This window comes from Brevundimonas sp., assembly GCF_035998205.1.
GTDB lineage: Bacteria > Pseudomonadota > Alphaproteobacteria > Caulobacterales > Caulobacteraceae > Brevundimonas.
Genome location: NZ_DASYHT010000006.1, coordinates 500,770 through 718,603, shown reverse-complemented (window position 1 = coordinate 718,603; position 217,834 = coordinate 500,770). Strand labels below are relative to the sequence as shown.

Below are 217,834 nucleotides of genomic sequence, written 5' to 3'. Positions count from 1 at the left end.
TCTCCGAAGGCCTGCACCAGGCGATCGAGGCCAAGGAAGGCGTCAAGATCCAGCCCGAGAACCAGACCCTGGCCTCGGTCACGATCCAGAACTACTTCCGCCTGTACGAGAAGCTCTCGGGCATGACCGGCACCGCCGCGACCGAAGCCCAGGAGTTCATGGACATCTACAAGATGGAGGTCCTCGAGGTCCCGACCAACCGTCCGGTGCAGCGCATCGACGACGACGACGAGGTCTACCGGACGGCCCGCGAGAAAAACAACGCCATCTGCCGCCTGATCGCCGAGTGCCACCTGCGCGGCCAGCCGATCCTGGTCGGCACCGTCTCGATCGAGAAGTCCGAGCAGCTGTCCGAGATGCTCAAGACCTATGAGTACAAGGTCGAGGTCTCCCGCACGCTCAAGAAGGAATTCGAGGGCAAGGAGAAGGATGCGAAGAAGGTCGGCGACGCGGCGTACGACATCGTCTGGGAGACGAAGCTGCGGGGCATCCCCCACAACGTCCTCAACGCCCGCCAGCACGAGCAGGAAGCTTACATCGTCGCCGAAGCAGGTCTGCCCGGCGCGGTGACCATCGCCACCAACATGGCCGGCCGCGGCACCGACATCCAGCTGGGCGGCAACCTAGAAATGCGCATGCAGCGCTGGCGCCAGGATCAGCGCAACCAGGGTCTGGAGGTCACGCCTGAAGCCGCGACCGCCAAGGAAGCCGAGTTCAAGGCCGACATCGAGGTCCGGAAGGCCGAGGCCCTCGCCGCCGGCGGCCTGTTTGTGCTCGGCACCGAGCGCCACGAGAGCCGCCGCATCGACAACCAGCTGCGCGGCCGGACGGGCCGCCAGGGCGACCCGGGCCGGTCCAAGTTCTACCTGTCGACCGAAGACGACCTGATGCGCATCTTCGCCGGCGACCGGCTGGACGCGATCATGCGTACGTTCGGCGTGGCCGAGGGCGAGGCCATCAGCCACCGCATGCTCAACAAGGCGGTGGAGACCTCCCAGAAGCGGGTCGAGCAGCGGAACTACGAGATCCGCAAGAACCTGCTGAAGTACGACGACGTCGTGAACGACCAGCGCAAGGCCATCTTCGAGCAGCGCCAGGAGTTCATGGACTCCGAGGATCTGTCCGAGCTGGTCACCGACTTCCGCCGCGACGTGGTTTCGGACCTGGTCGAGCGCCACATGCCGCCGAACGCCTATGCGGAGCAGTGGGACATCGACGGGCTGAACGACAAGGTGAAGTCGACGCTCGGCCTCGAGCTGCCGCTTCACGACTGGGCCGCCGAGGAAGGCGTCTCGAACGAGGAGGTGGAGGAGCGCATCAACGCCGCCGCCGACGCGCGCGCCGCCGAGCGGCTGGAGCAGATCGGCGCGGCGCAGACACGCGGGCTCGAGAAGCAGTTCATGCTGCAGATGATCGACATGCAGTGGCGCGAGCACCTGGTGCACCTCGACCACCTGCGCGGCGTCATCGGCCTGCGCGGCTACGGCCAGCGCGATCCGCTGAACGAGTACAAGACCGAGGCCTTCAATCTGTTCGAAGGCATGCTCTACGACCTGCGCCACAATGTGACGCGCTGGCTGATGACGGTCGAGTTCCGCTTCCAGCCGCCGCCGGAAATGCCCGAGTTCCAGGAGATCCACCTGAACCCCGGCACCGGCGAGAACGAGATGACCAACCCGGCGGCCCAGTCGCCGGAGCAGCAGCTGCAGGGCGACGACCGCGCCCGCCTGCCGGTCAGCGCCCTGCCCCCGGGCTGGGAGCGGACCAGCCGCAACGCGCCCTGCCCCTGCGGCTCGGGCCGCAAGTTCAAGCACTGCCACGGCGCGCTGATCTGAGTTCAGGCGCGGCAGGCGCTCAGCGGGGCCAGGTCTCCGGATCGGCCCCGAGCACCTCGCCGGCGAGGTAGAGCGAGCCGCAGATGACCACCCGCCCGGCGCCGAGGCGCAGGGCCAGGTCGAGCGCCTCGCTGACCGAGCCGGTGGGCTGGGCCCCAAGCCCGCGCCCGCGCGCCACGGCCGCCAGCGCCGCCGGGTCCGCCGCCGTCCCCTCGAACGGAACCGTAAAGACGTGCGCGCCACTGGCGGCCAGGGCGTCGAAGAAGCCGCCGGCGTCCTTGTTCGCCAGCATGCCGACGATGAGGGCCGTGGGTCGGGGCACCCGGGCCTGTCGGTCGGCCAGCACCCGCGCCAGCGCCGCGCCGGCGTGCGGATTGTGCCCGCCATCCAGCCACAGCTCAGCGTCCGCCGCCGCCGCCTGCGCGCCATACGGGCCAGCCGTCAGCCGCTGCATCCGCGCCGGCCAGACCGCGCGCTGCAGCCCGTCAGCGATGGCCGCCTCGGGCAGCCCCAGCTCCAGCGCCGCCAGCACCGCCACGCCGGCGTTGTCGATCTGGTGGGCCCCCGCCAAAGCCGGGGCCGGCAGGTCCAGCAGCCGGTCGCCGGCCTGAACCACCAGACCGCCGCGCTCGGCCCAGGCGTCCGCGTCACGGCCCACCACCGTCAGGGGGGACCCCACGGCCGCGGCCTGCGCCTCGATCACCGCCAGCGCCGCCTCCGCCTGACGGGCGACCACCGCCGGCGCCCCGGCCTTGAGGATGCCGGCCTTCTCCCCGGCGATGGTGGCGACGTCCGGCCCCAGGAATTCAGCGTGGTCGACATCCACCGGGGTGATGACGCTGAGCAGCGGCCGGGCGAGGACATTGGTGGCGTCCAGCCGCCCGCCCAGCCCCACCTCGATGATGGCCAGATCGGCAGGCGTCTCGGCCATGGCCAGAAAGGCCGCCGCCGTGGTGCTCTCGAACACGGTGGCCTCGCCCGGGACCGCCTCGATGCGGTCGAGGATGGCGTTCAGCTGATCATCCCGGATGAGTTCGCCGGCCAGCCGGATGCGCTCGTTGAACCGCACCAGATGCGGCGAGGTGTAGACATGCACCCTCAGACCCGCCGCTTCGGCCATGGCGCGCAGGAAGGCGACGGTCGAGCCCTTGCCGTTGGTGCCGGCCACATGGACCACCGGGGGCAGCCGCTCCTGCGGATCCCCCAGCGCCGCGCACAGGGCGCGCATCCGGTCCAGCGACAGGTCGATCCGCTGCGGATGCCGCGCGCGCAGACGGTCGGAGATGGCATCAGCCATCCGTCGCCTCAGGGCTGTCGATCGAGGGACGACGCGTCCTCGCCGAAGGGAATCACACGCACGCCCGACGGCAAGGCGTCGCTGGAGGGGCTGCCGCCGGAAGGCCGGGTGCGAATGGCCTCTAGGATCGCCAGCAACGTTCGGGCATTCGGATTGTGTCGCCCGTTGGCGATGAAGACGCCCGCGCCGGCGCGACCGGCGCGGCCCGCAACGGCGTGAAGGGTCTGCCCATGGTCTACCGGGATGACCGTATCGGCCTGCCCATGCACAAGGTACCAGGGCGCCGGGGTCGTCTCGGCCCGGTCGATGTTGCGATAGGCGTCCGGTACGGCGCTGCGGATCAGGGCCGGAACCAGGTCGCGAATGCGGGTGAAGGTGCCGATGGTGACGAGGACTTCGGGCGGGTGACGCTCGGCCAGGCCCATGGCGACGCCGCCGCCCAGACTGTGACCGACGATCCAGACCGGCCGGGCATCGGCGCCCGCGTCCCCCGAACCCCGGGCGAACGTCTGCGCCAGTAACAGGAAGGCGTCGGCATCGAGGGCCAGTCCGGCCTCGTCAGGTGTCCCGGGGTTCGCGGAGTAGCCCCGGTACTCGACAGCCATCACGCCGAAGCCGGCGTCGATGATCGGGGCGAACCAGTCCACCGCCTCCCGCGCGCTGAAAGCATTGCCATGCATCAGAACGATGATCGGCCGCTCGGCGGCGCCCGGGGCCCAGAGTCCTTTCAGCCGCAGGCCGTCCGCGGCCTCGACCTCGATCAGCTCGGCGCCGCCCGGCGCATCGACACTCGACAGGGGCTCGGTCGGAGCCGGATAGATCTGGTTGCGGACGAACGACGCCTGCGCCGCGGCGCTGCCGACATCGACGCAGAGGGCGAGTGCAACGCCCAGCGTGGCCACGCCTGCAAGAACTCGTTGCATCATCCCCGGTTTCCCTCGGCTGCTTGATGGCGAGCCCTGGCCGGCGACCCAGGGCGAAGTCTCCGGACACGGCGCACGTCAGCCCGGCGTCCGTCGCGGTGGCAACAGAGGCCCCTTCGCCTGATTCACTGCAAGTCGCGCCGCAAAGAAAAGCAGCCTACGCCGCCCGCTTGCCGCCGGTGAGCACGGACAGGATGCGGCCGAGGGTTTCGGGCAGCTCCGGGCGGGCGACGACGCGGTCGACCATGCCCTTTTCCTGCAGATACTCGGCGCGCTGGAAGCCGGGGGGCAGCTTCTCGCGGATGGTGGTCTCGATCACGCGCGGGCCGGCGAAGCCAATCAGGGCGCCCGGCTCGGCCAGATGCACGTCGCCGAGCATGGCGTAGGACGCCGTCACCCCGCCGGTGGTCGGGTCGGTCAGCACCACCACATAGGGCAGCCGGGCCCGCTTCAGCTCGTCGATCGCCAGGGTGGTGCGCGCCATCTGCATCAGGCTGAGCGCGCCCTCCTGCATCCGGGCGCCGCCGGCGGCGGTGAAACAGACCAGCGGCAGGCCGCGGGCGATGGCGGTCTCGGCGGCGCGGATAAAGGCCTCGCCGGCGGCCATGCCCAGCGAGCCGCCCATGAAGCTGAAGTCCTGCACGATGACCACGGCCGACTCGCCGGCGATCTCGCCGACGCCGATGGCCATGGTGTCCTTGCGGCCCGCCGCCTTGCGCGCCTGGGCGAGGCGATCGCGGTAGGGCTTGCCGTCCGAGAACTTCAGCGGGTCCTCCGGAACGTCCGGCGTCTCGACCGGCTCATAGGCCCCGTCATCAAAGGTGTACCGCAGGCGCGTCGGGGCATCGATGCGCATGTGCCGGCCCGAGGGCGTCACCCACAGGGCGGCCTCCAGGTCCGAGCGATAAATCATCTCGCCCGTGTCCGGGTCCTTGACCCAGAGATTGTCCGGCGTGTCGCGCCGGCTGACGATCTTGCGCACGCCCGGCGCGAAGCGGCTCAGCCAGCCGCCGCGCTTGGGTTCCTGAGGGGACTTATCGGCCATGGCGCGGCCCTTTAGACGGTTTCGCCGACGCGCGCACCCTTCACGGCGTCGGAAAGGGCCCTGACCTTGGCCAGCACGCGCGCCGGGGCCGGTTCGCCGGCCTCCAGCGCCGCGGCGACCTCGTCGACCAGCACGGAGCCGGCCACCACGGCGTCGGCCACACGGGCGATCTCGGCGGCGCGTTCGGGCGTCTTGACGCCGAAGCCCACCGCCACCGGCAGGCCCGAGGCGCGGCGCACCCGCTCGACGGCGGGCGCCACCGACAGGGCCTGGGCCTCCTTCACCCCGGTCACCCCGGCGACGGAGACATAGTAGACGAAGCCCGAGGTGCGTTCGGCGATGATCTTCAGCCGCGCGTCGTCCGAGGTCGGCGTGGCCAGCCGGATCAGCGACACCTGGTGGGCGTCCAGCGCGTCGGTCAGCGGCCCGGCCTCTTCCGGCGGGCAATCGACCACGATCAGCCCGTCCACCCCCGCCGCCGCCGCGTCGCGGGCGAAGGCCTCGTAGCCGTAGCTCTCGATCGGGTTGAGATAGCCCATCAGGATCAGGGGGGTGTCCGCCTCGCCGTCCCGGAAGGCGCGCGCCAGCTCCAGCGTGCCCTTCAGCGTCAGCCCGGCCTTCAGGCCGCGCAGCGCTGCGCGCTGGATCGGCGGCCCCTCGGCCATCGGATCGGAGAAGGGAAAGCCCAGCTCGATGATGTCGGCCCCGGCCGCCGGCAGGCCCTTGAGGATCTCCAGCGCCGCGTCGCGCGAGGGATCGCCGGCCATGACATAGGCGACGAAACCGGCGCGGCCCTCGGCCTCCAGGGCCGCGAAGCGGGCGTCGATACGGGATGTGGTCATGACTTACTCTCCTCCCCCGGGAAGCGCAGCGGAACGGGGGAGGGGGACCATGCGCAGCATGGTGGAGGGGGCGAAGGCCAGCGAAGGCGCCTGATCACGCCCCCTCCACCGCTTCGCGGTCCCCCTCCCCCGCCTTGCGGGGGAGGAGAAAACGACGGCCCTCACAGCTCCACCCCGAGGTGCTCGGCCACCGCGAAGATGTCCTTGTCGCCGCGGCCGCACAGGTTCAGCACTACATCGCCGTCCTTGCCGATCTCGCGGGCGATCTCGCCGACGCGGGCCAGGGCGTGGCTGGGCTCCAGCGCCGGGATGATGCCCTCCAGCTTCGAGCACAGCTGGAACGCCGCCAGCGCCTCCTTGTCGGTGGCGGCGCGGTACTCGGCGCGGCCGATGTCCTTGAGCCAGGCGTGCTCCGGCCCGATGCCCGGATAGTCGAGCCCGGCCGAGATCGAGTGGCCCTCGAGGATCTGGCCGTCGTCGTCCTGCAGCAGATAGGTGCGGTTGCCGTGCAGCACGCCCGGGCGGCCGCCCTGCAGCGAGGCGGCGTGGTCCGGGCCGTCTAGCCCGTGGCCGGCGGCCTCGACGCCGATCAGCCGCACGCCGGCGTCGTCGATGAAGGGATGGAACAGGCCGATGGCGTTGGAGCCGCCGCCGATGGCCGCGACACAGGCGTCCGGCAGCTTGCCGCGCCGCGCCAGCATCTGGGCCCGGGCCTCGCGCCCGATCACGCTCTGGAAGTCGCGCACCATGGCCGGATAGGGGTGCGGCCCCGCCGCCGTGCCGATCAGGTAGTAGGTGTCCTCGACGTTGGTCACCCAGTCCCGCATCGCCTCGTTCATGGCGTCCTTGAGGGTCGCCCGGCCCGAGGTCACCGGCACCACCTCGGCGCCCAGCAGCTTCATGCGGAAGACGTTGGGCTTCTGCCGCTCGACGTCGGTGGCGCCCATATAGACCACGCACGGCAGACCGAAGCGGGCGCAGACCGTAGCCGTCGCCACCCCGTGCTGGCCGGCCCCGGTCTCGGCGATGATGCGGGTCTTGCCCATGCGCATGGCCAGCAGGATCTGGCCCATGCAGTTATTCACCTTGTGCGCGCCGGTGTGGTTCAGCTCGTCGCGCTTGAACCAGATGTTGGCGGCCCCGAAGTGCTCGGTCAGGCGCTCGGCCAGGTACAGCGGGCTGGGCCGGCCGACGTAGTGCTCGAGGTACTGGTCCAGCTCCGCCTGGAAGGTCGGGTCGGCCTGGGCCGCGGCGTAGGCGTCGGTCAGCTCATGCACCAGCGGCATCAGCGTCTCGGCCACGAAGCGCCCGCCGTAGGGGCCGAAACGGCCCTCGGCGTCGGGCCAGCTGTAGGTGTTGGGGAGGATGGCGTTCACTGCATGTATCCCTGCCGCGAGGAGGCGGCGTCGACCGCCGCCATGAAGGCGGCGATCAGGCCGGGGTCCTTAACACCGGGCTCGCTTTCCACGCCAGAGGAGACGTCCACCAGGGGCGCCCCGGTGAGACGAATGGCCTCGCCGACATTGTCCGGGGTCAGACCGCCGGCGAGGAACCACGGCCGGTCGAACGAGCGCCCCTGCAACATGGTCCAGTCGAAGCGCGCCCCGACCCCGCCGGGCAGGGTCGAACCGGCCGGCGGGCGGGCGTCGAACATCAGATAGTCGACGACGGGGGCGTAGTCGGCCGCGGCCGTCAGGTCGTCCGGCGTCGACACCGGCAGGGCCTTGATGATCCCCGCCCCCGACAGCCGCCGCACCTCGGCGACCCGCGCGGGGCTTTCATGACCGTGCAGCTGGATCAGGTCCGGCTTCAGGATCAGGGCGATCTCGGTGACGAGGGCGTCGTCGGGCTCGACCAGCAGCGACACCACCTGCGTCAGCCCCCGCGCCCGGGCGTAGAGGGTCGCCGCCGCCAGCGGGGCGATGTGGCGCGGACTCCTGGGAAAGGTCACGGCCCCGACGAAGGCCGCCCCGGCGGCAAGCGCGGCGTCCAGCGCGTCGGGCGTCTTCAGGCCGCAGATCTTGGCGCGAGTCATGGCCTGTCTTCACGCCCGAAAGGCCCGCGCGGTCAAGGCGCGACGCGTCGCGGTTGCGTCGGGACCGCTTTCAGGATTTCTAACGGCATGAGCCGAAGCCTGTTGCCCCTCAACGCCCTGCGCGCCTTCGAGGCCGCCGCCCGCCACCTCAGCGTCTCCCGCGCCGCGGACGAGCTGGCCGTCACGCCCGGGGCCGTCAGCCAGCAGATCAAGCTGCTGGAGGATCTGGTCGGCGGCCCCCTGTTCCGGCGCGAGCCGCGCGGCCTCGCCCTGACCGACCTCGGCCGGGCCGCCGCCCCGGTGCTGCGTGAGGGCTTCGAGCGGCTGATGGACGGCTCGGCCCTGCTGCGCACCCCCAATCGCCGGCGCCAGGTGGCGATCAGCGTTCCACCCGCCTTCGCCGCCAAATGGCTGCTGCCGCGCATGGACGCCTTTCATGACGCCCACCCCGAGGTCGAGGTGTGGATCAGCGCCGACATGGAGCCGGCCGATCTGGCCGAGAGCGAGATCGACCTCGCCGTCCGCTACGGCCCCGGCGGCTACGCCGGCATGGTCGAGGAGCTGCTGATGCGCGAGGCGGTGCTGCCGGTCTGCGCCCCCGCCCTGCTGGGCGGCGAGACCCCGCTCCGCACGCCGGCCGACCTTGTCCGTCACCCGCTGCTGCACGACGCCGCCGTCGACGATGACGTCGGGCGGCCCGACTGGCCCATGTGGCTGAAGGCGCGCGGCGTGCGCCACCCGGACCCGCGGCGCGGCTCGCGGTTCAACGACTCGTCCCTGCTGATCCAGGCGGCGATCGCCGGACGGGGCGTGGCGCTGGCGCGGCGCGCCCTGGCCCAGGACGACCTCGCCGCCGGGCGGCTGGTCGCGCCCTTCGCCGATGGCAGCGAGGCGGTCGGCTATGCCTACCATCTGATCCGTCGGCGCGACCGGACCCTGCCGCGCCCGGCCGAGTCCCTCGCCGCGTGGCTGCGGCGCGAGGCCATCGACCACACCGACGGACTCGATCAGTTGTAAACTCAAGGGCTTGCCGCGGCGCCCCATTTTCGCCCCAGGCCGCCCTATCGTCCGGTGCGCCGTCAGCGGTTGGGGACGGCGCCGCCGAGAGCAAGAGATCGTGCTGAACGCCGTCGCCGCGCTGGCCCTGCTGTGGTCGCTCGCCCTGACGTCGGACCCCGGGTCCGCCGCCGGGCCTGTGCCCTACACCGAGGTGCTGGCGGCCGAGGCGGAAGCGACGGCGGCCCTGTCGGTCGAAGCCGAGGCGCTGATGGCGGAAGAGCCGGACTGGCGGCTGTCGGCGCGGCTCTATCACGCCGGCGGTGGCGGGGCGACGGGCAACGACTCGCTCGGCTGCCGGCCGATCGCCCTGCGCACGGTGGCGGTCGACCCGAACCATGTGCCGCGCCGCACCCGGCTGTTCATCCGCGAGACGGTCGGCCTGCCCCTGCCCGACGGCCGCACCCACGACGGCTTCTGGTACGCCTCGGACACCGGCGGCGCGATCAAGGGGGCCAAGATCGACCTCTTCACCGGCCACGGCCGCGCCTCGATGCGGCCGGTCATGCCGCTGAACATGCAGACCCTGACGGTGGTCGAGGCGGGCCGCTTCGAGGGCTGCCCGCCCGACTGGGAATAGGCCGGAAGCAGGCTTCAGCCGTCCTTCCCCGCCAGATCCGCCGACCGCCTCAGCCGGGGCGTGACCATCGGGATGGTGAGCATCGTCGAGCCCACCGCCATCAGCAGCAGGGCGGTGAAGGTCCCGCTGGTGATGATGCCCTTGTCCAGCAGGATGTTGGCGAAGATGATCATGATCAGCGCCTTGGTCTGCAGCAGCCAGCCGATCACGGCGGCCTCGCCCGGCGCCCATTTGAGCAGCCGCCCGGCCAGGTGAACGCCCGCCAGCTTGCCGCCGACCGAGGCGAGCAGCAGCAGGGCCGCCGCCCCGAACACCGCCACGCCGCCGACGTCCCACGTCGTCCTTAGCCCGGTGGACAGGAAGAATACCGGCATCACCGTCATCAGGACGGTGTCGCGGAACTCGTCCATGCGCTTCTGGTCGAACCAGCGGGCGTCGAGCACGGCGCCGGCGAGGAAGGCGCCGACCATGTAGTGCAGCCCGGCCCAGTCGGCGACGAGCCCCACGAGCGCCAGCCAGATGAAGGAGACGAACCAGCGGTCGCGCTCGACCAGACGCGGCATCAATCTGCGCATGGCCATGGCGGCGACGGTGAAGCCGATCAGGAAGGCGCCCTGCCGCCCGACCCGCTCCCAGTCGAGCAGGATCAGCGCCAGCACGCCCCAGATGGCGATGTCATCCAGCGAGGCGTAACGCAGGACCCGCTGGCCCAGCGGGCGGCGCAGGATCTCCAGCTTGTCCATGAACAGGATCAGGATCGGCAGGGCGGTGACGGCGCAGGCCATGCCGATGCCGAGCACCACCTGCCAGGTCTCGCCCTCCGCCCCGGCCCAGCCGTCCCCGGTCGCCAGCAGGATCAGCGCCGCCCCGGCGCCCAAGAGCAGCGGCGTGGCGAGGGCGAGGCCCGCCGTGACGCCGGTCTCCGCCTTGCGCCGCCAGGCTTCCTGCAGGTCCAGCTCGACCCCGGCGACCCAGACGAACATCATCACCGCCCACCAGGCCACGCCGTTGAGGGCCTGGATCACCTCGGGCCGGAAGACGAAGGCGTAGTAGTCGGGGAACACGGCCCCCAGCACGCCCGGCCCCAGCAGGATGCCAGCCACGATCTGGACCACCACCAGCGGGGCCCAGTAGTCGGTCCGGAATACCCGCCAAACCAGATACGGCGCGGCGAAAATGATCAGCATGGCGATCAGGAACAGCTCCGTGATCGTCACCGTATGGCCCATCGGTCGCCCTCCCCTTCCCGGCTGGCCGGTTTGCCACGCGCAACCCGCGCCGTCACCCGCGACAGCCGACCACGCCTGCCTGCACAGGCCGGACTCGCCAAGGCCGGAGCGACACGGTTAAGGTGTCCGCCGTTTTGCGTACGAGGGGACGCCAATCTTCATGACCACCACCACCGGGGCGCCGCAGGGCGTCGAGGCCTTCTACGCGAAGGTCACCAACGTCAGCGACTTCATCTGGATCGGTCAGTGGGAAGGGGCCCAGATTATTCCCTTCCCGCCCATGGTCGTCATCCTGCTCGGCGTCGGCCTGTGGATGATGATCGGGCTGCGGTTCTATCCGCTGCTCAAGCTGGGCGAGGCCTTCGCCGGCCTGTTCAGGAAGGACAAGTCTGAGTCCGGGGAGATCTCGCCCTTCGCCGCCCTGTCGACGGCCCTGTCGGGCCAGGTCGGCACCGGCAATCTGGCGGGGGTGGCCACGGCCATCACCCTCGGCGGCCCCGGGGCCCTGTTCTGGATGTGGGTGACCGCCCTGATCGGCATGGCCCTGGCCTTCGCCGAAGGCTCGCTGGCCATCCGGTTCCGCGACCGAGACGAGAACGGCAACTGGCGCGGCGGCCCGATGACCTACATCCGCAAGGGTCTGGGCAAGTCGTGGGGCTGGCTGGCGATCCTGTTCTGCATCGGCACCCTGTTCTCGGCGATCGCCACCGGCAACATGATCCAGGCCAACTCGATCGCCGACTCCATCACCGCCCTGTCGGGGGTTGAGGAATGGATGGCCGGGGTCATCGTCGCCGTGCTGGTGTTCGTGGTGATCATCGGCGGGATCAAGTCGATCGGCAACGTGGCCGAGAAGGTCGTGCCGGTGATGGCCGCCGCCTACATCCTGCTGGCCCTCGTCGCCATCATCATCAACTACAAGGACATCCCGCAGACCTTCGCCCTGATCTTCGACGGGGCCTTCAACGGCACCGCGGCGACCGGCGGCTTCGTCGGGGCGGGCATCATGCTGGCGATCCGCGCCGGCGTGGCCCGCGGCCTCTTCTCCAACGAGGCTGGCCAGGGCTCGACCCCGATGGCCCACGCCGTGGCCCGCACCGACGACCCGGCCCGCCAGGGCCGCTTCGCCATGATGGGCACCTTCATCGACACCATCATCATCTGCACCATGACCGGCCTCGTGCTGCTGACGGTGCAGGGCAGCTTCCCGGCGGGTTCGGGCACGGTCGACCACGTCTGGAACTCCGACCTGCGCGGCTTCGAGATGACCCTCGCGGCCTATGGCGCCGCCTTCCCGCAGACCATCTTCGGCCAGTCCTTCGGGGTGCTGCTGGTCTCGGTGGCGCTGATCCTGTTCGTGTTCACGACCCTGATCACCTGGAGCTACTACGGCGAGCGGGCGGCGACCTTCCTGTTCGGCAGCAAGGTCGCCATTCCGTGGCGTCTGTTGTGGGTGACCATGATCGTCGTCGGCGCCTTCCAGCAGATCGAGTTCGTCTGGCGCATGGGCGACATCGCCAACGCCGCCATGGCCCTGCCGAACCTGATCGCCCTGGCCGCCCTGTCCGGCATCGTCTTCGCCCTGGCGCGCGGGGAAAAGACAGCCGGGCGCGACCACGACTGACCCGGAGAAACCTCGAGGGAGATTCCGATGCGCCCGATCCTGTTCGTCGCCACCGCCCTTCTGATGCTGCCCCCGGCCCTGCCGGCGGCGGCGCAGGAGACGCCCATGACCGAACGGACCGAGCGCATCGGCCTTGAGGGCCGGCGCGGCCCGCGACTGACGCAGCCCGGCTTCGCCGTCGGCGAGTACACCGGCCACATCTCCGCCCGCGGGTCAGGCGCGCGGATGCCCTGGGCGTCGCGCGACCGGGCCACGGCTGACCTGCAGGTCAGCGCGCCCGCCCTCGGCGAGGTGACCGGCGCCTGCGAGGGCGGCCAGTCTCACCGCAGCATCCTCGGCATCCAGTTCGACACCGAGGATCTGGCCTACGTCTGCCGCTACGAGGGCGCGCCGGCCGACGCCGCCATGTCGCTGGTGCTCTCGCGCCCCGGCGGCCTGGGCGGTCTGATGCGACGCGTGCAGCAGCCGCAGCGGGTCGCTGAACTGACCTGGAACGGGGTCGTCTATCGCGCGGAGACCCGCCGCATCGGCGGCCTGCCGATCGGCGGCGGCATGGTGATGGGTTATGTCATCAGCCGCGACGGGCGGGAGGTCGGCGGCCTCGACATGAACGGCTTCCGGCCGACCATTTACCTGCCCCCCGCCGGCGATGCGGACCGCGACGCCGTGGCGGTGTTCGCGCTCAGCCTGTGGGCCTTCCCCGATCCGGCGCGAAACTAGGCCTCAGAACTTCCGCCGGCCGCTGACGGTTTCGAAGAACATCCGCCAGTCGCCCATCAGGCTCCACAGCGGGTATTTGAAGGTCGCGGGCCGGTTCTTCTCGAAGAAGAAATGCCCGACCCAGGCGAAGCCATAGCCGATCAGCGGCATGGCCAGCAGCCACCAGGGGTTCAGGGTCACGATCGCCAGCGCCAGCGCGGCGAGCACCAGCCCGGACCCGACCACATGGATCCGACGGCACGTCGGGTTGGCGTGCTCGCGGATGTAGAAGGGATAGAATTCGGCGAACGAGGCGTAGCGCCGACCGTCGGCAGGGGCATGGCTCATGGACCGGAGGATGCGACGGGGCGCCGGCCCTGACAAGCGCCGCGACAGGCCGCCGTGTCCGCCCCCTGTTCCCCGTCGCCGTGTTTCGGCCTAGCCTCTTCCCGGGGACGGGAGGGACACTGGATGCGCTGGAAGGGCGGCCGCAGCGGCGGCGGGATCGAGGATCGACGCGGCATGGGAGCCGGCGGCGTGGCGGGCGGCTCGCTCGGCGTGCTGGTGCTGGCCGCGATCGGCTATTTCGTCTTCGGGCTGGATCCCGCGACCACGACGCGGCTGGCGAACGAGATCGGCGTCGGCGCACCCGCCGCCGTCGAGGGCCAGACCGGGACGCCGGCGGACGAGGCCGGGCGCTTCGTCGATGTGATCGGGGCCAACCTCAATGACGTGTGGATCGCCGCCCTGCCCGGCTACACCCCGCCGCGGGTCGTTCTGTACGATCAGGCCACGCCGACCGACTGCGGCTTCGGCCAGGCGGCCATGGGGCCGTTCTACTGCCCGCCGGACCGCAGCGTGTACCTCGACGTGACCTTCTGGGCCCAGCTGGCCGAGCTGGGCGGATCCGACGCCGAGTTCGCCCGGGCCTATGTCATCGCCCACGAGTATGGCCACCACGTCCAGACCCTGACCGGAACAGCCGATCAGGCGCGGCAGGCGCAGCAGGCCGCCGGCAGCACGGCCGAGGCCAACCGCTACTCGGTGGCGCTGGAGCTGCAGGCCGATTGCTACGCCGGCGTCTGGGCCGCCAACGCCGCGCGGGCCTCGGGCGGCGAGGTGGCGCTTGAGCCCGGCGACCTCGAGGCCGGACTGGCGACCGCCGCGGCCATCGGCGACGACGCGCTGCAGCAGCGGGGCGGCGGGCGTGTCTCGCCCGAGAGCTTCACCCACGGCACGTCCGCAGAGCGCGCCGCCTGGCTGCGGCGCGGCTACGAGGCCGGGCATCCCTCCGCCTGCAACACCTTTCAGAACCTCTGAGGCCCGAGGCCCGGCGTAGCGCTTGTTGCAGCGCAGCGCGGGCGCCAGAGTGACGGGATGACCGCCGCCGCCCTCGCCCCTGACCCCGTTGCGGGACCCGCCTCGCCCGCCGAGGCCTTGCAGGGGGCGCGCCGGCTCGTGCTCAAGATCGGCTCGGCCCTGATCGCCGCCGACCGCGCCGCCGATCTCGGGCGTGAGGTGGCGCGGCTGCGCGCCGACGGGCGCGAGGTCATCCTCGTCTCTTCCGGCGCCGCGGTGCTGGGCCGCCGCCGCCTGGGCCTGCCGCGCGAGGCGGCGCTGGATCGCACCCAGGCCGCCGCCGCGGTCGGGCAGTCGCTGCTGATGCGCGAATGGGAGACGGCGCTGGGCCCGCACGGCCTGACCCCGGCCCAGGTGCTGCTGACCCGCGAGGACACCGAGCGCCGCCGCCGCTGGCTGAACGCCCGGGCCACGCTGGAGGCCCTGCTGGCGCTCGGCGCCGTGCCGGTGGTCAACGAGAACGACACGGTCGCCACCGAGGAGATCCGCTACGGCGACAACGACCGCCTCGCGGCCCGTACCGCCCAGCTGGCCCGCGCCGACCTGCTGGTGCTGCTGTCGGACGTGGACGGCTTCTACGACGCCGACCCGCGCCGTCGGCCGGAGGCCCGCCGGCTGTCCCGCATCGACGCCCTGACGCCGGAGGTGCTGGCCATGGCCGGCGAGGCCAACGCCGAGGCCGCGGTAGGCTCGGGCGGCATGCGCACCAAGCTGGAGGCTGCGCGCATCGCGCGGGCCGCCGGCTGCGCCACCGTGATCCTCGACGGCCGCGTCGACGCGCCGCTGGCGGCGGCCGTCGCCAATGGCTCCGGCACCCTGATCACCGCGCCCCAGAGCCCGCGCCAGGCCTACAAGGCCTGGATCGCCGGCAGCGTCGCCCCGGCCGGGGTGCTGCGCCTCGACGACGGCGCCGCGGCCGCCCTGCGCGCCGGCAAGAGCCTGCTGCCGGCCGGGGTCGCCGGCGTCGAGGGCGGGTTCGACAAGGGGGACAGCGTGGAACTGCGGACCCTCGACGGTCGCCGGCTCGGGGTCGGTCTGGCCGCCTATGCCGCCGATGAGCTGCGCCGTCTCGCCGGCCGTCAGAGCGTCGAGATCGAGGCGCTGCTCGGCTATCGCGGACCGGGCGTCGCCATCCATCGTGACGATCTGGTGCTGGAGACCGGCGCATGAGCGACCTCGCCGCCCGCATGCGGGAGATGGGCCGCGCCGCCCGCGCCGCCGCCCGCCCGCTGGCCCACGCGCCGGCCGAGCAGCGCAGCGCCGCCATCCGCGCAGGCGCCGACGCCCTGCTGGCCCGCGCCGACGCCGTGCTGGCCGCCAACGCCCGCGATCTGGACGCGGCGGCGGCGCGCGACGCCCCGGCCAACATGATTGACCGGCTTCGCCTCGACGAGGGCCGCCTCGCCGGCATCGCCGCGGCCATGCGCGCCGTCGCCGACCAGCCCGATCCGCTGGGCGAGGAGACCGCGCGCTGGACCCCCGCCAACGGGCTGGACATCGCCCGTGTCAGCGTGCCGCTGGGCGTGCTGGCCATCATTTTCGAAAGCCGGCCGAACGTGGCTGCCGACGCCGCCGCCATCTGCCTGCGCTCCGGCAACGCCGCCCTGCTGCGCGCCGGGTCGGACAGCCTGCACAGCGCCCTGGCCATTCATGGGGCGGTCGTCGAGGGGCTGACCGCCGCCGGCCTGCCGGCCGCCGCCGTGCAGATGGTCGACACACCGGACCGCGACGCCGTTGGACATCTTCTGTCGGGCCTGGAGGGCAACGTCGATCTGATCGTGCCGCGCGGCGGCCGTGGCCTGGTCGAGCGGGTGCAGGCCGAGGCCCGGGCCCCGGTGCTGGGCCACCTCGAGGGCATCTGCCACACTTATCTGCACGCCTCGGCCGAGCCGGACATGGCCCGGACGGTGGTGCTGAACGCCAAGATGCGACGCACCTCGATTTGCGGTGCGACCGAGACCCTGCTGGTCGACGCCGGGGCCCTGCCCCTGCTGCCGGACGTGGCGCATGCCCTGATCGCCGCTGGCTGCGAGCTGCGCGGCGACGCCCGGGCCCGGGCCGCGGTCCCGCAGATGGGCGAGGCGGTCGAGGCGGACTGGCCGACCGAATACCTCGCCCCGATCCTCGCCGTGCGCGTGGTCGACGACCTCGACGCCGCCGTGGAGCACATCGCCCGCTACGGCTCGGGCCACACGGAGGCGATCATCGCCGCCGACCCGGCCGCCGCCGAGCGCTTCCTCGCCCGCGTCGACAGCGCCATCGTCATGTGGAACGCCTCGACCCAGTTCGCCGACGGCGGCGAGTTCGGCTTCGGGGCGGAGATCGGTATCTCCACCTCGCGCCTGCACGCCCGCGGCCCGGTCGGGGCGCAGCAACTGGTCAGCTACAAGTACGTGGTGCGGGGTCAGGGCCACACCCGCCCCTGATCAGCTCAGGTCGACGTCCACGGCCTGGCTCAGCCACAGCTCGCCGGCGCCCAGCCGCAGCACCGCGCGGCGCCCCCGGAAGGCCGGCATGCCGATCAGGCCCTGCGGCAGGGCGCGCCCGGCGACGTCGTCGTAGATGGCCACGGTGGCGTTGCGGAACAGGGCGTCGCCGAAGGTCACGGTCCGGGCCCGGACCAGCTCCGATCGCACCGTGCCCCCCAGCACCAAACTCGACCCGCGCCGCGTCTCGCGGCCGTCGAGCAGGCCCAGCATTCCTGCGGCCGAACGGCTCACCGCCAGCAGCGCCGAGGACCCGGTATCGATCAAGGCGGTGGTGACCGCGCCCTCGACGCTGATCTCGGCGGCGAGCGCCCGCCCCTCACGCAGGACCGGGGTCGCCGCAAGGTCGCGCCAGGGCGGGGACGCGCCCGGCGGGGCGAGCGCCAGCCGACGCCCGGGCAGGTCGAGCCAGAGGTCGCTCTCGCCCAGAACGTCCTGGCCGAGGATCAGCGGGGTGGCGAGGCCGTCGTCCGACGCCAGCGGGCCGAGGTCGAGGATGGCGGCGCGCAGGTTGTCGAAGCGGGCCCCCGCGGCGGCCACATCGACGGTCACGCCCTTGCCGACCTGGGCCCCGCCCCCGACCCCGTAGGCGAGCAACGGGATGTCGAAGCCATTCCCCAGACCCAGCCGCTGAACCAGACGTCGGTCGACGACCGAGTACTGAGCCCCGGTGTCGACCAGCGCCGCGACCGGCTGACCCGCGACGGTAGCGGGGATGATCAGGACGTTGGCGCGGTCGCCGACGAGCCCGGTCCAGCCCTCGCGTCCGGCCACGAACGTCGCCCTTGGCGTCGGCCAAACGATATTCTCCCTCAGCCACCAGGCGCCGCCGAGCGCTCCGGCGACAAGGCCAGCCCGGATCAGGAAGGAGCGTCGCGTACCCAAGGCTTCTCCTTCGCCTTCGCCCGGCACCCTGTCGACCGCGACGGGGGGTGATGCGACGAAAAAACGCCGCGGCCCGGGGCGCGCGGCGTCTTCTCAACGAGCGGGGGGCCGTACGGCTCCCGCGGCCTCAGCCGTTGGTCGGCCGCATGGCCCGCTCCGGCGGCACGCCCGGCGAGGTCTCGCGCGGCGCCCCGGCGGTCTCGCCGGGCTTCATGAACTTGACCAGCACCCGCTGACCGATCAGCAGCGGCGCGTCCGTGGCGGTGACCACCACCTCGACCACGCGTTCGTCGGAACGCTGGCTGGGGTCGTCCGAGGCCAGCTTGCGGGCCCCGAACACGGCGGCGCGGCGCAGCACCTCGCCGACAATGACCCGGGTCGGGTCGCCCTCGGGCGAGATCTCGACCGCCTGGCCGACGCTGACGTTGGGGATGTCGCTCTCGACGATCTCGGCGCGGACGATGCGCGGGGCCTCGGGCTCGAGGTCGAACATGGTCGAGACGTTCAGGGTCGAGGCGCCGGCGCCCGGGTTGGCGTAGCGGCGGACAATGCGGCCATCCATCGGGGCGCGGATCACCGTCAGTTCAAGATTGTACTCGGCCTCGGCCAGACGGGCGCGGGCGGTCTGCACGGCGGCGCGCTGCGACTGCAGGCGGGCCTCGGCGGCGGCGATCTGGTCACGCGCCTGGTCCATGCGCTGGGCGGCCACGAAGTTGGACGAGACCAGCTGGGCGAGGCGGTCGTGCTCGCGGCGCGCGGTGCGCAGATCGACCTGGATCTGGGCCAGCTGGCTCTCCGACTGGGCCACTTCCGCCCGGGCGCGCTGCAGGGCGAGGCGGGCCTCATCGTCTTCTTGCCGCGCCAGAACCTGGCCGGAGGTGACGAGATCGCCTTCCTGCACCAGCACCTCGCGGACCACGCCGCCGCGCCGGGCGGCGACCTGGATGATCCCGCCCTCGACGTCGACACGGCCGTTGGCGACCGCAGCATAGGGGCTGACCACCGTCGCCGCCGCCTGCTCGACGGCCTTCTTCTTCGCCTCGCCCTGGGACGAGAGAATGCTGAATCCGACGACGGCCACGATGATCGCCAGCAGGCCGATCCAGAGCCACTTGTTCTTCAGGAAGCCGGGCATGATGCGAGAGTCCTAGGTGTTCTTGTTATGTGGTCAGTGGGTCGAGGCGAGGGTCGCGTCGGGGTTCGGCGTGCGGCGCGTATCGTCGATGATGCGGCCGTCCTCGATGTGAATGATGCGGTCGGCCCAGGCCTCGAGGCGCGGGTCGTGGGTGACGCAGATGACCGCCGCGCCGTGCTCGGTGGCGGCCCGGCGCAGCAGGCGGATGACCACCTGGCCGTTCTCGCCGTCCAGCGCCGAGGTGGGCTCGTCCGCGAACAGGATCTTGGGGTCCTTGGCGAGGGCCCGGGCGATGGCGACGCGCTGCTTCTCACCACCGGACAGCGCCGTCGGACGCTGGTGCAGCCGGGGCTTGAGGCCCACTTCCTCCAGCGCCTCGGTGGCGCGGCGCTTCGCCTGCTCGGAGGTCAGCCCCTGGAACTTCAGCACCGTCTCGACCTGCTGCAGGGCGGTCAGGGCCGGGAACAGGTTGAAGCCCTGAAAGATGAAGCCGCAGTTGTCGAGGCGGAACTTGTCGATCCGGCTGGACGACAGCTTCCAGAGGTCCGGCAAGCCGAGGGTGGCCACCTTGCCCTCCTCCGGCCGCAGCAGGCCCGAGAGCGCGGCGATCAGGGTCGACTTGCCCGAGCCCGACGGGCCCATGACCATGGTCAGGTCGCCGTGGCGCGCGTCGAAATCGACGCCCTTGAGCACCTCGACGAAGCCCTTGCCGGACTTGAAGCGCTTGACGAGCCCCTTGGCCTCGATCGCGGCCTCGCCGTGTTTTCCATGCGCTTTCGTGATCATCGCAGCAGGTCCGCCGGTTGGCTGTTCTTGAGGACGCCGAGCGACAGAAAGCCCGACATCATGGCGATGAAGACCAGACCGCCGCCGACGAACACCAGCAGGCCGATCGGCAGGGAGATGATCACGGCGTTCGCGGCGGCCAGCAGGGAGACCAGCCAGGTCAGGCCGATCGCCGCGGCGACGCCGACGAGGCCGACCCAGAAGCTCAGCTCCATGACGATGCGGCGCAGCGAGCCCATCGACACCCCGAGGGCGCGCAGGGAGGCGAACTCCTTGATGTTGGCCATGATGGCCCCGCGCAGGGTCTGCCAGGTGATCGCCACCCCGATGATGGTGCCCAGCACCACGCAGCCGCCGATGATGATGACGAGGATGCCCTCCTCGAACATGGCGTTCTGATTGGCGTCGGCCAGCTCCTGGCGCGTCCAGGCCTTCCACTGGCCGTTGCCCATGGTGTTGAGCTGGGCGGCGATGATCTCCGAACGGGCCGGGTCGCTGACACGGACCATCAGGGGGCCGACACGCGGGCTGCTGTCGCTGGTCTGGCCGAGCATGCGCATGGTGTCGCGGCTCATCACGATGGTCGACTGCATCATGTTCGGATAGCCGCGGGTGACGGCCGCCACGGTCACGGTCTGACCGTTGTAGAGGGCCTTGTCGCCGAGCTCGACGCCGAGCGGCTTCAGGGCCGTCTCGTCGATCGCCACCGTGTAGGGCTGGCGCAGGGCCTCCACCAGCTCGTCGGAGTAGTCGACCGGGGTGGTGACGGCGTTGGGCCGCGTATCGATCACCCGCGCCTGGACGAACTGCTGGCGCGGGGCGCCCTGCCGGGCGCGCTCGGCCTGGCTCATGGTCGGATCGACGTTCTTGACGGACTGGAACGATCCGCCGCTGCCCGCCAGCGGCTGCACCTCGAGCACTTCGGCGTGATTGTAGACCAGCGGGATGAAGCGCCTCGGCACACCCGAGGGGCCGCCCATCAGGCTGGTCGCGCCCGGCTGCATGATGATGATGTCAGCGCGCGAGCGCTCGATCTGGGCGGTGAAGCCCTTGCCGATGCCAATGAACACGCCGGTCATGGCGAGCACGAGCAGGCCGGACAGGGCCAGCGCCATGACGGCCGCCATGTAGCGGCGCCATTCGTAGAGCAGGGTGGACAGGGCCAGTGACATGCGAAGCGGTTCAACCCCCGAAGTTGAGCGATATCTGACCGGCCGGCGGTCCGGGACCAAGTTAAATCGGGGTAAGGCGGCTAACGCCATAGGCCACTTGCGGCCGGGGCGGCGGCGCGGATAGTTACGTCGTAACGCGCACAAGGCGCGATCCCGGGAGCCCCAGATGAAGATCCGCCTCACCGCCTCAGCCCTCGCCCTCGGCTGGGCCCTCGCCGGCCTGTCCGCCGCGCCCGCCGCCGCCGAAGAAGGCATGTGGACCTTCGACAACTTCCCCATCGCCCGGGTCAACCAGACCTACGGTACCAACATCGACCAGGCCTGGCTGGACCGGGTGCGCGAGGCCTCGGTGCGCCTGCGCGGCTGCTCGGCCTCGTTCGTCTCGTCCGAGGGCCTGATCCTGACCAACCACCACTGCGTGGTGTCCTGCATCCAGGAACTGTCGACCGCCGAGCAGGACTTTGTCGCCAACGGCTTCCTCGTCGCCACCCGTGAGGAGGAGCGCACCTGCCCCGGCCAGACCGCCGAGGTCCTGACCGAGATCGTCGACGTCACCGACCGGGTGCTGGCCGCCGGCGCCGGCCTTGAGGGCGCCGCCTTCGCCGCCGCCCGCACCGCCGAGATCAACCGCATCCAGTCCGAGGCCTGCGCCGGCGACGAGCGCTTCACCTGCCAGGTGATCAGCTTCTACCGCGGCGGCCGCTATGGCCTGTACAAGTTCCGCCGCTACGACGACGTCCGCCTCGCCTTCGCGCCGGAGTTCCAGGCGGCCTTCTTCGGCGGCGACCCGGACAACTTCAACTTCCCGCGCTACGCCCTCGATGCCGCCTTCCTGCGCGCCTACGAGAACGGCCAGCCGGTCGCGACCCCGAACCACCTGACCTGGAACGCCCGCGCGCCGCAGGCCGGCGAGCCGACCTTCGTGTCCGGCAATCCGGGCACCACCCAGCGTCTGCTGACGGTGGCCCAGCTGGAGCGCCTGCGCGACCAGCAGCTGCCGCTGCAGCTGATTCAGGGCTCCGAACTGCGCGGCCGCCTGCTGACCTACGCCGCCAGCGGCGAGGAAGCCGCCCGCGTCTCGGTCGACCCGATCTTCGGCCTCGAGAACAGCTTCAAGGTCTGGTACGGCCAGCAGCAGGCCCTGCTCGACCCGGCCTTCATGGCCGAGAAGCGCGCCCAGGAAATCGAGCTGCGCGAACGCGTCGCCGCCGATCCGGCCCTGCAGCAGCGCATCGGCGATCCGTGGAGCGAGATCGAGGCGGCCGAGCGCGCCGCGCGCGACCTCGCCGTTCCGTTCCGCCAGCTCGCCGCCGCCGCCGGCGGCGGCTCCACCCTCTACAGCATGGCCAACGCCATCGTCGGGGTCGCCCGGGAACGCGCCAAGCCGGAAGGCGAACGCAATCCGGGCCTCGACGCCGCCGTCGCCCGCACGCGCGCCCGCCTGCTCGAGGAGACGCCGATCGCCATGGATCTCGAAGAGATCCGGCTCGGCTTCTGGCTGTCCAAGACGCGCGAATACCTGACCGTCGATGACGCTCGCGTCCGCGCCCTTCTGGGCCGCGAGAGCCCCGAGGGTCTGGCCGACCGCGCCGTGTCCGGCACCCGTCTCGATGAGCCGGCCTTCCGCGCCGCGGCGCTGGACCTGACGCTGGAACAGCTGATCGCGCTGAACGACCCGATGATCGAGCTGGCCCTGCGCAACGCCGACCAGTCCGCCGCCATGCAGGCCGAGTGGGGCGCCCGCGTCGGCGTTCCGAGCACCCGCGCCGCCGAGCGCGTGGCCCAGGCCCGCTTCGCCGTCTACGGCGACAACCAGTACCCGGACGCCACCTTCTCGCTGCGCCTGTCGTATGGCTCGGTGCAGGGCTGGAGCTATCGCGGCGTCGACATTGCGCCCTTCACCTACATGGGCGGCCTGTTCGACCGGGCGACCGGCTCGGCCCCGTTCAATGCGGCCGAGGACTTCCTCGCCGCCCGCGACCGGATCGACCCGCAGGTGGTCTACAACTACGTCACCACTAACGACATCATCGGCGGCAACTCCGGCTCGCCGGTGATCGACGCCTCGGGACAGGTGATCGGGGCCGCCTTCGACGGCAACATCCACTCGCTGGGCGGCTCGTTCGGCTATGACGGCAACCTGAACCGCACCGTGGTCGTCTCGACCGCCGCGGTCACCGAGGCGCTGCGCAAGGTCTATGACCAGCCGCGCCTGCTGCGCGAACTGGGCGTCGACTGACGCCAGACAAGGTCAGGGCCGCGCCTCACGGCGCGGCCCTTTCCTTCACCGACGACCGGGTGTCACCAGCGGTTGCGGCGATCGTCCCGGCGGGCCTCCCGGCGCTCCTCGCGGATCTGCGCCTGGATGCGATCCAGCTGGGTGTCCAGCTCCCGCGCTTCCCAGCGGTCGATGCCGCCGCGGCGGTAGTCGCGCTGCAGCCGGTCGAAGTGGGCGAACTGCCGCTGGAACAGCCGGTATTCCTGACGGCTGATGCGGCCGTTGTAGGCCATGCGCTCCACGCGCTGCTCCAGCTGCTGCTGGCGCGCCTCGAACGGGAAGCGCTGGCCGTAGCCGCCCCCGTGGCCGCCGAAGTGCTGGGCGGCGGCCGGCGTGGACAGGGCCACCGCCGAAGCCGCCAGGATCGAAAACAGAACGGTCTTCCTCATCTCTGGCCTCACTTTCAAACCTCCCCGCCGATCGGGGTGTGAGCGCAGAAAACCATCGGCCCGCTGAGCCGAACCTGAGCCCGTCGTTGTCTGGCGTTCAGCCGGATGAACCGGACACGTTAACCCTTCCGGACAACGCAACATCAAGGCGAAGGCTTCACCCTGACGGGAAGCAGTGGAGGCGGCGATGGCGCGAGCGGTATTCCAGAAGGGCCAGCGGGTCTGGGTCGAGTGCGTGGGCGCGTGGGCCCGGATCGAGAAGGTCCAGCCGGTCTGGGCCAAGGGCTTCGACGAGCCGGTGCGCATCACCTACGACGTCGGCCTCGGCCGCGAGTTCCAATCCAGCGAACTGAGCGCCCCGGCCGAGGACCCCGCGATGGAGCGCGAAATGGGCCACTGGCGCCTGCTGCGCGCGCGCAACAAGTGGCAGCAGGCCGAGGACTGCCCGCATCATCCCTTCCCCGGGACCTATCCTGTGGTCGTCACCGATCCCAGCGACTGGGGCGGCTGGCGCGTCCCGGGAGCCGAGTACGATCGCGACCCTGACCGGATCGAACTTCAGGCGCGCCTGATCGCAGCGGCCCCGCAGCTGATGGCCCTCGCCGAGCGGCTCGCGGAGACAGCGTCGGAGTCTCCCGAGGACTGCCCGCCCGAGATGTTCGCCCTTGCAACCCAGGCGCGGGACATTCTCAAGTCGGTGACCGAGGTGGTCGTCACCCCGACCGCGGCGCCGGCGGAGGCCGCCTGACGGCCCGCCGGCAGCATCCACAGGCGCGCGCGCCCGCGCTCGACACGACTCCGCGACGCAGCTTAGGCTCGGCCGATCTGACCTGAGGCCGGGAGCCCCCCTTTGCAGGGCGAGGAGCGCCGCACATCCCCGTCTGGACGCCGTCGCGGCGACCGCCGCCCTGACGGCAGTGCGGGGCTGCGCGTCGTGCTGCTTGTCGCCCTGCTGGGTCTCGTCTTCTACCTCATGGCGCAGCAGAACCTGCTGAACCAGGTCTGGGTGGTCGCCGGACCGCTGGCGCTCGGGCTTGTCGCCGCCTTGTTCCAGATCCAGCGCTCCAGCGCCCAGGCCCGCCGCGTCTGGGCCGACCAGGAGCGCCGGTTCCGCCTCGCGGTCGAAGGCGCCCGCTGCGGCGTCTGGGAGTGGGACCTCGCGGCGGAGTCGGTGACCATCTCCGATTACATGGCCACCCTGCTGGGGCTGGAGAGCGGCGGCATCGTGCCTGCGGACACCGTGCTGGCGCAGGTGCATCCGCGTCACCGCGAGCAGGTCGAGCACGCCCTGCTGCAGGCGGCCTCCTATGGCGCGTTCGAGACCAGCTTCGCCGTGGCCCTGCCCGAAGGCGGCATCCGCTGGATCGACGCGCGCGGACAGGCCCGCGGGGTCCGCGCCGGCCAGCATTTCGTCCACGTCGTCGGAGTCGCCCTCGACATCACGGAGGCGCGGCGGGCCAAGGCCCGGGCCCAAGCCGCCGAGAGTCGCCTGCGGGACGGGATCGAGAGCGTGTCCGACGCCTTCGCCCTGTTCGACCGACAGGGTCGTCTGGTGATGTGCAACCGCGCCTTCCAGGACGCCTTCGGGTTCGAGGACGCAGTGATCCGGCGAGGGGCGCCGCGCACCGAGCTGAACCGCATCGCCGGTCTGGCGATCCGCAGCGATCAGCCCTCGCCGTCGGGCCGGGCAGGCCAGCGCGAGCTGGAGCTGCACGACGGGCGCTGGCTGCAGCTGTCCGAGCGCATGACGGGCGACGGCGGCTCGGTGGTCACCGCCGCCGACATCACCCCGATCAAGAAGGAAGAGGAAGCGCGCCGGCGTGCGGCCGAGGCGCTGCAGGCCACAGTGGCCCAGCTTGAGGCCAGCCAGACGGAGCTGTCTCTGCTGGCGCGCAAGTACGAGGTCGCCATGACCCGGGCGGAGGCCGCGAACCAGGCCAAGTCCGAGTTCCTCGCCAACATGTCCCACGAGTTGCGCACACCGCTGAACGCCATCAACGGCTTCTCCGAGATCATGGCCACCGAGATGTTCGGGCCGCTGGGCGACGATCGCTACCGGGGCTATGCCGAGGACATCCTGCGCTCCGGCCAGCACCTGCTCAGCCTGATCAATGACATCCTCGACATGGCCAAGATCGAGGCCGGCAAGCTGACCCTGCACCTGGAGCCCGTGTCGCTGGAGGAGGTCTGCCAGGACGTGATCCGGCTGATGCGCGGCCGGGCCGAGGAGGCCGGGCTGACGCTGGCGCTGGACGCCGCGCCGCTTGAGGCCATCCCGGCCGACTACAGGGCCCTGAAGCAGGTGGTGCTGAACCTCGTGTCGAACGCCATCAAGTTCACGCCCCAGGGCGGCCGCGTTGACGTCCTCGTCCGGCGCACCCCCGACGATCGCTGCGAAATCGCCGTGGCCGACACCGGCATCGGCATCGCCGCCAACGATCTGGCCCGTCTGGCCCAGCCCTTCGAACAGGTGGAAGGGCAGCACTCCAAGACCAGCCAGGGCACCGGACTGGGCCTCGCGCTGAGCAAGTCGCTGGTCGAGCTGCACGGCGGCGAGCTCCGGATGGAGAGCGTGCTCGGCAAGGGCACCGTGGTGCGGGTCAGCCTGCCGGTCGCCCAGGCCGCCGCCGCCGCGCCGCCGGTGCTCGAGGATGGCCGCCCGCTGCGCGTCCGGGCCGCCTGAGACGCTCGCTCAGCCGCCGACCCCCACCGCCAGCAACGCGAGGCCCGCCACCCCCACGCCGATGCGCCACCAGGCGAAGGGCGCGAAGCCGTGCCGGCTGACGAAGTCGAGCAGGAAGCGCACCACCAGCAGGGCGGTCAGGAAGGCGGTGACGAAGCCGATCGCGATCAGCCCGACATCGGTGAAGTCCAGCTGGTCCCACGTCTTGTAGAGGTCGTAGGCGACGGCGCCGCCCATGGTCGGCAGCGCGAGGAAGAAGGTGAACTCCGCCGCCGAGCGCTTGTCGGTCCCGAGCAGCAGGCCGCCGGCGATGGTGGCCCCGGACCGAGAGACACCGGGCACGAGAGCGAGACACTGGAACACGCCGATCAGGGCGTACACCCGCAGCGGATAGGTATTCACATCCAGATAGCGCGGCGCACGCTTCATCCGGTCGAGCATGAGCAGCAGCACCCCGCCGACGATCAGGGCAATGCAGATGATCAGCGGAGTCTCGAACAGGAAGCCCTTGATGATCGGATAGAGCAGGACGCCCGCCAGCGCCGCCGGCAGGAAGGCGATCAGGACGCCGAGGATGAAGTGGCGCGCCCCCGGATCGGTCGGCCAGCGGATCGCCAGGGTCCAGAGCCGCCGGAAGTAGACGCTGATGATGGCGAGGATCGCCCCCAGCTGGATGACCACTTCGAAGGTCTTGCCCTTGCTCTCGAAGCCCATGAAGTGGCCGAGCAGCAGCAGGTGCCCTGTCGACGATACGGGGATGAACTCGGTCAGGCCCTCGACGAGGCCAAGGATGATCGCCGCCAGCCAGTCAGACATGCAAAACCGCCCCCGCCGGCGCGGCCGTCAGTGGGCGCCGGGCTCGCGTCCGACATAGCGCAGACGGGCGCGGATAGGCGAGCCGTCACAGGCCTGGTCCAGTCCGTGCGCCATCAAGCCGACGAGACGGGCGAGGATGAGCAGATCCAGCGCCCCGCCGCGCGGCAGATCGAGCCGCCGCGCCAGCAGGGCCAGCGCCAGCTCGAACCCCGGCTCCTGCCCCGTCATCTCCCGCCCCAGATCGACGAAGGCGCGCAGGTCCGCACCGATGTCGATCGACCCCAGCAGGGCGGCCGCGCGGGGATCTCCGCCGGGATAGGCGGCGTTGCCGAAGCCGGGAATGCCGCCCGTCTCGCGCCGGCTGCGCAGGGCGGCGGCCGGATCGCGCCGGCCGAGGGTGACCATCTCGTTGGCGGCTTCAAGCCGCCGGGCCACAGGCGATCCCACGAGGGCGACCAGCCCCGCGAGGGCGGAGCCGGCCGGGGACGCACCGCCGGACGCCGCCACGCGGGCGGCGAAGGCCGAAGCGCTCATGTCGTGATCGGCGCCCAGCACCAGGGCCTGACGCAGCATCTGGCCCTCGCGCTCGCCCACCTTGTAGGCCCGGGCCAGCCGCTGGTGCAGGTGCAGGCGCGGCCCCGGTCCGGCAAGGGCGTCGAACACCTCGGACATGACCGCCGCCGCCTCGCGCGCCAGCGCCGCGCGGTCGCGGTCCCCGGCGGCGCCGTCCTCATCGACGCGACGGGCAAGGGCGGCATAGACCCGGGCCCGGTGCGAGCCGCCCACGACGGTGTCGACGCGAGGCTTCAGGTCCCGGAACGGATCGCTGTCGACGCCCCAGAGCAGACGGGCGGTTTCCTCGACCGTGGCCGCGCGCGCCAGCTGGACAGCGTCGCTGCCGCGGTAGAACAGGCGGCCGCCGGCGATCACGGTCAGACGGGAGTCGATCGCCGCCTCGCCCCGGCTGACCGAACCGATGAAGGGCGTGGCCGGACGAAGGGCGCCGGCCGGCGCGTCGCCGCGCAACCGCGCCACGTCGTCGGCGGCATACAGGCTGCGGCGCGGATTGGCGGGATCGGGGCGGGCCGTGATCCGGCCCCGGCTGACATAGGCGTAGAGGGTCTGCGACTTGACCCCGAGGCGCTCCATCGCCTCGCTCCGCCCGATCCAGCCTCGCTGGCTCTCCATCCTGTCCCTCCGCCGACGGTTATCCACAGGAACCGCGACAGTTTGGGTCAGTTAACGGCCGTCGCGTCAAGTGTTGAGCCGCGCCGTCCCGCATTGAGCGGGGCCGCGACATGGGCCATCAAGGCCCCATGCCCGCCTCTGCTCCCTCCCCCGAAGCCGCCCGGGCCGCCGTCCGCGACGTGACCCGCCTGTCCGTGGCGGTGGCGGTCGCCCTGGTGGCGCTCAAGGCCTTTGCCCTCGGGGCGTCGGGCTCCGTCTCGATCCTCGCCTCGCTGGCGGATTCCTCGCTGGACCTGCTCGGCTCGCTGACCGTCTTCATGGCCGTGCGCTGGGCCGCCGCCCCGCCGGATGACGACCACCGCTTCGGCCACGGCAAGGGCGAGGCGCTGGCCGCCCTTGTTCAGGCTGGTCTGGTGTTCGCCTCCGCCCTGTTCATCGGCGCCGAGGCGCTGCAGCGGTTCTTCAATCCCCGGCCCGTGACCGAGGGCGGCTGGGCCGTGGGCGTCATGCTGCTGTCGATGGCGCTGACGGCCTTCCTGATCTGGCGCCAGCGTCGCGTCGTGGCCCTGACCGGCAGCCTGGCGGTCAGCGGCGACCGGGCCCACTACGCCGCCGACCTCGCCGCCGGGCTGGTGGTGGTGATCGGCGTCGCCTCGGGCAGCTTCCTCAACGCCCCCGGCCTCGACGCTGCCGCCGGCCTGATCGTCATGATCTGGCTGGTCTGGGGCGCGGTCGGTCTGCTCCGGCAGGCGGCCGACCAGCTGCTCGACCGCGCCGCGCCGCAGGACATCCAGGAGGCTGTGGTCCGCGCCGTCACCAGCGATCCCCGCATTCTCGGCGTGCACCGGCTGCGCACCCGCATGGCCGGATCGTCTGTCGAGGCCCAGATGCACGTCGATCTCGACGCCGGCCTCAGCCTCGCCGAGGCCCACGACATCGTCGAGGCCGCGGAGGCGCGGGTGCGCGAAGCCCTGCCCGGCGCCGAGGTGCACCTGCACGCCGACCCGGCCGGCGCACGTCGGCCGGCCGCTGAGCCGGCGACGGCCACGACGCCAGCGGGCCCCTGGTCCGGGACGGGCGGGTAAACGCGGTCTTAATCCTCCGGAGGCGAGGAAGCGGTCATGGCCGAGGCCGCGACCCTGCACCATTTCGCCTTTGATCCGGCCTCGCGCGCGGCGCGACTGGCGCTGGGCGAGGTGCGCCTCGGCTTCACCGAAAACGCGGTGCGGCCGTGGGAGCCGGACAGTCCCATCCACGCCCTGACGCCGTCGGGCCTGCCGCCGGTGCTGGAGCTGACCTACAACGGGCGACCTTTGGTCCTGCGCGGGCAGGCGGCCATTCTCGGCTTTGCGGACGACACCGCCTCCGGGGTCCTGCTGCCGGGCGACGCCGCCGACCGGGCCGAGGCTCGCCGGCTGGTCAGCTGGTTCGAGCGCCCGTTCAACGACGACGTCAACGCCGTGCTGCTGCATGAACGCATGGAGAAGCCGTTGCTCCGGCTCGGCTCGCCCGACGCGCGCCAACTCCGGGAGGGTCGCGAGGCGCTGCGCCGCCATCTGGGCCTGCTGGAGCCGCTGGCCGGCGAGCGCGAGTGGCTGGCGGGCCGCCGGCTGAGTCAGGCGGACCTGGTCGCCGCCGCCCACCTGTCTGTGCTCGACTATTTCGGCGAGGCGCCCTGGGCCGCGTTCCCGGGGCTCAAGGGCTGGTACATGAAGATCAAGTGCCGGCCCTGCTTCCGGCCCCTGCTCGGCGATCGTTTTCCGGGCGTACCCCCCTCGGCGGTCTACGCCGATCTGGATTTCTGACGCGTCCCGGCGCATCTGCGCCCGATGCCGTCGATCGACGCCCCCTCCGACCATCCCCGGGTCGAGCGCCTCAAGGACGACCTGCGCCGCAAGGCGGCGGCGCTGGGCTTCGACGTCTGTCGCTTCGCTTCCGCCGCCGACCCGTGGGCCGAGGGTGATCGGCTCGCCGCCTTTGTCGAGGCCGGACGGCATGGCGAGATGGGCTGGATGGAGACCACGCTGGAGCGGCGCCGCCATCCCACAGCCATGTGGCCGGAGGCGCGCACGGCCATCGTCCTCGGCCTGAACTACGGCCCGGAGACCGATCCGCGGCCGGAGCTCGAGGACCGCTCGGCGGGCTACATCTCGGTCTACGCCCGGGGCGACGACTATCACGAGGTGATCAAGGGCCGGCTCAAGACCCTGGCCGGGCAGCTGGCCGCGCGGCTGGGGGCCGAGGTCAAGGTGTTCGTCGACACCGCCCCCCTGATGGAGAAGCCGCTGGCCCAGCGCGCCGGGCTGGGGTGGCAGGGCAAGCACACCAACCTGCTCAGCCGCGACCTCGGCAACTGGCTGTTTCTGGGCGTCATTCTGACCGCCGCCGACCTCCCGCCGGACGCCCCGGATACGGAGCACTGCGGCAGCTGCACCGCCTGTCTCGACGCCTGCCCGACCCGGGCCTTTCCGGCCCCGTTCCAGCTCGACGCGCGACGCTGCCTGTCCTACCTGACCATCGAGTTCGCCGGCCCCTGGCCGGAGGAGTTCCGCGTCGCTGCGGGGTCGCGCATCTACGGCTGCGACGACTGTCTCGCCGCCTGTCCCTGGAACAAGTTCGCCGAAGCCGCCCGGGAGGGCCGGCTGAAGGCGCGCGACGCCCTGCAGTCGCCCCGGCTGGCCGACCTGCTGGCGCTGGACGACGCTGGCTTCCGGGCCCTGTTCGCCAGAAGCCCGGTCAAGCGCATCGGCCGCAACCGGTTCGTCCGCAACGTCCTGTACGCCGCCGGCAACTCCGGCGACGCTGCCCTTTTGACCCCGGTGCAGGCGCTCACCGGCGACCCGGACCCCGTGGTGGCTGACGCCGCCCGCTGGGCGCTGGCCCGGCTGGCGGCCTGATCAGACCGCGGCGGCTGCAGCCCCACGCGTCGGCGCATCGCCGGGAATCGGCGCCACGTCCAGCAGCTTGACCCGGAACACCAGCACGCTGTTCGGCGGGATCATGCCGCCGGCGCCCCGCTCGCCGTAGCCCAGCTCCGGCGGGATGTAGAGGATCCACTCGTCGCCCGCCCGCATGTGGCGCAGGCCCTCGGTCCAGCCGGGCACCACCTGATCGAGATGGAACACCGCCGGCGAGCCCCGCTCGAACGAGCTGTCGAACACCTTGCCGTCGGTCAGGGTGCCCTCGTAGTCGACCCGGACCAGATCATTGCCGTCCGGCTGCGCAGCGCCCTGCGGGCCCGAGGCCACCACCTTGTACTGCACGCCCGACGGCAGGGTCTCGACGCCTTCGGCGCGGGCGTTGGACTCCAGGAAATAGGCCGCCGCCGCGGCGCGATCCTCCAGCGAGGGCCCGGCCTCGCCGCCCCGGCCGCAGGCCGCCAGGGCCGTCATCGCCACGGCCAGCGCGGCCGCCCTACCCCATCCGAAGCGCATAACCCTTGTCCTTCAAGGCCTGTCCGATCTCGTCGGCATGGGCGCTATCGCGCGTTTCGACCATGATGTCGAACTCCGCGCCCTTGGCCGGCACATCGAGCGCCAGCCGGTTGTGCACCACGTCGATGATGTTGCCGCCAAGGCCGCCGATCACCGCCGCCATGGCCGAGAGCATGCCGGGCCGGTCGTCGCCGAGGATGCGGAACACGGTCAGCCGCCGCTCGCGCACCATCTCCCGGTTCAGCACCACGGCCAGCATGCGCGCATCGATGTTGCCGCCGCACAGGACGATGCCGACCTTGCGGCCGGCGAACCGCTCCGGATACGCGAGCAGGGCCGCCAGACCTCCGGCCCCGGCGCCCTCGGCCACGGTCTTTTCGAGGGTGGCGAAGAAGGCCACGCCCTTCTCGAACGCCTCCTCCTGACAGACCAGCACATCCTCCACCAGGGGATCGGCGAGGGCGAAGGGGATGTCGCCGACCGCCTTGATGGCGATGCCCTCGGCGATCGTCTGGCCGCCGCAGACGGGGGTCTCGCCCCGTCGCCGGGCGGAGAACGACGGGTACATGGCCGCCTCGACGCCGAACACGCGGAGGTCCGGCTTGAGCGCCTTCGCCGCGATCGACGAGCCGGCGATCAGCCCGCCGCCGCCGATGGGGATGACGAGGTCCTCGATCTCCGGCGCGTCCTCGAGGAACTCCAGCCCGCAGACGCCCTGGCCAGCGACGATGCCGGCGTCGTCGAAGGCCGAGACGAAGACATAGCCCCGCTCGGCCGCGAGGGCGTGGGCGTGGGCGGTTGAGCCGGAAAAGTCGTCGCCCTCGATCACCACCGTCGCCCCATGGGCGCGGGTGCCGTCGATCTTCACGAAGGGGGTGCCGTGCGGCATGACGATGGTCACCGGCACGCCCAGCCGGCCGCCGTGATAGGCGAGCGCCTGGGCATGGTTGCCGGCCGAGGCCGCCACGACGCCGCGTCGGCGCTCATCCGCGTCCAGCAGCAGCAGGCGGTTCAGCGCCCCGCGCTCCTTGAACGAGCCGGTGAAGTGCAGATTGTCGAACTTGACCCAGACCTCCGCCCCGGTCAGCTGCGACAGGCGGCGGGAGTGGCGCGTCGGGGTGCGGTCCACCTGTCCGGCGATGCGCGCCTGCGCCGCACGGATATCCTCGAAACTGACCGTCATGCCGCTCCCTTGCCGGTTCTGTCGCCGAACATGTCGTCCTTCTAGGCCGTCGCGGGGGCCGCGCAACCTTGACCGTCGCCATGCGTTGGGCGTGAAGTCGAAATCCACGGTCGCGCCGGCGACCGGTCCGCTCATCGGGGAAGTCATGTCGTCGCGTCTCGTTCGTCCGCTCCTGATCGCCGCCGCCGTCGCCGGGCTCGCCGCCTGCGCCACCGCCCCGTCCAGCGGCCCTGCGCCCGCCCTTGCGTCGACAGCCTTCAGCACCGCCGATTTCGCGTGGTCGAGCGCTGCCGGCAGCGGGGCGGTCGAGGGACGCATCACCTTCCGGCAGAACGGTCGGGCCTATGCCTGCACCGGCTCGGTGGCCCTGACGCCGGTGACCCCGTACACCCGCGCCCGCTTCCAGGCCCTGTACGGCTCGACCGACCGGGCGGCGCTGCCGGAATCGGTGGTGCGCGCCCGCACCGTGCCGGACCCCAACGCCGACTACCGCTCGTTCGTCCGCCCGGGCGTCTGCAGCGAAGGCCGTTTCCGCATCGAGGGGCTGCCGGACGGGGCCTGGTTCCTTATCGCCCCGGTCGCCGCCGAGGGCGGCGAGGACCGGGTGGTGCTGATGCGCCGCATCCAGGTCTCGGGCGGACGCACGATTCAGGTCACACTCTAGGGCGACCGCGACCGCGGTCGACGGCAAGGGAGGTTCCGGTGTTCCAGCGTCTCGTCGTCCTGACCGTCACGGTCACCGCTGCGGCCGCCTTCGCCGCCCCCGCCGACGCCCAGAGTCGCGTCCACACCAGCCAGGGCGGCTGGGTCAGCCAGTACGATCGCCCGGGCGACTATCGCTGCGACGCCTACTGGGATGCGAACCGGCGCGACTGCGACGCTGGCTGGCGCGATCAACGCCGCTTCAGCAGCCGCGCCCATGGCGGACACGCCTATGGCTACGGCTATGGCCACGCGCGGACCTATCATCGCCCGGACGCCCCCGACGTCTATCCCGGCGCCTGGGGTCGACCGGACCTGGTCTATCCGGGCCAAGGTTACGCCGCCGCAGGCCGCCACGGCGACCGCATCGCCTGGTGCCGTGCGACCTATCGCTCCTATGACCCGCGCAGCGGCTACTACCGCACCTATGACGGGCGGCAGGTGTTCTGCGGCTGACGCCGTCGGGCGAGCGCTGATCGCCATCGTTTGGCCATCGCCGGTGTGAACCTCGGAGACGGTCGCCGCGTTTCGGGCGACGCGTCAGTTCACGAGCGTTTCATGTCCCGGCACAACATCACCGGCTCCGAGGCCTTTGACCGCGCCCCCTATGTGCTGATCCGTGGCGTGCGCCCCAGCGGACGGCATCGCCGCCGCGCGCGCCGCCTGTGGGCGTCGGCCGTCCTGTTCGGGGCCCTCGCCGGCCTCGGCGGCACCGCCGTAGCGCTGATGGTGGCGGGGGTCATCTAGTCCCCCACCAGCCTCGCTCAGGCTCACCCGTTCAGGCCAGCCAGCTCATCATACGCGTCTCGACCGGCGCGCCCCGCGACAGGCTGAACCGCTGGCGGCGTTCGCCCGTGTAGAGGAAACCCGCCTTCTCGAGCACGCGGCCGGACGCGGGATTGTCGGCGAAGTGGCCGGCGACCGCCGCGCGCCGCCGCCAGCGGCCCCGGGTCCAGGCCAGCACGCCCTCCAGCGCCTCGGTGGCGATGCCCCGACCCCAGAAGTCGCGGCCGACCCAGTAGCCGACCTCCGGGCACGGGTCGTCGGCCATGAACACCCCGACCACGCCCACAGGCCCGAGCCGCTCGTGCTCGATCAGGAAGGTCTGGCCGCGCCGCGGATCCTGGGCCGCCACATCGACGACGAATCGCTCGGCGTCGCGCCGGCCGAACGGGTGCGGCATGCGGCAGGTCATGCGCGCGATGTCATAGTCGTCCGCCATGGCCGCGAGCCGCGGCACGTCCTGCGGCTGCGGCGCACGCAGCGCCAGCCGCCGGGTCTCGATCACCGGTGAGGTCTCGATGACGCACATGTCTCCAACGCCCTTCCGGCCAGACGCTCCCCGGGGAGGCGTGTGACCTGATTTGTTGGCGTCCTCACGACGGAATGGTCGACGGATCGTCACACTCCGGGCCATGAGGCGCCGCCGCCGACCATCCTTCGAGACTCAAGGGCTCGGGTCGACTTTCGAGGCGGGGAAACGCGAACGGGGAGCCCGGTGATCCGGACTCCCCGCGGAAAATTTCCCTTGGTCCGGATCGAGGCCTGTGCGCCGCGACCCGGAGTTCGGAGGGACCCGGCCTTATTCGGCGGGGGCGGCCTCCGGGGTCGCCTGGACGGACACGTAACAACGGCCGCCGCGCTTGGTGGTGAATTTCACCGCGCCCTGGATGAGGGCGAACAGGGTGTGATCGCGGCCAAGGCCGACGTTGTCACCCGGGTGGAACTTGGTGCCGCGCTGACGCACGAGGATGTTGCCGGCGAGGACCTTCTCGCCGCCGAACTTCTTCACGCCAAGGCGCTTGGACTCGGAATCGCGACCGTTGCGCGACGAACCGCCGGACTTTTTGTGAGCCATGGGTGTGCTCCTGGATCTCTACGCTACGGGCGTCTGGATTAAGCTTCGTCGCCAGCGGCGACGGTTTCGGTCTTGGCGGCGGCCTTCTTGGCCGGAGCCTTCTTCGCGGGCGCCTTCTTGGCCGGAGCGGCCTCGACCGGAGCCTCGACACGCGGAGCCAGGCCGCGGGCGCGGGCGTCGATTTCGGCCTTGGTGATCAGGGTCACTTCGCCGTCCCACCTGGCCTTCTCGCCGGCGCCTTCGATGCCGGTGATGCGCAGGACCGACTCAAGCTGGCGATGGCCGCGCGTACGGCGGTAGCCCTGGCGACGGATCTTCTTGAAGATCTTCACCTTCTCACCCTTGCGGGTTTCGATCAGCGTGGCCGCGACGGTCGCGCCGTCGACCATCGGCGCGCCGACGGTGACACCCTTGTCGCCGCCCAGCATCAGCACTTCGCCGAACGAGACGTTCGCGCCGGGCTCGGCGTCGATCTTCTCGACCACGATCGTGTCGCCCGGTTGGACCCGGTACTGCTTGCCGCCGGTCTTGATCACCGCGTACATCTGATAGCCTCGGCTGAACGCAAAAGAGAGACGCCCGCCGGGTGACCCCGCGGGCGAAGAGCGGCGACATATACGGATGGTCGGCCGCGAGTCAACGCGAAACAGGTCGTTTCAGCCTCAGTGCACCGACACAGGGGCCAGTTCGTGAGCCATGGCCGCAGCGAAGGCGGCATCGCGATCGATGAGCACCGCCAGACGTTCGCCGTCGGCCGCGTGCACGGCATAGAGCATCTGGTCCGGATCAATATCGAGCCCGCGCACATGGGTGACCGTTTCGGCCCCCAGCACCTCGCGGGCCCGCACCTCGCGGACATAGACCAGATCGGGCGCGCCGAGACCGGCCAGATCCTGTTTGCTGATGATCGGCGTCATGCGATCGCCTCCTTGATGGTGACAACGCCCGGGACCCCCGGGCGGTTCGCCCCCCGGCGCCCCGTCACCCCGCCTGGATGGGAATGGTCCGCACCGCCCGGCTTTCCTCAGGGCGGCGCAGCTCGACGTGGAGCAGCCCGTGCTCCAGCCGCGCCGCCTCGACTTCCATGCCGTCAGCCAGCACGAAGGCCCGGGTAAAGCCACGCGCCGCGATGCCCCGGTGCAGGAAGGCCTGCCCTCCGTCAGCGGCGTCCTCACGCTTGCCCGCAATCGTCAGCTGCCGCCCCTCAAGGGTGATGTTCAGGTCCGCCGGCGTGAAGCCGGCCACCGCGAGGCTGATGCGCACCCGGTGCGCGTCCAGCTGCTCGACATTGTAGGGCGGATAGCCCTCGGCCGCGGCCTTGGCGGCGCGGTCGATCAGGGCGCGGGTATGGTCGAAGCCCAGCAGGAAAGGGCTGTCGAGGATCAGGCTGCGATTGCTCATGGCGTGGGCCCCCGGAAGCGGCTCAAGGCGTCGGCCCGGCCCCCCTGGCGGCGAGACCGTCGACCGTCCCGAGGTGGGAAGCCGTCGCCGCCCGGTCAAGACGAAGGGCCGCCTCCGTAGGGAGACGGCCCTCATCACCCCGGCGTGCGGGGATCAGGCTTGCGGCTGGTCGGCCGCCGGGGCTGCAGGATCGTCCTGGCTGTCCGGCTGGACCGGGTCCGCCGGCTCGGCCGGCAGGGTCGGAGGCGTGGACGACTGCGGGGCGGCGGCCTCGCCGTCGCCCTCGGCGATGATCTCGGCCGAGCCGAACTCCGACGAGCTCAGGCCGACGCTGATGTCAGCGCCCTGCTGGGCGATGCCGTTCACGGGAACCCCGCGAATCTGGCCATCCGCGCCGCGGACGGTCAGTTGCTGCGCGCCGGCCTCATCGGTGCGCACGCCCTCGAGCGTGCCCAGCGGCGCGCCGTCAGAGCCCAGCACCCGGGCGCCCGGCTGCAGGGTCAGGGTCTGTTGGGCCTGCGCCTCGGCTGCGGGCGCCGGGGTCATCGGGTCCCGGGCGTCCTGGGCCAGGGCCGGGGCGGAGACGGCCAGCGCCAGCGCGGCGCCGCCGAGAAGCATCGAACGGGTCATGGGAAGGCGTCCCTGTCTGACGCGGGCCGAAGCGCCCGCTGCCGAACAAACACGCCCCGTTTCGGATCGTTTCAGTCGCCCCGAAATGACCCCGCCTACGCCCGGATCGGCCGAATCCCGCCGGGATTCGGTCGGGTTTCGGGCGGGCCGGCGGAACGCCGGTTGACCCGCCTGAGCGGCCATGACGAAGCTGCGGGAAACGGGACACGGCGGATGAGCCAGGACCACTCAAGACGCGGCCTTGTGGTCGGGGCCCTCGCCCTGGGGGCCGCAGGGTGCGCCCCCGCGTCAGTGAGGCCGGACGCCCCGCCACCCGACAACCCATGCGCGCCCGCCGGGGACTCCATTGACCCGGACTTCGATCGCGCCGCTCTTGCCGCCTCTCTCGCCGGTTTCACATCCAGTCCGGTGAACTTCCATGGCCTCGCGGTGTGGAAGGCGGACCGGCTGATCGCCGAACGCTACCGCACCGGGCGGGACGAGATTGTCGGCCGACGCACCACCGGGACGACGTTCTCGCCGTGCCGGCTCCACGACATCCGGTCAATCACCAAGTCGGTGGTGTCGTTGCTCTGGGGCATCGCGGACGGCCGGGGACTGACGCCGCCGCTCGAGACCCCGGTCCTGTCGCTCTATCCCGCCCACGCCGCCCTGGCGCGTGACGGACGCGAACGGATCACCCTCCGCCACCTGCTGACCATGTCGGCGGGGCTCGACTGGAACGAGGAGGACTACGGGGCCCTGTCGAACCCGGAAACCGCGCTGTTCTGGCGAAGCTCGCAGGTCCGGCACACCTTCGACCGGCCCCTCGTGTCCGAGCCGGGCAGCCGGTTCACCTACTCCGGCGGCAACACGGCCGTGCTGGCGGATCTGCTGGTCCGGTTCACAGGCTCGTCCTTGCCGGCATGGGCTGACGACGTCCTGTTCGGGCCGCTCGGCATCGTCGACTGGGAGTGGGTCAACGACTATCGCGGCCGGCCGCTGGCCTTCGCTGGTCTGAGGCTGACGCCGCGCGATATGGTCAGGATTGGCCAGCTGCTGCTGACCGAGGGGCGATACGGCGGCCGTCAGATCGTGCCGTCGGCGTGGATCGCCGCCTCAACGACACCGTCCATCGAAACCGGTGACGGTCTCGGCTACGGTTATCAGTGGTGGTGTGGCGCGGTCGACGCCGGACCGCTCAGCCACCCCTATGTGGCCGGCTTCGGCAATGGCGGCCAGCGCCTGTTCGCGGTCCCGGCGCTCGACCTGATCGTGGCCATCACCGCGGGCAACTATGGCCGGCCGGATCAGGGGCGCAGCAACGACCTGTTCCGCCAGATCGTCGCGACGATCCGGCCCCTGCCCTCGCAAGTCCGGGGCTGAGCAGGGGGCCGGATCGCCGGCTCCGGTCGTCGCGTCAGTCTTCCTTCATCCGCTTCTTGCGGAAGCTGGGGTTGAGCACGAGTTTGCGCAGGCGGATCGACTTGGGCGTCACCTCGACCAGCTCGTCGCTCTCGATGTAGGCGATGGCCTGTTCGAGGCTCATGCGCTTCGGCGGGGTCAGGCGCACCGCCTCGTCCTTGCCCGAGGCGCGGACGTTGGTCAGCTGCTTGCCCTTGATCGGATTGACGTCGAGGTCGTCCGAACGGCTGTTCTCGCCGATGATCATGCCCTGGTAGGTCTTCTCGCCGGCGCCGACGAACATGACGCCGCGCTCCTCCAGGTTCCACAGGGCGTAGGCCGCCGTCTCGCCGTCCGAGTTGGACACCAGCACGCCCTTCAGGCGGCCCTCGATGGCCCCCTTGTGCGGCTCGTAGTGGCTGAACACGCGGTTCAGCACGCCGGAGCCGCGGGTGTCGGTCAGGAACTCGCCCTGGTAGCCGATCAGCGCCCGCGACGGGCAGGCCAGCTGGATGCGGGTCTTGCCGGCGCCCGACGGGCCCATGTCCTTGAGCTCGGCCTTGCGCATCGACAGCTTCTCGATGACCACGCCGGTGAACTCGTCGTCGACGTCGATGACCACGTCCTCGATCGGCTCCAGCCGCTCGCCGTTCTCGCCGGTCTGGTAGACCACGCGCGGCCGGCTGATCGACAGCTCGAAGCCCTCGCGGCGCATGTTCTCGATCAGCACGCCCAGCTGCAGTTCGCCGCGGCCGGCCACCTCATAGGCGTCGGCGCCCGGAGTCTCGGTGATGCGGATGGCGACGTTGGCCTCGGCTTCCTTGAGCAGGCGGTCGCGGATCACGCGGCTCTGCACCTTGTCGCCCTCGCGCCCGGCCAGCGGGCTGTCGTTGACGCCGACGGTCATGGAGATGGTCGGCGGGTCGATGGGCTGGGCCGGCAGGGCGTCGGTGACGTCCAGCGCGCACAGGGTGTCGGCCACGGTGGCCTTGGACATGCCGGCGATGGCGACGATGTCGCCGGCCTCGGCGCCCTCGTCCACGGGCTGGCGCTTCAGGCCGCGGAAGGCCAGCACCTTGGTGATGCGGCCCTGCTCGATCTGCTTGCCGTCGCGGTCCAGCGCCTTGATGGCCATGCCCGGAACCGCCTTGCCGCTCTCGATCCGGCCGGTCAGCAGGCGGCCGAGGAACGGGTCGGACTCGATCAGCACGTTGAGCATCTGGAACGGCTCGGCGGCGCGCTGCTGCTGCTTCGGCGCCGGCACGTGCTGCACGATCAGGTCGAACAGCGGGCCCAGATTGTCGGACGGCTGGTTGATATCCATCGTCGCCCAGCCGTTGCGGCCCGAGGCGTAGATGTGCGGGAAGTCCAGCTGCTCGGGCGAGGCGCCGATCGCCGAGAACAGGTCGATCGTCTCCAGGTGCACCCGGTCCGGATCGGCGTGGGCGCGATCGACCTTGTTGATGCAGAGGATCGGGTTCAGGCCCATCTTCAGGGCCTTGGTCAGCACGAACTTGGTCTGGGGCATGACCCCTTCCTCGGCGTCGACCAGCAGCACGCAGCCGTCGACCATGCCGAGGATCCGCTCCACCTCGCCGCCGAAGTCGGCGTGGCCGGGCGTGTCGATGATGTTGATGCGGGTGTCCTTCCAGACCACCGAGGTGCACTTGGCCAGGATGGTGATGCCGCGCTCACGCTCCTGGTCATTGGAGTCCATGGCGCGTTCGACGGTCGCCTCGTTGGCGCGGAACACGCCGGACTGGGCCAGCAGCTGGTCCACCAGCGTGGTCTTGCCGTGGTCGACGTGGGCGATGATGGCGATATTTCTGAGGTTCATCACAAGCTCTGGCGGGCCCCGCCGGGTCTGGCCGGCGGCGGCGGGCGCGGGGTCTTTCGGGGAGGGAGGGACGGATCGGAAGCGCGCGCCTCATACAGGGCGGCGCCGCAAAAGGCCAGCGGCGCGGCAGCCGGTCCCGCTTCCCGGCCGCGCCCGGCCGCGCTACAGCCCCGCCGGTCATGCCTGAACTTCCCGAGGTCGAGACGGTCCGACGCGGCCTGGAGCCGGTGCTGACGGGCGCGCGCCTCGAGGCGGTGCGCCAGAACCGGCCGGACCTGCGCTTTCCCTTCCCCGAGCGCTTCGCCGCCCGGCTGGACGGGGCGACCGTGCTGTCGGTGCGCCGCCGCGCCAAGTATCTGCTGATGCCCCTGTCGACCGGCGAGACCTGGATCACCCACCTGGGCATGACCGGCCGCTTCACGCTGGACGGCGGCCAGCTGGGCGAGTTCGAGACCCCCGCCCCCATCGCCGGGCCGCATGAGCATGTCAGCCTGACCGCCCGCCGCGACAGGGCCGCCACCCGGGTCGGCTATGCCGACGCCCGGCGCTTCGGCTTCATGGGGCTGATCCCCGACGAGGCCGTCGAGACCCACCCCTGGTTCGCCGGCCTCGGCCCCGAGCCGCTCGGCAACGGCTTCTCCGCCGCCCATCTGGCGGAGGCCTTCCGCGGCAAGGCCCAGAACATCAAGGTATCGCTGCTGGACCAGCGCATCGTCGCCGGGCTGGGCAATATCTATGTGTGCGAGGCCCTGTGGCGCGCCCGCATCTCGCCCACCCTGGCCGCCGGCAAGGTCTCGCGGCCGCGGCTGGAGGCGCTGACGGTGGCCATACGGGACGTGCTGGGCGAGGCCATCATCGCCGGCGGCTCGACCCTGCGCGACTTCGCCAACGCCGAAGGCGGACAGGGCTATTTCCAGCACAGCTTCGACGTCTACGGCCGCGAGGCGCAGCCCTGCCGCGCCGACCCCGCCCACCCGGTCATCCGCCGCCTCGTCCAGGGCGGGCGCTCGACCTTCTACTGTCCCGCCTGTCAGCGGCGTTGAGTGGCGAGTTATTAGTGGCGAGTGGCGAGTGACGAGTGGCTAGGTGATGATCAGTTCCGGCGTGTGCGCGCCAATCACTAATCACTAATCACTCGCCACTCGCCACTCGCCACTCGTCACTCGCCACCGCCCGAGGAGCCCCCATGTCCGAGACCCCCGACACCTACGCCACCCTGCTGATCGAGCGGCACGCCGACGGCTATGCGGTCGTCACCCTGAACCGGCCCGAGGCGCTGAACGCGCTGAACTCGGCCCTGTTCGCGGACCTGGCCGCCTTCCTCGACGCGGTCGAGCAGGACGACAGCGTGCGCTGCCTGATCCTGACCGGCGCGGGCGACAAGGCCTTCGCCGCCGGCGCCGACATCAAGGAGATGGCGGACCAGTCCTATGCCGACATGTACCGGGGCAACTTCTTCGCCCTGGGCCACGACCGCATCACCCGCTTCCGCAAGCCGATCATCGCCGCGGTCAACGGCTTTGCGCTGGGCGGCGGCTGCGAGCTGGCCATGCTGTGCGACTTCATCATCGCCTCGGACAAGGCCAAGTTCGGCCAGCCGGAGATCAACCTCGGCGTCGCCCCCGGCATCGGCGGCAGCCAGCGGCTCACGCGTCTCGTCGGCAAGTCGAAGGCCATGGACATGGTCCTGACCGCCCGCATGATGGACGCCGCCGAGGCCGAGCGCGCCGGGCTGGCCAGCCGCGTCGTGCCGCATGACCAGCTGCTGGACGAGGTCCGCAAGATCGCCGCCCGCATCGCCGCCCAGAGCCCGCTGGCGGTCATGGCCAACAAGGAGATGGTCAACGCCGCGCTGGAGACCACCCTGACCCAGGGCGTCCAGTTCGAACGCCGCCTGTTCCACTCCCTGTTCGCCTTCGCCGACCAGAAGGAAGGCATGGCGGCCTTCGTCGAGAAGCGGAAGCCGGCGTTCACCGGGCGGTAGAAGGCGCCTTTCCTCCCCACGTCAGTGGGGAGGGGGACCGCGAAGCGGTGGAGGGGCGTGGGCCGGCGCAAGACGTCAGGCGGGCCGCAGCTTTACGCCGGCGAGCTCGCGTCGGCGGAGGTCAGGGCGACCACGCCGAACGCCTGCGCCCGGTTGCCGCGGACGATCATCGGGCGCTGCCGCCCCTCCTGCAGGGCGATCACGCGGCCGTCGCCAGCGACGATGCGGGCGGACAGATTAGGCGCTACGCGATTGTGGAAGAAGTCGGCATCGAGATCGACCCGGACCTCAGGCGGGAGGCCATTATTCAGGTCGAAGGCAACGCTCCGGCCGAGTGGCGCCTCGTCAGGCCGAACGAAGGATAGCTCAAGCCGATGCCCTTGGGCCGGGCTATAGCCCGCTGGATACTCAACACGCAGGCTCACCTCGATCGACGTCCCGGCCCCAGCCGCCGCCTGCGCCGGGCAGGGGTAGGCGCGGGCGATGGCCCGGCTGACATAGGCGTGGGCAGACTCTGTTCTCGAGGCCGGAGCAATATCCGACATGGCGGCCCGCACCCTGTCCGGGTAATCGCGAGGCAGAGTCTCACCTTCAGGCGCACAGAAAGCACGGTCGGCTTGCGGACGTTCAGACTCGCGGATGGTCACGCCGAAGATGAATCCCGTGCAGGTCGCTATCTCCAGACGCCCTCCAAAGCAATTGGCACGCACGTCAGATACGCTCCACGGCCGCTGCGCTCTCCGTTCCCCCTCCTCGGCGGCGCTGTCGGCCCCGCGGGCGGCCTCCCACTCTGCAGTGAGCGCCGCGCTCCGCGCCGTCAGTCGCCCGGCGTCCGGCGCGCGCGACGGGCCGGCGCAGGGGAAGGCGGCGATGAGAGCCTGACGGGCGGCGTCGCCGGCGGAGCCGGACACACGGCCGGCGGCCAGGACATGGGGGCGGCCCTCACCGGCGATACGCGCCAGCCCGGCCTCGTCGGCGGCGGGCGGGCAGAAGGCGCCGGTCGGGGCCCGCTGCTCGCGCTCGGCCGCCATCCACAGATTGGCGTCGCAGCCAAACATGCGGTCGGGGTTGCCGGCCGGGGCGGCGCAATAGAGCTGGAAGGCGCGGGCGTCGGCCTCGGTGTAGCGGCGGGTCCAGTCTGCGCCCCCGGTCTGCGGCGTTGAAGGCGCAACGACCACGGGAGCGCGGCCGTGGGCGAGGCCGACACCGGCGCTGACGGCCACAACCGCGAGGCCGGAGAGGGCGCCGGCGGCGGCGATCCGAAGCCGGCGACGGGCGGCGGGCGGCGGGGAGACGATGGCTTGCAGGCGACGCATGGCTTGGCTCCCTGGAGTTCCAGTGAACGTCAGGGCAGGCAGGGACGCGACGGGGGTGGTGCGGGCGCGCAGGGCCTCGAGCAGACTCCGGGCGTAGGCGCGACGAAGATCCGGCGGGGCCCCGGCCAGGGCGAGGGCGTCGCACGCCTCCTCGCGGACAGCGGCGCGCCGGGCGCGGATCACGGGCACGAGCGGATTGAAGGCGAGCAGCACGCTCAGACCCTCCTCAAGCCACACGGCGCGGTGGTCGCCACGGCGCAGATGGGCCAGTTCATGGCTCAGCACGGCCGCCGCCTCGGGCCGGTCGGGACGGAAGCCTTCGGGCAGGATCAGGCGCGGCCGCCGCAGGCCGGTCAGCAGGGGCTCGGGCGTTTCGGGGCTCAGGCGGACGCGCGGGGTGGGGGCGCCGAGCGCCCGGGCGGCCGCGGCCACCTCGGCGCGGAGGGGTTCGGGCGCTTCGTGCGCCGATGCCGTCAGGCGCGCCAGCCGGCGCATGCGGAGAGCGAGCCGTCCCAGGGCGAGCGCCGTCACGCCGAGCAGCAGCACCGTCAGTACGGGGACCAGCAGCTCCGACCCGGGACCGGATGACAGGGCCGGCGCGGCCATCGGAGCCGCCGGTTCGGAACTGACGGCGACCGCAACAGGGGGGCCGGCGAGGGCCGGCGTCTCGATCACCCGTCGCGGCAGCGCCAAGAGCGCGAGGCTGGCCGTCGCCGGCGGCGCCAGCGGCAGCCACAACAGGACCGCCCAGACGCGATCGCGCAGCCTGGCCTCGGCGACGCTGCGGTCGAGGGCCGCGCCGGCGGCGAGCGCCAGGGCGGCGACGCCGACCGACAGGCCCAGAGAAAGGAGCAGGAGGGCCGCGGCCGACATCAGGCGCCCTCCCCGTCCGGCGACGTCCCGTCGGCGGCCAGCACCGCCTCAAGCGCCGCAATATCCTCGGCGTCGAGGATCTGGCTGCCGGAGAAGGCCGCCGCCGGCAGAGGGCCATCCAGGTCCAGCAGCTCCGACAGCCGCTTCATCAGCCCGCCGATCACCGCCACCTTGGGCTGGGCGGCGGCGTAGACCGCCACGCCGTGCACTGCGCGCCGCGACAGCAGTCCCTTGGCGCGCATCCGCTCCAGCACGGTGCGGGTGGTCGATGGCGTCCAGTCCAGTCGGTTGCGGATGCGGTCCTGCACCTCGCGGGCGGACAGCGGCCCGTCCCGCCAGAAGCACTTCAGAACATCCAGCTCGGCGTCGCTGGGAGGGGCGGGATCGGCCATGACGTCAAACCTCGCGCATTCGCTTCATTCGTCACCCATTGACGACATTTGTCGCGCCGCCTGTCAAGGCACGGCTTCGCGCCCCGCTGGATCGCCCCTCCGTCTCGCCGGCTGCGCCGGCGATCCACCTCCCCATTGCATGGGGAGGAGAGGCGCCTTTCCTCCCCACGCCCGTGGGGGGGGGGGGACCGCGAAGCGGTGGAGGGGCCGGGACAGGCGCGCTACTGTGTGGCCCTTGGCCAGGGCGCTGCGCCCCGCGCCGTCCCTCCATGGCATAGGGAGGCGACCGCTCCCCCTCCGCTTGCCACCTCCGGACCTTTCCGCTATAGGCCCGCGCTCTTGAGATTTCCGCGCCGTGGGCGGCCTGCCCGCGGCGTTTCGCATCGACAGGTTTGATCCATGGCCAACAACCCCGGCGCCCGCAAAGCCGTTCGCAAGATCGCGGCGCGGACCGAAGTGAACAAGGCGCGTCGCACCCGGGTGCGCACCTATCTGCGCCGCTTCCAGGAAGCCGTCACCGGCGGCGACGTCGAGGCCGCGAAGGCCGCCTTCATCACCGCCCAGTCGGAGCTGATGCGCGCCGTCTCCAAGGGTGTGGTGCACAAGAATACCGGGTCGCGCAAAGTGTCGCGCCTCGCCGCCCAGCTCAAGAAGCTGGCCGCCTGACACCGGGCGCAGAAATCGGCGCGTCATCGCGCCGTCACGTGAAAGCGTAGCGATTTCAACGGCGAAGCGGGGTCTCCTGCTTCGCCGTTTTGCCGTGTGCGGCTAACTGATCTGCGTCTGATCATCGTTCGCCGAACCGGCGAAAATTTCATTTTCCGAGACGTGAACAGCGGTTAGCCGAGTCAATCGAAAAGAGTCGGAATTCCGAATCGAATCGCCGTTGACGCTCCCTTAAGCGAGCGTAGATTTGGCCTCCCAACGCACTTCCATCCCCATACGGATGAAGACGGCGCGGAACCCTGTTTCGTGTCGGCGGGAGAAGTCTGTTCACGAGGTCGTGCCGACCCGCGGAGCGCCATGCAACGCGGGAGTAGGAGAACGCGTCCCTGAACCGGCTCGCTCGAAGCGCGTGGGATGACTGGGGCACAGCTCCGAACTTGAGGCGGGGGTTTGACGACCATGGGCAATGCGGCGGTAGCGAGCATGACCGATCCTGACCGGATCTGGACCGAGGCCGCGCTCCGTCTTCGGGGCGAGATCGGCGAGGGCCCCTACAGCAGCTACATCGCCCCCTCGGCCGTGCGCGTCGACGGCGGCGGCCAGCTGATCCTCGTCACCCCGACCGCCTATGCCCGCGACTGGGTGCGCCGCAACGCCCAGCGCCGCATCAACGAACTGTGGCTGGGGCTGGACGGCCTCAACCGCCGGCTGGAGGTGCGCTGCCGCGCCGAGGTCGGCCACCTGTCCTCGACCGCGCCCGGCGAAGCCCCGGGCCAGTCGGCCGGTCAGGCGCCGGCGGCCCTGTCGGCCGCCTTCCAGGGCACGATCCAGCCGGTCGCCGACGGGCCGCGCGCCGTGCGCGCCGCCGGGCTGCAGCCGCGCCTCACCTTCGACAGCTTCGTCGCCGCCCCGGGCAATGCCTTCGCCCTGTCGATGGCGCGCCAGGCCGCAAGCTGGGCCGAGGGCCACTTCAACCCGATCTTCCTGTGCGGCCCCTACGGCTACGGCAAGACGCACCTGCTCAACGCCATCGCCTGGGAGGCGCAGCGCCTTCGGCCGCAGGCGAAGGTGGTCTATCTGACCGCCGAACGCTTCCTGTCGACGTTCCAGCGGGCCATCGCCGACCGCGCCATGGCCGGCTTCAAGGAGTCCCTCCGCTCGGCCGACATGCTGCTGCTGGACGACGTCCAGTTCGTCGGCGGCAAGGCGGCGACCCAGGAGGAGCTGCTCTCGACCCTGACCGCCCTGATCGAGGACGGCGCCCGCATCATCCTGTCGGCCGACCGCGCGCCGATGGCCCTGACCGACATCGAGCCGCGCCTGCGCAGCCACCTGGCCTCGGGCCTGACCTGCGCCATCGAGCCGGGCGACCGCGAGCTGAAGCTGGCGGTGGCGCGTCAGCGGCTTCAGGCCCTGTCCGCGCTCGGCGTCGTCAGCGGTGAGCCCGAGGCCGCCGTGCTGGAGCAGCTGGTCGAGCGCACCCCTGGCTCCATGCGCGAGCTGGAAGGGGCGGTGAACACCCTCGCCGCCGCCGCCGGGCCGCGTCTGGCCAGCCTCGGCGTCGACGAAGCCCGGGCCCTGCTGGGCATGGCCCAGCGCGGCGGGCCGGAGCGCCGCATCACTGTCGACGAGATCCAGAAGGCCACCGCCGAGCACTTCGCCCTGCGCCAGGCCGACCTGCTCAGCGAGCGCCGCACCCGGGCCATCGCCCGGCCGCGCCAGATCGCCATGTACCTGTGCAAGCAGCTGACCACCCGGTCCTATCCGGACATCGGCCGACGCTTCGGCGGGCGCGACCACACCACGGTCCTGCACGGCGTGCGCAAGATCGAGGAGCTGATGCCCAAGGACGACCAGATCGCCCGCGACGTCGAGGCCCTGATCCGCAAGCTGAAGGGCTGAGGCCGGGCCAGTGCCCCCGTTCCTCCCCCGCAGGGGGAGGGGGACCGCGAAGCGGTGGAGGGGGGATATCCCCGAGGCCGGTGGTCTGCCCCCCCTCCGTCTCGCCGCTGCGCGGCGATCCACCTCCCCCTGTGGGGGAGGAATTAAAGAGGGCAGCGTCGCCTCAAGGCGGGAGAAGCTGTTGATGTCCCCGCCACTTCCTTGCTCCGCCCGGCCAATCCGCTAGTGTCTCCGGCCCATAGACACTCGGCGACCCGTGAGTCGCCCGGCGGGCAAGACACATGCAGCTGACGATCGAACGTTCCGCGCTCCTCAAGGCTCTCGGCCATGTGCAGAGCGTGGTCGAGCGCCGCAACACCATCCCGATCCTGTCCAACGTGCTGCTGTCGGCCGGCCGCGACCGGCTGTCCTTCGCCGCTACCGACCTGGACATGGAGATGGTCGACGAGGCCGACGCCACGGTCGAGGTCGAGGGCCAGATCACCGCCCCGGCGCACACCCTGTACGAGATCGTCCGCAAGCTGCCGGAAGGGGCCGAGGTGGCCCTGACCTTCAACGGCGACGATCCGCGCCTGACGGTCCAGGCCGGCCGCTCGCGCTTCAATCTGCCGGTGCTGCCGGCGGGCGACTTCCCGGTCATGTCCACCGAGACCGGCGGGACCCGCTTCACCGTGGCCAAGGAGGACCTGGCCCGGCTGATCGACAAGACCCGCTTCGCCGTCTCCACCGAGGAGACGCGCTACTATCTGAACGGCCTGTATCTGCACACGGTGGCCGAGGCCGGCGTGCCGCTGCTGCGCGCCGTGGCCACCGACGGTCACCGCCTGGCCCTGGCCGAGATGCCGGCCCCCGAGGGCGCCGCCGGCGGGCCGGGCGTGATCGTGCCGCGCAAGACCATCGATCAGGTGCGCCGCCTGCTCGACGCCGGCTCCGGCCCGGTCGAGGTCCAGGTCAGCCCGCAGAAGATCCGCTTCGAGTTCGGCGCCGCCTCCCTGACCTCCAAGGTCATCGACGGGGCCTTCCCGGACTACGTCCGCGTCATCCCCAAGGGCAACGACCGCCAGGCCGACATCGACAACGCCGTGTTCGCCTCGGCCGTCGACCGGGTCGCCACCATCTCGGCCGAGAAGAGCCGCAGCGTGAAGCTGGCCTTCGAGCTGGACCGCGTCACCCTGACGGTGCGCAACATGGAGGCCGGCCAGGGCGTAGAGGAGGTCGAGATCGGCTATTCCGACGAGCCCTTCGAGATCGGCTTCAACGCCCGCTACCTGATGGACGTGGCCGGCCAGATCACCGGCGAGACCGCCAGCTTCCGCTTCGCCGACGCCGCCTCCCCCACCCTCGTCCTCGATCCGGGCGACCCGGGCGTGCAGTACGTACTGATGCCGCTGCGGGTGTGAGGCTGCTCACCCCGGCCGGATCACCTGGGCGGAGAAGCGCTCCATCTCCTCGGCCTGGGGCGACATCTGCAGCAGCAGCAGGTCCAGACCGGCGGCCTCGAATTCCTCAACGCGCGCCGCCACGTCCTCCGGCGTGCCGACCAGACCGGGGCGCAGGCCGCGGTTGGAGACGCTGTACTCGCGGATCTTGAGCTCGCGCTCCAGCTCGGTGCCCGCCAGCCACTGGTCGAAGTTGGCGAAGCCGGGCGGCGGCCTGCCCTCGGCGAGGCCGGGAATGGTGGTGATCCGCTCCAGCTCGCGCGCCGCCTCGGCGGCCGTGTCGCGGACGATCGCGTAGCCGGCCATGCCGAAGCGCATCGGCGGCAGGCCGAAGGCCTCGCGCCGCGCCGTCATGTCGGCGACCTTCTCCGCGATCACCTCCGGCGCATCCCCGTGCATGACATAGGCGTCGCAGTAGCGGGCGATCATGGTCTTGGCGGCCTCGGACTCGCCGCCGGCGTAGATCACCGGCCGCGGCCGGTCGGGACGGACCACCGGCTTCGGCTCCACGATGGCGTCCTTCAGCTGGTAGTAGCGACCGACGAAGTCGGTGCGGGCTTGCGTCCACAGCAGGTCCAGCACCTGCAGCCACTCGGTGGTGCGGGCGTAGCGGTCGTCGTGCTGGTCGAACTGCAGGCCGTAGCTCTCGGCCTCCTTGGCCCACCAGGACGAGACGACATTGAGCGCCAGCCGGCCGTTGGCGATGCGGTCGATGTTGGCCGCCGCCTTGGCGAACAGGGCCGGCTGGTGGAAGTTCGGCCGCACCGCGGTCATCAGCTCGATCCGCTCGGTGACCGCCGCCAGCGCCGCCACCGACGACCAGGCGTCCAGGGCCGGGGCCTCGATGCCCTTGATGTCGTTGAGGTTCAGCTCGGCGACCAGGGTCAGGTCGTAGCCGATCTGCTCCGAGCGCCGCACCAGCGACGACAGCGCCTCCCAGCTGGCCTCGCGCTCGTCATCGACGTTGCGCAGCCAGCCGCCGAACACCGGGGCCCAGTAGCCGTATCTCATGACGCGTGCGCCTTCTGTTCAGCGATGACCGCCACCAGCCAGTCGACCAGATCCTCGTGCGGGTCGAAGCCCAGCACCTCGAGAGGCTTGGCCACGAAGTTGGACAGGGCGTTGATGTCGTAGAAGCGGGTCGAGCCGTCGCGGTCGTCGATCAGATACTCGACGGAGCCGATGTCGAGCTGCGCTGCCTGGGCGATGGCCTCGGCGGCGGCGACGATCTCGGCCGGCGGCTCGAACCGGGTCATGGTGAGGGCCGCCGCGCCCGGCCGCACCAGACAGGCGTCCGCGGGGCACAGGTCGAAGGTCTCGCCGGGGCTCTCCACCTCCATGGCGTAGAGGAAGCGGCCGTTCAGGGTCTCGACGCGATAGACCCGCCCGTCGCGGCGCGGGGAGTATTCCTGCAGCAGGGCCACGCCATTGACCCCGACCGGGGTCTCGCCCGCCGCGGCGGCGACGGCCAGCTCTTCGGCCGAGTCATAGCGGACGATGCCGGCGCCGGAGCCGCCGATGTCGGCCTTGACCAGCACCGGGAAGCGCAGGCCGGCGGCGGCGGCGATCAGGTCCTGGCGGCGGTGCACCACCCGCGTCTCCGGCGTCAGCAGGCCGAGCGCCGAGATCACCGACAGCTGGCGCGCCTTGGAGGCGTCCACGTCCAGCGCCTCGGCGTTCAGCACCCGCGCCCCGCGCGCGGCCCAGTGGGCGTAGAGGCTGCGGGCGTAGAAGATCGGGTGCTCGGCCTCGCGCAGGAAGGAGGACATGGCCAGCCGGCTGAACACCACCGGCGCCGGCGGCGGCGAGCCCTGGGGGTCGAAGTGATGCCCGGCGAAGGACGATTTCACATAGGCCACGCCGCGTCGGTCCAGCGCCGCGAACAGCGGCTCGAACCACTGGGGATGCTCGTACAGGATGGCCAGATCAGGCGTCGCGTCGCTCATGACCCGTCCTTTGCGTTACAGCGTGATGAAACGCAAGGGGCGCCCGGGCGGCGGGCGGTCGCAGCCCGGATTGAATCGCCCTCGAGGCCGGGCTACCACCGCCCGGCCGTCGCGCCTGTGCGGGTGTGGTGAAACTGGTAGACGCGCCGGACTCAAAATCCGGTTCCGAAAGGAGTGTCGGTTCGAGCCCGACCACCCGCACCACCGCCGCGCCGGGCCGTTAAGCGGATTGCAAGCGCTCCTCTCCTAGCGTCAGCCCGGGTTCAACGCCGGAGCGCAGGGACGATGGGTCAGGGCTGCCAGGGCTGCCGCGACGGCGAGGGTTTCGACCTGCCCTTTTCCATGGCCTTCCAGCCGATCGTCGACCTGACGACGCAGACCGTGTTCGCCCACGAGGCGCTGGTGCGCGGGCCCGAAGGTCAGGGCGCCGGCACGATCCTCAGCCGCGTCGCCGACGACAACCGCTACGCCTTCGACCAGCAGTGCCGGGTCAAGGCGCTGGACCTCGCCGGACGTCTGGACCTCGCCGGTCAGGGCGCGAAGCTGTCGATCAACTTCATGCCGAACGCCGTCTATGAGCCGCGCGCCTGCATCCGGCTGACGCTGGCGACGGCCATGCGCACGGGCTTCCCGCTCGACGCCATCATCTTCGAGTTCACCGAGAACGAGCGGGTCGACGCGACCCATCTGCTCAACATCCTGCGCACCTATCGCGCCATGGGCTTCCGCACCGCCATCGACGACTTCGGCGCCGGCTACGCCGGGCTCAATCTGCTGGCCCAGTTCCAGCCGGATATCGTCAAGCTGGACATGGACCTGATCCGCGGCATCGACCACGACCCCGTGCGGCGGCGCATTGTGCGGGGCCTGCTGGAGATGCTGGGCGATCTCGATATCCAGACCGTCTGCGAGGGTGTCGAGACCGCCGACGAGCTGGCCACCCTGGCGGAGATGGGCGTGCGCTACATGCAGGGCTACGCCATCGCCGCCCCGGCCTTCGAGCGCCTCGCCAGCCCGGCGGGCTTCGCTGACGCAGCCCGCGCCGTCGCCTGACGCCCCGCGAGGGCGGGCGCGACCGGAACGCGCCTTGGCCCCCGCACTCGACGCCTCCAGACTGCGCCGATGACCGCCATCACCCTCGGACCGCTGGTCCTGCCCGGCGACCGCTTCGCCCTGATCGCCGCCCTCGTGCTGTTTCTCGTGATCACCGGCGTGTTGGCGGCGCGGATCAGCCCCCGTTTCAACAGCTGGAGCACGGCCGTCGCCCTCGGAAGCCTCGCAGCGGCGCGCCTCGGACATGTGATCGAGAACGCCGGCCATTTCGCCGGGACGCCCTGGCGCGCCCTGGCCGTCTGGCAGGGCGGCTTCTCCTGGCTGTGGGCGGCGCCGGTGGTCATCGTCGCCACGGTGCTGATGCTGCCGATGCGCCGCGAACGGCTGTGGGCGCTGGTCCCGCTGCTGGCGGCTGGCGCGGTCGGGGCGGCCCTGCTGCACCGGGTGGAGACGACGCCCCCGATCGCGCCGCCTGCCCTCGCGCTGATCAGCCTCGACGACACCGCGGTGGATCTTGAGCGCCTCGCCGGCCAGCCGACGGTGATCAACCTCTGGGCCAGCTGGTGCGCCCCCTGCCGCCGCGAGATGCCGGCGCTTCAGGCGGCCCAGGCGGCGCACCCGGAGGTGCGCTTCCTCTACATCAACCAGCGCGAGTCCGAGGCGGTGATCCGCGCCTGGATGACCGACGAGGGCCTGAGCCTCGGGCCCGTGCTGCGGGACCCGTACGGGGCCGTGGCCGGCCACTATGGCGCGGTCGGCCTGCCGGCGACCCTGTTCCTCGACGCCGACGGCCGCCTGCGCGCCGCCCATCTCGGCGAGATTTCGCCCGAGGAGCTGGCGCGTCAGGTGGGGCGTATCAGTGCGGGCGCGCGCGCGCCCTGACCAGCGTGACGACCGGGCCGCTTGGAATGCCGGCGCATCAGGTCTAACCCGGACCGGCGCGGCTCACCTCCGCCCGCGACCCCGTCGGCGCGCGCCGAGTCTCCTGCCTGTGATCCGACAGCTCATCCTCACCGACTTCCGCTCCTATGCGACCGCCCGGCTCGAGACCGCGGGCGGGCCCGTGGTGCTGGTCGGTCCCAACGGCGCCGGGAAGACCAACCTGCTGGAGGCGGTCAGCCTGCTGACGCCCGGGCGCGGCCTGCGCGGGGCGACCGCCGCGGAGATCGGCCGGCGCGAGCCCGGTGAACGCGACGGGCGGCCGTGGGCGGTCAGCGTGCGGCTCGCCGACGAGAGCCAGGTGGGCACCGGCGTGCCCGGCCCCGGCGCCGCGCGACGGGTCGTGCGCATCAACGGCGAGCCGGCGCCGCCCGGACGGCTGCTCGACCACCTGCGCCCGGTCTGGGCCACGCCGGAGCAGGACCGGCTGTTCTCGGACGCCCGCGCCGACCGCCTGCGCTTCTTCGACCGGCTGGTGTTCGCCGCCGAGCCCGATCATGCCGCCGCGGTCGCCAGCTACGACAAGGCCCTGCGCGAGCGGCTCAAGCTGCTGGTGGATGCGGTCGAGGGACCGCCGGCCGACCCGGCCTGGCTGGAGGCGCTGGAGGCGCGGCTGGCGGAATCCGGGGCGCGGATCGCCCGCGCCCGGGTCGCCGCCCTGACCGCCCTGCAGGCGGCAGTGGACACGCGCGCCGACAGCCCCTTCCCCCAGGCCGACCTCGGACTGGACGGCGTGGCCGAGATCTGGGCCAGCGAGGGCGCAGACACGGACACCCTGACCGGACGACTGCTCGACGGCTTCCGCAGCGCCCGGGCCCGCGACGGGGCCGCCGGCCGCTCCCTGTACGGTCCCCACCGCACCGATCTCACCGCCCTGCACCGGGCCAAGCAGCGCCCCGCCGCCGAGGGCTCCTCGGGTGAGCAGAAGGCGCTGGTGCTCAACCTGATCCTCGCCCAGGTGACGCGTCTGCGCGACCTGGCGGCGCCGCCGCTGCTGCTGCTGGACGAGGCTCCGGCCCATCTGGACGAAGCCCGGCGCGCCGCCCTGTTCGCCGAGATCGAGCACCTCGGCCTGCAGGCCTTCATGACGGGGACGGAGCCCGCCCTGTTCGCCGCGCTGGAGGGCCGCGCCCAGATGGTCCGCGTACGGCCGGGCGCGCTGGAGAGCTAGAGGCCGAGCGCGGTCTGCAGGCCCGCCAGCAGGGGCGCCGCAGTGATCGGCTTGGGCAGATGCAGGTCCGCGCCGGCCTCCCGCGCCGCCGCCTGATGCTCGGCCATGGCGTTGGCGCTGAGCATGACGACCGGCAGTCGCGGGCCGCCCGACGCGGCCTCCTGCGCCCGGATACGCCGGGTCGCCGTCAGGCCATCCATACCCGGCATCTGCATGTCCATCAGTACGAGGTCGAAGCGGCCGGTCTCCAGCGCCGCCAGCGCCGCAGCCCCGTCGTCGACGATGGTCAGCTCGACGCCCTGGCTGTCGAGGATCAGCTGCACCACCCGCTGATTCACAGGATGGTCCTCCGCCAGCAGGACGCGGCGCCCGGCCAGCATGGCCCCGGCCGGGTCGGGCGGCTGCGGCCCGGCGATGGCGGCCTCCGCCGGCGGCAGCGGGACGCGCACCTCGAACCGCGCCCCTTCGCCGGGGCGGGCGTCGGCGGTGATGCTGCCGGCCATCAGGTCGACGACGGCGCGACAGATCGACAGGCCGAGGCCCGTGCCCCCGAAGCGCCGCAGGATGCTGGCGTCGGCCTGGCTGAAGCGCTGGAACAGGAAGCCCGCCGCGGCGGCGTCGAAGCCCACGCCGGTGTCGGCCACCACCAGCTGCAGCTCGTCGCCGTCCGCCAGCACCTCGACGCTGACGTGGCCCTGCTCAGTGAACTTGACCGCGTTGGACAGCAGGTTGGTCAGCACCTGGGCGATCCGCGCGCCATCGCCCCGGCGCACCGCGTCCAGGCCCTCCAGGCGCGTCGTGAACGTCAGCCCCCGGGCCTCGGCCCGATGGCGAAAGATCTCCAGCACCGGGGCGAGCACCTCGGCCGGCCGGAAGGGACGCGGGGTCAGTTCGAGCCGCCCGGCCTCGATCCGGGCGACGTCCAGAAGGTCGGCGACCATGGCCTCCAGCTGCGCGCCGGAGCTGGCCACCAGCGACACCAGCTCGGCCTGGTGCGGGGTCAGGTCCGTCCGCGACAGGGCGTCGATGATGCCGATGACCCCGTTCAGGGGCGTCCGCACCTCGTGGCTGACGTTGGCGAGGAAGTCGCTCTTGGCGCGGCTGGCCGCCTCGGCCGCGGCGAGGGCGGCGTCGCGCTCGGCTTCAAGCCGCAGCCGGTCCGTCACATCGCGCGCCACGCCATAGACCAGATCGCCCCGGCGGCGCGCCCACCACTCGAAGTGCCGGTAGCTGCCGTCGCGACGGCGATAGCGGTTGATGAAGCCGGCCACCTGCCCGCCCCCGTTGGCGGTCGCCATGACCCGGCGCGTCGGCTCGACGTCCTCCGGGTGGATCAGGGTGATGAGCGGCGTCCGCAGGAGTTCGGCCACCGGAATGTCGAGCGTGGTTTCCCACGACCGGCTCAGCGTGTGCATGCGGCCGTCCAGATCGCGGACGCACAGCATGTCGACCGAGACCTCGAAGAAGGCCGCCATCTCCGCCTCGGCGGTGTCGGAGCCGGACAGGAACGACGCGGCGTCGGACCGGAAATCGGGGTCGAGGGACATGGAACACTCACACAGACGGGGAACAGCCTGCCACAGACACCTTAACCCTCCCTCTCCCGGTGGCGCCGGGCGCGACGGTCAGGCACAAACGCGCCATGTCGTTCGATTCCCCGCCTGATCCTCTCGCGCCCGCTCGCGAGACCCTGAGGCGCGTCTGGGGCCACAGCGACTTCCGCGGGCTGCAGGGCCCGATCGTGACCGAGGCGCTGGCCGGGCGCGACGTGCTCGCTGTGCTGCCGACCGGCGGCGGCAAGAGCGTCTGCTACCAGATCCCCTCGATGCTTCGGCGCGGCGTCGGCCTCGTGGTGTCACCGCTGATCGCCCTCATGACCGACCAGGTCGAGGCGCTTCGGCAGCAGGGCGTGTCCGCCGCGCGCCTGGACAGCGGCGTCAGCCTCGACGAGCGCTCGCGCATCTGGCGCATGGCGCGCGAGGGCGCGCTGGACCTGCTGTACGTCTCGCCCGAAGGCCTGTTCTCCGGGGCCATGCTGGAGCGGCTGCAGGAGATCGACCTCGCCCTGATCGCCATCGACGAGGCGCACTGCGTCAGCCAGTGGGGCCACGACTTCCGCCCCGACTACCGGGCGCTGGGACGGCTGGTGGAGCTGTTCCCCGGCGTGCCGCGCATGGCGGTGACCGCCACCGCCGACCCGCGCACCCGCGAGGACATCGTCGAGGCCCTGCACCTGCAGGGCGCCGCGGTGTTCGTCGACAGCTTCGCCCGCCCGAACCTGCACCTGTCCGCCGAACGCAAGGCGGCGGCCTCGCGCGCGCGCACCGACGCGCGGGTGGTCGAGCTGGTCAGCGAACGGCGCGGCCGGTCGGGCGTGGTCTATTGCGGCAGCCGCGACGGCACCGAGCGTCTGGCCGAAGCGCTGGAGGCTGCCGGCGTCCCCGCCCTCGCCTATCACGCCGGCATGGAGGCGGCCGAACGCGAGCGGCGGCTGGCGCGCTTCCTCGCCGAGGACGCCGCCGTGATGGTGGCGACCATCGCCTTCGGCATGGGGGTCGACAAGCCGGACGTCCGCTTCGTCATCCATGCCGACCCGCCCAGCTCGCTGGAAGCCTACTGGCAGGAGGTCGGCCGCGCCGGGCGCGACGGCGACCCGGCCGAGGGCATCACCCTGTACGGCCCGTCGGACATCGCCTGGAGCCTGCGCCGGCTGGAAGGGCGGCCGATGGACGAGGCGGTGCGCCGGGTGCAGGCGCGCAAGGCGCGGCAGCTGTTCGCCATGCTGGACGGGTCGACCTGCCGGCCGCAGGCGGTGCGGCGCTACTTCGGCGAGACGGGGGCCGAGCCCTGCGGCGTGTGCGACCTGTGCCTCGATCCGCCGTCGCGGCGCGATGCGACGGTGGAGGCGCAGAAGGTGCTGGCGGCGGTGCAGCGGCTCGGCGAACGCTTCGGCCGCGCCCGGGTCGTCGACCACCTGCTGGGCAAGGGCCGCGACCCGCAGCCGTGGGAGACCAGCCTCTCCACCTGGGGCATCGGGGCCGACGTCGACATTGCCGCGTGGCGCGACCTGATCGACCACCTGCTGTTCGAGGGCCTGCTGGTCGAGGCCCCCAACGACGGCCGGCCGCTGATCACCCTCGGCGACCCGGAGCTGGTGCGGGCGGTCTATCGCGGCGAGCGGCGGGTGGAGACAGCACACCGCGTGGTCGCCCGCGCCGAGGCCCCGCGCCGCCGCCGGCGCGATGCGCTGGAGACGCTCGACGCCGACCTGCGGGCGCGTTTCGAGGCGCTGCGGGCGTGGCGGCGCGAGCGGGCGGCCGAGCAGCACGTGCCGCCCTACGTCATCTTCCAGGACCGGACGCTGCTGGAGATCGCCGCGGCGCAGCCAGGCTCGCTCGGGGCCCTGTCGCAGGTGCCCGGCGTCGGCCAGAACAAGCTGGCGCGCTATGGCGAGGCTGTCCTCAGGGTGCTGGCGGCCTGACCGGCCGCCGCCGCGGGCCTCAGGCCGGCAGCACATCCTCCTGCGGGCGCGGCGTGGCGGCGAACTGGCCGCCGCGGCGATAGCGCCACAGGTAGGTCGGGGCGATCGCCTCCAGCCCGGTCGGGGTGATGCCGAAGGCCGCCAGACCGGGCGCCCCGTCCGACACGACATTGTCCGACTGCAGCATCAGCACCTGGTCGCGGGTCAGCTGGGGCGAGATGCCGATCAGCGCCGTCAGCTGGGCGAAGCTGCCGAGGATGCGCGCCGCCATGAACGGGATCGGCACCAGCGCCCGGCGCCGGTCGGTCTCGCGCAGGATCAGCTGCAGGATTTCCTTGAAGGTGAAGACCGAGGGCCCGCCCAGCTCATAGGTCCGGCCGCGGGCCTCGGGCCGCTCCAGCGACCCGGCGATGGCCTCGGCCACGTCACCGACAAACACCGGCTGGAAGCGGGTGACGCCGAACCCGATCAGCGGCAGGGCCGGGGCCAGGGTCGCCAGGCTGGCGAACCGGTTCAGGAAGCCGTCGCCGTAGCCGAAGATGATCGACGGCCGCAGAATCACCGCGCCCGGCACGGCGGCGCGCACCGCCGCCTCGGCCTCGGCCTTGGTGCGGGCATAGGCCGCCGGCGAAGCGGCGTCCGCGCCGATGGCCGAGACCTGCACCAGCCGCTCGATGCGACGGTCGCGGCAGACCTCGGCGATGTTGCGGGCCCCTTCCAGATGAGCCGTCTCGAATCGCCCGCCCGGTCCCTCGAACAGCAGGCCGACGAGGTTGACCGCGGCGTCCGCGCCCTCCAGCGCCGCCTCGACGTCGGCGCGACGGGTGATGTCGCAGCGCATCAGCTGCACCTGTCCGATGTCGCCGACCGGGCGCAGGGCCCCGGCCAGATGGGGTTTGCGCACCGCCACCCGCACGCGCCAGCCGCGCCGGGCCAGCGCCCGCACGGCCTGGGTCCCGACAAAGCCGGAACCGCCGAACACGACGACAAGCTTGCCAGCGATCTGAGCCATGACTCCGGGCCTCCAAAGGATGTCCCCGCCGCTTAGACGATGGCGTCGCCCCCCGCAACGCAACGGCGCGACGCATACGCTCCGAAAGCCTGTTGACGACCCCCGGCGCCTGCCTTAAGGGTCCGCGCCTTCCGATCGATCAGGTCGGGCCCAGGTGGCGGAATTGGTAGACGCGCTGGCTTCAGGTGCCAGTGGCTTAACGGCCGTGGAGGTTCGAGTCCTCTCCTGGGCACCATATTCGAGAAGGGCGTCGGGACCTCCCGGCGCCCTTCTTCATTTTCCGGCCCACTCGCCTCGCCGTCGCGGCTCGGCTATCGGAGGGGCGAAGGAGAGGCGATGACCGTTCACCTGCACGAAGGCGACCTGCCGGACGACCTGGACCTCGGCCCGGTGGTGGCCGTAGACTCCGAAACCCTCGGCCTGCGCTTCCGCCGCGACCCCCTGTGCGTGGTCCAGCTGTCCGCCGGTGACGGCGATGCGCACGTCGTGCGCCTGAACCGCCCGGCCTACGACTGTCCGAACCTCAAGCGGCTGCTCGGCGACCCGGCGGTGCTGAAGCTGTTCCACTTCGGCCGCTTCGACATCGCCATGTTCCTGCTGCACCTCGGGGTCGAGACGCGGCCGGTCTACTGCACCAAGATCGGCTCGAAGCTGGCCCGCACCTACACCGACCGCCACGGCCTGAAGGACGTGGTGCGCGAGCTGGCCGGGGTCGAGCTGTCCAAGGCCCAGCAGAGCTCGGACTGGGGCGCCGCCGCCCTCTCCCCGGCCCAGGTCGAGTACGCCGCCTCGGACGTCCTTCACCTGCACGCCGTGCGCACCCGGCTGGACGAGATGCTGGCGCGGGAAGGCCGCACCGAACTGGCCGCCGCCTGTTTCGACTTCCTGCCCGTCCGCGCCCGGCTCGATCTCGAGGGCTGGGACGAGATCGACATCTTCGCGCACGCCTGACGATGGACGAGTTCGAGCGCCGCACGGAAGCCGACGAGGCCCGGGTCGCCCGGACCGCCGCCCGCTTTCGCGCCCGCGCCCGACGGGTTCAGCTGGCGCGGCGCGTGCTGCCGGTCGCCATCCTGCTGCTGGCCGGCGGGGCGCTGAGCTGGACCGTGCTGCGCACCGTCATCTCCGGCGTCGAGCGCAAGGCGAGCGAAAGCCGCGAGGTGCGCCTCGACAATCCGGTGTTCCACGGCCAGGACGCCGCCGGCCGCTCGTTCATCATCGGCGCAGAGGGGGCCGTGCGCGATCCGGCCACCGGCTTCTTCCGGCTCAACGGCCCGGTGCTGCGCCTGAACATGGGCGGCGACGCCGTGACCGAGCTGACCGCCGACGCCGGGATCTACGACCAGACCCGGAAGACCGTGACGCTCGGCGCCAACGTCCGCATTACCGACGCGGACTCGGGCTTCCGCCTGATCACGCCCGAGGCTGTGGTCGACACCGAGACCGGGATCATCCGCGGCGACAAGGGTATCGAGGGCACAGGGCCCCTTGGAACCATCCGCGCTTCGGCCTATGCCATCCACGATCAGGGCGAGCGCATCGAACTTTTCGGGCGTCCCGGAGAGAAGGTGCGCGGAACTCTCAGCGCGGCAGGCGACTGACATGACGAAGCTGACCTCCATCCTCGCTGTCGCGGTCATCGCCGGCGCCGGCATCGCGGCCCAGGTCTCGGCCCAGACGCCGCCGAGCCGCGCGCCGATCATGTACGGGGCCAATACGGGCGAATACACGCCCACCGGAATCGCCCTGCGCGGCGACGCCGAGATTCTCCAGGGCCAGAACCGGCTGCGCGCCGAGGCCGTCGAAGTCACCCTGACCAACGGCGCCATCACCCGCATCGAGGCCAGCGGCGGCGTCTATTACGTCACGCCGAACCAGACGCTGCGTGGGGACCGGGCGACCTATTCGGTGAGCGAGGGTGTGGTCACGGTGACCGGCGATGTCATTCTGACCCAGGGCCGGAACGTCCTGACCGGCACCGTCGGGACCTACGACATCGACAGCGGCGCGGCGCGCCTGTCCGGAGGATCTGGTGGGCGGGTCCAGGGCGTCATCTATCCCTCGCAGGACTGACCCGGGCCCGTGCCGCGCAAGGAACTCTCCCTGCTGAACCGCGCGCCGCGGCCGGACGCCGCCGCGCCGGTCGAGGCGGACTCGGCCCCGCGGCCGAAGGGTCTGCGCGTCGAGCACATCGCCCGCAGCTTCGGTGCGCGGCAGGTGGTGCGCGACGTGTCCCTGACCGTGCAGCGCGGTGAGGTCGTGGGGCTGCTTGGGCCCAATGGCGCCGGAAAGACCACCTGCTTCTACATGATCACCGGCCTGATCCCGCCGGACTCCGGCCGCATCTGGCTGGATGGCGAGGACGTCACGGCCCAGCCGATGTACCAGCGCGCCCGCATGGGGCTGGGCTATCTGGCGCAGGAGGCCTCGATCTTCCGCGGCATGACGGTGGGCGAGAACGTCGCCGCCGTGGCCGAACTGAACACGCCCGCGGGCCAGGTGGCGGCCGAGGTCGACCGTCTGCTGGAAGAACTGCACATCAGCCACCTGAAGGAGGCGCCGGCCAGCGCCCTGTCGGGCGGCGAGCGGCGCCGCGCCGAGATCGCCCGCGCCCTCGCCGGCAAGCCCAGCTTCATGCTGCTGGACGAGCCCTTCGCCGGCATCGACCCGCTGGCCATCGCCGACATCCGTCAGGTGATCCGCTACCTCGCCGGCCGCGGCATCGGCGTGCTGATCACCGACCACAATGTGCGCGAGACGCTCGAGATCACCGATCGCGCCGCCATCATCTCGGCCGGCCAGGTGCTGTTCGAGGGCGCGCCGGCGGAGATCATCGCCGATCCCGAGGTGCGCCGCGTCTATCTGGGCGACCTCTACGACCCCGAGGCCCACGTCCCGCCCCGCCCGCCGCGCAAGCCAAAGGGCTGAGGTTCGCCCCTCCACCGCTTCGCGGTCCCCCTCCCCACTGCGTGGGGAGGAAAACGACTCTCCTCCCCATGCAATGGGGAGGTGGATCGACGGCGAAGCCGGCGAGACGGAGGGGCCAGACATGCCCCCCGCTTAGACCGGCGTTAACTCCTGCGGGTCAGGATCGTCAGCAAGTTTCGGGCCAACCGCCCGAGGAGCTGTGGAACTGGGGCGAAGGTGCTCGGACAAAGGCTTGAGATCCGGCAGGGCCAGGGGCTGGTGGTCACCCCCCAGCTGCAGCAGGCCATCAAGCTGCTGCAGCTCTCCAACCTCGAGCTGGAGGCCTTCGTCGAACAGGAGCTCGAGCGCAATCCGCTGCTCGCCCGAGATGAGCCCGAGGGCGAGGCCGAGGCCGCGCCGGAGATGTCCGAGCGCGACCGCGGGGTCGACGATCCGTCGCCGGGCGAGGCCGCCGCAGCCCTCGACGCCGGCGAGGGGGATCTCTACGGCGACGCCAGCCCGGGCGAACGTGTCAGCGACCGCGCGAACGACGGAGAGGCCCAGCCCGGCCTATCCGACTGGTCCGGCGTCGGCCGCGGCGGCGGCGGCCTCGAGGGGCTGGAGGACGATCGCCCCGACCGTCGCGAAGCCACCCTGTGGGAGCATCTGCAGGCCCAGGCCTCCTCGGCCCGCCTGTCGCCGACCGACCACGCCATCGCCCTGGCGCTGATCGACCAGGTCGATGACGGCGGCTATCTGCGCGGCGAGCTGGCGGAGATCGCTGACCGGCTCGGCTGCGATCTGGCCCGGGTCGAGGCCGTTCTGACCGTGTGCCACGGCTTCGAGCCGACCGGGGTCATGGCCCGCTCGGTGCCGGAATGCCTCAAGCTGCAGCTGATCGAGCGCAACCGCTTCGATCCGGCCATGGCGGCCCTGGTCGAGAACCTCGACCTGCTGGCGCGGCGCGACCTCGCCGGCCTGCGCCGCGTCTGCGGCGTCGACGCCGACGACCTGACCGACATGATCGCCGAGCTCAAGGCCCTGACGCCGCGCCCCGGCGCCGGCTTCGGCGGCGAGCCGGCGCAGACCCTGATCCCCGACGTGCATGTGCGGCCGGACCCGGCCGGCGGCTGGCGCGTCGAGCTGAACACCGACACCCTGCCCCGCGTCCTGATCGACAAGCGCTATCACGCCGTGGTCGCCGACGCGGCCCGCTCGGAGACGGAGAAGGCCTTCGTCGCGGACTGCGCCGCCCAGGCCAGCTGGCTGGTGCGGTCGCTGGACCAGCGGGCCAAGACCATCCTCAAGGTGGCCTCCGAGATCGTGCGCCAGCAGGACGCCTTCCTCGCCTTTGGTGTCGAGTTCCTGCGCCCGCTGAACCTCAAGACCGTGGCCGAGGCCATCGGCATGCACGAGTCCACCGTCAGCCGGGTCACCTCGAACAAGTATGTGGCCACGCCGCGCGGCGTGTTCGAGCTGAAGTTCTTCTTCACCGCGGCGATCCAGTCCTCGGACGGCGGCGCAACCCACTCGGCCGAGGCCGTGCGTCACCGCATCAAGTCGATGATCGAGGCTGAGGCCAGCGACGAGGACGTGCTGTCCGACGACCGCATCGTCGAGCTGCTGAAGGAAGCGGGCATCGATATCGCCCGGCGCACAGTGGCCAAGTACCGGGAAGCCCTGCGGATCCCCTCCTCGGTGGAGCGCAAGCGTTACCTCAAGGCCTCCTAAGGCGGGGCCGGGGCTTCCGGCGGGCGGGGCCCCTCGGGCCGGCGCGGTCCCTTGAGACGGCGCGCGAAGATCGGCGACAGGCTCGCCCGTTCCTCGGGCGTCAGGGTCTCGAACAGGTCCAGCGCAGCGGCCTCCAGCCGGATCCGGCCCCGCAGCTCCGCCTCGCGCGACTCCGCCAGCAGGGCCGACACGGCCGAACGGTCCAGCTCGGCGGCGGCCGAGCGGGCGATGGCCTGGCGACGGGCTTCCCGCGCGCGCTCGAAGTCCGGCTGGGCGTCAAGCGCAGCGGCCCGCAAGGCCTCCTCGACGCGCGAACGGGTCTCGGGCGACAGGTCGTCCATCGCCTGACGGAACGAGGGCTGCGGCGGCGGCAGCCGTTCAGCCATGCGCGCTTCGACCGCCTTGAGCTGGCGCCAGACCGTGACGCCGCCGGCGATGGCGAAGGCGTTGAGGGCGAGGGAAAGGGCCAGCAGCCCGCCCAGCAACCGCGGGCTCATTGCAGGATCTCCGTATCGTCAACCGCGTCCAGCGAGGCGAGGTAGAGCACCTGCTCCGCCTGCAGACCGGCCGAGACCCTGCCGACCATCGCCTCCCCGACCAGCAGGCCGGCGCAAATGGCGGCCGCCACGCCCATGCCGGACAGCCACACCGAACGCCCCGGCGCGCCCGAGCGTCGCCAACCTGCGCGCAGGCGCGCGAAAGGCCCGGTCAGCGGCCGCGGGGCCGCCGCGATGACGCGGGCGCGCTGATCCGCCGTCACCTCAAGCCGCGGGGCCAGATCGAGCATGGCGTCCAGCTGGCGCGCCTCGAACAGCACCCTTTCGGCCGCCGGATCGGCCGCCAGCAGGGCGCGCGCCGCGTCACGTTCGGACTCCGGCCAGCGCCGCCAGTCCGCCCCGTAAGCCTCCGCCAATTCGCCCAGTCGGGTCCGATCCATCCTCATGCTCCCGCCCCGCCCGGGGCGATCTCCAGCAACGCCGTCCTCAGGGCCCGGCGCCCGCGGGACAGCAGGCTCTCCATCGCCTCGACGCTGACCGACATCAGGGCAGCCGCCTCGATGTTCGACAGCTCCTGATAGTGGCAAAGGATGATCGCCTCCCGCTGCCGATCCGGCAAGCGCGCCAGCGCCGCCTGGACGCGACGGCCAACATCGGCGGCCTCCAGCCCCCGGGCAGGATCAGCGCTCTCGTCAGCGCGATCCGGCACGCTTTCGACCGCCACTTCGCGCCGTCGGCGCAGCCGGTCGTAGCAGAGGTTCAGCGCCACCCGGTGCAGCCAGGTGTCAAACCGGGCCTGTCCCGGCCGCCAGCGCGGGGCCTGCCGCCAGGCCCGCAGCATGGCCTCCTGGGCCACGTCCTCGGCCTCGCCGGCGTCGCCGAGCATGCGCCAGGCGAGCGCCGTCATGCGCGGCAGCTTGCGGGCGACGAGGGCCTGGATGGCGGCCGCATCACCGTCGGCCACGCGCCGCACAAGGTCCTCGTCCGGATCCTCTGACCGCTCCACCCCGTCTCGTCCCGCTGTCCGGAAGTCCGCGGCGGCCAGCCGGGCGCGACCGCCGCAACCGGCCCCGACGGGACTCAGGCCTGCATTTGAGCATGGACTGATCGGCGCGCGCCACCATGGCGAAGCCGTGTCTCCGCCAGGAGACGCGACCGCGACCGCAATGAGCCCGCGCCGATCCATCCTCACGCCCTCAGCGGTCGCCGTCCGGGCCGCCGAAGCCGCCACCCGCGCGGGCCGCCCACATGCGGCTTTCCAGCTCCTCGCGCTCGGCGGCCGTAACGCGACCGTCGCCATCGAGATCGAAGCGGGCGAAGCCCTCCACGGCGCGCGCCTCGGCCTGGGCCAGGGTCAGCGGCAGCTGGTCGAGGCCGCGTTCGCCGGGCGGGCCGCGACGGTCGCCACGACGCGGGCCGCGCCCCTCGCCACGAGGTCCGGGCGGCGGTCCGTCGGCGCGCTCCGGCCCCATCGGCCGCTCGGGCGCCCGGGCGCGGGCCGCCTCGCCCTCGGCACGGGTGATGGTGCCGTCGCCGTCGGCGTCGAGCCGCCGCAGCGGCGCCAGACGCGCCTCGATGAACTCCGCCCGGGTGATGACCCCGTCGTTGTCCGCATCGGCACGGGCCAGCGGACCACCCCGGTCCTGGGCGGCTGCGGCGCCGGCGGTCAGGCCAAGCGCGGCGATGAGAATGATGCCCTTCATTGATTGTCTCCGTCGGACGGCCAGCGACCGTCCCAAACGCCCCACGGAGATAGAACGCCGCCGGCGCGGGAGTCCGTCGCCTCAGGCGCCGAGCAGGCGCAGCAGACGGGCGCGCGCCGCCGCGCGCAAGGTCTCGAGCCGCGCCTCAAGCGCCGGGAAGTCGGGCGCCTCGCCGGCCTCGGCCAGGCGCCGCTTGAGGCCGGAGGGCTCGGACGTCACGTCGCCGGCTTCCTCCAGGGCGCAGGCCAGCACCTGGGCCAGCCGCTGCTGCAGTCGCCAGGCCGCCGCCAGCACCGGCTCTCCCGCCAGCGCCTCCAGCGTCGAGACGGTCAGCGGCTTGCCGGCGACCGCGGCCTTGAGCTGCAGGAACTGGGCGGCGAACTCGGCGTCGACCAGCCCCCCGGGCGACAGCTTCAGGTCCCAGACGCCACGCGGCGGACGCTCGCGATCCATCAGGCGGCGCATGGCCAGCACATCGGCCGCGACCTTCACCCCCCGGCGGCGGCGGCGCAGGGCGGCCTCGATCGTCGCCGCCACACGGCGCCCGAAGTCCGGGTCGCTGCTCCACGCTACCCGGGCCCGGGTCAGGGCGAGGAACTCCCAGGTGTCCGCCTCGCCCCGATAGTAGAGGTCCATGGCCGGCAGGCTGACCGAGACCGGCCCCGCCGAGCCGGAGGGGCGCAGGCGCATGTCGACCTCATAGAGGCCGCCCTCGGCGGTCTGGGTCGACAGGGCCGCCACCAGCCGCTGGGTGAAGCGGGCGTAGAACACATCCGCGGGCCAGCCCCGCACCGCCGAGACCGCGCCGTCCGGGGCCTCGAACACCGTCATCAGATCCAGGTCGGACGCGGCCGTCATCTCGCGCGAGCCGGCCTTGCCCAGCGCCACCACCGCCACCGCCCCGGGGCAGGCGCCGCCCAGCCGCTCGGCCTCGCGCAGGGCCGCCGGCGCAAGCGCGGCCAGCGCCGCGTCAGCGAGGGCGGTGAAGGCCCGGCCCGCCGCCTCCGCCCCCGCCCGGCCGAGGATGGTCTGCAGGCCGATGCGGAAGGCCTGTTCGCGCACGGCCCGACGCACCCGGTTCATGGCCTCCTCGAAGTCGGCGTCGCCGGCCGCGGCGGCGATCTCGTCGAGCACGCCGGTGTCCTGATCGAGCGGCGCGAGGAAGCGCTCGTCGAGGATGCTGTCGAGGGTGGCCGGGTGCCGGCCCAGCTGGCGCGCCAGCCGCGGCGCGAAGGCCATCACCCGCACGAGCAGGGTGAACAGCTCCGGCTGGTTCAGGAACAAGGCCTGGACCTGCACTCCGGCGGTCAGGCCGGCGAAGAAGGTCGAGAAGCGGATGAAGGCGGCATTGGGCGCGCCGGTCTCCGCCGCCGCCGTCAGCAGCCGCGGGGCCAGTCGCGTGAAGAGCTCGCGCCCCCGCGCGCTGCGGGTGGCGGGGATGCGGCCATGGTGCCAGGCGCGGATCGTGGCGCTCACGCCTGCCGGGTCGTCAAAGCCCATGCGCGCCAGGGTCTGCAGCGTCTCCGGATCGTTCTCGACTCCGGTGAAGACCAGACTGCCCCAGGGCGAGGACAGGTCCTCTTCCTCGGAGAAGAGCTCGCCGTAGCGGGCGTTGACCGCCTGCAGCAGGGCTTCGACCCCGGCGTCGAAGGCGGCCAGATCGTCGACCCCGGCGAGGGCGGCGACGGCCCGACGGCGCCCGGGATCCGGCGGAAGGACATGGCTCTGCTCGTCGTCGAGCATCTGCACCCGGTGTTCGAGATCGCGCAGGCGGCGATAGGCGGCGGTCAGTTCCTCCGCCACCTCGGGCGCGGTCCGGTCCGCCCGCGCCAGGGCGGCGAGGGCGTCGACCGTGCGCGGCGCGCGCAGCGAGGGGTCGCGGCCGCCGAGGATCAGCTGCTGGGTCTGGGCGTAGAACTCGATCTCGCGGATGCCGCCGCGCCCGAGCTTGAGGTTGGCCCCGGCGGCGCTCAGCCCCTCTCCCGTCTTCCAGGCGTGGATCTGGCGCTTGATCGACTGGATATCGAGGATGGCCGGATAGTCGAGGCTGCGGCGCCAGACGAACGGGCGAAGGGCGTCGAGGAAGAGCTTCGCCTCGGCCAGGTCCCCCGCCAGTGGCCGGGCCTTGATGAAGGCGGCGCGCTCCCAGTTCTGGCCGACGGACTCATAGTAGGCCAGCGCCATCGGGGCCGCGACGGCTGGCGGTGTCGATGAGGGATCCGGACGCAGCCGCAGGTCGGTGCGGAAGACGTAGCCCTCGCCGGTGCGCTCCGACAAAAGGGTCGCCAGCCCCTGGGCCAGCCGGTCCATAATCCGCTGCGGCTCGACGGTCTCTGACAGAGCCGCCTGCACGACCTCGGGCTCCCAGAACACCGAGACGTCGATGTCGGAGGAATAGTTCAGCTCCCCTGCCCCGTGCTTGCCCATGGCCAGCAGGAACAGGCCGGGGACCGGGCCGCGGGGATCTTCCGGCGCGCTGAGCAGCACGCCGCGGCCGCGCAGGTCGTGGGCCAGAGAGCGCAGCGCCGCGGTCACGGCGGCGTCGGCGAAGGCGCTGAGCGCGCCGGTCACCTGCTCCAGCGCCCAGACGCCGCCGAGGTCGGCCAGGGCCGTCAGCAGGTGCAGCTCGGCCTTGAGCCGGCGCAGGGGGGCGGACACCACCTCGGCCCCGCCCTCCAGCGCCTCGGTGCGCGCGAGCAGGTCGGCCAGCCGGGTGTCCGGGTCATCCGCCAGCAGCGCCGCCAGGCGGGCTGGGTCGCGTCGCCCCAGCGCCGTCAGATAGGGCGAGGCGGCGAACATCGGCGCAAGGGCGTCCCAGGGCTGCGGCGCGCCCAGATCCTCGAACGCCCGCGCCGCGGCGGCGGGGTCGATGACAGGGCCGCAGGGCCGCAGGCGCGCGGCGAGACTCATGCCGGCGGTAGAACCAGCGCGACCCGCAGGCCCGGCCCGAAGCCGTCATAGGCCCCCGGTCCCTCGTCCAGCTGGACCCGGCCGCCATGGGCGGCGACCACCGCCGTGACCAGCGACAGGCCGAGCCCCGCCCCGGCCTCGCTGCGGCTGTTGTCGAGGCGGACGAAGCGCTCCAGCACCCGCGCCCGGTCCTCGTCCGGCACGCCAGGGCCGGTGTCGGTGACCGAGAACTCCACCTCGCCGGACGACCGACGGCGCGCGCGCAGCATCACCGCCCCGCCCGGCGGCGTATACTTGATGGCGTTGTCGATCAGGTTGGCCAGGGCCTGGGCGAGGAAGGGCCGGTTGGCCAGCAGCGGCAGGCCGCGCTCGATCTCGGCGGAGAACTCCAGCCCCTTGTCCTCGGCGGCCGGCTCGTAGAGCTCGGCCATGTCGGCGGCGAGGTCGGCGGCGTCGAAGGTCTCCGGGTCCGGCGGCTCGGACACCGCCTGCAGCCGGGCGATGGCCAGCACGGTGTTGAAGGTCTTGAGCAGGTGATCGGCCTCGGCCAGCGCCGTCTGCAGGGCGTCGGCGCCGTCGAGCCGGCCGCTCTCCACATCGATCAGCGCCACTTCCAGCTTCGCGCGCATCCGGGTCAGGGGCGAGCGCAGGTCGTGGGCGATGGCGTCCCCGGCATGGCGGATCGAGGCCATCGAGGCCTGCAGCCGGTCGAGCATGTGGTTCAGCCCCTGCCCCAGCTCGTCGATCTCGTCCCCCGCCCCGCGCACCTCGGCCCGGGCCGTCAGGTCGCCGCCCTCGACGGCCGCCACCACCCGGTTCAGCCGGGCCATCGAGCGTTCGAGGTTGCGGCTGATCAGCAGACCGCCGCCGATGCCCAGCAGCACCACCACCAGCATGGCGGTCCACAGGGCCTGGGTGAGACGGCCGAGGTAGCGCTCAATGTCGCCGACATCCTGACCGACGAACAGCAGATGGCCGCCGGCCAGCCGCACCTGCACCCCCAGCGACTGCGGCCGCACCACGCGGCCATCGGCGTCGGTCGAGGTCAGGCGGAAGGTCTGCCACTGCTCCTCGCCGGCGAAGTTCTCGATCGGGGAGACGCTGATATTGCCGGTGATGGTCGACCCGTCGCCGGCCATCAGCAGGTAGAGCCCGGCCCCGCCGCGCGCCGTGCGGTCCACCAGGGCGGCGTTCAGCGCCTCGACGCCGCGCTCGCGGTAGATGGCGGTCAGCACCTCGACCTCGGCGCGCACATCCGCCTCGGCCCGCGCCCGCGCCTCATCGGCCGAGGTGACGAACACCCAGCCGAGCACGGCGCTCGCCGCCGCCGCGAACAGGGCCACGAACAGCAGCGTCACCCGGAACGGCGTACGCCGGAAGATGGAGGGCAGGGTCACGTCTTTCCCTCCCCTTCAAGGGGAGGGTGGCCGCGCAGCGGCCGGGTGGGGCCTTTCCTCAGGAAGCCATACACGGGCCGTCTCGCAAGGGTGTCGCGTATGCCATCCATGACACCCGCCAGATTGTCCCGGATCGAGGCGTTGGGATACCGCAGGGTGAGAAACTCCGCGGCGGCGAGCACCGCGTCCCGCCGTTGGTCATGACGGATCTGGTCCGGAAACTGATGGCAGGCGCCATCGACCTCCACGACCAGCCGCCGCTCGAAACAGACGAAGTCGAGGAAGTACCCGAGGAACGGCGCCTGGCGGCGGAAGAGCCAGCCTTCGGCGCGCAGCCGACGGAGCGCCACCCAGAGGCGCGCCTCGGGCGGCGTCAGCGCCTTGCGCATGGCGCGGGCCCTGTCTTTCGGCGTCATGCCTTCCGTCCCCACCCGTCTTCGCCCTGCGGGCTCAGCCACCCTCCCCATGAAGGGGAGGGAGAAGAATGCCACCCCACCCGGCCCTGCGGGCCACCCTCCCCCGCGGGGGAGGGAAAGGTTCCGAACCTTACGCCTCCAGCCGGTACCCGGCGCCGCGGACGGTCTGCAGCATCGGGCGGTCGAAGCCCTTGTCGATCTTGGCGCGCAGGCGGCTGATGTGGACGTCGATGACGTTGGTCTGGGGGTCGAAGTGATACTCCCACACCTTCTCCAGCAGCATGGTGCGGGTCACCGACTGGCCGGCGTGGCGCATCAGGAACTCCAGCAGCTGGAACTCGCGCGGCTGCAGGTCGATCTCCTGGCCGGCGCGGTGCACCGTGCGGGCGATCAGGTTCATCTCCAGGTCGCCGACCTTGAGCACCGTCTGCACGCCGCCGGTCTCGCGCCGGCGGGCCAGCGCCTCGACCCGGGCGATCAGCTCGGCGAAGGCGTAGGGCTTGACCAGATAGTCGTCGGCCCCGGCCTTCAGGCCCGTGACCCGGTCCTCGACCTCGCCCAGCGCCGACAGGAACAGCACCGGCGTCTGGTCGCCGCCGCCGCGCAGGGTCTCGACCATGCCGACCCCGTCCAGCCGGGGCATCATGCGGTCGACGACATAGACGTCATAGCCGCCCTTCTGGGCCTCCAGCAGCCCGTAGGCGCCGTCCACCGCATGGGTGACCTGATAGCCCGCCTCGCTCAGCCCGCGCACCATGGCGGCGGCGGCCTCGGCGTCGTCCTCGACGACCAGAATACGCATGAGGTCCCCTCCCCTCGTCCCAACAGAAGCGCGCCCCCGACCCTGAGGATCGGGGGCGGCCCGGATTACTCGGCCTCGCCGATCTCGAGCACGACCGGCGCGTTGCCCTGCGGCGTCCACACCATCAGCAGTACGCCGTTGCGGCCAGCCTCACGTGCGGCCGCAATTGCCGCCTTCAGTTCCGCGACGCTGCCGGCGGGGCGCTGATTGATCTGGCGGATCACCACGCCCGGCTGTAGCCGGGCGCGCGCCGCAACGGACCGCGGCGCGACCTCGGTGACAATCAGACCGTTGACCCCGGCCGGAACCTCGAAGCGCTGCCGCAGGGCGGCCGACAGCGGGGCCACGCGGGCGCCTTCGACGACCTCGCCGGTGACCGGAGCTTCGGCAGGCGCCTCGGCCTCGGGGCTCGCGGGCGCTTCGGCGCCCAGGTTCTCGGGGCGGCGGCCCACGCGGACCTGGACCGTCTCCTCGCGACCTTCGCGAAGCACCTCCAGGCGCAAGGTTTCTCCCGGCTGGGTCGCCGCCACGGCGCGCGTCAGGGCCGTCGATCCATCCACCGGACGACCGTTGACCGAGGTCACGATATCGCCGATGCGCAGCCCCGCCCGCGACGCGGGCGTGTCCGGGGTCACGTCGTTGATATAGGCCCCGCGGAAGCTGGCCGGCAGGCCCAGCGCCTCGCGCTGATCCGGCAGGAGATTGGCGATCTGCACGCCCAGATACCCCCGCTCGATCTGCTGGCCGCGCATCAGCCGCTCGGTGATGGTCCGGGCGGTCGAGGCCGGGATGGCGAAGCCGACGCCGACCGAGCCGCCGGTGGGCGAGAAGATCGCCGTGTTCACCCCCACGACGCGGCCATAGATGTCGAAGGTCGGACCGCCGGAGTTGCCGCGGTTGATGGCGGCGTCGATCTGCAGGAAGTCGGTGAAGGTCCCCTCGGCCAGCGGCAGGTTGCGCCCGGTGCTGGAGACGATGCCGGCCGTGGCGGTGCCGCCGAGGCCGAAGGGGTTGCCGACCGCCAGCACCCAGTCGCCGACGCGCGGGGTGGCGTTCTCCTCGAACTCGACGAACGGGAACGGCCCGCCGTCGACCTTGAGCACCGCCAGGTCGGTGGCCTGGTCGCGCCCGACCAGACGCGCGGTCAGCTCGCGCTCGTCCGACAGGCGGATGGTGATCTCCTCGGCGTTCTCGATCACGTGGTTGTTGGTGACGATGAAGCCGTCGGCCGAGATGAAGAAGCCCGAACCGGAGCCCTGGGAGACGACGCCCTCGTCCTCCTCACCCTCGCCCTGGGGAGTCGCGCCGGGCGGGACGGGGAACTGGAAGGGCGTGCCCGGAATGGTGAACATGCCACCGCCGCGCGGGGTGGGGACGCGGGCGCGGACATCGATCTGCACCACCGCCGGGGCGACCTGATCGAAGATGTCGGCGAAGGAGCGCGGCGCGCCCTGCGGCGGCGCGAAGGCGGCGCCGGCCACGCCGGAGCTGGGAATGAGCCGCCCGCTCTGGACCGCCTCGGCCTGCGCGCCGGGCCACTGGATGACCCCGCCCGCCGTCGCCGCCGCCGCGAAGGTCAGCCCGACCGCGGCCCCCAGAATGAACTCCTTGCGCTTCACCATCGCGTGCCGTCGTTCCATGCTTGCCCGGGCCCCGGGAGGGGGCCGTTGAGTCTTGATATAGCGCGTCGCCGCCTGTGGCCAACGCCGCTGCGACAGGCTTGACCGCGATCAGGGTTCGGCGTGAGGCGCAGGTGCGGCGGGATCACGGCCGATCCTTGCGGCGGCGGTAAGCTCGGCGAGGCGCGCGGCCTCCTCGTCGGACAGCGGCTCCGGCTCGGGCGCGCGGCGCCGACGGGCCCAGACGAGCAGCCCGGCCGCGGCCCCGCCGGCGATCAGGAAAGGGACCAGCCACAGCAGCAGGGTCTCGGCCCGGAACGGCGGGGTGAACAGCACATAGTCGCCGTAGCGCCGCACCAGCTCGTCGCGGATCTGCTGGTCGGTCTGCCCCGCCGCCACCTGCTCGCGCACCCAGGCGCGCATGTCGCCGGCGACCCCGGCCGGCGAATCGGCGATCGCCTCGTGCTGGCAGACGACGCAGCGGATGTCCTCGAACAGGACCTGGGCGCGCGCCTCCTGGGCCGGGTCGGCCAGAGGCCGGTCCGGCGCGGCGGGCGGCTCGGCCTGGGCCGTCAGCATGACGCCGGCGACCAGGGCGAACAGCAGCCGCCGTCTCACGCGGCGGCCTTTCGCGGCTGGACCGGGGTGGTGCGCAGGCGACGGTCGGCGAGGCTGACCAGCCCGCCGAGGGTCATCAGCGCCGTGCCGAGGAAGATCAGCCGCGCCCACGGATTGTAGTGCACGCGCAGGCTCCAGGCCTGCTGCCCGTCTGCACCGGCGCGGCGCTCACCGATGACCACATAGACGTCGTCCAGCCCGCGGAAATCGAGCCCCACCTCGGTGGTGGTCTGGCCGCCGACCGGGAAGAAGCGACGCTCAGGCGTGAGGTCGCGCGCGGCCGAACCGTCGGTGCGGGCCACGGTGACCCGTCCCTGCTCGGCCAGATAGTTCGGCCCCTCGACCACGCCGACGCTGTTGAGGGTGACCGCGTAGGGGCCGGCCGTGACGACGCCGCCGGGCGAGACCACGCCCTGGGCCTCGATCTTGAAGCTGGTCTCGACCACGGCGCCGAGCAGGAAGACGCCCAGACCGGCGTGGGCCAGGGTGGTGCCCCAGGCGCCCATGGGCAGTCCAAGGGTGCGGCGGCGCACCTCCGGCCAGGGGGCGCGGAACAGCCGCACCCGCTCGGCCACCTCGCTGAGGGCCCCGGCGATCAGCCATACCCCGAGGGCGACGCCGAAGGCCGCCAGCGCCTTGCCGAGGTCGTGCAGGGCCAGGGTCGCGAGCCCGGCGGCGAGGGCCGCCAGCGCCGCCCACATCAGCCGCTGGCCGACGCCGCGCAGGTCGCCGCGCTTCCACGCCAGCAGCGGCCCGGCCGGCAGGATGAGCAGCGCCGCGGCCATCAGGGGCGAAAAGGTCAGGTCGAAATAGGGCGGGCCGACCGAGATGGTCTGGCCGGTCGCCGCCTCGAGTATCAGCGGATAGAGGGTGCCGAGCAGCACCGTCGCCGTGGCCGCGGCGAGGAAGATGTTGTTGAGCACCAGCGTCGCCTCGCGGCTGACCGGGGCGAACACGCCGCCGCCGCTGAGGGTCGGGGCGCGCCAGGCGAACAGGGCGAAGGCCGCGCCCGCGGCGACGCCGAGAATGCCCAGCAGCACCATGCCGCGCTGCGGATCGACGGCGAAGGCATGCACGCTGGTCAGCACGCCCGACCGCACAAGGAAGGCGCCGAGGACCGACAGGCTGAAGGCCGACAGGGCGAGAAAGACGGTCCAGGCCTTGAGGCTGCCGCGCCGCTCTGTGACCACCGCCGAATGCAGCAGGGCCGCGCCCGCCAGCCAGGGCATGAAGGAGGCGTTCTCGACCGGATCCCAGAACCACCAGCCGCCCCAGCCCAGCTCGTAGTAGGCCCAGAAGCTGCCGAGCGCGATGCCGGCGGTCAGGAAGGCCCAGCTGGCGAGGGCCCAGGGCCGCACCCAGCGGCCCCAGGCCGCGTCCACCCGCCCCTCGGCCAGCGCCGCCACGGCGAGGGCGAACGGCACCGAGAAGCCAACGTAGCCGAGGTAGAGCATGGGCGGGTGGACCGCCAGCGCCGGATCCTGCAGCAGCGGGTTGAGCGACTGGCCCTGCACCGGCGCGGGATCGAGGCGGTTAAAGGGGTTGGAGGTGAAGACGGCGAAGGCGAGGAACAGGGTGGTCAGGGCCCCCTGCGCCGCCGTCGCCGAGGTGCGCAGGCGGAACGGCAGGCCACGGCCCAGCGCCAGCACGGCGCCGAAGCCGGCCATGACCAGGCACCAGAGCACCAGCGAGCCCTCGTGGCTGCCCCAGGCGCCGGCCACCTTGTAGAACATCGGCTTGTCGGTGTGGGAGTTGGCCGCGACGTTGCTGACCGAGAAGTCGGACACCACGAAGGCGTAGATCAGGGCGGCGAAGGCCAGGGCGGCGGCTGCGGCGGAGCCGACCATGGCCCCGGTCGCCGCGCCCGACAGGCCGGGGCTGAGGCGCAGCCGGCCGGCAAGCGCCAGCCCCGTCGACGCCATCATCAGAACCAGCGACAGGATGAGGGCGAAGGCCCCGGCCTCAACGATCACGGCGTCTCGCTCTGCAGGGCGCGCAGCGGCGCCGCCTCGCCGGTCTCGGGACGCCACTCGCCCCGCTCCTTCAGGCGATCGGCGATCTCCCGCGGCATGTAGGTTTCGTCGTGCTTGGCCAGCACCTGCCGCGCCTCGAAGGTGCGGTCGGCGCGGAAGACGCCCTCGGCGACGATGCCCTGGCCCTCGCGGAACAGGTCCGGCAGGTCACCCTGGTAGACCACCGGCGTGGTCGCCCCGCCATCGCCAACCACGAAGCGCACCTGACCGTCTGTCCCGTGGGACACGCTGCCGGCCTCGACGAGGCCGCCGAGCCGCATCAGCCGGCCCTCGGGCGCCGCTTCGGGCGTGGCCTCGGCCGGGGTGACGAAGAAGGTGACGCGGTCGCTCATGGCCCACAGCGAAAGGCCGACGGCGAGGGCGAGCACCGGCGCGATGGCCGTGACGATCCACAGCCGCCGGCGCGCCTTGGGAGATTTGGGAAGCCAGCTCATGTCCGCCCGCCTGATAGGCGCGGGCGCGCCCGGGGGGAAGGTGTCACGACGCCGCCTCCAGCCGCGCGATCAGGTCCGCGCGGCGCGGGTCGGAGGGCGAGAGCACGTCGATCAGCGGCCCCCACATGGCGCGCGCCTCGTCGAGGTCGCCGCGCTGCAGCGCCAGCTCGCCAAGGAAGTAGCGCGCCCCGCCCTGCTGCGGGTCGAGCCGGATGGACTCGCGGAAGGCGGCCTCGGCGTCGCCGCCGACGGTCCCTTCGGCCGCTCTTACGAGGGACTCGCCCAGCCGGGCCCAGGCCTGGGCGTTGTCCGGCTGCAGGGTCACCACGCGCCGGAAGGCCGAGGCGGCCCCGAGCGGATCTCCGGCGGAGAAGCGCGCGGCGCCGAGCATGGCCTGGGCTTCGGGATCGGTCGGGCGCTCCGCCACCGCCGCGGTCATCACCGCGGCCAGCTGGTCAGGCTCGAGAAGCTCAGGCGTCTCAGCCCATTGCGCAACGCGCACGGCGTGGGGCTGATCCGGATAGCCCGGCGCGCCGAACACCAGATACAGGCCGAGCGCCGCGGCGGCCGAGGCGGCAGCGGCCCCTGCGGCCCAGAGCCGGTCGCGCGGGCGGGGGCGGAGCGGCGCCGCGCCGACGGGCGTCTCGCGCAGCAGCCGGCGGGCGGCCTCGGCATGGGCCACGGCGTGGGCCTCGTCGCTCATCAGGCCGCGGGCGCGCAGGCGCTCCAGCTCATCCAGCTCGTGCACAGGGTCAGTCGCGCCGGCCGGCATGTCCTCGCCGCGCCGCGCAAAGATCAACAGGGTCCAGGCCGCGAGCGCCGCCGCCAGGCCGGATAGCAACCAGAAGGCCGTCATGGCCTCCGTCTAGGCGATCGCGCCTGACGACGCCATGCCTGCGTCACTCAGCCGGGCGTCGAGGCGCCGCACCACCGCACGGGAGAGTTCCTTCTCGCCGATGGCGCGCAGCACGTCCGCGGCGCGACGCAGCAGGTTCGGCCCGTTGGGCCCGGCCTCGGTCGGCTTGAGGACGCCCTTCTCGGTGAATTCGACGAGGTGGCTGATGACCGCCTTCATGGTCGCCTGCCGCACGCCTTCCACGCCGAACTCCGTCAGGGTGACGCGGGCCTGGTCGATGGCCCCCAGCAGGTTCATCGCCGCCTCGATCTCCGGGGCTTCGGCCGGAGCCGTCAGGTCCGGCGAGGCGGAGGCCGTCTTCGGGGCCAGCTTCGGGCGAACGAGCGGGAAGCAGCGCTCGACATTGTCGGAGCCGGTCTCCAGCGCGGCGACGGCCTGGCGTTCCAGGCGCAGCTGCATGTCCTGCACCGCGGCGCCCCAGGCGCTGCCCGGCTCCGGCTTGACCGTGAGGCGCATCTCCCGGAGCACGTCAGCGCACCAGCCGATGGCGGAGACCGTGGCGCGCACCTGGTCACGCGCGGGCGCCGCGACAAAGGCCTCGACCGCCGCCACCCGGGTCTCCGTGGCCGCCAGCAGGGTGTCGACGAACGGCCCGAGCTCGGAGTTGGAAAGCACATCGCTGTGCGCCGCCGCCTCGGCGCTCAAGGTCAGGATGCGTAGCACCGGCGGGGCCTCGGGCATGTGCGCGAACATCAGCTCGACCAGACGCTCCGGCCCGTCCGGATGCTGTTCGGCGGCCTGGGCGAAGAGTACGCGCAACTCGGCCACCTGATCCTCGTCCGGCCGCTGTATCCACTGCTCGAGGCGCTCGGCCGCGCGCCGCATCAGCGGGGCCAGCTCGAACAGCCGGGCCAGACGCTCACGCCGGACCTCCGGGCCATCCGGCCAGCAGACCTCGGGGGTCTCGCGCAGGGCGCGGGCGGCGGCGCGCAGGAACTGGTCGCTGATGCGGTGGATGACGGCATCCTCGGTGCCGATCATGTCCAGCCGCTCGGTCAGACCCGGCTCCGGCACGCTGGCCAGCTTCCAGAGTCGGGCGAGCGTGCGACGGGGATAGACCTCGGTCGGGAAGCCATCCGCGCGAGCGTCGAACAAGGGAATCACGGGCCCGAAGGCGATGGCGCGGCGCTCGCGATCACGGCCTTCCAGCGCGATCATCTGCGCCAGGGCCTCTGCGCGGGCGCTGTGCATCAGGGACACGGCCTCGGCCAGACGCGTCAGCACCGCGTCCGGGACCATCTCGACCAGCTGCGCGACACCGGCCGCCTGGGCGGCCGTGAGGGCGGACATTCCGAGCTCCCCAAACTCAGGAAGGCGATATCTTGGGCCCGTTGGGTTAATGAATGCTCTGTCGCGGCCGGCTCAGGCCTCGGCCGCCGGCAGCTCCAGCACAGCCTTAAGGCCCCCGAGCTCGCTCTCGGCGAGGGTCAGTCGCCCGCCGTAGGCGCGCGTCAGCTCGTCGACGATGGCCAGCCCGAGGCCGGAGCCCGGCGTCGCCTCGTCGGCCCGTGCGCCACGCCGCAGGATCTCGGCCCGCTGGGCCTCGGGAACCCCGCGACCGTCGTCCTCGACCACCACCACCAGCCGGCCGAGACCGGCGGGCCCGGCGACGACGCGGACCCGGCGGCGCGACCACTTGCCGGCGTTCTCGATCAGATTGCCCAGGATCTCCTGCAGGTCCTGCCGCTCGCCGCGGAAGCACAGGTCCTCCGGTGCGCGCCAGTCGATCTCGAGGTTCTTGTCCTGCAGCACCCGCTCGATCATCACCGCCAGCTCGTCCAGCACCTCGGGTACGGAGGTGCGCTCGCCGCTGGACTGGGCGCGCGCGGCGGCGCGGGCGCGGCGCAGGTGGTGATCGACCTGGTTCTTCATCACGTCGGTCTGGCGGCGGACCAGATCCGGCAGCGCCCCCTCCCGGCCATTGACCTCGGCCAGCAGGACCGACAGCGGGGTCTTCAACGCATGCGCCAGATTGCCGACATGGGTGCGCTGCCGCTCGACCACCTCGTGATTATGCTCCAGCAGCCGGTTGACCTGTTCGGCCAGCGGCTGGATCTCGCGCGGATAGGGGCGCTGCACCCGCGCCGCCTTGCCCTTGCGGACGTCGGCGATTTCCGTCTGCAGGTCGTAGAGCGGACGCAGCCCGATCCGCACCTGGAACAGCACCGCCGCAATCAGGCCGACGCCCAGCAGCCCCAGCGCTGTCCATGTCAGCCGCGCGAACTGGGCGGTGTCGATGTCGATGTTCGACCGGTCGATGGCCGCCAGGTAGACGACCCGGTCGCCGCGGCTGGCGATCTCCTTGAGCGTGGCGGCCACCCGCACCGGCTCGTCGTTCGGGCCGATGTCATTGTAGGTGATGACGGCCCCGGGCGAGGCTTCGAGCCGCTCGTAGAGCCCGGCCGGAATGTAGAGATCGGAGTCCCACAGCGAGCGGGACCGGGCCACCGGGCGAAGCCCGCCCTCCCCGTCGGGCACGGCGATGGTCCAGTACTTGCCCGAGAAGATGTCGAGCGTGCGCTGGTCCATGATCTGCGGCGTCTGCGCCACGTCGGGCGCCCGGGCCGAGGCCACCACGAGGGCGTCCAGCGTGGTGTTGAGCACCCCGCTCAGACGGCGAAGCCCGGACTCCTGGAACTGGGACGTCAGCACATAGCCGGTCAGGACCAGCGCCGCGGCGATCCACGCCGTGGCCAGCCAGATGAGGCGCAGGGTCAGGGAGCGGCCCGGACGGACCACCCCGACCGGCCAGCGCAGCCCCGCCGGCAGCCGGATCACGCCGCCTCGGTCTCGCCGGCCAGCGGCGTCAGGCGGTAGCCCAGCCCGCGCACCGTCTCGATCCGGTCCGGCCCGATCTTCTTGCGCAGCCGGCCGACGAACACCTCGATGGTGTTGGAGTCGCGGTCGAAGTCCTGGTCGTACAGGTGCTCGACCAGCTCGGTGCGGCTGATGACCCGGCCCTGGTGCATCATCAGATAGTGCAGCAGCCGGTACTCGAGGCTGGTCAGGCGCAGGGGCTCGCCCGCGACGCTGGCCCGGGCCGCGCGCGGATCGAGCCGGAGGCCGCCGCAGGTCAGGGTCGCCTGGGCGTGCCCGGCCGAGCGCCGCAGCAGCGCCCGCAGCCGCGCCAGCAGCTCCTCCGTATGGAACGGCTTGGTCAGATAGTCGTCAGCGCCGGCGTCGAAGCCCGAGACCTTGTCCGACCAGGCCCCGCGCGCCGTGAGGATCAGCACCGGCGTGGTCTTGCCCTCGCGGCGCCAGCGCTCCAGCACCGACACGCCGTCGATCTTGGGCAGGCCGAGATCCAGCACCACGACGTCATAGGGCTCGGTGTCGCCAAGGAACCAGGCCTCCTCGCCGTCGGGGGCATGATCCACGGCATAGCCGGCGTCGCCGAGCGCCGCCTTCAGCTGCCGCGACAGGTCGGCATCATCCTCAACCAGAAGCACGCGCATTCATCGCTCCTCGAGCACACGGGCCGTGCGCGCATCGACGGTGATATCGACGACGCGGCCTCCGGGATACTCCCACTGGATCACATAGACATCGCCGCGCGGCTGCACCCCGCCCGGGACCATGCGGCCCGGTCGGCCGGCGGCGACCCGGCGCAGCAGCTCGCCCAGCTCCATGCGACGGCCCTCACGGGTCTCCTCGCGCGCCTCGCTCTGGCGCAGCTGGGTGACGAACGGACTGCGCACCTGGGCCTCGGCCGCCCCGGCGGGCAGCGTCCAGAAGACACCCCCGAGGGCGAGGGCCGCAAGCGGGCCGGAAAGGCGGAGAAGATGGCTCATGCCGTTAGGTCTAGGGACACGGCGCTGAATGCCGGCTGAACAGTCACTCTAGCCGCTCTTCAGGCGGCGGTGGAACGCGGGGCAAGCCGCAGCCGGGCCTCGACGGTCGTCACCGCCCGCCCGCCGAGGATGACGCGGTCGCCCTGCATCCGGGTCAGGATGTCGCCGCCTCGCCCCGGGAAGGCCTGGAGGAAGCGCACCTCCGCCCGGCCGAGGCGATCGGCGTACAGGGGCGCGAGGATGCAGTGGGCCGAGCCCGTCGCCGGATCCTCGGCCACGCCCGAGCCCGGGGCGAAGAAGCGGTCGACGACATCGCAGGCCGGGACGTCCGACAGGGCCGCCACGACGATGTTGCCCTTGCCGCCCGTGGCCTCCCCGGCGATGCGGTGCAGCGCCCCGATGTCCGGCGTCAGGCCGCGGACCGTGGCGGCGTCCGGCAGCAGCGCCACCACATAGCGCGCCGCCCAGACCTCGACCGGCTCGATTCCAAGGGCCTCGGCAAGCCCCTCCGGCACGTCCGTGCGCTTCGGCGGGTCCGCCGGGAAGTCCATGGCGTAGCCCTCCCCGTCGCGGCGAACGATCAGCGGCCCGGACAGGGTCTCGAAGGTCAGGGCGTCGGCCGCGACGCCCAGCTCGGCGAACAGCACATGGGCCGAGGCCAGGGTGGCGTGCCCGCACAGCTCGACCTCCATGGTCGGGGTGAACCAGCGCAGATCGAAGCGCGCCGGATCGGCCGTGCGGCGCAGGAAGGCGGTCTCCGCCTGGTTGTTCTCCATCGCCAGCGCCTGCATCCAGCCGGCGTCGGGCCAGACGTCGAACGGTTCGACCACGCAGGCGGGATTGCCGCGGAAGGGGGCCGCGGCGAAGGCGTCGACGGTCCACTGGCGCAGGTTGGGGCGCAGGCTCATGCGGCGGTCTCCGGGTCGATGATGGTGAGTTCGGGCCAGCGCGCAGTGGCCGAGGCGACGACCCGGTCCCAGCCGCGGGCGACGCCCCGCGTCGGGTTAGGCCGCAGCACCATGCCGAACAGATCGTCCAGCCCGAACGGCGCGGCGACGCTGATCGTGTCGTCGGCTTCCAGCCGCACCCCGACCGCGAAGGCGGGGCAGACGAAGCGCGCCAAGGCCTCGTCAGTCGAGGTCAGGGCGGTATAGGGCTCGCCGAATCGCTGCTCGAACCACAGGTGCACCCGCGCCTGGTTGCGCACCTCGACCAGCGGCGACAGGTCGGCGTCGAAGGCGGCGGCGACCCGGCGGATCACTGTATCCTCGGCGTCCCAGCTGGTGTCCGGGTCGAAGTAGCCGATATCGAAGTCCTTCAGCCCATAGTCCGGCGCGCGCCCGGTCCGGGCGTTCCACACCGTCTGGAACACGGCGCCGGAGAACAGTCGCCAGTCCGGCAGGCCGAGGGCGCGTGCATTGGCCAGCACCTGCATCACGCGGGGGCTGTCGCGCAGGCAGGCGACGAGGGCGGCGGCGTCGCTCATCTCGGGGTCATCACCAGCCAGGGCGTGGGCGCGCGGCGCCACTCCCACATGGCGATCAGCTGATCGAGGCCGCTCAGCGAGGTCAGCCAGTCCGGGCGGGCGCCGAGGCGCGGGGCGTTCGCCACCACCTCGATGGCGTGGCTCGGGGCGAACCGCGCGAGCAGCCGGTCCTTCACCCCGGGCCGGAAGATGTCATGGGTCTCGACAATCAGCCGTACGGTCTTCAGCGCCGGCCAGGTCTCGGGGTGGAGCAGATCGTCCTCCGCGCCCTCGGCGTCCATCAACACCAGGGTGTCGGCCCCGGCCACGGCAGCGAAGTCCTCGCCGCGGAACAGGCCGCCGACCTTCACCCGGTCCGCCACGCCGTTCATCTCCGCCAGCCGGGCGCAGGCGTCCTGCGCCTTCGGGTCGACGTCGTGGGCGTACACCACGACCTCGGGCAGCAGCCGCGCCAGACCCACGGCGTAGTGGCCCTCGGCGCAACCAATATCGATCACCCGCGTCAGACCGACATCGCGCAGGACCAGAAGATGGGGGTGCAGTTCCTGCTCATAGGACCCCAGCAGCACCGGGGCCAGGCAACCGAAGGTGGCGTAGTCGTGATAGGCCATGCCCGCGAACGGCCCGGCCTGGATGACCGCGCCGTCGCGCTGGACGATGGCCCGGGCGATGCGCTTGGAACGCCAGCGCGCCATGGCCTCCAGCAGGCGGTTCAGACCCGCCTCGTGGTGCAGGTCCTCGCGCGCAGCCCAGTCCCTGGCGAAGGTGGTGTAGTGGGCGTCGAGCGGGCTCATCGGTCGCGCACCGGCCAGCCGTGATCCAGCGGGCCGTGGCCGCCGCCCAGGCCCGGGGCCCGACGGATGGCCTCGGCGACATAGGCCCACGCCTCGGCCACCGCCTGCTCCAGCGGCAGTCCCCTGGCGAGGCCCGCAGCGCAGGCGCTGGCGAGAGTGCAGCCGGTGCCGTGGGTGTGGCGCGTCTCGACGCGCGGGCCTTCCAGCACGGTCTCGCCGGTCGGCGTCAGCAGCAGGTCGAGAACCGTGTCCCCCGGCACATGACCGCCTTTCATCAGCACCGCCCGGGCCCCCAGGGCCAGCAGCGCCTCCCCGGCCTTCCGCTGGCCGTCGAGATCGCGCACCTCCAGCCCGGTCAAGGCCTCGGCCTCCGGCGCATTGGGGGTCAGCAGCGCCGCGCGCGGAATCATCAGGTCGCGCACGGCGGCCACGGCGGCCTCGGCCAGCAAGGGATGACCGCCCTTGGCCACCATGACCGGATCGACCACTGCCGGGGCGGCGCTGGTGTCCAGAATGGCGGCGACCCGCTCGACCACCTCCACCGAGCCCAGCATGCCGGTCTTGATCGCATCGGCGCCGATGTCGTCGAGCACGGCCCGGGCCTGGGCCTCAATCAGGTCCAGCGGCAGCGGGTGGACGCCGTGCACGCCGAGGGTGTTCTGCACGGTGATGGCCGTGACCGCCGTGGCGGCGAAACCGCCCAGCATCGTCACGGCCTTCAGATCGGCCTGCAGCCCGGCGCCGCCGCCGGAGTCCGATCCGGCGATGATCAGGACGCGGGCGGGCCGGCTTGCGCTCCCGCTCGCGCCACGGGCGCTCCCGTCTTCAGCGGCGGACGCGCTCATGCCGGCGCCCCCGAGAACAGCTTCAGACCGACGATGCCGGCGACGATCAGCACAATGCAGGTGATGCGAACCGCCGTGGCCGGCTCGCCATAGACCACCATGCCGACGGTCGCGGCGCCGACGGCGCCGATGCCGGTCCAGATGGCGTAGGCCGTGCCGATCGGCAGCTTCTGCGTCGCCAGCCAAAGGAAATAGAAGCTGGCCAGCATGGCCACACCGACCGCGGCCGAGATGAGCGGACGCTGCAGGCTGACAAACTTGAAGCCGGAGGCCCAGACGATTTCCAGCAGGCCGGCGATGGCCAGGGCGATCCAGGGATTGAGGGAGGACAGGCTCATCCCCGCCAGATGGCCGGGACCGGCGCCGAGGGCAAGAGCTACGGCCGAGAGCGTCAGACGTCGTCGCTGTAAAGCGCCGCCTGCACCCGCAGCGCCTGCACCGTCTCGCGCACATCGTGGACGCGGAGGACCGCCGCCCCCCGGGCCGCCGCCGCCAGCGCCAGCGCCAGCGAGCCGCCCAGCCGGTCCCTGGCGTCGCTGGCCGCCGGGTCCACCGCCGCGATCAGGCGCTTGCGGCTGGCCCCGTAGAGCACGGGGAAGCCCAGCGCGGCGATCCGCTCCAGCGCGGCGGTCAGCTGGAGCCCTTGCGCCGGCGTCTTGCCGAAGCCGATGCCCGGGTCGAGCCACAGCCGCTCGCGCGCCACTCCCGCCGCCATGGCCCGGTCGGCGCGGGTGGCGAGATCGGCGGCGACCTCCGCCACCACGTCGCCGTCGGTCGGATCGACATGGGCGAAGTCGCCGGGGCGCAGCCCGTGCATCAGCACCACCTCGCAGTCGAGCTCGGCCGCCACCGCGACAGAGTCCGGGGCGAAGGCCAGACCCGAGACGTCGTTCCAGATCGTCGCCCCGGCCGCGACCGCCGCGCGCGCCACCTCGGGCTTCATCGTGTCGATGCTGATCGGTCCGTCCCAGCGGGCGCGCAGGCCGGCGATGACCGGGACCGTGCGGGCGATCTCCTGCTCCGCCGTCACCGGGGAAGCCCCCGGCCGCGTGCTCTCGCCGCCGATGTCGAGGATGTCGGCGCCCTCAGCGACAAGCTGCAGCCCATGCGCCACCGCCGCCTCGACCGAGCCCAGCCGCCCGCCGTCGGAGAAGCTGTCCGGCGTGACGTTGACGATGCCCATGACCCGCGGGATCACGGCTTCGCCTTCTGCGGATGGGGCGTTTCTCCGCGCGCCAGCATGGCGGTCAGGTCGGCTATCTTCGTCTTGCGGCCGGCCTCGGTCTTCATCTGCGTGGTGCGAAAAATCAGGGCGAAGCGGTTCTGGGCTGACAGCACGGCGAAGAGGGCGCTGGCCCGCGGGTCGGCGTCGATGGCGGCCTGCAGGTCAGCCGGCATCTCGGCGTCCTTCACGCGATAGGCCGCATCCCAGCGGCCATCGGCCCTCGCCGCCTCGACGTGCTTCAGGCCGTGCGGCGTCATATGGCCCGCCTCGATCAGCGCGCCGACCTTGTCGACGTTGATCCTCGACCAGCTGCTCTTCGGCTTTCGCGGCGTGAACCGCTGGAGGAAACTGGCCTCGTCGAAGGTCTTCTTGATCCCGTCGATCCATCCCCAGCACAGGGCCGCATCCACCGCGCCGCTCCAGTCAATCGAGCGCAGGCCGGAGCCCTTCTTGTGGATCTTGACCCAGATTTCGGTCTCCCGGTCGTGGTTCTGCGCCAGCCAGTCATGGAAAGCCGCGAAGTCCTCGAACGGCCGTACGCGCGCGGGGTCGACGTGCATCTGCGCCATCAACCTCGCCTCCCGATCAGGCCGCCCAGCGCCTCCAGATAGGCGGCGAACGCCAGCCGGCCGGACTCGGTTATGGAGATGCGGGTCAGGGGCTTGTTGTTCACGAAGCTCTTGGCGATGGCGACATAGCCGGCCTCCTCCAGCTTCTTCAGGTGCACCGACAGATTACCCTGGGTGGCCTCCAGCACCGTCTTCAGCTCGGTGAACTCGGCCGTCTCGACATCGGCCAGATAGACCATGATCCCCAGCCGCATGCGGCCGTGGATGACCTCGTCGATCCTGCCGAGATCGCCCAGCCCCATGGCGTCAGTCCGCCGCCCGCGTCTGCAGGGCGCCGCGGATCATGATCCAGCCCGGGAGGGCGAACAGCAGGAACAGGGCGGCCGTGCACAGATAGAGATAGACGTCGCTCTGGCGCACGAGCAGGCCGAGGGCGACTGCCGTGACCCAGCCGCCCGCCGCCGTCGCCAGCATCCACGCCCGCCGCTTGAGGTTCCAGGCCACGAACCAGGCGGCCGCCTGGGCGGCAAAGATGATGGCGGGGTAGTAGAGCCAGACGGCGAAATCCTGGTCGCGGGCCGAGCCGACGCCGAAGATGACGATGACCGCCAGATTGACCATGCCGGTGGCCGTGAAGGCGGCGTTCATGGTGCGGGTGGCGAGGGGGCCGTGCGCCACCTTGTGCTTGCGATCCTCGCGCACCGCCCAGGCGAGGATCGCGCAGAAGACGACGCTGATGCCGGCGATGAACAGCAGGCTCGGGACGGCCGGCCACAGGATCCAGCCGTGCATCTGGGCGATATGAAACAGGCACTGCACGCCGTAGAGGATGCCGCCCGCCATGTAAGCCACGCCCATGGTCAGCATGCCGCGGCCGCTGGCGCCGCCCTCGACGATGGAACGGAGGAAGGCGAGGTCCGCCTCCGGGGTGGTGGTGCGGGACGGATCGATCATGGGAATCTCCGGGCTCCGGCGGATCATTGGCGTGGACGAGCGTCGGGGTCTTGGCAAGCTATTCGGCGGGCGTCGCAGCGGGGACGCGTTGCCGCCACGGAACCCGGCGGCCGTTCAGCCAGCGGCCCATGAAGCTGTGGCGGATCAGCAGTTCGTAGGTGAGCAGGCAGACGGCGAGGACGCCCAGGGTCACGCCGCCAAGCTTCAGCCACCACGGCGCGGCCCAGTCCTGCACCTGGACCTGGGCCAGCATCACCAGCGGCAGGTGCAGGATGTAGACCCAGTAGGAACTGTCGGCGAGATAACGTCGCATCGGGCTGTGGCCTGACAGGAAGTGCAGGCAGAGCGCCATGACGGCGAAGGCGGAGGCGTAGACGGCCACGGCCATGACGGCGGCCGCGAGCGCCTTGGCGACAGTGGGCTCGGCCATCGGGGTCAGCATCGGTCCGCCGGCGAGGGCGTAGCCCCAGACGCCGGACGCCACCGCCGCGAGCAGGTAGACCGGCCAGGCGCGGGCGATGCGATCCAGCAGGTCGCGCCGGCGATCCAGCAGAACCCCGAGCCCGAAGGCGAGTCCGAACCCGGTCAGGGCGGCGGCGTTCGGGATCAGGCCGGCGTCGGGCGTCGGCACGGCGAAGAAGACGACCCACTGCGGATCGAGCCAGAAGGCGATCGCCAGCGGCGCGGCGAGGACGACGGGCGTGTGCCAGCCGATCAGCGCGCCGGTGACGCGGTCGACGATCCCGCCCCAGGCCCCCTGCCGATCCAGCGCGGCGAAGGGTGCGCGCAGCACAAGCAACGCCACGCAGAACAGGCTCAGCACATACAGAAACCACAGGTGGGTGAGCGGAAAGTTGGTCCAGTCGTAGGTCGGCGGCGGCGGGGCCGGCGCGCCGGGGGTGACCATGCCGTTGGCCCAGGCGTTCCAGACCAGGGCCGTGATGATCCCGGCCATGGCCGGGAACCAGAAGACCAGCAGCGGCCCCGTGATCCGGATGGCCCGGTCCTTCGCAAACCCGAGCCAACCCCGGCGGGCGATCATCATGTGGGCGAACAGGCCGGCGATCATGAAGAAGGCCGTCATGCGGAACAGGTGGATGGCGAAGAACAGCCACGCGGCCCCGATCGACCGGCTGGCGTCATGGGTGATCCAGGTCTGGTCCGGAAAGAAGGAGAGGCTGGCGTGCAGCAGCACCCCCAGCAACAGCGCCCCGCCGCGAAGGGCGTCGAGTCCGTGCAGGCGGTCAGTGGTCGGTCCGGTCATGGCGTCTCCCCTTGTGCAAGGGGACTGATACGTCAGACTTGTTTGTATTGCAAACTAGTTGGCCGTATTCGACCAAATGGGAGGGGCTGCGTTGCGGCTCGCTCTCCGTCTGGAGACGAAAAAGGGGCGGCCCCGTCGCCGGAGCCGCCCCAGATCAGGCGCTGCAATGTCTGTCGGCGCGCGCCCCGCTCAGTGCACCGTTGGCGGCACGCTGGCGGAGACGGTCTGACCGGCCGGGGCCGGGGTGATCGGCACGGCCACCGACGGCCCGGCGTTGGGGAAGTTGTTCTCGTCGCGGTTCGGCTTGAGCCCCTTCTCCAGCAGATCGCGGATCTCCTCGCCGGACAGGGTCTCGTATTCGAGCAGGGCCTGGGCGAGGGCTTCGAGGTCGTCGGCCTTCTCGGTCAGGATGCGGCGCGCCTCATCCCAGCCGGAGTTGACGATGCGCTTGACCTCCTCGTCGATGATCCGCGCGGTCTCTTCCGAGACATTCTGGCTGCGCGCCACCGAGTGACCGAGGAACACCTCTTCCTGGTTCTCGCCATAGGCCACGGTGCCGAGACGGTCGGAGAAGCCCCAGCGGGTGACCATGGCGCGGGCCAGCTTGGTGGCCTGTTCGATGTCCGAGCTGGCGCCCGAGGTGATGTTCTCCTTGCCGAAGATCAGCTCCTCGGCGACCCGGCCGCCGGCCATGATGGCGATGCGGTCGATCATCTGCTGGAACTTCATCGAGTAGCGGTCGCCCTCGGGCAGCTGCATGACCATGCCGAGCGCGCGGCCGCGCGGCACGATGGTCGCCTTGTGCACCGGGTCGGCCATCTTGACGTTCATGGCGACGATGGCGTGCCCGCCCTCGTGATAGGCGGTCAGCCGCTTCTCTTCCTCGTTCATGGCCATGGACTTGCGCTCGGCGCCCATCATGACCTTGTCCTTGGCGTCCTCGAAGTCGCGGTGCGTGACCATCCGCCGGTCGCGGCGGGCCGCCATGAGGGCCGCCTCATTGACCAGATTGGCCAGATCGGCGCCCGAGAAGCCGGGCGTGCCGCGCGCGATGGTCTTGACGTTGACGTCGGCGGCCAGCGGCACGTCCTTCATGTGCACGCGCAGGATCTTCTCGCGGCCCGAGACGTCCGGATTGGGCACCACCACCTGACGGTCGAAGCGGCCGGGGCGCAGCAGCGCCGGGTCCAGCACGTCCGGACGGTTGGTGGCGGCGATCAGGATGATGTTCTCCGAGGCCTCGAAGCCGTCCATCTCGACCAGCAGCTGGTTGAGGGTCTGCTCGCGCTCGTCATTGCCGCCGCCGAGGCCCGCGCCGCGGTGCCGGCCGACCGCGTCGATCTCGTCGATGAAGATGATGCAGGGAGCATTCTTCTTCGCCTGTTCGAACATGTCACGCACCCGGCTGGCGCCGACGCCGACAAACATCTCGACGAAGTCCGATCCGGAGATGGAGAAGAAGGGCACGCCGGCCTCGCCGGCCACGGCGCGGGCCAGGAGGGTCTTGCCGGTGCCCGGAGGACCGACCAGCAGGGCACCCTTGGGGATCTTGCCGCCGAGGCGCTGGAACTTGCCCGGATCCTTGAGGAAATCGACGACCTCCTGCAGCTCCTCCTTGGCCTCGTCGACGCCGGCGACGTCCTCGAACATCTTGCGGCCCTTGTGCTCGGTGAGCAGCTTGGCCTTCGACTTGCCGAAGCCCATCGCCCCGCGGGCGCCGCCCTGCATGCGGTTCATGATGAAGAACCACAGGCCGACGATCAGCAGCAGCGGCAGGATCCCGGACAGGATGCCCACCCAGATCGACTGGCGGGTCGAGCGCACGTCGATCTGCACGCCCGAGGCGTTCAGCTTGTCGACCAGCTCGGTCGCCGGCAGCGGCACCGTCGAGGTGAAGCGACGCTCGTCCTTGAACACGCCCTCGATCCGGTCGCCGTGCAGCTGCACCGACTGGATATCGCCTGCCTCCGTGCGGCGCAGGAGCTCGGAGTAGGTGATCTCGGACGGGCGGCCCGAGGCCGCGGCGGTTCCGCCCGCGCCGGTCGCCGGGTTCGTCGCCACGGCTCCGTTCGAGCCCATGGCGGCGTAGATGCCGAACATGGCCAGGATGATCACGGCGAAGATCGCCATATTGCGCAGGTTCATCGAACGCCTCAGGACTTCTCGACCGGCGTGGGGACGCCGTCATCGTCCAGACATAGGGCGCCTTCAGCTCCGGCGCCATCTTGCGGCCGGCAGAGGTCGCGTTCGTGCGGCGTTTCGCCCGTCGCCATGGCGAAGCGGCGCCGCACCAGAGCCTCGACCGTTGCGCCCCGTATCGCCAGACGCACGTCGCCGCCGGCGTCCTCGATCAGCGGCGCGGCGGGGCGAAGCGCCGCCGGCCAGCGCGCCAGGGCGTCACGGTCTTCGCGTCGCAGCCGCGCCAGTCGCCCCCGGGCGGGGACCAGGCGCCCTCCATGTCCCGTTGCTGTGACCTCGAGCCGGCCATCCCAGACGGTCGGCTGGCCCGGCGAAAGGGAGGCGACCGGCGCGCCGCGGCGCACCCATTCGCCGGTCTCGCGCACCAGCAGCAGCCGCGCCCCCCGGGCGATGATCCGGGCGCCGGCAAGGGTCGCGACCAGATCCGCGCCCGGCTCCGTCAGCCGGGCGGCGAGCCCGGCCAGCCGGTCGCCGCGCGGGGTCCCCTCCCCGCCCCCGACGCAGACCACGGCGGCGGCGAGCGCGCGGCCGTCGAGCGTGCGGGGCAGGCCGAGCGCGCCGGTCGGCAGAGCCTCGACGCCGACGAGCGGGACCGGTTCCGGCGGCAGGACCTCCGGCGCGACGGCCTCGCCCGCCGCAATGGCCGCCCGGGCCCGCGCCCGCGGATGGACCGGATCGACGTTGGCCGGATCGTCCAGCCACGCGACGCCGCGCGACGCCAGCCAGGCGCGCAGGTCGGCCCGCGCCACATCGATCAGCGGCCGCAGCAGCATCAGGCCGCGCCCCTCTGGCCAGACCGGCGACGGGCTCCAGTCGCGCAAGCGGCCCAGCGTGCCCCCCTGCGCCCGCAGCCACGCCGCCTCGCGCCGGTCGTCGAGGGTGTGGCCAGTGAGGATGACCCGGGCTCCGGCCGCCCGCGCGGCCTCGGCCAGGAGACCATGCCGGGCCCGCCGCGCCGCGGTCGCCTGTCCCCGCATCGGCTTGTCACGGCGCCAGACCAGCGGCGTCCAGGGCACGCCGAGGGCGCGGGCGTGCGCCCCGGCGGCGGCGGTCCAGCCGGCGCTGTCCGGGTGCAGGCGATGATCGACGGTCAAGGCGACCAGGCGGCGGCCCATCCGTCGCGCCCAGCTGTCAGCCATGTGCAGCAGGGCGACCGAGTCGCCGCCCCCGGACAGGGCCACGGCGACCGGGGCCGTGTCGTCCGTCAGCAGGCGCGCGTCGAGGCGGGCCGCGGCGGCGACCGCCGGGTCGGGGGTCAGGTGCAGCTGGCGCGGGTCCGCAGCTGGCCGGCGCGGGTGCGCAGGGCGGCGGGCGCCCCCTCGGCGTAGCGCCGGGTGAACTCGCCCAGCGCCCCGCACGCCTGGGTGCGGCGGTCGGTGGCGATCAGCCCCTCGGCCAGCTTCAGCGTGGTCTCCGCGGCCCAGGCGGCGCGCGGCCAGCCCTGCAGGGCCGCCGCCCAGGCCTGGACGGCCCCGGCGTCATCGTCGGCCGCCGCGCGCAGGTCGCCGAGGCGCAGGTTGGCCTCCCGCGCCTGGGGCGTGTCCGGCCAGGTCACCGCCACCGTCTCCAGCGCCCGGGCCCCGCGACGGGCGTCGGTGCGGGCGAGGCTGACCGCGGCGGTCAGATCCTGCGCGGCGTCCCCCGTGGGCGAGTTGGCCGTGATCGGCCCGTTGAGCGCGGCTTCCTCGCGGGCGGCCTCGGCGGCGCGCTCCAGCTCGCCGATACGGCGCTCGGCATCGGACAGGCGGCGGCGCAGGGCCGCGTTGTCCTCGCGCGCCTCATCCACCGCGAACGTCAGGCGCTCGAGGTCGGCGTTCACCCGCTGCACCGTGGCTTCCATGTCCGACAGCCGTCGGTCGAGGTTCTGGGTCTGGCCCTGCAGGGCGATGGTCTCGGGATCGGGTTCCAGCAGCACCGGCTGGCCGGCGGCGTTGCGCTGGGTCACGGCGCGCTCGAGCCGGCGCACATTGCGGTCCAGCCGGTCGAGGGCGCGACGGTCCCACTCCACAGGGGCCAGCGGCGCGGTCTGGGCGACGACGAAGGTCCCGGCAGCCGTCAGCAGGGCGGCCGAGACGAGGGCGATCCGGGCGGTCATTCCGAGCTTCATGGCTGTCTAGCTCCCATCCCTTTGCGGCCGAGGCAAGGCCCTGTCAGCCGGTCAGCCCCAGCAGAATCACCACAACAAGGAACAGGGCGATGGTGAGGTTGCAGAACATCAGCAGCGCGAGGGTGCGCCAGAAGGCCGAGAAGCCGCGCAGGCCGTAAGCCCCCTTGAGCTGGGCGAACATGTGGAAGGGCGGCGCCAGCCACAGCAGACCGGCCACGGCCGCACCGATCATCGGGATCTTCGCCGCCCAGCCTGCCATCATGAACAGCAGCGCCATAAAGGTCAGCGAGTACAGCACGAAGACGCCGTGATCATAGAGCGTGAAGCCGCGCTTCCACAGGAACAGAAGCGCGACAAACGGGATGGAGATTGGCACAAGCAGAAAGGCGAACTTGTACATAGTCTGCTGGATCTTGTAGAGCGCAAGGTCCGGATTGTTCAGCTTCTTTCGAATTGCCTTGTCGAAACTCTCGATGCCGATGTTTACCTCGAGACGTCCGTCGCGACTGGCGTCGACGACGTTGGCCTGCCAGCTGCCGGGCGTCAGACCATCGGCGCGCGCCTCTCCGGTCCCCGCGGCCTCGCTGCGCAGTTGCCCCTCCAGCGCCGTAATCACCCCTCGCTGAGCCTGGATCATGCCCGGCGGGGGGGCTTCATCGCCTTGCGCCGCCTCAAGGGCGTCCAGTTCAGCGCGCGCCTCGACGAGGCTCGCCTCCAGCTGGGCCCGCTGCTCGGGCGAGGCCGGCTCCTGCGGCATGCTGACGAAGCCGCCGCCGAAGCTCATGATGAAGAACATCAGGAAGACGGTGAACAGGAACAGCGCCAGGGGCGAGACGTAGCGGGTGCGGCGTCCCTGCACCCACTCCCGCGTGAGGCGCCCGGGGTTGAACACCAGCAGCGGCAGGGTGCGCCACGCCCGGGTGTCGAAATGCATGACCCCGTGCAGCACCTCCTCGCCGAGGTGCAGCAGCGAGCGGTGCACGTGGGTCGGCTGGCCGCAGTTGGCGCAGAAGTTTCCGGAAACCGGCTCTCCGCAGTCGGTGCAGCTCGAATGGGCCTCGCCGGCGTGGCCCGTGGGCTTCTCGATCGCGCCGCCGACCAGCCCTGCCGTCACCGCGCCGCCCGCTGCGTCGATATCCATCTGTGAACTCCCCCGAGACACATGGATTGTGCGGCGCCGCAGGAGAGCGGTCAAAAAGAAAGGGCGGCCGAAGCCGCCCTTCCCGATGCCGTGTAAGGGCGCTTACTGGGCGCCGGAGACGATGGCCGTGCCGGCGTTGCGGTTACGGGCCCAGGCCTCTTCGTTCGAGCCCTCGGCGATCGGCCGCTCCTTGCCGTAGCTGATGGTGTCGATCCGGCCCGCGGCGACGCCGCGCTCGACCAGGTAGGCGCGCACCGACTCGGCGCGACGCGCGCCGAGAGCGAGGTTGTACTCGCGGGTGCCGCGCTCGTCGGCATTGCCCTCGATACGGACGCGAACGCCCGGATAGCGCTGCAGCCACTGGGCCTGGGCGTTCAGGCGGGCATAGGCCTCCGGCTTGATCTGGTAGCTGTCGAGGTCGAAGTAGACGCGGTCGCCGACGTTGACGACGAAGTCCTGTTCGGAGCCCGGGCGCACCGGGGCGATGGCGCCGCCATCGACGTTGGTGCCGCCGCCGCCGTTGTAGACCGGATTGTTCTGGGGCGGCGCATCGACGGCGCCTTCCGGGGCCGGGCGCGGGGCGCAGGCGGCCATGGCCGCCAGAGCGACGCCGACGAGGGCGAGGCGGGCGATCGAGTTGGTCATGGTCATCTCCCTGATGGTCCCGTGGACCGTGGTCTATGATTGCGCCTAAAGGCGAAGCTTCCGTTCAGGCAACTGGTGTTCGACAGGATAACGCGGAAGTTATCCCCAAGGCTCCGCCCCGATCAGGCCGGACAACTGTCAGGCGACTGGTTGAGGCCGAGATTGGCGGGCGGTGCGTCCAGCAGCGGCGACCAGGCGGGGTCCTCGCCGCGGCCCTCGTAGCCGGCTCGACCGACCACCCGTCCGGTGACGTCGACCATCCAGAGCTGGGTGTTCCCGTTGCGCGCCTTGCGAGCGTACATGAGATAGCGCCCGTTCGGGGCCCAGGACGGGCCCTCCTCGAAATAGCTGGACGACAGCAGCCGCTCGCCGGACCCGTCCGGCGACATCACACCGATGTGGAACTGGCCGCCCTGTTGCTTGACGAAGGCGATCAGGTCGCCGCGCGGGCTCCACACCGGCGAGGTGTAGAGGCCGCCCCCACGGCTGATCGGCCGCTGGCCCGAGCCATCGACGTTCATGACGTAGAGCCGGGCGTTGCCGCCCCGGTCCGAGTTGAAGACGATGCGGGCGCCGTCCGGCGAGAAGGACGGCGAGGTGTCGATCCCGGGATCCGAGGTCAGGCGCCGCGTCTGACGGGTCCGCAGGTCCATCACATGGATGTCGGTATTGCCGCCGCGGATGATGGAAAAGGCGACCTTGGCGCCGTCCGGCGAGAAGCGCGGCGCAAGCACCTGGCCGTCAAACTCGCCGAGGCTTTCCCGCCGGTTGGTCGCGAGGTTGAGCAGATAGATGCGGCTGTAATCGCGCCCGAGGCCGACATAGACCACCTCGTTGGAGTCCGCCGAGAACCGCGGCGACATGATCACCTCGTCCCCATCGGTCAGGTAGATCGGGTTGAACCCGTCCTGGTCGACGATGGCCAGACGGCTGACGCGCTCCAGCTGCGGCCCGCTCTCGGCGACGAACAGCACCCGCGAGTCGAAGAAGCCGCTCTCGCCGGTCATGCGCTGGTAGATGACGTCGGAGATCTTGTGCGCGATCCGGCGCCACTGCTCGGGTGTGGCGGTGAACTGATAGCTCACCAGCTGGCAGCGGCGGTACGGATCATACAGGCGGAAACCGACGTCGTTGCGCCCATCCGCGCGCGGCGTGACCGAGCCATAGAGCACCGCCTGGGCGCCGATCTGGGTCCACAGCGGGAAGTCCGGCGCATTGCCGAGATTGAGATCACGCTGCAGGAACCCGGCCGGGTTCATCGGTTCGAAGAAGCCGGACCGGCGCAGGTTGGTGCTGATCACCTCGCTGATCTGGTCGCCGAACTGGCCGCTGAACGGGGCGACGGCGATCTGCAGCGGCCGCAGCACGCCCTCGTCGACGATCACTTCCTGGGCCGGTGTCTGGGCCGGCGTCTGGGCCAGCGCCGTGAGCGGCGCCAGCACCAGCAGGGCGGCCCCGGCCGTCAGCACTCTCTTCAAGATCATCGCGCTCCTCCGTATCAGCGACACCCTGGCCGCCGATCAAGACAGTTGAACCCTAGGAACCTCTGAACGCTCCAGCATTGCCGCCAATGCGGCCACTTTCGGGCGCGTCCCCTATCGCCCGGCGCACTGCGTCGCCGTGCGGAAGATGAACGGGATTTCCTGGGCTTCGTATCCCTCGGGCATGTCGAAGGGCGCAGCAGCCTGGATGGCGCGCAGCACCCCGTCGGCGGCGGCGCGCCAGGTGGCGTCGCTGCGCGGCCGGTCGAGGCGCGGGGCCCCCATCACCCGGCCCTGCTCGGACAGGCGCACATAGACCCGGATCTCCAGCTCGGCGGCCCCGGGCAGATCGCAGTTGAGCACCCAGTGCGGCGTGATCTGACGCGCCAGCGCCTGCAGGTCGCTGCGGCCGATGGCCTGGCTGGCGACGCCGGCGCCCTGCTGGCCGGTCGGGGCGCGGGTCCCGGTATTGGGGCTGGGGCGGCGCGGCCCTGCGAGGGCGTCGAGGTCCAGCGACGGCTCCTCCCGGCGGGGCTGGGGCCGGGGTTGTTCCGGCCGCGGGTTGGGACGCGGCGGAGTCTCGGTCTTCTTGGGCGGCGGCGTCGGGGCCGGCGTCGGGCGCGGCTGCGGCCGGGGCGGCGGCGGCGTGGGCGTCGGCTCCGGCGGCGTGGGCTCCGGCTCGGGCTCCGGCGGCGGCGCGGTCGCCGCATCCTCCAGCACAGGCTCCGGCTGGGGATTGTCCGCCGGCGCGGCCGCGACCGTGATCTCGTCAGAGACGATCGTCACCGGCACGGAATTGAGCACCGGCGGCCGCTCGGCCTGCGGCCACGGGAACAGCACCACCCCGACCAGCAGGCCGTGCAGCACAAGCGATCCCAGGATCGGGCCGGGCCGGGTCACGCCGTCTCAGCCCTCCGCCGCGAGCGCGGGCTCGACGCCCGCCGCAGGCGCCTCGCTGGCGGCCGGCGCGGCGGCCGGGGCGCTCGTGTCGGTGATCAGGTTGATGCGCTTGAAGCCGACGGCCGACAGGCGCGCCATCACCCGGGCCACGGCCTCATAGGGCGCAGCGCCGTCGGCGCGCACGAAGATCGGCCGCTCGGCCACCTCGCGGCCGGCCATGGCGGTCGTCACGCGCGCCAGATCGTCGAACGGGATGGCGTCCTCGCCGACGAAGGTCGCGCCCGTGCGATCAACCGAGACCGTGATCGGCTCCTCGTCGGTCTCCAGCGCGCTGGCGTCGGTCTTGGGCAGCTCCAGCGGCACGCCGACGGCGAGCAGCGGGGCGGACACCATGAAAATGATCAGCAGCACCAGCATCACGTCGACGAGCGGCGTGACGTTGATCTCGCTCAGCGGCGCCCTCCGGGCGCGCCGACGCCCGCGGCCGTGCCCGCCGCCGCCGGTTCCGCCGCCTCCCAGCGCCACGGCTCAGACCTCCCGCGAGGCGTAGTCGGCGCGCGGCGCGGCCGGGGCGCCGAGACGCCGCGCCACCGCCGCCTGCAAGTCGTCGGCGAAGCTCTCCAGCCGGCCGGTGAACTTGCCCGCGTCGATCGAGAACTTGTTGTAGGCGATGTAGGCCGGGATGGCGGCGAACAGGCCGATGGCCGTGGCGAACAGGGCCTCGGCGATGGCCGGCGCCACGGTGGTCAGGTTGGTGTTGCCGGCCGAGGCGATGGCCGAGAAGGCGTTCATGATGCCCCACACCGTGCCGAACAGGCCGATGAAGGGCGACGAGGTGGCGACCACCGACAGCAGGCCGAGGCCCTCCTCGATGCGCCGGCTCTCGCGCGCGATGATCGAGTCCAGCGTCCGGTCGATGCGGGCGATCAGCAGATTGGCCTGGGAGTCGGTCAGCCCGCCGCGCGAGCGCGCCTCGCGCCAGTCGGTCAGGGCCGCGGTCAGCATGCGCGGCAGCGGGTCCTCGGGATTGGGACCGGCCTGGGCGGCGACGTCTTCCAGCGAGCGACCGGACTCCACCGCCTTCTCGAATTCGTCGGCGCGCTTGTTCATGCTGGTGAAGCGGACGCCCTTGTCGAGGATGATCGCCCACGACCACAGGGACATCACGGCAAGACCGATCATCACCCCCTTCACCACCCAGTCGGCGGTCATGAACAGATAGACGGGGTCCATCAGGGAGTGGGCGGTGGCGAGGACGGTCATGCAGGACTCGCGTTCGGTGAAGCGGCGTGGAGCCTATCCAGCGGGGCTGTAAGGCCTTTCTGTGGCGCGTGTAGCCGCGACCGGCCGACTCGTCGACGGCTTACGCCTGCGACGGGTCCAGCCAGGGCTTCACTTTCTCGACAAGTGCCGCCGAGGGGCGCCGGGGCCGGCCGTCCAGATGGATGCACACCGCCTCCACCTCGGCCCGGGTCAACACCTCCCCGCCTCGCTCGATCGCCTGGCGGATGATCAGCCGCGGCCCGCGCACCGCCTCGTACAGGGTGCGCACCACCAGGGCGTCGTCGATCCGCGCCGGCTTCACGAAGGCCAGCTCCATGCGCGAGACCACGAAGGCCAGCGGCGAGTCGCCCTCCAGCAGCTCCGCATGGCCGATCCCGACGGCGCGCAGAAAGTCCGACCGTCCGCGCTCGAAATAGCGAACGTAGTTGGCGTGATAGACCACGCCAGTGAAGTCGGTGTCCTCGTAATAGACCCGCACCGGCAGCAGATGGGCGCGGCCCTCGAACCGGCCATGGGTGGGCAGATCGGTCACGCGGCGGACTTGTCCCGCGCAATCCGCTCCAGCGCCTCAGCCATGCGCTCGCGCCAGTCATCGCCCTCCAGCGCGAAGGCGGCGATGGTCCGGCGGGTGAGCTTGAGAGAGACGTCCTGCTGGGCTGCGACCTGCTCATACAGCTCCGGAAGAACTTCCTTCAACGGACGAGCTTCGGCGAAGTCCTCTTCAGTCCACTCAGGATTGTCGGGATCGTCGATGTCGACATCCTCGTAGTCGTCCGGGTCAAGGCTGAACTTCGGGTCAGCCATATCGCTTCGTCTCCCTGGCGTTGGCCCGCCTGAGGCTGATCACTCGCACTCCGCCATGGCGGAGCGTGAAGGCCAACATGTGTAACTTGCCCTCAAGCATAGCATAGGCGCGCCATCGTGGCTCGCCGGAGTCTCGACGATCATCGACCCGAATAACCGCTGTGCCTAAATCGATCTCAATGGCTCGCGCGAGGGAAATTCCGTGCTTGCGCTGGTTGATCTCGTCCTTGGCCGGGTCGAAGTCGATCATCCTTCAAACAGACCACCCTGTGCAGGCGGGGTTTTCGGCGCATCCAGCCCCAGGTGCGCATAGGCGCGGGCGCAGGCGACGCGGCCGCGCGGGGTGCGCTGGATGAAGCCCTGCTGCAGCAGGTAGGGCTCGATCACGTCCTCGACCGCGTCGCGGGCCTCGGCGATGGCGGCGGCGAGCGTGTCCATGCCGACCGGGCCGCCGCCGTAGTTCTCGATCAGCGCCTTGAGGAAGCGGCGGTCGAGGCTGTCCAGCCCGGCCTCGTCCACCTCCAGCCGGGCGAGGGCGCGGCCGGCCGCCAGCCGGTCGATGGCCGAGGCGCCGTCGGCGGCGGCGAAGTCACGCACCCGGCGCAGCAGCCGGCCGGCGATGCGGGGCGTGCCGCGCGAGCGCCGGGCGATCTCCATGGCCCCGTCGGCGGTGATCGGCGCGCCCAGCTTGTGCGCCGCGCCGCTGACCACGCGCACCAACTCCTCGGGCGTGTAGAACTCCAGCCGCAGCGGAATGCCGAAGCGGTCGCGCAGGGGCGTGGCCAGCAGACCGGCCCGGGTCGTCGCCCCGACCAGGGTGAAGGGCGCCAGATCGATCCGCACCGACCGGGCCGAGGGCCCCTCGCCGATGATCAGGTCCAGCACATGGTCCTCCATGGCCGGATAGAGGATCTCCTCCACCTGCGGGTTCAGGCGGTGGATCTCGTCGATGAACAGGACGTCGCGCGGCTCGAGATTGGTCAGGATGGCCGCAAGGTCGCCGGCCTTGGCCAGGATCGGCCCCGAGGTGGCGCGGAAGCCGACGCCGAGCTCGCGCGCCACGATCTGCGCCAGGGTGGTCTTGCCCAGCCCCGGCGGGCCGAACAGCAGCACATGGTCCAGCGCCTCGCCGCGCGACCGGGCCGCGTCGATGAAGACCTTGAGATTGCCGCGCGCCTGCTCCTGACCGACGAACTCGGCGAGCGTCTGGGGCCGCAGCGCCCGGTCATGGACCTCGCCCGGCGCCGGCGCGGCGGAGATGAGACGGTCGTCGGTCATGAGCGCAGTGGCGAGTGGCGAGTGGCGAGTGACGAGCGGGGGGCGGGGCCGGAAGCGTTGTCGCTGGCCGACCGGGTGGCGTTGCCGGCACCGGCGGCCTTGAACACTCGCCACTCGCCACTCGCCACTCGCCACTCCCTCACCGCCCCAGCTCCTGCAGGGCGGCGCGGATGACGGCGGACAGGGCCGCCTCGTCGCCGAGCCGGATCAGGGCCTGGTCGACGGCGCGGCGGGCGTTGACCTCGGCCACGCCGAGGCCGAGCAGGGCGGCCACGGCCTCGCCCGAAAGGCTGGGCGCCGGCGGCGCGGCCTCCAGGTGCACGCCCGGCGCCGACGGGGTGAAGCTGGCGTCGCCCAGCGGCTTGCCCTTCAGCTCGGTGACGATGCGCAGGGCCAGCTTGGGGCCGACTCCGTTGGCGCGGGCCACCGCCGCCTTGTCCTCGCGCGCCACCGCCGCCGCCAGCTCGCCCGGCGGCAGCACGTCCAGCACCGACAGGGCCGCCTTGGGCCCGACGCCCTGGATGGCGATCAGGGTGGTGAAGGCGCGCCGCTCGTCGCGGGTCGGAAAGCCGTAGAGCCGCGGCCCCTGCTCCGCCGACCACTGGTGCTCGACATAGAGGGTGGTCTCCTCGCCGGGCGCCGGCAGGCGCTGCAGGGTGCGGGCGCCGCACGCGGCGACATAGCCGACGCCGCCGCAGTCGATCAGGCAGTCGGCCTCGCCGACCTCCACCAGCACGCCCCGCAGCCGCCCGATCACGCCGCCCTCCGGGCCGTGCGGTAGTGGGCGTGGGCGATGGCCACGGCCAGGGCGTCGGCGGCGTCGGCGGCGACCTCCCCGGCTCCGGGGAGCAGGCGGCGCACCATGAAGGCGACCTGGGCCTTGTCGGCCTGACCGGCCCCGACCACCGCCTTCTTGACGAGGCTGGGGGCGTATTCGGCCACGGGCAGACCGGCCTGGGCCGGCCCCAGAATGACCGCGCCGCGCGCCTGTCCCAGCTTCAGGGTCGAGGCCGGATTGACGTTGACGAAGACCTCCTCGACCGCGGCCTCATCGCAGCCGTGCTCGGCGCAAACCCGCGTGACGCCTTCGAGCAGGCCCAGCAGGCGGGCGGCGAACGGCAGGCTCTCCGGCGGGGCGACGACGCCATGGCCGATCCAGCGCAGACGCGCGCCTTCGACGGCGATCACGCCCCAGCCGGTGCGCCGGAGTCCGGGGTCGAGCCCCAAAATGCGAGTCGGTCCGTTCGCCATCCGTTCCAGTGATGCCGGAAAGAGGGTTGACGGACAATGACCAAGTGTTGGGCGCTCAGGTCTCGCGCGGATCGACCTGCACGCCGCGCACGCCCGGCAGGTCCGCGAGGCGCTCGGCTAGGTCGTCGAGCGCCGCGTCGGTGACCTTCAGCCGCCACTGCCGCCGCCACATGCCGTCGTCGGCCGACAGGCGCTGCTCGCCCCCCCTGGCGCGCGGATCACAGCCCCGCAGAAGGCTCGAGGCCGTCCGGCGCACATCCTCGCGGCCGCGCTCCCAGCTCAGGCTGACGTAGACCACCGTGCGCGCCGGGAGCAGCCGGGACACGACCCGCAGCAGGGCAAGGATCAGGAGAGTGGCGAAGGCCGCGACCATTCCGAGACCGCTCATGCCGACCCCGAACAGGGTGCCGATGGCCGAGCTGATCCACAGGGACGCCGCTGTGGTCAGGCCATGGACGGAGAAGCCGGTCCGGAAGATCACCCCGCCGCACAGGAAGCCGACGCCGGTGAGGATGCCGTGCGCCATGCGGACCGGGTCGGTCGTGATCTGGGCCGTCGTCAGGCCCGACAGGGTCCAGGCGTCCTGACGGACCGCCGCCTGCATCAGCACACAGGCCGCGAGGGCGACGAGGATGTGGGTGCGGAACCCGGCGGAGCGGCCGCGCCATTCCCGCTCAAGCCCGATCAGGCCGCCAGCCACCACGGCCCCGAGGATTTCGGGGAGCGGGGACAGGAGACTGGCGAGGACGGCGTCGGGCGGCATCCCCCGGCAACGCCTGACGGCGTCCCCGGGTTCGAAGCGGACGTCAGCCGGCGGCGGTCTGCGAGTCGGCGGCCGGGCGGCCGGTGCGCTCGCGCCGGGCGGCGTCGAGCGCCGCGGCGTTCATGGCGGCTTCCGCCCGAGCGCCTTCGAGCTCGCCGCGCAGGGCGGTCAGCTGCTCGTTGAGGGACTTCACGCGCGCCTGGTAGTCGGCCTCGGTCGAGGCCAGCTTGGCCTGCAGCTTCAGCATGCGGTCCTCGGCACGGGCGATCGCCTTGTCGTGGGTCAGGGCCGACTTGGCGAGGGCCTCGGCGCGATCCACGGCCGCCAGTCGGGCGACATCCATGGCCGCCAGACGCTGACGCGCCTCCTCGCTGGTCGACTCCAGCGTGGTGACCCGCTCGAGGGCCCGGTCCAGCTGGGTCTGCAGGGTGTCGGCGCGGCGCTCGGCCGTGGTGGCGGCGGCCTGAACCTCGGCCAGACGCACGCCCTGTTCGGCGTTGAGCACGTCGAGCCCGTTGGCGCGGGCGGTGGCGGCGTCGAGCCGGGCGCCCAGGGCGGCCAGCTCCGAGCGGTCCGCCTCGATCTGGTTCTCCAGCGCGCGCAGGGCGCGGGCGGACTCGGCCTGTTCGGCCGCAGCGCGGGCGCGCTCGGCGGCCAGCTGGCCCTCGCCGATGGCCAGGGCGCGGGCGAGGCCGGCGATCTCCGCGGCGCCTTCCTCGGCGCGGCGACGCATCACGCCGCCTTCTTCCAGCGCCAGGGCGTAGTCGCGCTGCAGCTGAATGCGGGCGCTGTCGGACTCCGACCGCTGCGCCTCGGCCAGCTTGAGCTGGTTGCGCACGCCCTCGAGGTCCTGCTCCAGCTCACGCAGCCGCTGGCTGGTAAGCCGTTCGGACGCCTCGAAGGCCTCGATGCGGTTGCTAGCCTGGGACAGCTGGTTACGCAGGCGATCCATCTCCAGCCGCGCGTCCTGCAGGGCCGCCGCGGTTTCGCTGGCCTGGGCCCCGGTCTCGTCGGCGCGGGCTTCGGCCTGGATCAGCGAGGCGCCCTGGCTGCGCAGCTCGGCCACCGCCTCCTCCAGCCGGCTCGACAGCTCGGCATTGGCGGCGCGCAGGTTGATGACCTCGACGTGGTTGTCACGGCGGGCCTTGAACTCGGCGTCCAGCGGCTGGCGCAGCTGGGTCAGCAGGGACTCGAAGCGGCCGAACTGCTGGGCCATCTCGCCCAGCTGGTCGAGGCTGTCCTGGATCGTCTCGAAGCGTTCGCCGATGACCCCGGCGGCCTCGGCGCGCGCGGCCTGCCCGCCTTCGGGAGCGGCCGCCTCGCCGCCGCGCTCGCCCTTGGCGTTCCCGCCGGAAAGCACGCGATCAATCCTGGACAGCAGCATCGTCAACTTCCCCCTGGAGCCGGGCGCGTCGCCCTGCCGGCCCGGCAAACGGGCGCAGAATCGCGGCCCGTCTCACGTTCTCCAGACGGTAACACACCACCAAGGCGAGTCGATACGTGAGGCCCCGGAGGCCCTGCGTTACTCGGCCGCGAGGTTGGAGCCTTCGGGCGCAGTCCAGCGCAGGACCGGCTGGCGGGCGGCGCGGGTCTCGTCGAGGCGCTTCATCGGCGCATGGAACGGCGCGCCCTTGAAGCGGTCGACGTCGCCTGCTTTCGCCGCCGTCGCCAGGGCCCGCATGGCCTCGATGAAGCGATCCAGCTCCGCCTTGGACTCCGTCTCGGTCGGCTCGATCAGCATGGCCCCGTGGACGACCAGCGGGAAGTACATGGTCATCGGGTGGAAGCCCTCGTCGATCATCGCCTTGGCGAAGTCGAGCGTGGTGACCTCGGTGCCCTTGAGCCATTCGTCGTCGAACAGGGCCTCGTGCATGCACGGGCCATTCGGGAAGGCCGGGCTCATCAGGTCCTGCAGGCGCGCCTTGATGTAGTTGGCGTTCAGCACCGCATCCTCGGCCACCTGACGCAGGCCGTCGGCGCCGTGGCTGAGCATGTAGGACAGGGCGCGGACATACATCCCCATCTGGCCCTGGAAGGCGCACAGCCGGCCGAAGGCCTGGGCCGCGTCGCCCTCCTCGCGCTCGATCAGGCGGAAGCCGTCGCCGTCGCTGACCACCCAGGGGGCCGGAGCAAAGGGGGCGAGCGCTTCCGACAGCACCACCGGACCGGCGCCCGGACCGCCGCCGCCGTGCGGCGTCGAGAAGGTCTTGTGCAGGTTGATGTGCATGGCGTCGACGCCGAGGTCGCCGGGGCGCACCCGGCCGACGATGGCGTTGAAGTTGGCGCCATCGCAGTAGAAGTAGGCGCCCGCCTCATGCGTCAGCCGGCTGATCTCGAGGATGTCCCGCTCGAACAGGCCGCAGGTGTTCGGGTTGGTGACCATGATGGCGGCCACGTCCGGCCCCAGCTTGGCGGCCAGGTCGGCCACATCGACGCGGCCGTCGTCGGTCTGGGCCACTTCCACCACCGTATAGCCGACGAAGGCGGCGGTGGCCGGGTTGGTGCCGTGGGCCGAGGTCGGCACCAGCACCTTGCGGCGCTGCGCGTGCTCGCCCTTGGCCTCATGGGCGGCGCGGATGGCCATCAGCCCGCACAGCTCGCCGTGGGCGCCAGCCTTGGGCGACAGGGCCACCGCCGGCATGCCGGTCAGGGTCTTGAGCCAGTGGGCCAGGGTGTCCATCAGCTGCAGCGCGCCCTGCACCGTCGACTGCGGCTGCAGCGGGTGGATGTCCGAGAAACCGGGGATGCGCGCCATCTTCTCGTTGAGGCGCGGGTTGTGCTTCATCGTGCACGAGCCGAGCGGATAGATGGCCAGGTCGATGGCGTGGTTCTTCTGGCTCAGGCGCACATAGTGGCGCATGGCCTCCGGCTCGCTCAGCCCGGGCAGGCCGATCGGATCACGACGGACCAGATCGCCCAGATCGGCGGCGTCGGTCGTCGGCGCCGGGAGGTCGACGCCGGTCTTGCCCCAGCCGTCGCCCTCGAAGATCAGCGCCTCGTCCTGCAGCAGGCCGCGGCCGCCGGTCAGGGTGGCGGGCTTGGTCTGCACGGCGTGCGGGGTGGTCGGACGGCCGACGGTGTTCATGGTGCTGCTCATCGTACGTCCCTTCAGTTGGCCAGGACCTTGGCGAGCGAACGCGCCAGGATCTGGATATCGCCGTCGAGGGTGGTTTCGGTCGCCGCCACCAGCAGGACATCATCCATGCCGGCCCCGGGGGCGAGGCGGCTGTAAGGCACGCCGGCCAGCACCTGGTGCTGCGCCAGCGCCTCGACGACCTGCGCCGCCGGGCGCGGCAGGCGCACCGCGAACTCGTTGAAGAAGCGCGGGGTCAGGATCTCGACCCCCGGAATGGCCGCCAGGGCGTCACGCGCCGACAGCGCCTTCTCATGGTTGAGCAGGGCCATGCGGCGCAGGCCGGTCTCGCCCAGCAGGCTCATGTGGATGGTGAAGGCCAGCGAGCACAGGCCCGAGTTGGTGCAGATGTTCGAGGTCGCCTTGTCGCGGCGGATGTGCTGCTCGCGGGTCGACAGGGTCAGCACGAAGCCGCGACGGCCGTCGGCGTCCACCGTCTCGCCGCACAGGCGGCCCGGCATCTGCCGCACCAGCTTCTCGCGCGTGGCGAACAGGCCGACGTAGGGCCCGCCGAAGTTCAGGGCGTTGCCGATCGACTGGCCCTCGGCGGCGACGATGTCGGCGCCCATATCGCCCGGGGCCTTGAGCAGGCCCAGCGACACCACCTCGGTGACCACCACGATCAGCAGGGCCCCGGCGGCGTGAGCCGCCTCGGCGATCTTCGTGACGTCGGTCGCCGTGCCGAAAACGTTGGGGGTCTGCACCACGACGCAGGCGGTGTCCGGCCCGATGCGCGAGATCACGCCGGCCTCGGCGTCGATCGCCGCCGGCAGCACCTCGGTCTCGACACCGACCGCGTGCACCACCGTCTCGGTCGCGGCGACATAATGCGGGTGGACGCCGCCGGAGATCACCGCCTTGTTGCGGCGGGTCACGCGGGTGGCCATCAGCACGCCCTCGGCCATGGCGGTCGAGCCGTCATAGAGCGAGGCGTTGGCCACCGGCATCCCGGTCAGGTTCGCCACCTGGGTCTGGAACTCGTACAGATATTGCAGCGTGCCCTGGGCGATTTCCGGCTGGTAGGGGGTGTAGCTGGTCAGGAACTCGGACCGCTGGATGATGTGGTCCACCGTCGCCGGCACATGGTGGCGATAGGCCCCGGCGCCGCAGAAGAAGGGCACGGACCCGGCGGTCACATTCTTCGCCGCCAGACGCTGCAGCTGCCGCTCGACCTCCAGCTCGCCGGCCACGCGGGGCAGGTCCACCGGGCCGTCCAGCCGCGCGGCGGCCGGCACGTCCACGAACAGGTCATCGATCGTCTCGACGCCGATGGCCGCCAGCATGGCGTCACGATCGTCGGGGGTCAGGGGCAGGTAGCGCATCTCGTTTTCCGCTCATCCCCGCGGAAGCGGGGACCCAGTGATTTGGGCGAAGACTGTCGCCGGGGAGGACGAACCGCTCTGCCCGGACCCACGCGGCTGCGGGCCCGGGCCCCGGCTTTCGCCGGGATGAGCGGAGAAGAACCTAGAGGGTGGTCAGGTACTGGTCGTAGGCGGCGCGATCCATCAGGGCGTCGAGCTGGGAGGCGTCGCGGACCTTGATCCTGGCGAACCAGCCGGCGCCTTCGGGATCGGCGTTGACGGTCTCCGGGGCGGTGGCCAGGGCGTCATTGGCCTCGATCACCTCGCCATCGACCGGGGCGTAGACGTCCGAGGCCGCCTTGACGCTCTCGACCACGGCGAAGCCGGCCTTGGCCTCGACCACCTTGCCGACCTCGGGCGTCTCCACGAAAACCACGTCGCCGAGCTGCTCGGCCGCGTGCTTCGTGATGCCGACGATGGCGACGTCGCCCTCGAGCCGGACCCATTCGTGATCCTTGGTGAACTTCATGGCGTGCCCCTCTCAGGCCTTGGGTTTGCGGTAGTAGCGCTGGGCGACGAACGGCATCGCCACCACCTCGGCGGCGGCGGCCTTGCCGCGGACGATCACCTTCAGTTCGGTCCCCAGACCGGCGAAGGCGGGCGGCACATAGCCCATCGCAATGTTCTTCCCGAGCGTCGGCGACGGCCCGCCCGAGGTGACGCGGCCGATCACGGTCCCGTCGGCGTCGGCGATCCCGGCGCCCTCCCGGGCCGGAGCGCCCTCCTTCACGACCAGACCGACGCGCACCCGCGACGGTCCCTCGGCCAGCTCGCGCAGCACCCGATCGGCACCGGCGAAGTCGGCGCGTTCCTTACGGCTCTTCGACAGGGCGAAAGTCAGGGCGCCCTCGACAGGGCTGGTGGTCGGGTCGATGTCGTGGCCGTGCAGCGGCAGCCCGGCCTCCAGCCGCAGCGAGTCCCGGGCCCCGAGGCCCACGGGCTTGACCCGCGCGTCCTGCAGAAGGGTGTTCCAGATCCGCTCGGCCTGGTCCGCCGGGACCGAGATCTCGTAGCCGTCCTCGCCGGTGTAGCCCGAGCGCGAGATGTAGCAGTCGACGCCGAACAGCATCAGCCGGGCGCATTCCATGAAGCCCATGTCGGCCAGCACCGGCTCGTGCCCGGCCATCACCGCCGCCGCCTCGGGCCCCTGGATCGCCAGCAGGGCGCGATCCTCGAGCACCGTCAGCTGCGCATCGCCGGCCAGCCGCGCCCGCCACAGGGCGAAGTCCTCGTCCTTGTTGCCCGCGTTGACGACCACGAACAGGCCGTGGTGGTCCGGCCGCCCGGCCATCAGGTCGTCGATGATGCCGCCCTGGTCGTTGAGCAGCACGGAGTACTTCTGCTTGCCGGCCTTCACCGCGGCGTAGTCGCCCGGCACGAAGCGCTCGAACTGGGCCGTGGCGTCGGCGCCGGTGATCTTGCACTGGCCCATGTGCGAGACGTCGAACAGGCCGGCGTGCTCGCGGGTCCAGCGGTGCTCGGCCAGCACGCCCTCGTACTGGATCGGCATGTCATAGCCGGCGAAGGCCGCCATGCGCGCGCCCAGCGCCTTGTGCGCAGCGGTCAGCGGCGTGGTCTTGAGCGGGGTGTCGGACATGCGGGTCTCCGGTTGCGAGGCGTGCTGAGGCGCTGACCGCCTCGCCCCCGCTGTCCCTGAGCCTGAGAGATTCCGCGCCGGACAGGGTCCGGGCTTGCTCCGTCGGCGAGCCCGGCCGGGCTCTTTCCAGCGTCCGTGCGCTTCGCGGTCCTTTTGCCTGAGCGTTTCCGGGGCGGTTGCGCCTTCGGCTCCGGCCCGTCCGATCCGAGGATCCGCGACGGCCCGATCTCTCCCGCGAGAGCGACCCCGCTGTCCTCCGACTCCCGCGCGAAGTCAAGCTGCACCGGGCGTGCTGCGCTGTCTTGGCGCTGTCGGACAACGGCGTTAGCCTGAGACCATGCGCCAGATCCTCCTCGCCACCGCCGCCCTGTTCGTCGTCGCCGCCTGTTCGGAGCCCGCCGCGCCGCCCGAGCCGGCCCCCGCCCCGGCCGACGCGCCGGCGTCCGCCGCCGCCGGCCTGCTGGAGGGGGACGGCTTCACCCCGGCGCAGCCCAATGGCGGCACGGCCCTGAAGCTGGCCTTCGGCATGCCGCAGGACGACGTCAGCCGCTTCCTGACCGGCCTCTACGGCCGCGAACCGACCCGTGACGGCTGCGCCGACACCGAGCTGGTCGTCCTCGACTGGGGCAATGGCGTCGACTTCCTGTTCGAGAACGGCGCGCTGGCCGGCTGGTTCGCCGCCGAGGGCGCGGCCGAGGGACTCTCGACCCTGTCCGACATCCACGTCGGCTCGACGCTCGCCGACGTGCGCGCGGCGCATCCGGACGTGCAGGTGCGCGAGGATACGGTGGGGCCGGAGTTCAGTCTGCCCGGGGACGTCTTCGGCTTCCTGAACGGCACGGGGGACGACGCCCGCGTCACCGCCCTCTACGCCGGCCGGGCCTGCATCTTCCGCTGAGCCACGACGGGCTGGCGGCTCAGTAGCCGCCGGCCCGCGCAATCACCTCGGCGTGGAAGTGGGCGTCGCCGAGCAGCTCGTTCAGCACCCGCACCCGCTTCATGTAGAGGCCGATGTCGTACTCGTCGGTCATGCCGACGCCGCCGTGCATCTGAACGCCCTCCTGCACCGCCAGCTCGGCCACGCGGCCGGCCTTGGCCTTGGCCACCGAGACGGCGAGATCGGCCTTGTCCGCGCCGGCGTCGAGCCGCTGCAGGGCGCCGAGGGTCGCCGCCCTGGCGATCTCGATCTCCGAGAACAGATGCGCCGAGCGATGCTGCAGCGCCTGGAACTCGCCGATGGCGCGGCCGAACTGCTTGCGGCCCTTGATGTAGTCGAGGGTGATCTGGAAGGCTTGATCCCCCGCCCCGGTCAGCATGGCGGCGGCGCAGGCCCGGCCCAGCGCCAGTGCAGCGTTGAGCGGCGCGCCGGCCCCGCCGACCTCGCCGAGGACGGCGTCAGCATCGACCTCGACGTTGTTCAGGGTCACCCGCGCCGCATTGTGCGCGTCGACCATGGCGGTGCGCTCGATCTCCACCCCGGCGGCCTTCGGATCGACGAGGAACAGGGTCAGGCCCTCGTCGGCGCGGGCGACGACGATCAGGGCGTCGGCGACATGGCCGTCGAGCACGAAGGCCTTGCGGCCGTTAAGACGGAAGCCGTTGCCGGCGCGCTCGGCGCGGGTCTCGATCCGCTCGGGCGCATGCTTGGCCCCCTCCTCCAGCGCCAGGGTCAGGATGGCCTCGCCCGCCGCCAGCTGCGGCAGCCAGGCCGCCTGCTGGGCGTCGGACCCGGCCTCCAGCAGCACCTTGGCCGCCAGCACCGAACTGCCGAGGAAGGGCGACGGCGTCAGGGTGCGGCCGAGGCTCTCGGCGATGACCCCGGCCTCGACCGCGCCGAGCCCCGAGCCCCCGTGCGCTTCCGGCACGATCACCCCGGCGAAGCCCATCTCGCCAAAGGCCCGCCACAGCTCGCGCGAGACGCCGTCGGCGTCCTTGCGGTCGCGTAGCTCGCGCAGGTGCCTGATCGGCGCGCGCTCGGCGAGGAAACCGTCGGCGGCCTCCTTCAGCATGGTCTGTTCGTCGGTGAGGATCAGGGGCATGGGATGATCGTCCTCTCTGCACCCTCCCCCTCGATGGGGGAGGGCCGGGGTGGGGGTGCGGGCGGCGGCGGTTCCTGGCGGGGCTCGGGCGGCGCCTCCCGCGATCATCACCCTGATGACCGTGCGAGCACCCCCATCCCCAACCCTTCCCCCATCGAGGGGGAAGGGAGCGGTCCCGCTACGCCCCCGGCAGCTGCAGGATGTGCTTGGCGATGATGTTGAGCTGGACCTCGCTGGTCCCGCCCTCGATCGAGTTGGCCTTGGTGCGCAGCCAGTCGCGGGCGGCGGAGCCATGCCGCGAGCGCTCGCTCTCCCACTCCAGCGCGTCCGAGCCGCCGGCAGCCATCAGCAGTTCGTGGCGGCGCTTGTTCAGCTCCGAGCCGTAGTACTTGAGCATCGAGGCCATGGCCGGGTGGGCCTGACGGGCGCGGGTCTGGTCGCCGACCCGCTCCAGCGCCAGCCGGAAGGCGGCGGCGTCGATGTCGAGCTCGGCGATGCGGCTGCGCAGCATCGGCTCGTCCAGACGCCCGTCGGCGCTGACGCCGATCGAGTCCGCCGCGACCTGGCCGACCGGCCGGCCGCCCATGACCTCGCCGATCTCGCCGATCATGGTCCGCTCGTGAGCCAGCAGATACTTGGCCACGTCCCAGCCGCGGTTCAGCTCGCCGACGAGGTTCTCCTTCTCGACGCGGACATTGTCGAAGAAGGTCTCGCAGAAGGGGCTCTTGCCCGAGATCAGGGTGATCGGCCGGGTGGTCACGCCGGGCGTGGCCATGTCGAACAGCACGAACGAGATGCCAAGGTGCTTCGGCGCCTCCGGATCGGTGCGCACCAGGCAGAAGATCCAGTCGGCCTTGTCGGCGTAGGAGGTCCAGACCTTCTGGCCGTTGACGATCCAGTGGTCGCCCTTGTCTTCCGCACGCGTCTGCAGGCCGGCGAGGTCGGAGCCGGCGCCCGGCTCGGAATAGCCCTGGCACCAGCGAATCTCGCCGCGCACGATCGGCGGCAGGAACTTCTGCTTCTGCTCTTCGGTGCCGAACTTCAGCAGCGCCGGGCCCAGCATCCAGACGCCGAAGGACTGCAGCGGCGGCTGGGCCTGGAGGCGGCGCAGCTCCTTCGCCAGCACCTTGGCCTCCTCGCGGCTCAGGCCGCCGCCGCCGTACTCGCGCGGCCATTCCGGCGCGGTCCAGCCGCGCGCGGCCATGCGTTCCAGCCACTGGCGGTGGGCCGGCGTCTTGAACACGGCGTTGCGCCCGCCCCAGATGACGTCCGACTCGCTCTCGATCGGTCCGCGCACCTCGGCCGGGCAGTTGGCCTCCAGCCAGGCGCGGGTCTCGGCGCGAAAGGTCTCAAGGTCGCTCATTCTGTGCCTCGGCGTTTTTCCCTGGAGCGCAGGCTAGAGCGTATTTTTTGAGGACGGAAGCGTGACGCGACGTCAGGGCGCGGGCGATGACGGCTCCGGCAGGACCGGCGGGCTGGAATCCGCATGGGTCAGATAGGCCGACCACAGGTGGCGCGTCCGCTCCCGCGTCAGGTCGATCCGGCACTGCAGCGTGTTCGGCCCGCGGATCGTGCCGTCGCTCCACCAGGCGTAGGTGGCCGAGCACTCGGCGTCGCGATAGGCCAGCCAGGCGCTCTGGCTCAGCTGCAGCGCCTCGACCACCTCGGGGCCGTCCGCGCCGACGATCCGGTCGCCGAGCTCGTCAGCCCGCGCGATGACCGCGGCGAAGTAGGAGTCCATGCGGTCGGACTCGCGCTCCAGCTGCCCGGAAAGACAGGCGCTGATGTCCACCGTCGAAACGGCGTCCTCACAGCCATCCGGACCAGCGACGGCGACGGTGGACGCGAGCAGCGCGGCGATCAGCATGACGAGCCTCCAGGACAAACGCCGCCATGCGGCCGGGCGACCGACGCGTCTCGCGCGCGCGGATCACATCTGCGGGAACCGCCGTCAGGCGGCGACCGCCTCGCGTCGCAGGCGCCAGAAGCGGATGGTGCGCAGCGCCGTATCGCGGCCCAGCGCCGCGTACATCTCGGCATAGCTCTTCGCCTTGCCCATGGCGTCGCCGTCGTCATTGAGCAGCACGAGGGCGTAGGTCAGGAACAGGGCGCGATCGAGATCCGCGGCGCGGCAGACCACCGCCAGCGCATCCAGCTCGCGCCGCTCGACGATGTGGCGGGCGGTGTGGAAATCGAGGTCCGCCAGCTGCGCCAGGGCGATCAGGAAGGCCGTCTTGCTGTTGTTGCGCAGGAATCCGGCCAGCACCGACGGGGTCAGCTGGTTCGCCGCCTGCAGCTGCTCCACCCGGGCCAGGGTCTCGGCGTAGTCCTCCGGCAACACGCCGTCCTGGGTCGCCACCTGGGCCCGACCGTGGCGGAGCGCGCTCTCCAGCAGCGCCGGGTCCATGGCCGCGTTCTGCTCCAGAATGCTCTGCCGCAGGCGCGTCTCGACCACGAAATACATGTCGTTGAGCAGGTCCGGCGGCAGGCTGGCGCGATTGACCGTCACCTCGTGCAGGGCCGGGTTCAGCTTGGCCCGCTCGACCGCGGCCTCGGAGGCCTCGCGCGACAGGCGCGCGCCGTCGTTGCGCAGCAGGGTGCCGAGGGTCTCGTCATCGCCGCGCGCGACGATCACGTCGGACACCGCCTCTGACACCTGCGGTCGCGACGAGACGGCGCGCAGATGGTCCTGGCCGTGCTTGCGCACGACCCGCAGCAGGTCCTCGTCCGTCAGCAGCGGCGAGGCGCGCAGCACGGCGGTCGCCACCGCCGCCTCCGGGTCGTCGGCGAGAGTCCGCACGAGGCCGCGCGGTGCGTGGGGGGCCGGGCCGAAGCGCTCGGCCAGTTCGGCGCGGACCGCCGCCTCCATGTCCTGGGCCACCTCCGCGAGGATGACGCCATAGGCTTCGGTTTCGACCTCGCCATGACCGGACGCGCCGAAGAAGCTTTCGGTCAGTTCGCGCAGCACGGCGCGGCGGCGTTCGCTCGAGGACTCCCGGGCGAGCGAAATCAGGTCGGGAAGGCGGGAGTCGGGCGTACTCATGGCAGGGTCGATCCGTCCAGAAGCTCGGCCGGCACCAGCCGGCCCCGGGCGTCGCGCAGAATGACGGGCGGCCCCTCGGGCTCCGCCAGATCAACGGGCGCCTGGTCCAGCATGACCGGCGCGGGCAGCGCGACCGGGTCGGGCGTCCGGCCCGCGGCCCGGTGCACGGAATAGAACCGCGGCGACTCGCCGGCGACCGGGGCCTGGGGCGAGACCGGGGCCTCGGGTCGGGCCGGGGCGGCAGGAGTGGGGGCGGCTTCTGCAGCGGCGAGCCGGAAGATCGGGGCATCGGGGCGCGGGGCGTCAGCCGGACGGACCGCTGCAGCCGCCTCATACGTCGCGGGCACGATGACCGGCGGCGGGACGTACGCGGCCGGCGGCGATGCGGCGACCGGCGCGGCCGGGGCCGCAGGGGCCGCCTGAGCCGGCGCTCCGCCGGCGGGCAACCAGGCCGAGGCCGGAGTCAGGCCGTTGCGCGGGCGCTCCGCCGGCACGGGCGGCCCATAGACCACCGGCGCTGGCGGCGGCGGCGTTTCGGCCCGCGGCGGCGCCGCGGCAGGCGCGACCGCAGGAGTCCGGGCCGGATCGGGGCGCTTGCCGTGCCAGTTGAGGTAGCGCAGGCCGCTGGCCTGCCCCGCCCGAACCGGAGCGGAGGCCGCCGGCGCCGTCTGGGCGACGACCGGCGCAGCCGTCGCCGCAACCGAGGCCACGGTCAGGGCCAGTCCGGCCATCACGGGAAGGCGCGCGCTGCGGGCCAAGATCGTCTCCGGCGACTTGCTCACCGGGGCAGCGTAGCGAGGGCGGCCTTAACTGCCGGCTAACGTCCGTTAAGGCGGCGTCGGGCCGCCGCGACCAGCAGGCCGGCCCCGGCGTTGAGCGCCGCGCCCATCACCGCCAGCCACACCAGCGCGGCCAGCAACTCGGCCGTGCGCAGGCGGTTGCCGGCCTCCAGCAGCCGCCAGGCCAGCCCCTGGGCGGCGCCCGAACCGGAGACGAACTCGGCCACCACCGCCCCGATGATCGAGAGACCGGCGGCCACCCGGAAACCCTCGAGGGCATAGACCGCCGCCGAGGGCGCGCGCAGCCGCACCAGCCGCCGCCATCGCCCGGCGCCATAGAGATCGAACAGGCGCTCGAGATCGGGATCCGCGGACCGCAGCCCGGTCAGCACGCCCGAAAAGATGGGGAAGAAGGCGACCAGCGCCGCGAGGGTCACCACCGCGGCGCCGGCGTTGTCGAGGCCGTACCAGATGAGCACCAGGGGGGCGATGGCGACCACCGGCGTGACCTGCAGCGCCGTCGCCAGCGGACGGGCCGCGCGCTCGGCCGCCGGGCTGAGCGACACGAGGACGGCGAGGCCGCCGCCGACGACGGTGGCCACGGCCAGCGCCTGCAGCGCCATGACGAAGGTGCGGCCGGCGGACGGGATCAGGCGCGGGGCCGCCTCCACCAGGGCCGCGGCGACGGCGCTGGGCGGCGGCAGGAAATAGGCGGGCACGTCGAGCAGACGGCAGCCGGCCTCCCACGCCAGCAGGAGCACGGCCGCCAAGGCAAGGGGCGGCCAGAGGCGCGCGACGAGGCTCATGGCGTGGGCTCCATGGCCCGGGCCAGCGCCTCGGACAGCCGGGTCGCCGCCGCCCGCGCCTCGGCGCTCTCGCGGAAGCCAGCGGGGCGCGGCAGGACCGGCGGCAGCGGGACCTCGGCGCTGACCGCGCCGTCGCGGCCCAGCACCAGCGCCCGGCCGGCGAGATAGACGGCGTCCTCGACGTCGTGGGTGACGAGCACGATGGTCGGCCGCGACGCCTGCCACAGCCGGTGCAGGTCCTCGGCCAGCCGCCGCCGGGTGATGGTGTCCAGCGCTGCGAAGGGCTCATCCAGCAGCAGCAGATGCGGCTCGGCCACCAGGGCCCGGGCAAGGGCGGCGCGCATGGCCATGCCGCCGGACAGGGCCGCCGGCCGCGCCGTCAGCCGCTCGCCCAGCCCCACGGCCTGCAGCGCCGCGGCGGCGCGCGCGTCGCCCTCGGCGCGCGGGGCGCCGGCGAGATCGAGCGGCAGCCGGACATTGTCCTGCACCGAGGCCCAGGGCATCAGCGTCGGCGCCTGGAACACCAGGCCGATGCGGTCGCGCGGGGCGGCGCGATGCACCTCGCCGCCAGCCGCCGGCTCCAGTCCGGCGATGAGGCGCAGCAGGCTGGACTTGCCGGCCCCCGAGGCGCCGACGAGGGCGACGATCTCGCCCGCCTCGACCGTCAGATCGATAGGGCCGAGCGGCGTCGGCCGGCCGGGGAAGCGGATCAGGGCCCGCCGCAGGGCGACGGCGGGACCGGCCTCAGCCACGGCCCGGCAGGAAGTCGAGGGTGAAGGCGTCCCGCCAGTTGAGGGTGGTCGGATAGACGCCCGCCTGGCTCGTCACCTCGAAAAAGTCGCGCCAGCGGTCGGCGGTCATGGCCCCGAGGCCGAACAGGGCGGCGTCGCCCCCCTCGACCAGGGCGTAGCTCTTCAGCTTCTCCCGGGCCTGGTCCAGCACGTCCTGGGTCATCTCCGGGTTGTCGCGCCGGATCAGGGCGTCGGCCACGGAGGCGTCGCCGTTCAGATAGTCGCGCCAGCCCTCGATCGAGGCGGCGATGAAGCTGCGCAGGGCCTCGGCGTTGTCGCGGGCGAAGCCGTCCGGGGCCAGCACCATGGTGGCGTAGGAGGGGTAGCCCTCGTCCGCCAGAAGGAAGACCCGCGGCTCGAAGCCGCCGACCTTCTCGATCGTGTAGGGCTCGGAGGTCAGATAGCCCTGCTGCACCGCCCGCGGGTCGGCGAGGAAAGGCGCCGGGTTGAAGGTGTACTTGCGCACCTGGTCGTCGGTGAAGCCGTACTTCGCCTTGAGCCAGACCCAGAAGGCCGTCACCGAGGCGTCGGCCAGCAGGATCGGCCGGCCGGCGAGGTCGGCGATCGAGTCCAGCGCCGGGTCCGGGTGGGCGATCAGGACCTGCGGGTCTTTCTGGAAGAAGGCGGCCACCGCCTTCACCGGCGCGCCCTCGTTGACGAGGTTCAGCGGGATGAAGCTGTTGGAGCCCATGCCCAGCTCGACCGCGCCGGACGCCAGCAGCTGAGGCACGTTCACGCCCGGCCCGCCCTGGACGATCTGCACGTTCAGGCCGCGGCGCTCATAGGCCCCGGAGGCCAGCGCCTGGTAGAAACCGCCATGCTCGGCCTGGGCCAGCCAGTCGGTGGCGAAGCGCAGCCGCACACGGCCCGCCTCATCGACCTCCGGCGGCGCCCCGCGGCCACAGCCGGCCAGCGCGAGCGCGCCCGCCCCGGCCAGCAGCCGGCGACGATCCGTGACGAGGGGAGGCGTGCGCTGGATCATGCCCGAGGTTTAGGGGGCGCGACGCGCCGTGGGAAGGGCGCGCGGCCGGGCATTTCGTCAGGGGTCGGGCAGACGTCGGGGCCTGCGCGGCGTTCCGCCCGGCGCCGCACCTCGCAGCTTCACGGTGGCGGAATTGAGCGAGGGGACGTCCGCCCGGTCGAGCCGTTGCGGACGCCCCCTCGCCAAGTCCGGGTTGGACTTGGCCATTGAGGGTCGGGGCCCTGGCCTGCGCGTCGAGGAGGCGAACCTCCTGGACGGTCGGCTGTATCCCGTCGTCGCCGCGTCGCCGCCGGTCCGAAAGGGTCGCCCCCGTCGTCGTTCAGCGATCGCGATCCGGTTCCCCTGCAGCCGGCCGAAGCCTGCGCCGCCGAAGCCTGGATCCTGCCGGTCGAAGGTCAGGCCGAAGCCGTCAGCATCTCCCGGTCAGAGCGTCGGACCGGCTCGCCTGGATCCCCGGGTCTCCCCGGATTTCCGCGCCGCCGTGTCCCTCGGCCCGTTGACGTTCTCGCGGAACCCGCTATGAGGCAAGCGCCCGAAACTGACCGCCTGTGGGCCATTCGGCGGACAATCTGTGCGCAGGCTGTGGAAAACGGCGCGGCGCACGCAATTTTCACCCCCGAAGTCAGAGGCTTGCGCGTTATCCACAGACCGGCGTCAGCCGCCCGTGGCCATCGCCTCGCGCTTCTCCTCCAGCTCCAGCCACTCGGTCTCGGCCGCCTCCAGCTGCGACCGCGCCGCCGCCGCCGCCTTCACCGCCCGGTCGAAGGCCGCCGGGTCGCGGGCGTAGAGGTCCGGGTCGGCCAGCAGGGCGTCCTGCCGGGCGATCTCCGCCGGCAGCGTCCCGATCAGCCCCTCCAGCTCTTCCAGCCGGCGCTGGTCCTTGTAGGACAGCTTCTTCGGGGCGGCGGCGGGCGCCGGGCGGGCGGGCGGCTCGGCGCGCCCGGCCTTCCCCTCCCCTGCCGCGCGCGGCGCCTCGCTGAGGAAGCCGGGGTTCTGGCGCACGAAGTCGGACCAGCCGCCGGGCGTCTCGACGATGTCGCCGCGGCCGTTCAGCGCCAGGGTCGAGGTGGCCAGCCGGTCGATGAAGTCGCGGTCGTGGCTGACCAGGATCAGCGTCCCCTCATAGCCCTCCAGCAGCTCCTCGAGCTTGTCGAGCGTGTCCATGTCGAGGTCGTTGGTCGGCTCGTCCAGCACCAGCAGATTGGCCGGCTTCGCCAGCGCCCGGGCCAGCAGCAGGCGGTTGCGCTCGCCGCCGGACAGGGTCGAGACCGGCTGCTTCAGCTGGCTCTCCTGGAACAGGAACTCCTTCGCATAGGCCGCCACATGCATCGGCCGGCCGCGCACCAGCACCGAGTCGCCGCCGCCGGGGGTCAGGGCGTCCCACAGGCTCATGTCCGAACGCAGCCCCTCGCGCGACTGGTCCATGTAGACCACTTCGAGATTGGCCCCGAGCCGCACCGTGCCCTCGTCGGGCGCCAGCTCGCCCAGCAGGGTCTTCACCAGCGTCGTCTTGCCCGCCCCGTTCGGCCCGACGATGCCCAGCCGGTCGCCGCGGATCACCCGCGTGGTCAGGCCCCGGAAGATGACCCGCTCGCCGAAGCGCTTGGCCACCCCCTTCAGCTCGGCCACCAGCTTGCCGGAGGTCGCCCCGGCGTCGACGCCGAGGGTCAGCTCGCGCGGCAGGTCGCGCACCCGCTCGGCCCGCTCCACCCGCATCTGCCGCAGCCGCTCGGCCCGGCCCTCGTTGCGGGTCCGCTGGGCGGTGATCGAGCGGTAGAAGGTGTAGGTCTCCGCCTCGATCCGCTTCGTCAGCCGCCGCAGGGACTCGGCCTCTTCCTCGTAGATCTTGCCCGACCAGGCGTCGAAGGCCTCGAACCCCTTGTCGAGGGTGCGCACCCGGCGCCCGTCCAGCCAGTGCACCGCCTGGGTCACGCGGTTGAGGAAGGCGCGGTCGTGGCTGACCACCAGCACGGCCGAGCGCAGCGACAGCAGCTCCGCCTCCAGCCGCTCGATGGCCAGGATGTCGAGGTGGTTGGTCGGCTCGTCCAGCAGCAGCACGTCCGGAGCCTCGGCGAAGGCTTTCGCGAGGGCCGCGCGCCGGATCTCGCCGCCCGACATCCCGCCGGTCCCCTTCCGCGGGTCGAGGCCGAAGGTCTCCAGCCAGGCCTCGCCGTCCCAGCGCTCGGCCCCGCCCGAGGCGGCGTAGTCGGCCAGGGTCTCGCCAACGATCGCCGGCTCCTGCGGCACATAGGCGAAGCGCGTCCCGGCCTGCACCGTGCGCTCGCCGGCGTCGGGCTCGATCAGGCCCATGACCAGCTTCATCAGGGTCGACTTGCCCGCCCCGTTGCGCCCGACCAGGGCGGCGCGCACGCGCGGCTCGATGGCCATGTCGACCCCGTCGAACAGCGGCCGCGGCCCGTCCTGCAGACGGACGTCCTTGAGGGCGACAAGAGGCGGACGCGCGGCCATGAGGCTCCTAGAGGTCTGACATTGCGGTCAGGAAGATGCGGTGGAATAGGTGTCGCCAGCGACTTTCGCCACCCCGCGGCTCCGTATTCCTCGCGCCGGCAGCGTCGGCGGCGTAGAAGCCGCGCATGGCCTTCTGGCGTGACAAGACCCTGGAGCAGATGACCGCGGCGGAGTGGGAGGCGCTGTGCGACGGCTGTGGCCGCTGCTGCGTGATCCGCTTCGAGGAGGAGGAGACCGGTGAGGTCATCCCCACGCGGGTGCACTGCAAGCTGTTCGACCCGCAGGCCTGTCGCTGTTCCGACTATGCCGCGCGCAAGACCCATGTGCCGGACTGCATCAAGCTGACGCCGTGGAACATCGAGGCGCTGCAGTGGATGCCGAAGTCCTGCGCCTATCGCCGGCTGCACGAGGGGCGCGGCCTCGCCGACTGGCACCCGCTGGTCAGCGGCGATCCGGAGAGCGTGCACCGGGCAGGGGTGTCGGTGCGGGGCCAGACCATCTCGGAGCTGAGCCTGGCCGAGCCCGAGGACGCGCTGGACTTCGAGGCGCCGGAGTGGGCCGGGGACGCCTGACGCAAGACGGCTGGACGGCCCGCGTCGACACGGGCAGGCTTTGCGCCACGAGGAGCCCGCCATGACCGATCTCGACGCCTTCATCGCCGGCCTGCCCAAGGCCGAGCTGCACCTGCACATCGAGGGCTCGCTGGAGCCGGAGCAGATGTTCGCCTTCGCCCGGCGCAACCGGGTCGATATCCCCTTCGCGGATGTGGAGGCGGTGCGGGCGGCCTACGCCTTCTCCAACCTGCAGGACTTCCTCGACATCTACTACGCCGGGGCCGAGGTGCTGCGGACGGAGGAGGATTTCCACGACCTCGCCCTCGCCTATTTCCGCCGCGCGGCGGCGGACAATGTCCGCCACGCCGAGATCTTCTTCGACCCCCAGACGCACACCGACCGGGGCATTCCCTTCGCCGTGGTCGCCGACGGCCTGCTGGCCGGCATGGCCCGGGCCGAGGCCGAGCTGGGCGTCACCTCGAAGCTGATCCTGTGCTTCCTGCGGCACCTGGATGAGGAGGCCGCCTTCGCCACCCTCGCCTCGGCCGAGCCGTGGCTGGACCGGATCGTCGGCGTCGGGCTGGATTCGTCGGAAGTCGGCCATCCGCCGTCGAAGTTCGAGCGCGTCTTCGCCCGGGCCCGCGACATGGGGCTGAAGCTGTGCGCCCACGCCGGGGAGGAAGGCCCGCCGGCCTATGTCCACGAAGCGCTGGACCTGCTGCGCGTGGACCGCATCGACCACGGCAACCGGGCCATGGAAGACGAGGGGCTGATCCGACGGCTGGCGGCCGAGGGCATGACCCTGACCGTCTGTCCCCTGTCCAACCTCAAGCTCTGCGTCGTGCACGACCTGACGACCCACCCGGTGCCGGAGATGCTGCGGCGCGGGCTGCACGTGACGCTGAACTCGGACGATCCGGCCTATTTCGGCGGCTATGTGAACGACAACTACCGGGCGCTGGCCAAGGCCGTCGGCCTCGGCCGCGGCGACCTGGCGCGCATCGCCCGCAACAGCTTCGAGGGCTCGTTCCTCGGCGAGGCGGACAAGGCCGCCCGGCTCGCCGAGGTCGACGCCTATGTGAGCTAGAGCCGGGCCTTGACCTGATCGACCACCGCCGCGGCGGTGATGCCGAACTTGTCGTAGAGGATCTCGGCCGGGGCCGAGGCGCCGAAGCCGGTCATGCCGACGAAGCCGCCGTCCTCGCCGATGAAGCGCTCCCAGCCCTGGCGAATGCCGGCCTCGACCGCCACGCGGACCGTGCCGCGGCCGATCACCGCCGCCTGGTAGTCGGCCGGCTGGCGCTCGAACAGGGCGAAGCAGGGGACGGACACGACCCGCGTCGGCACGCCCCCGGCCTCCAGGGTCTCGCGGGCCTTGAGCGCCAGGGGCACCTCGGTGCCGGTGGCGAACAGGGTGGCGCGAGCCTCGCCCGACGCCTCGCGCAGCACATAGGCGCCGCGGGCCGACAGGTTCTCGCTGGCGGCCTCAAGGCGCACGGCGTCGGTCTTCTGGCGCGACAGGGCCAGGGCCGAGGGCGCGGTCTTGCTCTCCAGCGCCGCGCGCCAGCACTCGAAGGCCTCGACCGTATCGGCCGGACGGAACACCAGCAGGTTGGGAATGGCCCGCAGGGCGGCGAGGTGCTCGACCGGCTGGTGCGTCGGGCCGTCCTCGCCGACCCCGATGGAGTCGTGGGTCAGGACGTGGACCACGCGGATGCCCATCAGGGCCGCCAGACGGATCGACGGGCGGCTGTAGTCCGAGAACACCATGAAGGTGCCGGCGTAGGGGATCACCCCGCCGTGCAGGGCCATGCCGTTCATGGCCGCGGCCATGCCGTGCTCGCGGATACCCCAGTTGATGTAGCGCCCCTCGTAGTCCGGGGCGTCGAACGTCACCGTGCCCTTGACCAGGGTGTTGTTCGAGCCGGTCAGGTCGGCCGAGCCGCCGATCAGCTCGGGGATGGGCTCGAACAGCTCGGCCAGGGCGGCGCCCGAGGCGGCGCGGGTGGCCTGGGCGGGCGGCGAGGCGATCAGCGCCTTCAGGCCGGCGTCCCACCGGTCAAAGGCGTCAGCCGGCAGGTCGCCGGCCATGGCGCGGGTGAAGTCGTCGGCCAGCGGCGAGGTCTTGAGCCGGGCTTCCCAGGCCTTGCGATCCTTCGCGCCGCGCCGGCCGATCTTGCGCCAGGCGGCCTCGATCTCCGCCGGCACGTCGAACGGGCCGTGGGTCCAGTCCAGCGCCGCGCGGGTGGCCGCCACCTCGGTCGCGCCCAGCGCCGCGCCGTGGGTCTTGTGGCTGCCCTCCATGGTCGCCGCGCCCTTGCCGATGCGGGTCTTGCAGGCGATCAGGGTCGGCTTGTCCTGCTTCGTGGCCCACTTCAGGGCGGCCTTGATCTGCGCCATGTCGTGGCCGTCGATGGCCTTGAAAGCCCAGCCGGCGGCCTTGAAGCGGCCCTTCTGGTCGGTGGCGTCCGACAGGGACACGGCCCCGTCGATGGTGATGGCGTTGTCGTCCCACAGCACCGTCAGCTTGTTCAGCCTGTAGCGGCCGGCCAGGGCGATGGCCTCCTGGCTGATGCCCTCCATCAGGCAGCCGTCGCCGGCGATGACCCAGGTGCGGTGGTCGACCAGATCCTCGCCGAAGTGGGCGGCCAGATGCCGCTCGGCCATGGCGAAGCCGACGGCGTTGGCCAGGCCCTGCCCCAGCGGCCCGGTGGTGGTCTCCACCCCCGGCATGTGGCCGTACTCCGGGTGGCCGGCGGTGCGCGCGCCCCACTGGCGGAAGTTGGCCAGCTCCTCGCGCGTCGCCGCTTTGTAGCCGGTCAGGTGCAGCAGGGCGTAGATCAGCATCGAGCCGTGGCCGGCCGACAGGATGAAGCGGTCGCGATCGGCCCAGTCGGGGCGCGAGGCGTCAAACTTCAGGACCTTGGAGAACAGTACCGTGGCGACGTCGGCCATGCCCATTGGCATGCCGGGGTGGCCGCTCTTCGCCGCCTCGACGCCATCCATGGCGAGCACGCGGATGGCGTCGGCCATCTGCTGGGGGGTGGCCTTGGCGGGCTTGGAGCGATCGGACACGGCGGTTCCCCAGTCGGTCGGCGGCGTTTTTGCGGAGGCGCGCGCTTTACCGCGACCGCGCGTCGGGTTCTATACGGAATCTGGAGGAGGCGATCCCGATGGCCGACGCCGCCGACGCCGCAAGGCAGAGACTGGACCGCGCGCTCGCCGAGCTGGAGCGCAAGACCCGCGACCTGAAGGCGCGCGCCGCCGTGCCCGCGGACGACCTGTTCGCCGGCGTGCCCGCCGCTGCGGACCCCGAGCTGCGCGCCGCCGCCGAGGAGGCGCTGGCGACGCTGACCGCCGCCGCAGATGAGGTGCGCGCCGTGCTGGAAGCGGAGGGCTGATGGCCACGGTGACGGTCGAGGTCAACGGTCGCCCCTACGCCGTTGGCTGCGCCGACGGACAGGAAGAGCGGGTGGTGGCGCTGGCCCGCCAGTTCGATCAGCACGTCCGCACGGTCGCCGGCAGCGTCGGCCATGTCGGCGACCTGCGGCTGTTCCTGATGGCCGCCCTGCTCGTGGCCGACGAACTTCAGGAGGCCAGGGCCGCGCTCGCCAACGGCGGCGGCGAAGCCCCGGCGGCGGATCCCGACGCCGGCCTCGCGGAGGTGCTCAACGCGGTGGCCGCCCGCATCGAGAAGATCGCCGCCGGGCTCTGAGCCCATCGCCATTGTTCCGCCGCCGGCCTCCGCCTATCTTGCCGACCGGCGGGTCAGCTGTGGCTCACGTCGAAGGCAACATATCCTCGCGGCCTTAATTCACTCGAAGGGATCTGTCCCTGTCTGGCCCCGTGGGGCCGGGTACACGGAGCCCACCTGGTTATCCAGGCTCGAGAGGATTTAAACCGTCCTTCACGGCTCTCATGGCGCCGCCAACCCCGCCTCTGTCCGCATCGCCCCTGTCCGCATCGCCCCTGTCCCCATCGCTTGAGCCGGGCCGTTCGAGCCTTCATCCTGACGACGTGACGACACCCCCGGACAAGGCCGAGCTCCGCGCCGCGATGCGGCGGCTGCGCAGGACGCTGGCCGCGCCGGAAGCGGCTGGCGAACTGGCGGCGAAAGCCGGCGCCCTGCCCCCCGGCGAGGTCGTCGCCGTGTATCGGGCGATGGGATCGGAGCTGGACCCTGAACCGCTGGCCCTCGCCCTCGTGCGTCAGGGACGGCGGCTGTGCCTGCCCGTGGTCGTCGACCGCGCGGCGCCGCTGGTCTTTCGCCACTGGTCGCCGGGCGATCCGCTCGAGCCCGACGCCGCCGGCTGTCCCGCCCCCCTGCCGCTGGCGTCGCAGGTGATCCCGGATCTGGTGCTGACTCCGCTGCTGGCCTTTGATGCCGCCGGCGGGCGACTGGGCCAGGGCGGAGGCCACTACGACCGCACCTTCGCCGCCCTCCCTGGAGCGCTCCGGGTCGGCCTCGCCTTCGCCGGCCAGGAGGTCGACCACCTGCCGCTGGAACGACATGACATTCGGCTGCATGGCGTTCTCACCGAGAGGGGCTATAGAGCCTTTCCATGAGACTGGCCTTTTTTGGCGACGTCATCGGCAAGTCCGGCCGCGACGGCGTGAGCGATCATCTTCCCCGCCTGAAGCGCGACCTTCAGCTCGACTTCGTCGTGGTCAATGCCGAGAACGCCGCCGGCGGCTTCGGCATCACCGAGCACACGGCCAACGAGCTGTTCATGGCCGGGGCCGACTGCCTGACCCTCGGCAATCACAGCTGGGACCAGCGCGAGGCCCTGACCTACATCGTCCGTGAGCCCCGCCTGCTGCGGCCGCTGAATTACCCGCGCCTGATGGACGCGCCGGGCGCGGGAGCCAACCTGTTTGAAACCCCGTCAGGCCGCACGGTTCTGGTCATGAACGTGCTGGGCCGGGTGCACATGGACCCGATGGATGACCCCTTCGGCGCGGTCGAGAAGGAGCTGGCCGCCTGCCCGCTCGGTCTCGCCGCCGACGCCATCATCGTCGACATGCACTGCGAGGCCACCAGCGAGAAGATGGCGATGGGCCACTTCTGCGACGGCCGCGCCTCGCTGGTGGTGGGCACCCATACGCACGTGCCCACCGCCGACGCCCAGATCCTGCCCGGCGGTACCGCCTTCCAGACCGACGCCGGCGGCTGCTGCGACTACGATTCCGTCATCGGCAACGAGAAGGAAGAGCCGCTGAGGCGCTTCACCACCCGCATCAGCGGCGGTCGCTATCAGCCGGCCAGCGGTCCGGCCACGGTCTGTGGCGTGTTCGTCGAGACCGACGATCGCACCGGCCTCGCCACCCGGATCGAGCCGATCCGCGTCGGCGGACGTCTGAGCCAGGCGGTGCCGACGCTGGCCTGAAGCCGCGCCAACCGGGGTCGCCGGATCGGCGAAGGCGCGGTAGGCTGTCGCGTCCTCAGCCCGGGAATGCGACCATGTCGACCGCAGACGTCCTCGCCATAACAGACGCCCCCACCGCCGCAGACCTGAAAAAGGTGCTGCACGTCGGGTGCGGGTTCCCCAATCCGAACAAGCTGTTCTCCTGGTTCCGGGGGCCGGAGTGGAAGGAAATCCGCCTCGACATCAATCCGGACGTCCAGCCTGACATCGTCGGCACCATGACCGACATGAGCGCGGTCGAAAGCGGTTCGATGGATGCGGTCTGGTCGTCCCACAACATCGAGCACCTCTACCAGCACGAGGTGCCGGTCGCGCTGGGCGAATTCCGTCGGGTGCTCAAGCCGGGCGGACGCATCGTCATCACCTGCCCGGACCTGCAGTCGGTGGCGAAGCTGGTGGCCGAAGGCAACCTCGAAGGGGTCGCCTACACCTCGCCCGCCGGTCCGATCATGCCGCTGGACATTCTGTATGGCTACGGCCGCTCCATCGCCAATGGCAACGTCTACATGGCGCACCGGACCGGCTTTACCGATCAGACGCTCGCGAGGGCGGCGCAGAACGCCGGCTTCGACCGCATCCAGTGCAAGCGCGGCAATGACTTCGACCTCTGGCTGGTGGCCCACAAGCCGGGCTAACCGGAGGCGCGGTCAGGCTCAGCTGCGAGGGCCGTCCATCCAGGTCGGCATCCAGCTTTCGTGCATCTCGCGCAGGTGCGCCAGAGGGATGCGGAACAGCTCGCCCTTCGGCCCGGCCGAGGCGAAGTCCGTCCCGCCCGCATGGCCGACCACAGAGGCGTGCAGCCCGGCTTCGCGCGCAGCGTCGAGCAGGGTCTGCGGCGTCGAGGTGGCGACGAGGTAGCGGGCCTGGTCCTCGGCGAACAGCAGCACATGGGCGTGGGCCGCGCTGGAGGCGTCCAGCACCACGCCGCAGTCCGACGCCAGCGCAAGATCGGCCGCCGCGCCGACCAGGCCGCCGTCGGACAGGTCATGCACCACCGTGAGCTCGCCGCCCTCGATCAGGTCGCGGACGAAATCGCCGGTCTTGCGCTCCAGGGCGAGATCGACCGGCGGCGGGGCGCCGTCCTCGCGGCCCAGCACCTCGCGCAGATACAGGGAAGCGCCCAGCTCGCCCGCCGTCTGGCCGATCAGGACCAGGGTCTCGCCCTCAACCATGCCGCCGAAGCCGCAGACGATGTCGTAGTTCTTCAGCAGGCCGACGCCCCCGACCGTCGGGGTTGGCGGAATGGCGACGCCATTGGTCTCGTTGTAGAGGCTGACATTGCCGCTCACGACCGGGAAGTCGAGCGCGCCGCAGGCCTCGGCCATGCCGTCGATAGCGCGGACGATCTGCCCCATGATCTCGGGCCGCTGCGGGTTGCCGAAGTTCAGATTGTCGGTGATGGCGATCGGCCGGGCGCCCACCGCCGTCAGGTTGCGCCACGCCTCGGCCACCGCCTGCTTGCCGCCCTCGTAGGGGTCGTTCTGCACGTAGCGCGGGGTGCAATCCGAGGTCACCGCGAGGCCCTTGTCAGTCCCGTGCACCCGCACCACGCCGGAGTCGGCGCCGGTGGCCGAGTCCTGCAGGGTGTCGGCCATGACGTGCCGGTCGTACTGCTCCCAGATCCAGCGCTTGGACGCCATGTCGGGACAGGTCAGGACCTTCAGGACCGCGTCCGGCCAGCTCTCCGGCGCGGGCACATCCTGCGGGTCGAGGCGCGGATGCAGGGTCGGCTGCACCCACGGCCGGTCGTACAGCGGCGCGTCGTCGAACAGGGGCGCCAGCGGCACGTCGCAGACCGTCTCCCCATGGTGCTTGAGCACCAGCCGGCCGGTGTCGGTGGTCTGGCCGATCACCGCAGCGTCGAGGCCCCACTTGCGGAAGATGCGATAGCCATCCTCCTCGCGGCCGGGCTTCAGCACCGCCAGCATCCGCTCCTGGCTTTCCGACAGCATCATCTCGTAGGCCGTCATGCCCTCCTCGCGCTGGGGCACGGCGTCCATGTTCAGCTCGATGCCGACGCCGCCCTTGCCGGCCATTTCCACGGACGAAGAGGTCAGGCCGGCGGCGCCCATGTCCTGGATGGCGGCCACGGCGCCCGAGGCCATGAGCTCCAGCGTCGCCTCGATCAGCAGCTTCTCGGCGAAGGGGTCGCCGACCTGCACCGTCGGGCGCTTCGATTCGGATTCATCGTCGAACTCGGCCGACGACATGGTGGCGCCGTGGATGCCGTCGCGCCCGGTCTTGGAGCCGAAATAGACCACCGACAGGCCCGGCGCCGGCGCGGCCGAGTAGAAGATGCTGTCGGCCCGCGCCACGCCCACGCACATGGCGTTGACGAGGATGTTGCCGTTGTAGCCGCGGTGGAAATTGGTCTCACCGGCCACCGTCGGCACGCCGACGCAATTGCCGTAGCCGCCGATGCCGGCGACCACCCCGGCCACCAGCCGCCGGGTCTTTTCATGACCGACATCGCCGAAACGCAGGGCGTTCAGCAGGGCCACCGGTCGCGCGCCCATGGTGAAGACGTCGCGCATGATGCCGCCCACGCCCGTCGCCGCGCCCTGGTAGGGCTCGATGAAGCTGGGGTGGTTGTGGCTCTCCATCTTGAAGATGCAGGCGTCGCCATCGTCGATGTCAATGACCCCGGCGTTCTCGCCAGGACCGCAGATGACGCGCGGCCCCTTGGTCGGGAACTTGCCGAGGTGGATCTTCGAGGACTTGTACGAGCAGTGCTCGGACCACATCACCGAGAACACGCCCAGCTCGACCTGGTTGGGCTCGCGGCCCAGCCGGTCCAGGATCACCTGGTATTCGTTCTCGGCCAGGCCGTACTCGGCGGCCAGTTCGGCCATGGTCTTGGGGGCGGTGCTCATGGCCCGCGCTTCTAGCCGTGAACGGGCCGCGTGTCAGCCGCCCGGAACCGGCGAGGGGCGGCGCGGTTGATGCCGGCACAGGAGACGCCGCCATGACCGACCAGCCCATCGACACCCCGCAAGAGATCGAGGACCTGCCGGGCGAATCCCCGGACGACACTCCGCCGGCGGAAGCCCCGGACGAGGGCGAGCCGCAGATCGCCGCCGATGACGCCGGCGCCTCGGCGATGATCGAAGACCCGCAGCCCGAGGTCGACAGCGACAGGGACGGGAACGAGGCCGCCTGATGCCCCGCACGCCCAACCTCACCCAGGCCGCGCCCGCGCGGCAGCAAATGGATCGCTCGAACGATCCCGAAGAGGCGCGCGCCATGGAGGCCGCCGCCCCGGCGGCTGCCATGGCCAGTCGCCGACAGCGATTCGCCGGCGCCGCAACCGGGGTCGGCAGTGTCGGCTTCCGGGAAAGCGGGGCCTTTGACGTGGGCGCCGGCAACCGGGAAGGCGTGATCAATCCGGACCCAACGTCGGATCCCGCCCCGGTGACGGGGCCGGCGCCGGGAGCTGCCGACCTTCGGCGGGATAGCGGGAATGATCAGTAGCCCCGCCGGGCACGCCGAGGTCTAGCGGACGCGCACCTCCACGCGCCGGTTCCGCGGCTCCGGCGCGTCCGCCGGCGCCTCGACCGTCGGGCGAGCCTCGCCCCAGGCCTCGACCACGATCCTGTCCGCCGGCACGCCCAGGGCGACCAGCGCAGCCGCGACCGCTTCGGCGCGTGCGCGCGCCAGCCGAAGGTTCGCCTCGGACGGTCCGGCGGCGTCCGCATGGCCGTCGACCCGGACCTCGGGCTCGCCGCCGGCGCGCCAGCGCTCGACCCAGGCCGCGAGGGCGGCCAGCCCTTCAGCGCTGATCTCCGACGACCCGCTGTCGAAGTAGATCAGCGCAGCCGGGACGACGACCGGCGGCGGCGGCGGCGGCGGCGGCGGGGGCGCTACTGGCGGGGGCGGCGGAGGCGGCGGCGGCGCAACTGGCGGCGGCGGCGGGGCCTCACCACGGGACGGCGGCGCATCCGGGGCCCTCCGGCGGCGCAGGGCGCAGTCGGCATCCGTAGCGGCCCCGTCCGCCCGGGTGCGGAAATAGACCGGCCCCTCCGGACGTCCTTCGAACCGGGCCGCCAGCAGGGCGCGCACCTCGATCGGCTGGTCCGCCAGCGCGCAGCGGATGTCGTTCAGGATGAAGGGATTGTCCGAATAGTAGGCGTGGCCGGCGCCGTAGAGCGCGCTCGACACGGACGTCGCATCCACGGTCAGATAGTTGTCGACCTCGCGGATCCAGGGCCGGTCGCGATTGGTCTGGCCCAGCCGCGGCGTCCGGTTCAGCACCCGCGAGACCCACAGCGCGGCGTCGCGGTCCGAGGCGTAAAGGGTGACGTTCGGCTCCAGGACATCGAGCTTGCCGGCGACGATGCCGAACACATCGCGCTCGATGTCGGCGGCGGCGAGGATGATGCGGAACTCGGTCTGCCGGGGCGACGGCGACGCCAGGCGGCGTTCGGCGTAGTCCTCCAGCGCCTGGGTCAGCACCCGGTTGCCCATCGAGTGGGCGACGATGTTGAGCCGGTCCGGCGCAACCTCCTCCAGCAGCAGGTCGAGGAAGGCCAGCAGGTGCGGCACGGCGGCGTCCGCCGAGGCCTGGTCGGCGAAGTAGGCCCAGGGGGTGGTCGATCCCCGTGACGGCCAGGTGAACAGAACCGGCGCGCCGGGGTCGAAACGGGCGTCGTCGCGCAGGTCGACCGCGAGCTGGGCCGATCGCACGAGCGCCGACTCGAAGCCGACGCTGAAGCCATGCACGAACAGCAGGATCGACCGCTCGCCGCGGGTCTGGTCGACCGCTTCGTCCAGTTCGGCGATGAAGCGCTCGCGGCCCTGCGCCGTGATGCGCGTGATCATCACATAGCGCTCGAGCGCTTGGGGGTCTTCCGGCGGCGTCCCGCTCAGCACCGGCGTCTCGCCGCGCTCGCGCAGCGTCCCGTCGATCTTCAGCCGCGGCAGCCAGACGTCGGCCCGGCCGAGCCTCAACTCCCCGGCGTCGCCCGGCGCGACCCGATCGACGTCGACCTCCCCCGCCCCCGCGGCCCGGGCGTCGAGCACGCGGTTCGAGCCGTAGAACACCCGCACGCAGGTCACGTCGGCGTCGAAAGCCTCGCAATCCGTCCCGAAGGACGTGGGATGTCTCAGCGTCGTGGGGGCGCAGGCCGCCAGCCCGAGCACCAGCGCCAGACCCATGGCCGCCCCGAACAGACGCTTCATGTCAGCCTCCCCGACCCGCACCCCTTCCGCGGTACACCGGCGTTCGGCGGGGGTCCACCCGCGGCCGGCGGATCAGGCGCTCCGTGGCGCCCGACGCAGGCCGAGGCCGAAGATCACGGCGCCGGCGAACACGATCGCCGCGGCGGCAAGAGCGACATAGGCGAGCGTCGGATTGCGCGTCTGCTCCGCGACGAACGCGCCGAGCAGGCCCCATGCGATCGGCAGCGGATAGGCGGCGAGCCGCGTGCGGGCGGTCACCGCCAGCGCCAGCAGGGTGACGCCGGCGATGGCGAGGCTGGCCCAGCCGGTCGGCGGCAGGGCCGCGGGCAGGTCGCCGTTGCCGGTCGCCACGGTGATCAGATTGACCGGGGCGGCGATGCTGAGCCAGCCGGCCAGAAGGGCCAGCGGCGTCACCGTCAGCCAGCGGTCGCGGTCGCCAGCCGGCAGGGAGCGGATCACCGCCGCATGGCGCAGCATCGGGATCAGCAGCACCACCGCCGAGCCGACGATCAGCACGATGGTCATGACTTCCCAGTCAAACGCGGCGGCCAGCACCCACCAGCCGATACCCAGCAGGGCGAGAAGCGACGGCCAGCCAAAGGCGCGCAAGGTCGCGGTCTCGCGCGCGCCCGGCAGCAGCTGGCGCACCGCATAGGTCAGCAGGCCGAGATAGATCAGCCCCCAGATCGAGAAGGCGTAGCCCGCCACCCGCAGCGTACTCGCGCCATCGGCGGCGAATTCGGCCGGCGACTGACCCCAGCCGAGGGCGATCTGGCCATAGCTTATGGTGACCGCGAAGAGCGCCGCCGCCAGGATCAGCAGCCGACGCAGGCCGTTGCGGGGCGGATCGCCCAGCGGGGTGTCCGGGGTCACTTCGGTCATGGCACGCTCCATCTGCCGGTCCGTCACAGCAACGCTTGAAGTGGGACCGGGTTCAGCCGCCGCAAGGCCGACGCGACGCCGCGCCTCAGGCCGCCGCGAAGATCGACCGGAACAGCACCGCGCCGTCGGCCGAGCCCAGCTCGGCCTCGAAGGCGCGGTCCGGGTGGGGCATCATGCCCAGCACATTGCCGCGGGCGTTCTGCAGGCCGGCGATGTCGTTGACCGAGCCGTTGGGGTTGTCGACGTAGCGGAACACCACCTGCCCCTCGCCCTCTATGCGGGCCAGGGTCTCGGCGTCGGCGAAGTAGTTGCCGTCGCCGTTGCCCTGGGTCATGACCACCTCGCGCTGGCCCTGGTAGCCGGCGGTGAAGCGGGTCTGGGCGTTGGCGACCTCCAGCGTGATCGGCTTGCAGACGTACTTCAGGCCCGCGTTGCGCAGCAGGGCGCCCGGCAGCATCCCGGCCTCGCACAGGATCTGGAAGCCGTTGCAGATGCCGACCACGGCGACGCCGTCGTCGGCGGCCGTCTTCACCGCCTGCATCACCGGAGACTGGGCCGCCATGGCCCCGCAGCGCAGATAGTCGCCATAGGAGAAGCCGCCGGGCAGGACGATCAGGTCCAGCCCCTTCGGCAGCCCGGTCTCCTGGTGCCAGACCATGTGGACCTGCTCGCCGGTGGAGCGTTCCACGGCGACCTTGCAGTCGCGATCACAGTTGGACCCGGGGAAGACGATGACGGCGGCGCTCATGCCGCGGGCCTCTAGCAGGGTTGCGCGCCGAAGTCAGCGTCCCACGCCATTCAGTGCGCAGGTTCCGTCAATCCCAGACGACGCTCGATGCGATCTACGCGCTGTTCGATGCTGCCGAGCCGCGAATAGATGACGCTGATGTCCTGCTGCATGGCCAGTTGGTGCCCGCGAATGGCCTGAAGCTCGAGCTTCACCTCGCCGAGCGTGAGGTCCATGCGCTGTGTCTGCTGCTGAATGGACTTCAGCACCTCGAACATCAGCTCATTCGTGACCTGCGCCATAAGAGGAGGATAGCACCCCGCCAACCGGCGGCCAAACCGGGAGCCGTCGCCGTTGACCTGCGCCAATGTGCGTGTGCCCGTGCCCCAACAGGGGGCGATCGTCGGAACGCCCTCCGAGGACCCGGCATTGCCATATCGGCGTTCTTCCAGCACTCTGGCGACGACGCAGGAGATCCATCATGGCAACGCAAAACGGACGCGGCGCGGTGTGGGCAGCGGGCGTCATCCTGCTGGTCGTCGCCGCGCTGAATTTGGCCTATGGCCTGTATCGTACGACCCAGGGCCTTGAGCTGAACACCGCCCAGCTGGCCATGAGCGCCGCTGCGGCCGGGATCGCCGCTGTGCTGCTGAGCCGGGGCAGAAAATCCGGCGGCTGAGCTCAGCCCCGGTTCTCGTAGACCCCGGTCAGCTGCGCCTTCGCCAGGGTGTGGAAGTGCAGGTTGAAGCCGAACTTCGCTCCCGAGTCCTCCGGCGTCACGTCCAGCCGCTCCACGTCCACGGCGAAAACCGTGAAGATGTAGCGGTGCGGGCCGTGGCCGGCGGGCGGGGCGGCGCCGCCGAAGCCCGGCGGGCCATAGTCGGTGCGCCCCTCGACCGCTCCGGCAGGGACAGGCCCGCCGGGCGGAAGCTCGGTCACATCCACCGGGATGTTGGCCACGGTCCAGTGCCAGAACCCCGAGCCGGTCGGCGCGTCCGGGTCGTAGCAGGTGACGGCGAAGCTCTTCGTGCCCGCCGGCGCGCCCGACCACTTCAGGTGCGGCGAGCGGTTACCGTGGGCGTAGACCAGGGCGTCCGGCAGGGTCTCGCCCTCGCGGAAGTCGTCAGAGGTCAGGGTGAAGGTCATGGGGCCAGCTCCTGGAACTCAAATCACAACGAGGCACTTCGGACGCGGGTTCACTCCACCTCGATGCGGTAGCTCTCGATCACCGTGTTGGCGAGCAGCTGCTCGCACATCTTTTTCGCCTCGGCGGCGGGATCCTCGACCCCGTCCAGATCGAACTCGATCAGCTTGCCGACCCGGGCGTTGGCCACCCCGGCCCAGCCCAGCCCCTGCAGCGCGCCCTCGACGGCCTTGCCCTGGACGTCCAGAACGCCGGGCTTGAGGAAGACGTGAACGCGGACTTTCATTGGTTGCTCTTCATAAGGGGGGTGAAGTCGGACCAGTCCTCGACCCGGAAACCGCGAATGTCAGTGACGCAGTCGGGGAACCAAGGCATGGATTTCAACGCGGCGATAGCGGCGAAGAGGTTGGTGAGGTCGCCGTCCTCATTCAGGTAGACGCTCTGCTGAACGCGGCGAAAGCCATAGCGACCGACCGTCCGCTCCACATCCCGATAGGCTTGTCGCAGGCTCTTGGGATGCAGCAACGCGGTCTGATGCCAGTCGAGGTCGAGCGCGATGGCGAACATCAGGCGATCGGATCGCTTTCGACCTCGGCGAGGGCGAACTCAAAGATGTCGTCCTCATCGACCTTGCGGGCCTTGGCGGTGTCGCCGTCGATGGAGAGAACTTCATAGACAGGGCCAATGCCCGCGATGCGCCGGAAACGACTGGCGGTCGCGAGATCGACCGGCCGTCTGAACTCGACCGACTCCTCTTCGAAGCCGTCGTGACCGTTCATCAGTGCAGCCCCCCCTGAATCACCGTCGGCATGTCCTTCATGATGCCGAGGCGACGGGCCACCTCGGCATAGCTCTCGATGACATTGCCGAGGTCGCGGCGGAAGCGGTCCTTGTCCAGCTTCTCGCCGGTCGCGACGTCCCACAGACGGCAGCTGTCGGGGCTGATCTCGTCGGCCAGGATGACGCGGCTGAAGTCGTTCTCCCACACCCGACCGAACTCGATCTTGAAGTCCACCAGGGTGATGCCGACGGCCCCGAACATGCCCGACAGATAGTCGTTCACCCGGACCGTCATGGCGAGGATGTCGTCGATCTCCTGGGTCGTGGCCCAGTTGAACGCCGTGATGTGCTCCTCCGTCACCATCGGATCGTTGAGCTCATCCTTCTTGTAGTAGAACTCGATGATCGAGCGCGGCAGGGGCGTGCCCTCCGGCTGACCCAGCCGGGTGGCCAGCGAACCGGCGACGATGTTGCGGCAGACCACCTCCAGCGGGATGATCTCGACCTCGCGGATCAGCTGCTCGCGCAGGTTCAGCCGCTTGATGAAGTGGTTCGTCACCCCGATGCCGTTCAGCCGGGTCATGATGAACTCGCTGATCTTGTTGTTCAGCACGCCCTTGCCTTCCAGCGTCGCCTTCTTCTGGGCGTTGAAGGCGGTGGCGTCGTCCTTGAAATACTGGATCAGCGTCCCGGGTTCGGGCCCCTCGTAGAGGATCTTGGCCTTGCCCTCGTAGAGCTTCTTGCGCTTGACGTTCATTCGGCGGTCCCATGCGGGGAGAGGCGGTCCGAAACAAAAACCGCGCAGGCCGAAGACGCGGGTCTCGGCGCGGCGCGGTCCGGAATCGGGCGGCGTGGGTCTCTGTCGCCGTCTATTCTAGACGAACCCTCGCAACCGCACAAACCGCTGCCCGGAACGCTGCGACGGACGCGACCGTTCGCGTCATGTTGCGTTCATCCCGGCACCGGCTATAGAGGCGCGCCGGTCCCTTCAGGATCGCTGACGGAGCTTGCGACGCCTATGACCACCTTCGACGATCGGGAAAAGGGCTTCGAAGCCAAGTACGCCCTCGATCAGGACCAGGAGTTCAAGGCCGTCGCCCGCCGCAACCGCCTGCTGGGCCTGTGGGCGGCCGAAAAGATGGGCCTCTCGCCCGAGAGCGCCGAGGAATACGCCAAGGCCGTGGTCCGCGCCGACTTCGAGCAGCCGGGCGAGGAAGACGTGTTCCGCAAGATCGACCAGGACTTCCGCGGCGCCGGCCTGCAGGTGTCCGAAGGCGAGATCCGCTCCAAGATGGACGAGCTGGGCTCCATCGCCCGCGATCAGATCCGCACCGGCGAGTAAGCCGGTCACGGGCGGGCGCGCCTGACGCCCCCGCCCGCTTCGCCAGACGCGCTCAGTGTCCCGGCGTCATCACGCCATCGATGACGTGAATCACGCCGTTCGAGGCAGCGATGTCCGTCGCCGTGATCCAGAAGGTCTCGCCCTGGCTGTCGGTCAGGCGCAGCCGTCCACGCCCGGCGTCCTCGGCGGTGATCCGTCCGCCCTGGACGGTCGTGAGCTCCGCCGCGCCGCCGCCGACCCGAACCGCTGTGGCGAGGTCCCGGGCGCTGATCCGGCCGGGCACCACATGATAGGTCAGGATGCGCGTCAGCGTCCGGCGCTGGCCCGGCTGCGTCAGCCGCTCGACCGTGCCGGCGGGAAGGTCGGCGAAGGCGTCATCGGTCGGCGCGAAGACGGTGAAGGGACCGGGACCGGCCAGGGTGTCCGCCAGTCCCGCCGCGCCCACGGCGGCGGTCAGGGTCGAGAACTGCGGCGCAGCGGAAGCGACGCCGACGAGGGTCGCGGCGGCCTGGGGCCGGCTGGGTCGCTCATGGGCCGCGGCCGGTGCGGCGGCGAGAACCACCGCCAGGGCGGCAGCGGCGAAGACAGGGAAGCGGCGGGTCATGGGACGTCTCCTGAAGGCCTTCCCGGCTGGAAGGCGAACGGAGTTACGCGGCCCTTCGCGGCGGCGACGCACCCGGCGTCATTAAATATTGTTTATTTTCAATGCCTTGAAAGAAAAGGGCCGCACTCCTCGCGGAGCGCGGCCCTCACACACCCTTCTGAAGGCGTGACTCAGTTCGGCATCACGACCGTGTCGATGGCGTGGATCACGCCGTTCGAGGCCATGACGTCCGCCTGCACGACGGTGGCGGTTCCGCCATTCTCGTCGGTCAGGGTGATGCTGCCGTCCGCATTGGCGCGGGCGGTGAGGGTGCCGCCCTCGACCGTGGTCAGGGTCGCCTGACCGCCGCCGGCGGTGATCTGCTCGGCCAGGGCCGCGGCCGACACATTGCCCGGGACGACGTGATAGGTCAGCACGCCGGTCAGGGCGGTGCGTTGCTCGGGCTGCAGCAGAGCCTGCAGGTCGGCCGCCGGGATCTTCTCGAACGCGGCGTTGGTCGGAGCGAACACGGTGAACGGGCCGGCGCCCTGCAGCGTCTCGACCAGACCGGCGGCCTGGACGGCGGTCACCAGGGTGGAGAAGTCGGCGTTGCCCGAGGCGACGGCGACAACGTCGCCGGCCGGGGTCGCGGCGGCGTCCGCGGCGGCCTCTTCGGCGGCCGGGGCTTCAGCGGCCGGCTCGGCGTTGTTGCAGGCGGCGAGGCCCATAAGGGCGGCGGCGGACACGGCGACGAGCGCGCGGGCGCGGGTGATCTTCATGGCGTCTCTCCTGGACATGCCCCCCGAAGAGCGGGGCTGCTGCAGGTAACGTCGGATCACGCTTTCGGGATGCATCCGTGAGGTCGCGTGCGTCAGCCCGCCGCAAGGGTCGCAGTCGCCCCCTCGATCAGCTCCGCCCGAACACCCGCTGGAACACCGTGTCCACGTGCTTGGTGTGGTAGCCCAGATCGAACAGGGCCTCGAGCTGGTCGTGCGGCAGGGTCACGCGCGCGTCGGCCTTGAGGAAGTCGAGGAAGACCCCCTCCCCGCGCCACACCTTCATGGCGTTCTCCTGCACCGCCGCATAGGCGTCCTCGCGGCTGACGCCGGCCTGGGTCAGGGCCAGCATGACCCGCTGCGAGAACACCAGGCCGCCCAGGCGATCAAGGTTGCGCTGCATGTTCTCCGGATAGATGAGCAGGCGCTCGACCACCCCCGCCAGCCGGTGCAGGGCGAAGTCGAGGTGGATGGAGGCGTCGGGACCGATGCCGCGCTCCACCGAGGAGTGGCTGATGTCGCGCTCGTGCCAGAGGGCGACGTTCTCCAGCGCCGGCGTCACCGCGGAGCGCACCAGCCGAGCGAGGCCCGTCAGGTTCTCGGTCAGGATCGGGTTGCGCTTGTGCGGCATGGCCGACGAGCCCTTCTGGCCCTTGTCGAAGAACTCCTCGACCTCCAGCACTTCGGTGCGCTGCAGGTGGCGGATCTCGGTGGCCAGACGCTCGACCGAGCTGGCCACCACCCCGAGGGCGGCGAACCAGGCGGCGTGACGGTCGCGCGGGATCACCTGGGTCGAGACCGGCTCGACCGCAAGGCCCATCTTCTCGGCCACATAGGCTTCCACCGCCGGATCGACGTTGGCGAAGGTGCCGACGGCGCCGGAGATGGCGCAGGTGGCGATCTCCTCGCGCGCCGCCTCCAGACGACGGCGGGCGCGCTGGAACTCGGCGTGGAAGCCAGCCAGCTTGAGGCCGAAGGTCACCGGCTCGGCGTGGATGCCGTGGCTGCGGCCGACGCAGACGGTCATCTTGTGCTCGAAGGCGCGGGTCTCGAGCGCCTTCAGAACCCGGTCGACGCCGGCGATCAGCAGATCGGTCGAGCGCGCCATCTGCACCGCCAGACAGGTGTCCAGCACGTCCGACGAGGTCATGCCCTGGTGCAGGAAGCGCGCCTCGTCGCCGACGATCTCCGCCACATGGGTCAGGAAGGCGATGACGTCGTGCTTGGTGGTGCGCTCGATCTCGTCGATGCGGTCGGCGTCGAACACCGCACCCTCGCCCTTGCGCCAGATGGCGTCGGCAGACTCCTTGGGAATCACGCCCAGCTCGGCCATCTTCGTGGCGGCGTGCGCCTCGATCTCGAACCAGATGCGGTACTTGGTGTCCTGCGACCACAGGGCGACGGCTTCGGGGCGGGCGTAGCGGCTGATCATGGCGGCCCGTAAAGGCGCGGTCGCGACGCGAGTCAAGGAAAGGCGGCCCCAATGCGGCTCATCATCGGCAACATGATCTTCTCGACCTGGTCGCTGCGGCCCTGGCTGGTGCTGCGCAAGGCCGGGCTGGACCCGGAGCTGGTCGAGGTTCCGCTGTACGGCGAAGGCTGGAAGGCGCGGCTTCTGGAGCTGTCGCCAACGGGCAAGGTGCCGCTGCTGGAGGTGGACGGTCAGCTGATCCCGGACTCCCTGGCCATCTCCCTGTGGTGCGCCGACCGGCATCCGGACAAGGGCCTGTGGCCGGCCGATCCGGCCGCCCGGGCCCAGGCCTTCGCGGTCACCTGCGAGATGCACTCGGGCTTCACCGCCCTGCGCACCGAGGGGTCGATGGGCATGGACGCGCACAGCGTGCTGCACACCATGTTCGGCCCGGACCGGGCCCCGCCCCCGTCGAGCCCGTCGGTGGCGGCGGATGTCCGGCGGCTGGTCGAGATCTTCCGCGAACAGCGCGCCCGCTTCGGCGCCTCGGGTCCCTATCTCTTTGGCGACTGGTCGATCGCCGACGCCTTTTTCACCCCGGTCGCCACCCGCATCCGCCACTACCAGATCGACCTCGCCGCGCATGGGGATGACGGCACGGCCGCCGCCTATTGCGCCACCCTGCTGGCGGACCCGCTGGTGCAGGCGTGGAAGGCCCGCGCCGGCGTGATCTGACTGGCGGAGTGGCGTTCCGCCCTCTGGCCGCCGCCGGCGGCTCCGCCTAGACCCCCCGCACCGGCCCGCCTTGCAAGGACGATCCCATGAGACTCGGCACCCCGCTGTCGCCCTCCGCCACCCGCGTCATGCTCCTCGGGGCCGGCGAGCTGGGCAAGGAGGTGGCGATCGAGCTGCAGCGGCTCGGCGTCGAGGTGATCGCCGTGGACCGCTACGCCGATGCACCGGCCATGCAGGTGGCGCACCGGGCCCACGTCATCACCATGACCGACGCTGCGGCGCTGCGGGCGGTTATCGCCGCCGAACGGCCGCATCTGATCGTGCCGGAGATCGAGGCGATCGCCACAGAGGTCCTCGCCGAGGTCGAGGCGGCGGGCACGACGGTCATCCCGACCGCCCGGGCGACGCAGCTGACCATGAACCGTGAGGGCATCCGGCGGCTCGCGGCCGAGGAACTCGGCCTGCCGACCAGCCCCTACGCCTTCGCCGGCTCGGCCGAGGAACTGGCGGCCGGCGCCGCGACCGTCGGCTACCCCTGCTTCGTCAAGCCGGTGATGTCCTCGTCCGGCAAGGGGCAGTCCTATGTCGAGACGCCCGACGCCATTGCTGACGCCTGGGCCTACGCCCAGTCGGCGGGGCGGGTGGACACGGCGCGGGTCATCGTCGAGGGGCGCATCGACTTCGATTTCGAGATCACCCTGCTGACCGTGCGCAGCCTGCGCGACGGCGCGGTCGTGACCGCTTTCTGCGACCCGATCGGCCACCGTCAGGTGAAGGGCGACTATGTCGAGAGCTGGCAGCCCCAGCCGATGACGCCGAAGGCGCTGGCGACCGCGCAGGACATCGCCGGCCGGGTCACCGAAGCGCTGGGCGGCCTCGGCGTGTTCGGCGTCGAGTTGTTCGTGAAGGGGGACACGGTGTGGTTCTCCGAGGTCTCGCCGCGGCCCCACGACACCGGGCTGGTGACCCTGGCCACCCAGACCCAGAGCGAGTTCGCCCTGCACGCCCGCGCCATCCTCGGCCTGCCGGTCGACACCACGCGGCGCGACATCGGGGCCAGCGCGGTCATCTATGGCGGGCTGGAAGCGACGGGCATCGCCTTCGAGGGCGTGGCCGAGGCGCTGGCCGTGCCGGGCGCCGACCTGCGCCTGTTCGGCAAACCGGAGAGCTTCGCGCGGCGGCGCATGGGCGTGGCGACGGCGCGGGCCGACACGGTCGAGGCGGCGCGGACGCGCGCGGTCGAGGCGGCCGGGCGGGTGCGGCCGGTCGAAGCCTAGGGCCGCCTCAGCCCTCGATCTCGACCACCTCGACCCGCGGGCCGTTGAGCACCAGGGCGATCTCGCCGCGCTTCAGCTTCAGGGCGTCCTCGCCGAACAGCTGGCGGCGCCAGCCGGTCAGGGCCTCGACATCGGCGTCGTCGCTGACGGCGATCTTCTCCAGGTCGGCCACGGTGGCGATCAGCTTGGACGCCACGCCGGCGTTGTCGCTCTTGGCCTTGAGCAGCACCTTGAGCAGCTCGACCACCGACGGCGGGGCCGGCTGATTGTGGCGCGGCCGGTCCAGCTTGGGGGCATAGGCCTCCGGGTCGGCCAGCGCCGCCTTCAGCGCCTCGGCCAGCTCCAGTCCCAGGCGCGAGGCCCCGAAGCCCTTGGGCACCGAACGCAGGCGGTTGAAGGCCTCCGGGTCGGTCGGCCCCTGCGTCGCGATCTCGTCGATGGCCTCGTCCTTGAGGATGCGGCCGCGCGGCTGGTCGCGCTCCTGCGCCGTGCGCTCGCGCCATACGGCCGTGGCGACGAAGGCCGCCAGATACTTCGCCGTGTGCCGCTTGGGCTTGAGCCGCTTCCAGGCGTTCTCCGGGGTCGTGTCGTAGAGGGCCGGATCGGTCAGCCCCTTCATCTCCGACATGACCCAGTCGAGCCGCCCCTCCTTGTGCAGACGCTCGCGCAGCTTCGGATAGAGCGCGGCGAGGTGGGTCACGTCGCCGAGGGCGTAGACCAGCTGGGCCTCTGACAGCGGGCGGCGGGCCCAGTCGGTGAAGCGGCTGCCCTTGTCGACCTCGACCTTGATCATCTGGCGCACCAGCGAGTCATAGGCGACCTGTTCGCCGAAGCCGGCGGCCATGGCCGCGACCTGGGTGTCGAACACAGACACCGGCATGGCCCCCAGCCGGACGAAGATCTCGATGTCCTGACGGCAGGCGTGGAACACCTTGACGATCTTCGGGTCGCGCAGCAGCGCGAGGAAGGGTTCGAGGTCGAGCCCGTCGGCCATCGGATCGATGATCCCGGCATGGTCCGCGGACGCCGCCTGGATCAGGCACAGGCGCGGCCAGTAGGTGGTCTCGCGCATGAATTCGGTGTCGACGGCGATGAACGGCGCCTTGGCCAGCTCTGCACAGAACGCGACGAGAGCTTCGTCGGTGGTGATCGTCTTCATTCGGATGCTATAGCCCCGCCAAGCGCCGTCGTGGCAAGAGGCCCGACGGATTTCCGCCGCATGATTCCGGACCGCGACCGATGAGCGACACTTCCTCCCCCCGCCCCGGCGGCCTGACCTATGCCGATGCGGGCGTGGATATCGACGCGGGCGAGATGCTGGTCGACGCCATCAAGCCGCTGGCGAAATCCACGGCGCGGCCAGGCTCGGAGCCCTCGCTGGGCGGTTTCGGGGCCCTGTTCGACCTGAAGGCGGCGGGCTTCGTCGACCCGCTGGTGGTGACCACCACCGACGGGGTCGGCACCAAGCTGAAGATCGCCATCGAGACCGGCCGCCACGACGGCGTCGGCGTCGATCTGGTGGCCATGTGCGTGAACGACCTGCTGGCCCAGGGCGCCGAGCCCCTGCTGTTCCTCGACTATTTCGCCACCGGACGGCTGGAGGTCGACTCGGCGCGCCGGGTCATCGCCGGCATCGCCGAGGGCTGCCGCCAGGCCGGCTGCGCCCTCGTCGGCGGCGAGACGGCCGAGATGCCGGGCATGTACGCCGGCGGCGACTATGATCTGGCGGGCTTCTCGATGGGCGCGGTCGAGCGCGGCCACGCCCTGCCTTACCTCGACCGGCAGGCGCGCGGCGACGTGATCATCGGCATCGCGTCGTCCGGCCCGCACGCCAACGGCTATTCGCTGATCCGCAAGATCGTCGAGGCCTCGGGGCTCGGCTGGGGCGACGACGCGCCGTTCGCCCGCGACCACTCGCTGGCCCAGGCGCTGATGACCCCGACCCGCATCTATGTGAAGCCGGTGCTGCCGCTGATGAAGGCGGGGCTGGTCAAGGGCGCGGCGCACATCACCGGCGGCGGCCTGATCGAGAACCCGCCCCGCTGCATCGCGCCGGGCCTGAAGGCCGAGTTCGACTGGGACGCCTGGCCCCTGCCGCCGGTGTTCCGCTGGCTGGCCGAGACCGGTGGCGTCAGCGATCACGAGATGCGGCGCACCTTCAACTGCGGCGTCGGCTTCATCCTCGTGGTGGCCCCGGAGAATGCAGAGCCTGTGCTGGCGGCCTTGCTCAACGCCGGCGAAGCCGCTTTCGTCTGCGGCCAGCTGACCGCGGCCTGAGCGGTCGCCTTCCCGCGGACGGGAAGACGAGTTGAGGAGTGATCTGATGCGCCCCCGGACTTCCGCCTTCGTCGCCGTGGCGGCCCTCGCCATGACCGCCCTCGCCGCTCCGGCGGCCGCCCAGACGTCGGCCGCGCCGGAACAGCCGCAGGTGCACCGGCTGACGGCGCAGGTCTCGGCCGACCGGCTGCGCGCGGACGTGACCGCCATGGTCGGCTTCGGCACCCGCCACACCCTGTCCGACACGACCAGCGAGACGCGGGGCGTCGGCGCCGCCCGCCGCTGGGTGCAGCGCCAGTTCGAGGACATCAGCCGCGACTGCGGCGGCTGTCTGGAGGTGATCACCCCCTCGGCCGTGGTCACCGGTCCGCGCATCCCCGATCCGACCGAGGTGGTGAACGTCGTCGCCATCCAGCGCGGCACGACCGACCCGGACCGGGTCATCCTGATCTCGGGCCACCTCGATTCCCGCGTCAGCGACGTGATGAACTTCACCGACGACGCGCCGGGGGCCAATGACGACGCCTCCGGCGTGGCGGCCCTGATCGAGGCGGCGCGGGTGCTGTCGACGGAGCGCTTTCCCGCGACCCTCGTCTATGCCGCCCTGACCGGCGAGGAGCAGGGGCTGCATGGCGCGCGCATCGTGGCCGAGTACGCCAAGGCCCAGGGCTGGGACGTTCTCAACCTCAACAACGACATGGTCGGCAACGTCGAGGGCCAGAGCGGCAACATCGACACGACCCGCATCCGCGTGTTCGCCGAGGGCACCCGCACGGTGGAGACGCCGGCGCAGGCCAACCGCCGGCGCTACAATGGCGGGGAGGTCGACAGCCCCTCGCGCAACCTGGCGCGCTTCATCGACTCCGTCGCCGACCGCTACATGACCAACTTCGACGTCGAGGTGATCTACCGCACCGACCGCTTCAGCCGCGGCGGGGACCAGGTCGAGTTCCTGCGCGCCGGCTATCCGGCGGTGCGCATCACCGAGGGATCCGAGAACTACGACCGTCAGCACCAGGATCTGCGCACCGAGAACGGCCGCGTCTATGGCGACACCCTCGACGGGGTGAACTGGCCCTATCTCGCCCAGGCGACCCGGCTGAACGTGGCGGTCATGGCGGCGCTGGCCAGCGCCCCGCGCCCGCCGACGGGCGTGACCCTGTCCGGCGCGGTGACCGCGGACACGACCCTGAGCTGGCAGCCGGTCCCCGGCGCGATCGGCTATCGCGTCTGGTGGCGCGCCACGACCGCCCCGGACTGGACCCACCATCGCGACGCCGGCGCGGCGACCCGGCTGACGCTGCCGGGCGTGGTCATCGACGACTACTTCTTCGGCGTCTCGGCTATCGGCGAGGGCGGCTGGGAGAGCCCCGTCGTCTTCCCCGGCGAGCCCGGCGACTTCTACGCTCCCGAGCCCCCCGCCCCGGATGCGCGCTGAGCCGGTCCAGGTCGCCGTCCTGATCTCGGGCGGCGGCTCCAATCTCGCCGCGATCCTCGAGGCCGGGCGTTCGCCTGACTGCCCCTATCGCGTGGCGGTCGTGGCCTCGAACCGGCCCGACGCAGGCGGTCTGGCCCATGCTGTCGCGGCCGGCGTACCGGTCGAGGTCATCGATCACCGCCCCTTCACCGGCGACCGCGCCGCCCACGAGCGCGAGATCGACGCACGGCTGCGGGCGCACGGGGTCGAGCTGGTCGTGCTGGCCGGCTACATGCGGGTGCTGACGCCCTGGCTGGTCGAGCGCTGGGCCGGGCGGATGCTCAACATCCATCCGTCGCTGTTGCCGAAGTATCCCGGGCTGGACACCCACGCCCGCGCCATTGACGCGGGGGATGCCGAGGCCGGCTGCACCGTCCATCTCGTGACCGCGGGCGTCGATGAGGGCCCGATCCTCGACCAGGCCCGCGTGCCGGTGCTGGCGGACGACACGCCCGACACCCTGGCGGCACGCGTACTTGAGGCCGAGCACCGGCTTTATCCGGCCGTGCTGGCGCGCGTCGCCGCCGACCTGCGGACATGACAAGGCCCGCGACCGGGGTCCGGCCGCGGGCCTGATCAGCTGTCAGCGAAAGCGGATCAGCCGACGATCTGGTCGTCGGTGAAGAACTGGGCGATCTCGATCTTCGCGTTCTCGAGGCTGTCCGAGCCGTGCACCGAGTTCTCGCCGATCGACAGGGCGAACAGCTTGCGGATCGTGCCTTCGGCGGCCTGTTCCGGGTTGGTGGCGCCCATGACTTCGCGATAGCGGGCCACGGCGTTGTCGCCTTCCAGCACCTGGACCACGACCGGCTCGGCGGTCATCTGCTCGACCAGTTCGCCGTAGAACGGACGCTCGGCGTGGACAGCGTAGAAGGTCTTGGCCTGGTCGGTGGTCAGCTTGACGCGACGCTGGGCGACGATGCGCAGGCCGGCGTCCTCGATCACGGCGTTGATCTTGCCGGTCAGGTTGCGGCGGGTGGCGTCCGGCTTGATGATCGAGAAGGTGCGTTCGGTCATGGGATGACTTCTTGGGTGGGAGTTTAAGGTCGCGGGCTTATAGACGCGGCCCCTCGCCTTTCCAACCCGGGGCGATCAGCAGGCGATCGCGCGCACGTGGCCGAGGGCGGCGTAGTCGAGAATGGCCTGATCCCGGGTCACCAGGGTCAGGTCATGGGCCCGCGCCGTGGCGATCAGCATGCGGTCGACCGGATCCCGATGCGTCAGGTCTGGCAGCGTACCGACATCGAGCATGAGATCGGCATCCAGCGGCAGCAGTTGCGCCCGCGTCACCTCGACCGCCGATGTGAACCAGCGTCTCGCATCCCTCCCGATCGCGACCGCCAGCGACGGCTTTCGGCAAATGACTCCGATCTCCCAGGCTGTGGCTGCCGATATCTTCAATCCGCGCCCGGCGCTCGCGGCGATAACAGCCTCTTCTGCCTGTTTCCGGATGGCGCTTCCGAGGACGATCCAGATCAGCGCGTGGGTGTCGAGCAACACCCCGCTCATCCACGTTGCGCCTTGGCCCAGTAGTCGGGGTCGTCCAGCCCCATGTCGGCCTCTACGGTCGTCCCGAACACCTGCTCATAGATCGGCTTCGTCAAATCGAGGCCCGGATCGATGACAAGGGACCCCTTCATCGATCCGAACATGCTCCTCGGATCCCACGGCTCTTCAGCCTCCGTGTGGGGCGCGGTCAGCAGGCCGACCTCTTCGCCGCGCTTGGTGATGACGACCTTCTTGATCGCGCCCGATTTGACGCGGTCCAGCAGCTCCAGGCACTTGGCCTTGAACTCCGTCGCCGTTATGACGACCTCTCCCGTCACATGGTCATGTGTCATGACTGGTCATTTTGAAATGACCAGTTCGAAAGTCAACGCCTCCCCATGCTCCAGATCACCAACCTGACCTACAACGCCTGGGGACGCGCCTTCCTCGACAACGCCTCGGTCAGTCTTCCGCCAGGCGCCAAGGTCGGGCTGGTCGGTCGCAACGGGATCGGCAAGTCGACCCTGTTCAAGTTGATCCTCGGCGAACTGCAGGCCGGCGGCGACGAGATCAGCCTGCCCCGCGCCGCCCGCATCGGCTCGGTGGACCAGGAACACCCGGCCACGCCCGTCAGCGTGCTGGAGACCATCCTCGAGGCCGACGTCGAGCGGCACACGCTGATGACCCGGCTGGAGACCGCCGAGCCCGAGGAGATGGGCGAGATCTGGGCCCGGCTGATCGAGATCGACGCCGAGGCGGCCCCGGCGAAGGCGTCGGAAATCCTCGTCGGCCTCGGCTTCAGCCAGGAGGACCTGCACCGGCCCATGGCCCATTTCTCCGGCGGCTGGCGCATGCGCGTGGCGCTGGCGGCGGCCCTGTTCGCCGAGCCGGACATGCTGCTGCTCGACGAGCCGACCAACTACCTCGACCTCGAGGGCGCCCTGTGGCTCGAGGCGAGGCTGAAGAAGTATCCGCACACGGCCCTGATCATCAGCCACGACCGCGAGCTGTTGAACGGGGTCTGCACCCACATCCTGCACCTGTCGAACCGCAAGCTCGACCTCTACACCGGCGACTACGACACCTTCGAGCGCACCCGGGCCGAGCGGCTGCGGCTGCTGGAGGCCAGCCGGTCGAAGCAGGAGGCCGAGCGGGCGCACCTGCAGAAGTTCATCGACCGCTTCAAGGCCAAGGCCTCCAAGGCCGCCCAGGCCCAGTCGCGGGTCAAGCGGCTGGAGAAGATGCAGCGCATCGAGCTGCCGCCGGAGGAGCGGGTGGCCCCGTTCGTCCTGCCCTCCCCGGAAAAGCCCCTGCCCCCGCCGCTGATCCGGCTGGAGAAGGCGACCGTCGGCTACGAGCCGGGCAAGCCGATCCTCAAGGGCCTCAACCTGCGCATGGACCTCGACGACCGCATCGGCCTGCTGGGCGTGAACGGGGCGGGCAAGTCGACCTTCGCCAAGCTGATCGCCCGGGCCCTGACCGTCGAGACCGGCGAATTCCACCGCGACGGCAAGATGCGCGTGGGCTGGTTCCATCAGCACCAGATCGAGGCGATGGACCCGGAGGACACGCCGCTGCAGATCATCCGGCGCGCCATGCCGGACGCCTCGGAGTCCAGCCGGCGCTCGCGGCTGGCCCAGTTCGGCCTGCCGTTCGAGAAGCAGGAAACGAAGGTGGCGGCCCTGTCGGGCGGCGAGCGGGCGCGCCTGCTGCTCAACCTCGTGGCCATGGACGCGCCACACATCCTGATCCTCGACGAGCCGACCAACCACCTCGACATCGACAGCCGCGGGGCCCTGCTGGACGCCCTGAACCAGTACACCGGGGCGGTGATCCTCATCACCCACGACCGCTCGCTGATGGAGCTGGTCGCCGACCGGCTCTGGCTGGCGGCCGACGGCACGGTGAAGCCCTTCGACGGCGACATGGACGACTATGCGAAGTTCGTCCTCGACCGGGCCAAGCGGGTCGGCATGAAGCCGAGCCAGGTGCGGGACGCGCCCGCCGCCGAGCCGGCCCCCGCGCCCGTCCCGTCCGCGGCGGCGTCTGCCGGACCGAAGCCGAAAGGCCCGTCCGCCTCGACCCTTCGCCACGCGGCGAAGAAGGCGGAGGAGAAGATGGCCGGCCTGACCGCCGAGCTCGCCGCGCTCGACGCGGCCCTGGCGAAGGCGGCGGTTGAGCAGCCCGGCAAGCTGGCCGAGCTGTCACGCAAACGGGCGGCGACCCAGGAGGCGCTGGACGCCGCCGAGGCGGCCTGGCTGGAGGCGGCCGAGGCCGCCGAGATCGCGTGAGGACGCCATGAGCGACATCCGTCTGAGCCGCGAGGAGACCGCCCTCGCAGTCTCCCGTCTGCAGGGCTGGTTCCGCGACGAGCTGGAGCAGGAGCTGGGGCGGCTGCCCGCCGAGATGCTGCTGGACTTCATCGCCCGCGAGGTCGGCCCGGTCTTCTACAACCGCGGCCTCTACGACGCGCAGGCGGTGCTGGCGGCCCGCATCGAGGACGTCAACGAGGCGATCTACGGACTGGAGAAGAAGGGCGGCGGGCGCTGAGGCCTCAGCCGCACTTGACCTCGCGCACCACGCCGCTGGCCTGGTCGTACAGGATGTTCAGCCGGCCGGGGTTGTAGTCCATCGTCACCGGGCAGGTGGTGCAGGTCACCCGCCAGGTCGCGCCCGCCGGCGTGGGCGGCACCTCGCTGCGCGGCCGGCCCACAAGATGGGCGTAGCGCGCCGGCTGGCACTGGCTGGCGTCGCCGCCGGCGTCATGGATGATCTCGTCCGTCGGCGCGGGCGTCGGGGCGCAGGCGGCGAGGGCGAGTGCGGCGGCGGCGAGTCCGATCAGACGCATGGGGAAGCCCTCCTCAGCCACAGCGCACCTCGGTGACGCGGCCGGTCTGCTGGTCATAGAAGATGTTCAGACGGTACGGCGAATAGTCCTCGGTCACCGGGCAGGTGGTGCAGGTGACCCGGCGGTTGATGACATCGACCGGCACCGGAATCTCGGTGCGCGGCCGCCCGACCAGCCATTGCAGCTCGGCGGCGCGGCAGATGTCGGCGTCGAGCGTCGGCAGGCGCGACCCGACCGCGGGCTGGGCCGCCGCCTCGGCCACGATGGCCGGCGCCGGGCCGGTGGCGACCGCAGGTCCGGCCCCGGTCGCTCCCCCGCCGCAGGCCGCAAGGCCCGCAGCCGCGAGGGCGATCAGGCCGCCTTTTCCCAGCGCCCCTCCGGCGACTGCTTCCAGTAGGCCAGGTTCGCCCCGGCCGCCTTCAGCGCCCGCCAGCGCGCCCGCGCCGCCGTCAGCGCCGTCTCGTCCCGCCCGTCGAAAATGATGAAGCACCGCTCGTACTCCTGCGTCTCGCCCGGTTCTGCCCCGTCAAGAATGAACAGCGCCTGAGCGCCGTTCAGGTTCTCGCCCGTCTCGCTCAGCAGGATCGGCTGGCGAGCGGCGTGGGGCGCGTCGGCCCGGCCGTGGGCGAGGAAGCTGTCGTCCCGCCAGGTCCAGAGCAGGGGATCGATCTGCTCCAGCCGGCCGGCCGGCCCCTTGACCAGCGCCCGCCAGCCCCGCCCCAGAGTCTTGTCGAGCAGGCCCGGCAGCACCTCGTCGAGGGACGACCGCTCCAGGTGGTAGAACCAGATTTCGGAACCGGCGTCAGACATGGCCTCAGGATATCAGCGACGGCGCTGCGAGCCACCTTCCCCCGCAAGGGGGGAAGGGACCCGAAACGGGCGTCATCACCCTTCGTAGGAGTCCTGCACCATGCGGTCGAGCAGACGCACGCCCCAGCCGACCGGCCCGTCCGGCACGGTCGGGCGCTGGCTGTCCTTGACCCAGGCGGTCGGGGCGATGTCGAGGTGGGCCCACGGCACGCCGTTGGTGAAGCGCTGCAGGAACAGGGCGGCGGTGATCGACCCGCCGTCACGGCCGGCCGAGTTGCGCATGTCGGCCTGCTTCGAATCCATGATCTTGTCGTACTGGGCCGGCATCGGCATGCGCCAGACGTTCTCACCGACCCTGGGCGAGGCGGCGAGGATGTTGTCGGCCAGCTCGTCGCTGTTCGAGAACAGCCCGGCGTAGTCCAGGCCGAGCGAGATGATCATGGCCCCGGTCAGGGTCGCCAGATCGATCATGAACTTCGGCTTGAAGTGTTCCTGGGTGTACCAGAGCGCGTCGCCCAGAACGAGACGGCCCTCGGCGTCGGTGTTGATCACCTCGACCGTCTGGCCCGACATGGAGACGACGATGTCGCCCGGGCGCTGGGCGTTGCCGTCGGGCATGTTCTCGACAAGGCCGAGCACGCCGACGGCGTTGACCTTCGCCTTGCGGCCGGCCAGCGCGTGCATCAGCCCGGCGACGGCGGCGGCGCCGCCCATGTCCCAGATCATGTCCTCCATGCCCTGGGCCGGCTTGATCGAGATGCCGCCGGTGTCGAAGCAGACGCCCTTGCCGACGAAGGCGATGGGGGCATCGCCAGCCTTGCCGCCGTCCCAGCGCATGATCGCGAGCTGACTCTCGCGCACGCTGCCCTGACCGACGCCGAGCAGCAGGCGCATGCCCAGCTTCTCCATCTCGGCCTCGCCGAGGATCTCGACCTTCAGGCCCAGCGGCTCCAGCGCCTTGACCCGGCGAGCGAACTCGGCGGGATAGAGGACATTGGCCGGCTCGGCGACGAGGTCGCGGGCGAAGTGCACCGCCTCGGCCACCGCCTGCATCGGCGCATGGGCGGCGCGGGCGGCTTCAACGTCGCCGGTGACGATGCGCACGGTCTTCACCGAGGGCAGCTTCTCGGGCTTCTGCTTCGTCAGATACTTGTCGAAGCGATAGGCCGCGAGCTGGACCGCGAAGCCGGCCCGCGCCGCCTGGGCAGGGCTAAGGTGCGACAGGTCGATAGCCAGCACCGCGCCGCCGGACGTCTTGACCGCGTGATACGCCTGACCGGCGGCCGTCTCGAGCGCCAGATCGTCGAACTTGTCGGCCGCGCCGGCGCCGGTCAGCAGGACGTGGCCCGCCTCGACGCCCGGCGCCGCCAGCACCGACAGGGTCGAGCGCGCGCCGCCGGTGAAGCGGCTGGCCGCCTGGGCCCGCGCCAGCGCCCCGCCTGCGGCGGCGTCCGCTGCGGCGGCCGGACCGGCCAGCGGCTGGCCGTCGTGGACCAGCAGGGCGAGGATGTCGGCAGAACCGGCGGCGGCGGCGAACTCAATCGTGATCAAGGGACACTCCAACCCGGTCGCGCCGGGCGCTGCGATTAACCTGGCGTCGGACGCGCCGACCTGTCGCAGGCCGCCCGAACACGTGTTACATGCGCCGCTCCGCCCGCCATCGCAACCTCGGACGCCCGCGTAGTCCGTCGCGTCATTCCGACCCCTGCATGAAGCTCCTCCAGCGATACCTGCTGCGCCAGATGACGCTGCCCACCGTGGCGGCGGCCGGATCGCTGGCGGCCATCGCCCTGCTCAGCCAGAGCCTGGAGCAGCTGGAGATCATCGTCGAGCGCGGCCAGAGCCTCGGGGTGATGCTGAAGCTCACCTTGCTGGCGCTGCCGCAGCTGATCTCGGTGATCCTTCCGATCGCCGTACTGGTCGGGGCCCTGACCGCGCTCACCCGCCTCCAGCGCGAGCAGGAACTGACGGCCGCCTTCGCCGGGGGGCTGACGCGCTGGCAGGCGCTGCGGCCGGCGCTGCGCATCGCCGCTGTCGCCGCCGGGGTCGGCCTGCTCAGCAATGTGTGGCTGCAGCCCTGGGCCCAGCGCGAGGCCCGCGACACCACCTTCTCCATCCGCAGCGACCTCGCTGCCCTGCTGGTGGAAGAAGGTCGCTTCGTGCAGGGGCCTGACGGCCTGACCGTCTATGTGCAGCAGATCGAGCAGAACGGCCTGCTGAAGAACCTCTTCATCTACCTGCAGCGCGGGGACAATGTGACCACCTGGGACGCCCAGGAGGCGCGCTTCTCGCGGGTGGACGGGGCGCCGACCCTGACCCTGATCGGCGGATCGATGCAGCGCTATTCCTCCAATGGCGTGCTGACCTTCCTGTCCTTCGACCGGCTGCCGTTCGACCTGTCGCCCTATGTGCCGGAGTCCCGGACCGTTCGGTACAAGCCGTCGGACCTGTGGCTGACCCAGTTGCTGTGGCCGACGCCGGATCTGGTCGGCACGGTTGGTCCACGCGGCGAACTGGCCGCCGAAGGGCATGCCCGCCTCGCTTCGCCGCTCTACAGCTTCACCGCCATGAGCCTGGCCCTGTGGGCGGTGCTGGGCGGCGCCTTCAGCCGGACCGGCTACGGCCTGCGCATCGCCAAGGCGGCCGGCGCCTTCCTCGTCATCCGGGTCGCCGGCTACGGGCTGGTCGCCGCCGCGGTCTGGAACCCCTGGCTGAACCTGCTGCAATACCTCCTGCCGGCAGGCGTGGCGCTGCTGGCGACCCGGGCCCTGTTCCTCGAGCTCAAGCCGCGCCGGCGCGGGACCTTCCTCGCCCGTCTTCCGTGGCGGTCCGGACGGGCCCCGGCATGACCGCCCTGCTCCGCTGGCGGCCGGGCCGCATCGAACGTTATGTGCTGATCCAGACCCTGAAGGCGCTGGGGATCGCGCTCGCCGTCATCGGCGGCCTCGTCATGCTGATCGACTATGTGGAGATCAGCCGGGGAGTCGGCGACGACGCCGAGCTGTCGGGCCTGCGCATCCTCGGCCTGACCCTGGCCAAGTCGCCGGCGGTGATCCTGCAGCTGCTGCCCTTCGTCTTCCTGTTCGGAACCCTCGGGGCCTATGTCGGGCTCAACCGGCGCAGCGAACTGATCGCCATGCGGGCTTCGGGCGTCTCGGCCTGGCGTTTCGTCCTGCCGTCGGCGGGGCTGGCCTTCGTCATCGGCATCCTGACCGTCACCGCGCTGGGCCCGATCGCCGCCTCCGCCGACGGCCTGTGGCAGCGGGAGCGGGCCCGCCTCAGCGGCTCCATGCCGGGCGAGCGGCAGGAAGCCATCTGGCTGCGCGAAGGCGACGACGGCCGTCAGGTGATCATCCGCGCCGCCCGTCAGGACCGCGCGGCCGGGCGTCTGCTGGACGTGGCCTTCTTCATCTACACCGTCGGTCCCGACGGCACGCGGGCCTTCTCCGAGCGCATCGACGCGGCGTCGGCCACCCTGTCCGCCGGACGCTGGCGGCTGGTCGATGCGGTCGGGGCCCAGGTCGGACAGCGCGCCGTCACCTACCAGACGCTCGACCTGCCCTCCTCGCTGGCGGACGAGGAAGCGTTCGAGCGCTTCGCCCGGCCCCAGTCGACGCCGTTCTGGTCCCTGTGGCGCCAGATCCAGAGGATCGAACAGGCCGGCTTTTCCTCGACCGCCTATCGCCTGCGCCTGCACCAGCAGCTGTCGCTGCCGCTGACCTTCGCCGCCATGGCGGTGCTGGCGGCGGCCTTCTCCCTGCGTCTGATGCGGCTCGGCGATCTGGCGCGCATGAGCGCCGCGGCGGTGGTGCTCGGCTTCGCCTTCTTCTTCCTGAACCAGTTCTCGCAGGCGCTCGGCGCCGCCGAGGTGGTGCCGCCCTTTGTGGCCGCCTGGCTGCCGCCGGTTCTGGCCGCCCTCGCGGCGACAACCTTGCTGATCTATACCGAAGACGGTTAGGGGCTTGGCGCCGGATGACACGGAAGGCCCCATGAGGCTTGCGACCCCACGAGCAGACCACGGCCTGAAGCGCGCGCTCGCCTCGGGCGTGGCGGCGATGGCCCTCGCGGCCCCGGCGCTGGCCCAGTCGCCGCCGACGCTGTCGCGCGCCGATGGCCTGCCCGACGGCGCCATCTATCTCGACGCCGATCGCGGGGGGCGAGGCGCCGATGGCGTGATCATCGCCGCGGGCGACGTCGAGCGGGCCCTGCTGCGCGTGGACGGCCGCACCCTGCGCGCCCGCAGCCTGACGTACGACCCCGCGACCGGCCAGGGCGCCGCCGAGGGCCAGGTCGAGGTGATCGATACGGACGGTGCGGTGGTCTACGCCAGCCGCGTCGAACTGGACGGCGGCCTGCGGGCCGGGGTGGCGGTGGACTTCGCCACCCGCCTCGCCAACGGGGCGAGCCTGATGGCGGCCACGGCCGTGCGGCGCTCCGAGACCGTCAATGAGCTGAACTACGCCCTGTTCAGCCCCTGTCCCCTGTGTGCGGAGGACGGCGCGCCGGCGTCGCCGGTGATCTCGGTCTCCGCCGAGCAGGTGGTCCAGGACGAGGCGCTGCGGGCGATCGTCTACCGCAACGCCGTGTTCCGGGTGAAGGACGTGCCGGTGTTCTGGCTGCCGGTGTTCGCCCACCCCGACCCGACGGTCGAGCGCGCGTCGGGGTTCCTGACGCCGTCGATCACCTATGACACCGGCGGCCGCGGCCTGTCCGTCGAAGCCCCCTATCTGCACGTGGTGTCGCCGTCCGAGGACTGGCTGATCAGCCCGCAGATCAACAGTCAGATCGCGCCGCTGCTGAACCTGCAGTGGCGGCGACGCTTCGCCGACGGGGTGGTGGTCGCCCGCGGCGGCTACACCCGCGAGCGCAACTTCGGCGACTTCGACCTCGACGGCGACGGGCGCATCGAGCGCGACGTCCGCTTCGGCCCGCAGGACCACCGGAGCTATCTGCTGGCGTACGGGGCCTTCGACCCCGAGGGGCCGTGGCGCTGGGGCTTCACCGCCGAGCGCACCTCGGACAAGACCCTGTTCGACCGCTACGACATCGAGGAGCCCTACCAGGACAACGGGCTCTACTACGGCGACCAGCGGCGGCTGATCAGTCAGGTCTACGCCGAGCGCCAGACCGAACGCAGCTATCTGTCGGTCGCCGCCTTCGCCCTGCAGTCGCTGCGCGTGCGCGCCTTCGGAGCGGACGCCTTCGGCAACGAGACCCCGGCGCTCAACGAGTTCGAGGACGACGGCGCCCTGCCGCTGGTCGGCCCCCTGGTCGAGGGTCGGTGGGAGCCGGCCGGGCCGGTGCTGGGCGGGCGACTGCGGCTGCAGGCCTCGGCCGCGGCCCTCTACCGGGACGTCTATGTCGGGGCCCCGGTGCTGCGCCCGGAGACAGCGGCGCTGCCGGCCGGAGCCTCGGGCGTCGACAGCCGGCGGCTGACCGGACGACTGGACTGGCGGCGGGTGATCATCACCGGCGGGGCGCGCATCGAGCCCTTCGTCGACCTGCGCGCCGACCTCTATGACCTCGACGACCTGCCGCCCCTCGTGGCCGGGGCTGCGGAGCGCGGGGCGCAGCTGTCGCGGTATCGCACCACGGTCGGGGTGGATTTCAGCTACCCGCTGATCCGCCGCTTCGCCTCGGGCGCGGATGTGATCCTCGAGCCCCTCGCCCAGCTGTCGATCTCCAACGATCCCGAGCTCGATCCGCGCATTCCGGTCGAGGACGCCCAGACGCTCGAGCTGGACGCCTCCGGCCTGTTCCGCACCGACCGCTTCGCCGGTTACGACCTGCTGGAGGGCGGCGCACGCCTGACCGCGGGCCTGCGCACGACCGCGGAGTGGGGTGAGGGCCGCAGCGCCTCGCTGTTCGTCGGGCGAAGCCTGCGCGACGACCGCCAGACCGCCTTCCGGGTGATGGCTGCCGACCCCGCCGCCCCGGCCGTGACACGGCTCTACGATCCCACCGGCCTCGCCCGCCAGGCCTCGGACTGGGTGGTGCAGGCCGAGTTTGAACCCGCCGACGCGGTGCGCGGCTGGGCCCATGCCACGGTTGACGGCTCCGGCGAGATCCGGCGCGCCGAAGCCGCCGTCGACGCGCGCTGGGGCGCGCGCAACCTCGCCAGCGTCATTTATCTGGTGGACCGCACCAATCCGTTCGATCCGCCGGCCCAGCCGACCGTGGCCGAGGCGCGACAGAACTACGAGTTCGTCCAGGCCTCGGGCCAGCAGTTCCTCGCCGGTCCCTGGGGCGTGGTCGGGACGGGCATCTACGACGTGCAGCGCGACCTGTTCACCCGCTCCGAGGTCGGCCTGCTGTACGACGACGACTGCGTCCGTTTCGAGATCGGCTACCGCAAGGACAACACGCGGGTTCGGCCGTCGGGGCCGTCCGAGGGGGTCTATGTGCGCCTAACCCTCGCCACTTTTGGCGCTACACGCTAAAGCGTCGAGACTCGTGACCCGCGACGATCGCGCCGGCTCCGTCGCCGGGACTTCCACGATCGTCGCCGGCGTCGCGCCGAGGGAACCAGAAACGACATGCGTCTGACTCGCTACATGGCCGGCGCCGCGATCGCCGCCCTGCTCGCCACCCAGGTGTTCGCTCAGGCGGCGCCGCAAAGTCCGGTCCAGGCTCCGGCCGCCGGGGCGCTGGATCCGGCCGCCGAGGCCGCGCCGGCCCAGGCTCCGGCCGCGCCCGAGTTCGACATGGCCGAAGGCGTGATCGCCACGGTCAACGACCAGATCATCACCGGCTTCGACCTGCGCCAGCGCATGCTGATGCTGATCGCCATGACCCAGGTGCAGCCGACCGCCGAGAACCTGCCGGCGATCCAGAACCAGGCCCTTCAGGCCCTGATCGACGAGAAGCTGCAGCAGCAGGAGCTGGCGCGCTACGAGGTCGATATTCCCGACGAGGACGTCAACGCCGAGCTGGCCGCCCTTGCGCGCGACGCCGGCGTGACCCCCGAGGCCTATCTGCAGTTCCTGCAGGACGGCGGCATCCTGCCCCAGAACCTGCGCGAACAGGTGCGCACCGAGACCGGCTGGCGCGCCCTCGTCGGCGGCCGTTTCGCCGGTCGTTCGCGCCCGACCCGCAACCAGATCGACCAGGCCATGCGCCAGATCGCCGAGCAGGCCAGCCGGCCGCAGTATCTGATCGGCGAGATCTACATCGAGGCGGCCCGCTATGGCGGCCAGCAGGCGGCGCTGGACGGCGCCCGCCAGCTGGTGGCCCAGATGGTCCAGGGCGCGCCCTTCATGAACGTGGCCCGCCAGTTCTCCTCCGCCCCGTCGGCGCAGCGCGGCGGCGACGCCGGCTGGATCGTGCAGGGCTCCGTGCAGCCGGCGGTGCAGCAGGCGCTGGACGCCCTGCAGCCGGGGCAGCTGTCCAACCCCATCCCGGTCGAGGGCGGGGTCTACATCATCTACATGCGCGACAAGCGCGAGGGCGCTGCGACCAATCTGGTGTCCCTGCGCCAGATGATGATCGCCGCCGACGACACCACGCCGGAGGCCGACGTCGCCGCCGCCACCGCCCGCCTCGAGGCGCTGCGGCCGCAGTTGAACTGCGACAGCATCCTGGCCCGCGCCACCTCGGAACAGGGCCTGCTCGGGGCCGATCTGGGCGAGAGCGACGTGGCCGATCTGGCGCCGCAGTTCCAGCAGATCGCCCGCACGGCCGAAATCGGCACCGTCAGCGGCCCGGTGCGCACGCCGCTGGGCCTGCACCTGGTCGCCGTCTGCGGCCGGCGCGCCGGCGGCCCGCAGCTGCCGAGCACCCAGCAGGTCTCGGCGCGGCTGCAGAACGAGCAGCTGGCGGCGCTGGAGCGGCGCTACATCCGCGACCTGCGCGCCGACGCCATGATCGAGTTCAAGTAGGCGGATGCGGCCGCCGCTGGCGCTGAGCCTGGGCGAGCCGGCCGGCATCGGCCCGGAGATCGTCGCCGGCGCCTGGACCGCCCTGCGGCATGAGCCGGCACTGGCTTTCGCCGTGCTGGGCGACGCCCGGCTGATCGCGGCGGCCGGCGTCCCGGTCGAGGTCATCGCCGCCCCCGGCGACGCGACCGCGGCCTTCGCCCGCGGCGTGCCGGTGTTGCACCAGCCCCTGGCGGTTCCGGCCACGCCCGGCCGGCCCGAGCCCGCCAACGCGCTGGCGGTGGCCGACTGGATCGAGCAGGGCGTGGCCCTGACCCTGGCCGGCGAGACCTCGGGCCTGGTCACCGCCCCGATCGCCAAGGCCCCGCTCTACGCCGCCGGCTTCCGCTTCCCCGGCCACACCGAGTTCATCGCCGAGCTGACCGCCGACGCCCCGTACAGCGGCACGCGCGGGCCGGTGATGATGCTGACGGCGCTGGACCTGCGCGCGGGCCTCGTCACCATCCATGCCCCCCTGGCCGAGGTGCCCGAGCTGGTCACCGCCGAGCGGGTGCGCCGCACCGCCCGGGTCATGCACGAGGCGATGCAGCGCGACTTCGGCATCCCCGCGCCGCGGCTGGCCCTGGCCGGCCTCAATCCCCACGCGGGAGAGAGCGGCGCCATCGGGCTGGAGGAGGTGGAGGTGCTGCGCCCCGCCGCCGAGGCCCTGCGCGCCGAGGGCATCAGGATCACCGACCCCCTGCCCGCCGACACCCTGTTCCACGCCGACGCGCGCAAGGGCTATGACGCCGTGGTCTGCCTGTACCACGATCAGGCCCTGATCCCGGTCAAGACGCTGGACTTCTGGGGCGGGGTCAATGTCACCCTCGGCCTGCCGATCGTGCGCACCTCGCCGGACCACGGCGTCGGCTTCGACATCGCCGGCAAGGGCCTGGCCCGCCCCGACAGCCTGATCGCCGCCGTCCGCCTCGCCGCCGCCATGGCGGAAGGGCGGGCCCGCGCATGACCAAGACCCCCGAAGAGATCGAGCTGATGGCCGAGTCCGGCCGGCTGCTGGCCTCGGTCTTCGTCCATCTGGACGGCATGCCCCTGGCCGGAATGAGCACCCTGGCCATCAATGACGAGGTCGAGCGCTTCATCGTCGACGAGCTGCAGGCCCGGCCGGCCAGCAAGGGTCAGTACGACTATGGCTTCGTGCTCAACTGCTCGCGCAACGCCGTGGTCTGCCACGGGGTGCCGAGCGCCGACGAGCTCGTCGCCGACGGCGACATCCTCAACCTCGACATCACCCTGGAGAAGAACGGCTTCATCGCCGACTCCAGCAAGACGTATCTGATCGGCGAGGTCTCCGCCCGGGCGCGGCGGCTGGTGCGCACGACCCAGGAGGCCATGTGGAAGGGCATCCGCGCCGTGCGGCCGGGCGCCACCCTCGGCGACGTCGGCCACGCCATCGAGCGCTACGCGAAGAAGGCCGGCTACACCGTCGTGCGCGACTTCTGCGGCCACGGCATCGGCCGCGAGATGCACGAGGCCCCGCAGGTGCTGCACTTCGGCAAGCCGGGGACCGGCCTCAGGCTGCGCGAAGGCATGACCTTCACCATCGAGCCGATGATCAACGAGGGCACGGCCCGCACCGTGACGCTGGACGACGGCTGGACCGTGGTCACCGGCGACGGCAAGCTGTCGGCCCAGTTCGAACATACGGTGGCGGTGACGTCCGACGGGGTGCGGGTGCTGACCCTGCGCCCCGGCGAGCGGATGATGTGACCTGATCCCGTGAGCCCGACCGACCTCCCCTCCCTGCGCGCGACGCTGGACGCCCACGGGCTGATGGCGAAAAAGAGCTTCGGCCAGCACTTCCTGCTGGACCTCAATGTCACCCGCAAGATCGTGCGCCTCGCCGGGCCGTTCGAGGGCCGGGCGGTGATCGAGGTCGGCCCCGGCCCCGGCGGCCTGACCCGCGCCCTGCTGGAGTCCGACGCCGGCCGGGTGGTGCTGGTCGAGAAGGACGCGCGCTTCATCCCCCTGCTGTCCGAGCTGGATGACGGCGCGGGCCGGCTGGCGATCATCGAGGGCGACGCCCTGAAGGTGCGCGAGGCGGACCTGGTCGAGGGGCCGACGCACCTCGTCTCCAACCTGCCCTACAACGTCGGCACGCCGCTGCTGATCAAGTGGCTGACCGGCCCCTGGACGCCCTGCGCCCTGACCCTGATGTTCCAGAAGGAGGTGGCCGAGCGCATCGTCGCCGCCCCCGGCGACGACGACTACGGCCGCCTCGCCGTCATCGCCCAGGCCACGGCGGAGGCGCGCATCGTCATGCACCTGCCCGCCGCCGCCTTCACGCCCCCTCCGAAAGTGGCCTCCGCCGTCGTCCACCTCGTCCCCCGCGCGGACCGGCCGCCGGCCGACCTGCTCAAGCGGCTGGAGCGCGTCACCGCGGCGGCGTTCGGGCAGCGGCGGAAAATGCTGCGGTCCAGCCTGAAGGCGCTGGGCGGGGCGGGCCTGTGCGAACGCGCCGGCGTCGATCCGGACGCGCGCGCGGAGACGGTGGACGTGGCGGGGTTCCTGAGGCTGGCTCAGGAGGTCTAGCGCCCCCGCACCGACGCCCCGCCGAACACCACCTGCCGGCGCACGTCGTCGCTGAAAAGGCCGTAGAGCATCGGCAGGTCCGGCCGGCTGGCGGCGTCCAGTCGGGCGAGATGCTCGGGGGACAGACGCAGGTCGATCGCCGCGATGTTGTCCGTGAGCTGGGCGACGCGACTGACGCCGACCAGGGTCGAGTGCACGGCCGGCCGGCCCAGGACCCAGGCCAGCGCGACCTTGGCGGGCGGCTCGCCGATCTCGGCGGCGACCAGCTTCACGGCGTCGACGATCGACCAGTTGCGGTCGGTGAACAGGCTGTCGCCGAAGGGGTTGTCGCCGTCGAGACGCGGGCTGCGTCCGCCATCCTCCGAGCCTGCCTCGCTCGGAAGACCGCCGGTCCGGGCAGGCCCGGCCTCGACCGCCGACCGGTCGTACTTGCCGCTGAGCAGGCCGTAGGCCAGGGGGCTCCAAGGCACGAGGCCCAGCCCGACGTCGAGGGCGAGCGGCACGTGCTCGGCCTCCAGCTCGCGGCTGGCCAAGGAATAGAAGTGCTGGATCGCGACCGGGCCCGGCTTGCCCTGCGCCGCCGCGAGCGTCGCAATCCGCGCCACGTACCACGCCGGGCTGTTCGACAAGCCCCAGTAGCGGATCTTGCCGGATCTCACGAGGCTGGACATCGTCTCCAGCAACTCCTCGGGCGGGGTGACGCCGTCCCAGATGTGGACCCAGTACAGGTCGATGTAATCGGTCTGGAGCCGCCGCAGGGAGGCGTCCATAGCGGCATGGATCGCTTTGGCCCCATTGCCGCCCGCCGAGGGTCCGCGACCGATGGCGAAGCCTGACTTGGTCGCCAGCACCACCCGGTCCCGGAGGCGCCGAGCGGCGATGATCTCGCCGATCATGCGCTCGCCCTCCCCGCCTGCGTAGACGTCCGCCGTGTCGATGACGTTGCCGCCGGCCTCGACATAGGCGTCGAGCACCGCCTCGGCCTCCGGCCGCGCCATGCCCCAGCGCGCCACGCCGAAGGTCATGGTGCCGAGCGACAGCGGGCTGACGAGCAGGCCGGAACGGCCGAGCGGGCGGTAGGTGTCGAGGGGCATGACAGGTCCTGAAGATTGCGACGCCCCCGAAGATGGACGGCGCCCGACCCCGGCGGTATCGGCCTTGTCCATCAAGGGCTGATGAGCGGGACTCAACAATGGATCGCGACACCTGGGCCGACGCCGCGGTCTTCGGCGCCATCGCCGAGGCCGGCGGCTTCACGCGCGCCGCCGCGCGGCTGGGGGTCTCCGCCTCCGCCCTCAGCCACCGCATGCGGGCGATGGAGGCGCGGCTGGGAGTGCGCTTGCTCAATCGCACGACCCGCAGCGTCAAGCCGACCGAGGCGGGAGAGCGGCTGCTCGCCAGCCTGCGCCCGGCGATGCGGGACCTGGAGGATGCCCTGGCCGAGCTGAACGCGGATCGGGCGCGGCCGGCGGGCCGGGTTCGCGTCACGGCGCACCGCTCGGCCGCCTTCGGGCTGGTCCTGCCCCGGCTGGCGCGGTTCGCCGAAACCTGTCCGGACATCCGGGTCGAACTGGTCGTCGACGACGGCTTCGTCGATATCGTCGCCCGGGGATTCGACGCCGGGATCCGTCGCCTGCCCTCGCTGGAGCAGGACATGATCTCCCTGCGCCTCGATGACGGCGTCGCGCTCAGGCTGGTGGCCTCGCCAGGCTACCTCAGCGCGTTCGGCGCCCCGGCGACGCCCGCGGACGTGCTCGGGCATCGCGGCCTCAGCTACCGTCTGCCGACCGCCGGCTCCCTGTATCCCTGGACCTTCGAGCGCCACGGCCAGACCCTCACCCTCGAGCCGCCGCAACAGTTCCTCACCAACGATATCGACATGCTGTGCGAGGGGGCCCTGGCCGGGCTCGGTCTGGCCTGGATCACGGCGCATCAGGCGGCGCCGCACCTGGCCTCAGGCGCCCTCGTCAGCCTGCTCGAGGACTGGTGTCCCACCCTGCCGCCCAACTACCTCTACTACGCGGGACGTCGACACTTGCCGCCGGCGCTGCGGGCCTTCATCGACGCGATGAAGCCGGCCTAGGAAGGGGACGCCCCGGCGCCGGCCCGCTGAAGCGGCTGGAGCGCGTCACCGCCGCGGCGTTCGGGCAGCGCCGCAAGATGCTGCGGTCCAGCCTGGAGGCGCTCGGCGGGGCCGGGCTGTGCGAACGCGCCGGCGTCGATCCGGACGCGCGCGCCGAGACGGTCGACGTGGCGGGGTTCCTGAGGCTGGCGGCGGGGGTGGGGTGAAATCCAATCCGCTCTCCAGCTACTTCGCTAACCTCTACCGCCGGGGCGCGGCTTCCGAGCCCCATGCGCGCTATGGCGAGCTGAGCCGCATCGCCCTGCCGTGGTTCGTGCCGCTCGCAGGGCTGGTCGGGGTCGGCATCGCGGCCGAGGCGTTGCCGCCGGCACACGCCGCAGCGGTCGTGGCCGCGGCTGTTGCGCTGATCGGGGCGCCTGCCTTGCTGGGCATGATCGCGGCGATGGCTGTGTTTTTTGTCGGCGGCTTTCGGGCGGATCGCCGGCGGGCCTCGACCAGCGCGGAGTCCTGAGCCTTCAATCGCCGACGCGCCCCGCCTTGCCCCCCGCCCCCGGCCCGCTACCCTGTGCGCTTCACCCCACACGGCCGGGCGGATGACTCACGAGGCGCTGACAGAGCGGGAGAAGGAAACGCTGCGGCTGCTGGCGGCGGGGCATGACGCCAAGTCGGCGGCGGTCGCGCTCGGCCTGTCGGTGCACACGGTCAACGAGCGGCTGCGGGCGGCCCGGCGCAAGCTGGGCGTCTCCAGCAGCCGGGCGGCGGCGCGGCGCCTGCTGGAGGCCGAGGGCGGCGCCCCCCAATTGCTTGTAGACAAGACTTTTGGGGGTGCGGCGACGGCCCCGGGCGTGGCGTCTCGGGAGCCTTCGTCAATGCGCCGCCCGCTGCTGTGGGCGGCCGGCCTTGGAGGTCTGTCCATGCTCGCCCTCGTCGCTGTCGCCGTCGCCCTGGGCCTCAACGCCCCGGCGTCCGCCCCCGCCGCATCCGCCCCGCCGCCCGCCGTCCAGGCCGGACCGGGCCAGGCCGAGGCCGCCGCCGCCGCCGCCGCCTGGCTGGCCCTGCTGGACCGCAGCGACTGGACCGGCAGCTGGGAGGCCGCCAGCACCCTGTTCAAGACCCAGGTGTCGGCCGCCGACTGGGCCACGACCGTGGGTCAGGTGCGCGGCCCGCTCGGCGCGGTGACCTCGCGCGCACCCCTGGCCGCCGAGTACAGCACCGCCCTGCCGGGGGCCCCGGCCGGCGAGTACTGGGTGATCCAGTCGCGCACCGCCTTCGCCAACATGGCCGGCGCGACCGAGACCGTCATCCTCGTCCGCGAGGGCGGCGACTGGAAGGTCGTCGGCTACTTCGTGCGCTGACGGGGGGCGCGAGGGCGGATGCAGCAGCGCCGCGTCCCTTCCGCCCCCCTCCCCCACCCGCTACACCCGCGGGCATGAGCTCCCCCGCGATCGAACCGTTCCGCGCCATTGTCATCAGCCGCCTGGCCCATGCGCTGAAGGCCGAGGGGCGCAGCGTCATCCACATGGAGTTCGGCCAGCCCTCGACCGGGGCGCCGCCGCGGGCCCTGGCCGCGGCGCACCGGGTGCTGGACGCCGACGCCATGGGCTACTGGGAGAGCGCGCCGCTGAAGGCGCGGATCGCGCGGCTCTATGAGGATCGCTACGGCGTGGCGGTGGCGCCGGAGCGGCTGCTGCTGACCTGCGGCGCCTCGCCGGCGCTGGTGCTGGCCCTGTCCTCGGCGTTCCGGCCCGGCGACCGCATCGCCATGGCCCGGCCCGGCTATGTCGCCTACCGCAATGTGGTGAAGGGGCTGCACATGGAGGCGGTGGAGATCGCCTGCGGTCCGGCGGAGCACTACCAGCTGACCGCCGCGGCGATTGCGGCGCTGGAGCCGGCGCCGGCGGGGCTGATCGTGGCCAGCCCGGCCAATCCGACCGGCTCGGTCATCGCCGCCGACGAGCTGGCCCGCATCGCCGAGGTATGCCGCGACCGGGGTATCCGCATCATCGCCGACGAGATCTACCACGGCCTCAGCTACGTCGGGCCGCAGCCGACCATGCTGGCCTTCGCGCCCGAGGCCATGGTGATCAACAGCTTCAGCAAATACTGGAGCATGGCCGGCTGGCGGCTGGGGTGGCTGCTGGTGCCGGAAGACCATATCGAGACGGCGAAGGCCTATATCGGCAACCTGTTCCTGACTCCGCCGTCCCTGAGCCAGCACGCCGGCCTCGTGGCCATGGACGAGCACGCGGTGCTCGAGGGGCATCTGCAGGTCTACCGCCGCAACCGGGCGCTGATGCTCGACGCCCTGCCCGGCCTCGGCCTGAAGACCATCGCCCCGCCGGACGGAGCCTTCTACATCTGGGCCGACATCGGTCACCTGACCGACGACAGTGTTTCGTTCTGCGAGCAGCTGCTGCGCGATACGGGCGTGGCCACGGCCCCCGGGGTCGACTTCGACCCGGTCGAGGGCCGCACCCACATGCGCTTCAGCTTCGCGGTCTCGACCCCGGAGATCGAGGACGCCCTGACCCGGATGCGACCGTGGTTTTCGGCGCGGCTTTCAGGCAAGCTCACCGCCTGATCCGCGCGCACGGAGGCCGGGATGAGCGACTGGAAGCCGGCGGGGTATCCCTCGCTCAGCCCCTATCTGATCTGCGCCGAGCCGGAGGTGGTGATCGCCTTCCTGCAGACGGTGTTCGGGGCCGAGGTCGCGCGCCGCTTCGACCGGCCCGACGGGTCGCTGATGCACGGCGAGCTGCGGCTCGACGACGGCGTGGTGATGATCGGCGGCGGGGCCACGGAATTCGCCTCGGCCGAAGTCCACCTGCACCTCTATGTGCCGGACGCGCAGGCGGTGTTCGATCGCGCCGTGGCCGCGGGGGCGGAGGTGGTGCGCGCGCCGGAACGGCAGTCCGGGGATGACGATCTGCGCGGCGGCTTCCGCGACCCGGCCGGCCACACCTGGTGGGTCGCGACGCAGTAGGGAGCGGGCCGGCCTCGGACCGGCCCCTTCAGGGAGAGCCCGCGACCGACGCCTCCAGCATTTCGCCGAGCGAGAAGGGACGCGCGGGATACTCCCGCCGCCAATTCGGGCGAACCTGCTCCAGCATCTCGGCCTCGATGGCGCCCAGGACGTAGAAGACGCTCCGCCTCCACAGGTCCAGGCCCTGGCTGTCGATGGCGCGCAGGCTGACCGCCAGACCCAGCCGGTTGTCTTGCGCCACCGCCGCGATGTCGGGCCGGCTCTCGCCCGCCAGCGCCGCGAGCTTCAGTTCGGACCAGCGGGCGACGCCCTCCTGTCCGGCCTGGAACTCGTAGTAGCGCCAGGCGGTGGGACCGGCCGCCGCGGCAGCCGCCCGGCGGGCGCGCACATAGTCGGCGAGGCTCGCCCTCGCCTGCGGTCCCGACGGCGTCTCCAGAAAGCGCAGCGCGCTGGTGGTCATGTCGGCGAACGCTGCCTTCACCGCCGGGTCGGCGTAGGGGAAGTCGTAGTCGAGCATCCACTGGCTGTCCGCCTCGCCGAACGTCCGGCGAAGGTCGTTCACCGCCTCGGCATAGGCCGGAAGCGTGCTCTGATACTGGTGGAAGGCCTCGTGAAGGACGATCGTCGTCCATTCGGCCTCTGTTGTTTCCAGCGCCGCCATCCGCCCCATCTGGATGACCTGACGGCCGGCCAGGTCGAGCGCAGCCGCCAGGTCCGTCGGCTGTTCCCGCGGCCGGCTCTGCATGGCGCACCGGGTGACCGGATCGAACCCTGCGGCGAGGAAGCCGTCGACGGGCGCGTCGCAGAAGAGCGTCTCCTCGTCAGGGCCGATCAGCAGGATGGGCAGGGGCGCCTGGGACCATCCCTCCCAGAGGCGATCGCCGTCCTGTCGCACGATGGCCTGGGCTTCGGCGATCATCCGGCGATGGGGGTCAGCGGGCGCGTCGTCGCCCACAATCATCGCCGCCGCGACCAGGACGCCCAGCATGCGGTTCCCCTGAGATACGGAGCCTGCCGGGAGAGGGCCGGCTGGAGCGGGCAGCGGGAATCGAACCCGCACGAGCAGCTTGGGAAGCTGCCAGGCTACCACTACATCATGCCCGCCTGAGCGCCTGATCTAGGCCGGGACGCTCCCGGCCGCAAGCGTTTCAGCGCGACTCCGGCACGGCCGGTCAGGTCGGTGGATTGGACATGGCGTCATCGACCGGATCCCTCTCCTGCAGCATACTTCGCCCCGGTCGCCTCCTGAACTGGCGGGACCTGGAGCGGATGTATGGTCGTCTACGCCCCCGGCGCGCTGCTCATCGGCACCCTGATCTTCGCCGTTGTGACCCTCACACTTGGGGGGCGGTTCAGGTCCCGCCGGTCATCAATTCGTCGCAGCGGGGCTCAAGGGCCAAGGCGTCCGATACCGGCCTTTGAGTTCACAGGCTTTGCAGGATTTGCCCTGATCATCCTGGGCTCCGGGATTACGCCGTTTCTGGCCTTCACTCCGATCCTCCTCGTGTTCGGGGGCATACTGGCCTGCGCTTACGTTGCCTATCTGCTATGGCAGGCGCGGTAGAATACGCGCTAACGGCGTAAGGAGCGCACCCGACATCGGGTGTAGGTCAAAGCTCCGCCCCCCGGCCGCAAGCGTCTGTCAGCGCGCGTCGTGGACGATGCGGCCGTCGACGATGGTCAGGAGCGCGCGGCCGCCGGGGATGCGCTCGGCCGGGACGGTCATCAGGTCGATGTCGAAGGCGGTGAAGTCGGCGCGCTTGCCCACCTCGATCGTGCCCAGCTCGGCCTCGCGGAAGCTGGCGTAGGCCGGCCACAGGGTGAACATGCGCAGGGCCGTCAGCCGGTCGACCGCCTCCTGCGGCCGCCAGTCGGGGCCCTGGAAGCCCTCCAGGTCGCGACGGGCCACGGCGGCGTAGAACTCGATCAGCGGATCGCCGCGCTCGACCGGGGCGTCGGAGCCGCCGGCCACGATCACCCCGCGGTCGGCCAGGCTGCGCCAGGCGTAGGCGCCGTCCAGCCGCGCATCGCCCAGCCGCGCCGGAGCGAAGTGCAGATCGCCGATGGCGTGGCTGGGCTGCATCGAGGCGATGATCGGCAGGGTGTGGAAGGCGTCGTACTCGGACGGGCGCAGGATCTGGGCGTGCTCGATGCGCCAGCGCACATCGGCGCCATTGGGCCGCTCGGCCGGGGGCACGGCGGCGAGGGCTTCCTCGTACCAGTCGATGACGCTGCCGTTGCCGCGATCGCCGATGGCGTGGGTGGCCATCTGGATGCCGGCGCGCAGGCCGGCCTGATAGATCGGCCGCACCGCCTCGGGGGTGGTCTGCATCAGGCCCGAGGTCTGGGGCGCATCGGCATAGGGTTCGTAGAGCGCCGCCCCGCGCGAGCCCAGCGCCCCGTCGGCGTAGAGCTTGACCGCGCGGGTGATGACCCGGCCGTCGGCCACGTCGCGCGGGCCGCCGGCGATCAGGGCCATGGCCCCGTCCGGGGTGATGCTGTTGTAGACCTTCAGGGGCGCCTCGCCGGCCCCGGCCATCTCTTCCAGCAGCGGGATGTCGCCCCAGGGCGCGCTCATGAAGTGGATGCCGGTCCAGCCGTAGCGGGCGTAGACCGAGAAGCCGGCGCGATAGGCCTCGCGCTTCGCCGCCGCATCCGCCTGGGGCATCAGGCCGGCGACGAGGTTTTCGGCCGCGTCGATCAGCATGCCGTTGGGCTGGCCGGCGGCGTCCTTCAGGATCTCGCCGCCGAAGGGGACCTCGGTGGCGGGGGTGACGCCGGCGGCGGCCAGGGCGGCGCTGGAGGCGACCACCGCATGGCCGTCGGCCCGGGCCAGCAGCACGATCCGGCCCGGGGCGGCGGCGTCGAGGTCCTGACGGGTCAGGAAGCGCCCCTCGGGCCAGTGGGTCTCGATCCAGCCGCGGCCGACGATGGGGCCGTCCGGGTGGCTGGCGGCCCAGTCGCTCAGCCGGGCCATGGCCTCGGCCACCGAGGCCGAACCCTCAAGATTGAGCGTCAGCTCGCGCCAGCCGATGCCGTCGAGGTGGGCGTGGGCGTCGGTGAAGCCGGGGAACAGGGTCGCCCCGTTCAGCTCGACCACCGGCAGGCCCTCGACCGGGGCCCCGGCGGCGGGACCGGCCCAGACGATGCGGCCGTCGCGCACGACCACCACCTCGGCGGTGGGGGCGGCCTCGACCCCGGTGCGAATGGTCCCGCCGCGCAGGACCATGTCCTGGGCCAGAACGGCGACCGGGGCGGAGAGCGGCAGGGCCGCGGCGAGGGCGGCGAGCAGGACGGGTCGGAGCATGGGCCCGACCCTGCCCCGGAAATCGCGCCGCTCCAAGCGGGGAAGCGGCGCCGGGGCTTTGCCTGCGACCACGAGGCGTCTAGGGTCCGCGCCTTCCGATTTTTGCTGCGCCCGCGAACATGGCCTCGACAGAACCCCAGAAAAGTCCTTTGGCCTTCCAGGACCTGATCCTGACGCTCCACCGCTTCTGGGGCGACCAGGGCTGCGCCATCCTGCAGCCCTATGACATCGAGGTCGGGGCCGGCACCCTGCACCCGGCGACGGTGCTGCGCGCGCTCGGGCCGCGCCCGTGGAAGGCCGCCTATGTCCAGCCCAGCCGCCGCCCCGGCGACGGCCGCTACGGCGAGAACCCCAACCGGCTTCAACACTACTACCAGTACCAGGTGATCCTGAAGCCGAACCCGGACGACCTGCAGGACCTCTATCTGAAGAGCCTGGCCGCCATCGGCATAGATCCGAAGCTGCACGACATCCGCTTCGTCGAGGACGACTGGGAGAACCCGACCGTCGGCGCCTGGGGCCTCGGCTGGGAGGTCTGGTGCGACGGCATGGAGGTGACCCAGTTCACCTACTTCCAGGGCGTCGGCGGCCTCGAGGTCGACGTGGTCTCGGGCGAGCTGACCTACGGGCTGGAGCGCCTCGCCATGTATGTGCAGGGCGTCGACAACGTCTACGACCTGAAGTTCACCAAGGAGGGCACGACCTACGGCGAGGTCTTCCTCGAGAACGAGCGCCAGCAGTCCGAGGCCAACTTCCACGGCTATGACGTCGACGGGCTGAAGCGCCGTTTCGAGGACATGGTGGCCGAGGTGTCGCGCCTGCTGGCCATGACCGGGCCGCAGGGCCAGCAACTCGTCCTGCCGGCCTATGACCAGGTGCTCAAGGCCAGCCACCTGTTCAACCTGATGGACGCCCGCGGCGCCATCGCCGTCGCCGAGCGCCAGAGCTACATCGGCCGCATCCGCGACCTCTGCAAGGCCTGCGCCCTGGCCTGGGTCGAACAGGAAAGGGCGCGGGGGTGATCATCGAGCGCGACGCGACTCCCTTCCCCCTGGAGGGGGGAAGGGCCGGGGATGGGGGTGGCGCCTTGTCGGCGGCGAAAGGTCGGCCGCGGCCTGCGCCCGGCGCCGTCCCTCGCGCGCGTCGCCTGCGCGAGGACCAGACCTTCGCCGAGCGTCTGCTGTGGGAAGCCCTGCGCAAGCGGCGGATGAACTTCCGTCGTCAGGCCCCGGTGGGTCGCTTCATCGTCGACTTCGCCCACTTCGGCTCCAGCCTGATCATCGAGGTCGACGGCTATCACCACACCCTGCCCGGGCGGCAGGCCCGCGACGCCGAGCGCGATGCCTGGTTCGCGGCGAACGGCTTTCGCGTCCTCCGCTTCGCCGAAAAGCACGTGCGGGACGACTTGCTCGCGGTCGTCGACCGGATCGTGACTGAAACCGCGCCACCCCCATCCCCGACCCTTCCCCCCTCCAGGGGGAAGGGAGAAAAACGATACGACGTCCGATAGATGCCCCAGCTCCTCCTCGAACTGTTCTCCGAAGAAATCCCCGCGCGCATGCAGGCGGGGGCGGCGCGCGATCTGGAGCGGATGGCGGCCGAGCGGCTGAAGGCCGCCGGGCTGTCGTATGACGCCCTGACCACCCTCGCCGGGCCGCGGCGGCTGACGCTGGTGGTCGAGGGGCTGCCGGCGGCGACGCCGGACCGTGAGGAGGAGCTGAAGGGCCCCAAGACCTCGGCGCCGGACCAGGCGCTGGAAGGGTTCCTGCGCAAGACCGGCCTGACCCGCGACCAGCTGACCGAGCGCGACGGGGTCTTCTTCGCCGTCATCCGCCAGAAGGGCCAGCGCACCGCCGAGCTGATCCCCGGCATGGTCGACCAGATCGTCCGCGGCTTCCCCTGGCCCAAGTCGATGCGCTGGGGCTCCGGAACCCTGCGCTGGGTGCGGCCGCTGAAGCGGATCGTCTGCCTGTTCGACGGCGCCGTCGTCCCCTTCGCCGTGGACGGCATCGAAAGCGGCGACATCACCGAGGGACACCGCTTCCTCGGCGCCGGCCAGCCGGTCCGGGTGCGCGATTTCGCCGACTACCGGCAGAAGCTCCAGGCCGACTTCGTCCTGCTGGACGCCGCCGACCGCCGGCGGCGCATCCTCGAACAGGCGCGCGCCGTCTGCCACGCCCGCGGGCTGGAGCTGGTCGACGACAACGGCCTGCTCGACGAGGTGTCAGGTCTGGCCGAGTGGCCGACGCCGATCCTCGGCGACATGGACCCGTCCTTCCTCGACCTGCCGCCGGAGGTGATCCGGCTGTCGATGAAGGTGCACCAGAAGTATTTCGCCGTGCGCGACCCTAAGACCGGCGGGCTGGCCCCGCACTTCGTCGTGGTCGCCAACGTCGAGGCGCCGGACGGCGGCAAGGCCCTGGCCGGCGGCAATTCCCGCGTGCTGTCGGCGCGCCTGAACGACGCCCGCTTCTTCTGGGACGAGGACCGCAAGGTCGGCTTCGAGCCCTGGCTGAAGAAGCTGGGGGGCGTGACCTTCCACGCGAAGCTGGGGACGATGGCCGAGCGCGTCGAACGCATCGCCGCCCTCGCCCGCGAGATCGCGCCACTGGTCGGCGCCGACCCGGCGCTGGCCGAACAGGCCGCCCGCTACGCCAAGGCCGATCTGGCCTCGGGCATGGTCGGCGAGTTCCCCGAGCTGCAGGGGGTGATGGGGGGGTATTATGCGCGGGCGGCGGGCCCCCTCCCCCCCTCGAACCCGGCTACGCCGGCTTCGGTCCCCCCTGAGGGGGGACAATCCGCGGACCATTCTCCCCCCTCAGGGGGGAGTACCCGCGAAGCGGGGGAGGGGGGCCTATCCACCACCGTCGCCGACGCCATCCGCGATCACTACAAGCCCCAGGGCCCGGCCGACACGGTCCCGACCGACCCGCTGACCGTGGCGGTGGCGCTGGCCGACAAGCTGGACACCCTCGTCGGCTTCTTCGCCATCGACGAGAAGCCGACCGGCTCGAAGGACCCGTTCGCCCTGCGCCGGGCGGCGCTGGGGGTGATCCGGCTGGTGCTGGAGAACGGGGTGCGTGGTGATCTCGCGCAGCTCACTCGCCAAACCTACCTGAAGCTCCAGCAGCAGGGTCTTCAGTCTGGCAGAGCTTTTGGTGAACGACGCTCGGGGGCAGAGGGCCCCTCCGCTCAACCTCCAATCGGACCGAGCATTCAGTTGGCGGCGCTGGAAAACGTCAGTGCCGACCTCCTCGCCTTCTTCGCCGACCGTCTGAAGGTGCTGCTCCGCGATCAGGGCCGGCGGCACGACCTCGTCGATGCGGTGTTCGCGCTGGGCGACGACGACCTCGTCCGCATCGTGCGGCGGGTCGAGGCGCTGGACGCCTTCCTCGGCACGGACGACGGGGCCAATCTGCTGGCGGGCTACAAGCGGGCCTCCAACATCCTGAAGGCCGAGGCGAAGAAGGGCGACCTGCCCGACGGCGCCGCCGCCGACCTGCCCGGCGCCCCGGCCGAGGAGACGGCGCTGGTCGCCGCCCTTCGCACCGCCGCGCCGCAGGTCGAGGCCGCGCTGGCGGCCGAGGACTTCGCCGCCGCCATGGCGGCGCTGGCCGCCCTGCGCGGGCCGGTGGACGCCTTCTTCGAGGCGGTGCTGGTCAATTCGGAGGTCGCCGCCGAGCGCGACAACCGGCTGCGGCTGCTGGGCCAGGTGCGCGACCTGACCGGGCGGGTCGCCGACTTCGGCCAGATCAGCGGCTGAGCGCCCCTTCCGGTCGGCGGGGCGAACGCGCTATATCCGCCGCCCGGCCCGTCTCCATAGCTCAGCCGGATAGAGCACAGGTTTCCTAAACTTGGGGTCGCAGGTTCGAGTCCTGCTGGGGACGCCGCCGGTCCATTGGCCGAGGTGCGCCATGACCCGCGGTTACGCCGTCGTCCTGACCCTGATGGTGCTGGCCGCCGCCCTGTTCGCCGGCTGGTACAGCACGACCCGGGTGATCTACTTCCCGCCCGAGCTGCGGGAGTTCCGGAACGGCTGCGAGCGGTTTGAAGGCGGCTCCTTGCCTGTCCTCGATGAAGATGAAGCCGCCCGGTACGCTGGCGCCCTGCGAGCGATGGAAGAGCCGTCGCTCTATCTCGCCGCCGGGGCCCGGGCCCCCGCCACGTTCCGCCTGACCGTGGAGCCCAGCTTTCACCCGACCTGGGTGGTGCGGATCGACAGCCTGCCAGACGGCAGCCGGACGATCACATCGAAGCTTCGCTCCTATCCTTCGAGCAGGGAGCCGATGCAGGTGCGCCGCCGCCTTCTGGCGCCGGAAGAAATCGCCGCACTCGACGCCATGATCGCGGGGACGGGCGTCCTCGAAACGCCGCTGAAGTGTGTCGGCGGCGTCGACGGGGCGCGGTGGATCGTGGAGGCGACGGACGGCCAGGGCGGCTACACCTTCGTGCACAGCCACAGTCCGATGGCGGGACCTGTCCGCGAGGTCGGGGATCATCTGTTCAGCCTCGCCGACATCAGGCCCGAGTACCTCTACTGACCGACCTGCCGCGGCCCGTTTCCCCCTCCGCGAGCATCCTTAATCCCCCCGGAGCAACTGGACAGCCGCCGAGCGGGCGCGATATCGAGGCCACATCGGGTGTCGCGACGCCGCCCGCGGAGGCTGTATGGATCGAGACCTGTTCCGCCGGCCCGTGTGGCGCGCCCATCTGCTGGCCCTGGCGGTCTGGGCGGCGGCCTCGGCGCTGCGGTATGTGCTCGACCCCTGGTTTCCGCCGGGCTTTCCCTATCTGACCTATTTCCCCGCCGTGGTGCTGGTGGCCTATTTCGCCGGCCTGCGCCCGGCGGTGCTGACGGCTGTGCTGTCGGGCCTGACCGCCTGGTGGTTCTGGATCGGGGCGCCGGGGTTCGACGTCAGCTCCGCGACCCTGCTGGCGCTGGCCTTCTATGTCTTCGTGGTCGCCGTCGACATCTTCTTCATCGTCGGCATGGACGGGGCCAGCCGCCGTCTGGCCGCCGAGGTCGAGCGCAACGCCGCCCTGGCGCGCAGCCGCGACATCCTGCTGCGCGAGGTGCAGCACCGGGTCTCCAACAACATCCAGGTGGTCAGCGCCCTGCTGCAGCTGGAGGCGCGCGCCGCCACCGATCCCGGAGCGCGCAAGGCGCTGGGCGAAGCGGCGGCCAGGACGGCGCTGGTGGCCCGCATCCAGCGCAGCCTGTCGGACGCCGACGGCCAGCCGACCGCGTTCCGCGAGCTGGCCGGGGCCATCGTCGAGGACGCCCTCGCCGCAGCCGGCCGGACCGACGTCCAGGTCGAGATCGCCGGCAGCGCCGGGTCGCTGTCCGCCGAGGAGGCGACGCCAGTGACCCTGATCCTGCTGGAGGCGGTCAATAACGCGCTCGAGCACGCCTTCCCCGGCCGTCCCGGACGCCTCGAGATCCGCCTTGACGAGGCCGAAGGGACGCGACGGCTGACGGTGGCGGACGACGGGATCGGCGTGCCTGCGGGCGGCGCCGGGCGGACCGAGGGTCTGGGCCTGCGTCTCGTGCAGGGCCTCGCCCGGCAGCTGGGCGGCGACTGGGACCTGACGCCCGGCGAGACGGGCGCGCTCGCCCGGCTGACCTGGCCCGCCGCGCCGACCGACGACTGACGCGCGACAGAAGCGCCATTCGGTCGCAGGCTGACCCGATTGCGTCCGCCGCCGGGCATGGCACTGTGGTCTCAGCGGACCGGGCCCCTCTGGCGCTTCCTCGGAAGCGTGATGTCGGACCGCATCGGGTGATCTCGATGCTTGATGGGTCCGGCGTTTCCACGCCCCTCCTCCGGCATCGTCGTCGCCAGACAACGAGAGGAGGACACGCCTTGAACACGTACATGCAGAAGATGTGGAGCCTGACGGCGGCGCTGATCCTCGCGGCCAGCGTCGTGGCCATGTGGGTCTGGCCGAAGGTCTTTGGCGGCGGCCCGCACCCGATCATGGGCTGGGCCGAGCTGAACAGCGGCGCCGCCTGGCTCTATCCCGTCGGACGCTGGGGCTTCGCCGCCCTGGCCGCCATCGCCGTCGTCCTGCTGGTCATCCCCCGCACGCGGATGATCGGCGGCTGGACCGCCCTGGCCCTGTCGGTCACCTACATGGTGCTGCACTCCACGCCCTGGCTGGGCTGGAACATTCCCGAGTACGGCCCGCTGACCGAGGCGCTCGCCGCCGGCCGGTCGCTGGCCGAGATCCAGGCCATGAACCTGGGCACTGACTATGGCGCGCACGGCACCCTGACGATGGTGCTGGCGGTGCTGGCCGGCATGGTCATCATCGCCGAACGCACCCTTCGCAAGCCGAAGCCGCCCCGCCAAACGTCCGTCAACCTGGCGTCGATCGACTAGATCCGCTTTCGACGGACGTGACCCGCCGCTCGCTCCCCTCCACCCCCCCCGACGGCGAGCGGCGGGTCTCCCCTCTTCCCCACGCGCCGGCTGACAGGCAGCCGCGGGTCTTGATACATGCAGGGTCCGTTCCCAGGAGCCGCCGCATGGACATCCGCCCCCTCGACCCCGCCCTTCATGTGGCGCCGCAGATCGCGCTCGAGGACCTGCCGGCGCTGAAGGCGGCCGGCTACGCCACGATCATCTCCAACCGGCCGGACGGCGAGGAACCGGGCCAGCCGGACGCGGCCGAGGTGCGCGCCGCGGCCGAGGCGGCCGGCCTGGCCTTCGCGCACATCCCGGTGTCGATGCCGGCGCTCGGCCCCGGCGAGGTCGAGGCGTTGCGCCACGCCCTCGACACCCTGCCGGGCCCTGCGCTGGCGTTCTGCAAGTCGGGCACGCGCTCGGCGGTGCTGTGGGTCCTGAGCCAGGCGGGCGAGCGCCCGGCCGACGAGCTGATCGCCGCCGCAGCCGCCGCCGGTTACGACCTGTCCGGCCTGCGGCCGCGGCTGGGGTGAGCGCGGGGCCGGACGGCCCCTCCACCGCTTCGCGGTCCCCCTCCCCACTGCGTGGGGAGGAAAGCGCTTCTCCTCCCCATGCAATGGGGAGGTGGATCGCCGGCAAAGCCGGCGAGACGGAGGGGCGTCAACGCCCCCTCAGTCCCGGAAGGCCAGCATCATGTAGTTGATGCCGTCGTCGTCGGTTTCGCTCCAGCGGTCGGTCAGCGGGTTGAACGACAGGCCGATCGGCCCCTCGACCCGCACGGGCGCGTCCTGCAGCATGCGCCGGATCTCCTCGGGCTTGAGGAACTGGCGCCAGTCGTGGGTGCCGGGGGGCAGCCAGCGCAGGATGTACTCGGCGCCGATCTTGGCCAGGGCCAGGGAGCGCAGGGTGCGGTTGAGGGTGGCGACGACCATCAGGCCGCCGGGCTTCACCAGCGAAGCCGAGTCCAGCAGGAACTGCTTCGGGTCGGCGACGTGCTCGACCACCTCCATGTTGAGCACGACATCGAACGGCCCCGCCCCCTCCGCCGCCAGCTGCTCGACGGTGGCGGCGCGATAGGTGATGGCGAGGCCCTGCTCCACCGCGTGCTGGCGGGCGGTGCCGATGTTCTTCTCCGAGGCGTCGACGCCGGTGACGGCGAAGCCCATGCGCCGCATCGGCTCCGACAGCAGGCCGCCGCCGCAGCCGACGTCGAGCAGGCTCAGCCCCTCGAACGGGCGGATGGCGCGGGGGTCGCGGCCGAACCGCGCCACGGCTTCGCGGCGCAGGACGTCCAGCCGCGCCGGGTTGAACTTGTGCAGGGGCGCGAACGGCCCTTTCGGGTCCCACCAGGTCGCGGCGATGGCCGAGAAGCGGGCCACGTCGGCAGGATCGATCGAGGCCCCTTCCGGGACCGGTTCGCTTTGGGGTTTGCGCCCGGCGGGGCGGTCGTTAGAAGCGGCCATGGGCCGAGGCATGAACGCGTCGGGCCCGCCACGCAAGACGGAGTCCCCCCACCACGATGACGCGGCCCTCCTCGCGACTGGTGATGAAGTTCGGCGGCACCTCGATGGCCGACCTGGAGCGCATCCGCCGCGCCGCCCGGATCGTCGCCGCGGAGGCCCGCAGCGGCAAGCGGGTGGCGGTGGTGGTCTCGGCCATGGCCGGCAAGACCAACGAGCTGGTGGCCTGGACCGACGGCGCCGGCGCGCCGGCGGCGGGCATCCCCCTGTCCGATGATGAGTATGACGTGGTGGTGGCCTCGGGCGAGCAGGTGACCGCCGGCCTGCTGGCCCTGACCCTGCGCAATATGGGCCTCCGGGCCCGCTCGATGATGGGCTGGCAGGTGCCGATCGTGACCGACGACCTGCACGGCAAGGCGCGCATCGAGGACATCCCCGGCGACGCCCTCGCCAGCGCCGTCGATGGCGGCGAGATCGTCGTCATCCCCGGCTTCCAGGGCGTGACCCGCGACGGGCGTATCACCACCCTGGGCCGCGGCGGCTCCGACACCTCGGCGGTGGCGGTGGCGGCGGCCCTGTCCTGCCCCTGCGACATCTACACGGACGTCGACGGCGTCTACACCACCGACCCGCGCATCGAGGGCAAGGCCCGGCGGCTGGCCCGCGTCTCCTACGAGGAGATGCTGGAGATGGCCTCGCTGGGCGCCAAGGTGCTGCAGACCCGCTCGGTGGAGCTGGCCATGGCGAAGCGCGTGCCGGTGCGCGTGCTGTCCAGCTTCGTCGAGCCCGACGAGAACGGAAACCTGCCGGCGGTCGCCGGCACCCTGATCTGCGACGAGGAGGAGATCGTGGAGAAGCGCATCGTGTCCGGCGTGACCATGAGCCGTGACGAGGCCCGCATCACCCTGCTCGGCCTGTCGGACCGCACCGACGCCCCGGCCGACGTCTTCACCCGCCTCGCCGAGGCCGGGGTCAATGTCGACATGATCGTGCAGAGCCAGGCGCGCACCGAGGGGGCGGTCAACCTGACCTTCACCACCGGCCGCCGCGACGCCCAGCGCGCCGCCGAGCTGATGCGTGAATCCCAGGACCAGATCGGCTTCGAACAGCTGCGCGTCGACGAGGACGTGGCCAAGGTCTCGGTGGTCGGGGTCGGCATGCGGAGCCACGCCGGCGTGGCCCAGACCATGTTCCGCGCCCTGGCCGACAAGGGCATCAAGTTCCAGGCCATCTCCACCTCGGAGATCAAGATCAGCGTGCTGATCGACGCCGCCTATGCCGAGCTGGCGGTGCGCGCCCTGCACGGCGCCTACGGACTCGAAGCGGTTTAAGGTCTAGCATCGCCCGCGGAAGGGCTGGAGCGCGTATGGTCAAGGGCGGAACGATGACGAGGGGGCCGAGGAACCTCCTGCGCCAGATCCGCGAGGCCATGGCCGACGGCGGACCGGCCCAGGACCGCCTCGACACCGTCGTGCGCATCATCGCCCGGTCGATGGTGGCCGAGGTCTGCTCCATCTATCTGCGCCGCGCTTCGGGCGAACTGGAGCTGTTCGCCACCGAGGGCCTGAACCGCGCGGCCGTGCACACGACGCGGCTGAGGCCAGGCGAGGGCCTGGTCGGCGAGGTGGCGCGGGCGGCCGAGCCGATCAGCCTGGCCGACGCGCCCAGCCACCCGAGCTTCTCCTACCGCCCCGAGACCGGCGAGGACCCGTACCACGCCTTCCTCGGCGCGCCCCTGCTGCGCGGCGGTCGGGCCATCGGCGTGCTGGTCGTCCAGAATCGTGCGGCCCGTCACTACGACCCCGACGAGATCGAGGACATCCAGACCATCGCCATGGTGCTGGCCGAGACGGTCGCCTCGGGCGAGCTGCTGGGCCAGGAAGAGCTGCGCGACGTCGAGGTGGCGCCGCACCGCCCCGAGCGGATGAAGGGCCAGCGTTTCGCCGAGGGCCTGGCCTTCGGCCATGTGGTGCTGCACGAGGCGCCGCTGGCCCCCGAAAAGCTGCTGGCCGACGATCCGGTGCTGGAAGAGGCGCGGCTGCAGACGGCGCTGCACACCCTCAAGGCCGGCATCGACGCGATGCTCGAGGTCGGCCCCAGCGGCCTGTCGGGCACGCCTTTCGAGGTGCTCGAAACCTACCGCATGTTCGCCGACGACCGCGGCTGGAACCGGTCGCTGGAAGAGGCGGTGCGCTCGGGCCTGACCGCCGAGGCCGCCGTGGACCGGGTGCGCAACGAGCACCGCGCCCGCTTCGCCAAGGCCCGCGACCCCTATATCCGCGAGCGGCTGCACGACTTTGAGGACCTGGCCAACCGGCTGCTGCGGGTGCTGGCCGGCGACAAGCCCGGCGAGCGCGAGCTGCCCGAGGACGCCATCCTCGTGGCCCGCAACCTCGGGCCGGCCGACCTGCTGGAGTATCCCCGGGACCGGCTGAAGGGGGTGCTGCTGGAGGAAGGCTCCGCCGCCAGCCACGCCGGCATCGTCGCCCGGGCGCTGCAAATCCCCTGCGTCGGCCGGCTGATGGGTCTGCGTGATCGTTTGTCGGAAGGCGACCTGGTCATCGCCGACGGCGAGACCGGCGAGGCCTATCTGCGCCCCCGGCCGGAGATGCTGGAGGCCGTGCAGCAGCGGATCGCCGTGCGCGACCAGCGCCGCGCCGAGTTCGCCCTGCTGCGCGACGTGCCGGGCGTGACGCTGGACGGCACCCGCATCACCCTGCTGACCAACGCCGGCCTTGCCGTCGACCTCGACAGCCTCGACGATACCGGCTCGGAGGGCATCGGCCTGTTCCGCACCGAGTTCCAGTTCATGGTGTCCGAGGAACTGCCGCGGCTGGAGGCCCAGACCCAGCTCTATCGCCGCGTTCTGGACGCCGCCGGCGACCGGCCGGTCACCTTCCGCACCCTGGACATCGGCGGCGACAAGGTGCTGCCCTACCTCGACGCCGAGCGTGAGGAGAATCCGGCGCTCGGCCGCCGCGCCATCCGTCTCGGCCTCGACCGGCCGTCGCTGCTGCGGCTGCAGCTGCGGGCCCTGCTGCATGCCGCGGCCGGACGCGAGCTGCGCGTCATGTTCCCGATGATCGCGACCGTCGAGGAGTTCCGGGCGGCGCGGGAGATGGTCGACATCGAGTGCGCCTGGGCGCGCCGTCGCGGGCGCGCCCTGCCCTCGCTGCTGCGCGTCGGGGCGATGATCGAGGCCCCGTCGCTGCTGTTCCACCTCGACGCCCTACTGCCCCTGACCGACTTCGTCTCGGTCGGGACCAACGACCTGCTGCAGTACATGTACGCCGCCGACCGGACCAATCCGCTGGTGTCGGACCGCTATGACCCCCTGTCGCCGCCGGCGCTGCGGGCGCTGCAGGAAATCCAGACCCGCTGCGCCGAAACGGGCACGCCGGTGTCGGTCTGCGGCGAGCTGGCCGGACGTCCGCTGGAGGCCTTCGCGCTGGTCACCCTCGGCTACACCCGCCTGTCCGCGCCGGCCGGCGGGGTCGGGCCGGTGAAGCGGATGGTGCTGTCGCTTGACCTGCCCGCCGCGCGGCGCGGCATGACCACCCTGCTCGGATCCTCCGCCGGCTCGATCCGCAATGAGGTCGAGAGCCTGGCCCGAAAGTTGAACGTCGCCGTCTGACCGTCCCGTTCGGAGACGGGGGGACTCAAACAGCGTTAACAACGATTTGGCGCGGCGGCGAAAATGGGTTATCCACAAGCAGCGGGAGCTGTGCCTCCGGGGGGAGGTCCGAACCGTCATCCGGAGTGGTTAAAGGATGGCAGTCTGGAAGCGAGTACGACGCCGGATGCGGCCCCAGGGTCGCCGGCGCCGAGTGTGGGGTTGACGGAGATGGCGCTGGACGCGGGGAACGCCCCCGAGGAGTTTCGAGCCCACCCCGACTGGAGGGATCCTGTTCCCTCCATCGCCGATGCGCCGTCCCTGGGCGTCGGCCTCCGCCGCGCACGTGAAGTGTCGGGCAAGTCGCTGGCCCAGCTGTCCGCCATCACCCGGGTGCCCCAGAAGTATCTGACCGCGCTGGAGCAGGGCGAGCATTCCGCGCTGCCGTCGCGCGTCTTCACCCTCGGCTATGTCCGCGCCTATGCCGGGGCGCTCGGCCTCGACGAGCAGCTGGCCGTCGAACGCTACAAGCGCGAGGCGCCGGACGGCGACAAGATCGCGCCGCTGCAGCCGCCTGCCGGGGTCGCCTTCGCCGAGGTGCGCCGGCACTCGCCGCGCGTGATCGCCGCGGTCGCCGCCCTCGTTATCGCCGTGGTCGGCTGGAACGTGTTCCAGCGGGTCAGCCACATGCGCTCGCCGCCGCCGGCGGTGATCTCCGAGACTCCCGAGAGCTGGACCCTCGGGGCCGTGCCCGGCCAGACCCAGGGCCTGACCGAAATCAGCCTCGACGTGCCGCGGCCCGCTCCGCCGGACCAGACCGTACCGGTTATGTACCTGACCCCGGGCCTTGAGGCCGAGCTTCTGGGGCTTGATCCGGCCGATGCAGACGCCGCCGCCGCCCTGGCCGACGCCACAAGCCGGCGCGACGCGCCGGTGCAGGCCGCCTTCAACCCGCGCGGCGCCGTGTACGGCGCGGCCGCGGCGGATTCCCAGGTGACGCTGCAGGCGCGGCGCCCGACCTCCCTCGTGGTGCGGCTTTCGGATGGCCGGGTGCTGTTCGCCCGCCAGCTGGCCGCCGGCGAGGCCTGGCGCGCCCCGATCGGCGTGCCGGCCACGATCGACGCCTCCGAGCCGGCGCTGATCGGCGTCTATCTCAACGGGGAGTCCGACGGGGCGCTGCCGGGTCAGCTGACGCCGCTCAACCAGCTGAACGCCCGCGCCGCCACCCTGGCGCGACAGGCCCAGGCCCAGGCCGAGGCGGAGGCCCGCGCCGAAGCGGCCCGCCGCGCCGCCGCCGCGGCCGCCGAGGCGCCGGCAGCCGGACCGGCCCTGACGCCGACCGCGACGCCGACCACGACTCCGGCGGCGCCGCTGCCTGCTGGCGCCGCGCCCTCGCCGGCCACGCCCGCGGCCGGCTGATCCGTCGCGCGGCGCGCCCCGCCGCCGTCGTGGAAACGCCATCGCCCTTGGCCTATGTTGGCGTCATGAGCGACCACACCCTCGTCCGCCCCTGGCGCCATATCGAGCGCCGCAAGAGCCGCAAGATCCGCGTCGGCGCGGTCGAGGTCGGTGGCGACGCGCCGATCAGCGTCCAGTCGATGACCAACACCCCGACCACCGACGCGGGGGCGACCATCGACCAGATCCGCCAGCTGGAAGAGGCCGGCGCCGACATCGTCCGCGTCTCCTGCCCCGACGAGGAGTCGACCGCCGCCTTCCGCACCATCGCGAAGGCTGCAAAGGTCCCGCTGGTGGCCGACATCCACTTCCACTACCGCCGCGGCATCGAGGCGGCCGAGGCCGGCGCCGCCTGCCTGCGCATCAACCCGGGCAATATCGGCAGCCCCGACCGGGTGCGCGAGGTCGTCCAGGCGGCCAAGGATAACGGCTGCTCCATGCGCATCGGCGTCAACGCTGGCAGCCTCGAGAAGGAGCTGCTGGAGAAGTATGGCGAGCCCTGCCCCGACGCCATGGTCGAGAGCGCGCTGAACCACGCCCGCATCCTGCAGGACCACGACTTCCACGAGTTCAAGATCTCGGTGAAGGCTTCCGACCCGTTCCTGACGGTCGCCGCCTACCAGCAGCTGGCCGAGGCCATCGACTGCCCGCTGCACCTCGGCGTGACCGAGGCCGGGCCGCTGCGGACCGGGACCATCAAGTCCTCGATCGGCCTGGGCATGCTGCTGTGGTCCGGCATCGGCGACACCATCCGGGTGTCGCTGGCGGCCGATCCGGTCGAGGAGATCAAGGTCGGCTTCGATATCCTAAAGTCGCTGGGCCTGCGCCACCGCGGCGTCAACATCATCGCCTGCCCATCCTGCGCCCGTCAGGGCTTCAACGTCATCGAAACGGTCGGCATCCTCGAGGAGCGGCTGGCCCATGTCTCGACGCCCCTGTCGCTGTCGATCATCGGCTGCGTCGTCAACGGGCCCGGCGAGGCCCTCTACACCGACATCGGCTTCACCGGCGGCGGCAAGGGCTCGGGCATGATCTATCTCAACGGCAAGATCGCCCACAAACAGGCCAACGCCGGCATGATTGACCACATCGTCGAGCTCGTGGAACGTAAGGCCGCCGAGTTCGAAGCGGCGCAGGCGGCGGCGGAGTAGCCCTCGCCACTGGGGGGATACAGATGCTGAGACACCTCGCCGCCGCGGCCGCCGCGGCCCTGATGCTGACCGCCGCGCCGACCCTGGCGCAGACGCCTGAGGCGCCGCCGGCGGTCGAGACGCTCAGCGTCCAGAACCGCGCCGTCGAGCTGCAGGTCTGGCCGGCCGAGGGCGAGCCCCGCGCGGTGATCGCCTTCAGCCATGGCATGGGCGGCGCCCCGGCGGCCTACCATCGCCTGCTCGAGACCTGGCAGGCCGCGGGCTTCACCGTGCTGGCCCCGCTGCATGTCGATTCCCTGCGCCATCCCGACCGGGCCAGCTTCAACGGGCCGACCGGCTTCTTCGCACGCATCGCCGACATGGCCGCGGTGCGCGAGGCGGCGCGCCAGCGCGCGCCCGGCAAGCCGCTGATCGCCGCAGGCCACTCCTATGGCTCGCTGCTGTCGGCCATGGCCGGCGGGGCGGTGACCGTGGCCGGCCCGCAGGGCGACGCCGACGTGGACGCCATCGTCCTGCTGTCGTCGCCGGGCGCGGTCCCGGGACTGGTGACGCCGGACACCTACCGGCCCATGGCCACGCCCTCTCTGACCATCACCGGCGATGCGGACCTGGTGCCCAACTTCGTCACCGACTGGACCGCCCACCGGCTGCCGTTCGACGGGGCCGGCGGGACCGGCCACCTGCTGCTGGTCTTCGCCGGCGGCGACCACGCCCTGGTGGCCAATGCCGACGCCGAAGACTTCGCCATGCTGTCACAGGCCACCGTCGACTTCATCGCCGCCACGACTCTTGACGATGCGGCGGCGGCGGCCCGGCTGGCGGCGCTGCAGGCCGACGGCCTGACGGTCGAGCGCAAGTAGCCGCGACCGGCATCCCAAACAAACTGACAGTCTCCATGATCCTCTACATCACCGCCCCCTCCCCGTTCGCCCGCAAGTGCCGCATCGTGCTGCGCGAGAAGGGCCTCGCCGGACGCGTCGAGGAGGTCCTCGTCGACCCCTACGCCAATGCCCCGCAGCTGCTGGAGGCCAATCCCGTGGTGCAGGTCCCGACCCTGATCGCCGGCGACGGCCTGCCGGTGAACGACAGCCCGGTGATCTGCGAGCACCTGGACGAGATCGGCGGCGGCCCCCGCCTCCTGCCCGCTGCCGGGCCGGAGCGGCTTCGGGTCAAGCGGCTGGAGACCCTTGGCAATGCGGCGCTGGAGATGGGCGTCAAGCTGGTGCTGGAGATGCGCCGGCCGGAGAGCGAGCGGTCGCCGTCGTGGACCGCCCGCTGGACGACGAACATGGGCCGCGCCCTGGACGCGCTGGAAGCCGCGGTCCCGGCGCCGGACGCGCCGCTCGACATGGGGGTGATCACCGCCGGCGTCGCCGCCAGCTGGATCGGCTTCCGCCACCCGGACTTCGGCTGGGCGGAAGGGCGGCCGCGGCTGGCGGCCCTCACCGCGGCGCTGGAAACGCGCGACAGCTTCCGCGCCACCGCCCCGGCCTGAGGCGGCTCAGCGCCCGACCAGACCGGCCAGCTGCAGCCCCTGGAAGCCGGCCAGCACGATCAGCAGGCCGCCGACCGCAAAGGTCAGCAGGCGCTGCGGGACGCGCTTGACGACGAAGCCGGCGAAGGGCGCCGCGATCAGCCCGCCGACCACGAGGCCGGCCACGGCGGCGAGGTGGCTCTGCAGACCCTCCGCCTCGCGCCAGTGGCCGGTGACGAGGGCCCAGAGGAAGGTGGCGGAGATGGCCGAGGTGACAAGGAACTCGACCGAATTGACGGTGCCGATGGCCTTGCGCGGCTCCTGCCCGGCGCCGACCATGGCCGAGGACACGGTCGGGCCCCAACCGCCACCGCCGATGGCGTCGAAGAAGCCGCCGACGACACCCAGCGGTGCTACCAGCCAGCGCGGGCGGATGACCCGCGGCCTCAGCGCGCGCGTGGCCCGCCACAGGATGTAGAGCCCCATCCCCGCCAGATAGACGATGATGAACGGCTTGATCATGTCGCCGTCGATGCCGCTGAGCAGATAGGCGCCGGCTACCCCGCCGGCCACGCCGCCCACGGCGAGGGGGACGAACAGCCGCCACTCCACATTGCGATGCCAGACGTGGGAGCTGGCGGAGGCGCCGGTGGTGAACACCTCGGCCGCATGGACGCTGGCCGAGGCCGTCGCCGGGGGCACGCCGAAGGCCAGCAGCACGGACGACGAGATCACCCCGTAGGCCATGCCGAGGGCGCCATCGACGATCTGGGCCAGCATCCCGACCAGCAGGAACAGGAGGAAATCTTCCATCGGGCCCCTTGGTCGCCTGCGGCAGCAGGGCGAGAAGTCCCGAACACGCCGTTGGTTGCCTGGCGCCGTCAAGATCGACAGGGGGCGCGACCGCGCGTAAAGCGGGCGCCCCGTGCAACCCCTTCCGAAGGCCCGCCCTTGCGACTGCCCCAGGCCCGGCTCGAACAGGTGCTCGACCGCTTCCAGGAGGTCGAGGCGCGCATGTCCGCGGCCTCGGACGGAGCCGAGATCGTGCGCCTGTCGAAGGAGCATGCCGAGCTCAAGCCGGTCGCCGACGCCGTCGCCGCCCTCGCCCGCGCCCGCGCCGAGATCGGCGAGCTGGAGGCGCTGGCGGCCGATCCCGAGATGGGGGCCCTCGCCGCCGAGGAGCTGGACGCCCTCTCCGCCCGTCTGCCGGAGATGGAGCGGGCGGTGGCCCTGCTGCTGGCCCCGCGCGACCGGGACGAGAACGCCTCGGCCATCCTCGAGGTGCGCGCCGGCACCGGCGGGGACGAGGCGGCCCTGTTCGCCGGCGACCTGTTCCGCATGTACAGCCGCTACGCCCAGACCCTCGGCTGGCGGGTCGAGATCGACAGCGTCTCCGAAGGCGAGATGGGCGGCTACAAGGAGATCGTGGCCAGCATCACCGGCGACGGAGTGTTCGGCCGGCTCAAGTTCGAGAGCGGCGTGCACCGGGTGCAGCGGGTGCCCGTCACCGAGGCCGGCGGGCGCATCCACACCTCGGCGGCGACCGTGGCGGTCCTGCCCGAGGCCGAGGATGTCGACATCGTCATCGAGGACAAGGACATCCGCATCGACACCTACCGCGCCTCGGGCGCCGGCGGGCAGCACGTCAACAAGACCGACTCGGCGGTGCGCATCACCCACCTGCCGACCGGCATCGTCGCCACCAGTTCCGAGAAGAGCCAGCACGAGAACCGGCGCAAGGCCATGGCCAACCTCAAGGCCCGGCTCTACGACCTGCAGCGTCAGGAGAAGGACCGGGCCCGCGCCGATGCGCGCAAGAGCCAGGTCGGCTCGGGCGACCGGTCCGAGCGCATCCGCACCTACAACTTCCCGCAGGGGCGGGTGACCGACCACCGCATCAACCTGACCCTCTACAACCTGCCGCAGATCCTCGAGGGCGAGCTGGGGCCCCTGACCGACGCCCTGATCGCCGAGGACCAGGCCGCGCGGCTGGCGGATCTCGAAGCCGAGCTGGGCTGACGCCGGACCGGGCCGACGTTTCCTTAAGCCTCGTCCGGCACAATGACCCGATGCCGCTGATCGACCAGATGCGCCGTCGGGCCGCCCGTTATCTCGACCGCGAGCCGGTGCGGATCGCGCCCGGCCGCGGCGTTTTCTCGCTCAGCTTCGACGACTTTCCCGAGACCGCCTGGACCGAGGCCGGACCGATCCTCGCGCAGCATGGGGTCAAGGCGACCTACTATGTCTGCGGCGGACTGGAGGGCGGGACCAATCTCGACCTGCCGCAGTTCCGCACGGCGCATCTGCAGGCGCTGGTCGAGGCCGGTCACGAGGTCGGCTGCCACACCTTCGGCCACACCAGCGTCCTGCAGCTCGACGCGGCGAGACTGGAGTCCAGCCTCGACGCCAACGCCCGCTGGGTGGCGGAACGGCTGGACGACTATCGCATGACCACCTTCGCCTATCCGTTCGGCGACGCCTCTCTCACCGCCAAGGGCGTCGTGCGGCGACGCTTCGCCCTCGGCCGCGGGGTGCGCGACGGCGTCAATCAGGGCCTCGAGGACCGGGCGCTGGTGAAGAGCATCGGCCTGGAGAGCCGCCGTCTGCCCGGCTACGACCTCGGCGCCCTGATGGCCGAAACCGCGCGCACGGGCGGCTGGCTGACCGCCTATGGCCACGACGTCTCCGACCGGCCCACGCCCTACGGCTGCCGGCCCGACGATCTCGACCGGGTGCTGCGGCTGGCCCGCGCCGCGGATCTGGAAATCCGGCCGATCGGCGAGGCGTTCGCGGCGATGCAGGCGTCCGCCGCCGCCTGAGGCGCCCTGCACGCGCCGCGGTTCCGCGCTATGAGCGGGTCATGACAGACCTGCCCCCCGACCCCGCACCGCCCCCCCGCTATTCCCGCAAGGGCCTGATCGCGCCGTTCGGGATCGTCCTGATCGCCCTCGCCCTGTGGAGCGTCTGGTGGGCGGTGCTGATCGAGCGCGTCGAGAGCGGGCTGAACGACCGCATCGCCGCCCTGCGCGAGGCGGGCTGGACCGTGCGCTACGCCGCGCTGCAGGTGAACGGCTGGCCCTTCCGGGCCAGCGTGCGGCTGCGCGATCTCGAGCTGGTCGCGCCTTCGGGACAAGGCGTCTCGGCGCCGGCGCTGTCGGCCGAGGCCATGGCGTGGGACCCGGACCGCTGGGTGCTGGTGGCGCGGGACGGGCTGGTTCTGTCGCGCGGCGACAGGGGCAAGGTGACGCTCGACGCCGGCGCGGTGCGCGCCAGCGGCAGCGGCTGGGGCAACGCCTATCCGAACCTGGCGGTGGAGATCGTCGAGGCCCGGTTCACTCCCCTGCCGGGCGCCGAACCGTTCCCCCTGGCCAGCGCGGCGCGGCTGGAAGTCTATGTGCGCCCCAACGCCGGTCTCGAAGGCGGCCCCGGGGTGGCCCAGCCCGCCGGCGACCCGGCTGACGCCGCCGATGTGCTGGTGCGCCTGATCGAGGCCCGCGGCCGCCCCGGCGGCCCGGTCGCCGCCCTGACCCGCAACGGCATTCTGACCGTGCAGGGCGAGGCGGTCATCACCCGCGCCCGCGACCTGTCCGGTCAGGACGTGGCCGGACTGACCGCCGCCTGGGCCCGCAACGGCGGCGCCCTGCTGAATGTGCGGGGGGAGCTGACCGCCGGGACCAGCACGGCGCGGTTCGACAGCCCGCGGCTGGCGGCCGGGCCGGACGGGCGACTGACCGGACAGGTGACCCTGACCGCGCAGGACGCGGCGGCCGCCGTCAGCGGCCTGACCGGCGCGCCGGCCGACGCCCTCCCCGCCGCGGATGCGACGCTGACCCTGAGCTTCGCCGACGGCGAGGCGCGGCTCGGGCCGCTGGCCCTCGCTCCGGCGCCGAAGCTGTTCTGATGACGCTGCAGGAACCCGAGGTCGGCGCCGGGCTGATCGCCGCCGACCGGGCCCTGGCTGAAGCCGTGCGGAACCGGCTGGCCCAGCCGGCGGCGGCCCCGGACGTCGAGACCCTGGCCTTGCGGCACGCGCTGCAGGGGCTCGACGGCCCGGCGCGGGCGGCGCTGAAGGCGGTCGCGGGCCGCCTCGCCGCCACTCGCCGGCCGGTCACCGTGGCGGGCCCTGCGTCGCAGCTGCTGGCGGCGGACCGCTACGGCGGCACGCGCAACGTGGCGACCACCGCCGAGGCGGCCCTCACGGCGCCAGACCCGGCCACGGTGCTGATCGATCTGGACGGGCTCGGCCCCTGGTGGGCGCGTCTGCTGGCTCGCGCGGACCGGGCCGTCATCGGCGCCCTGCCGGATGAGCCCGGCAGCCGGCCGCTGGCGCTTCAGGTGGGCGCCGCCATGACCGGCCCGACCGGCGACGACCGCACCTTCTGGGTCACCGACGCGGCGGCGTCAGAGGCGGCGATCGTCGCGGTTCTGGCCGGAGAAGGACTGATCGCGACACCGGCGGCGCGGGCCGGCGGCTTGAAGCTGTTCCTCCTCACGGGCTATGTGCAGCCCCATGATGCGCGGCTGGAGGCTCCGGCTGTCGCGACCCTGGGGCGGCTGTCCGGCGTGATCGGGCACGCGCCCGTCCTCTGACGTTTGACAAGGCGATCCCATGAGCGACCCCGCGACCGTGCACGGCCCCGCCCCCAAGCCCGGCATCCTCGATATCGCCCCCTATGTCGGCGGTAAGGCGAACCTCGACGGGGTGGCCAAACCGATGAAGCTGTCCTCGAACGAGAACATGCTGGGCGCCGGCGAGAAGGCCCGGGCCGCCTACGCGGCGGCGCTGGACAACATCCACATCTATCCGGACGGCCGGGCCAACAAGCTGCGCGCGGCGGTCGCCGAGCTGCACGGGCTGGAGCCCGAGCGGCTGATCTTCGGCAACGGGTCGGACGAGGTCTTCGCCCTGCTGAACCAGACCTACCTGACCGCCGGCGACAACATCGTCACGGGCCAGTACGGCTTCCTCGCCTATCGCATCAGCGCCCTGGCCAACGAGGCCCAGGTCAAGCTGGCCCCGGAGCCGGAGCTGAAGGCGACGCCCGAGGCCCTGCTGGAGCAGGTCGATGACCGCACCCGCATCGTCTATGTCTCCAGCCCGGCCAACCCGACCGGCAGCTGGAACACCACCGAAGAGATCGCCCGCCTGCACGCGGCCCTGCGCCCGGACATCCTGCTGGTGATCGACGAGGCCTACGCCGAGTACGTTCAGGAGCCCGACTGGGCCACCAGCTTCCCGCTGGCCAGGGACGCGCCCAACGTGGTCGTCACCCGCACCTTCTCCAAGATCCACGGCCTCGGCGGCCTGCGCATCGGCTTCGGCTATGCCCCGCTGCCGGTGGCCGAGGCGGTCGACCGCATCCGCCTGCCGTTCAACGTCTCGGTGCCCGGGCTCGAGGCGGCGGTCGCCGCCCTGTCCGACGAGGCGCACCAGACCGCTTCGCGCGAGCTGATCCACAGCTGGCGGCCGCGCCTGACCCAGGCCATTCGCGGCTTCGGCTTCGAGGTCTACCCGTCCGCCGGCAACTTCATCCTCGTGCGCTTCCGCGACCCGAAGCGCTCGGCCGACGCCGCCAACGCCTACCTCAACAGCAAGGGCGTGATCGTGCGCCAGGTCGGCGGCTACGGCCTGCCGGACTGCCTGCGCATCACCATCGGCACCGAGGACCAGAACCGCGCCGTCATCGACGCCCTCAGCGAGTTCGCCGCGGGGGCGTGAACCATATCTCCTCCCCCGCAAGCGGGGGAGGGGAACCGCCGAAGGCGGTGGAGGGGGCGACCGCAAGCGCCGCGCCTGACCTCGCCCCCTCCACCCCGCTGCGCGGGGTCCCCCTCCCCCATACGCTCCGCTATGGGGGAGGAGCGAAACCCGACTACGTGCCGATCCATGGCCCGCCCCTTCGCCGGGCGGCGCAGGTTCATCACGGAGAACACAGAGGACAGCACAGAGAGCACAGAGGCGGCGGTGATAACCGGCGCGAAGCGCCCTTGCGACCAGCGTCAGGACGAAGGCGCCTGCGGCGCAACCACCGCCACGCCTCCGTGACCTTCGTGTCTTTGCGGCTCTGTGTTCTCCGTGATGAACCGTGCAGCCCCGCCGGAGGCGAAACGCCTCAGTCCGTGCCGACCATGGCGTCCCAGGGGTCGGCGGTTCCGGCCTCGACCTCGGCGACGCTGACGGCCGGCCAGCCGACGCGCTCGTCGGCGGAGTCGCGCCACGCCAGCACGGTCCAGTCGCGCAGCACCGCCGCGCCCGCCGCCAGCCGTTCCGTGGCGAAGGCGATGCCGCGCGCGTCGCCATCGACGAAGGCGCCCGCCTTCTCCAGCCGGTAGAAGGGCGTCACCTCGGCGAGGGTGTCCAGCAGATAGGCCGCCGTCGAGGCGCGCAGCTCGAAGCCGTCCAGCGCCGGGGCGGGCATGGCGGCGGCGACGTCGGTGGCGCGGACGTTGCGGCGGATGTAGGCGCCCTCGAACAGGCCGTGGGTCCGGCGTGAAGTGGTGAAGCCCTCGGGATTGGGCTCGCCGTCGGCCCAGCCATTGTAGTGGATCGAGGCGTGCAGGGGCTGGCTGGCGTCGCCGACATAGTGGGCCAGCACGCCCAGGTCGCGCAGGATCAGCGCCTCGCGCCGCAGGCGGTCCTCGCGGTACCAGGCCCGCTTGCCCGGATCGGTCTCGCGCGCCTCGGCGGCGTTCAGCACGCGCCAGTAGCCGAGGTTGCGGACCAGCTGCTGGTAGCCGTCCATCAGGGCGTAGGGCAGCCAGCCGGCCGTATCCACATCGGTGCCCGCAGCGATCAGGGCCGCGTCATACTCGGACTTGAGGCGGGGCAGCTCGGTGATGTGCGGCCCGCTGGCGACCATGACCCGGCCGTCCTCGCGCATGTCGACGAAGTGCGCCGTGTCGCGCTCGCGGTCGTGCGGCTGGCCGGCGCCCTTCCAGCGGTCCGGCTCGCGGGCCAGCTCGCCGATCTCGGCGGCGGCGGCCGGACTACGCAGGAAGGCGGGGATCTCGTCCGGCAGGGCGCGCACCGCCTCAACGCCGATGATGCGGTGGCCGGTTGCGCCCCAGGCGACGACCTCGCTGGCCGGGCCGCCGACGGCGAGGGCGAGCAGCAGGGACGGGACGAGCAGGCGCTTCATGCGGGAACCTCCGGACAGACCCCCGCCCTACCCCGCCCCGGCGCCGCGGGGAAGCTCAGGCGAACACCGCCGCGATCTCTTCGTCCGTCATCTGGCGCCACTGCCCCGGGGCCAGATCTTCCGGCAGCGCCAGCCCGCCCAGTCGCTCGCGGTGCAGGGCCTCGACGTGGTTGCCGACGGCGGCGAACATGCGCCGGACCTGGTGGTAGCGCCCCTCGGTCACGGTCAGCCGCGCCTCGGTCGGCGAGAGCGGCTCCAGCTGCGCCGGGGCGAGCGGCTTGGCCTCGCCCTCGAGCATCAGCTCGCCGGAAGCGAAGATGGCGCCCTCCTGGCCGGTCAGGGGACGGGCGAGCGTGGCGCGGTAGACCTTGGCCACATGGCGGCGCGGGCTGATGATCCGGTGCAGCAGCTCGCCATCGTCGGTCAGCAGCAGCAGGCCCGAGGTCTGCTTGTCGAGGCGGCCGACGGTGGAGATGGCCGGGTCGCGGCGGCGCCAGCGGGGCGGCAGCAGGTCATGCACCAGCGCCCCGTCCTCCTTGTGCGAACAGGTCACGCCCACCGGCTTGTGCATCACGAGGGCCAGACCCGGCGGCGGGTCGACCGGGCGGCCGTCGATCTGCAGCCGCGCCGGCAGGTCGGGCCCGACCGGGATGCGCGCCGCGGCGTCGCTCAGGGTCGTCCCGTCAAGCTCGATCCCGCCGGCGCGGGCCAGCTTCTGGATCTCCGACCGGGTGCCGTAGCCGAGGCCCGACAGCAGCTTGTCCAGCCGCACCGCCTTCACTTGGTCGCCTCGTAGACCTTGTAGCCGCTGACCTCCTCGACCAGCCGGACCCGGCGGAAGGCAGCGTCGAGATCGGCCTCGTAGGGCAGGTGGCGATTGGCCACGAGCCACAGCACGCCGCCCTTGCCGAGCAGACCGGCGGCGGCGCGCACGAAGCCCTGCCCCAGCCGTCGGTCCTCCTGTCCCCCGTCATGGAACGGCGGATTGGTGACGACGAAATCCAGGTCATCGGTCCCGAGGGTGCGGGCATCGGCCCAGTCAAAGCGGGCGCGCGGATCCTCGACATTGCGCCGGGCCGCCTCGATGGCGCGTCGGTCGAGGTCGACGAGGCGCAGCTCCGTGATCGCCGGCGACCGCAGCGCCACCAGCGCCAGCGCCCCGTAGCCGCATCCGAGGTCGGCGCCCCGCCCCTTCAGCGGCGGCAGATGCTCGGCCAGCAGGGCCGTGCCGGCATCGATCCGGTCCCAGGCGAACACGCCCGGCTGCGACCAGGCCTCGAGGCCCGGAACCTGCTGCAGCGCGCCTGCCGCGATCGCCGCGTCCAGCCCCTCGACCGCCTGGGGCCGCAGGGCGATGCAGCGGCGATGGTGCGCCTTGGGCGTATCCTCGGCGGCGACGCCGAAGGCCGCCAGCTCGCCCTTGAGCCGCCCGCCGCCCTTGTCCTTGGGGGTCATGACATCGAGCCGGCCGCCGGGTCGCAGTGCGCGCAGGGCCAGCGCCAGCACATGGCGCCGCTCGACGGCGCCCGGGGGCGCATAGACGGTCACCGCCTCGGCCGAACCCGGCGCGATCGTGTCGAGCGGGGTCGATCCCGGGATCAGCGGGGAGGTCTGGACCGCGTCGGCGGGGGGATCGAAGACGGCCGGCGGCCGGCCGTAGAGAAGGCGCGTCATGGGCTCCGCTTACCCCAGTCGTGTCGCCTGAGGAACGCAGCAGAGTCGATTCGGGTGGACAGCGGAGCCATTCCACCGTCCCATGGGGCCACAGGGGAAACGAGGGGAGGATCGATGCGATCGCTCAAGCGCGCGCTTCTGGCGCTGACTGTCCTGGCGTCGACGCCACTGGCCCTGACGCCCGCCCCGGCGGCGGCGCAGCAGCCCGCCGGCCCTGAACGGCTGGCCCTGACCATCTACAACCAGAACCTCGCCCTGGTGGAGGACGTGCGGCGGCTGAACCTGCCCGCCGGCCGCTCGCGGCAGGAGTTTCCGGGCGTCTCGGCCAGCATCCGCCCCGAGACCGTCAGCCTGTCCGGCGACGGCCTGTCGGTGGTCGAGCAGAACTTCGACTTCGACCTGCTGACGCCGGACAAGCTGATGACCGCCGCCGTCGGCGACGAGATCGGGCTGGTGCGGATCAATCCGGCGACGGGCGGCGAGACCGAGCTGCGCGCCCGGGTGCTGGCGGCCAACGAGGGCGTGGTGCTGCAGATCGGCGACCGCATCGAGGTGCTGCGCGACGACGGCGTGCCGACGCGGGTGATCTTCGACGAGGTGCCGGCCAACCTGCGGCCGCGCCCGACGCTCAGCGTCACCCTCAATGCCGACCGCGCCGGGACGCGCGAGACGACGCTCAGCTATCTGACCACCGGCCTGAGCTGGCGCGCCGACTATGTCATCGACTTCGACGAGGCCGCCGGCCGCATGGACCTGACCGGCTGGATCACCCTGACCAACCAGTCCGGCGTGACCTTCACCGACGCCGACACCCGTCTGGTCGCCGGGGAGCTGAACATGCTGTCCGGCCTCGGCGGCGGCTACGGCGGGCGCAACACCTACGGCACCGACAGCGGCGACGCGGAGGACCTGGCCGACTACTACATCTATCCGATCCCCGAGCGGGTCACGGTGGCCAACAACCAGACCAAGCAGGTCGGGCTCTACGCCGCCACCGGCGTACCGGCGCGCAAGCGCTACCGGTCCGAGTTCTCGGGCTTCGGCAATCGCCAGCCGTCGAGCGCCGAGGTCGCCGTGGTGTTCGACAACAGCCGCGCCTCGGGCCTCGGCCGCGCCCTGCCCTCCGGCATCGTCCGCGTCTACATGGATGACGTCGGCGGCCAGTCGCGCTTCGTCGGCGAGGACGGCATCGGCCACACCTCCGCCGGCGCGGAAGTGGCGATCACCACCGGCTCCGCCTTCGACGTGACCGTGCAGACCACGATCACGGACAGCCAGGTCATCCGCATCGACCAGAACAATGCGCGGACCCGCTACGAGATGGCCTACGACGTGCGCAACGCGCGGCGCGAGCCGGTCACGGTCGAGCTCCGCCAGACCGGGCTCGGCCGCAACGGCCGGCTGATCTCCGAGAGCCAGACCGGCGAGCGGCCGAACGCCGACACCCGGGTGTGGCAGGTGCGGGTCCCGGCCAATGGCACGACCCGGGTGACCGCCACCTTCGAGATCGAGTGACGGTCGCCGCGGTGCGCGCCTTCCGCCGCCTTCTCGCGCTGACGGCCGCGGCGACCGCCCTGGCCCTGCCGGCGGCCGCCCAGACGGTCTCGGTCTCGCCCCGGGCCGAGGCCCGCGACGTGGTGATCTACCGGTCGCAGCCGGTCGACACGGCGCGGCTGGCGGCCATGCGCGGCTCGCCCGGGCTGCGCCAGCAGGGCCTCGCCCTGATCGTCGAAACGCGCACCATCGACGTGCCCGCCGGCGAGGGCGTGGTCCGGTTCGAAAACGTCGCCGACGGCATCATCACCGCCTCGGTGGTGATCGACGGCCTGCCGGCGCGGATCACCGAGCAGAACACCGACTTCGACCTGCTGACCCCCGGCGGCCTGATCCGGCGCTCGGTCGGCGAGGTGGTGCGGCGCGTCCGCACCAATCCCGAGACCGGTGCGGAGACGGTCGATGTCGGCGTGCTGCGGGCGGCCAATGACGGGGTGGCGCTGGAGATCAACGGCCGGCTGGAGGCGCTGCAGTGCTCCGGCCAGCCCGAGCGGCTGGTGCTGGATCGCGTCCCCGACGGCCTGACCGACCAGCCGGTGCTGTCGCTGCGCACCCGCGCCACACGCGCCGGGCGGCATCGGGTGACGCTGGCCTATCTGGCGACCGGGCTGCAGTGGTCAGCGGACTATGTGGCCCGTCCCTCGGAGGACGGGCGCACCCTGGCGCTTGAGGGCTGGATCACCCTGATCAACGCCGGCGCCACCACGTTCGACAATGTCGAGCTGCAGCTGGTCGCCGGCGAGCTGAACCGCGAGGGCCAGACCCGGCCGATCCAACCGGCCCGCATCAGCCGGCCGGTCGGCTGCTGGCCGATGGACACGACCACCGAAGTGCCGGGCTTCGGCCTGCCGGACTCCGGCCTTGAGGACGTTATGATGATGCGCGGCGGGCCCGTCGCCTACGCCAGCGCCGTGCCTCCGCCGCCCGCCCCGCCCCCGGCGCCGCCCGCTCCGCCCGCGCCTCCACGGCCAGAGGAGTCCGACCTCGGCGACTACAAGCTCTACACCCTGCCCGAGCCGGTCACGGTGGCGGCGCGCCAGACCAAGCAGGTGCAGTTCCTGGCCCAGCCCGAAGTGGCCTACACCCGACTGCACCGCAGCTGGGTCTCGGCCTATGAGGGGCGGGTCAGCGGCGGCGGGCGGCCGCAGATCGTGTTCGAGAGCCTGAACAGCGAGGCCGAAGGCCTGGGGCGCGCCCTTCCGGGCGGCCGGGTGCTGGTCATGGCCGACATCGCCGGGCGACGCATGGCGGCCGGCAGCGCCACCTTCCGCGACAATCCGATCGGCCTGCCGCTGACCCTGACGTTCGGCCAGGCGCTGGATGTCGAGGTGATCCCGCGGGTGGTCGAGCACCAGCCGGGACAGTGGCTGTCGCAGCGACAGCGCGAGGCCAGCCGGAGCGCCATGGCCGCCGTCCTGCGCAACACCGGCCGCGAGACCGTGACCGTCGAGATCGTGCCGTCGGCCCAGCACGAGACCGGCTTCCGCATCCTCGAGGAAAGTCATCCGCTGGCGCGCAACCCGCGCGGCGAGCTGAGCTGGCGCATCACCGTCCCGGCCGGGGAGTCCGTCGAACTGACCTGGACCTATCAGGTCGGTTGACGCCCCCTTCTCCTCCCCAGCCTGCGGGGGAGGATGAACGCATTTCCTCCCCACAAAGTGGGGAGGGGGACCGCGAAGCGGTGGAGGGGCCCGGTCGCCAGGATGACCGGCGGGCAGTGAGGGGCGAACGCAAGCGCTGCGCCTGAACCCGCCCCCTCCACCACGCTGCGCGCGGTCCCCCTCCCCCTCTGCGAGGGGGAGGCGTTAGAGCGCCACCGCCTTCATCGACACGGCCGGGTCCGCCAGTTTCGCCGGATCGACCGGGGTGGCGCGGGCGATGAGCTGGCGGCCGCCCATGAACTCGGCCGGGGCGTTGATGGCCTCGACGCAGACCAGCCGGTCGCCCTTGAGGTGGAACACGGCCAGCGGCCCGGCGGCGGGATCGCCGCGCACGACAGTGCGGTCGGCCCCGGCCGGCAGGCCGGCCATCTGCAGCTTGAGATCGTACTGGTCGGACCAGAACCACGGGACCTCGGCCGGCGGCGGCGTGCGCCCGGTGATGGCCGCGGCGGCCTGCTTGGCCTGTTCGAGCGCATTGGGCACGCTCTCCAGCCGGAACAGGCCTTCGCCGAGGGCCAGGACCGGCCGCCGGGTGCAGTCGCCGATGGCGAATATGGCCGGGTGCGAGGTCCGCGCCTGTCCGTCGACCACCACCCCGCCGTCGCAGGCCAGACCGGCCGAGCGCGCGAGGGCGTCGCAGGCGTCGGCCCCGACCCCGACCAGCACCACGTCGCCGGTCTCGGCCCCGCCGGCGTGGACGACGCGCAGCCGCTCGCCGTCTGGCGTGATCGCCGAGATCTCCACGTCCGTGTGCACCACCACGCCCTCGGCGCGGTGGCGCGCCGCCAGCAGGTCCGAGACCGGCTCGGAGGCGACCCGCGACAGCAGGCGCGGGGCCCGCTCCAGCACCACGGCCTCGCAGCCCAGCGCCCGGGCCGACGCCGCCGCCTCAAGCCCGACGAAGCCGCCGCCGATCACCACCAGCCGCGCGCCGGGGGTCAACCGCGCCTTCAGCGCCTCGGCCTCCGCCATCGAGCGCAGCGCCAGCACGCCGGGCAGATCGGCGCCCGGCAGCGGCAGGGCGCGCGACACCGACCCGGTGGCGAGGATCAAGACGTCGAAAGGTTCGGTCGATCCGTCGGCGAAGGCGACGGTCCGGGCGTCCGCGTCGATCGCCTCGGCGCGCATCCCGAGCCGCACCTCGACGCCCTGCTCGGCGTAGAAGGTCTCCGGCCGCAGGAAGAGGTCCTCCGGCCCCGCCTCCCCCTTCAGCCACGCCTTGGACAGGGGCGGCCGCTGGTAGGGCAGGTGCGGCTCCTCGCCGACGAGCAGGATCGGGCCCTCATGGCCGAACTGGCGGAGCGTGGCGGCGGCGGCGCCCCCGGCATGGCCGGCGCCGAGGATCAGGACCCTGGTCATGGCCGCCACATAGGCGCTTCGCGGCGCGGCCGCCACGTCCGGCTCAGGCGCCGTTCATCAGCCAGGGCGGGGCGGGCATGCCGCGGTGGGCGGCGGCCAGCGCCTCGGACCAGTGCCGGCCAAGGTCGCGGAAATAGGCGTCGTCCGCATCGATGCGGCGCTGGAACCCCTTCAGCGCCCCGCGCCGCACCACCATCAGATCGAGCGGCGGGCCGACGGCGATGTTGGAGCGGATGGTGGAGTCGAACGAGATCAGGCCCAGCTTCACCGCTTCCTCGAGCGGCGTGTGGTGGCGCAGGGCCCGGTCGAGGATCGGCTTGCCGTATTTGAACTCGCCGATCTGCAGATAGGGCGTCTCGACCCCGCACTCGATGAAATTGCCCTGGGCGTAGATCAGATAGAGCGCCAGCTTGCCGTCGCCGATCTGCCCGCCGAGCAGGAAGGTGGCCTCGGTATTGACCGCCTCGGCCTGCATCTGGGGCGCCAGCGAGGCGCGCACCTGTGACACGGCGTGGCCGATCAGCTGGGCGGCGCGGAACAGGGTCGGGACGCTCAGAAGGGTCTCGGGCGTGTCGCTGTCCGGCAGCTTCAGGCCCTCCGCCACCATGGCCAGCGCCGTCTGCGTCACGGACAGGTTGCCGGCGGTGGCGACGGCCAGCACCCGCTCGCCCGGAACCTCGGTGACGTGCAGCTTGCGATAGGTGGAGATGTTGTCGACGCCGGCGTTGGTGCGCGTGTCGGCGATCAGGGCCAGCCCGTCCTCCACCAGCATGCCGACGCAGTAGGTCATGCCGACCGCTCCTCCCCGAGAGCGCGGACGCTAGCCGATTCGGACGTCTGCGCGCGCATCGGGCGGCTCCTTACTGCTGCTGTTGCGGCGGGGCCAGCGCCCGCACCGTCAGCCGCACGTCGAGGCTTTCGGCGCCCCCGCCATAGCTCGTCCCCCGCACCGGGGAAGCGCCGAGGCTGTCGAGCCCGGCCGCCACGCGAACATAGGCCTCGCCCGGACAGACTCCGTTTGCGGCGTCGAAACCGATCCAGCCCAGCCCCTCGACGAAGGCCTCGGCCCAGGCGTGTGCGGCCTCCTGTTCCACCTCGCCGTCGTGGCGCAGCAGGTGGCCTGAAACGTAGCGGGCCGGGATTCCCAGCCGCCGGGCGGCGGCGATGAAGATCTGGGCATAGTCCTGGCAGACGCCGCTGCCGAGGGCGAAGGCCTCCGCGGCGGTGTGCCCTGCGTCGGTCGCCCCGACCTCGAAGCTCATGCGGCCATGGAGGGCGGCCATCAGGGCGTGCAGCTGGTCGAGCCGCCCGCCGGCTCCGCGCGCGGTCTCGGCGAAGTCGATCAGGGCGGCGTCCGGCGCCGTCAGCGGCGTCTCGCGCAGGAACACCAGCGGCGACAGACGTTCGGTAACGCCCTTCAGGACCCCGGCCGTGTCCGTGGTGTGCACCTCGCCGGACACCCGCACCGTCAGGCTGTCGCAGGGCCGCTCCGTGTACAGGGCGTGCACCACATTGCCGAAGGCGTCTTCCGAGCGCCGCAGCCGGGCGTCGACGTCGGTCTCCAGCCCCCAGGCCCGGACCTGCTGCCCCTCGTTCGAACGGGGGGTCAGGCGCAGCAGCTGCACGATGAAGCGGGCCGGGGCGGCGTAGGCGTAGGTGGTGGCGTGATCGATGCGGATACGCATGGGCGGTCAGGCCAGGTACTGGTCGTGGATGGCCTCGGCCAGGGCGTTGTTCTCGTTCAGGAAACGCTGGATGTATTCATGCAACCCCGACTGGAAGATGTCCTCGATGCGCGCCTCGTTGAAGGCGTTCAGCCGGGCGCCCGCCAGCCGCTGGGCCGGACCGCGACGGTTGTAGTCAGCCGCCAGCCGTTCGAGATAGCTGACGATCATCGCCTGGCAGCTGGCCAGCGACCGCGGCATCTGCCGGTTCAGCACCAGCAGGTCGGCCACCAGCCAGGGCCGCACGGATTCGCGATAGACCCAGCGGTAGGCGGTCAGGGCCGAGACCTCGCGCAGCAGGGTGGTCCACTGGAAATAGTCCAGCTGGCCGCCGACCCGCTCTCCGGGCGGCAGCAGCAGATGGTACTTCACATCCAGCAGGCGGGCGGTGTTGTCGGCGCGCTCGATGGCAGCCCCGAGCCGCAGGAACCAGTAGGCGTCGTTGCGCAGCATGGTGCGCGAGGAGGCGCCCTCGACCGCCAGCGACACCGACTTCACCCAGTCGAGGAAGCGCACCATGTCGTCGCGCCGGGTCGGCGCCCGGTGCTCGGCCAGCCCGTTCCAGGCCCCGTTGATCGCCTCCCAAAGCTCGACCGTCAGGGCGGTGCGCACCGAGCGGGCGTTGGTGCGGGCCCGGCCGATGCAGGCGTGGATCGAGCAGGGATTGTCGGCGGCGAAGGCCAGATACTCGCGCACGCTCGCTTCGGTGGGCTGGCCGCGGGCGGCGTGGAAGGCCTCGGCGCAGCCGGCCGAAGCCACCGCGCTGGCCCAGGCGGCGTCCGCCGCCTCCCCGCGCGACGGCAGGGTGGCGAGGCGGATGGCGGCGTCGAGAATACGCGCGAGGAAGTCGGCCCGCTCCATGTAGCGGCCGGTCCAGTACAGGCTGTCGGCGGTGCGGCTCAGCATGGCGTGATCTCGCCGCGCGCGGCCCCTCCACCACGCTGCGCGTGGTCCCCCTCCCCACTGATGTGGGGAGGAAAAGCCTTCGCCTCCCTGTCGCCGAAGGCGATGGGGAGGTGGATCGCCGGCAAGGCCGGCGAGACGGAGGGGCGAGGCGCGCTAGACATCCAGCACCCAGGTGTCCTTGGTGCCGCCGCCCTGGCTGGAGTTGACCACCAGCGAGCCGGGCTTGAGCGCGACCCGGGTCAGGCCGCCGGGGGTGACCCGCACGCCGGACGGGCTGGTCAGCACGAACGGGCGCAGATCGACATGGCGCGGCGACAGGCCGTCGCCGCTCAGGGTCGGGGCGGTCGACAGCTGCAGCGTCGGCTGGGCGATGAAGTCATCCGGGTCGGCGATCAGCTTCTGGCGGAAGGTCTCGATCTCGGCTTTCGTCGCCGCGGGCCCGACAAGCATGCCATAGCCCCCCGACCCGCCGACCTCCTTGACCACCAGCTCGGGCAGGCGGTCCAGCACCTCCTTCAGCGCCTCCGGCTCGCGGCAGCGCCAGGTCGGGACGTTCTTCAGGATGGGCGCCTCGCCGGTGAAGAACTCCACGATCTCCGGCATGTAGGTATAGACCGCCTTGTCGTCGGCGACGCCGGTGCCGACGGCGTTGGCGAGGGTGACGGTCCCGGCCTGGTAGGCGGTCATCAGCCCCGGCACCCCCACCGCCGAGTCCGGCCGGAAGGTCAGGGGATCGAGGAAGTCGTCGTCGATGCGGCGATAGATGACGTCGACCCGGCGCGGCCCCTGGGTGGTGCGCATGAACACCTGGTCGTCGTTGACGAACAGGTCCGCCCCCTCGACCAGCTCCACCCCCAGCTTGTCGGCCAGGAACGAGTGCTCGTAGTAGGCCGAGTTGAAGGGCCCGGGCGTCAGCACGACGATGGTTGGATCGCTCCCGGCCCCGGCCGGAGCCGAGGCCTCCAGCGCCCGCAGCAGGTCATCGACATAGGTATCGACCGGCCGCACCCCGTGCTCGGCGAACAGGTCCGGGAACAGCCGCATCATCATCTCGCGGTTCTCCAGCATGTAGGAGACCCCCGACGGGGTGCGGGCGTTGTCCTCCAGCACGTAGAAGCCGTGCTCGCCGGTGCGGATCAGGTCGACGCCGCAGATGTGGCACCAGACGTCGCCGGGCGGCCGACGCCCCTGCATCTCGGGCCGGTACTGCGGATTGGTCAGGATCAGGTCGGCGGGGGCCACGCCCGCGCGCAGACAGTCCTGTGGGCCGTAGATGTCCTTGAGGAAGGCGTTGAGCGCCGCCACCCGCTGCTTCAGCCCGCGCTCCAGCTCCATCCACTCGCGGGCGGCGAGGATGCGGGGCACGACGTCGAAGGGGATCAGCCGCTCGTTGGACTCGGCGTCGCCATAGACGGCGAAGGTCACGCCCATGCGCCGGAACACCACCTCGGCCTGTTTGGCGCGGGCCTTCAGCAGGTCGGGCGGCGCGGCGGCGATCCAGGCGGCGAGCGCCTCGTAGGCCGGCCGCACCCCCGAGCCGTCCAGCCCGGACATTTCGTCGAAAATCGCCTTGATCGGGTCCGTCACCCTGTCAGACTGGATCAGAGGCGGCCGCGCGCGCAACCGTTTTGTTGCGGCGCCGCAAAGCTTCGGTAGCGGATGGAAGATTTCACCGCGACGCCGGCGCCTGCGACGGGACGCCGCTTGACCGTTCCAGCGTTACATCATATTGGAACGCGATGACCGACGCCCCCGCGACCGCCGACCGCCCGACCCGCGCGCCTTCGCCCGCGGCCGACGCGACTGCGCCGTCGGGGCGGGAGGCGCTCTATGACGCCCTGCTCAGCCTGACCTCGCGGGCCGAGATGGACGCCTTCCTGCAGGACCTCTGCACCCCGGCGGAACTGCGCGCCTTCGCCGAACGCTGGCAGGTCGCGCGCCTGCTGCACCAGGGCGGCAAGTCCTATCGCGAGATCGCCGCTGAAGCCGGCGCCAGCCCCACCACCGTCGTGCGGGTGGCGCGCTTCCTCAAAGAGATGCCGCACCAGGGCTACCGCCTGGTGCTGGATCGCCAGCAAGCCTGAGAGCCTTTCCATGAGTACCGTTCAGGGGCGGCTCCGCATCGCCGTCCAGAAATCCGGCCGTCTGGCCGAACGCAGCCTCGACCTCGTGCGGGATGCGGGTCTGCGCGTCATGAAGGGCGCGAACGACCTGCTGTATCGGGTCGAGAACTATCCGATCGACCTGCTGCGGGTGCGCGATGACGACATCCCGACCTTCGTCGCCGACGGGGTCTGCGACCTCGGCGTGGTCGGCGAGAACGTGCTGGAGGAGGCGCGCAACGGCGGGCCGCACGCCGAGGTCGTCATGCCGCTCGGCTTCGGCAAGTGCACCCTGAAGATCGCCACGCCGCCGGCGCTGGAGTACGCCGGCCCGGCCGCGCTGGACGGCCGTCGCATCGCCACCTCCTATCCGCGCATCCTGCGCCGCTGGCTCGACAGCCAGGGCGTGACGGCGGAGATCGTCACCATGCGCGGCGCGGTCGAGGTGGCCCCGCGGCTGAAGCTGGCCCACGCCATCTGCGACCTGGTCTCGACCGGGGCGACGCTGGAGGCCAACGGCCTGGTGGCGCGCGAGACGGTGTTCGAGAGCCAGGCCGTGCTGATCCGCAGCCCCCAGCCGCCGGAGCCTGAACTGCAGGCGTTGCTGGACAGCATCGTCGAGCGGATGAGCGGCGTGGTCGCCTCCCAGGGCGCCAAGTACGTCATGCTCAACGCGCCGCGGGCGGCGCTGGACCGGATCACCGCCATCCTGCCGGGCGCCGGCTCGCCGACCGTCATGCCCCTGTCCGGCCGCGACGACGCGGTGGCGGTGCACGCCGTCTGCCAGGAGGCCGTGTTCTGGGAGACCCTGGAAAAGCTCAAGGCCGAGGGGGCGTCCGCCATCCTCGTCCTGCCGATCGAGAAGATGATGTGATGACGCCGGTGGAGATGACCCGCATCGACTGGTCGGGGCTGGACAGCCAGGGCAGGCGCGACGCCCTCGCCCGCCCGGCGCGGCGCAGCGAACGCGACGTGCAGGAGGTGGTGCGCGAGATCCTGCAGGCGGTGGCCGCCGAGGGCGGAGCGGCGGTGACCCGCTACGCCGAGCGTTTCGACGGTGCCCCGCCGCGCCGCATCGCCATCACGCCGGAGGCCGTGGCCGAAGCGCGCGCCGCCCTGCCCCCCGCCGATGTGCGCGCCCTGCGCGTCGCCGCCGACAACGTCCGCGTCTTCCACGAGGCGACCCGGCCCGAGGACACGGCGTGGGTCGAGACCACGCCGGGGGTCCGCTCGCGGCTGGTCTGGCGCCCGATCGGGGCGGCCGGGATCTATGTGCCGGGCGGGACGGCGCCCCTGTTCTCGTCGCTGCTGATGCAGGCCATCCCGGCCGGGGTGGCCGGCGTGGGCCAGCGGGTCGTGGTCACGCCGCCGGCGAAGGACGGGTCGGTGCACCCGGCCATGATCCTGGCCGCCGCCGAGGCGGGGCTGGACGCGATCTGGCTGCTGGGCGGGGCCCAGGCCATCGCCGCCCTGACCTATGGCGCGGTGCTGGAGGACGGCGAGATCCCCGCCTGTGACAAGCTGTTCGGCCCGGGCAACGCCTTTGTCGCCGAGGCCAAGAAGCAGGCCGCCGCCCTGCCGGGCGGTCCGGCGGTCGACATGCCGGCGGGCCCCTCGGAACTGATGGTCGTCGTCGACCGTGACGCCGCGCCGGAGATCGCCGCCGCCGACCTGCTGAGCCAGGCCGAGCACGACGCCGACGCCCAGGTGATCCTCGTCTCCACCAGCCGCGCCACCCTCGACTACATCCTGACGGAGGTGGAGCGCCAGGTCGCCGACCTGCCCCGCGAAGCCATCGCCCGCGCCTCGCTCGCGGAAGCGCGGGCCATTCTCGTGCGCGACCTGAACGCCGCCTGCGAAGTCATCAACCTGTACGGCCCCGAGCACCTGGCGCTGCAGGTCGAGGATCCGGAGGCCCTGCTGCCGGGCATCCGCGCGGCCGGAGCGGTGTTCGTCGGCCGTTACGCCGCCGAGACCCTCGGCGACTACGCCGCCGGGCCCAGCCACGTCCTGCCCACCGATGGCGGCGCCCGCACCCTCGGCGGCATCACCACCGCCAGCTTCATGACCACCATGTCGGTGCAGACCGTCACCGCCGGGGGCGCCGACGTGCTGGGCCCGATCGCCGCCCGCCTCGCCCGGCTCGAGGGCCTCGAGGCCCACGCCCGCGCGGCGGACATGAGGGCCGGGGCATGACCGCCCTCACCAACCTGCCCGCGCCCTTCGCGCCGCTCGTCGCCGGGGGCGAGGGGCTGGACCGTTATCCGTCGACGGCGGACGCCCTGCAGGCGCGGCTGGCGGACCTTTACGGCGTCGGCGGCGACCAGGTGCTGGTCACCCGCGGCCTGACGCACGGGCTGGAGCTGGCCTTCCGCCTCGCCGGGCGCGACGGTCAGGCCGTCGAGGCGCCGGACGCCGAGCCCTACGCCAGCCTGCGCCGGCTGTATCCGACGCCCCCCGCCGGCGCCGCCACGGCGGCGGTGATCGTGCGCGCCCTCGGCTCGCCCGAGGCGGTGGTCGAGATGGCCGAACGGGTCGCGCCCGCCCTGCTCGTCATCGACGAAGGGCTGATCGAGTACGCCGACGGCGCCTCCGCGACGACGGTGATCGGCGAGGCGGAAAACCTGGTCGTGCTGCGATCCCTGTCGCTGGCCTACGGGCTGGCCGGGGCGCGCGTGGGTGCGGCGGTCGGTCAGGCCGGGGCGCTGGCGCGGCTGGCGGCGGTGGTCGAACCCTACGCCCTGCCCGAGCCGTCGCTGCGGCTGGCGCTGCAGGCGCTGGATCCGTCGCGGCTGCTGGAGACCCGGCGGCGCATCGACACCGTGCGCAGCGAGCGCGCCCGGCTGGCCCGCGAGCTGGCCCGCGAGACCGTGGTCGAGGCCGGCGTCGGCCCGGTGCTGATCGTGCGCCCGACGGACGTGGAGGCGGCGGTGCAGAGCCTGCGCGGCCTGGCGGTGCCGGTCGAGCGCGCCGGCGAGCGCCTGCGTCTGCCCGTCTCGACGCGGCCCGAGGTCAACGACCGGCTGCTGGCCGCCTTCGGCCTTGCGACAGCCGGGCGTCCGGCCCGCCGCGGCCAGGCCGTGCGGGACACCAAGGAGACGCGCATCGTCTGCGCCGTCGATCTCGACGCGACCGGGCCGATCGCCATCCACACCGGGGTCGGCTTCTTCGACCACATGCTGGAGCAGGTGGCGGCCCACGGCGGCTTCTCCCTCACCCTGGCGTGCGAGGGCGACCTGCACACCGACCCGCACCACACCATCGAGGACTCGGCCATCGCGCTTGGCCAGGCGCTCAAGCAGGCGCTGGGCGAGCGCCGCGGCATCGCCCGCTACGGCTTCGTCCTGCCCATGGACGAGGCCGAGGCGAAGGTCTCGATCGACCTGTCGGGCCGGCCCTATCCGGTGTTCGAGGGGACGTTCGAGACGCCCTTCATCGGCGACTACCGCACGGACCTGACCGCGCACGTGTTCCGTTCGCTGGCCGAGCACCTCGGCGCGGCGGTGCACATCGCCGTCACCGGAGCCGACGACCACCACAAGACCGAGGCGGTCTACAAGGCCTTCGGCCGCGCCCTGCGCCAGGCCATCCGCATCGAGGGCGAGGCCGTCCCCAGCACCAAGGGGGTGCTGTGATGGCGCGCGCCGGCAGCGTCGCGGCGGCGGCAGTGAAAGGTGTCAGTGCTAGTGAACAGGCAAGCCAACCACGGCCCAGCCCGCGCGCGGCCCGCTCACTAACACTAGCACTCTTCACCCCACGCTCCCGCCCATGACCGTCTCCCTCCTCGCCTACGGGGCTGGCAACATCGCCTCGGTGCGCTTCGCCTTCGAGCGGCTGGGCGCGTCGGTCGAGCTGGTCTCGACCCCGGACGCCATCGCCGCGGCCGAGCGGCTGGTGCTGCCCGGCGTCGGCGCGGCCGGCTACGCCATGGCGCGGCTGCGCGATCTCGGCGTTGTCGAGGCCCTGCGCGCCTTCCCGCGGCCGCTGCTGGGCGTTTGCCTCGGCCAGCAGCTGCTGTTCGAGCGCAGCGTCGAGGATGGCGGCGCCGAGCTGCTGGGCCTCCTCCCGGGCCAGGTCGAGGCCATCACGCCGGCGTCCGACCGGCCGGTGCCGCACATGGGCTGGAGCCGGCTGACGCGCCGGGTCGATCACCCGCTGCTGGCCGGCGTCGAGGACGGCGCCTGGGCCTATTTCGTGCACGGCTTCGTCTGCCCCGACGGCCCCGCGACCCTCGCCGCCGCCGAGTATGGCGGACCGGTGCCCGCCGTGGTCGCCGACGGCAATCGCATGGGCTGCCAGTTCCACCCCGAACGCTCGGCCGCCGCCGGCCGCCGCATCCTGCAGAACTTCCTGGAGCTCCCCGCGTGACCCTTTCCCTGTCGTCATCCCCCGGCGCAGCGCAGCGGAGACCGGGGGACCCAGCACCTGCAAGGATGAACCGCGGCCTTGTCCGCTTGCCCGAGGCGCTTGCCCTTGGATCCTCCGGTCGGCGCCGCGAGATCGCGGCTTGCCGGAGGATGACGACAGGGGAGCTCCCCGCGTGATCGTCTATCCGGCCATCGACCTCAGGGGCGGCATCTGCGTCCGGCTGATGCACGGGCGCTTCGACCAGGTCACCGCCTATGACGAGGACCCGCAGGCGCGACTGGCCGCCTTCGCCTCGGCGGGCGCCGCCTGGGTGCACATCGTCGACCTCGACGGCGCCGAGCAGGGCCGCGCGGTGCAGCACGCCCTGATCGGTCGGCTCGCGGCGAGCGGTCTGGCGCAGATCCAGTCCGGCGGCGGCGTCCGCGCGGTCGAGGACGTCGAGCGTCTGCTGGAGGCCGGCGTCGCCCGTGTGGTGGTCGGCTCGCTGGCGGTCAGCGCGCCGGAAACGGTGATCGGCTGGCTGGAGCGCTTCGGGCCGGAACGCCTGACCCTGGCGCTGGACGTCAAGCTGGTCGACGGCGTGCCGGTGCCGGCGCTCAAGGGCTGGACCGAGGCCGCCGGCGTCGACCTGTGGACCGCGCTGGATCGTTACGCCCCGGGCGTGGCGCGCCATGTGCTGATCACCGACGTCGGCCGCGACGGGGCCCTGACCGGCCCGAACCTGGAGCTGCTGGCCGAGGTGCGGCGCCGGCGTCCCGACCTGCGGGTCCAGGCGTCCGGCGGCGTCTCGGCGCTGCACGACCTGACGGCGGCGAAGGCCGCGGGCTGCGCCGGGGCCATCGTCGGCCGCGCCATCTACGAAGGCCGGTTCAGCGTCGAGCAGGCTCTGGAGGCGGTGGCCGCGTGACCGCCCGCCGCATCATCCCCTGTCTCGACGTCAAGGACGGCCGGGTGGTCAAGGGCGTGCGCTTCGAGGGCCACCGCGACATGGGCGACGCCGCCGAACTGGCCGCCCGCTACCGTGACGAAGGCGCCGACGAGCTGGTCTTCTACGACATCACCGCCAGCCCCGAGGGGCGCACCCTCGACTACGGCTGGGTCGAGGACATCGCCCGGCTGCTGGACATCCCCTTCTGCGTCGCCGGAGGCATCCGCACCGTCGACCAGGCCGCGCGCTGCCTCGACCACGGGGCGGACAAGGTGTCGATCAACTCGCCCGCGCTGGAGCGGCCGGAGCTGATCGCCGAGATGGCCGAGCGGCTGGGCCGGCAGTGCGTCGTCGTCGGCGTCGACAGCCAGTTCCAGGACGGCGAATGGCGCGTGCACAAGTACACCGGCGACCCGAACGCCCGCCGCGGCGCGGGCCGGCTGACCATGGACTGGATCGTCGAGGCGCAGGGTCTCGGCGCCGGCGAGATCGTCCTCAACTGCATCGACCAGGACGGGGTGCGGAAGGGCTATGACGTGGCCCAGCTGCGCGCCGCGCGCGACCGGCTGACCATTCCGCTGGTGGCCTCCGGCGGGGCCGGGGCGGTCGAGCACTTCACCACCGTGTTCCGCGAGGCCGACGTCTCCGGGGCCCTCGCCGCCTCGGTCTTCCACTCCGGCGCCATCGCCATCCCCGATCTCAAGCGCGCGCTCGACGCGGACGGTGTAGAGGTGCGGTTATGAACAGCCACAATTCCTCCCCCACCGGGGGAGGGGGACCGCGAAGCGGTGGAGGGGGGGAAACCTCGACCTCGCCGACCGGGATTGCCCCCCTCCACCATCCTGCGGATGGTCCCCCTCCCCCTGCGGGGGAGGAACGGGCGCTCGACTTCGCCAAGGGCGGCGGGCTGATCCCCGCCGTGGTGCAGGACGCCGACACCCTGCAGGTGCTGACCCTCGCCTACATGGACGAGGCGGCGCTGCAGGAGACGCTGGAGAGCGGCGAGGCGACCTTCTTCTCGCGCTCGCGCGGCGGGCGCTGGCGCAAGGGCGAGACCAGCGGCAACCGGCTTAAGGTCGTGTCAGTGACGCCGGACTGCGACGGCGACGCGCTGGTGGTGGCCGTCCGCCCGATGGGCCCGGCCTGCCACCTCGGCACGACCAGCTGTTTCGGGATGGAGACCGCCCCGGGCGTCGGCCGCATCGCCGCGCTGGAGCGCACCATCGCCGAGAGAGCTGCCGCGCCGGCGGACACCAGCTGGACCGCCCGTCTGCTCGCCGACGGCCCGAAGCGCGTGGCGCAGAAGGTCGGCGAGGAAGGCGTCGAAACGGCGCTGGCCGGGGCCGCAGGGCCGGACGAGGAGCTTGCCTCGGAGGCGGCCGACCTGATCTATCATCTGCTCGTGCTGCTGAAGGCGCGTCACATGTCGTTTCAGCAGGTGCTGGACGTGTTGGCTCGCCGGGCCGAAGCCGCCAAAGGGAGCGGGTAAGGCGGCGACGAAGCGGCGAAGGGAAGTGTATGGCGGCCTTGGTGCTTTTCGGCGGCGGCGGCGATCTGGCGATCCGCATGCTGCTCCCGTCCCTGTACTTCCTCGAGCATGACGGGCTGCTGCCCGAGGGCCTGAAGATCATCGCCGCCGCGCGCAGCGAGGAGAGCCGCGAGGCCTACCTCGGCCGCGTGCGCGAGAGCGTGGTCAAGCGCGCCGACGGGGCCTGGTCGGAAGACAGCTTCGCCCGCGTCGCCGCCCGCATCGACTATGTCGCCGTCGACGCCACCTCGGTGGAGGGGCTGGCCGCCCTGCAGGACAAGCTCGGCGACGACCGCGAGCTGACCTACTTCCTCGCGGTCTCGCCCTCGCTCTATGGCCCGATCGTGCGCGCGCTGAAGGGGGCTGGCCTGACCGGGCCGAACACCCGCATCGTGCTGGAGAAGCCGGTCGGCCGCGACCTCGACAGCTTCCGCCACATCGACGCCGAGGTGGCCCACGCCTTCGACGAGCGGCAGGTGTTCCGCATCGACCACTACCTCGGCAAGGAGACGGTGCAGAACCTGATCGCCCTCAGGTTCGGCAACACCATCTTCGAGCCGCTGTGGAACAACCTGTCGATCGACCACGTGCAGATCACCGTGGGCGAGACCGTCGGGGTCGGCGACCGCTGGCCCTACTACGACGAGTACGGCGCGCTGCGCGACATGCTGCAGAACCACATGCTGCAGCTGCTCTGCCTGGTGGCCATGGAGCCGCCGTCGGATCTCGATCCGGACTCGGTGCGCAACGAGAAGGTCAAGGTGCTGCGCTCGCTGCGCCCGGTCACCGCCGCCAATGTCCGCGACGTCAGCGTGCGCGGCCAGTACGTCGCCGGCCAGGCCGAGGGCGGACCGGTGAAGGGCTATGAGGAGGAGCGCGGCGCCCCGTCGGACATCGACACCTACGTCGCCCTGCGCGCCGACATCGACAACTGGCGCTGGGCCGGGGTGCCCTTCTACATGCGCACCGGCAAGCGCCTGCCGGAGAAGCGCACCGAAATCGTCATCCAGTTCAAGCCGCTGCCGCACTCGATCTTCGACCAGCGCGGCGAGGTCACGGCCAACCGCATGGTCATCGAGCTGCAGCCGGAAGAGGACATCTCCCTGACGGTGATGAACAAGCGGCCGGGGCTGGACCAGCGCATGCAGCTGCAGCCGATCCGCATGAGCCTGTCCTGGGGCGTCGACGGCAAGGGCGCCCAGCCGCCGCGCCGGCGCATCGCCTACGAGCGCCTGCTGCTGGACGCCATGGCCGGGGACTCGACCCTGTTCGTGCGCGCCGACGAGGCGGAGAAGGCGTGGGAGTGGGTCGACGGCGTCTCCAGCGCCTGGGCCGAGGCGGAATACCGGCCGCACATCTACCGCGCCGGCTCCTGGGGCCCCGATGCGGCGCAACAGCTGCTCGCCCGCGACGGCCGCACCTGGAACACGAATGATGCCTGACACGCCGCAGATCGAGTCCTTCCCCTCGGCCGACGCCTGGGCCGAGGCGGCCGCCGACCGGCTGGCGGACGCCCTGCGCGCCGCCGTGGCCGAGCGCGGCCGCGCCCTGTTCGCTGGCGCCGGGGGCTCGACCCCGTCGCCGATCTATCGCCGGCTGGCCCAGGCCGACCTCGACTGGTCGCGCGTCACCGTGCTGCCGGTCGACGAGCGCCATGTGCCGGAGAGCTCGCCGGACTCCAACGCCGCCCTGCTGCGCCGGACGCTGATGGTCGGGCCGGCCGCCGCCGCAACGCTCCTGCCGCTGCACCATGCGGCGGTGACCGTGGACCGCGCCGCGGCCCTCGCCGCCCGCGCCCTTCAGCAGGCCGGCGGCCGCATTGACGCCGCCCTGCTGGGCATGGGCGAGGACGGCCACATCCTGTCGATCTTCCCCGGCAGCCCGACGCTGAAGTCGCTGCTGGCCCCGCAGCTGAAGCCGACCGTGCTGGGCGTGCCGCCGGGGCGCGACGGGACCGCGCCGCCGCAGGAACGGATCAGCCTCAACCTGCCTTACCTGAAGGGCGCCGGCCGCGTGGTGCTGGCCCTGACCGGGACGCGCAAGCGCGAGGTGTTCCAGCGCGACCTCGGCGGCGATCCGGCGACCACGCCGGTGGCCGCCCTCGCGGCGCTCGGCGCGCCCCTGGACGTGATCTGGACGGAGACCGCCTGATGACCGAGATGCACCCCGTCACCGCCCGGGTGACCCGGCGGATCGTCGAGCGCAGCCGCGCCGCCCGCTCGGACTATCTGCGCCGCATGGACGCCGCCCGCGACGCCGGCGTGGCCCGCGCCAAGCTGAGCTGCGCCAACTGGGCCCATGCCTTCGCCGGCCAGACCGTGGCCGACAAGCTGACCATGATGGGCGGCAAGGCGCCGAACCTCGGCATCGTCACCGCCTACAACGACATGCTGTCGGCGCATCAGCCGTTCGAGACCTTCCCGGCCGTCATCCGCGCCGCCGCGCGCGAGCTGGGCGCCACGGCCCAGGTGGCCGGCGGCGTGCCGGCCATGTGCGACGGCGTCACCCAGGGCCGGCCGGGCATGGAGCTGAGCCTGTTCAGCCGTGACGTCATCGCCATGTCGACCGGCGTGGCCCTGACCCACGACGCCTTCGACGCCGCCCTCTGTCTGGGCGTCTGCGACAAGATCGTGCCGGGCCTGTTCATGGGGGCGCTGGCCTTCGGCCACCTGCCGGTCGTGTTCGCCCCCGCCGGGCCGATGCCCTCGGGCATCCCCAATGCCGAGAAGGCGCGGGTACGGGCCGAGTACGCCCAGGGCAAGGTCGACCGCCAGACCCTGCTGGAGAGCGAGGTCGCCAGCTATCACTCGCCGGGCACCTGCACCTTCTACGGCACGGCCAACTCCAACCAGATGATGATGGAGATCGCCGGGCTGCACCTGCCGTCGACCGCCTTCGTTCATCCGGAGACGGGCCTGCGCGAGGCCCTGACCGCCGCCTCGGCGCGGCGCGCCATCGAGTTGGCCAAAGCCGGCGAGGGCCGCATGGCCGACGTCATCGACGAGAAGGCGGTGGTCAACATGATCGTGGCCCTGCTGGCCACCGGCGGCTCCACCAACCACGCCATCCATCTGGTCGCCATGGCCCGCTCGGCCGGGGTGCTGATCGACTGGACCGACATGGACGAGCTGTCCTCGGTCACGCCGCTGCTGGCGCGCGTCTATCCCAACGGCACCGCCGACGTGAACGCCTTTCAGGCGGCCGGCGGCGTGGCCTTCGTGACCCGCGAGCTGGCGCTGGCCGGCTACATCCATTCGGATGTGAAGACGGTCGCCGGCGACGGCATCCACCACTACTTCCGCGAGCCGGTGATGCAGGACGGCCAGCTGGTCTGGGTCGATGGCGTCACCGAGACGCTGGACCCCGACATCCTGCGCCCGGCCAGCGAGCCGTTCGACCGCGAGGGCGGCCTGCGGCTGGTGCAGGGCAACCTCGGCCGCGCCGTCATCAAGGTCTCGGCGGTCAAGCCCGAGCACCGCATCGTCGAGGCCCCGGCCATCGTGTTCGAGACCCAGGAGGCCTTCCTCGAGGCCTTCAAGGCCGGCCGGCTGGAGCGCGACTTCGTCGCGGTGATGCGCTTCCAGGGGCCGAAGGCCAATGGCATGCCGGAGCTGCACAGCCTGTCGCCCGGCCTGTCGGTGCTGCAGGACCGCGGCTTCAAGGTGGCGCTGGTCACCGACGGCCGCATGTCGGGCGCCTCCGGCAAGACGCCGGCCGCCATCCACGTCAGCCCCGAGGCGCTGGCGGGCGGGCCGCTGGCCCGGGTGCGCGACGGCGACATCATCCGGCTCGACGCCGAGACCGGCGAGCTGAGCGTCACCCCGCTGGACGGCGACTTCGACAGCCGGCCGCTGGCGACGCCGGGCAAGGTGCAGGCCTGGGGCCTGGGGCGCGAGCTGTTCGGGGTGTTCCGCACCGCCGTCGGCTCCGCCGAGGAGGGGGCCTCCGTCTGCTTCACGGCGGACTATGGCCAGGGACTGGAAGACCACGTCGAGACGGACGTGGCGGATCACACGGTGGACGCATGAACGATCTCCGCCTGCTCGTCGGCGATGTCGGCGGCACCAACGCGCGCTTCGCCATCGCCCGCTGCACTGACGGGACCATCTGGCTGGAGCACCACGACAGCTTCCCGGCCGAACGCTATCCGACCTTCCGCGAGGGCGTGGCCGCCTTCATCGACGGCTGCGACGTCAAGCCGAGCGGCGGGGTGATCGCCGTGGCCGGCCCGATCGAGGACGGCACGATCGACCTGACCAACTCCCCGTGGCGCACCTCGGAAACCGAGCTGGCGACGCTGGGGCTGAACCCCGTGCGGCTGATCAACGACTTCGAGGCCCTCGCCTGGGGCGCACCGATCGTGCCGCCGGACCAGCTGGAGAGCCTGGGCGGGCCCTATGCCGGCGATCCGCATGCGGCCATCGCCGTGCTGGGGCCGGGCACCGGCTTCGGCGTCTCCGCCCTGGTGCGCGACGTCCACGGCCGCGAGATGGCCCTGCCGTCCGAGGGCGGCCACGCCTGCTTCGCGCCGGGCGACCCCATCGAGGACGAGATCCTGCGTATCCTGCGCCGACGCTATGACCGGGTGTCGATCGAGCGGCTGATCTGCGGCCCGGGCCTGCTCAACATGCACAAGGCGCTGGCGGAGATCGACGGCCGCGAGACCCACATCGACGACCCGGCCGAGATCACCCGCGACGCCCTCGCCGACCCGCACAGCCCCTGCGGCGCCACCCTGGCGCGGTTCTGCGCCATCCTCGGCGCCGTGGCCGGCGACATCGCCCTGACCATGGGCGCGCGCGGCGGGGTCTACATCGCCGGCGGCATCGCCCCGCGCATCCTCCCCTTCCTCAAGGCCAGCCCGTTCCGGCAGCGGTTCGAGCGCAAGGGCCGCTTCAAGGACTATGTCGCGGGCATTCCGACCCAGGTAATCATGGACAAGCACGCCGCCCTGCGCGGCGCGGCGCGGGTGGCCTTCCAGGAGGCGGCGGGCCGCTGAACGCCCTCAGTCGTGGCGATCCTTGCCACGGGACCGGCGGCGGTCATCCCGGTCGTAGTCCCGGCGGCGGTCGATGTAGCCGTCGCAGTTGCGGTCCCGCGGCAGGCAGGTGACCGGCAGCTGGGGACTGTAGCCATAGTCGCCGGGACACCACTGGCGCACGGGGGCCAGCGGCTGGTCGCGGGGCGGGCCCCAGTAGCAGTTGCGATTCTCCGCCTCGAGCTGGGCGGCGGTGGCGTTCAGCCCCATCGCCACCCCCTCCCAGAAGGCCGGATCCGAGGCGCAGCCCGACACGCCAAGGGCGGCGGCGGCGGCGAAAACAACAGGCTTCAGACGCATTTACGGGTCCTCCCGCGGCCAGCTTGACCGCAGAAGGACCCGTTTGTCACGCGTAACGCTGTTGGGCCGTCAGGTCAGGCCCTAATCCGGCCCGGATCAGGCCATGGCCCTGGTCAGGTTCTCGGCCACCTTGTCGAGGAAGCCCTCGGTCGACAGCCAGCCCTGCTGGTCGCCGACCAGCAGCGCCAGGTCCTTGGTCATGTCGCCGCTCTCGACCGTCTCGACGACGACGCGCTCGAGGGTCTCGGCGAAGTCGATCAGGGCCTGGTTGTTGTCCAGCTTGCCGCGGTGCTTGAAGCCGCGGGTCCAGGCGTAGATCGAGGCGATCGAGTTGGTCGAGGTCGCCTCGCCCTTCTGGTGCTGGCGGTAGTGGCGGGTCACGGTGCCGTGGGCAGCTTCCGATTCCAGCACCTTGCCGTCCGGCGTCATCAGCACCGAGGTCATCAGGCCGAGCGAGCCGAAGCCCTGGGCGACCACGTCCGACTGCACGTCGCCGTCGTAGTTCTTGCAGGCCCAGACGAAGCCGCCGGACCACTTGATGGCCGCGGCCACCATGTCGTCGATCAGCCGGTGCTCGTAGGTCAGGCCACGGGCCTTGAACTCGGCCGCGAACTCCTCGTCGAAGACCTTCTGGAACAGGTCCTTGAAGCGGCCGTCATAGGCCTTGAGGATGGTGTTCTTGGTCGACAGATAGACCGGGTAGTTGCGGTCAAGGCCGTAGGCGAAGCTGGCGCGGGCGAACTCGATGATCGACTCATCGAGGTTGTACATGCCCATGGCCACGCCGGCGCCCGGGGCCTTGTAGACCTCGTGCTCGATCACGGCCCCGTCCTCGCCGACGAACTTGATCGTCAGGGTGCCCTTGCCGGGGAACAGGAAGTCGGTGGCCTTGTACTGGTCGCCGAAGGCGTGGCGGCCGACGATGATCGGCTGGGTCCAGCCTGGCACCAGACGGGGCACGTTGCTGCAGATGATCGGCTCGCGGAAGACGACGCCGCCGAGGATGTTGCGGATGGTGCCGTTCGGCGACTTCCACATCTTCTTGAGATTGAACTCCTTCACCCGCGCCTCGTCGGGGGTGATGGTGGCGCACTTCACGCCGACGCCGTGCTTCTGGATCGCGTGGGCCGCATCGATCGTCACCTGGTCGTCGGTGGCGTCGCGGTGCTCGATCGACAGGTCGTAGTAGTCCAGCTCAAGGTCGAGGAACGGGAAGACCAGCTTGTCCTTGATCATCTGCCAGATGATCCGGGTCATCTCGTCGCCGTCGATGTCCACGATGGGATTGGCGACCTTGATCTTGGCCATGAGCGGGTCCTGTCGAAGCTGGGAAGTTGAGGATCGGCGGGCGGTATAGCGGCGCTGCGCCGGTGACGCAAAGGCGCGCCCGCTCGCCGCACCCGGCAACGCCGCCGGCGGTCCGGCGTTTGCCTCGCCGGAAGGGCGCTGCTGCGGAGCCTTTGACCCATGACGGATGAGCTCGAGGCGCTGGTCGAGCGCTGGCGGCGCGCCTTCGGCGAGGCCCCGGCGCGGCTGGACGCCCGGTTGATGCGCCAGATCCTGGACGCCCACGAGAGCGGGGACACGCCCGGGTGATCCGGCATGGAAAGGGCCGGCACGCCTGCAGCGGCCGGCCCCTCACAGGCTCATGACGCAGATATCAGCGCGGCGCGCGTTGCGCGGCGAAGGCGGTGTCGGACTGGGCCAGGCGGGCGTACTCGCGCTCGGTCATGCAGCGCGGGGCGCGCCAGGTGATGTCGTCGCGACGCGCCTCCAGCACCTGCTCGGCGGTCATGAACACCGGCTCGACGCCGTGCTGACGCTGGAAGGCGGCGCGGGTGTCGGGGTCGGCGGCGCAGATGAACAGGGCCCGCGGCGGGATCTCGGCCCGCGTCCTGTCCTGTCGCGTCGCCTGCGGATCACCGGCGAAGGCGGGCGTGGCGGCGGCGAGGACGAGCGCGGCCGCGAGGGCCCGATGGGTCATGTTCATTTCTGTTCGACTGCGCCTCCCAGCGCTCGTTTTATGCCCGGAAACGCTCCGGACTCTGACGGAAGATTACACCCATTTTTTGCATTGTAAAGTTATCATGACAGACCTGCGTCAGAATGATCACAACGCAGCCCGCGACCGTCGCCCGCACCGGCTTGATCCCGGCGCGCTGGCCCGGTTCAAGGAGCGGATGGCCGAATGGACACGCAGGGGCATGCTGGGGGCGACGGCGCTGGCCGGCGCCGCGGCGGCCGCCTGCTCGCCGCTGGCGGCCCTCAATGCGCTCGGTCCGCGCGACCGGGGGGCGCGGCGGGTGGCGTCTGACCTGCCCTATGGGCCGGGTCCGCGTCAGCGCATGGACCTGTATGCCCCGGACGGCGCAGGCCTTTGGCCGGTCGTGGTGTTCTTCTACGGCGGCGGCTGGGACTCCGGCGAGAAGGCGCTCTACGGCTGGGCCGCCCAGGCCATTGCGGCGCAGGGCTTCATCGTCGCCCTGCCCGACTATCGCCTCGTCCCGGACGTGCATTTCCCGGCCTTCATCGAGGACGCTGCGGCGGCCACAGCCCGGGCGGCCGACCTTGCGGCAGCGTACGGGGGCGACCCGACGCGGCTGGCGGTCGCCGGCCACTCGGCCGGGGCGCATCTGGCCATGATGATCACCCTGGACCGACGCTACATGGCGGCGGTGGAGCAACCCGGGCTCATTCGCGCCGCCGCAGGTCTGGCGGGGCCCTACGAATTCCTGCCCTTCAATGTGCCGGCGGCGGTCAACGCCTTCGGCCGCGTGGCCGATCCCCTGCAGACCCAGCCTGTGGCCTTCGCCCGGGCCGACGCGCCGCCGCTGTGGATCGCCCACGGGACGGCCGACACGGTGGTGCACGACGAGGACGCGCGCCTGCTGCACGCGGCCATCCAGACCGTCGGCGGCGACTCGCAACTCCGCCTCTACGAGGACGTGGACCACGCCACGATCGTCGCCGCCCTGTCGCCCCTGTTCCGCGGCCGCGTGCCGGTTCTGGCGGAGATGAGCGCCTTCCTGCGCGACAAGCTGGGCTGATCTCGCCAAATCGCGCGCCACCCTGTAAGGGAGGCCATGTCAGAGACCCTCACTCCCCAGGCGGCGACGGACCGCCTTATCGCCCGCTACGACGCCGCCGTTCAGGCCCTGCGCCAGGCTGTTCGCGACTTCATCGACACCGGCGTTCTGCCCGACAACGAGGCCCGCGCCCGCGGCCTGTTCGCCTACCCGCTGCTGCGCGTGGAATGGCGCGGAGACACGCCGCCGCCCCCCCAGGGCCGCGCCTACGCCCGCCTGTCCCGGCCGGGCGTCTACCAGACCACCGTGACCCGGCCGGACCTCTATCGCGACTATCTGGTCGAACAGCTCGAGCTGCTGGTCCAGGACTATGGCGCCACGATCAGCGTCCACGCCTCGGACCAGGAGATTCCGTTTCCGTATGTGATGGACGGGGCGGCCGTGGCGCTCGACGCCAGCCAGACGGCGGACATCGCCCGCTATTTCCCGACCACAGACCTGGCCCACATCGGCGACGAGATCGCGGACGGCGTCGCCTTCCCCGAGGCCGAGGCTTTCCCCCTGTCGCACTTCGACGGGCTGCGCACGGACTTCTCGCTCGCGCGGCTGCGGCACTACACCGGCACGCCGGTGGAACATGTCCAGTCGTTCGTGCTGTTCACCAACTACCATCGCTACGTCGACGAGTTCGTGCGCTGGGCCACCGCCCAGCTGATGGACCCGGACAGCCCCTATGACTCGCTGAGCTGCGCCGGCGGGGTGGTGATCACCCGCGACACCCCTGATCCCGAGCAGGCGGTGATGGATGCGGCCTGGCGCAAGCACCAGATGCCGGCCTATCACCTGACCGCCCCCGGCTGGCGCGGCGTCAGCCTGGTCAACATCGGCGTCGGGCCGTCCAACGCCAAGACCATCTGCGACCACCTGGCCGTGACCCGGCCGCACGCCTGGCTGATGATCGGCCACTGCGGCGGCCTGCGCCCCACCCAGCGCATCGGCGACTATGTGCTGGCCCACGCCTATCTGCGCGACGACCATGTGCTGGACGATGTGCTGCCGCCGGAGATTCCGATCCCGCCGATCGCCGAGGTGCAGCAGGCCCTGCAGGGGGCCGCGGAGCTGACCACCGGCGAGGATCGCGACACCCTGAAGCGGCGCCTGCGCACCGGCACCGTGGTGACCACCGACGACCGTAACTGGGAGCTGCGCTACAGCCAGTCGGCCCTGCGCTTCAACCAGAGCCGGGCCGTGGCCATCGACATGGAAAGCGCCACCATCGCCGCCCAGGGCTACCGCTTCCGCGTGCCCTACGGGACCCTGCTGTGCGTCTCGGACAAGCCGCTGCACGGCGAGATCAAGCTGCCGGGCCAGGCCAACCGCTTCTACGAGGGCGCCATCTCCGAGCACCTGCAGATCGGCATCGCCGCCATCGACCTGCTGCGCGAGGAGGGCGAGCGCCTGCACAGCCGCAAGCTCCGCGCCTTCGACGAACCACCGTTCAGATAAAGCACTTTACATCGCAAAGCACTTGGCGTAGGGTGTCCTCACTCAAGGAGGACACCCCATGACCCGAGACGACATCCAGACCGTTCACGACGACATCGCCTACATGCGCGCCCTCGCCGTGGACGGCCGTCGCGCCCCTGTGCTCGGCGGCTCCATCCTGATCGCCGCCGGCCTGCTGTTCGGCAGCGCCTCGGTGGCG

At 71.7% G+C, this 217,834-nt stretch carries 225 protein-coding genes, 4 tRNA genes, 1 other RNA gene, 1 pseudogene and 2 riboswitches (2 of these 233 running past the window's edge); of the genes and pseudogenes, 105 read left to right on the top strand and 126 right to left on the bottom strand.

From position 1 onward, the window contains the following. Window positions 1–1,835 carry the 3' portion of a preprotein translocase subunit SecA gene (secA, locus tag VGN74_RS13570; RefSeq protein WP_327449082.1) on the top strand. 1,015 nt of this gene lie to the left of the window's left edge, so the window shows 1,835 of its 2,850 coding nt (coding positions 1,016–2,850); its start codon lies off the left edge, out of view; the stop codon is at window positions 1,833–1,835. A gap of 19 nt (window positions 1,836–1,854) precedes the next feature. On the opposite strand, the gene VGN74_RS13565 is transcribed toward secA, so the two are convergent. The 6 genes from VGN74_RS13565 to VGN74_RS13540 form a co-directional block, all read right to left on the bottom strand. Then, window positions 1,855–3,132, bottom strand: a complete 1,278-nt coding sequence (locus VGN74_RS13565; protein ID WP_327449080.1) for a folylpolyglutamate synthase/dihydrofolate synthase family protein — start codon at window positions 3,130–3,132, stop codon at window positions 1,855–1,857. Between the two features lie 8 nt (window positions 3,133–3,140). Further along, the gene (locus tag VGN74_RS13560; protein WP_327449078.1) at window positions 3,141–4,058 is read right to left on the bottom strand and encodes an alpha/beta hydrolase; all 918 of its coding nucleotides are present in this window, start codon (window positions 4,056–4,058) and stop codon (window positions 3,141–3,143) included. Between the two features lie 154 nt (window positions 4,059–4,212). Continuing rightward, entirely contained in the window at window positions 4,213–5,100 is an 888-nt protein-coding gene (locus tag VGN74_RS13555; protein WP_327449076.1) for an acetyl-CoA carboxylase carboxyltransferase subunit beta, read from the bottom strand. Between the two features lie 11 nt (window positions 5,101–5,111). Beyond that, complete coding sequence (gene trpA, locus VGN74_RS13550) at window positions 5,112–5,942, bottom strand: tryptophan synthase subunit alpha (RefSeq protein WP_327449074.1); 831 nt, start codon at window positions 5,940–5,942, stop codon at window positions 5,112–5,114. Between the two features lie 161 nt (window positions 5,943–6,103). Beyond that, complete coding sequence (trpB, locus tag VGN74_RS13545) at window positions 6,104–7,318, bottom strand: tryptophan synthase subunit beta (RefSeq protein ID WP_327449072.1); 1,215 nt, start codon at window positions 7,316–7,318, stop codon at window positions 6,104–6,106. Beyond that, window positions 7,315–7,977, bottom strand: coding sequence for a phosphoribosylanthranilate isomerase (locus VGN74_RS13540; RefSeq protein WP_327449070.1), 663 nt, complete (start codon window positions 7,975–7,977; stop codon window positions 7,315–7,317). The genes trpB and VGN74_RS13540 overlap by 4 nt, the downstream gene beginning before the upstream one ends. Before the next feature lie 87 nt (window positions 7,978–8,064). Here VGN74_RS13540 and gcvA point away from each other — a divergent pair, with 87 nt between their 5' ends. Next, window positions 8,065–8,994 (top strand): transcriptional regulator GcvA, encoded by a 930-nt coding sequence (gene gcvA / locus VGN74_RS13535; RefSeq protein WP_327449068.1) that lies wholly within the window; start codon window positions 8,065–8,067, stop codon window positions 8,992–8,994. Window positions 8,995–9,094: 100 nt separating this feature from the next. Continuing rightward, window positions 9,095–9,613: a 3D domain-containing protein gene (locus VGN74_RS13530; RefSeq protein ID WP_327449066.1), complete on the top strand. Its 519-nt coding sequence runs from the start codon at window positions 9,095–9,097 to the stop codon at window positions 9,611–9,613. A 14-nt stretch (window positions 9,614–9,627) separates the two neighbouring features. Here the strand turns inward: VGN74_RS13530 and VGN74_RS13525 are convergent, their stop codons facing one another. Continuing rightward, on the bottom strand, window positions 9,628–10,842 hold the full coding sequence (locus VGN74_RS13525; protein ID WP_327449064.1) for a cation:proton antiporter: 1,215 nt from the start codon (window positions 10,840–10,842) through the stop codon (window positions 9,628–9,630). A 160-nt stretch (window positions 10,843–11,002) separates the two neighbouring features. Here VGN74_RS13525 and VGN74_RS13520 point away from each other — a divergent pair, with 160 nt between their 5' ends. Both VGN74_RS13520 and VGN74_RS13515 read left to right on the top strand, forming a co-directional pair. After that, a complete protein-coding gene (locus tag VGN74_RS13520; protein ID WP_327449062.1) occupies window positions 11,003–12,466 on the top strand; it encodes a sodium:alanine symporter family protein in 1,464 nt (487 codons plus the stop codon). 27 nt (window positions 12,467–12,493) lie between these two features. Then, window positions 12,494–13,186, top strand: coding sequence for a hypothetical protein (locus VGN74_RS13515; protein ID WP_327449060.1), 693 nt, complete (start codon window positions 12,494–12,496; stop codon window positions 13,184–13,186). 3 nt (window positions 13,187–13,189) lie between these two features. Here VGN74_RS13515 and VGN74_RS13510 read toward each other — a convergent pair whose 3' ends face one another. Further along, on the bottom strand, window positions 13,190–13,513 hold the full coding sequence (locus VGN74_RS13510) for an Mpo1-like protein (RefSeq protein ID WP_327449058.1): 324 nt from the start codon (window positions 13,511–13,513) through the stop codon (window positions 13,190–13,192). Window positions 13,514–13,636: 123 nt separating this feature from the next. Here VGN74_RS13510 and ypfJ point away from each other — a divergent pair, with 123 nt between their 5' ends. The 3 genes from ypfJ to VGN74_RS13495 are packed head-to-tail and all read left to right on the top strand — an operon-like array spanning window position 13,637 to window position 16,950. Next, window positions 13,637–14,485 carry a KPN_02809 family neutral zinc metallopeptidase gene (gene ypfJ / locus VGN74_RS13505; protein WP_327449056.1) on the top strand — a complete coding sequence of 283 codons (849 nt, stop codon included), beginning with the start codon at window positions 13,637–13,639 and terminating at the stop codon, window positions 14,483–14,485. Window positions 14,486–14,542: 57 nt separating this feature from the next. Further along, the gene (gene proB, locus VGN74_RS13500; RefSeq protein WP_327449054.1) at window positions 14,543–15,694 is read left to right on the top strand and encodes a glutamate 5-kinase; all 1,152 of its coding nucleotides are present in this window, start codon (window positions 14,543–14,545) and stop codon (window positions 15,692–15,694) included. Next, on the top strand, window positions 15,691–16,950 hold the full coding sequence (locus VGN74_RS13495; protein WP_327449052.1) for a glutamate-5-semialdehyde dehydrogenase: 1,260 nt from the start codon (window positions 15,691–15,693) through the stop codon (window positions 16,948–16,950). Before proB ends, VGN74_RS13495 begins: the two co-directional genes overlap by 4 nt. Here VGN74_RS13495 and VGN74_RS13490 read toward each other — a convergent pair whose 3' ends face one another. From VGN74_RS13490 to VGN74_RS13475, 4 genes are all read right to left on the bottom strand, one after another. Further along, on the bottom strand, window positions 16,951–17,784 hold the full coding sequence (locus VGN74_RS13490; RefSeq protein ID WP_327449050.1) for a retropepsin-like aspartic protease: 834 nt from the start codon (window positions 17,782–17,784) through the stop codon (window positions 16,951–16,953). Between the two features lie 238 nt (window positions 17,785–18,022). After that, window positions 18,023–19,030: an efflux RND transporter periplasmic adaptor subunit gene (locus VGN74_RS13485; protein WP_327449048.1), complete on the bottom strand. Its 1,008-nt coding sequence runs from the start codon at window positions 19,028–19,030 to the stop codon at window positions 18,023–18,025. A 33-nt stretch (window positions 19,031–19,063) separates the two neighbouring features. Then, the gene (locus VGN74_RS13480) at window positions 19,064–19,816 is read right to left on the bottom strand and encodes an ABC transporter ATP-binding protein (protein ID WP_327449046.1); all 753 of its coding nucleotides are present in this window, start codon (window positions 19,814–19,816) and stop codon (window positions 19,064–19,066) included. Then, the gene (locus VGN74_RS13475) at window positions 19,813–20,988 is read right to left on the bottom strand and encodes an ABC transporter permease (RefSeq protein ID WP_327449044.1); all 1,176 of its coding nucleotides are present in this window, start codon (window positions 20,986–20,988) and stop codon (window positions 19,813–19,815) included. The genes VGN74_RS13480 and VGN74_RS13475 overlap by 4 nt, the downstream gene beginning before the upstream one ends. A gap of 166 nt (window positions 20,989–21,154) precedes the next feature. On the opposite strand from VGN74_RS13475, the gene VGN74_RS13470 reads away from it, so the two are divergent. Next, window positions 21,155–23,227, top strand: a complete 2,073-nt coding sequence (locus tag VGN74_RS13470) for a S46 family peptidase (protein ID WP_327449042.1) — start codon at window positions 21,155–21,157, stop codon at window positions 23,225–23,227. 62 nt (window positions 23,228–23,289) lie between these two features. On the opposite strand, the gene VGN74_RS13465 is transcribed toward VGN74_RS13470, so the two are convergent. Further along, the gene (locus VGN74_RS13465; RefSeq protein WP_327449040.1) at window positions 23,290–23,655 is read right to left on the bottom strand and encodes a hypothetical protein; all 366 of its coding nucleotides are present in this window, start codon (window positions 23,653–23,655) and stop codon (window positions 23,290–23,292) included. A 187-nt stretch (window positions 23,656–23,842) separates the two neighbouring features. Here VGN74_RS13465 and VGN74_RS13460 point away from each other — a divergent pair, with 187 nt between their 5' ends. After that, window positions 23,843–24,403, top strand: a complete 561-nt coding sequence (locus VGN74_RS13460) for a hypothetical protein (RefSeq protein ID WP_327449038.1) — start codon at window positions 23,843–23,845, stop codon at window positions 24,401–24,403. A 186-nt stretch (window positions 24,404–24,589) separates the two neighbouring features. Further along, the gene (locus VGN74_RS13455; RefSeq protein ID WP_327449036.1) at window positions 24,590–26,338 is read left to right on the top strand and encodes a PAS domain-containing sensor histidine kinase; all 1,749 of its coding nucleotides are present in this window, start codon (window positions 24,590–24,592) and stop codon (window positions 26,336–26,338) included. A gap of 9 nt (window positions 26,339–26,347) precedes the next feature. On the opposite strand, the gene VGN74_RS13450 is transcribed toward VGN74_RS13455, so the two are convergent. Next, window positions 26,348–27,154, bottom strand: a complete 807-nt coding sequence (locus VGN74_RS13450) for an undecaprenyl-diphosphate phosphatase (RefSeq protein ID WP_327449034.1) — start codon at window positions 27,152–27,154, stop codon at window positions 26,348–26,350. A gap of 27 nt (window positions 27,155–27,181) precedes the next feature. After that, the gene (locus VGN74_RS13445; protein ID WP_327449032.1) at window positions 27,182–28,342 is read right to left on the bottom strand and encodes a citrate/2-methylcitrate synthase; all 1,161 of its coding nucleotides are present in this window, start codon (window positions 28,340–28,342) and stop codon (window positions 27,182–27,184) included. A 128-nt stretch (window positions 28,343–28,470) separates the two neighbouring features. On the opposite strand from VGN74_RS13445, the gene VGN74_RS13440 reads away from it, so the two are divergent. The 3 genes from VGN74_RS13440 to queG are packed head-to-tail and all read left to right on the top strand — an operon-like array spanning window position 28,471 to window position 31,239. Continuing rightward, entirely contained in the window at window positions 28,471–29,427 is a 957-nt protein-coding gene (locus VGN74_RS13440; RefSeq protein ID WP_327449030.1) for a cation diffusion facilitator family transporter, read from the top strand. Between the two features lie 36 nt (window positions 29,428–29,463). Then, on the top strand, window positions 29,464–30,147 hold the full coding sequence (locus VGN74_RS13435) for a glutathione S-transferase family protein (protein ID WP_327449028.1): 684 nt from the start codon (window positions 29,464–29,466) through the stop codon (window positions 30,145–30,147). 24 nt (window positions 30,148–30,171) lie between these two features. Then, a complete protein-coding gene (gene queG / locus VGN74_RS13430) occupies window positions 30,172–31,239 on the top strand; it encodes a tRNA epoxyqueuosine(34) reductase QueG (RefSeq protein ID WP_327449026.1) in 1,068 nt (355 codons plus the stop codon). Here the strand turns inward: queG and VGN74_RS13425 are convergent, their stop codons facing one another. Together VGN74_RS13425 and VGN74_RS13420 are read right to left on the bottom strand one after the other, a co-directional pair. After that, window positions 31,240–31,776 carry an FKBP-type peptidyl-prolyl cis-trans isomerase gene (locus tag VGN74_RS13425; RefSeq protein ID WP_327449024.1) on the bottom strand — a complete coding sequence of 179 codons (537 nt, stop codon included), beginning with the start codon at window positions 31,774–31,776 and terminating at the stop codon, window positions 31,240–31,242. After that, window positions 31,757–32,959 (bottom strand): threonine ammonia-lyase, encoded by a 1,203-nt coding sequence (locus tag VGN74_RS13420; RefSeq protein ID WP_327449022.1) that lies wholly within the window; start codon window positions 32,957–32,959, stop codon window positions 31,757–31,759. The genes VGN74_RS13425 and VGN74_RS13420 overlap by 20 nt, the downstream gene beginning before the upstream one ends. Before the next feature lie 145 nt (window positions 32,960–33,104). Here VGN74_RS13420 and VGN74_RS13415 point away from each other — a divergent pair, with 145 nt between their 5' ends. The 3 genes from VGN74_RS13415 to VGN74_RS13405 all read left to right on the top strand — a co-directional run bounded on the left by VGN74_RS13415 (window position 33,105) and on the right by VGN74_RS13405 (window position 34,408). Next, window positions 33,105–33,623 carry a hypothetical protein gene (locus tag VGN74_RS13415; RefSeq protein WP_327449020.1) on the top strand — a complete coding sequence of 173 codons (519 nt, stop codon included), beginning with the start codon at window positions 33,105–33,107 and terminating at the stop codon, window positions 33,621–33,623. A 38-nt stretch (window positions 33,624–33,661) separates the two neighbouring features. Then, complete coding sequence (locus VGN74_RS13410) at window positions 33,662–34,117, top strand: BA14K family protein (protein WP_327449018.1); 456 nt, start codon at window positions 33,662–33,664, stop codon at window positions 34,115–34,117. Window positions 34,118–34,219: 102 nt separating this feature from the next. Further along, on the top strand, window positions 34,220–34,408 hold the full coding sequence (locus tag VGN74_RS13405) for a hypothetical protein (protein ID WP_327449016.1): 189 nt from the start codon (window positions 34,220–34,222) through the stop codon (window positions 34,406–34,408). Between the two features lie 31 nt (window positions 34,409–34,439). On the opposite strand, the gene VGN74_RS13400 is transcribed toward VGN74_RS13405, so the two are convergent. The 6 genes from VGN74_RS13400 to VGN74_RS13375 all read right to left on the bottom strand — a co-directional run bounded on the left by VGN74_RS13400 (window position 34,440) and on the right by VGN74_RS13375 (window position 37,550). Beyond that, window positions 34,440–34,973 carry a GNAT family N-acetyltransferase gene (locus VGN74_RS13400; RefSeq protein ID WP_327449014.1) on the bottom strand — a complete coding sequence of 178 codons (534 nt, stop codon included), beginning with the start codon at window positions 34,971–34,973 and terminating at the stop codon, window positions 34,440–34,442. A gap of 270 nt (window positions 34,974–35,243) precedes the next feature. Further along, window positions 35,244–35,519 (bottom strand): 50S ribosomal protein L27, encoded by a 276-nt coding sequence (rpmA, locus tag VGN74_RS13395; protein ID WP_327449012.1) that lies wholly within the window; start codon window positions 35,517–35,519, stop codon window positions 35,244–35,246. A 38-nt stretch (window positions 35,520–35,557) separates the two neighbouring features. Further along, window positions 35,558–36,064, bottom strand: coding sequence for a 50S ribosomal protein L21 (gene rplU, locus VGN74_RS13390; protein WP_327449010.1), 507 nt, complete (start codon window positions 36,062–36,064; stop codon window positions 35,558–35,560). A gap of 117 nt (window positions 36,065–36,181) precedes the next feature. Further along, entirely contained in the window at window positions 36,182–36,436 is a 255-nt protein-coding gene (locus VGN74_RS13385; RefSeq protein ID WP_327449008.1) for a DUF1150 family protein, read from the bottom strand. A gap of 64 nt (window positions 36,437–36,500) precedes the next feature. Continuing rightward, window positions 36,501–36,920, bottom strand: coding sequence for an Hsp20 family protein (locus VGN74_RS13380; RefSeq protein ID WP_327449006.1), 420 nt, complete (start codon window positions 36,918–36,920; stop codon window positions 36,501–36,503). A gap of 153 nt (window positions 36,921–37,073) precedes the next feature. Next, window positions 37,074–37,550: a superoxide dismutase gene (locus VGN74_RS13375; RefSeq protein WP_327449004.1), complete on the bottom strand. Its 477-nt coding sequence runs from the start codon at window positions 37,548–37,550 to the stop codon at window positions 37,074–37,076. A gap of 408 nt (window positions 37,551–37,958) precedes the next feature. Between VGN74_RS13375 and VGN74_RS13370 the strand changes: the two genes are divergently transcribed. After that, on the top strand, window positions 37,959–38,915 hold the full coding sequence (locus VGN74_RS13370; RefSeq protein ID WP_327449002.1) for a serine hydrolase: 957 nt from the start codon (window positions 37,959–37,961) through the stop codon (window positions 38,913–38,915). A 34-nt stretch (window positions 38,916–38,949) separates the two neighbouring features. On the opposite strand, the gene typA is transcribed toward VGN74_RS13370, so the two are convergent. After that, entirely contained in the window at window positions 38,950–40,770 is a 1,821-nt protein-coding gene (gene typA / locus VGN74_RS13365) for a translational GTPase TypA (protein WP_327449000.1), read from the bottom strand. A 179-nt stretch (window positions 40,771–40,949) separates the two neighbouring features. Here typA and mutM point away from each other — a divergent pair, with 179 nt between their 5' ends. Together mutM and VGN74_RS13355 are read left to right on the top strand one after the other, a co-directional pair. Then, window positions 40,950–41,813 carry a bifunctional DNA-formamidopyrimidine glycosylase/DNA-(apurinic or apyrimidinic site) lyase gene (gene mutM / locus VGN74_RS13360; RefSeq protein ID WP_327448998.1) on the top strand — a complete coding sequence of 288 codons (864 nt, stop codon included), beginning with the start codon at window positions 40,950–40,952 and terminating at the stop codon, window positions 41,811–41,813. A 143-nt stretch (window positions 41,814–41,956) separates the two neighbouring features. Next, entirely contained in the window at window positions 41,957–42,754 is a 798-nt protein-coding gene (locus tag VGN74_RS13355; protein WP_327448996.1) for an enoyl-CoA hydratase-related protein, read from the top strand. A gap of 92 nt (window positions 42,755–42,846) precedes the next feature. Here VGN74_RS13355 and VGN74_RS13350 read toward each other — a convergent pair whose 3' ends face one another. Next, a complete protein-coding gene (locus VGN74_RS13350; protein ID WP_327448994.1) occupies window positions 42,847–44,943 on the bottom strand; it encodes a M56 family metallopeptidase in 2,097 nt (698 codons plus the stop codon). Next, a complete protein-coding gene (locus tag VGN74_RS13345) occupies window positions 44,943–45,335 on the bottom strand; it encodes a BlaI/MecI/CopY family transcriptional regulator (protein WP_327448992.1) in 393 nt (130 codons plus the stop codon). The genes VGN74_RS13350 and VGN74_RS13345 overlap by 1 nt, the downstream gene beginning before the upstream one ends. Window positions 45,336–45,734: 399 nt before the next feature. Here VGN74_RS13345 and rpsT point away from each other — a divergent pair, with 399 nt between their 5' ends. From rpsT to dnaN, 3 genes are all read left to right on the top strand, one after another. Then, entirely contained in the window at window positions 45,735–46,001 is a 267-nt protein-coding gene (gene rpsT, locus VGN74_RS13340; protein WP_327448990.1) for a 30S ribosomal protein S20, read from the top strand. Between the two features lie 483 nt (window positions 46,002–46,484). Then, window positions 46,485–47,903: a chromosomal replication initiator protein DnaA gene (dnaA, locus tag VGN74_RS13335; RefSeq protein WP_327448988.1), complete on the top strand. Its 1,419-nt coding sequence runs from the start codon at window positions 46,485–46,487 to the stop codon at window positions 47,901–47,903. A 281-nt stretch (window positions 47,904–48,184) separates the two neighbouring features. Then, on the top strand, window positions 48,185–49,303 hold the full coding sequence (gene dnaN, locus VGN74_RS13325) for a DNA polymerase III subunit beta (RefSeq protein WP_327448986.1): 1,119 nt from the start codon (window positions 48,185–48,187) through the stop codon (window positions 49,301–49,303). A 6-nt stretch (window positions 49,304–49,309) separates the two neighbouring features. Here the strand turns inward: dnaN and VGN74_RS13320 are convergent, their stop codons facing one another. Beyond that, window positions 49,310–50,353 carry an LLM class flavin-dependent oxidoreductase gene (locus VGN74_RS13320; protein ID WP_327448985.1) on the bottom strand — a complete coding sequence of 348 codons (1,044 nt, stop codon included), beginning with the start codon at window positions 50,351–50,353 and terminating at the stop codon, window positions 49,310–49,312. After that, entirely contained in the window at window positions 50,350–51,288 is a 939-nt protein-coding gene (locus VGN74_RS13315; RefSeq protein ID WP_327448983.1) for an alpha-L-glutamate ligase, read from the bottom strand. The genes VGN74_RS13320 and VGN74_RS13315 overlap by 4 nt, the downstream gene beginning before the upstream one ends. A 119-nt stretch (window positions 51,289–51,407) precedes the next feature. On the opposite strand from VGN74_RS13315, the gene VGN74_RS13310 reads away from it, so the two are divergent. The 4 genes from VGN74_RS13310 (at window position 51,408) to recF (ending at window position 54,451) form a co-directional block, all read left to right on the top strand. Beyond that, window positions 51,408–51,492 (top strand) — tRNA-Leu (locus tag VGN74_RS13310). Window positions 51,493–51,573: 81 nt separating this feature from the next. Next, window positions 51,574–52,341 carry an EAL domain-containing protein gene (locus VGN74_RS13305; RefSeq protein ID WP_327448981.1) on the top strand — a complete coding sequence of 256 codons (768 nt, stop codon included), beginning with the start codon at window positions 51,574–51,576 and terminating at the stop codon, window positions 52,339–52,341. Between the two features lie 69 nt (window positions 52,342–52,410). Continuing rightward, window positions 52,411–53,223, top strand: coding sequence for a TlpA disulfide reductase family protein (locus tag VGN74_RS13300; RefSeq protein WP_327448979.1), 813 nt, complete (start codon window positions 52,411–52,413; stop codon window positions 53,221–53,223). Between the two features lie 109 nt (window positions 53,224–53,332). Next, entirely contained in the window at window positions 53,333–54,451 is a 1,119-nt protein-coding gene (recF, locus tag VGN74_RS13295) for a DNA replication/repair protein RecF (RefSeq protein WP_327448977.1), read from the top strand. On the opposite strand, the gene VGN74_RS13290 is transcribed toward recF, so the two are convergent. Then, a complete protein-coding gene (locus VGN74_RS13290; protein WP_327448975.1) occupies window positions 54,448–55,998 on the bottom strand; it encodes an ATP-binding protein in 1,551 nt (516 codons plus the stop codon). The genes recF and VGN74_RS13290 overlap by 4 nt on opposite strands. Window positions 55,999–56,093: 95 nt before the next feature. Here VGN74_RS13290 and recQ point away from each other — a divergent pair, with 95 nt between their 5' ends. Continuing rightward, the gene (recQ, locus tag VGN74_RS13285; RefSeq protein WP_327448973.1) at window positions 56,094–57,932 is read left to right on the top strand and encodes a DNA helicase RecQ; all 1,839 of its coding nucleotides are present in this window, start codon (window positions 56,094–56,096) and stop codon (window positions 57,930–57,932) included. Window positions 57,933–57,951: 19 nt separating this feature from the next. On the opposite strand, the gene VGN74_RS13280 is transcribed toward recQ, so the two are convergent. Next, complete coding sequence (locus VGN74_RS13280) at window positions 57,952–58,944, bottom strand: complex I NDUFA9 subunit family protein (protein WP_327448971.1); 993 nt, start codon at window positions 58,942–58,944, stop codon at window positions 57,952–57,954. 148 nt (window positions 58,945–59,092) lie between these two features. On the opposite strand from VGN74_RS13280, the gene VGN74_RS13275 reads away from it, so the two are divergent. The 6 genes from VGN74_RS13275 (at window position 59,093) to rpoN (ending at window position 63,582) form a co-directional block, all read left to right on the top strand. Beyond that, a tRNA-Leu gene (locus tag VGN74_RS13275) sits at window positions 59,093–59,179 on the top strand. Window positions 59,180–59,280: 101 nt separating this feature from the next. Further along, window positions 59,281–59,895 (top strand): ribonuclease D, encoded by a 615-nt coding sequence (locus VGN74_RS13270; protein WP_327448969.1) that lies wholly within the window; start codon window positions 59,281–59,283, stop codon window positions 59,893–59,895. A gap of 2 nt (window positions 59,896–59,897) precedes the next feature. Continuing rightward, window positions 59,898–60,545 carry an LPS export ABC transporter periplasmic protein LptC gene (gene lptC / locus VGN74_RS13265; protein WP_327448967.1) on the top strand — a complete coding sequence of 216 codons (648 nt, stop codon included), beginning with the start codon at window positions 59,898–59,900 and terminating at the stop codon, window positions 60,543–60,545. A 1-nt stretch (window position 60,546) separates the two neighbouring features. After that, complete coding sequence (locus VGN74_RS13260; RefSeq protein WP_327448965.1) at window positions 60,547–61,017, top strand: LptA/OstA family protein; 471 nt, start codon at window positions 60,547–60,549, stop codon at window positions 61,015–61,017. 9 nt (window positions 61,018–61,026) lie between these two features. Next, complete coding sequence (lptB, locus tag VGN74_RS13255; protein WP_414643567.1) at window positions 61,027–61,872, top strand: LPS export ABC transporter ATP-binding protein; 846 nt, start codon at window positions 61,027–61,029, stop codon at window positions 61,870–61,872. Between the two features lie 216 nt (window positions 61,873–62,088). After that, window positions 62,089–63,582 (top strand): RNA polymerase factor sigma-54, encoded by a 1,494-nt coding sequence (rpoN, locus tag VGN74_RS13250; protein WP_327448963.1) that lies wholly within the window; start codon window positions 62,089–62,091, stop codon window positions 63,580–63,582. Here rpoN and VGN74_RS13245 read toward each other — a convergent pair. The 48 genes from VGN74_RS13245 to gcvT all read right to left on the bottom strand — a co-directional run bounded on the left by VGN74_RS13245 (window position 63,579) and on the right by gcvT (window position 107,799). Further along, window positions 63,579–64,079 carry a periplasmic heavy metal sensor gene (locus tag VGN74_RS13245; RefSeq protein ID WP_327448961.1) on the bottom strand — a complete coding sequence of 167 codons (501 nt, stop codon included), beginning with the start codon at window positions 64,077–64,079 and terminating at the stop codon, window positions 63,579–63,581. The two genes, rpoN and VGN74_RS13245, sit on opposite strands and share 4 nt — an antisense overlap. After that, the gene (locus VGN74_RS13240; RefSeq protein ID WP_327448959.1) at window positions 64,076–64,519 is read right to left on the bottom strand and encodes a hypothetical protein; all 444 of its coding nucleotides are present in this window, start codon (window positions 64,517–64,519) and stop codon (window positions 64,076–64,078) included. The genes VGN74_RS13245 and VGN74_RS13240 overlap by 4 nt, the downstream gene beginning before the upstream one ends. Window positions 64,520–64,521: 2 nt before the next feature. Then, window positions 64,522–65,265, bottom strand: a complete 744-nt coding sequence (locus VGN74_RS13235) for an RNA polymerase sigma factor (protein WP_327448957.1) — start codon at window positions 65,263–65,265, stop codon at window positions 64,522–64,524. A gap of 10 nt (window positions 65,266–65,275) precedes the next feature. Then, window positions 65,276–65,782: a hypothetical protein gene (locus VGN74_RS13230; RefSeq protein ID WP_327448955.1), complete on the bottom strand. Its 507-nt coding sequence runs from the start codon at window positions 65,780–65,782 to the stop codon at window positions 65,276–65,278. 81 nt (window positions 65,783–65,863) lie between these two features. Continuing rightward, the gene (locus VGN74_RS13225; RefSeq protein ID WP_327448953.1) at window positions 65,864–68,692 is read right to left on the bottom strand and encodes a bifunctional [glutamine synthetase] adenylyltransferase/[glutamine synthetase]-adenylyl-L-tyrosine phosphorylase; all 2,829 of its coding nucleotides are present in this window, start codon (window positions 68,690–68,692) and stop codon (window positions 65,864–65,866) included. Next, the gene (locus VGN74_RS13220) at window positions 68,689–70,089 is read right to left on the bottom strand and encodes a HAMP domain-containing sensor histidine kinase (RefSeq protein ID WP_327448951.1); all 1,401 of its coding nucleotides are present in this window, start codon (window positions 70,087–70,089) and stop codon (window positions 68,689–68,691) included. Before VGN74_RS13220 ends, VGN74_RS13225 begins: the two co-directional genes overlap by 4 nt. Then, window positions 70,086–70,505: an endonuclease domain-containing protein gene (locus tag VGN74_RS13215; RefSeq protein WP_327448949.1), complete on the bottom strand. Its 420-nt coding sequence runs from the start codon at window positions 70,503–70,505 to the stop codon at window positions 70,086–70,088. Before VGN74_RS13215 ends, VGN74_RS13220 begins: the two co-directional genes overlap by 4 nt. Window positions 70,506–70,635: 130 nt before the next feature. Then, entirely contained in the window at window positions 70,636–71,307 is a 672-nt protein-coding gene (locus VGN74_RS13210) for a response regulator transcription factor (protein ID WP_327448947.1), read from the bottom strand. A gap of 65 nt (window positions 71,308–71,372) precedes the next feature. Then, a complete protein-coding gene (locus VGN74_RS13205) occupies window positions 71,373–72,929 on the bottom strand; it encodes a Do family serine endopeptidase (protein ID WP_327448945.1) in 1,557 nt (518 codons plus the stop codon). 108 nt (window positions 72,930–73,037) lie between these two features. After that, window positions 73,038–73,544, bottom strand: a complete 507-nt coding sequence (locus VGN74_RS13200; RefSeq protein WP_327448943.1) for a cytochrome c-type biogenesis protein — start codon at window positions 73,542–73,544, stop codon at window positions 73,038–73,040. Then, window positions 73,541–75,517: a heme lyase CcmF/NrfE family subunit gene (locus VGN74_RS13195; protein ID WP_327448941.1), complete on the bottom strand. Its 1,977-nt coding sequence runs from the start codon at window positions 75,515–75,517 to the stop codon at window positions 73,541–73,543. Before VGN74_RS13195 ends, VGN74_RS13200 begins: the two co-directional genes overlap by 4 nt. After that, entirely contained in the window at window positions 75,514–76,011 is a 498-nt protein-coding gene (gene ccmE, locus VGN74_RS13190) for a cytochrome c maturation protein CcmE (RefSeq protein ID WP_327448939.1), read from the bottom strand. The genes VGN74_RS13195 and ccmE overlap by 4 nt, the downstream gene beginning before the upstream one ends. A 43-nt stretch (window positions 76,012–76,054) precedes the next feature. Continuing rightward, the gene (ccmI, locus tag VGN74_RS13185; RefSeq protein WP_327448937.1) at window positions 76,055–76,867 is read right to left on the bottom strand and encodes a c-type cytochrome biogenesis protein CcmI; all 813 of its coding nucleotides are present in this window, start codon (window positions 76,865–76,867) and stop codon (window positions 76,055–76,057) included. A gap of 9 nt (window positions 76,868–76,876) precedes the next feature. Beyond that, complete coding sequence (locus tag VGN74_RS13180; protein ID WP_327448935.1) at window positions 76,877–78,217, bottom strand: hypothetical protein; 1,341 nt, start codon at window positions 78,215–78,217, stop codon at window positions 76,877–76,879. A gap of 72 nt (window positions 78,218–78,289) precedes the next feature. Further along, window positions 78,290–79,705 (bottom strand): sensor histidine kinase, encoded by a 1,416-nt coding sequence (locus VGN74_RS13175; RefSeq protein ID WP_327448933.1) that lies wholly within the window; start codon window positions 79,703–79,705, stop codon window positions 78,290–78,292. Then, the gene (locus VGN74_RS13170; RefSeq protein ID WP_327448931.1) at window positions 79,702–80,382 is read right to left on the bottom strand and encodes a response regulator transcription factor; all 681 of its coding nucleotides are present in this window, start codon (window positions 80,380–80,382) and stop codon (window positions 79,702–79,704) included. The genes VGN74_RS13175 and VGN74_RS13170 overlap by 4 nt, the downstream gene beginning before the upstream one ends. Then, window positions 80,383–80,718 carry a hypothetical protein gene (locus VGN74_RS13165; RefSeq protein ID WP_327448929.1) on the bottom strand — a complete coding sequence of 112 codons (336 nt, stop codon included), beginning with the start codon at window positions 80,716–80,718 and terminating at the stop codon, window positions 80,383–80,385. A 59-nt stretch (window positions 80,719–80,777) separates the two neighbouring features. After that, window positions 80,778–81,608, bottom strand: a complete 831-nt coding sequence (locus VGN74_RS13160) for a PhzF family phenazine biosynthesis protein (RefSeq protein ID WP_327449507.1) — start codon at window positions 81,606–81,608, stop codon at window positions 80,778–80,780. 14 nt (window positions 81,609–81,622) lie between these two features. Beyond that, the gene (locus tag VGN74_RS13155; protein ID WP_327448927.1) at window positions 81,623–82,204 is read right to left on the bottom strand and encodes a nucleotidyltransferase family protein; all 582 of its coding nucleotides are present in this window, start codon (window positions 82,202–82,204) and stop codon (window positions 81,623–81,625) included. Beyond that, entirely contained in the window at window positions 82,201–82,998 is a 798-nt protein-coding gene (locus VGN74_RS13150) for a hypothetical protein (protein WP_327448925.1), read from the bottom strand. Before VGN74_RS13150 ends, VGN74_RS13155 begins: the two co-directional genes overlap by 4 nt. Next, window positions 82,995–83,843, bottom strand: coding sequence for a bifunctional hydroxymethylpyrimidine kinase/phosphomethylpyrimidine kinase (thiD, locus tag VGN74_RS13145; protein ID WP_327448923.1), 849 nt, complete (start codon window positions 83,841–83,843; stop codon window positions 82,995–82,997). Before thiD ends, VGN74_RS13150 begins: the two co-directional genes overlap by 4 nt. After that, window positions 83,840–84,181, bottom strand: coding sequence for a multidrug efflux SMR transporter (locus tag VGN74_RS13140; RefSeq protein ID WP_327448921.1), 342 nt, complete (start codon window positions 84,179–84,181; stop codon window positions 83,840–83,842). Before VGN74_RS13140 ends, thiD begins: the two co-directional genes overlap by 4 nt. Before the next feature lie 53 nt (window positions 84,182–84,234). Then, window positions 84,235–85,026: a dihydropteroate synthase gene (folP, locus tag VGN74_RS13135; protein WP_327449504.1), complete on the bottom strand. Its 792-nt coding sequence runs from the start codon at window positions 85,024–85,026 to the stop codon at window positions 84,235–84,237. An 11-nt stretch (window positions 85,027–85,037) separates the two neighbouring features. Further along, window positions 85,038–85,637, bottom strand: coding sequence for a YdeI/OmpD-associated family protein (locus VGN74_RS13130; protein WP_327448919.1), 600 nt, complete (start codon window positions 85,635–85,637; stop codon window positions 85,038–85,040). Continuing rightward, a complete protein-coding gene (locus tag VGN74_RS13125; protein WP_327448917.1) occupies window positions 85,637–85,939 on the bottom strand; it encodes a transcriptional regulator in 303 nt (100 codons plus the stop codon). The genes VGN74_RS13130 and VGN74_RS13125 overlap by 1 nt, the downstream gene beginning before the upstream one ends. Window positions 85,940–85,943: 4 nt before the next feature. Further along, entirely contained in the window at window positions 85,944–86,591 is a 648-nt protein-coding gene (locus VGN74_RS13120; protein ID WP_327448915.1) for a hypothetical protein, read from the bottom strand. Between the two features lie 58 nt (window positions 86,592–86,649). Further along, window positions 86,650–87,855 carry an acyltransferase family protein gene (locus VGN74_RS13115; RefSeq protein WP_327448913.1) on the bottom strand — a complete coding sequence of 402 codons (1,206 nt, stop codon included), beginning with the start codon at window positions 87,853–87,855 and terminating at the stop codon, window positions 86,650–86,652. 189 nt (window positions 87,856–88,044) lie between these two features. Beyond that, a complete protein-coding gene (gene ftsH / locus VGN74_RS13110) occupies window positions 88,045–90,000 on the bottom strand; it encodes an ATP-dependent zinc metalloprotease FtsH (protein ID WP_327448911.1) in 1,956 nt (651 codons plus the stop codon). 8 nt (window positions 90,001–90,008) lie between these two features. Next, complete coding sequence (gene tilS, locus VGN74_RS13105) at window positions 90,009–91,313, bottom strand: tRNA lysidine(34) synthetase TilS (protein WP_414643575.1); 1,305 nt, start codon at window positions 91,311–91,313, stop codon at window positions 90,009–90,011. Continuing rightward, window positions 91,310–92,161: a tol-pal system protein gene (locus VGN74_RS13100; protein ID WP_327448907.1), complete on the bottom strand. Its 852-nt coding sequence runs from the start codon at window positions 92,159–92,161 to the stop codon at window positions 91,310–91,312. Before VGN74_RS13100 ends, tilS begins: the two co-directional genes overlap by 4 nt. Before the next feature lie 43 nt (window positions 92,162–92,204). Then, window positions 92,205–93,302: a DUF3667 domain-containing protein gene (locus VGN74_RS13095; RefSeq protein WP_327448905.1), complete on the bottom strand. Its 1,098-nt coding sequence runs from the start codon at window positions 93,300–93,302 to the stop codon at window positions 92,205–92,207. 102 nt (window positions 93,303–93,404) lie between these two features. Continuing rightward, the gene (gene pal / locus VGN74_RS13090) at window positions 93,405–93,947 is read right to left on the bottom strand and encodes a peptidoglycan-associated lipoprotein Pal (RefSeq protein ID WP_414643565.1); all 543 of its coding nucleotides are present in this window, start codon (window positions 93,945–93,947) and stop codon (window positions 93,405–93,407) included. Window positions 93,948–94,069: 122 nt separating this feature from the next. Next, window positions 94,070–95,413, bottom strand: a complete 1,344-nt coding sequence (gene tolB / locus VGN74_RS13085; RefSeq protein WP_414643574.1) for a Tol-Pal system beta propeller repeat protein TolB — start codon at window positions 95,411–95,413, stop codon at window positions 94,070–94,072. A gap of 129 nt (window positions 95,414–95,542) precedes the next feature. Next, on the bottom strand, window positions 95,543–96,328 hold the full coding sequence (locus VGN74_RS13080) for a hypothetical protein (RefSeq protein ID WP_327448900.1): 786 nt from the start codon (window positions 96,326–96,328) through the stop codon (window positions 95,543–95,545). A gap of 6 nt (window positions 96,329–96,334) precedes the next feature. After that, on the bottom strand, window positions 96,335–96,853 hold the full coding sequence (locus VGN74_RS13075; RefSeq protein WP_327448899.1) for an ExbD/TolR family protein: 519 nt from the start codon (window positions 96,851–96,853) through the stop codon (window positions 96,335–96,337). A 3-nt stretch (window positions 96,854–96,856) separates the two neighbouring features. Then, entirely contained in the window at window positions 96,857–97,591 is a 735-nt protein-coding gene (gene tolQ, locus VGN74_RS13070; protein ID WP_327448897.1) for a protein TolQ, read from the bottom strand. Window positions 97,592–97,691: 100 nt separating this feature from the next. Continuing rightward, entirely contained in the window at window positions 97,692–98,144 is a 453-nt protein-coding gene (ybgC, locus tag VGN74_RS13065) for a tol-pal system-associated acyl-CoA thioesterase (protein WP_327448895.1), read from the bottom strand. Continuing rightward, a complete protein-coding gene (locus tag VGN74_RS13060; protein WP_327448893.1) occupies window positions 98,141–98,416 on the bottom strand; it encodes a BrnA antitoxin family protein in 276 nt (91 codons plus the stop codon). Before VGN74_RS13060 ends, ybgC begins: the two co-directional genes overlap by 4 nt. Next, entirely contained in the window at window positions 98,409–98,666 is a 258-nt protein-coding gene (locus VGN74_RS13055; protein ID WP_327448891.1) for a BrnT family toxin, read from the bottom strand. The genes VGN74_RS13060 and VGN74_RS13055 overlap by 8 nt, the downstream gene beginning before the upstream one ends. After that, on the bottom strand, window positions 98,663–99,694 hold the full coding sequence (gene ruvB, locus VGN74_RS13050; protein WP_327448889.1) for a Holliday junction branch migration DNA helicase RuvB: 1,032 nt from the start codon (window positions 99,692–99,694) through the stop codon (window positions 98,663–98,665). Before ruvB ends, VGN74_RS13055 begins: the two co-directional genes overlap by 4 nt. 139 nt (window positions 99,695–99,833) lie before the next feature. After that, on the bottom strand, window positions 99,834–100,451 hold the full coding sequence (gene ruvA / locus VGN74_RS13045) for a Holliday junction branch migration protein RuvA (RefSeq protein WP_327448887.1): 618 nt from the start codon (window positions 100,449–100,451) through the stop codon (window positions 99,834–99,836). Next, window positions 100,448–100,945 (bottom strand): crossover junction endodeoxyribonuclease RuvC, encoded by a 498-nt coding sequence (ruvC, locus tag VGN74_RS13040; RefSeq protein ID WP_327448885.1) that lies wholly within the window; start codon window positions 100,943–100,945, stop codon window positions 100,448–100,450. The genes ruvA and ruvC overlap by 4 nt, the downstream gene beginning before the upstream one ends. A 55-nt stretch (window positions 100,946–101,000) precedes the next feature. Beyond that, on the bottom strand, window positions 101,001–101,708 hold the full coding sequence (locus VGN74_RS13035; protein ID WP_327448883.1) for an MgtC/SapB family protein: 708 nt from the start codon (window positions 101,706–101,708) through the stop codon (window positions 101,001–101,003). Between the two features lie 43 nt (window positions 101,709–101,751). Continuing rightward, window positions 101,752–103,092 (bottom strand): hypothetical protein, encoded by a 1,341-nt coding sequence (locus tag VGN74_RS13030; RefSeq protein WP_327448881.1) that lies wholly within the window; start codon window positions 103,090–103,092, stop codon window positions 101,752–101,754. 138 nt (window positions 103,093–103,230) lie between these two features. Next, window positions 103,231–104,805, bottom strand: a complete 1,575-nt coding sequence (gcvPB, locus tag VGN74_RS13025; protein WP_414643564.1) for an aminomethyl-transferring glycine dehydrogenase subunit GcvPB — start codon at window positions 104,803–104,805, stop codon at window positions 103,231–103,233. An 11-nt stretch (window positions 104,806–104,816) separates the two neighbouring features. Further along, complete coding sequence (gcvPA, locus tag VGN74_RS13020; RefSeq protein WP_327448879.1) at window positions 104,817–106,163, bottom strand: aminomethyl-transferring glycine dehydrogenase subunit GcvPA; 1,347 nt, start codon at window positions 106,161–106,163, stop codon at window positions 104,817–104,819. A gap of 142 nt (window positions 106,164–106,305) precedes the next feature. Beyond that, window positions 106,306–106,671 carry a glycine cleavage system protein GcvH gene (gene gcvH, locus VGN74_RS13015; RefSeq protein WP_327448877.1) on the bottom strand — a complete coding sequence of 122 codons (366 nt, stop codon included), beginning with the start codon at window positions 106,669–106,671 and terminating at the stop codon, window positions 106,306–106,308. A gap of 12 nt (window positions 106,672–106,683) precedes the next feature. Beyond that, window positions 106,684–107,799 (bottom strand): glycine cleavage system aminomethyltransferase GcvT, encoded by a 1,116-nt coding sequence (gene gcvT / locus VGN74_RS13010; protein WP_327448875.1) that lies wholly within the window; start codon window positions 107,797–107,799, stop codon window positions 106,684–106,686. 48 nt (window positions 107,800–107,847) lie between these two features. After that, window positions 107,848–107,931: riboswitch (glycine riboswitch) on the bottom strand. A 3-nt stretch (window positions 107,932–107,934) separates the two neighbouring features. Then, a riboswitch (glycine riboswitch) is annotated at window positions 107,935–108,044 on the bottom strand. A 92-nt stretch (window positions 108,045–108,136) separates the two neighbouring features. Here gcvT and VGN74_RS13005 point away from each other — a divergent pair. Further along, window positions 108,137–108,697, top strand: a complete 561-nt coding sequence (locus tag VGN74_RS13005) for a hypothetical protein (protein ID WP_327448873.1) — start codon at window positions 108,137–108,139, stop codon at window positions 108,695–108,697. Window positions 108,698–108,716: 19 nt separating this feature from the next. Here VGN74_RS13005 and VGN74_RS13000 read toward each other — a convergent pair whose 3' ends face one another. From VGN74_RS13000 to VGN74_RS12960, 9 genes are all read right to left on the bottom strand, one after another. Then, a complete protein-coding gene (locus tag VGN74_RS13000) occupies window positions 108,717–109,838 on the bottom strand; it encodes an acyl-CoA dehydrogenase family protein (RefSeq protein WP_327448871.1) in 1,122 nt (373 codons plus the stop codon). Between the two features lie 178 nt (window positions 109,839–110,016). Continuing rightward, on the bottom strand, window positions 110,017–111,201 hold the full coding sequence (locus tag VGN74_RS12995; RefSeq protein WP_327448869.1) for an acyl-CoA dehydrogenase family protein: 1,185 nt from the start codon (window positions 111,199–111,201) through the stop codon (window positions 110,017–110,019). Between the two features lie 72 nt (window positions 111,202–111,273). Further along, window positions 111,274–111,705 (bottom strand): lysozyme inhibitor LprI family protein, encoded by a 432-nt coding sequence (locus VGN74_RS12990; protein ID WP_327448867.1) that lies wholly within the window; start codon window positions 111,703–111,705, stop codon window positions 111,274–111,276. An 84-nt stretch (window positions 111,706–111,789) separates the two neighbouring features. Further along, window positions 111,790–112,881 carry a DUF2336 domain-containing protein gene (locus tag VGN74_RS12985; protein WP_327448865.1) on the bottom strand — a complete coding sequence of 364 codons (1,092 nt, stop codon included), beginning with the start codon at window positions 112,879–112,881 and terminating at the stop codon, window positions 111,790–111,792. Next, on the bottom strand, window positions 112,878–113,639 hold the full coding sequence (locus VGN74_RS12980; protein WP_327448862.1) for a hypothetical protein: 762 nt from the start codon (window positions 113,637–113,639) through the stop codon (window positions 112,878–112,880). Before VGN74_RS12980 ends, VGN74_RS12985 begins: the two co-directional genes overlap by 4 nt. A gap of 59 nt (window positions 113,640–113,698) precedes the next feature. Next, a complete protein-coding gene (locus VGN74_RS12975; protein ID WP_327448860.1) occupies window positions 113,699–114,466 on the bottom strand; it encodes an ABC transporter permease in 768 nt (255 codons plus the stop codon). Beyond that, on the bottom strand, window positions 114,463–115,218 hold the full coding sequence (locus tag VGN74_RS12970) for an ABC transporter ATP-binding protein (RefSeq protein WP_327448858.1): 756 nt from the start codon (window positions 115,216–115,218) through the stop codon (window positions 114,463–114,465). The genes VGN74_RS12975 and VGN74_RS12970 overlap by 4 nt, the downstream gene beginning before the upstream one ends. Further along, complete coding sequence (locus VGN74_RS12965) at window positions 115,211–116,239, bottom strand: ABC transporter substrate-binding protein (protein ID WP_327448856.1); 1,029 nt, start codon at window positions 116,237–116,239, stop codon at window positions 115,211–115,213. The genes VGN74_RS12970 and VGN74_RS12965 overlap by 8 nt, the downstream gene beginning before the upstream one ends. 654 nt (window positions 116,240–116,893) lie before the next feature. Next, window positions 116,894–118,708: an ABC-F family ATP-binding cassette domain-containing protein gene (locus tag VGN74_RS12960; RefSeq protein ID WP_327448854.1), complete on the bottom strand. Its 1,815-nt coding sequence runs from the start codon at window positions 118,706–118,708 to the stop codon at window positions 116,894–116,896. Window positions 118,709–118,833: 125 nt separating this feature from the next. On the opposite strand from VGN74_RS12960, the gene VGN74_RS12955 reads away from it, so the two are divergent. Then, on the top strand, window positions 118,834–119,280 hold the full coding sequence (locus VGN74_RS12955; protein ID WP_327448852.1) for a YcgN family cysteine cluster protein: 447 nt from the start codon (window positions 118,834–118,836) through the stop codon (window positions 119,278–119,280). Window positions 119,281–119,341: 61 nt separating this feature from the next. Beyond that, window positions 119,342–120,349, top strand: coding sequence for an adenosine deaminase (locus VGN74_RS12950; protein ID WP_327448849.1), 1,008 nt, complete (start codon window positions 119,342–119,344; stop codon window positions 120,347–120,349). Here VGN74_RS12950 and tkt read toward each other — a convergent pair. Continuing rightward, on the bottom strand, window positions 120,346–122,295 hold the full coding sequence (gene tkt, locus VGN74_RS12945) for a transketolase (RefSeq protein WP_327449500.1): 1,950 nt from the start codon (window positions 122,293–122,295) through the stop codon (window positions 120,346–120,348). The genes VGN74_RS12950 and tkt overlap by 4 nt on opposite strands. A gap of 140 nt (window positions 122,296–122,435) precedes the next feature. Between tkt and VGN74_RS12940 the strand changes: the two genes are divergently transcribed. The 6 genes from VGN74_RS12940 (at window position 122,436) to VGN74_RS12920 (ending at window position 125,323) form a co-directional block, all read left to right on the top strand. Next, complete coding sequence (locus VGN74_RS12940; RefSeq protein WP_327448847.1) at window positions 122,436–122,663, top strand: hypothetical protein; 228 nt, start codon at window positions 122,436–122,438, stop codon at window positions 122,661–122,663. Next, window positions 122,663–122,977: a cell division protein ZapA gene (locus VGN74_RS12935; protein ID WP_327448845.1), complete on the top strand. Its 315-nt coding sequence runs from the start codon at window positions 122,663–122,665 to the stop codon at window positions 122,975–122,977. The genes VGN74_RS12940 and VGN74_RS12935 overlap by 1 nt, the downstream gene beginning before the upstream one ends. 51 nt (window positions 122,978–123,028) lie before the next feature. Then, window positions 123,029–123,191, top strand: a non-coding RNA gene (gene ssrS, locus VGN74_RS14605) — 6S RNA. 88 nt (window positions 123,192–123,279) lie between these two features. Continuing rightward, entirely contained in the window at window positions 123,280–123,828 is a 549-nt protein-coding gene (locus VGN74_RS12930; RefSeq protein ID WP_327448843.1) for a 5-formyltetrahydrofolate cyclo-ligase, read from the top strand. After that, window positions 123,825–124,649: a TIGR00282 family metallophosphoesterase gene (locus VGN74_RS12925; RefSeq protein WP_327448841.1), complete on the top strand. Its 825-nt coding sequence runs from the start codon at window positions 123,825–123,827 to the stop codon at window positions 124,647–124,649. The genes VGN74_RS12930 and VGN74_RS12925 overlap by 4 nt, the downstream gene beginning before the upstream one ends. Window positions 124,650–124,723: 74 nt before the next feature. Then, complete coding sequence (locus VGN74_RS12920) at window positions 124,724–125,323, top strand: class I SAM-dependent methyltransferase (protein WP_327448839.1); 600 nt, start codon at window positions 124,724–124,726, stop codon at window positions 125,321–125,323. A gap of 18 nt (window positions 125,324–125,341) precedes the next feature. Here the strand turns inward: VGN74_RS12920 and purL are convergent, their stop codons facing one another. After that, complete coding sequence (gene purL, locus VGN74_RS12915) at window positions 125,342–127,561, bottom strand: phosphoribosylformylglycinamidine synthase subunit PurL (RefSeq protein WP_327448837.1); 2,220 nt, start codon at window positions 127,559–127,561, stop codon at window positions 125,342–125,344. Window positions 127,562–127,653: 92 nt separating this feature from the next. On the opposite strand from purL, the gene VGN74_RS12910 reads away from it, so the two are divergent. Continuing rightward, the gene (locus tag VGN74_RS12910; protein WP_327448836.1) at window positions 127,654–127,848 is read left to right on the top strand and encodes a hypothetical protein; all 195 of its coding nucleotides are present in this window, start codon (window positions 127,654–127,656) and stop codon (window positions 127,846–127,848) included. After that, window positions 127,848–128,159 (top strand): Tat pathway signal protein, encoded by a 312-nt coding sequence (locus VGN74_RS12905; protein ID WP_327448834.1) that lies wholly within the window; start codon window positions 127,848–127,850, stop codon window positions 128,157–128,159. Before VGN74_RS12910 ends, VGN74_RS12905 begins: the two co-directional genes overlap by 1 nt. A 21-nt stretch (window positions 128,160–128,180) precedes the next feature. Here VGN74_RS12905 and VGN74_RS12900 read toward each other — a convergent pair whose 3' ends face one another. The 4 genes from VGN74_RS12900 to VGN74_RS12885 all read right to left on the bottom strand — a co-directional run bounded on the left by VGN74_RS12900 (window position 128,181) and on the right by VGN74_RS12885 (window position 131,777). Next, a complete protein-coding gene (locus VGN74_RS12900; RefSeq protein WP_327448832.1) occupies window positions 128,181–129,866 on the bottom strand; it encodes an alpha/beta hydrolase in 1,686 nt (561 codons plus the stop codon). 72 nt (window positions 129,867–129,938) lie between these two features. Continuing rightward, window positions 129,939–130,748, bottom strand: a complete 810-nt coding sequence (locus VGN74_RS12895; protein ID WP_327448830.1) for a hypothetical protein — start codon at window positions 130,746–130,748, stop codon at window positions 129,939–129,941. Window positions 130,749–130,833: 85 nt separating this feature from the next. Next, window positions 130,834–131,496, bottom strand: a complete 663-nt coding sequence (gene purQ, locus VGN74_RS12890) for a phosphoribosylformylglycinamidine synthase subunit PurQ (RefSeq protein ID WP_327448828.1) — start codon at window positions 131,494–131,496, stop codon at window positions 130,834–130,836. A 50-nt stretch (window positions 131,497–131,546) separates the two neighbouring features. Further along, a complete protein-coding gene (locus tag VGN74_RS12885) occupies window positions 131,547–131,777 on the bottom strand; it encodes a hypothetical protein (protein WP_327448826.1) in 231 nt (76 codons plus the stop codon). A gap of 179 nt (window positions 131,778–131,956) precedes the next feature. Between VGN74_RS12885 and VGN74_RS12880 the strand changes: the two genes are divergently transcribed. Further along, complete coding sequence (locus VGN74_RS12880) at window positions 131,957–132,154, top strand: hypothetical protein (protein WP_327448824.1); 198 nt, start codon at window positions 131,957–131,959, stop codon at window positions 132,152–132,154. 2 nt (window positions 132,155–132,156) lie between these two features. Here the strand turns inward: VGN74_RS12880 and VGN74_RS12875 are convergent, their stop codons facing one another. Genes VGN74_RS12875 through purC form a run of 5 tightly spaced genes read right to left on the bottom strand, consistent with a single transcriptional unit; the run spans window position 132,157 to window position 134,156 of the window. Further along, window positions 132,157–132,621 carry a YbhB/YbcL family Raf kinase inhibitor-like protein gene (locus VGN74_RS12875; protein WP_327448822.1) on the bottom strand — a complete coding sequence of 155 codons (465 nt, stop codon included), beginning with the start codon at window positions 132,619–132,621 and terminating at the stop codon, window positions 132,157–132,159. A gap of 50 nt (window positions 132,622–132,671) precedes the next feature. Then, window positions 132,672–132,905, bottom strand: a complete 234-nt coding sequence (purS, locus tag VGN74_RS12870) for a phosphoribosylformylglycinamidine synthase subunit PurS (RefSeq protein WP_327448820.1) — start codon at window positions 132,903–132,905, stop codon at window positions 132,672–132,674. Beyond that, complete coding sequence (locus tag VGN74_RS12865) at window positions 132,902–133,186, bottom strand: virulence factor (protein WP_327448818.1); 285 nt, start codon at window positions 133,184–133,186, stop codon at window positions 132,902–132,904. Before VGN74_RS12865 ends, purS begins: the two co-directional genes overlap by 4 nt. Then, complete coding sequence (locus VGN74_RS12860; protein ID WP_327448816.1) at window positions 133,186–133,398, bottom strand: hypothetical protein; 213 nt, start codon at window positions 133,396–133,398, stop codon at window positions 133,186–133,188. The genes VGN74_RS12865 and VGN74_RS12860 overlap by 1 nt, the downstream gene beginning before the upstream one ends. Next, window positions 133,398–134,156 (bottom strand): phosphoribosylaminoimidazolesuccinocarboxamide synthase, encoded by a 759-nt coding sequence (gene purC, locus VGN74_RS12855; RefSeq protein WP_175359483.1) that lies wholly within the window; start codon window positions 134,154–134,156, stop codon window positions 133,398–133,400. Before purC ends, VGN74_RS12860 begins: the two co-directional genes overlap by 1 nt. Window positions 134,157–134,417: 261 nt before the next feature. Here purC and VGN74_RS12850 point away from each other — a divergent pair, with 261 nt between their 5' ends. Beyond that, window positions 134,418–134,741, top strand: a complete 324-nt coding sequence (locus tag VGN74_RS12850) for a DUF1476 domain-containing protein (RefSeq protein ID WP_327448813.1) — start codon at window positions 134,418–134,420, stop codon at window positions 134,739–134,741. Window positions 134,742–134,793: 52 nt separating this feature from the next. On the opposite strand, the gene VGN74_RS12845 is transcribed toward VGN74_RS12850, so the two are convergent. The 3 genes from VGN74_RS12845 to purB all read right to left on the bottom strand — a co-directional run bounded on the left by VGN74_RS12845 (window position 134,794) and on the right by purB (window position 137,532). Next, window positions 134,794–135,345 (bottom strand): fasciclin domain-containing protein, encoded by a 552-nt coding sequence (locus VGN74_RS12845; RefSeq protein WP_327448811.1) that lies wholly within the window; start codon window positions 135,343–135,345, stop codon window positions 134,794–134,796. Between the two features lie 170 nt (window positions 135,346–135,515). Further along, window positions 135,516–136,103 carry a fasciclin domain-containing protein gene (locus VGN74_RS12840; RefSeq protein WP_327448809.1) on the bottom strand — a complete coding sequence of 196 codons (588 nt, stop codon included), beginning with the start codon at window positions 136,101–136,103 and terminating at the stop codon, window positions 135,516–135,518. Between the two features lie 127 nt (window positions 136,104–136,230). Next, on the bottom strand, window positions 136,231–137,532 hold the full coding sequence (purB, locus tag VGN74_RS12835) for an adenylosuccinate lyase (RefSeq protein WP_327448807.1): 1,302 nt from the start codon (window positions 137,530–137,532) through the stop codon (window positions 136,231–136,233). A 51-nt stretch (window positions 137,533–137,583) separates the two neighbouring features. Here purB and VGN74_RS12830 point away from each other — a divergent pair, with 51 nt between their 5' ends. Continuing rightward, window positions 137,584–138,246 (top strand): glutathione S-transferase, encoded by a 663-nt coding sequence (locus VGN74_RS12830; protein WP_327448805.1) that lies wholly within the window; start codon window positions 137,584–137,586, stop codon window positions 138,244–138,246. An 86-nt stretch (window positions 138,247–138,332) separates the two neighbouring features. Further along, window positions 138,333–139,523, top strand: coding sequence for a formate-dependent phosphoribosylglycinamide formyltransferase (gene purT, locus VGN74_RS12825; protein WP_327448803.1), 1,191 nt, complete (start codon window positions 138,333–138,335; stop codon window positions 139,521–139,523). Window positions 139,524–139,530: 7 nt separating this feature from the next. Here purT and rnd read toward each other — a convergent pair whose 3' ends face one another. Beyond that, window positions 139,531–140,682, bottom strand: a complete 1,152-nt coding sequence (gene rnd / locus VGN74_RS12820) for a ribonuclease D (protein ID WP_327448801.1) — start codon at window positions 140,680–140,682, stop codon at window positions 139,531–139,533. Between the two features lie 80 nt (window positions 140,683–140,762). On the opposite strand from rnd, the gene purM reads away from it, so the two are divergent. The 3 genes from purM to purN are packed head-to-tail and all read left to right on the top strand — an operon-like array spanning window position 140,763 to window position 143,818. After that, a complete protein-coding gene (gene purM, locus VGN74_RS12815) occupies window positions 140,763–141,800 on the top strand; it encodes a phosphoribosylformylglycinamidine cyclo-ligase (RefSeq protein ID WP_327448799.1) in 1,038 nt (345 codons plus the stop codon). A 46-nt stretch (window positions 141,801–141,846) separates the two neighbouring features. Further along, window positions 141,847–143,238 (top strand): M28 family metallopeptidase, encoded by a 1,392-nt coding sequence (locus VGN74_RS12810; protein WP_327448797.1) that lies wholly within the window; start codon window positions 141,847–141,849, stop codon window positions 143,236–143,238. Next, window positions 143,228–143,818: a phosphoribosylglycinamide formyltransferase gene (gene purN, locus VGN74_RS12805; protein WP_327448795.1), complete on the top strand. Its 591-nt coding sequence runs from the start codon at window positions 143,228–143,230 to the stop codon at window positions 143,816–143,818. Before VGN74_RS12810 ends, purN begins: the two co-directional genes overlap by 11 nt. Before the next feature lie 56 nt (window positions 143,819–143,874). Here the strand turns inward: purN and ndk are convergent, their stop codons facing one another. From ndk to VGN74_RS12790, 3 genes are all read right to left on the bottom strand, one after another. Further along, a complete protein-coding gene (ndk, locus tag VGN74_RS12800) occupies window positions 143,875–144,294 on the bottom strand; it encodes a nucleoside-diphosphate kinase (RefSeq protein ID WP_327448793.1) in 420 nt (139 codons plus the stop codon). Between the two features lie 75 nt (window positions 144,295–144,369). Continuing rightward, window positions 144,370–144,774 (bottom strand): type II toxin-antitoxin system VapC family toxin, encoded by a 405-nt coding sequence (locus VGN74_RS12795; protein WP_327448791.1) that lies wholly within the window; start codon window positions 144,772–144,774, stop codon window positions 144,370–144,372. 8 nt (window positions 144,775–144,782) lie between these two features. Beyond that, window positions 144,783–145,118, bottom strand: coding sequence for a type II toxin-antitoxin system prevent-host-death family antitoxin (locus VGN74_RS12790; RefSeq protein ID WP_327448789.1), 336 nt, complete (start codon window positions 145,116–145,118; stop codon window positions 144,783–144,785). A gap of 45 nt (window positions 145,119–145,163) precedes the next feature. Between VGN74_RS12790 and VGN74_RS12785 the strand changes: the two genes are divergently transcribed. Both VGN74_RS12785 and VGN74_RS12780 read left to right on the top strand, forming a co-directional pair. Then, entirely contained in the window at window positions 145,164–147,056 is a 1,893-nt protein-coding gene (locus VGN74_RS12785) for an ABC-F family ATP-binding cassette domain-containing protein (RefSeq protein ID WP_327448787.1), read from the top strand. A gap of 7 nt (window positions 147,057–147,063) precedes the next feature. After that, window positions 147,064–147,315, top strand: a complete 252-nt coding sequence (locus VGN74_RS12780) for a DUF2164 domain-containing protein (protein WP_327448785.1) — start codon at window positions 147,064–147,066, stop codon at window positions 147,313–147,315. A gap of 4 nt (window positions 147,316–147,319) precedes the next feature. On the opposite strand, the gene VGN74_RS12775 is transcribed toward VGN74_RS12780, so the two are convergent. The 4 genes from VGN74_RS12775 to VGN74_RS12760 form a co-directional block, all read right to left on the bottom strand. Continuing rightward, window positions 147,320–147,613: a hemolysin gene (locus tag VGN74_RS12775; RefSeq protein ID WP_327448783.1), complete on the bottom strand. Its 294-nt coding sequence runs from the start codon at window positions 147,611–147,613 to the stop codon at window positions 147,320–147,322. Between the two features lie 13 nt (window positions 147,614–147,626). After that, window positions 147,627–147,875, bottom strand: a complete 249-nt coding sequence (locus VGN74_RS12770; RefSeq protein WP_327448781.1) for a hypothetical protein — start codon at window positions 147,873–147,875, stop codon at window positions 147,627–147,629. Between the two features lie 89 nt (window positions 147,876–147,964). Continuing rightward, complete coding sequence (locus VGN74_RS12765; RefSeq protein ID WP_327448779.1) at window positions 147,965–148,423, bottom strand: DNA polymerase III subunit chi; 459 nt, start codon at window positions 148,421–148,423, stop codon at window positions 147,965–147,967. Window positions 148,424–148,498: 75 nt separating this feature from the next. Further along, a complete protein-coding gene (locus VGN74_RS12760; RefSeq protein ID WP_327449498.1) occupies window positions 148,499–149,971 on the bottom strand; it encodes a leucyl aminopeptidase in 1,473 nt (490 codons plus the stop codon). Window positions 149,972–150,132: 161 nt separating this feature from the next. Between VGN74_RS12760 and VGN74_RS12755 the strand changes: the two genes are divergently transcribed. From VGN74_RS12755 to rsmA, 7 genes are all read left to right on the top strand, one after another. Continuing rightward, complete coding sequence (locus VGN74_RS12755) at window positions 150,133–151,272, top strand: LptF/LptG family permease (protein WP_327448777.1); 1,140 nt, start codon at window positions 150,133–150,135, stop codon at window positions 151,270–151,272. Further along, window positions 151,269–152,381, top strand: a complete 1,113-nt coding sequence (gene lptG, locus VGN74_RS12750) for an LPS export ABC transporter permease LptG (RefSeq protein WP_327448775.1) — start codon at window positions 151,269–151,271, stop codon at window positions 152,379–152,381. Before VGN74_RS12755 ends, lptG begins: the two co-directional genes overlap by 4 nt. Before the next feature lie 31 nt (window positions 152,382–152,412). Next, window positions 152,413–154,863 carry an LPS-assembly protein LptD gene (locus tag VGN74_RS12745; protein WP_327448773.1) on the top strand — a complete coding sequence of 817 codons (2,451 nt, stop codon included), beginning with the start codon at window positions 152,413–152,415 and terminating at the stop codon, window positions 154,861–154,863. A 96-nt stretch (window positions 154,864–154,959) separates the two neighbouring features. Further along, window positions 154,960–156,300 carry a peptidylprolyl isomerase gene (locus VGN74_RS12740; RefSeq protein WP_327448771.1) on the top strand — a complete coding sequence of 447 codons (1,341 nt, stop codon included), beginning with the start codon at window positions 154,960–154,962 and terminating at the stop codon, window positions 156,298–156,300. 4 nt (window positions 156,301–156,304) lie between these two features. Then, on the top strand, window positions 156,305–157,303 hold the full coding sequence (gene pdxA, locus VGN74_RS12735; RefSeq protein WP_327448769.1) for a 4-hydroxythreonine-4-phosphate dehydrogenase PdxA: 999 nt from the start codon (window positions 156,305–156,307) through the stop codon (window positions 157,301–157,303). Then, window positions 157,300–158,064, top strand: a complete 765-nt coding sequence (gene map / locus VGN74_RS12730; RefSeq protein ID WP_327448767.1) for a type I methionyl aminopeptidase — start codon at window positions 157,300–157,302, stop codon at window positions 158,062–158,064. Before pdxA ends, map begins: the two co-directional genes overlap by 4 nt. A 9-nt stretch (window positions 158,065–158,073) precedes the next feature. Continuing rightward, window positions 158,074–158,886, top strand: a complete 813-nt coding sequence (gene rsmA / locus VGN74_RS12725) for a 16S rRNA (adenine(1518)-N(6)/adenine(1519)-N(6))-dimethyltransferase RsmA (RefSeq protein WP_327448765.1) — start codon at window positions 158,074–158,076, stop codon at window positions 158,884–158,886. Here the strand turns inward: rsmA and VGN74_RS12720 are convergent. Next, complete coding sequence (locus VGN74_RS12720) at window positions 158,883–159,980, bottom strand: aldo/keto reductase (protein WP_327448762.1); 1,098 nt, start codon at window positions 159,978–159,980, stop codon at window positions 158,883–158,885. The two genes, rsmA and VGN74_RS12720, sit on opposite strands and share 4 nt — an antisense overlap. A gap of 98 nt (window positions 159,981–160,078) precedes the next feature. Here VGN74_RS12720 and VGN74_RS12715 point away from each other — a divergent pair, with 98 nt between their 5' ends. The 6 genes and pseudogenes from VGN74_RS12715 (at window position 160,079) to VGN74_RS12690 (ending at window position 163,952) form a co-directional block, all read left to right on the top strand. Beyond that, entirely contained in the window at window positions 160,079–160,969 is an 891-nt protein-coding gene (locus VGN74_RS12715) for a LysR family transcriptional regulator (protein WP_327448760.1), read from the top strand. A 32-nt stretch (window positions 160,970–161,001) separates the two neighbouring features. After that, window positions 161,002–161,175: pseudogene (locus tag VGN74_RS12710) on the top strand (16S rRNA (adenine(1518)-N(6)/adenine(1519)-N(6))-dimethyltransferase); the annotation flags it as partial. Next, entirely contained in the window at window positions 161,172–161,480 is a 309-nt protein-coding gene (locus VGN74_RS12705; protein WP_327448758.1) for a hypothetical protein, read from the top strand. The pseudogene VGN74_RS12710 and the gene VGN74_RS12705, both read left to right, overlap by 4 nt. A gap of 82 nt (window positions 161,481–161,562) precedes the next feature. Next, window positions 161,563–162,324, top strand: a complete 762-nt coding sequence (locus VGN74_RS12700; protein ID WP_327448756.1) for a DUF4019 domain-containing protein — start codon at window positions 161,563–161,565, stop codon at window positions 162,322–162,324. Between the two features lie 74 nt (window positions 162,325–162,398). Then, a complete protein-coding gene (locus tag VGN74_RS12695; protein WP_327448753.1) occupies window positions 162,399–163,550 on the top strand; it encodes a pyridoxal phosphate-dependent aminotransferase in 1,152 nt (383 codons plus the stop codon). A 21-nt stretch (window positions 163,551–163,571) separates the two neighbouring features. Then, entirely contained in the window at window positions 163,572–163,952 is a 381-nt protein-coding gene (locus VGN74_RS12690) for a VOC family protein (protein ID WP_327448751.1), read from the top strand. Between the two features lie 28 nt (window positions 163,953–163,980). Here the strand turns inward: VGN74_RS12690 and VGN74_RS12685 are convergent, their stop codons facing one another. After that, on the bottom strand, window positions 163,981–164,940 hold the full coding sequence (locus VGN74_RS12685) for a hypothetical protein (protein WP_327448750.1): 960 nt from the start codon (window positions 164,938–164,940) through the stop codon (window positions 163,981–163,983). Between the two features lie 42 nt (window positions 164,941–164,982). Continuing rightward, a tRNA-Gly gene (locus tag VGN74_RS12680) sits at window positions 164,983–165,056 on the bottom strand. 169 nt (window positions 165,057–165,225) lie between these two features. Between VGN74_RS12680 and VGN74_RS12675 the strand changes: the two genes are divergently transcribed. Then, the gene (locus VGN74_RS12675; protein ID WP_327448749.1) at window positions 165,226–165,516 is read left to right on the top strand and encodes a hypothetical protein; all 291 of its coding nucleotides are present in this window, start codon (window positions 165,226–165,228) and stop codon (window positions 165,514–165,516) included. A 78-nt stretch (window positions 165,517–165,594) separates the two neighbouring features. Here the strand turns inward: VGN74_RS12675 and VGN74_RS12670 are convergent, their stop codons facing one another. Beyond that, complete coding sequence (locus VGN74_RS12670; RefSeq protein WP_327448748.1) at window positions 165,595–167,259, bottom strand: amidohydrolase; 1,665 nt, start codon at window positions 167,257–167,259, stop codon at window positions 165,595–165,597. Window positions 167,260–167,378: 119 nt separating this feature from the next. Between VGN74_RS12670 and VGN74_RS12665 the strand changes: the two genes are divergently transcribed. The 8 genes from VGN74_RS12665 (at window position 167,379) to VGN74_RS12630 (ending at window position 174,199) form a co-directional block, all read left to right on the top strand. Further along, window positions 167,379–168,281, top strand: coding sequence for a glycine--tRNA ligase subunit alpha (locus VGN74_RS12665; protein WP_327448746.1), 903 nt, complete (start codon window positions 167,379–167,381; stop codon window positions 168,279–168,281). Then, window positions 168,278–168,769: an endonuclease domain-containing protein gene (locus tag VGN74_RS12660; RefSeq protein ID WP_327448744.1), complete on the top strand. Its 492-nt coding sequence runs from the start codon at window positions 168,278–168,280 to the stop codon at window positions 168,767–168,769. The genes VGN74_RS12665 and VGN74_RS12660 overlap by 4 nt, the downstream gene beginning before the upstream one ends. Then, window positions 168,770–171,022 carry a glycine--tRNA ligase subunit beta gene (gene glyS, locus VGN74_RS12655; RefSeq protein WP_327448742.1) on the top strand — a complete coding sequence of 751 codons (2,253 nt, stop codon included), beginning with the start codon at window positions 168,770–168,772 and terminating at the stop codon, window positions 171,020–171,022. A gap of 50 nt (window positions 171,023–171,072) precedes the next feature. Further along, a tRNA-Arg gene (locus VGN74_RS12650) sits at window positions 171,073–171,146 on the top strand. A gap of 27 nt (window positions 171,147–171,173) precedes the next feature. Then, entirely contained in the window at window positions 171,174–171,800 is a 627-nt protein-coding gene (locus VGN74_RS12645; RefSeq protein ID WP_327448740.1) for a hypothetical protein, read from the top strand. A 127-nt stretch (window positions 171,801–171,927) separates the two neighbouring features. Beyond that, window positions 171,928–172,911 carry a sensor histidine kinase gene (locus tag VGN74_RS12640; protein ID WP_327448738.1) on the top strand — a complete coding sequence of 328 codons (984 nt, stop codon included), beginning with the start codon at window positions 171,928–171,930 and terminating at the stop codon, window positions 172,909–172,911. A gap of 212 nt (window positions 172,912–173,123) precedes the next feature. Then, window positions 173,124–173,642, top strand: a complete 519-nt coding sequence (locus VGN74_RS12635) for a hypothetical protein (RefSeq protein ID WP_327448736.1) — start codon at window positions 173,124–173,126, stop codon at window positions 173,640–173,642. Window positions 173,643–173,788: 146 nt separating this feature from the next. Then, window positions 173,789–174,199, top strand: coding sequence for a TIGR01244 family sulfur transferase (locus tag VGN74_RS12630; protein WP_327448734.1), 411 nt, complete (start codon window positions 173,789–173,791; stop codon window positions 174,197–174,199). 138 nt (window positions 174,200–174,337) lie between these two features. On the opposite strand, the gene ubiG is transcribed toward VGN74_RS12630, so the two are convergent. Beyond that, window positions 174,338–175,129, bottom strand: coding sequence for a bifunctional 2-polyprenyl-6-hydroxyphenol methylase/3-demethylubiquinol 3-O-methyltransferase UbiG (gene ubiG / locus VGN74_RS12625; protein WP_327448732.1), 792 nt, complete (start codon window positions 175,127–175,129; stop codon window positions 174,338–174,340). 56 nt (window positions 175,130–175,185) lie between these two features. Here ubiG and VGN74_RS12620 point away from each other — a divergent pair, with 56 nt between their 5' ends. From VGN74_RS12620 to VGN74_RS12595, 6 genes are all read left to right on the top strand, one after another. Beyond that, window positions 175,186–176,457, top strand: a complete 1,272-nt coding sequence (locus VGN74_RS12620; protein ID WP_327448730.1) for an aspartate kinase — start codon at window positions 175,186–175,188, stop codon at window positions 176,455–176,457. A gap of 53 nt (window positions 176,458–176,510) precedes the next feature. After that, complete coding sequence (ptsP, locus tag VGN74_RS12615; protein WP_327448728.1) at window positions 176,511–178,760, top strand: phosphoenolpyruvate--protein phosphotransferase; 2,250 nt, start codon at window positions 176,511–176,513, stop codon at window positions 178,758–178,760. Between the two features lie 210 nt (window positions 178,761–178,970). Beyond that, complete coding sequence (locus tag VGN74_RS12610; RefSeq protein WP_327448726.1) at window positions 178,971–180,158, top strand: helix-turn-helix domain-containing protein; 1,188 nt, start codon at window positions 178,971–178,973, stop codon at window positions 180,156–180,158. 65 nt (window positions 180,159–180,223) lie between these two features. Further along, entirely contained in the window at window positions 180,224–181,348 is a 1,125-nt protein-coding gene (gene ispG, locus VGN74_RS12605) for a flavodoxin-dependent (E)-4-hydroxy-3-methylbut-2-enyl-diphosphate synthase (protein ID WP_327448724.1), read from the top strand. Between the two features lie 23 nt (window positions 181,349–181,371). Beyond that, window positions 181,372–182,208: an alpha/beta hydrolase gene (locus tag VGN74_RS12600; RefSeq protein WP_327448722.1), complete on the top strand. Its 837-nt coding sequence runs from the start codon at window positions 181,372–181,374 to the stop codon at window positions 182,206–182,208. 35 nt (window positions 182,209–182,243) lie between these two features. Beyond that, window positions 182,244–182,843: a glutathione S-transferase family protein gene (locus VGN74_RS12595; RefSeq protein ID WP_327448720.1), complete on the top strand. Its 600-nt coding sequence runs from the start codon at window positions 182,244–182,246 to the stop codon at window positions 182,841–182,843. Window positions 182,844–182,849: 6 nt separating this feature from the next. Here the strand turns inward: VGN74_RS12595 and VGN74_RS12590 are convergent, their stop codons facing one another. Then, entirely contained in the window at window positions 182,850–183,635 is a 786-nt protein-coding gene (locus tag VGN74_RS12590) for a sulfite exporter TauE/SafE family protein (protein WP_327448717.1), read from the bottom strand. 138 nt (window positions 183,636–183,773) lie between these two features. On the opposite strand from VGN74_RS12590, the gene prfA reads away from it, so the two are divergent. The 5 genes from prfA to hisC are packed head-to-tail and all read left to right on the top strand — an operon-like array spanning window position 183,774 to window position 188,541. After that, window positions 183,774–184,841 carry a peptide chain release factor 1 gene (gene prfA / locus VGN74_RS12585; protein WP_327448715.1) on the top strand — a complete coding sequence of 356 codons (1,068 nt, stop codon included), beginning with the start codon at window positions 183,774–183,776 and terminating at the stop codon, window positions 184,839–184,841. Window positions 184,842–184,891: 50 nt separating this feature from the next. Beyond that, entirely contained in the window at window positions 184,892–185,641 is a 750-nt protein-coding gene (locus VGN74_RS12580; RefSeq protein WP_327448713.1) for a polysaccharide deacetylase family protein, read from the top strand. A 41-nt stretch (window positions 185,642–185,682) separates the two neighbouring features. Further along, window positions 185,683–186,723, top strand: a complete 1,041-nt coding sequence (locus VGN74_RS12575) for a DUF2125 domain-containing protein (RefSeq protein ID WP_327448711.1) — start codon at window positions 185,683–185,685, stop codon at window positions 186,721–186,723. After that, the gene (locus VGN74_RS12570) at window positions 186,723–187,412 is read left to right on the top strand and encodes a hypothetical protein (RefSeq protein WP_327448708.1); all 690 of its coding nucleotides are present in this window, start codon (window positions 186,723–186,725) and stop codon (window positions 187,410–187,412) included. The genes VGN74_RS12575 and VGN74_RS12570 overlap by 1 nt, the downstream gene beginning before the upstream one ends. A 19-nt stretch (window positions 187,413–187,431) precedes the next feature. Next, window positions 187,432–188,541, top strand: coding sequence for a histidinol-phosphate transaminase (hisC, locus tag VGN74_RS12565; RefSeq protein ID WP_327448706.1), 1,110 nt, complete (start codon window positions 187,432–187,434; stop codon window positions 188,539–188,541). Between the two features lie 394 nt (window positions 188,542–188,935). On the opposite strand, the gene VGN74_RS12560 is transcribed toward hisC, so the two are convergent. From VGN74_RS12560 to VGN74_RS12550, 3 genes are read right to left on the bottom strand one after another with little or no spacing between them, the layout of a single operon-like run. Further along, window positions 188,936–189,961 carry a S1/P1 Nuclease gene (locus tag VGN74_RS12560; protein ID WP_327448704.1) on the bottom strand — a complete coding sequence of 342 codons (1,026 nt, stop codon included), beginning with the start codon at window positions 189,959–189,961 and terminating at the stop codon, window positions 188,936–188,938. 55 nt (window positions 189,962–190,016) lie between these two features. Next, window positions 190,017–190,742 (bottom strand): 16S rRNA pseudouridine(516) synthase, encoded by a 726-nt coding sequence (locus tag VGN74_RS12555; protein WP_327448703.1) that lies wholly within the window; start codon window positions 190,740–190,742, stop codon window positions 190,017–190,019. Further along, a complete protein-coding gene (locus VGN74_RS12550) occupies window positions 190,739–191,635 on the bottom strand; it encodes a class I SAM-dependent methyltransferase (RefSeq protein WP_327448701.1) in 897 nt (298 codons plus the stop codon). The genes VGN74_RS12555 and VGN74_RS12550 overlap by 4 nt, the downstream gene beginning before the upstream one ends. A 114-nt stretch (window positions 191,636–191,749) precedes the next feature. On the opposite strand from VGN74_RS12550, the gene VGN74_RS12545 reads away from it, so the two are divergent. Further along, complete coding sequence (locus tag VGN74_RS12545) at window positions 191,750–193,150, top strand: DUF4139 domain-containing protein (protein WP_327448699.1); 1,401 nt, start codon at window positions 191,750–191,752, stop codon at window positions 193,148–193,150. Next, entirely contained in the window at window positions 193,147–194,790 is a 1,644-nt protein-coding gene (locus VGN74_RS12540) for a DUF4139 domain-containing protein (RefSeq protein WP_327448697.1), read from the top strand. The genes VGN74_RS12545 and VGN74_RS12540 overlap by 4 nt, the downstream gene beginning before the upstream one ends. A 204-nt stretch (window positions 194,791–194,994) precedes the next feature. On the opposite strand, the gene VGN74_RS12535 is transcribed toward VGN74_RS12540, so the two are convergent. The 5 genes from VGN74_RS12535 to VGN74_RS12515 form a co-directional block, all read right to left on the bottom strand. Then, window positions 194,995–196,209: an NAD(P)/FAD-dependent oxidoreductase gene (locus VGN74_RS12535; protein WP_327448695.1), complete on the bottom strand. Its 1,215-nt coding sequence runs from the start codon at window positions 196,207–196,209 to the stop codon at window positions 194,995–194,997. 43 nt (window positions 196,210–196,252) lie between these two features. Next, window positions 196,253–196,999: a peptidase gene (locus VGN74_RS12530; RefSeq protein ID WP_327448693.1), complete on the bottom strand. Its 747-nt coding sequence runs from the start codon at window positions 196,997–196,999 to the stop codon at window positions 196,253–196,255. A 70-nt stretch (window positions 197,000–197,069) separates the two neighbouring features. Then, entirely contained in the window at window positions 197,070–197,894 is an 825-nt protein-coding gene (locus VGN74_RS12525; protein ID WP_327448691.1) for a transglutaminase family protein, read from the bottom strand. A 6-nt stretch (window positions 197,895–197,900) separates the two neighbouring features. After that, window positions 197,901–198,839: an alpha-E domain-containing protein gene (locus VGN74_RS12520; protein ID WP_327448689.1), complete on the bottom strand. Its 939-nt coding sequence runs from the start codon at window positions 198,837–198,839 to the stop codon at window positions 197,901–197,903. 153 nt (window positions 198,840–198,992) lie between these two features. Continuing rightward, a complete protein-coding gene (locus tag VGN74_RS12515; RefSeq protein ID WP_349256349.1) occupies window positions 198,993–200,393 on the bottom strand; it encodes a circularly permuted type 2 ATP-grasp protein in 1,401 nt (466 codons plus the stop codon). 185 nt (window positions 200,394–200,578) lie between these two features. Here VGN74_RS12515 and VGN74_RS12510 point away from each other — a divergent pair, with 185 nt between their 5' ends. The 12 genes from VGN74_RS12510 (at window position 200,579) to glk (ending at window position 212,764) form a co-directional block, all read left to right on the top strand. After that, entirely contained in the window at window positions 200,579–200,923 is a 345-nt protein-coding gene (locus VGN74_RS12510) for a YerC/YecD family TrpR-related protein (RefSeq protein ID WP_327448685.1), read from the top strand. A gap of 10 nt (window positions 200,924–200,933) precedes the next feature. Next, window positions 200,934–201,815 carry an ATP phosphoribosyltransferase gene (gene hisG / locus VGN74_RS12505; RefSeq protein WP_327448683.1) on the top strand — a complete coding sequence of 294 codons (882 nt, stop codon included), beginning with the start codon at window positions 200,934–200,936 and terminating at the stop codon, window positions 201,813–201,815. After that, window positions 201,815–203,137 (top strand): histidinol dehydrogenase, encoded by a 1,323-nt coding sequence (hisD, locus tag VGN74_RS12500; protein WP_327448681.1) that lies wholly within the window; start codon window positions 201,815–201,817, stop codon window positions 203,135–203,137. Before hisG ends, hisD begins: the two co-directional genes overlap by 1 nt. After that, window positions 203,134–204,576 carry an imidazoleglycerol-phosphate dehydratase HisB gene (hisB, locus tag VGN74_RS12495; protein WP_327448679.1) on the top strand — a complete coding sequence of 481 codons (1,443 nt, stop codon included), beginning with the start codon at window positions 203,134–203,136 and terminating at the stop codon, window positions 204,574–204,576. Before hisD ends, hisB begins: the two co-directional genes overlap by 4 nt. Window positions 204,577–204,709: 133 nt before the next feature. After that, window positions 204,710–205,309 carry an imidazole glycerol phosphate synthase subunit HisH gene (gene hisH, locus VGN74_RS12490; RefSeq protein WP_327448677.1) on the top strand — a complete coding sequence of 200 codons (600 nt, stop codon included), beginning with the start codon at window positions 204,710–204,712 and terminating at the stop codon, window positions 205,307–205,309. A gap of 172 nt (window positions 205,310–205,481) precedes the next feature. After that, the gene (locus VGN74_RS12485; RefSeq protein WP_327448675.1) at window positions 205,482–206,216 is read left to right on the top strand and encodes a 1-(5-phosphoribosyl)-5-[(5-phosphoribosylamino)methylideneamino] imidazole-4-carboxamide isomerase; all 735 of its coding nucleotides are present in this window, start codon (window positions 205,482–205,484) and stop codon (window positions 206,214–206,216) included. Continuing rightward, window positions 206,213–206,980 carry an imidazole glycerol phosphate synthase subunit HisF gene (hisF, locus tag VGN74_RS12480; RefSeq protein WP_327448673.1) on the top strand — a complete coding sequence of 256 codons (768 nt, stop codon included), beginning with the start codon at window positions 206,213–206,215 and terminating at the stop codon, window positions 206,978–206,980. Before VGN74_RS12485 ends, hisF begins: the two co-directional genes overlap by 4 nt. An 80-nt stretch (window positions 206,981–207,060) precedes the next feature. Continuing rightward, on the top strand, window positions 207,061–207,726 hold the full coding sequence (gene hisIE, locus VGN74_RS12475; RefSeq protein WP_327449496.1) for a bifunctional phosphoribosyl-AMP cyclohydrolase/phosphoribosyl-ATP diphosphatase HisIE: 666 nt from the start codon (window positions 207,061–207,063) through the stop codon (window positions 207,724–207,726). A 29-nt stretch (window positions 207,727–207,755) separates the two neighbouring features. Beyond that, on the top strand, window positions 207,756–209,207 hold the full coding sequence (zwf, locus tag VGN74_RS12470; protein ID WP_327448671.1) for a glucose-6-phosphate dehydrogenase: 1,452 nt from the start codon (window positions 207,756–207,758) through the stop codon (window positions 209,205–209,207). Beyond that, window positions 209,200–209,916 (top strand): 6-phosphogluconolactonase, encoded by a 717-nt coding sequence (gene pgl / locus VGN74_RS12465; protein ID WP_327448669.1) that lies wholly within the window; start codon window positions 209,200–209,202, stop codon window positions 209,914–209,916. The genes zwf and pgl overlap by 8 nt, the downstream gene beginning before the upstream one ends. Then, window positions 209,916–211,793, top strand: a complete 1,878-nt coding sequence (edd, locus tag VGN74_RS12460) for a phosphogluconate dehydratase (RefSeq protein WP_327448667.1) — start codon at window positions 209,916–209,918, stop codon at window positions 211,791–211,793. Before pgl ends, edd begins: the two co-directional genes overlap by 1 nt. Continuing rightward, window positions 211,790–212,764, top strand: a complete 975-nt coding sequence (glk, locus tag VGN74_RS12455) for a glucokinase (RefSeq protein ID WP_327448665.1) — start codon at window positions 211,790–211,792, stop codon at window positions 212,762–212,764. Before edd ends, glk begins: the two co-directional genes overlap by 4 nt. A gap of 6 nt (window positions 212,765–212,770) precedes the next feature. Here the strand turns inward: glk and VGN74_RS12450 are convergent, their stop codons facing one another. Beyond that, a complete protein-coding gene (locus tag VGN74_RS12450) occupies window positions 212,771–213,103 on the bottom strand; it encodes a hypothetical protein (protein WP_327448663.1) in 333 nt (110 codons plus the stop codon). Window positions 213,104–213,199: 96 nt separating this feature from the next. Further along, window positions 213,200–214,411: an NADP-dependent isocitrate dehydrogenase gene (locus VGN74_RS12445; protein WP_327448661.1), complete on the bottom strand. Its 1,212-nt coding sequence runs from the start codon at window positions 214,409–214,411 to the stop codon at window positions 213,200–213,202. Window positions 214,412–214,570: 159 nt separating this feature from the next. Here VGN74_RS12445 and VGN74_RS12440 point away from each other — a divergent pair, with 159 nt between their 5' ends. Beyond that, window positions 214,571–214,699 carry a hypothetical protein gene (locus VGN74_RS12440; RefSeq protein WP_327448659.1) on the top strand — a complete coding sequence of 43 codons (129 nt, stop codon included), beginning with the start codon at window positions 214,571–214,573 and terminating at the stop codon, window positions 214,697–214,699. 64 nt (window positions 214,700–214,763) lie between these two features. Here the strand turns inward: VGN74_RS12440 and VGN74_RS12435 are convergent, their stop codons facing one another. Then, window positions 214,764–215,087 (bottom strand): hypothetical protein, encoded by a 324-nt coding sequence (locus VGN74_RS12435; RefSeq protein ID WP_327448657.1) that lies wholly within the window; start codon window positions 215,085–215,087, stop codon window positions 214,764–214,766. A 103-nt stretch (window positions 215,088–215,190) separates the two neighbouring features. Here VGN74_RS12435 and VGN74_RS12430 point away from each other — a divergent pair, with 103 nt between their 5' ends. The 3 genes in view from VGN74_RS12430 to VGN74_RS12420 are tightly spaced (at most 58 nt apart) and all read left to right on the top strand, a layout consistent with a single transcriptional unit that may run on beyond the window. Continuing rightward, on the top strand, window positions 215,191–216,150 hold the full coding sequence (locus VGN74_RS12430; protein ID WP_327448655.1) for an alpha/beta hydrolase: 960 nt from the start codon (window positions 215,191–215,193) through the stop codon (window positions 216,148–216,150). A gap of 36 nt (window positions 216,151–216,186) precedes the next feature. Continuing rightward, window positions 216,187–217,635: an AMP nucleosidase gene (locus VGN74_RS12425; RefSeq protein WP_327448653.1), complete on the top strand. Its 1,449-nt coding sequence runs from the start codon at window positions 216,187–216,189 to the stop codon at window positions 217,633–217,635. Between the two features lie 58 nt (window positions 217,636–217,693). After that, window positions 217,694–217,834, top strand: the 5' end (the start) of a protein-coding gene (locus VGN74_RS12420; RefSeq protein ID WP_327448651.1) for a hypothetical protein. It continues 486 nt past the right edge of the window; only the first 141 of its 627 coding nucleotides appear in the window; it begins with the start codon at window positions 217,694–217,696; its stop codon lies off the right edge, out of view.

Excerpts from the sequence above, each read along its gene's own strand:
- VGN74_RS12610 (WP_327448726.1), top strand. The coding sequence starts at position 178,971 with ATGGCGCTGGACGCGGGGAACGCCCCCGAGGAGTTTCGAGCCCACCCC.
- pgl (WP_327448669.1), top strand. The coding sequence starts at position 209,200 with ATGCCTGACACGCCGCAGATCGAGTCCTTCCCCTCGGCCGACGCCTGG.
- VGN74_RS13280 (WP_327448971.1), bottom strand. The coding sequence starts at position 58,944 with ATGGCTCAGATCGCTGGCAAGCTTGTCGTCGTGTTCGGCGGTTCCGGC.
- VGN74_RS13240 (WP_327448959.1), bottom strand. The coding sequence starts at position 64,519 with ATGGATCGGACCCGACTGGGCGAATTGGCGGAGGCTTACGGGGCGGAC.
- ubiG (WP_327448732.1), bottom strand. The coding sequence starts at position 175,129 with ATGGCCGCTTCTAACGACCGCCCCGCCGGGCGCAAACCCCAAAGCGAA.
- VGN74_RS12665 (WP_327448746.1), top strand. The coding sequence starts at position 167,379 with ATGGCCTCGACAGAACCCCAGAAAAGTCCTTTGGCCTTCCAGGACCTG.
- lptG (WP_327448775.1), top strand. The coding sequence starts at position 151,269 with ATGACCGCCCTGCTCCGCTGGCGGCCGGGCCGCATCGAACGTTATGTG.
- VGN74_RS12700 (WP_327448756.1), top strand. The coding sequence starts at position 161,563 with ATGACTCACGAGGCGCTGACAGAGCGGGAGAAGGAAACGCTGCGGCTG.
- VGN74_RS13100 (WP_327448907.1), bottom strand. The coding sequence starts at position 92,161 with ATGAAGCTCGGAATGACCGCCCGGATCGCCCTCGTCTCGGCCGCCCTG.
- VGN74_RS13385 (WP_327449008.1), bottom strand. The coding sequence starts at position 36,436 with ATGACGCCGATCATCAGCAAACAGGATCTGGCCGGTCTCGGCGCGCCC.
- VGN74_RS12895 (WP_327448830.1), bottom strand. The coding sequence starts at position 130,748 with ATGACCGAAGTGACCCCGGACACCCCGCTGGGCGATCCGCCCCGCAAC.
- purQ (WP_327448828.1), bottom strand. The coding sequence starts at position 131,496 with ATGAGCGCCGCCGTCATCGTCTTCCCCGGGTCCAACTGTGATCGCGAC.
- VGN74_RS12940 (WP_327448847.1), top strand. The coding sequence starts at position 122,436 with ATGGCCGACGCCGCCGACGCCGCAAGGCAGAGACTGGACCGCGCGCTC.
- VGN74_RS13450 (WP_327449034.1), bottom strand. The coding sequence starts at position 27,154 with ATGTCTGACTGGCTGGCGGCGATCATCCTTGGCCTCGTCGAGGGCCTG.
- VGN74_RS13400 (WP_327449014.1), bottom strand. The coding sequence starts at position 34,973 with ATGTGCGTCATCGAGACCTCACCGGTGATCGAGACCCGGCGGCTGGCG.
- ccmI (WP_327448937.1), bottom strand. The coding sequence starts at position 76,867 with ATGACGGCCTTCTGGTTGCTATCCGGCCTGGCGGCGGCGCTCGCGGCC.
- gcvPB (WP_414643564.1), bottom strand. The coding sequence starts at position 104,805 with ATGAGCAGCACCATGAACACCGTCGGCCGTCCGACCACCCCGCACGCC.
- VGN74_RS12670 (WP_327448748.1), bottom strand. The coding sequence starts at position 167,259 with ATGCTCCGACCCGTCCTGCTCGCCGCCCTCGCCGCGGCCCTGCCGCTC.
- VGN74_RS12785 (WP_327448787.1), top strand. The coding sequence starts at position 145,164 with ATGCTCCAGATCACCAACCTGACCTACAACGCCTGGGGACGCGCCTTC.
- VGN74_RS13540 (WP_327449070.1), bottom strand. The coding sequence starts at position 7,977 with ATGACTCGCGCCAAGATCTGCGGCCTGAAGACGCCCGACGCGCTGGAC.
- VGN74_RS12860 (WP_327448816.1), bottom strand. The coding sequence starts at position 133,398 with ATGAACGGTCACGACGGCTTCGAAGAGGAGTCGGTCGAGTTCAGACGG.
- trpA (WP_327449074.1), bottom strand. The coding sequence starts at position 5,942 with ATGACCACATCCCGTATCGACGCCCGCTTCGCGGCCCTGGAGGCCGAG.
- VGN74_RS13480 (WP_327449046.1), bottom strand. The coding sequence starts at position 19,816 with ATGATCACGAAAGCGCATGGAAAACACGGCGAGGCCGCGATCGAGGCC.
- VGN74_RS12935 (WP_327448845.1), top strand. The coding sequence starts at position 122,663 with ATGGCCACGGTGACGGTCGAGGTCAACGGTCGCCCCTACGCCGTTGGC.
- ruvB (WP_327448889.1), bottom strand. The coding sequence starts at position 99,694 with ATGACCGACGACCGTCTCATCTCCGCCGCGCCGGCGCCGGGCGAGGTC.
- typA (WP_327449000.1), bottom strand. The coding sequence starts at position 40,770 with ATGAACCTCAGAAATATCGCCATCATCGCCCACGTCGACCACGGCAAG.
- tolQ (WP_327448897.1), bottom strand. The coding sequence starts at position 97,591 with ATGACCGTCCTCGCCACCGCCCACTCCCTGATGGACCCCGTCTATCTG.
- purS (WP_327448820.1), bottom strand. The coding sequence starts at position 132,905 with ATGAAAGTCCGCGTTCACGTCTTCCTCAAGCCCGGCGTTCTGGACGTC.
- ftsH (WP_327448911.1), bottom strand. The coding sequence starts at position 90,000 with ATGAACCTGCGCAATATGGCGATCTTCGCCGTGATCATCCTGGCCATG.
- ptsP (WP_327448728.1), top strand. The coding sequence starts at position 176,511 with ATGACGAGGGGGCCGAGGAACCTCCTGCGCCAGATCCGCGAGGCCATG.
- VGN74_RS12600 (WP_327448722.1), top strand. The coding sequence starts at position 181,372 with ATGCTGAGACACCTCGCCGCCGCGGCCGCCGCGGCCCTGATGCTGACC.
- rnd (WP_327448801.1), bottom strand. The coding sequence starts at position 140,682 with ATGAAGACGATCACCACCGACGAAGCTCTCGTCGCGTTCTGTGCAGAG.
- glyS (WP_327448742.1), top strand. The coding sequence starts at position 168,770 with ATGCCCCAGCTCCTCCTCGAACTGTTCTCCGAAGAAATCCCCGCGCGC.
- purM (WP_327448799.1), top strand. The coding sequence starts at position 140,763 with ATGAGCGACACTTCCTCCCCCCGCCCCGGCGGCCTGACCTATGCCGAT.
- VGN74_RS12960 (WP_327448854.1), bottom strand. The coding sequence starts at position 118,708 with ATGGCCGCGCGTCCGCCTCTTGTCGCCCTCAAGGACGTCCGTCTGCAG.
- VGN74_RS12965 (WP_327448856.1), bottom strand. The coding sequence starts at position 116,239 with ATGATCCAGCGCACGCCTCCCCTCGTCACGGATCGTCGCCGGCTGCTG.
- rplU (WP_327449010.1), bottom strand. The coding sequence starts at position 36,064 with ATGTACGCGGTGATCAAGACCGGCGGCAAGCAGTACCGGGTCCAACCG.
- VGN74_RS12450 (WP_327448663.1), bottom strand. The coding sequence starts at position 213,103 with ATGCGTCTGAAGCCTGTTGTTTTCGCCGCCGCCGCCGCCCTTGGCGTG.
- thiD (WP_327448923.1), bottom strand. The coding sequence starts at position 83,843 with ATGAGCGCGTCCGCCGCTGAAGACGGGAGCGCCCGTGGCGCGAGCGGG.
- ccmE (WP_327448939.1), bottom strand. The coding sequence starts at position 76,011 with ATGAGCTGGCTTCCCAAATCTCCCAAGGCGCGCCGGCGGCTGTGGATC.
- VGN74_RS12865 (WP_327448818.1), bottom strand. The coding sequence starts at position 133,186 with ATGTTCGCCATCGCGCTCGACCTCGACTGGCATCAGACCGCGTTGCTG.
- VGN74_RS13470 (WP_327449042.1), top strand. The coding sequence starts at position 21,155 with ATGAAGATCCGCCTCACCGCCTCAGCCCTCGCCCTCGGCTGGGCCCTC.
- VGN74_RS12875 (WP_327448822.1), bottom strand. The coding sequence starts at position 132,621 with ATGACCTTCACCCTGACCTCTGACGACTTCCGCGAGGGCGAGACCCTG.
- VGN74_RS13000 (WP_327448871.1), bottom strand. The coding sequence starts at position 109,838 with ATGCCCCTGATCCTCACCGACGAACAGACCATGCTGAAGGAGGCCGCC.
- VGN74_RS12435 (WP_327448657.1), bottom strand. The coding sequence starts at position 215,087 with ATGACCCATCGGGCCCTCGCGGCCGCGCTCGTCCTCGCCGCCGCCACG.
- VGN74_RS13130 (WP_327448919.1), bottom strand. The coding sequence starts at position 85,637 with ATGGCGCAGATGCACGTCGACCCCGCGCGCGTACGGCCGTTCGAGGAC.
- VGN74_RS13510 (WP_327449058.1), bottom strand. The coding sequence starts at position 13,513 with ATGAGCCATGCCCCTGCCGACGGTCGGCGCTACGCCTCGTTCGCCGAA.
- VGN74_RS12425 (WP_327448653.1), top strand. The coding sequence starts at position 216,187 with ATGTCAGAGACCCTCACTCCCCAGGCGGCGACGGACCGCCTTATCGCC.
- folP (WP_327449504.1), bottom strand. The coding sequence starts at position 85,026 with ATGGGCATCGTCAACGTCACGCCGGACAGCTTCTCCGACGGCGGGCGG.
- VGN74_RS12690 (WP_327448751.1), top strand. The coding sequence starts at position 163,572 with ATGAGCGACTGGAAGCCGGCGGGGTATCCCTCGCTCAGCCCCTATCTG.
- VGN74_RS12630 (WP_327448734.1), top strand. The coding sequence starts at position 173,789 with ATGGACATCCGCCCCCTCGACCCCGCCCTTCATGTGGCGCCGCAGATC.
- VGN74_RS12920 (WP_327448839.1), top strand. The coding sequence starts at position 124,724 with ATGTCGACCGCAGACGTCCTCGCCATAACAGACGCCCCCACCGCCGCA.
- VGN74_RS13425 (WP_327449024.1), bottom strand. The coding sequence starts at position 31,776 with ATGCGCTTCGGATGGGGTAGGGCGGCCGCGCTGGCCGTGGCGATGACG.
- gcvA (WP_327449068.1), top strand. The coding sequence starts at position 8,065 with ATGAGCCGAAGCCTGTTGCCCCTCAACGCCCTGCGCGCCTTCGAGGCC.
- VGN74_RS12595 (WP_327448720.1), top strand. The coding sequence starts at position 182,244 with ATGATCCTCTACATCACCGCCCCCTCCCCGTTCGCCCGCAAGTGCCGC.
- proB (WP_327449054.1), top strand. The coding sequence starts at position 14,543 with ATGACCGCCGCCGCCCTCGCCCCTGACCCCGTTGCGGGACCCGCCTCG.
- VGN74_RS12545 (WP_327448699.1), top strand. The coding sequence starts at position 191,750 with ATGCGATCGCTCAAGCGCGCGCTTCTGGCGCTGACTGTCCTGGCGTCG.
- VGN74_RS13495 (WP_327449052.1), top strand. The coding sequence starts at position 15,691 with ATGAGCGACCTCGCCGCCCGCATGCGGGAGATGGGCCGCGCCGCCCGC.
- VGN74_RS13225 (WP_327448953.1), bottom strand. The coding sequence starts at position 68,692 with ATGAGTCTCGCCGCGCGCCTGCGGCCCTGCGGCCCTGTCATCGACCCC.
- VGN74_RS13155 (WP_327448927.1), bottom strand. The coding sequence starts at position 82,204 with ATGAGCGACGCCGCCGCCCTCGTCGCCTGCCTGCGCGACAGCCCCCGC.
- VGN74_RS13035 (WP_327448883.1), bottom strand. The coding sequence starts at position 101,708 with ATGCCGCCCGACGCCGTCCTCGCCAGTCTCCTGTCCCCGCTCCCCGAA.
- VGN74_RS12990 (WP_327448867.1), bottom strand. The coding sequence starts at position 111,705 with ATGCTGATCGCCGCGCTGCTCGCGTCCACCGTCGCCGTCGCTGGTCCG.
- hisG (WP_327448683.1), top strand. The coding sequence starts at position 200,934 with ATGAGTACCGTTCAGGGGCGGCTCCGCATCGCCGTCCAGAAATCCGGC.
- VGN74_RS13055 (WP_327448891.1), bottom strand. The coding sequence starts at position 98,666 with ATGATCGACTTCGACCCGGCCAAGGACGAGATCAACCAGCGCAAGCAC.
- VGN74_RS13380 (WP_327449006.1), bottom strand. The coding sequence starts at position 36,920 with ATGAGCAATCGCAGCCTGATCCTCGACAGCCCTTTCCTGCTGGGCTTC.
- VGN74_RS12530 (WP_327448693.1), bottom strand. The coding sequence starts at position 196,999 with ATGACCTACTGCGTCGGCATGCTGGTGGAGGACGGGCTGGCCCTGATC.
- VGN74_RS12715 (WP_327448760.1), top strand. The coding sequence starts at position 160,079 with ATGGATCGCGACACCTGGGCCGACGCCGCGGTCTTCGGCGCCATCGCC.
- VGN74_RS12790 (WP_327448789.1), bottom strand. The coding sequence starts at position 145,118 with ATGACACATGACCATGTGACGGGAGAGGTCGTCATAACGGCGACGGAG.
- VGN74_RS12900 (WP_327448832.1), bottom strand. The coding sequence starts at position 129,866 with ATGAAGCGTCTGTTCGGGGCGGCCATGGGTCTGGCGCTGGTGCTCGGG.
- VGN74_RS13305 (WP_327448981.1), top strand. The coding sequence starts at position 51,574 with ATGGGTCAGGGCTGCCAGGGCTGCCGCGACGGCGAGGGTTTCGACCTG.
- VGN74_RS13005 (WP_327448873.1), top strand. The coding sequence starts at position 108,137 with ATGCGCCAGATCCTCCTCGCCACCGCCGCCCTGTTCGTCGTCGCCGCC.
- VGN74_RS12975 (WP_327448860.1), bottom strand. The coding sequence starts at position 114,466 with ATGAGCCTCGTCGCGCGCCTCTGGCCGCCCCTTGCCTTGGCGGCCGTG.
- VGN74_RS13180 (WP_327448935.1), bottom strand. The coding sequence starts at position 78,217 with ATGTCCGCCCTCACGGCCGCCCAGGCGGCCGGTGTCGCGCAGCTGGTC.
- gcvT (WP_327448875.1), bottom strand. The coding sequence starts at position 107,799 with ATGTCCGACACCCCGCTCAAGACCACGCCGCTGACCGCTGCGCACAAG.
- VGN74_RS12560 (WP_327448704.1), bottom strand. The coding sequence starts at position 189,961 with ATGAAGCGCCTGCTCGTCCCGTCCCTGCTGCTCGCCCTCGCCGTCGGC.
- VGN74_RS12720 (WP_327448762.1), bottom strand. The coding sequence starts at position 159,980 with ATGCCCCTCGACACCTACCGCCCGCTCGGCCGTTCCGGCCTGCTCGTC.
- VGN74_RS13205 (WP_327448945.1), bottom strand. The coding sequence starts at position 72,929 with ATGGTGAAGCGCAAGGAGTTCATTCTGGGGGCCGCGGTCGGGCTGACC.
- purN (WP_327448795.1), top strand. The coding sequence starts at position 143,228 with ATGCGCGCTGAGCCGGTCCAGGTCGCCGTCCTGATCTCGGGCGGCGGC.
- VGN74_RS12950 (WP_327448849.1), top strand. The coding sequence starts at position 119,342 with ATGACCGATCTCGACGCCTTCATCGCCGGCCTGCCCAAGGCCGAGCTG.
- VGN74_RS12695 (WP_327448753.1), top strand. The coding sequence starts at position 162,399 with ATGAGCTCCCCCGCGATCGAACCGTTCCGCGCCATTGTCATCAGCCGC.
- hisH (WP_327448677.1), top strand. The coding sequence starts at position 204,710 with ATGACCGTCTCCCTCCTCGCCTACGGGGCTGGCAACATCGCCTCGGTG.
- VGN74_RS13270 (WP_327448969.1), top strand. The coding sequence starts at position 59,281 with ATGACCGTTCACCTGCACGAAGGCGACCTGCCGGACGACCTGGACCTC.
- VGN74_RS13140 (WP_327448921.1), bottom strand. The coding sequence starts at position 84,181 with ATGAGCCTGTCCTCCCTCAATCCCTGGATCGCCCTGGCCATCGCCGGC.
- tkt (WP_327449500.1), bottom strand. The coding sequence starts at position 122,295 with ATGGCCGACGCCATCCGCGTGCTCGCCATGGATGGCGTCGAGGCGGCG.
- VGN74_RS13210 (WP_327448947.1), bottom strand. The coding sequence starts at position 71,307 with ATGCGTATTCTGGTCGTCGAGGACGACGCCGAGGCCGCCGCCGCCATG.
- VGN74_RS13125 (WP_327448917.1), bottom strand. The coding sequence starts at position 85,939 with ATGGGGCTGGGCGATCTCGGCAGGATCGACGAGGTCATCCACGGCCGC.
- VGN74_RS12755 (WP_327448777.1), top strand. The coding sequence starts at position 150,133 with ATGAAGCTCCTCCAGCGATACCTGCTGCGCCAGATGACGCTGCCCACC.
- VGN74_RS13060 (WP_327448893.1), bottom strand. The coding sequence starts at position 98,416 with ATGGCTGACCCGAAGTTCAGCCTTGACCCGGACGACTACGAGGATGTC.
- VGN74_RS13525 (WP_327449064.1), bottom strand. The coding sequence starts at position 10,842 with ATGGGCCATACGGTGACGATCACGGAGCTGTTCCTGATCGCCATGCTG.
- map (WP_327448767.1), top strand. The coding sequence starts at position 157,300 with ATGACCAAGACCCCCGAAGAGATCGAGCTGATGGCCGAGTCCGGCCGG.
- purC (WP_175359483.1), bottom strand. The coding sequence starts at position 134,156 with ATGAACGTCAAGCGCAAGAAGCTCTACGAGGGCAAGGCCAAGATCCTC.
- VGN74_RS13345 (WP_327448992.1), bottom strand. The coding sequence starts at position 45,335 with ATGGCCGATCCCGCCCCTCCCAGCGACGCCGAGCTGGATGTTCTGAAG.
- VGN74_RS13215 (WP_327448949.1), bottom strand. The coding sequence starts at position 70,505 with ATGACGCCGAAAGACAGGGCCCGCGCCATGCGCAAGGCGCTGACGCCG.
- VGN74_RS13315 (WP_327448983.1), bottom strand. The coding sequence starts at position 51,288 with ATGAGCGACGCGACGCCTGATCTGGCCATCCTGTACGAGCATCCCCAG.
- VGN74_RS12880 (WP_327448824.1), top strand. The coding sequence starts at position 131,957 with ATGGCAACGCAAAACGGACGCGGCGCGGTGTGGGCAGCGGGCGTCATC.
- VGN74_RS12885 (WP_327448826.1), bottom strand. The coding sequence starts at position 131,777 with ATGGCGCAGGTCACGAATGAGCTGATGTTCGAGGTGCTGAAGTCCATT.
- VGN74_RS13485 (WP_327449048.1), bottom strand. The coding sequence starts at position 19,030 with ATGCCCGGCTTCCTGAAGAACAAGTGGCTCTGGATCGGCCTGCTGGCG.
- VGN74_RS12580 (WP_327448713.1), top strand. The coding sequence starts at position 184,892 with ATGCCGCTGATCGACCAGATGCGCCGTCGGGCCGCCCGTTATCTCGAC.
- VGN74_RS12445 (WP_327448661.1), bottom strand. The coding sequence starts at position 214,411 with ATGGCCAAGATCAAGGTCGCCAATCCCATCGTGGACATCGACGGCGAC.
- VGN74_RS12955 (WP_327448852.1), top strand. The coding sequence starts at position 118,834 with ATGGCCTTCTGGCGTGACAAGACCCTGGAGCAGATGACCGCGGCGGAG.
- VGN74_RS13565 (WP_327449080.1), bottom strand. The coding sequence starts at position 3,132 with ATGGCTGATGCCATCTCCGACCGTCTGCGCGCGCGGCATCCGCAGCGG.
- VGN74_RS12525 (WP_327448691.1), bottom strand. The coding sequence starts at position 197,894 with ATGCGTATCCGCATCGATCACGCCACCACCTACGCCTACGCCGCCCCG.
- VGN74_RS13475 (WP_327449044.1), bottom strand. The coding sequence starts at position 20,988 with ATGTCACTGGCCCTGTCCACCCTGCTCTACGAATGGCGCCGCTACATG.
- VGN74_RS13235 (WP_327448957.1), bottom strand. The coding sequence starts at position 65,265 with ATGGATCGGCGCGGGCTCATTGCGGTCGCGGTCGCGTCTCCTGGCGGA.
- VGN74_RS13355 (WP_327448996.1), top strand. The coding sequence starts at position 41,957 with ATGTCCGAGACCCCCGACACCTACGCCACCCTGCTGATCGAGCGGCAC.
- zwf (WP_327448671.1), top strand. The coding sequence starts at position 207,756 with ATGGCGGCCTTGGTGCTTTTCGGCGGCGGCGGCGATCTGGCGATCCGC.
- ypfJ (WP_327449056.1), top strand. The coding sequence starts at position 13,637 with ATGCGCTGGAAGGGCGGCCGCAGCGGCGGCGGGATCGAGGATCGACGC.
- gcvH (WP_327448877.1), bottom strand. The coding sequence starts at position 106,671 with ATGAAGTTCACCAAGGATCACGAATGGGTCCGGCTCGAGGGCGACGTC.
- VGN74_RS12925 (WP_327448841.1), top strand. The coding sequence starts at position 123,825 with ATGAGACTGGCCTTTTTTGGCGACGTCATCGGCAAGTCCGGCCGCGAC.
- VGN74_RS13460 (WP_327449038.1), top strand. The coding sequence starts at position 23,843 with ATGGCGCGAGCGGTATTCCAGAAGGGCCAGCGGGTCTGGGTCGAGTGC.
- VGN74_RS12645 (WP_327448740.1), top strand. The coding sequence starts at position 171,174 with ATGACCCGCGGTTACGCCGTCGTCCTGACCCTGATGGTGCTGGCCGCC.
- VGN74_RS12440 (WP_327448659.1), top strand. The coding sequence starts at position 214,571 with ATGACGGATGAGCTCGAGGCGCTGGTCGAGCGCTGGCGGCGCGCCTTC.
- ndk (WP_327448793.1), bottom strand. The coding sequence starts at position 144,294 with ATGACCGAACGCACCTTCTCGATCATCAAGCCGGACGCCACCCGCCGC.
- VGN74_RS13435 (WP_327449028.1), top strand. The coding sequence starts at position 29,464 with ATGGCCGAGGCCGCGACCCTGCACCATTTCGCCTTTGATCCGGCCTCG.
- VGN74_RS12550 (WP_327448701.1), bottom strand. The coding sequence starts at position 191,635 with ATGACGCGCCTTCTCTACGGCCGGCCGCCGGCCGTCTTCGATCCCCCC.
- VGN74_RS12640 (WP_327448738.1), top strand. The coding sequence starts at position 171,928 with ATGGATCGAGACCTGTTCCGCCGGCCCGTGTGGCGCGCCCATCTGCTG.
- VGN74_RS12910 (WP_327448836.1), top strand. The coding sequence starts at position 127,654 with ATGACCGACCAGCCCATCGACACCCCGCAAGAGATCGAGGACCTGCCG.
- VGN74_RS12675 (WP_327448749.1), top strand. The coding sequence starts at position 165,226 with ATGGTCGTCTACGCCCCCGGCGCGCTGCTCATCGGCACCCTGATCTTC.
- VGN74_RS12535 (WP_327448695.1), bottom strand. The coding sequence starts at position 196,209 with ATGACCAGGGTCCTGATCCTCGGCGCCGGCCATGCCGGGGGCGCCGCC.
- VGN74_RS13095 (WP_327448905.1), bottom strand. The coding sequence starts at position 93,302 with ATGGATATCGACGCAGCGGGCGGCGCGGTGACGGCAGGGCTGGTCGGC.
- purT (WP_327448803.1), top strand. The coding sequence starts at position 138,333 with ATGAGACTCGGCACCCCGCTGTCGCCCTCCGCCACCCGCGTCATGCTC.
- pdxA (WP_327448769.1), top strand. The coding sequence starts at position 156,305 with ATGCGGCCGCCGCTGGCGCTGAGCCTGGGCGAGCCGGCCGGCATCGGC.
- VGN74_RS13230 (WP_327448955.1), bottom strand. The coding sequence starts at position 65,782 with ATGAAGGGCATCATTCTCATCGCCGCGCTTGGCCTGACCGCCGGCGCC.
- purB (WP_327448807.1), bottom strand. The coding sequence starts at position 137,532 with ATGATCAGCCGCTACGCCCGCCCCGAAGCCGTCGCCCTGTGGTCGCAG.
- gcvPA (WP_327448879.1), bottom strand. The coding sequence starts at position 106,163 with ATGCGCTACCTGCCCCTGACCCCCGACGATCGTGACGCCATGCTGGCG.
- VGN74_RS13445 (WP_327449032.1), bottom strand. The coding sequence starts at position 28,342 with ATGGAGAGCCAGCGAGGCTGGATCGGGCGGAGCGAGGCGATGGAGCGC.
- VGN74_RS12430 (WP_327448655.1), top strand. The coding sequence starts at position 215,191 with ATGACAGACCTGCGTCAGAATGATCACAACGCAGCCCGCGACCGTCGC.
- VGN74_RS13320 (WP_327448985.1), bottom strand. The coding sequence starts at position 50,353 with ATGAGATACGGCTACTGGGCCCCGGTGTTCGGCGGCTGGCTGCGCAAC.
- VGN74_RS12510 (WP_327448685.1), top strand. The coding sequence starts at position 200,579 with ATGACCGACGCCCCCGCGACCGCCGACCGCCCGACCCGCGCGCCTTCG.
- VGN74_RS12620 (WP_327448730.1), top strand. The coding sequence starts at position 175,186 with ATGACGCGGCCCTCCTCGCGACTGGTGATGAAGTTCGGCGGCACCTCG.
- VGN74_RS13165 (WP_327448929.1), bottom strand. The coding sequence starts at position 80,718 with ATGAGCCATCTTCTCCGCCTTTCCGGCCCGCTTGCGGCCCTCGCCCTC.
- rpmA (WP_327449012.1), bottom strand. The coding sequence starts at position 35,519 with ATGGCTCACAAAAAGTCCGGCGGTTCGTCGCGCAACGGTCGCGATTCC.
- VGN74_RS13245 (WP_327448961.1), bottom strand. The coding sequence starts at position 64,079 with ATGAGCCCGCGGTTGCTGGGCGGGCTGCTGGCCCTTTCCCTCGCCCTC.
- lptC (WP_327448967.1), top strand. The coding sequence starts at position 59,898 with ATGGACGAGTTCGAGCGCCGCACGGAAGCCGACGAGGCCCGGGTCGCC.
- VGN74_RS13560 (WP_327449078.1), bottom strand. The coding sequence starts at position 4,058 with ATGATGCAACGAGTTCTTGCAGGCGTGGCCACGCTGGGCGTTGCACTC.
- rpsT (WP_327448990.1), top strand. The coding sequence starts at position 45,735 with ATGGCCAACAACCCCGGCGCCCGCAAAGCCGTTCGCAAGATCGCGGCG.
- hisC (WP_327448706.1), top strand. The coding sequence starts at position 187,432 with ATGAGCGACCCCGCGACCGTGCACGGCCCCGCCCCCAAGCCCGGCATC.
- VGN74_RS12845 (WP_327448811.1), bottom strand. The coding sequence starts at position 135,345 with ATGACCCGCCGCTTCCCTGTCTTCGCCGCTGCCGCCCTGGCGGTGGTT.
- VGN74_RS13260 (WP_327448965.1), top strand. The coding sequence starts at position 60,547 with ATGACGAAGCTGACCTCCATCCTCGCTGTCGCGGTCATCGCCGGCGCC.
- glk (WP_327448665.1), top strand. The coding sequence starts at position 211,790 with ATGAACGATCTCCGCCTGCTCGTCGGCGATGTCGGCGGCACCAACGCG.
- pal (WP_414643565.1), bottom strand. The coding sequence starts at position 93,947 with ATGACCAACTCGATCGCCCGCCTCGCCCTCGTCGGCGTCGCTCTGGCG.
- hisD (WP_327448681.1), top strand. The coding sequence starts at position 201,815 with ATGACGCCGGTGGAGATGACCCGCATCGACTGGTCGGGGCTGGACAGC.
- VGN74_RS12515 (WP_349256349.1), bottom strand. The coding sequence starts at position 200,393 with ATGTCCGGGCTGGACGGCTCGGGGGTGCGGCCGGCCTACGAGGCGCTC.
- VGN74_RS12905 (WP_327448834.1), top strand. The coding sequence starts at position 127,848 with ATGCCCCGCACGCCCAACCTCACCCAGGCCGCGCCCGCGCGGCAGCAA.
- VGN74_RS13515 (WP_327449060.1), top strand. The coding sequence starts at position 12,494 with ATGCGCCCGATCCTGTTCGTCGCCACCGCCCTTCTGATGCTGCCCCCG.
- VGN74_RS13150 (WP_327448925.1), bottom strand. The coding sequence starts at position 82,998 with ATGAGCCCGCTCGACGCCCACTACACCACCTTCGCCAGGGACTGGGCT.
- VGN74_RS12740 (WP_327448771.1), top strand. The coding sequence starts at position 154,960 with ATGCGTCTGACTCGCTACATGGCCGGCGCCGCGATCGCCGCCCTGCTC.
- hisB (WP_327448679.1), top strand. The coding sequence starts at position 203,134 with ATGACCGCCCTCACCAACCTGCCCGCGCCCTTCGCGCCGCTCGTCGCC.
- VGN74_RS12850 (WP_327448813.1), top strand. The coding sequence starts at position 134,418 with ATGACCACCTTCGACGATCGGGAAAAGGGCTTCGAAGCCAAGTACGCC.
- VGN74_RS12810 (WP_327448797.1), top strand. The coding sequence starts at position 141,847 with ATGCGCCCCCGGACTTCCGCCTTCGTCGCCGTGGCGGCCCTCGCCATG.
- VGN74_RS12840 (WP_327448809.1), bottom strand. The coding sequence starts at position 136,103 with ATGAAGATCACCCGCGCCCGCGCGCTCGTCGCCGTGTCCGCCGCCGCC.
- VGN74_RS13375 (WP_327449004.1), bottom strand. The coding sequence starts at position 37,550 with ATGACCCGTTCGATGCTTCTCGGCGGCGCCGCGCTGGCGCTGGCCGTC.
- VGN74_RS13465 (WP_327449040.1), bottom strand. The coding sequence starts at position 23,655 with ATGAGGAAGACCGTTCTGTTTTCGATCCTGGCGGCTTCGGCGGTGGCC.
- recQ (WP_327448973.1), top strand. The coding sequence starts at position 56,094 with ATGTCGTTCGATTCCCCGCCTGATCCTCTCGCGCCCGCTCGCGAGACC.
- dnaN (WP_327448986.1), top strand. The coding sequence starts at position 48,185 with ATGCAGCTGACGATCGAACGTTCCGCGCTCCTCAAGGCTCTCGGCCAT.
- VGN74_RS13405 (WP_327449016.1), top strand. The coding sequence starts at position 34,220 with ATGTCCCGGCACAACATCACCGGCTCCGAGGCCTTTGACCGCGCCCCC.
- VGN74_RS13440 (WP_327449030.1), top strand. The coding sequence starts at position 28,471 with ATGCCCGCCTCTGCTCCCTCCCCCGAAGCCGCCCGGGCCGCCGTCCGC.
- VGN74_RS12575 (WP_327448711.1), top strand. The coding sequence starts at position 185,683 with ATGACAGACCTGCCCCCCGACCCCGCACCGCCCCCCCGCTATTCCCGC.
- VGN74_RS12765 (WP_327448779.1), bottom strand. The coding sequence starts at position 148,423 with ATGTCTGACGCCGGTTCCGAAATCTGGTTCTACCACCTGGAGCGGTCG.
- dnaA (WP_327448988.1), top strand. The coding sequence starts at position 46,485 with ATGACCGATCCTGACCGGATCTGGACCGAGGCCGCGCTCCGTCTTCGG.
- VGN74_RS13170 (WP_327448931.1), bottom strand. The coding sequence starts at position 80,382 with ATGCGCGTGCTTCTGGTTGAGGATGATGCCGACCTGTCGCGGCAGCTG.
- ispG (WP_327448724.1), top strand. The coding sequence starts at position 180,224 with ATGAGCGACCACACCCTCGTCCGCCCCTGGCGCCATATCGAGCGCCGC.
- purL (WP_327448837.1), bottom strand. The coding sequence starts at position 127,561 with ATGAGCACCGCCCCCAAGACCATGGCCGAACTGGCCGCCGAGTACGGC.
- VGN74_RS12685 (WP_327448750.1), bottom strand. The coding sequence starts at position 164,940 with ATGCTGGGCGTCCTGGTCGCGGCGGCGATGATTGTGGGCGACGACGCG.
- VGN74_RS13120 (WP_327448915.1), bottom strand. The coding sequence starts at position 86,591 with ATGATCGATCCGTCCCGCACCACCACCCCGGAGGCGGACCTCGCCTTC.
- VGN74_RS12520 (WP_327448689.1), bottom strand. The coding sequence starts at position 198,839 with ATGCTGAGCCGCACCGCCGACAGCCTGTACTGGACCGGCCGCTACATG.
- VGN74_RS13350 (WP_327448994.1), bottom strand. The coding sequence starts at position 44,943 with ATGTCGGCCGCGGCCCTCCTGCTCCTTTCTCTGGGCCTGTCGGTCGGC.
- VGN74_RS13115 (WP_327448913.1), bottom strand. The coding sequence starts at position 87,855 with ATGACCGGACCGACCACTGACCGCCTGCACGGACTCGACGCCCTTCGC.
- VGN74_RS13290 (WP_327448975.1), bottom strand. The coding sequence starts at position 55,998 with ATGTCCCTCGACCCCGATTTCCGGTCCGACGCCGCGTCGTTCCTGTCC.
- VGN74_RS12995 (WP_327448869.1), bottom strand. The coding sequence starts at position 111,201 with ATGAGCGACCTTGAGACCTTTCGCGCCGAGACCCGCGCCTGGCTGGAG.
- VGN74_RS12745 (WP_327448773.1), top strand. The coding sequence starts at position 152,413 with ATGAGGCTTGCGACCCCACGAGCAGACCACGGCCTGAAGCGCGCGCTC.
- VGN74_RS13300 (WP_327448979.1), top strand. The coding sequence starts at position 52,411 with ATGACCGCCATCACCCTCGGACCGCTGGTCCTGCCCGGCGACCGCTTC.
- VGN74_RS12570 (WP_327448708.1), top strand. The coding sequence starts at position 186,723 with ATGACGCTGCAGGAACCCGAGGTCGGCGCCGGGCTGATCGCCGCCGAC.
- VGN74_RS12985 (WP_327448865.1), bottom strand. The coding sequence starts at position 112,881 with ATGAGTACGCCCGACTCCCGCCTTCCCGACCTGATTTCGCTCGCCCGG.
- VGN74_RS12590 (WP_327448717.1), bottom strand. The coding sequence starts at position 183,635 with ATGGAAGATTTCCTCCTGTTCCTGCTGGTCGGGATGCTGGCCCAGATC.
- VGN74_RS13520 (WP_327449062.1), top strand. The coding sequence starts at position 11,003 with ATGACCACCACCACCGGGGCGCCGCAGGGCGTCGAGGCCTTCTACGCG.
- VGN74_RS13555 (WP_327449076.1), bottom strand. The coding sequence starts at position 5,100 with ATGGCCGATAAGTCCCCTCAGGAACCCAAGCGCGGCGGCTGGCTGAGC.
- VGN74_RS13420 (WP_327449022.1), bottom strand. The coding sequence starts at position 32,959 with ATGACGGTCAGTTTCGAGGATATCCGTGCGGCGCAGGCGCGCATCGCC.
- edd (WP_327448667.1), top strand. The coding sequence starts at position 209,916 with ATGACCGAGATGCACCCCGTCACCGCCCGGGTGACCCGGCGGATCGTC.
- VGN74_RS13030 (WP_327448881.1), bottom strand. The coding sequence starts at position 103,092 with ATGCTGCTGTCCAGGATTGATCGCGTGCTTTCCGGCGGGAACGCCAAG.
- VGN74_RS12780 (WP_327448785.1), top strand. The coding sequence starts at position 147,064 with ATGAGCGACATCCGTCTGAGCCGCGAGGAGACCGCCCTCGCAGTCTCC.
- ruvC (WP_327448885.1), bottom strand. The coding sequence starts at position 100,945 with ATGGCGAACGGACCGACTCGCATTTTGGGGCTCGACCCCGGACTCCGG.
- mutM (WP_327448998.1), top strand. The coding sequence starts at position 40,950 with ATGCCTGAACTTCCCGAGGTCGAGACGGTCCGACGCGGCCTGGAGCCG.
- queG (WP_327449026.1), top strand. The coding sequence starts at position 30,172 with ATGCCGTCGATCGACGCCCCCTCCGACCATCCCCGGGTCGAGCGCCTC.
- VGN74_RS12830 (WP_327448805.1), top strand. The coding sequence starts at position 137,584 with ATGCGGCTCATCATCGGCAACATGATCTTCTCGACCTGGTCGCTGCGG.
- VGN74_RS13415 (WP_327449020.1), top strand. The coding sequence starts at position 33,105 with ATGTCGTCGCGTCTCGTTCGTCCGCTCCTGATCGCCGCCGCCGTCGCC.
- VGN74_RS12775 (WP_327448783.1), bottom strand. The coding sequence starts at position 147,613 with ATGCGTCTGATCGGACTCGCCGCCGCCGCACTCGCCCTCGCCGCCTGC.